General features: G+C 70.1%; 211 protein-coding genes, 2 tRNA genes, 2 pseudogenes and 1 riboswitch (2 of these 216 running past the window's edge). Of the genes and pseudogenes, 77 read left to right on the top strand and 138 right to left on the bottom strand.

Annotated features, from left to right (window positions below; translation table 11 throughout):
- The 3 genes from J5V16_RS11880 to J5V16_RS11870 form a co-directional block, all read right to left on the bottom strand.
- A protein-coding gene (locus J5V16_RS11880; protein WP_243901063.1) for a glutaminyl-peptide cyclotransferase crosses the window boundary here: on the bottom strand, positions 1–725 show its 5' portion. Its footprint begins 121 nt before the window's first position; only the first 725 of its 846 coding nucleotides appear in the window; its start codon is at positions 723–725; the stop codon falls past the left edge of the window.
- An 81-nt stretch (positions 726–806) separates the two neighbouring features.
- Complete coding sequence (locus tag J5V16_RS11875; protein ID WP_208496483.1) at positions 807–1,676, bottom strand: putative RNA methyltransferase; 870 nt, start codon at positions 1,674–1,676, stop codon at positions 807–809.
- A complete protein-coding gene (locus J5V16_RS11870) occupies positions 1,673–2,269 on the bottom strand; it encodes a TetR/AcrR family transcriptional regulator (RefSeq protein WP_208496482.1) in 597 nt (198 codons plus the stop codon). The genes J5V16_RS11875 and J5V16_RS11870 overlap by 4 nt, the downstream gene beginning before the upstream one ends.
- 134 nt (positions 2,270–2,403) lie before the next feature.
- Between J5V16_RS11870 and J5V16_RS11865 the strand changes: the two genes are divergently transcribed.
- Positions 2,404–3,651, top strand: coding sequence for an MFS transporter (locus J5V16_RS11865; RefSeq protein WP_208496481.1), 1,248 nt, complete (start codon positions 2,404–2,406; stop codon positions 3,649–3,651).
- Positions 3,652–3,701: 50 nt separating this feature from the next.
- Entirely contained in the window at positions 3,702–6,173 is a 2,472-nt protein-coding gene (locus tag J5V16_RS11860; protein ID WP_208496480.1) for a glycoside hydrolase family 3 protein, read from the top strand.
- A gap of 110 nt (positions 6,174–6,283) precedes the next feature.
- On the opposite strand, the gene J5V16_RS11855 is transcribed toward J5V16_RS11860, so the two are convergent.
- Positions 6,284–6,616 (bottom strand): YtxH domain-containing protein, encoded by a 333-nt coding sequence (locus J5V16_RS11855; protein ID WP_208496479.1) that lies wholly within the window; start codon positions 6,614–6,616, stop codon positions 6,284–6,286.
- 261 nt (positions 6,617–6,877) lie between these two features.
- On the opposite strand from J5V16_RS11855, the gene J5V16_RS11850 reads away from it, so the two are divergent.
- The 3 genes from J5V16_RS11850 (at position 6,878) to J5V16_RS11840 (ending at position 9,851) form a co-directional block, all read left to right on the top strand.
- Positions 6,878–6,950, top strand: a tRNA-Asn gene (locus J5V16_RS11850).
- 101 nt (positions 6,951–7,051) lie between these two features.
- The gene (locus J5V16_RS11845) at positions 7,052–8,071 is read left to right on the top strand and encodes a hypothetical protein (RefSeq protein ID WP_208496478.1); all 1,020 of its coding nucleotides are present in this window, start codon (positions 7,052–7,054) and stop codon (positions 8,069–8,071) included.
- 382 nt (positions 8,072–8,453) lie between these two features.
- Positions 8,454–9,851 carry an FAD-binding oxidoreductase gene (locus J5V16_RS11840; RefSeq protein WP_208496476.1) on the top strand — a complete coding sequence of 466 codons (1,398 nt, stop codon included), beginning with the start codon at positions 8,454–8,456 and terminating at the stop codon, positions 9,849–9,851.
- A 12-nt stretch (positions 9,852–9,863) separates the two neighbouring features.
- Here J5V16_RS11840 and J5V16_RS11835 read toward each other — a convergent pair whose 3' ends face one another.
- On the bottom strand, positions 9,864–10,430 hold the full coding sequence (locus J5V16_RS11835; RefSeq protein ID WP_208496475.1) for an NADAR family protein: 567 nt from the start codon (positions 10,428–10,430) through the stop codon (positions 9,864–9,866).
- A 67-nt stretch (positions 10,431–10,497) separates the two neighbouring features.
- On the opposite strand from J5V16_RS11835, the gene J5V16_RS11830 reads away from it, so the two are divergent.
- The 6 genes from J5V16_RS11830 (at position 10,498) to J5V16_RS11805 (ending at position 18,515) form a co-directional block, all read left to right on the top strand.
- Entirely contained in the window at positions 10,498–12,174 is a 1,677-nt protein-coding gene (locus tag J5V16_RS11830; protein ID WP_208496474.1) for a DUF885 domain-containing protein, read from the top strand.
- A 451-nt stretch (positions 12,175–12,625) separates the two neighbouring features.
- On the top strand, positions 12,626–14,029 hold the full coding sequence (locus J5V16_RS11825; protein ID WP_208496623.1) for a pyridoxal phosphate-dependent decarboxylase family protein: 1,404 nt from the start codon (positions 12,626–12,628) through the stop codon (positions 14,027–14,029).
- Entirely contained in the window at positions 14,026–15,300 is a 1,275-nt protein-coding gene (locus tag J5V16_RS11820) for a lysine N(6)-hydroxylase/L-ornithine N(5)-oxygenase family protein (protein WP_208496472.1), read from the top strand. The genes J5V16_RS11825 and J5V16_RS11820 overlap by 4 nt, the downstream gene beginning before the upstream one ends.
- Positions 15,297–15,887 carry a GNAT family N-acetyltransferase gene (locus tag J5V16_RS11815; RefSeq protein ID WP_208496470.1) on the top strand — a complete coding sequence of 197 codons (591 nt, stop codon included), beginning with the start codon at positions 15,297–15,299 and terminating at the stop codon, positions 15,885–15,887. The genes J5V16_RS11820 and J5V16_RS11815 overlap by 4 nt, the downstream gene beginning before the upstream one ends.
- Positions 15,884–17,644: an IucA/IucC family protein gene (locus J5V16_RS11810; RefSeq protein ID WP_208496468.1), complete on the top strand. Its 1,761-nt coding sequence runs from the start codon at positions 15,884–15,886 to the stop codon at positions 17,642–17,644. Before J5V16_RS11815 ends, J5V16_RS11810 begins: the two co-directional genes overlap by 4 nt.
- Before the next feature lie 103 nt (positions 17,645–17,747).
- Positions 17,748–18,515: an SDR family NAD(P)-dependent oxidoreductase gene (locus J5V16_RS11805; protein ID WP_208496466.1), complete on the top strand. Its 768-nt coding sequence runs from the start codon at positions 17,748–17,750 to the stop codon at positions 18,513–18,515.
- On the opposite strand, the gene J5V16_RS11800 is transcribed toward J5V16_RS11805, so the two are convergent.
- Positions 18,512–19,804, bottom strand: coding sequence for an MFS transporter (locus tag J5V16_RS11800; RefSeq protein ID WP_208496464.1), 1,293 nt, complete (start codon positions 19,802–19,804; stop codon positions 18,512–18,514). The genes J5V16_RS11805 and J5V16_RS11800 overlap by 4 nt on opposite strands.
- A gap of 70 nt (positions 19,805–19,874) precedes the next feature.
- Positions 19,875–21,185 carry an aminotransferase class I/II-fold pyridoxal phosphate-dependent enzyme gene (locus J5V16_RS24390; protein ID WP_208496462.1) on the bottom strand — a complete coding sequence of 437 codons (1,311 nt, stop codon included), beginning with the start codon at positions 21,183–21,185 and terminating at the stop codon, positions 19,875–19,877.
- A gap of 49 nt (positions 21,186–21,234) precedes the next feature.
- Between J5V16_RS24390 and J5V16_RS11790 the strand changes: the two genes are divergently transcribed.
- Entirely contained in the window at positions 21,235–21,852 is a 618-nt protein-coding gene (locus J5V16_RS11790; RefSeq protein WP_208496460.1) for a pyridoxamine 5'-phosphate oxidase family protein, read from the top strand.
- A gap of 182 nt (positions 21,853–22,034) precedes the next feature.
- Here the strand turns inward: J5V16_RS11790 and J5V16_RS11785 are convergent, their stop codons facing one another.
- From J5V16_RS11785 to J5V16_RS11770, 4 genes are all read right to left on the bottom strand, one after another.
- On the bottom strand, positions 22,035–22,880 hold the full coding sequence (locus J5V16_RS11785) for a ThuA domain-containing protein (protein ID WP_208496458.1): 846 nt from the start codon (positions 22,878–22,880) through the stop codon (positions 22,035–22,037).
- Between the two features lie 144 nt (positions 22,881–23,024).
- Positions 23,025–23,822, bottom strand: a complete 798-nt coding sequence (locus tag J5V16_RS11780) for an ABC transporter permease (RefSeq protein WP_208496456.1) — start codon at positions 23,820–23,822, stop codon at positions 23,025–23,027.
- An 11-nt stretch (positions 23,823–23,833) separates the two neighbouring features.
- Positions 23,834–24,643 (bottom strand): ABC transporter permease, encoded by an 810-nt coding sequence (locus J5V16_RS11775; RefSeq protein ID WP_208496454.1) that lies wholly within the window; start codon positions 24,641–24,643, stop codon positions 23,834–23,836.
- Positions 24,640–25,593, bottom strand: a complete 954-nt coding sequence (locus J5V16_RS11770; RefSeq protein ID WP_208496452.1) for an ABC transporter ATP-binding protein — start codon at positions 25,591–25,593, stop codon at positions 24,640–24,642. The genes J5V16_RS11775 and J5V16_RS11770 overlap by 4 nt, the downstream gene beginning before the upstream one ends.
- Positions 25,594–25,775: 182 nt before the next feature.
- Here J5V16_RS11770 and J5V16_RS11765 point away from each other — a divergent pair, with 182 nt between their 5' ends.
- On the top strand, positions 25,776–26,843 hold the full coding sequence (locus J5V16_RS11765) for a fatty acid desaturase family protein (protein ID WP_208496450.1): 1,068 nt from the start codon (positions 25,776–25,778) through the stop codon (positions 26,841–26,843).
- Positions 26,844–26,893: 50 nt separating this feature from the next.
- On the opposite strand, the gene J5V16_RS11760 is transcribed toward J5V16_RS11765, so the two are convergent.
- A complete protein-coding gene (locus J5V16_RS11760; protein WP_208496448.1) occupies positions 26,894–27,757 on the bottom strand; it encodes a V-type ATP synthase subunit I domain-containing protein in 864 nt (287 codons plus the stop codon).
- Between the two features lie 110 nt (positions 27,758–27,867).
- Positions 27,868–29,730 (bottom strand): DNA primase, encoded by a 1,863-nt coding sequence (dnaG, locus tag J5V16_RS11755; RefSeq protein ID WP_208496446.1) that lies wholly within the window; start codon positions 29,728–29,730, stop codon positions 27,868–27,870.
- A gap of 310 nt (positions 29,731–30,040) precedes the next feature.
- Between dnaG and J5V16_RS11750 the strand changes: the two genes are divergently transcribed.
- From J5V16_RS11750 to J5V16_RS11735, 4 genes are all read left to right on the top strand, one after another.
- On the top strand, positions 30,041–32,884 hold the full coding sequence (locus J5V16_RS11750) for a hypothetical protein (RefSeq protein ID WP_208496444.1): 2,844 nt from the start codon (positions 30,041–30,043) through the stop codon (positions 32,882–32,884).
- Positions 32,885–32,981: 97 nt separating this feature from the next.
- On the top strand, positions 32,982–34,259 hold the full coding sequence (locus tag J5V16_RS11745) for a hemolysin family protein (protein WP_208496442.1): 1,278 nt from the start codon (positions 32,982–32,984) through the stop codon (positions 34,257–34,259).
- A gap of 47 nt (positions 34,260–34,306) precedes the next feature.
- Entirely contained in the window at positions 34,307–35,485 is a 1,179-nt protein-coding gene (gene dusB / locus J5V16_RS11740) for a tRNA dihydrouridine synthase DusB (protein WP_208496440.1), read from the top strand.
- Positions 35,486–35,570: 85 nt separating this feature from the next.
- Positions 35,571–36,419, top strand: a complete 849-nt coding sequence (locus J5V16_RS11735; RefSeq protein ID WP_208496438.1) for an FHA domain-containing protein — start codon at positions 35,571–35,573, stop codon at positions 36,417–36,419.
- A gap of 9 nt (positions 36,420–36,428) precedes the next feature.
- Here the strand turns inward: J5V16_RS11735 and J5V16_RS11730 are convergent, their stop codons facing one another.
- The 3 genes from J5V16_RS11730 to J5V16_RS11720 form a co-directional block, all read right to left on the bottom strand.
- Positions 36,429–37,973: a serine/threonine protein kinase gene (locus tag J5V16_RS11730; protein WP_208496437.1), complete on the bottom strand. Its 1,545-nt coding sequence runs from the start codon at positions 37,971–37,973 to the stop codon at positions 36,429–36,431.
- A gap of 172 nt (positions 37,974–38,145) precedes the next feature.
- Positions 38,146–38,400, bottom strand: a complete 255-nt coding sequence (locus J5V16_RS11725; RefSeq protein WP_208496435.1) for a type B 50S ribosomal protein L31 — start codon at positions 38,398–38,400, stop codon at positions 38,146–38,148.
- Entirely contained in the window at positions 38,397–39,719 is a 1,323-nt protein-coding gene (locus J5V16_RS11720; RefSeq protein ID WP_208496433.1) for a CobW family GTP-binding protein, read from the bottom strand. Before J5V16_RS11720 ends, J5V16_RS11725 begins: the two co-directional genes overlap by 4 nt.
- 63 nt (positions 39,720–39,782) lie before the next feature.
- On the opposite strand from J5V16_RS11720, the gene rpmB reads away from it, so the two are divergent.
- The 4 genes from rpmB to J5V16_RS11700 all read left to right on the top strand — a co-directional run bounded on the left by rpmB (position 39,783) and on the right by J5V16_RS11700 (position 40,925).
- Complete coding sequence (rpmB, locus tag J5V16_RS11715; RefSeq protein ID WP_208496432.1) at positions 39,783–40,019, top strand: 50S ribosomal protein L28; 237 nt, start codon at positions 39,783–39,785, stop codon at positions 40,017–40,019.
- Position 40,020: 1 nt separating this feature from the next.
- A complete protein-coding gene (gene rpmG, locus J5V16_RS11710; protein ID WP_208496430.1) occupies positions 40,021–40,191 on the top strand; it encodes a 50S ribosomal protein L33 in 171 nt (56 codons plus the stop codon).
- A gap of 41 nt (positions 40,192–40,232) precedes the next feature.
- The gene (rpsN, locus tag J5V16_RS11705) at positions 40,233–40,538 is read left to right on the top strand and encodes a 30S ribosomal protein S14 (RefSeq protein ID WP_208496429.1); all 306 of its coding nucleotides are present in this window, start codon (positions 40,233–40,235) and stop codon (positions 40,536–40,538) included.
- Between the two features lie 195 nt (positions 40,539–40,733).
- Entirely contained in the window at positions 40,734–40,925 is a 192-nt protein-coding gene (locus J5V16_RS11700; RefSeq protein ID WP_208496426.1) for a hypothetical protein, read from the top strand.
- Between the two features lie 7 nt (positions 40,926–40,932).
- On the opposite strand, the gene J5V16_RS11695 is transcribed toward J5V16_RS11700, so the two are convergent.
- Positions 40,933–42,090, bottom strand: coding sequence for a hypothetical protein (locus J5V16_RS11695; protein ID WP_208496424.1), 1,158 nt, complete (start codon positions 42,088–42,090; stop codon positions 40,933–40,935).
- A gap of 67 nt (positions 42,091–42,157) precedes the next feature.
- On the opposite strand from J5V16_RS11695, the gene J5V16_RS11690 reads away from it, so the two are divergent.
- Positions 42,158–43,048, top strand: coding sequence for a hypothetical protein (locus J5V16_RS11690; protein ID WP_208496422.1), 891 nt, complete (start codon positions 42,158–42,160; stop codon positions 43,046–43,048).
- A 19-nt stretch (positions 43,049–43,067) separates the two neighbouring features.
- On the opposite strand, the gene J5V16_RS11685 is transcribed toward J5V16_RS11690, so the two are convergent.
- The 3 genes from J5V16_RS11685 to J5V16_RS11675 all read right to left on the bottom strand — a co-directional run bounded on the left by J5V16_RS11685 (position 43,068) and on the right by J5V16_RS11675 (position 49,419).
- On the bottom strand, positions 43,068–44,444 hold the full coding sequence (locus J5V16_RS11685) for a glycine--tRNA ligase (RefSeq protein ID WP_208496419.1): 1,377 nt from the start codon (positions 44,442–44,444) through the stop codon (positions 43,068–43,070).
- A gap of 211 nt (positions 44,445–44,655) precedes the next feature.
- Positions 44,656–47,559 (bottom strand): tetratricopeptide repeat protein, encoded by a 2,904-nt coding sequence (locus J5V16_RS11680; protein ID WP_208496417.1) that lies wholly within the window; start codon positions 47,557–47,559, stop codon positions 44,656–44,658.
- Positions 47,560–47,607: 48 nt separating this feature from the next.
- On the bottom strand, positions 47,608–49,419 hold the full coding sequence (locus J5V16_RS11675) for an HSP90 family protein (protein ID WP_208496415.1): 1,812 nt from the start codon (positions 49,417–49,419) through the stop codon (positions 47,608–47,610).
- Between the two features lie 224 nt (positions 49,420–49,643).
- Between J5V16_RS11675 and J5V16_RS11670 the strand changes: the two genes are divergently transcribed.
- Entirely contained in the window at positions 49,644–50,882 is a 1,239-nt protein-coding gene (locus J5V16_RS11670) for a hypothetical protein (RefSeq protein WP_208496413.1), read from the top strand.
- On the opposite strand, the gene J5V16_RS11665 is transcribed toward J5V16_RS11670, so the two are convergent.
- The 9 genes from J5V16_RS11665 to J5V16_RS11625 form a co-directional block, all read right to left on the bottom strand.
- Positions 50,879–51,754: a hypothetical protein gene (locus tag J5V16_RS11665; protein ID WP_208496412.1), complete on the bottom strand. Its 876-nt coding sequence runs from the start codon at positions 51,752–51,754 to the stop codon at positions 50,879–50,881. The two genes, J5V16_RS11670 and J5V16_RS11665, sit on opposite strands and share 4 nt — an antisense overlap.
- Positions 51,751–52,098, bottom strand: a complete 348-nt coding sequence (locus tag J5V16_RS11660; RefSeq protein ID WP_208496411.1) for an antibiotic biosynthesis monooxygenase — start codon at positions 52,096–52,098, stop codon at positions 51,751–51,753. The genes J5V16_RS11665 and J5V16_RS11660 overlap by 4 nt, the downstream gene beginning before the upstream one ends.
- A gap of 34 nt (positions 52,099–52,132) precedes the next feature.
- Positions 52,133–52,516 carry a Fur family transcriptional regulator gene (locus J5V16_RS11655; protein WP_208496622.1) on the bottom strand — a complete coding sequence of 128 codons (384 nt, stop codon included), beginning with the start codon at positions 52,514–52,516 and terminating at the stop codon, positions 52,133–52,135.
- A 26-nt stretch (positions 52,517–52,542) separates the two neighbouring features.
- Positions 52,543–52,857 carry an ArsR/SmtB family transcription factor gene (locus tag J5V16_RS25030; RefSeq protein ID WP_307792933.1) on the bottom strand — a complete coding sequence of 105 codons (315 nt, stop codon included), beginning with the start codon at positions 52,855–52,857 and terminating at the stop codon, positions 52,543–52,545.
- Positions 52,858–52,919: 62 nt separating this feature from the next.
- Entirely contained in the window at positions 52,920–53,819 is a 900-nt protein-coding gene (locus J5V16_RS11645) for a metal ABC transporter permease (protein WP_208496407.1), read from the bottom strand.
- Positions 53,816–54,580 (bottom strand): metal ABC transporter ATP-binding protein, encoded by a 765-nt coding sequence (locus J5V16_RS11640; protein ID WP_208496405.1) that lies wholly within the window; start codon positions 54,578–54,580, stop codon positions 53,816–53,818. The genes J5V16_RS11645 and J5V16_RS11640 overlap by 4 nt, the downstream gene beginning before the upstream one ends.
- A 15-nt stretch (positions 54,581–54,595) precedes the next feature.
- Entirely contained in the window at positions 54,596–55,672 is a 1,077-nt protein-coding gene (locus J5V16_RS11635) for a metal ABC transporter solute-binding protein, Zn/Mn family (protein WP_208496403.1), read from the bottom strand.
- 246 nt (positions 55,673–55,918) lie between these two features.
- On the bottom strand, positions 55,919–56,629 hold the full coding sequence (locus tag J5V16_RS11630) for a TIGR03943 family putative permease subunit (RefSeq protein WP_208496401.1): 711 nt from the start codon (positions 56,627–56,629) through the stop codon (positions 55,919–55,921).
- Entirely contained in the window at positions 56,626–57,657 is a 1,032-nt protein-coding gene (locus J5V16_RS11625) for a permease (RefSeq protein WP_243901062.1), read from the bottom strand. The genes J5V16_RS11630 and J5V16_RS11625 overlap by 4 nt, the downstream gene beginning before the upstream one ends.
- Positions 57,658–57,730: 73 nt before the next feature.
- On the opposite strand from J5V16_RS11625, the gene J5V16_RS11620 reads away from it, so the two are divergent.
- The gene (locus J5V16_RS11620; protein WP_208496398.1) at positions 57,731–58,582 is read left to right on the top strand and encodes an ion transporter; all 852 of its coding nucleotides are present in this window, start codon (positions 57,731–57,733) and stop codon (positions 58,580–58,582) included.
- 36 nt (positions 58,583–58,618) lie between these two features.
- Here the strand turns inward: J5V16_RS11620 and J5V16_RS11615 are convergent, their stop codons facing one another.
- Positions 58,619–59,404, bottom strand: coding sequence for an isoprenyl transferase (locus J5V16_RS11615; RefSeq protein WP_208496396.1), 786 nt, complete (start codon positions 59,402–59,404; stop codon positions 58,619–58,621).
- Between the two features lie 184 nt (positions 59,405–59,588).
- Here J5V16_RS11615 and J5V16_RS11610 point away from each other — a divergent pair, with 184 nt between their 5' ends.
- Positions 59,589–60,338 (top strand): alpha/beta hydrolase, encoded by a 750-nt coding sequence (locus J5V16_RS11610; RefSeq protein ID WP_208496394.1) that lies wholly within the window; start codon positions 59,589–59,591, stop codon positions 60,336–60,338.
- Positions 60,339–60,343: 5 nt separating this feature from the next.
- Here the strand turns inward: J5V16_RS11610 and recO are convergent, their stop codons facing one another.
- Positions 60,344–61,090 carry a DNA repair protein RecO gene (recO, locus tag J5V16_RS11605; protein WP_208496393.1) on the bottom strand — a complete coding sequence of 249 codons (747 nt, stop codon included), beginning with the start codon at positions 61,088–61,090 and terminating at the stop codon, positions 60,344–60,346.
- Positions 61,091–61,167: 77 nt separating this feature from the next.
- Here recO and J5V16_RS11600 point away from each other — a divergent pair, with 77 nt between their 5' ends.
- Positions 61,168–61,818: an MOSC domain-containing protein gene (locus J5V16_RS11600; RefSeq protein ID WP_307792932.1), complete on the top strand. Its 651-nt coding sequence runs from the start codon at positions 61,168–61,170 to the stop codon at positions 61,816–61,818.
- Positions 61,819–61,859: 41 nt separating this feature from the next.
- Here the strand turns inward: J5V16_RS11600 and J5V16_RS11595 are convergent, their stop codons facing one another.
- From J5V16_RS11595 to J5V16_RS11585, 3 genes are all read right to left on the bottom strand, one after another.
- Positions 61,860–62,309, bottom strand: coding sequence for a hypothetical protein (locus J5V16_RS11595; RefSeq protein ID WP_208496391.1), 450 nt, complete (start codon positions 62,307–62,309; stop codon positions 61,860–61,862).
- Positions 62,310–62,391: 82 nt separating this feature from the next.
- Complete coding sequence (locus J5V16_RS11590; protein WP_208496389.1) at positions 62,392–63,081, bottom strand: endonuclease V; 690 nt, start codon at positions 63,079–63,081, stop codon at positions 62,392–62,394.
- A 42-nt stretch (positions 63,082–63,123) separates the two neighbouring features.
- Entirely contained in the window at positions 63,124–63,486 is a 363-nt protein-coding gene (locus tag J5V16_RS11585) for a hypothetical protein (RefSeq protein WP_208496386.1), read from the bottom strand.
- A 138-nt stretch (positions 63,487–63,624) separates the two neighbouring features.
- Between J5V16_RS11585 and J5V16_RS11580 the strand changes: the two genes are divergently transcribed.
- Positions 63,625–64,707: an NAD-dependent epimerase/dehydratase family protein gene (locus tag J5V16_RS11580; RefSeq protein WP_208496384.1), complete on the top strand. Its 1,083-nt coding sequence runs from the start codon at positions 63,625–63,627 to the stop codon at positions 64,705–64,707.
- A 49-nt stretch (positions 64,708–64,756) separates the two neighbouring features.
- Here J5V16_RS11580 and J5V16_RS11575 read toward each other — a convergent pair whose 3' ends face one another.
- From J5V16_RS11575 to J5V16_RS11555, 5 genes are all read right to left on the bottom strand, one after another.
- The gene (locus J5V16_RS11575; protein WP_208496382.1) at positions 64,757–65,503 is read right to left on the bottom strand and encodes a hypothetical protein; all 747 of its coding nucleotides are present in this window, start codon (positions 65,501–65,503) and stop codon (positions 64,757–64,759) included.
- A 167-nt stretch (positions 65,504–65,670) separates the two neighbouring features.
- A complete protein-coding gene (locus tag J5V16_RS11570) occupies positions 65,671–66,825 on the bottom strand; it encodes a uroporphyrinogen-III synthase (protein ID WP_208496380.1) in 1,155 nt (384 codons plus the stop codon).
- On the bottom strand, positions 66,825–67,166 hold the full coding sequence (gene nirD, locus J5V16_RS11565; protein WP_243901060.1) for a nitrite reductase small subunit NirD: 342 nt from the start codon (positions 67,164–67,166) through the stop codon (positions 66,825–66,827). Before nirD ends, J5V16_RS11570 begins: the two co-directional genes overlap by 1 nt.
- A gap of 5 nt (positions 67,167–67,171) precedes the next feature.
- Positions 67,172–69,649, bottom strand: coding sequence for a nitrite reductase large subunit NirB (gene nirB / locus J5V16_RS11560; RefSeq protein WP_208496378.1), 2,478 nt, complete (start codon positions 69,647–69,649; stop codon positions 67,172–67,174).
- Positions 69,646–71,067 (bottom strand): FAD-dependent oxidoreductase, encoded by a 1,422-nt coding sequence (locus tag J5V16_RS11555; protein ID WP_208496376.1) that lies wholly within the window; start codon positions 71,065–71,067, stop codon positions 69,646–69,648. Before J5V16_RS11555 ends, nirB begins: the two co-directional genes overlap by 4 nt.
- A 378-nt stretch (positions 71,068–71,445) precedes the next feature.
- Between J5V16_RS11555 and J5V16_RS11550 the strand changes: the two genes are divergently transcribed.
- The 11 genes and pseudogenes from J5V16_RS11550 (at position 71,446) to J5V16_RS11505 (ending at position 82,243) form a co-directional block, all read left to right on the top strand.
- Positions 71,446–71,826 (top strand): YbaB/EbfC family nucleoid-associated protein, encoded by a 381-nt coding sequence (locus J5V16_RS11550; RefSeq protein WP_208496374.1) that lies wholly within the window; start codon positions 71,446–71,448, stop codon positions 71,824–71,826.
- Complete coding sequence (locus tag J5V16_RS11545) at positions 71,823–72,137, top strand: type VII secretion target (protein ID WP_208496372.1); 315 nt, start codon at positions 71,823–71,825, stop codon at positions 72,135–72,137. The genes J5V16_RS11550 and J5V16_RS11545 overlap by 4 nt, the downstream gene beginning before the upstream one ends.
- Complete coding sequence (locus J5V16_RS11540; protein ID WP_208496370.1) at positions 72,138–72,848, top strand: WXG100 family type VII secretion target; 711 nt, start codon at positions 72,138–72,140, stop codon at positions 72,846–72,848.
- 6 nt (positions 72,849–72,854) lie between these two features.
- A complete protein-coding gene (locus J5V16_RS11535; protein WP_208496368.1) occupies positions 72,855–73,463 on the top strand; it encodes an EndoU domain-containing protein in 609 nt (202 codons plus the stop codon).
- A gap of 15 nt (positions 73,464–73,478) precedes the next feature.
- Positions 73,479–73,742 carry a hypothetical protein gene (locus tag J5V16_RS11530; RefSeq protein WP_208496366.1) on the top strand — a complete coding sequence of 88 codons (264 nt, stop codon included), beginning with the start codon at positions 73,479–73,481 and terminating at the stop codon, positions 73,740–73,742.
- A gap of 172 nt (positions 73,743–73,914) precedes the next feature.
- Positions 73,915–76,020 (top strand): annotated as a pseudogene (locus tag J5V16_RS25705) (terpene synthase family protein); the annotation flags it as partial.
- 856 nt (positions 76,021–76,876) lie between these two features.
- Positions 76,877–77,671 (top strand): bestrophin-like domain, encoded by a 795-nt coding sequence (locus J5V16_RS25885; RefSeq protein ID WP_243901059.1) that lies wholly within the window; start codon positions 76,877–76,879, stop codon positions 77,669–77,671.
- 81 nt (positions 77,672–77,752) lie between these two features.
- Complete coding sequence (locus J5V16_RS11520; RefSeq protein ID WP_208496362.1) at positions 77,753–79,177, top strand: family 2B encapsulin nanocompartment shell protein; 1,425 nt, start codon at positions 77,753–77,755, stop codon at positions 79,175–79,177.
- 100 nt (positions 79,178–79,277) lie between these two features.
- The gene (locus J5V16_RS11515; protein WP_208496360.1) at positions 79,278–80,294 is read left to right on the top strand and encodes a polyprenyl synthetase family protein; all 1,017 of its coding nucleotides are present in this window, start codon (positions 79,278–79,280) and stop codon (positions 80,292–80,294) included.
- Between the two features lie 53 nt (positions 80,295–80,347).
- Positions 80,348–81,295, top strand: a complete 948-nt coding sequence (gene ispH, locus J5V16_RS11510; protein ID WP_307792948.1) for a 4-hydroxy-3-methylbut-2-enyl diphosphate reductase — start codon at positions 80,348–80,350, stop codon at positions 81,293–81,295.
- 336 nt (positions 81,296–81,631) lie between these two features.
- A complete protein-coding gene (locus J5V16_RS11505; protein WP_208496356.1) occupies positions 81,632–82,243 on the top strand; it encodes a DUF1349 domain-containing protein in 612 nt (203 codons plus the stop codon).
- 170 nt (positions 82,244–82,413) lie between these two features.
- Here J5V16_RS11505 and J5V16_RS11500 read toward each other — a convergent pair whose 3' ends face one another.
- The 3 genes from J5V16_RS11500 to J5V16_RS11490 all read right to left on the bottom strand — a co-directional run bounded on the left by J5V16_RS11500 (position 82,414) and on the right by J5V16_RS11490 (position 87,320).
- Positions 82,414–83,547 carry an alpha/beta hydrolase family protein gene (locus J5V16_RS11500; protein ID WP_208496355.1) on the bottom strand — a complete coding sequence of 378 codons (1,134 nt, stop codon included), beginning with the start codon at positions 83,545–83,547 and terminating at the stop codon, positions 82,414–82,416.
- 174 nt (positions 83,548–83,721) lie between these two features.
- On the bottom strand, positions 83,722–85,770 hold the full coding sequence (locus J5V16_RS11495) for a molybdopterin oxidoreductase family protein (protein WP_208496353.1): 2,049 nt from the start codon (positions 85,768–85,770) through the stop codon (positions 83,722–83,724).
- A gap of 134 nt (positions 85,771–85,904) precedes the next feature.
- Positions 85,905–87,320, bottom strand: coding sequence for an MFS transporter (locus tag J5V16_RS11490; RefSeq protein WP_208496351.1), 1,416 nt, complete (start codon positions 87,318–87,320; stop codon positions 85,905–85,907).
- A gap of 191 nt (positions 87,321–87,511) precedes the next feature.
- Here J5V16_RS11490 and J5V16_RS11485 point away from each other — a divergent pair, with 191 nt between their 5' ends.
- Together J5V16_RS11485 and J5V16_RS11480 are read left to right on the top strand one after the other, a co-directional pair.
- Positions 87,512–88,429: an ABC transporter ATP-binding protein gene (locus tag J5V16_RS11485; protein ID WP_208496349.1), complete on the top strand. Its 918-nt coding sequence runs from the start codon at positions 87,512–87,514 to the stop codon at positions 88,427–88,429.
- Positions 88,426–89,541, top strand: a complete 1,116-nt coding sequence (locus J5V16_RS11480; protein ID WP_208496348.1) for an ABC transporter permease — start codon at positions 88,426–88,428, stop codon at positions 89,539–89,541. The genes J5V16_RS11485 and J5V16_RS11480 overlap by 4 nt, the downstream gene beginning before the upstream one ends.
- Before the next feature lie 129 nt (positions 89,542–89,670).
- Here the strand turns inward: J5V16_RS11480 and rsmI are convergent, their stop codons facing one another.
- The gene (gene rsmI / locus J5V16_RS11475; protein ID WP_208496347.1) at positions 89,671–90,522 is read right to left on the bottom strand and encodes a 16S rRNA (cytidine(1402)-2'-O)-methyltransferase; all 852 of its coding nucleotides are present in this window, start codon (positions 90,520–90,522) and stop codon (positions 89,671–89,673) included.
- Between the two features lie 403 nt (positions 90,523–90,925).
- On the opposite strand from rsmI, the gene J5V16_RS11470 reads away from it, so the two are divergent.
- Positions 90,926–91,486 carry a restriction endonuclease gene (locus tag J5V16_RS11470; RefSeq protein WP_208496346.1) on the top strand — a complete coding sequence of 187 codons (561 nt, stop codon included), beginning with the start codon at positions 90,926–90,928 and terminating at the stop codon, positions 91,484–91,486.
- A gap of 158 nt (positions 91,487–91,644) precedes the next feature.
- Here J5V16_RS11470 and J5V16_RS11465 read toward each other — a convergent pair whose 3' ends face one another.
- The 3 genes from J5V16_RS11465 to J5V16_RS11455 all read right to left on the bottom strand — a co-directional run bounded on the left by J5V16_RS11465 (position 91,645) and on the right by J5V16_RS11455 (position 95,455).
- Entirely contained in the window at positions 91,645–93,075 is a 1,431-nt protein-coding gene (locus J5V16_RS11465; protein WP_208496345.1) for a S1C family serine protease, read from the bottom strand.
- Between the two features lie 164 nt (positions 93,076–93,239).
- A complete protein-coding gene (locus J5V16_RS11460; RefSeq protein ID WP_208496344.1) occupies positions 93,240–94,739 on the bottom strand; it encodes a sensor histidine kinase in 1,500 nt (499 codons plus the stop codon).
- A complete protein-coding gene (locus J5V16_RS11455; RefSeq protein WP_205326275.1) occupies positions 94,736–95,455 on the bottom strand; it encodes a response regulator transcription factor in 720 nt (239 codons plus the stop codon). The genes J5V16_RS11460 and J5V16_RS11455 overlap by 4 nt, the downstream gene beginning before the upstream one ends.
- 283 nt (positions 95,456–95,738) lie before the next feature.
- Between J5V16_RS11455 and J5V16_RS11450 the strand changes: the two genes are divergently transcribed.
- The 5 genes from J5V16_RS11450 (at position 95,739) to J5V16_RS11430 (ending at position 103,585) form a co-directional block, all read left to right on the top strand.
- Positions 95,739–96,092: an STAS domain-containing protein gene (locus J5V16_RS11450; protein WP_143015085.1), complete on the top strand. Its 354-nt coding sequence runs from the start codon at positions 95,739–95,741 to the stop codon at positions 96,090–96,092.
- A 294-nt stretch (positions 96,093–96,386) separates the two neighbouring features.
- On the top strand, positions 96,387–100,124 hold the full coding sequence (locus tag J5V16_RS11445) for a multifunctional oxoglutarate decarboxylase/oxoglutarate dehydrogenase thiamine pyrophosphate-binding subunit/dihydrolipoyllysine-residue succinyltransferase subunit (protein WP_408612404.1): 3,738 nt from the start codon (positions 96,387–96,389) through the stop codon (positions 100,122–100,124).
- 250 nt (positions 100,125–100,374) lie between these two features.
- A complete protein-coding gene (locus tag J5V16_RS11440) occupies positions 100,375–101,715 on the top strand; it encodes an extracellular solute-binding protein (protein WP_208496343.1) in 1,341 nt (446 codons plus the stop codon).
- 21 nt (positions 101,716–101,736) lie between these two features.
- The gene (locus J5V16_RS11435; RefSeq protein ID WP_208496342.1) at positions 101,737–102,675 is read left to right on the top strand and encodes a carbohydrate ABC transporter permease; all 939 of its coding nucleotides are present in this window, start codon (positions 101,737–101,739) and stop codon (positions 102,673–102,675) included.
- A 1-nt stretch (position 102,676) separates the two neighbouring features.
- Positions 102,677–103,585 carry a carbohydrate ABC transporter permease gene (locus tag J5V16_RS11430; protein WP_208496341.1) on the top strand — a complete coding sequence of 303 codons (909 nt, stop codon included), beginning with the start codon at positions 102,677–102,679 and terminating at the stop codon, positions 103,583–103,585.
- Positions 103,586–103,724: 139 nt separating this feature from the next.
- Here the strand turns inward: J5V16_RS11430 and J5V16_RS11425 are convergent, their stop codons facing one another.
- Together J5V16_RS11425 and J5V16_RS11420 are read right to left on the bottom strand one after the other, a co-directional pair.
- Positions 103,725–104,222, bottom strand: a complete 498-nt coding sequence (locus J5V16_RS11425) for a hypothetical protein (protein WP_208496340.1) — start codon at positions 104,220–104,222, stop codon at positions 103,725–103,727.
- 133 nt (positions 104,223–104,355) lie between these two features.
- Positions 104,356–105,318: a zinc-binding dehydrogenase gene (locus J5V16_RS11420; protein WP_208496339.1), complete on the bottom strand. Its 963-nt coding sequence runs from the start codon at positions 105,316–105,318 to the stop codon at positions 104,356–104,358.
- 189 nt (positions 105,319–105,507) lie between these two features.
- On the opposite strand from J5V16_RS11420, the gene sodN reads away from it, so the two are divergent.
- Positions 105,508–105,918, top strand: a complete 411-nt coding sequence (gene sodN, locus J5V16_RS11415; RefSeq protein WP_243901056.1) for a superoxide dismutase, Ni — start codon at positions 105,508–105,510, stop codon at positions 105,916–105,918.
- Between the two features lie 178 nt (positions 105,919–106,096).
- Complete coding sequence (locus J5V16_RS11410) at positions 106,097–106,549, top strand: ATP-binding protein (RefSeq protein WP_208496338.1); 453 nt, start codon at positions 106,097–106,099, stop codon at positions 106,547–106,549.
- A 191-nt stretch (positions 106,550–106,740) separates the two neighbouring features.
- Here the strand turns inward: J5V16_RS11410 and J5V16_RS11405 are convergent, their stop codons facing one another.
- On the bottom strand, positions 106,741–107,004 hold the full coding sequence (locus J5V16_RS11405; protein WP_208496337.1) for a WhiB family transcriptional regulator: 264 nt from the start codon (positions 107,002–107,004) through the stop codon (positions 106,741–106,743).
- Positions 107,005–107,809: 805 nt separating this feature from the next.
- Positions 107,810–108,763, bottom strand: coding sequence for a diacylglycerol/lipid kinase family protein (locus tag J5V16_RS11400; RefSeq protein ID WP_208496336.1), 954 nt, complete (start codon positions 108,761–108,763; stop codon positions 107,810–107,812).
- A 32-nt stretch (positions 108,764–108,795) separates the two neighbouring features.
- Between J5V16_RS11400 and J5V16_RS11395 the strand changes: the two genes are divergently transcribed.
- On the top strand, positions 108,796–109,245 hold the full coding sequence (locus tag J5V16_RS11395) for a hypothetical protein (RefSeq protein ID WP_208496335.1): 450 nt from the start codon (positions 108,796–108,798) through the stop codon (positions 109,243–109,245).
- Between the two features lie 85 nt (positions 109,246–109,330).
- Here J5V16_RS11395 and J5V16_RS11390 read toward each other — a convergent pair whose 3' ends face one another.
- From J5V16_RS11390 to proS, 15 genes are all read right to left on the bottom strand, one after another.
- Entirely contained in the window at positions 109,331–110,065 is a 735-nt protein-coding gene (locus J5V16_RS11390; RefSeq protein ID WP_208496334.1) for a sirohydrochlorin chelatase, read from the bottom strand.
- Positions 110,058–110,765 (bottom strand): phosphoadenylyl-sulfate reductase, encoded by a 708-nt coding sequence (locus J5V16_RS11385; protein WP_208496333.1) that lies wholly within the window; start codon positions 110,763–110,765, stop codon positions 110,058–110,060. The genes J5V16_RS11390 and J5V16_RS11385 overlap by 8 nt, the downstream gene beginning before the upstream one ends.
- Positions 110,766–110,790: 25 nt before the next feature.
- On the bottom strand, positions 110,791–110,994 hold the full coding sequence (locus tag J5V16_RS11380; RefSeq protein WP_208496332.1) for a hypothetical protein: 204 nt from the start codon (positions 110,992–110,994) through the stop codon (positions 110,791–110,793).
- Positions 110,991–112,667: a nitrite/sulfite reductase gene (locus J5V16_RS11375; RefSeq protein ID WP_208496331.1), complete on the bottom strand. Its 1,677-nt coding sequence runs from the start codon at positions 112,665–112,667 to the stop codon at positions 110,991–110,993. The genes J5V16_RS11380 and J5V16_RS11375 overlap by 4 nt, the downstream gene beginning before the upstream one ends.
- Before the next feature lie 251 nt (positions 112,668–112,918).
- On the bottom strand, positions 112,919–114,397 hold the full coding sequence (locus tag J5V16_RS11370; RefSeq protein ID WP_208496330.1) for a sensor histidine kinase: 1,479 nt from the start codon (positions 114,395–114,397) through the stop codon (positions 112,919–112,921).
- A 153-nt stretch (positions 114,398–114,550) separates the two neighbouring features.
- Positions 114,551–114,853 carry a DUF2469 domain-containing protein gene (locus J5V16_RS11365; RefSeq protein ID WP_091053602.1) on the bottom strand — a complete coding sequence of 101 codons (303 nt, stop codon included), beginning with the start codon at positions 114,851–114,853 and terminating at the stop codon, positions 114,551–114,553.
- 110 nt (positions 114,854–114,963) lie between these two features.
- Positions 114,964–115,614 carry a ribonuclease HII gene (locus J5V16_RS11360; RefSeq protein WP_208496329.1) on the bottom strand — a complete coding sequence of 217 codons (651 nt, stop codon included), beginning with the start codon at positions 115,612–115,614 and terminating at the stop codon, positions 114,964–114,966.
- A gap of 4 nt (positions 115,615–115,618) precedes the next feature.
- Positions 115,619–116,314 (bottom strand): signal peptidase I, encoded by a 696-nt coding sequence (gene lepB, locus J5V16_RS11355; RefSeq protein WP_307792928.1) that lies wholly within the window; start codon positions 116,312–116,314, stop codon positions 115,619–115,621.
- A complete protein-coding gene (gene lepB, locus J5V16_RS11350; protein WP_208496328.1) occupies positions 116,311–117,537 on the bottom strand; it encodes a signal peptidase I in 1,227 nt (408 codons plus the stop codon). The genes lepB (J5V16_RS11355) and lepB (J5V16_RS11350) overlap by 4 nt, the downstream gene beginning before the upstream one ends.
- A 147-nt stretch (positions 117,538–117,684) precedes the next feature.
- Positions 117,685–118,032 (bottom strand): 50S ribosomal protein L19, encoded by a 348-nt coding sequence (rplS, locus tag J5V16_RS11345; protein ID WP_208496327.1) that lies wholly within the window; start codon positions 118,030–118,032, stop codon positions 117,685–117,687.
- Between the two features lie 85 nt (positions 118,033–118,117).
- The gene (gene trmD / locus J5V16_RS11340) at positions 118,118–118,888 is read right to left on the bottom strand and encodes a tRNA (guanosine(37)-N1)-methyltransferase TrmD (protein WP_208496326.1); all 771 of its coding nucleotides are present in this window, start codon (positions 118,886–118,888) and stop codon (positions 118,118–118,120) included.
- Between the two features lie 16 nt (positions 118,889–118,904).
- Positions 118,905–119,408 carry a ribosome maturation factor RimM gene (rimM, locus tag J5V16_RS11335; protein ID WP_208496325.1) on the bottom strand — a complete coding sequence of 168 codons (504 nt, stop codon included), beginning with the start codon at positions 119,406–119,408 and terminating at the stop codon, positions 118,905–118,907.
- A gap of 62 nt (positions 119,409–119,470) precedes the next feature.
- Positions 119,471–119,704, bottom strand: coding sequence for an RNA-binding protein (locus J5V16_RS11330; protein WP_344473217.1), 234 nt, complete (start codon positions 119,702–119,704; stop codon positions 119,471–119,473).
- Positions 119,704–120,189 carry a 30S ribosomal protein S16 gene (rpsP, locus tag J5V16_RS11325; protein ID WP_208496324.1) on the bottom strand — a complete coding sequence of 162 codons (486 nt, stop codon included), beginning with the start codon at positions 120,187–120,189 and terminating at the stop codon, positions 119,704–119,706. The genes J5V16_RS11330 and rpsP overlap by 1 nt, the downstream gene beginning before the upstream one ends.
- A gap of 162 nt (positions 120,190–120,351) precedes the next feature.
- Positions 120,352–121,758 (bottom strand): proline--tRNA ligase, encoded by a 1,407-nt coding sequence (gene proS, locus J5V16_RS11320; protein WP_208496323.1) that lies wholly within the window; start codon positions 121,756–121,758, stop codon positions 120,352–120,354.
- Between the two features lie 155 nt (positions 121,759–121,913).
- On the opposite strand from proS, the gene J5V16_RS11315 reads away from it, so the two are divergent.
- From J5V16_RS11315 to J5V16_RS11305, 3 genes are all read left to right on the top strand, one after another.
- Positions 121,914–124,316, top strand: coding sequence for an HAD-IC family P-type ATPase (locus J5V16_RS11315; protein ID WP_208496322.1), 2,403 nt, complete (start codon positions 121,914–121,916; stop codon positions 124,314–124,316).
- A gap of 74 nt (positions 124,317–124,390) precedes the next feature.
- Complete coding sequence (locus J5V16_RS11310) at positions 124,391–125,383, top strand: ATP-binding cassette domain-containing protein (protein ID WP_243901054.1); 993 nt, start codon at positions 124,391–124,393, stop codon at positions 125,381–125,383.
- A gap of 28 nt (positions 125,384–125,411) precedes the next feature.
- Positions 125,412–126,269, top strand: coding sequence for an ABC transporter permease (locus tag J5V16_RS11305; protein WP_208496321.1), 858 nt, complete (start codon positions 125,412–125,414; stop codon positions 126,267–126,269).
- A 61-nt stretch (positions 126,270–126,330) separates the two neighbouring features.
- Here J5V16_RS11305 and J5V16_RS11300 read toward each other — a convergent pair whose 3' ends face one another.
- Positions 126,331–129,333, bottom strand: coding sequence for an ATP-binding protein (locus J5V16_RS11300; protein WP_208496320.1), 3,003 nt, complete (start codon positions 129,331–129,333; stop codon positions 126,331–126,333).
- 323 nt (positions 129,334–129,656) lie between these two features.
- On the opposite strand from J5V16_RS11300, the gene J5V16_RS11295 reads away from it, so the two are divergent.
- On the top strand, positions 129,657–130,202 hold the full coding sequence (locus J5V16_RS11295; RefSeq protein ID WP_208496319.1) for a hypothetical protein: 546 nt from the start codon (positions 129,657–129,659) through the stop codon (positions 130,200–130,202).
- A 93-nt stretch (positions 130,203–130,295) separates the two neighbouring features.
- On the opposite strand, the gene dapC is transcribed toward J5V16_RS11295, so the two are convergent.
- Together dapC and fdxA are read right to left on the bottom strand one after the other, a co-directional pair.
- Positions 130,296–131,411 carry a succinyldiaminopimelate transaminase gene (dapC, locus tag J5V16_RS11290; RefSeq protein ID WP_208496318.1) on the bottom strand — a complete coding sequence of 372 codons (1,116 nt, stop codon included), beginning with the start codon at positions 131,409–131,411 and terminating at the stop codon, positions 130,296–130,298.
- Between the two features lie 4 nt (positions 131,412–131,415).
- The gene (gene fdxA, locus J5V16_RS11285) at positions 131,416–131,736 is read right to left on the bottom strand and encodes a ferredoxin (protein WP_208496317.1); all 321 of its coding nucleotides are present in this window, start codon (positions 131,734–131,736) and stop codon (positions 131,416–131,418) included.
- Positions 131,737–131,882: 146 nt separating this feature from the next.
- On the opposite strand from fdxA, the gene J5V16_RS11280 reads away from it, so the two are divergent.
- Entirely contained in the window at positions 131,883–132,764 is an 882-nt protein-coding gene (locus J5V16_RS11280; RefSeq protein WP_208496316.1) for a GNAT family N-acetyltransferase, read from the top strand.
- Here the strand turns inward: J5V16_RS11280 and J5V16_RS11275 are convergent.
- On the bottom strand, positions 132,761–133,234 hold the full coding sequence (locus J5V16_RS11275; protein ID WP_208496315.1) for a hypothetical protein: 474 nt from the start codon (positions 133,232–133,234) through the stop codon (positions 132,761–132,763). The two genes, J5V16_RS11280 and J5V16_RS11275, sit on opposite strands and share 4 nt — an antisense overlap.
- Positions 133,231–133,683 carry a hypothetical protein gene (locus J5V16_RS11270; protein WP_208496314.1) on the bottom strand — a complete coding sequence of 151 codons (453 nt, stop codon included), beginning with the start codon at positions 133,681–133,683 and terminating at the stop codon, positions 133,231–133,233. The genes J5V16_RS11275 and J5V16_RS11270 overlap by 4 nt, the downstream gene beginning before the upstream one ends.
- A gap of 95 nt (positions 133,684–133,778) precedes the next feature.
- Here J5V16_RS11270 and J5V16_RS11265 point away from each other — a divergent pair, with 95 nt between their 5' ends.
- The gene (locus J5V16_RS11265; protein WP_208496313.1) at positions 133,779–135,506 is read left to right on the top strand and encodes a SulP family inorganic anion transporter; all 1,728 of its coding nucleotides are present in this window, start codon (positions 133,779–133,781) and stop codon (positions 135,504–135,506) included.
- Here the strand turns inward: J5V16_RS11265 and J5V16_RS11260 are convergent.
- Positions 135,450–136,991: a heparinase II/III domain-containing protein gene (locus J5V16_RS11260; protein WP_208496312.1), complete on the bottom strand. Its 1,542-nt coding sequence runs from the start codon at positions 136,989–136,991 to the stop codon at positions 135,450–135,452. The two genes, J5V16_RS11265 and J5V16_RS11260, sit on opposite strands and share 57 nt — an antisense overlap.
- Positions 136,992–137,086: 95 nt before the next feature.
- On the opposite strand from J5V16_RS11260, the gene J5V16_RS11255 reads away from it, so the two are divergent.
- The 3 genes from J5V16_RS11255 to J5V16_RS11245 all read left to right on the top strand — a co-directional run bounded on the left by J5V16_RS11255 (position 137,087) and on the right by J5V16_RS11245 (position 140,188).
- Entirely contained in the window at positions 137,087–137,731 is a 645-nt protein-coding gene (locus J5V16_RS11255; RefSeq protein WP_208496311.1) for a MerR family transcriptional regulator, read from the top strand.
- A 47-nt stretch (positions 137,732–137,778) separates the two neighbouring features.
- Positions 137,779–138,606: a spermidine synthase gene (locus J5V16_RS11250; RefSeq protein WP_208496310.1), complete on the top strand. Its 828-nt coding sequence runs from the start codon at positions 137,779–137,781 to the stop codon at positions 138,604–138,606.
- A gap of 423 nt (positions 138,607–139,029) precedes the next feature.
- Positions 139,030–139,191, top strand: a riboswitch (cyclic di-AMP (ydaO/yuaA leader).
- 109 nt (positions 139,192–139,300) lie between these two features.
- Positions 139,301–140,188 (top strand): C40 family peptidase, encoded by an 888-nt coding sequence (locus tag J5V16_RS11245; RefSeq protein ID WP_208496309.1) that lies wholly within the window; start codon positions 139,301–139,303, stop codon positions 140,186–140,188.
- A 92-nt stretch (positions 140,189–140,280) separates the two neighbouring features.
- On the opposite strand, the gene J5V16_RS11240 is transcribed toward J5V16_RS11245, so the two are convergent.
- Entirely contained in the window at positions 140,281–141,237 is a 957-nt protein-coding gene (locus J5V16_RS11240) for a sigma-70 family RNA polymerase sigma factor (RefSeq protein ID WP_205328644.1), read from the bottom strand.
- A gap of 622 nt (positions 141,238–141,859) precedes the next feature.
- Here J5V16_RS11240 and orn point away from each other — a divergent pair.
- Entirely contained in the window at positions 141,860–142,471 is a 612-nt protein-coding gene (gene orn / locus J5V16_RS11235; protein ID WP_307792927.1) for an oligoribonuclease, read from the top strand.
- A gap of 91 nt (positions 142,472–142,562) precedes the next feature.
- A tRNA-His gene (locus tag J5V16_RS11230) sits at positions 142,563–142,638 on the top strand.
- Between the two features lie 110 nt (positions 142,639–142,748).
- Here J5V16_RS11230 and J5V16_RS11225 read toward each other — a convergent pair.
- The 13 genes from J5V16_RS11225 to J5V16_RS11165 all read right to left on the bottom strand — a co-directional run bounded on the left by J5V16_RS11225 (position 142,749) and on the right by J5V16_RS11165 (position 154,363).
- Complete coding sequence (locus J5V16_RS11225) at positions 142,749–143,234, bottom strand: DUF1707 SHOCT-like domain-containing protein (protein ID WP_208496308.1); 486 nt, start codon at positions 143,232–143,234, stop codon at positions 142,749–142,751.
- 37 nt (positions 143,235–143,271) lie between these two features.
- The gene (locus tag J5V16_RS11220) at positions 143,272–143,787 is read right to left on the bottom strand and encodes a DUF1707 SHOCT-like domain-containing protein (protein ID WP_208496307.1); all 516 of its coding nucleotides are present in this window, start codon (positions 143,785–143,787) and stop codon (positions 143,272–143,274) included.
- A 24-nt stretch (positions 143,788–143,811) separates the two neighbouring features.
- Positions 143,812–144,648 carry a type I methionyl aminopeptidase gene (map, locus tag J5V16_RS11215; protein ID WP_208496306.1) on the bottom strand — a complete coding sequence of 279 codons (837 nt, stop codon included), beginning with the start codon at positions 144,646–144,648 and terminating at the stop codon, positions 143,812–143,814.
- 5 nt (positions 144,649–144,653) lie between these two features.
- Positions 144,654–145,289 (bottom strand): adenylate kinase, encoded by a 636-nt coding sequence (locus tag J5V16_RS11210; protein ID WP_208496305.1) that lies wholly within the window; start codon positions 145,287–145,289, stop codon positions 144,654–144,656.
- 41 nt (positions 145,290–145,330) lie between these two features.
- The gene (gene secY / locus J5V16_RS11205; protein WP_208496304.1) at positions 145,331–146,668 is read right to left on the bottom strand and encodes a preprotein translocase subunit SecY; all 1,338 of its coding nucleotides are present in this window, start codon (positions 146,666–146,668) and stop codon (positions 145,331–145,333) included.
- A 250-nt stretch (positions 146,669–146,918) separates the two neighbouring features.
- Positions 146,919–147,392, bottom strand: a complete 474-nt coding sequence (gene rplO / locus J5V16_RS11200) for a 50S ribosomal protein L15 (protein WP_208496303.1) — start codon at positions 147,390–147,392, stop codon at positions 146,919–146,921.
- A gap of 2 nt (positions 147,393–147,394) precedes the next feature.
- Complete coding sequence (gene rpmD / locus J5V16_RS11195; RefSeq protein WP_106361906.1) at positions 147,395–147,577, bottom strand: 50S ribosomal protein L30; 183 nt, start codon at positions 147,575–147,577, stop codon at positions 147,395–147,397.
- An 11-nt stretch (positions 147,578–147,588) separates the two neighbouring features.
- The gene (gene rpsE, locus J5V16_RS11190) at positions 147,589–148,230 is read right to left on the bottom strand and encodes a 30S ribosomal protein S5 (RefSeq protein WP_205328637.1); all 642 of its coding nucleotides are present in this window, start codon (positions 148,228–148,230) and stop codon (positions 147,589–147,591) included.
- 227 nt (positions 148,231–148,457) lie between these two features.
- The gene (locus tag J5V16_RS11185) at positions 148,458–149,915 is read right to left on the bottom strand and encodes an RICIN domain-containing protein (protein ID WP_208496302.1); all 1,458 of its coding nucleotides are present in this window, start codon (positions 149,913–149,915) and stop codon (positions 148,458–148,460) included.
- Between the two features lie 183 nt (positions 149,916–150,098).
- Positions 150,099–151,019, bottom strand: coding sequence for a carbohydrate ABC transporter permease (locus J5V16_RS11180; RefSeq protein WP_208496301.1), 921 nt, complete (start codon positions 151,017–151,019; stop codon positions 150,099–150,101).
- Between the two features lie 8 nt (positions 151,020–151,027).
- Positions 151,028–151,951: a carbohydrate ABC transporter permease gene (locus J5V16_RS11175; protein WP_208496300.1), complete on the bottom strand. Its 924-nt coding sequence runs from the start codon at positions 151,949–151,951 to the stop codon at positions 151,028–151,030.
- Positions 151,952–151,977: 26 nt separating this feature from the next.
- Entirely contained in the window at positions 151,978–153,384 is a 1,407-nt protein-coding gene (gene ngcE, locus J5V16_RS11170) for an N-acetylglucosamine/diacetylchitobiose ABC transporter substrate-binding protein (protein WP_208496299.1), read from the bottom strand.
- Between the two features lie 58 nt (positions 153,385–153,442).
- On the bottom strand, positions 153,443–154,363 hold the full coding sequence (locus J5V16_RS11165) for a MurR/RpiR family transcriptional regulator (RefSeq protein ID WP_208496298.1): 921 nt from the start codon (positions 154,361–154,363) through the stop codon (positions 153,443–153,445).
- 135 nt (positions 154,364–154,498) lie between these two features.
- Between J5V16_RS11165 and J5V16_RS11160 the strand changes: the two genes are divergently transcribed.
- Positions 154,499–155,452 (top strand): N-acetylglucosamine kinase, encoded by a 954-nt coding sequence (locus J5V16_RS11160; protein ID WP_208496297.1) that lies wholly within the window; start codon positions 154,499–154,501, stop codon positions 155,450–155,452.
- A gap of 97 nt (positions 155,453–155,549) precedes the next feature.
- Here J5V16_RS11160 and murQ read toward each other — a convergent pair whose 3' ends face one another.
- Positions 155,550–156,479: an N-acetylmuramic acid 6-phosphate etherase gene (gene murQ, locus J5V16_RS11155; protein WP_307792926.1), complete on the bottom strand. Its 930-nt coding sequence runs from the start codon at positions 156,477–156,479 to the stop codon at positions 155,550–155,552.
- Positions 156,480–156,581: 102 nt separating this feature from the next.
- Between murQ and J5V16_RS11150 the strand changes: the two genes are divergently transcribed.
- On the top strand, positions 156,582–157,463 hold the full coding sequence (locus tag J5V16_RS11150; RefSeq protein ID WP_208496295.1) for a MurR/RpiR family transcriptional regulator: 882 nt from the start codon (positions 156,582–156,584) through the stop codon (positions 157,461–157,463).
- Between the two features lie 50 nt (positions 157,464–157,513).
- Here J5V16_RS11150 and J5V16_RS11145 read toward each other — a convergent pair whose 3' ends face one another.
- The 27 genes from J5V16_RS11145 to J5V16_RS11015 form a co-directional block, all read right to left on the bottom strand.
- The gene (locus tag J5V16_RS11145) at positions 157,514–158,212 is read right to left on the bottom strand and encodes a GH25 family lysozyme (RefSeq protein ID WP_408612416.1); all 699 of its coding nucleotides are present in this window, start codon (positions 158,210–158,212) and stop codon (positions 157,514–157,516) included.
- A gap of 207 nt (positions 158,213–158,419) precedes the next feature.
- Positions 158,420–160,201: a glycoside hydrolase family 3 protein gene (locus J5V16_RS11140; protein WP_208496293.1), complete on the bottom strand. Its 1,782-nt coding sequence runs from the start codon at positions 160,199–160,201 to the stop codon at positions 158,420–158,422.
- Positions 160,202–160,331: 130 nt separating this feature from the next.
- Positions 160,332–160,748, bottom strand: a complete 417-nt coding sequence (locus J5V16_RS11135) for a type II toxin-antitoxin system VapC family toxin (RefSeq protein WP_208496292.1) — start codon at positions 160,746–160,748, stop codon at positions 160,332–160,334.
- Entirely contained in the window at positions 160,741–160,980 is a 240-nt protein-coding gene (locus J5V16_RS11130) for an AbrB/MazE/SpoVT family DNA-binding domain-containing protein (protein ID WP_243901089.1), read from the bottom strand. Before J5V16_RS11130 ends, J5V16_RS11135 begins: the two co-directional genes overlap by 8 nt.
- Positions 160,981–161,125: 145 nt before the next feature.
- Positions 161,126–161,521 carry a 50S ribosomal protein L18 gene (gene rplR / locus J5V16_RS11125; RefSeq protein WP_208496290.1) on the bottom strand — a complete coding sequence of 132 codons (396 nt, stop codon included), beginning with the start codon at positions 161,519–161,521 and terminating at the stop codon, positions 161,126–161,128.
- The gene (rplF, locus tag J5V16_RS11120) at positions 161,521–162,060 is read right to left on the bottom strand and encodes a 50S ribosomal protein L6 (RefSeq protein ID WP_208496289.1); all 540 of its coding nucleotides are present in this window, start codon (positions 162,058–162,060) and stop codon (positions 161,521–161,523) included. The genes rplR and rplF overlap by 1 nt, the downstream gene beginning before the upstream one ends.
- A 15-nt stretch (positions 162,061–162,075) precedes the next feature.
- Entirely contained in the window at positions 162,076–162,483 is a 408-nt protein-coding gene (gene rpsH / locus J5V16_RS11115; RefSeq protein ID WP_208496288.1) for a 30S ribosomal protein S8, read from the bottom strand.
- A gap of 84 nt (positions 162,484–162,567) precedes the next feature.
- Positions 162,568–162,753, bottom strand: a complete 186-nt coding sequence (locus tag J5V16_RS11110) for a type Z 30S ribosomal protein S14 (protein ID WP_030155111.1) — start codon at positions 162,751–162,753, stop codon at positions 162,568–162,570.
- Positions 162,753–163,322 carry a 50S ribosomal protein L5 gene (gene rplE / locus J5V16_RS11105; RefSeq protein WP_208496287.1) on the bottom strand — a complete coding sequence of 190 codons (570 nt, stop codon included), beginning with the start codon at positions 163,320–163,322 and terminating at the stop codon, positions 162,753–162,755. The genes J5V16_RS11110 and rplE overlap by 1 nt, the downstream gene beginning before the upstream one ends.
- The gene (gene rplX / locus J5V16_RS11100) at positions 163,322–163,636 is read right to left on the bottom strand and encodes a 50S ribosomal protein L24 (RefSeq protein WP_208496286.1); all 315 of its coding nucleotides are present in this window, start codon (positions 163,634–163,636) and stop codon (positions 163,322–163,324) included. Before rplX ends, rplE begins: the two co-directional genes overlap by 1 nt.
- 3 nt (positions 163,637–163,639) lie before the next feature.
- Positions 163,640–164,005 carry a 50S ribosomal protein L14 gene (gene rplN / locus J5V16_RS11095; RefSeq protein WP_208496285.1) on the bottom strand — a complete coding sequence of 122 codons (366 nt, stop codon included), beginning with the start codon at positions 164,003–164,005 and terminating at the stop codon, positions 163,640–163,642.
- A gap of 12 nt (positions 164,006–164,017) precedes the next feature.
- Positions 164,018–164,287, bottom strand: a complete 270-nt coding sequence (gene rpsQ, locus J5V16_RS11090; protein WP_208496284.1) for a 30S ribosomal protein S17 — start codon at positions 164,285–164,287, stop codon at positions 164,018–164,020.
- Positions 164,284–164,517, bottom strand: a complete 234-nt coding sequence (rpmC, locus tag J5V16_RS11085; protein WP_208496283.1) for a 50S ribosomal protein L29 — start codon at positions 164,515–164,517, stop codon at positions 164,284–164,286. Before rpmC ends, rpsQ begins: the two co-directional genes overlap by 4 nt.
- A gap of 2 nt (positions 164,518–164,519) precedes the next feature.
- Complete coding sequence (gene rplP, locus J5V16_RS11080) at positions 164,520–164,945, bottom strand: 50S ribosomal protein L16 (protein WP_136528409.1); 426 nt, start codon at positions 164,943–164,945, stop codon at positions 164,520–164,522.
- A gap of 5 nt (positions 164,946–164,950) precedes the next feature.
- Positions 164,951–165,760: a 30S ribosomal protein S3 gene (rpsC, locus tag J5V16_RS11075; RefSeq protein WP_208496282.1), complete on the bottom strand. Its 810-nt coding sequence runs from the start codon at positions 165,758–165,760 to the stop codon at positions 164,951–164,953.
- The gene (gene rplV / locus J5V16_RS11070) at positions 165,760–166,224 is read right to left on the bottom strand and encodes a 50S ribosomal protein L22 (protein WP_208496281.1); all 465 of its coding nucleotides are present in this window, start codon (positions 166,222–166,224) and stop codon (positions 165,760–165,762) included. Before rplV ends, rpsC begins: the two co-directional genes overlap by 1 nt.
- 38 nt (positions 166,225–166,262) lie before the next feature.
- Positions 166,263–166,544, bottom strand: a complete 282-nt coding sequence (rpsS, locus tag J5V16_RS11065; protein WP_208496280.1) for a 30S ribosomal protein S19 — start codon at positions 166,542–166,544, stop codon at positions 166,263–166,265.
- A 3-nt stretch (positions 166,545–166,547) separates the two neighbouring features.
- On the bottom strand, positions 166,548–167,390 hold the full coding sequence (gene rplB / locus J5V16_RS11060; RefSeq protein WP_208496279.1) for a 50S ribosomal protein L2: 843 nt from the start codon (positions 167,388–167,390) through the stop codon (positions 166,548–166,550).
- Between the two features lie 11 nt (positions 167,391–167,401).
- Positions 167,402–167,716, bottom strand: coding sequence for a 50S ribosomal protein L23 (gene rplW, locus J5V16_RS11055; protein WP_208496278.1), 315 nt, complete (start codon positions 167,714–167,716; stop codon positions 167,402–167,404).
- A complete protein-coding gene (gene rplD, locus J5V16_RS11050) occupies positions 167,713–168,363 on the bottom strand; it encodes a 50S ribosomal protein L4 (RefSeq protein WP_208496277.1) in 651 nt (216 codons plus the stop codon). Before rplD ends, rplW begins: the two co-directional genes overlap by 4 nt.
- 2 nt (positions 168,364–168,365) lie before the next feature.
- Positions 168,366–169,013 carry a 50S ribosomal protein L3 gene (rplC, locus tag J5V16_RS11045; protein ID WP_208496276.1) on the bottom strand — a complete coding sequence of 216 codons (648 nt, stop codon included), beginning with the start codon at positions 169,011–169,013 and terminating at the stop codon, positions 168,366–168,368.
- A 7-nt stretch (positions 169,014–169,020) separates the two neighbouring features.
- Positions 169,021–169,329: a 30S ribosomal protein S10 gene (rpsJ, locus tag J5V16_RS11040; protein WP_026922761.1), complete on the bottom strand. Its 309-nt coding sequence runs from the start codon at positions 169,327–169,329 to the stop codon at positions 169,021–169,023.
- Positions 169,330–169,756: 427 nt separating this feature from the next.
- Positions 169,757–170,950: an elongation factor Tu gene (tuf, locus tag J5V16_RS11035; protein WP_208496275.1), complete on the bottom strand. Its 1,194-nt coding sequence runs from the start codon at positions 170,948–170,950 to the stop codon at positions 169,757–169,759.
- A gap of 128 nt (positions 170,951–171,078) precedes the next feature.
- Positions 171,079–173,184: an elongation factor G gene (gene fusA, locus J5V16_RS11030; RefSeq protein WP_307792925.1), complete on the bottom strand. Its 2,106-nt coding sequence runs from the start codon at positions 173,182–173,184 to the stop codon at positions 171,079–171,081.
- 21 nt (positions 173,185–173,205) lie between these two features.
- Positions 173,206–173,676, bottom strand: a complete 471-nt coding sequence (gene rpsG, locus J5V16_RS11025; RefSeq protein ID WP_106361877.1) for a 30S ribosomal protein S7 — start codon at positions 173,674–173,676, stop codon at positions 173,206–173,208.
- A 3-nt stretch (positions 173,677–173,679) separates the two neighbouring features.
- Positions 173,680–174,051: a 30S ribosomal protein S12 gene (gene rpsL / locus J5V16_RS11020; protein ID WP_136528419.1), complete on the bottom strand. Its 372-nt coding sequence runs from the start codon at positions 174,049–174,051 to the stop codon at positions 173,680–173,682.
- 648 nt (positions 174,052–174,699) lie between these two features.
- On the bottom strand, positions 174,700–175,062 hold the full coding sequence (locus tag J5V16_RS11015; RefSeq protein ID WP_208496274.1) for a hypothetical protein: 363 nt from the start codon (positions 175,060–175,062) through the stop codon (positions 174,700–174,702).
- A 115-nt stretch (positions 175,063–175,177) separates the two neighbouring features.
- Here J5V16_RS11015 and J5V16_RS11010 point away from each other — a divergent pair, with 115 nt between their 5' ends.
- Together J5V16_RS11010 and J5V16_RS11005 are read left to right on the top strand one after the other, a co-directional pair.
- Entirely contained in the window at positions 175,178–175,408 is a 231-nt protein-coding gene (locus J5V16_RS11010) for a ribbon-helix-helix domain-containing protein (protein ID WP_208496273.1), read from the top strand.
- A complete protein-coding gene (locus J5V16_RS11005; protein ID WP_208496272.1) occupies positions 175,395–175,742 on the top strand; it encodes a type II toxin-antitoxin system PemK/MazF family toxin in 348 nt (115 codons plus the stop codon). Before J5V16_RS11010 ends, J5V16_RS11005 begins: the two co-directional genes overlap by 14 nt.
- 288 nt (positions 175,743–176,030) lie before the next feature.
- On the opposite strand, the gene J5V16_RS11000 is transcribed toward J5V16_RS11005, so the two are convergent.
- From J5V16_RS11000 to J5V16_RS10955, 10 genes are all read right to left on the bottom strand, one after another.
- On the bottom strand, positions 176,031–179,918 hold the full coding sequence (locus J5V16_RS11000; protein WP_208496271.1) for a DNA-directed RNA polymerase subunit beta': 3,888 nt from the start codon (positions 179,916–179,918) through the stop codon (positions 176,031–176,033).
- A 116-nt stretch (positions 179,919–180,034) separates the two neighbouring features.
- Positions 180,035–183,466: a DNA-directed RNA polymerase subunit beta gene (rpoB, locus tag J5V16_RS10995; RefSeq protein WP_208496270.1), complete on the bottom strand. Its 3,432-nt coding sequence runs from the start codon at positions 183,464–183,466 to the stop codon at positions 180,035–180,037.
- Between the two features lie 1,134 nt (positions 183,467–184,600).
- Entirely contained in the window at positions 184,601–185,890 is a 1,290-nt protein-coding gene (locus J5V16_RS10990) for a hypothetical protein (protein WP_208496269.1), read from the bottom strand.
- A gap of 202 nt (positions 185,891–186,092) precedes the next feature.
- Positions 186,093–186,476 carry a 50S ribosomal protein L7/L12 gene (gene rplL / locus J5V16_RS10985; protein ID WP_208496268.1) on the bottom strand — a complete coding sequence of 128 codons (384 nt, stop codon included), beginning with the start codon at positions 186,474–186,476 and terminating at the stop codon, positions 186,093–186,095.
- Positions 186,477–186,513: 37 nt separating this feature from the next.
- Positions 186,514–187,050 (bottom strand): 50S ribosomal protein L10, encoded by a 537-nt coding sequence (gene rplJ / locus J5V16_RS10980; RefSeq protein ID WP_208496267.1) that lies wholly within the window; start codon positions 187,048–187,050, stop codon positions 186,514–186,516.
- Positions 187,051–187,332: 282 nt separating this feature from the next.
- Positions 187,333–188,028 (bottom strand): 50S ribosomal protein L1, encoded by a 696-nt coding sequence (rplA, locus tag J5V16_RS10975; protein WP_208496266.1) that lies wholly within the window; start codon positions 188,026–188,028, stop codon positions 187,333–187,335.
- Positions 188,029–188,119: 91 nt separating this feature from the next.
- Positions 188,120–188,551: a 50S ribosomal protein L11 gene (gene rplK / locus J5V16_RS10970; protein WP_112138175.1), complete on the bottom strand. Its 432-nt coding sequence runs from the start codon at positions 188,549–188,551 to the stop codon at positions 188,120–188,122.
- A 145-nt stretch (positions 188,552–188,696) separates the two neighbouring features.
- A complete protein-coding gene (nusG, locus tag J5V16_RS10965) occupies positions 188,697–189,425 on the bottom strand; it encodes a transcription termination/antitermination protein NusG (RefSeq protein WP_208496265.1) in 729 nt (242 codons plus the stop codon).
- A 290-nt stretch (positions 189,426–189,715) separates the two neighbouring features.
- Positions 189,716–189,997: a preprotein translocase subunit SecE gene (secE, locus tag J5V16_RS10960; RefSeq protein WP_208496264.1), complete on the bottom strand. Its 282-nt coding sequence runs from the start codon at positions 189,995–189,997 to the stop codon at positions 189,716–189,718.
- Positions 189,998–190,088: 91 nt separating this feature from the next.
- Positions 190,089–190,604, bottom strand: a complete 516-nt coding sequence (locus J5V16_RS10955) for a GbsR/MarR family transcriptional regulator (protein ID WP_208496263.1) — start codon at positions 190,602–190,604, stop codon at positions 190,089–190,091.
- Between the two features lie 90 nt (positions 190,605–190,694).
- Here J5V16_RS10955 and J5V16_RS10950 point away from each other — a divergent pair, with 90 nt between their 5' ends.
- The 5 genes from J5V16_RS10950 (at position 190,695) to J5V16_RS10930 (ending at position 199,875) form a co-directional block, all read left to right on the top strand.
- The gene (locus tag J5V16_RS10950; protein ID WP_208496262.1) at positions 190,695–191,615 is read left to right on the top strand and encodes an ABC transporter ATP-binding protein; all 921 of its coding nucleotides are present in this window, start codon (positions 190,695–190,697) and stop codon (positions 191,613–191,615) included.
- Positions 191,612–193,249, top strand: a complete 1,638-nt coding sequence (locus J5V16_RS10945) for an ABC transporter permease (RefSeq protein WP_208496261.1) — start codon at positions 191,612–191,614, stop codon at positions 193,247–193,249. Before J5V16_RS10950 ends, J5V16_RS10945 begins: the two co-directional genes overlap by 4 nt.
- A gap of 156 nt (positions 193,250–193,405) precedes the next feature.
- The gene (locus J5V16_RS10940; protein WP_208496260.1) at positions 193,406–196,513 is read left to right on the top strand and encodes an ATP-dependent helicase; all 3,108 of its coding nucleotides are present in this window, start codon (positions 193,406–193,408) and stop codon (positions 196,511–196,513) included.
- A complete protein-coding gene (locus J5V16_RS10935; protein ID WP_208496259.1) occupies positions 196,506–199,586 on the top strand; it encodes a UvrD-helicase domain-containing protein in 3,081 nt (1,026 codons plus the stop codon). Before J5V16_RS10940 ends, J5V16_RS10935 begins: the two co-directional genes overlap by 8 nt.
- A 61-nt stretch (positions 199,587–199,647) precedes the next feature.
- On the top strand, positions 199,648–199,875 hold the full coding sequence (locus J5V16_RS10930) for a hypothetical protein (RefSeq protein ID WP_208496258.1): 228 nt from the start codon (positions 199,648–199,650) through the stop codon (positions 199,873–199,875).
- A gap of 419 nt (positions 199,876–200,294) precedes the next feature.
- On the opposite strand, the gene ileS is transcribed toward J5V16_RS10930, so the two are convergent.
- Positions 200,295–203,438 carry an isoleucine--tRNA ligase gene (ileS, locus tag J5V16_RS10925; protein WP_208496257.1) on the bottom strand — a complete coding sequence of 1,048 codons (3,144 nt, stop codon included), beginning with the start codon at positions 203,436–203,438 and terminating at the stop codon, positions 200,295–200,297.
- 513 nt (positions 203,439–203,951) lie between these two features.
- Between ileS and J5V16_RS10920 the strand changes: the two genes are divergently transcribed.
- Positions 203,952–206,078 carry an anthranilate synthase component I gene (locus J5V16_RS10920; protein ID WP_208496256.1) on the top strand — a complete coding sequence of 709 codons (2,127 nt, stop codon included), beginning with the start codon at positions 203,952–203,954 and terminating at the stop codon, positions 206,076–206,078.
- Between the two features lie 79 nt (positions 206,079–206,157).
- Here the strand turns inward: J5V16_RS10920 and J5V16_RS10915 are convergent, their stop codons facing one another.
- Positions 206,158–206,580: a hypothetical protein gene (locus J5V16_RS10915; RefSeq protein ID WP_208496255.1), complete on the bottom strand. Its 423-nt coding sequence runs from the start codon at positions 206,578–206,580 to the stop codon at positions 206,158–206,160.
- A gap of 302 nt (positions 206,581–206,882) precedes the next feature.
- On the opposite strand from J5V16_RS10915, the gene J5V16_RS10910 reads away from it, so the two are divergent.
- Positions 206,883–207,458, top strand: a complete 576-nt coding sequence (locus J5V16_RS10910) for a dihydrofolate reductase family protein (protein WP_208496254.1) — start codon at positions 206,883–206,885, stop codon at positions 207,456–207,458.
- Between the two features lie 282 nt (positions 207,459–207,740).
- On the opposite strand, the gene J5V16_RS10905 is transcribed toward J5V16_RS10910, so the two are convergent.
- Positions 207,741–208,310 carry a PepSY domain-containing protein gene (locus J5V16_RS10905; RefSeq protein ID WP_208496253.1) on the bottom strand — a complete coding sequence of 190 codons (570 nt, stop codon included), beginning with the start codon at positions 208,308–208,310 and terminating at the stop codon, positions 207,741–207,743.
- A 205-nt stretch (positions 208,311–208,515) separates the two neighbouring features.
- Between J5V16_RS10905 and J5V16_RS10900 the strand changes: the two genes are divergently transcribed.
- The 4 genes from J5V16_RS10900 to J5V16_RS10885 all read left to right on the top strand — a co-directional run bounded on the left by J5V16_RS10900 (position 208,516) and on the right by J5V16_RS10885 (position 212,602).
- Positions 208,516–209,199 carry a response regulator transcription factor gene (locus tag J5V16_RS10900; protein ID WP_208496252.1) on the top strand — a complete coding sequence of 228 codons (684 nt, stop codon included), beginning with the start codon at positions 208,516–208,518 and terminating at the stop codon, positions 209,197–209,199.
- Entirely contained in the window at positions 209,192–210,811 is a 1,620-nt protein-coding gene (locus J5V16_RS10895) for a sensor histidine kinase (protein ID WP_307792924.1), read from the top strand. The genes J5V16_RS10900 and J5V16_RS10895 overlap by 8 nt, the downstream gene beginning before the upstream one ends.
- Before the next feature lie 93 nt (positions 210,812–210,904).
- Complete coding sequence (locus J5V16_RS10890) at positions 210,905–211,834, top strand: 2-hydroxyacid dehydrogenase (RefSeq protein WP_208496251.1); 930 nt, start codon at positions 210,905–210,907, stop codon at positions 211,832–211,834.
- A 48-nt stretch (positions 211,835–211,882) separates the two neighbouring features.
- A complete protein-coding gene (locus J5V16_RS10885; RefSeq protein WP_208496250.1) occupies positions 211,883–212,602 on the top strand; it encodes a spermidine synthase in 720 nt (239 codons plus the stop codon).
- Here the strand turns inward: J5V16_RS10885 and J5V16_RS10880 are convergent.
- From J5V16_RS10880 to uraD, 12 genes and pseudogenes are all read right to left on the bottom strand, one after another.
- Positions 212,599–212,958, bottom strand: a complete 360-nt coding sequence (locus J5V16_RS10880) for a tRNA-binding protein (protein WP_208496249.1) — start codon at positions 212,956–212,958, stop codon at positions 212,599–212,601. The two genes, J5V16_RS10885 and J5V16_RS10880, sit on opposite strands and share 4 nt — an antisense overlap.
- 15 nt (positions 212,959–212,973) lie before the next feature.
- Positions 212,974–214,017, bottom strand: a complete 1,044-nt coding sequence (gene alc, locus J5V16_RS10875) for an allantoicase (RefSeq protein WP_208496248.1) — start codon at positions 214,015–214,017, stop codon at positions 212,974–212,976.
- Complete coding sequence (gene allB / locus J5V16_RS10870; RefSeq protein WP_243901048.1) at positions 214,014–215,399, bottom strand: allantoinase AllB; 1,386 nt, start codon at positions 215,397–215,399, stop codon at positions 214,014–214,016. Before allB ends, alc begins: the two co-directional genes overlap by 4 nt.
- 311 nt (positions 215,400–215,710) lie before the next feature.
- Positions 215,711–216,103 carry an allophanate hydrolase-related protein gene (locus J5V16_RS10865; RefSeq protein ID WP_208496247.1) on the bottom strand — a complete coding sequence of 131 codons (393 nt, stop codon included), beginning with the start codon at positions 216,101–216,103 and terminating at the stop codon, positions 215,711–215,713.
- 210 nt (positions 216,104–216,313) lie between these two features.
- The gene (locus J5V16_RS10860) at positions 216,314–217,333 is read right to left on the bottom strand and encodes an XdhC family protein (protein WP_208496246.1); all 1,020 of its coding nucleotides are present in this window, start codon (positions 217,331–217,333) and stop codon (positions 216,314–216,316) included.
- Positions 217,330–219,600, bottom strand: a complete 2,271-nt coding sequence (locus tag J5V16_RS10855) for a molybdopterin cofactor-binding domain-containing protein (protein ID WP_208496245.1) — start codon at positions 219,598–219,600, stop codon at positions 217,330–217,332. The genes J5V16_RS10860 and J5V16_RS10855 overlap by 4 nt, the downstream gene beginning before the upstream one ends.
- A complete protein-coding gene (locus tag J5V16_RS10850; protein ID WP_208496244.1) occupies positions 219,593–220,954 on the bottom strand; it encodes an 8-oxoguanine deaminase in 1,362 nt (453 codons plus the stop codon). The genes J5V16_RS10855 and J5V16_RS10850 overlap by 8 nt, the downstream gene beginning before the upstream one ends.
- A 101-nt stretch (positions 220,955–221,055) precedes the next feature.
- Positions 221,056–221,511 (bottom strand): annotated as a pseudogene (locus tag J5V16_RS10845) ((2Fe-2S)-binding protein); the annotation flags it as partial.
- Positions 221,508–222,377 carry an FAD binding domain-containing protein gene (locus J5V16_RS10840; protein WP_208496242.1) on the bottom strand — a complete coding sequence of 290 codons (870 nt, stop codon included), beginning with the start codon at positions 222,375–222,377 and terminating at the stop codon, positions 221,508–221,510. The gene J5V16_RS10840 and the pseudogene J5V16_RS10845, both read right to left, overlap by 4 nt.
- Positions 222,374–223,216, bottom strand: a complete 843-nt coding sequence (pucL, locus tag J5V16_RS10835; RefSeq protein WP_208496241.1) for a factor-independent urate hydroxylase — start codon at positions 223,214–223,216, stop codon at positions 222,374–222,376. The genes J5V16_RS10840 and pucL overlap by 4 nt, the downstream gene beginning before the upstream one ends.
- 2 nt (positions 223,217–223,218) lie before the next feature.
- Entirely contained in the window at positions 223,219–223,548 is a 330-nt protein-coding gene (uraH, locus tag J5V16_RS10830; RefSeq protein WP_208496240.1) for a hydroxyisourate hydrolase, read from the bottom strand.
- The gene (uraD, locus tag J5V16_RS10825) at positions 223,545–224,048 is read right to left on the bottom strand and encodes a 2-oxo-4-hydroxy-4-carboxy-5-ureidoimidazoline decarboxylase (RefSeq protein WP_208496239.1); all 504 of its coding nucleotides are present in this window, start codon (positions 224,046–224,048) and stop codon (positions 223,545–223,547) included. The genes uraH and uraD overlap by 4 nt, the downstream gene beginning before the upstream one ends.
- 241 nt (positions 224,049–224,289) lie before the next feature.
- Here uraD and J5V16_RS10820 point away from each other — a divergent pair, with 241 nt between their 5' ends.
- Both J5V16_RS10820 and J5V16_RS10815 read left to right on the top strand, forming a co-directional pair.
- Complete coding sequence (locus J5V16_RS10820) at positions 224,290–225,813, top strand: PucR family transcriptional regulator (RefSeq protein WP_208496238.1); 1,524 nt, start codon at positions 224,290–224,292, stop codon at positions 225,811–225,813.
- A 38-nt stretch (positions 225,814–225,851) separates the two neighbouring features.
- A protein-coding gene (locus J5V16_RS10815; protein WP_208496237.1) for a nucleotidyltransferase family protein crosses the window boundary here: on the top strand, positions 225,852–226,324 show its 5' portion. Its footprint extends 136 nt past the window's final position; the window shows 473 of its 609 coding nt (coding positions 1–473); the start codon lies at positions 225,852–225,854; its stop codon lies off the right edge, out of view.

Genomic DNA, 226,324 nt, shown 5'->3' with positions numbered 1-226,324 from the left:
TCGGGGAGCAGCCCGGCGGCGTCGACGACCGCGCCGACCTCGCCGGTCTCGGGGTCGATGCGCACGATCTGGTCGGTCAGCCAGAGGTTGGCCCAGACCTGGCCGCCCACGCATTCGAGCTCGTTGATCTGCGCGACCGGCTCGCCGTCGAGCGTCACGTCGACGGTGCCGGTCTCGGCGAACGTGACCGGGTCGCGGAAGGTGAGGGTCGGGGTGCCGTCGCTCATGACGAGGCGTTCGCCGTCGTAGCAGATGCCCCAGCCTTCGCCTTCGTATTCGACGCTCTCGATGACGTCGAGGGTGACGGGGTCGCGGCGGTGGGCGGTGTGCTCCTGCCAGGTGATCTGCCACAGGTCGGTGTCGGTGAGGGTGAGGCCCTCGGCGAACTGCTCGACCGGGAGGTCCTGGGACGCGAGCACTTCGCCGGTGCCGGGGGCGACGATGCGCACGTCCGAGGCGCCGTAGAGCCCGGCGCTCTCGTAGAAGACGGTGCCGTGCTCGGGGTGCTCGGCGAGCTGCAGGCCCTGGGTGAACGAGTCGGGGTCGTGGTCGAAGGTCTCGAGGACCTCGACGCCCAGCTCCTCGACGCCGGCCTCGGCGGCCACGGTCACCTGGTCTTCGGCGGCGGCGTCGCCGGTGCCGCACCCGGAGAGGGCGAGCAGGCCGGTCGCGCCGAGGGCCAGGCCGCGCCGCGTCGCGCGTTTCTCATCGAACACTGATCTCATCTCCAGCCGGTACAGGGGTGCTGGTTCGTACCGTACTGGTCGAGACAAACGAGGACAAGTGCTCGGACGGGGGCGGCGGCGTTATCGCTTGCGCCACCGGGTCACCGACGCCGACACCGTGACGTCGATCCGCTCGGGGAGCGCGGCCACCGCCGCGGCGAGGGCGTCGGCGTCGAGGTGGCGGGCGCTCGGGCCCATGCCTACCAGCTGCAGCACCTCCTTGTGTCCCAAACCGATCGAATACGAGATGTCGTCGGTCCGCTCGGCCTCGAAGAGGGTCCCGAGCTGGTCGGCGGTCCGCTGCGGTTTCGCGGGGTCGACGCTCAGCAAGTCCAAGGCGTCGACGAGTTCGCGCAGGTGGTCCTGCCGGGGGGTGAGGACCACGAGTGCTCCTCGTGGGTGGAGCACGCGCGCGATCTCGTCGGCGTTGCGGGGGGCGAAGACGTTGAGGACCGCGGCGGCGGCGCCGTCGCGCACCGGCAGTCGCTGCCACGCGTCGGCGAGCACCGCGGCGAGGCGTCCATGGGTTCCGGCGTCTCGCCGCGGTTCGTCGCCTGCGATGACGCGCTTGGCGCAGCGGCGCAGCGCGTACTTCGAGGTGTCGAGCCCGATGCCCTCCCGGGACGAGTCGGCGGCCAGCGCGGCGGCGAGGTAGTGCCCGGTGCCGCAGCCGGGTTCGATGACCACGCCGGGCGCGTCGGTGACCGACGCGGCCGCGACGGCGGCCGTGAGCCGGTCGTAGACGCCCGAGCCGAGGAAGTCCTCGCGGGCGGCGACCTGGTCGGCGGTGTCGCCGGTGGTCGCGTTCGAGCCGGGCGCGAGCAGCGGCGCGTAGCCCTGCTTGGCGAGGTCGAAGGAGTGCCCGTCGGGGCAGGACAGGCGCCGGTCGGCCTGGGTGAGCGGCTGCGCGCAGTTGGGGCAGGCCAGCGCGGCGAGGGCGGGCAGAGTCATTGAGCCGCTTTCGGATCGAGGAGGCGCACGAAGGCCCGGAACGCGGCGGGCATGTCGAACGACTCGGGCTCGTGGAGCCACTGGAACTGGAGTCCGTCCATGATCGCGATGAGGAGCGGCGCGGCCTCCTCCGGGGTGAGCCCGGATGGGAGCCGGTCACCCCATTCCTGGCGCAGGCTCGCGGTGTAGGCCTCGCGGACGCGGCGGTAGCGGAGCTTGAAGAACTCGGCGGCGGGGTGCTCTTCGGTGACGGACTCGCCGAGGAGGGCCGAGAAGGTGCGCACGATGGCCTCGCGGTGGGCGTTGGCCTCGACGACGCCTTGGTGGGCGGCCATGGTCATCGGGTCGGCGATGACGTCGCGGCCGCCGGAGTCCCAGCGTTCGCGCATGAGGAGGACGCCGATGAGCAGGTCCTCCTTGCTCGGGAAGTAGTGGAGGAGGCCCTGCTGGGTGAGGCCGACCTTCTCGGCGACGGCGGCGAGGGTCGCGCCGCGGTAGCCGCGCTCGGCGATGACCTCGATCGCGGCCTTGACGATCTCGTCGCGGCGTGCCTGGCCGCGGGCGCTGTGCCGGGTGCCTTGCTGACTGGGCATGGGTGCTTCTCGAATCTGCGCGGTCGGGTGCTCCAGCATAGAGTGTCACAATTCGATAAACAAATCTACCGATCACTCGGTAGACATGGCAGACTCCGAGTCGTGACTTCCCCTCACCGCAGCGGAGCGGCCCGATGACACTCGACCTGACCCCGGCCCCGGCGCGGCCCGCGGCCGCCCCCAAGGGATTCATCGTGCGCGCGGCCCTGTCCAACTGGGGCCTGTGGACCGCGCTCATGACCCCCTCGATCATCACGCTCGCCGTCCGCGTCGAAGCTGTCGCCGGCGCCGACTACGAGGCCGTCTACGCGATGGTCCTCAGCGTGGGCGCGGCCGTCGGCATGTTCGGCGGCCCGGTCTGGGGCCGCCTCTCGGACGCCACCCGCTCGCGGTTCGGGCGCCGCCGGCCCTGGATCGCCGGCGGCATCGCGGCCGGCACGGCGGGCATCGCGGTGATCGCGTTCGTCCCGCAGGTGTGGGCGCTGGTGTTCGGCTGGGCGCTGGCGCAGGCGGGGTTCAACGCGGCGCTGGCCGGGACGATGGCCTCGGTGCCCGACCAGGTCCCCGCGAAGGACCAGGGCCAGGTCTCGGGCGCGTTCGGGGCGGCCGTCACCGGCGGCATCCTCGCCGGCTCCGGGCTCGCGGCGCTCACCCAGGACACGCGGCTGATGTTCATGATCCCGTGCGCGCTCGCGATCGCCCTGGCCGCGCAGTTCGTGCTCGGGTTCAAAGACCCCCAGGTGGAGGCCCCGCGGGAGCCGTTCTCGCTCAAGGCGATCGGTGCCACTTTCGTGTTCGATCCGCGGCGCCACCCCGACTTCGGGTGGGTGTGGCTGGCGAAGTTCCTGCTCGTGTTCGGCGGGGCCGCGCCCATGGTCTACATGGTGTACTTCACCGCCGCGCGACTCGACCTGACCCCGGCCGAGGCCAGCGGGGTCGTGGGCGTGCTCTTCCTGGCCAGCTACGCGCTGCAGACCGCGGTGGCGCTGGGCGGCGGCTGGCTCTCGGACCGGATCGGGCGGCGTCGCCCGCTGTTCGTCGCGTCAGGGCTCATCTCGGCGGCGGGCCTGATCCTGCTGGCGACCGCGTCGAACCTGCCGATGATCGTGGCCGCGCAGCTGGTGCTCTCGGTCTCCGGCGGCCTGTTCGCCGCCGTGGACGCGGTGCTGGTGTTCCAGACCCTGCCGAACCCCGACGCCCCCGCGAAGGACCTCGGGGTCGCGAACCTCGCCAACGGGTTCCCGCAGGTGCTGCTCCCCTTGGCCGCCACCGCGGTGCTGGCCGTGGGCGGCGGCGAGAACTACGCCCTGCTGTTCGCCGCTGCCGCCGCCGTCGCGGTGTGCGGCGCTTTGAGCGTGCTCCGCGTCAAGCGGGTGCGATGACCCCCGCGAACTGATACGACCGATATGACACACCAGAGAGAGGAACGGGAATGAGCGACTGGACGATCCCCGCCGACCGGCCCGAGTACGCGGCGGCCGTCGAAGCGGCCCTGGCGACGATGGACCTCGAGACGAAGGCCGACCTGCTGGCCGGGCTCGACATGTGGCGCACGATCGCCGTGCCCGAGGCGGGCCTGCGGTCGATGACCGTCTCGGACGGCCCGATCGGGGTGCGCGGGCGCCGCTGGACCGTCGCGGACCCGTCCCTGGCGCTGCCGAGCCCGACCGCCCAGGCCGCGTCCTGGGACCCGGAGCTGGTGCGCCGCATCGGGAACCTGCTCGCGGCCGAGTCGATCCGCAAGGACGTGGACGTGCTGCTCGCACCCACCATCAACCTCCACCGCTCCCCGCTGGGCGGGCGCCACTTCGAGGCGTTCAGCGAGGACCCGTACCTCACCGGGCGCATCGCCCAGGCGTACGTGGCCGGAGTCCAGGAGTGCGGCGTGGCCACCACCATGAAGCACTACGTCGGCAACGACGCCGAGACCGACCGGTTCACCGTGGACAACATCATCGGCGAGCGGGCTCTGCGCGAGCTCTACCTGCGGCCCTTCGAGATGATCACCGCCGCCGTGCGGCCGTGGGGCGTCATGACCGCGTACAACTCCGTCAACGGCCACACCATGACCGCGCACAAGGAGCTCATGGCGGTCCTGCGCGACGAGTTCGGCTTCGACGGCTTCAACGTCTCCGACTGGGGCGCCGCCCGCCACACCGTCGAGGGCATCGAAGCCGGGCTCGACCTCGCCATGCCCGGGCCGTTCACGGTCTACGGCGCGGACCTCGTCGCGGCCGTTCGTGAAGGCCGCACCAGCGAGACGTACGTGGACGACGCGGTGCGCCGCATGCTCACCCTCGCCGCCCGCGTCGGCGCCCTCGAAGGCGTCGAGGCCGCGGTCAGTGAACGCAACGCCGCCGTCACCGACCCGGAGTCGCTGCTGCGCGAGATCGCCCAGCGGTCCTTCGTGCTCGCCCAGAACGACGCGCCCGAAGGCGGCGAAGCGGCGATCCTCCCGCTCAAGGCCGACGCGGTCCGGCGGCTCGCGCTCATCGGCCCGGCCGCGGCCAAGGCCCGCATCCTCGGCGGCGGCTCCGCGACCGTGTTCCCGACCACAGTGGTCTCCCCGCTCGACGGCCTCACCGCCGCCCTCGGCGACCGCGTCGAGTACGCGCAGGGCGTGGACCTCTTCGAGCAGATCGAGGCCGCGGGCAAGGGCTTCGACCTCAAGGCGCGGCCCGTGCGCGCCGACGGGACCGAACTCGACCCCGAACCGCTCGCGAACGGCGACGTCAAATGGATGGGGTACCTGCCCGGCGACCTCGCCCGGGACGACTTCCGGCTGGCGCTCCTCGACGGCGTCTTCACCGTCGCCGAAACCGGCGACCACGTCTTCGGCACCAGGGGCCTGGGCCACCACAAGCTCGTGATCGGCGACGAGGTCGTCTTCGAGGGCGACCAGGACTACGCCACCGACGACCCGTTCGAGGCCTTCTTCGGCCCCGGCATCGAGCGCGCGACGCTGCACCTCGAAGCGGGCCAGGAGATCCCGGTCCGCCACGAGTTCACGCCGTTCTCGTTCCCGCCCGGGTTCCCGCCCTCGGTCCTGTTCGGGCTCATGCACACCCCGCCGCGCCCCGACGAGGACCGGCTCATCGCCGAGGCCGTCGAAGCGGCCCGCGACGCCGACGTGGCCGTGGTCGTGGTCTCCACGACCGCGCTCACCGAGTCCGAGGGCTTCGACCGGCCCGACCTGCGCCTGCCGGGCCGCCAGGACGAGCTCGTCGCCGCCGTCGCCGCGGCCAACCCGAGCACGGTCGTCGTCGTCAACACCGGCTCGCCGGTCGAGATGCCCTGGTCCGACGACGTGGCCGCGATCCTCCTCACCTGGTTCCCCGGCCAGGGGGGCGGCAACGCGCTCGCCGACGTCCTGCTCGGCGCCGAACCGGGCGGGCGGCTCACCACCACGTGGCCGCGCCGCCTCGAGGACGCGCCGGTCGTCAAGGTCGTCCCCGAGAAGGGCGAACTCCACTACGACGAGGGGATCTTCATCGGCTACCGCGCCTGGGAGCAGCGCGACGGCTACGAGCCCGCGTACTGGTTCGGGCACGGCCTCTCCTACACCGAGTGGACGTACGAGGACCTCACCGTCGCGGGCGACGAGGCCCGGGTGCGGGTCCGCAACACCGGCGCGGTGACCGGCCGCGAGGTCGTCCAGGTCTACCTCTCGCCCGAGTCCGGCGTCGACATCGAAGGCGGCATCGAGACCCACCGCCTCGCAGGCTTCGCCGCGATCGAGGCCGCCCCCGGCGAGACCGTCGAAGTGACCATCCCGCTCGAGGAGCGCTCGTTCCAGTTCTGGAGCGAGGCCCACCGCGCCTGGCGCACCGTCCCGGGCGCCTGGACCGTGGCCGCGGGCCGCAACGTTGCCGACCTGCGCCTCCAGGCCCAGGTCAAGCAGTAAAAAGTGCGGCGGGGGGGGGCCGCGGGCCCCCCCCCCCCCCCTCACCCCTAAAATTTGGGGGGGGGGGGGCCCCCCCCCCCCCCCCCCCCCCACTGCTCCCCCTAAGGGATTCAGAACCCTGGTGCGTCCTCGCGCAGCGCCCTGTCGCTCCGGACCGGCGTGGTCACCCCGGCGGAGTCCCAGGGCTCAGCTTTTGGGGGCTCGTCCGCGCTCGCGGTGAAGTTCTCGACGATCTCGCCGAACTTGGTGCCCTTGATCTTGTCCTGCGCCGCGTCCACGGCCTTGTTCGCCTGCGTGCGCACCGTCGTCGCGACCTGCTGCACCTTGTCGTTGCCGGTCACGCGCCTGGTGTAGTCGACGATCTGGTCGTAGCGCTCGCGCCCGGCCTTCGCCCCCAGGACGTAGCCGACCGCGAACCCGGCCACGAGATACCACTTCCGCATATTTGCCTCCTCGGCCGGCCCGAGGGCCGAACGCTGCTCTGGTTGCTGTGCTCTGGAGTTCACTGTGCGTCGCCGCATATAGCGGCCATTCTGCCCCATCTCGGGGTGCCCACGCGGCCCATGACGGAAACGCGCCGCCCGTTTCCACCCGATCTCGCGCCCGGATCGGACCCACACCACACCCACCCCGGTGGCACCCGCCCGCGCCGGTCCTGTACTGTCATATCCGGTTCGCACGGCGGAAGCCGAGCTGGAACCCCTTCCCCAATAGCTCAATTGGCAGAGCAGCCGACTGTTAATCGGCAGGTTCTTGGTTCGAGTCCAAGTTGGGGAGCAGACACAGAAAGGCCGGTCCCACGACCGGCCTTTCGTCTTCTTGTCGTATGGCGGTGCTAGTTTCCGGGCGGTACATACCCTCCGACCGTTGGATTCCCGATGCCCTTCACCACGCCTGACCGCCCCTTCGATCTCGCTGCCATGTGGCCCGAACTCGCCACGCTGGCCCGCACTGCTGTGCGGCTGCACCCGCGGCATGGCAAGCCGACAGCAGAGCAATCCTCGATCGGAGGGCCCTTGTTGTGGCCCATCGATGAGGCCTGGCCGACATGTACAGGCCCTCACGAGTGGGACTCGCTGGAGACGTTGGACGAAGTCTTCGAGGATCGGCGAATCAAGGACCTGGCATGGAGCACGCCCGGCGGAGGAACACCGGACACGTTCACGACAGAGGAACAAGCGTTCCTGGACAGCCTTCGCGAACCCGGGCGCGGTGATTCCCGGGGAGACGAGTTCCAAACTGCAGAGGCGCCGCTCCTCCCTGTGGCCCAGCTATTCACACGCGATGTACCAGGCTTGCCGTTCCGCGAACGCTTCGACCTTCTTCAGGTCCTGTGGTGCCCGTATGACCATCCCGAGACTGGGCCTTACGGGGCTTACGAGCCCGCAGTACATCTGCGGTGGCGAGACACCTCCCAATCCGTGCTCAGGCCCGTGTACCCGGCGCGGAACACGCTGGTCGGCTTCAAGGACTACGTGCCGAGCCCATGCGCGCTCGCCCCCGAAGAGGTCACTGAGTTTCCCCATACTGATCTGCTCTCCCCGGAGCTCAGGGAGGAAATCAAGGCGACCACTGAACGGTCGGAAGCCTTCGATTACCACGACAACGCACTGGCACCAGGATGGAAGGTGAACGGCCACGGAGCCGGATGGTGGATTATCGATGCCTTCGATGTCCGCTGCGAATGCGGAGCAGAGGCGAAGCCGCTGCTGACCGCCGCCACCGGAGGACTGGACTCTCCGACATCGCACTGGCGGCCCTTGGAGGAACGCGACGGCGCGGCAGAGGTTCCGAAAAGATACGGCTCCGTCGACGTCTACCTCGGTCGCGGCTACGACCTCCAGATCTTCCATTGCGGCCTCGACCCAGAGCACCCACCGGTCATGGAGATGGTCTGACCTGATCCAAGCCTCAAGCTTCGGCTATCGCGGAGTCGGGTTGGCCGGATAGACAGGCCGCTAGGCGGGTTCTCAGGGTTGCTACCTGCGGGGATAGACACGCATAGGCCTTGAGGAGGGGAGCCACCTTGAGACAGTGGGAACGGCCCGGACGGCGTAAGCCGGTCCGGGCTTTTTCGTTGTCCGATCGGGGCGCGCCGTGGCGGCTGTGGGGAATCGCGAGACGGGAAGCCGAAGCAGTCTTACGGTTGACGTGGCAGGTCAGGAGCCCTCGGCAGTGTTCGGGGCTCCTTCATTCAACGACCTCTGCGGCGGTCCCCGGCGAATCAGACGGGGCGCACGCGGCCGATTCTCTTCCATTCTTCAGTGGGGGCATTCGATCATGGGCGATCTCAGCGAAACGAAACTCGAGACACTGCGGGGCGCGCTGCGGGGCGACGTTGTGGCACCGGCGGATCCGGGATACGACGAAGCACGCAGCGTCTACAACGCCATGATCGACCGGCGCCCGTCAGCGATCGCCCGGTGCGTCGACGCCGCCGATGTGCGGGCGGTGATCGCCTTCGCGCAGGACGAGGGAGTCGATCTGGCGGTGCAGGGCGGCGGCCACAGCGGCCCCGGGCTCGGCGTGGTCGACGGCGCGCTCACGCTCGACCTCTCCGCGATGGACTGGGCGCGGGTGGACCCGGCGACGGGGCTCGCGCAGGTCGGCGGTGGCAGCCAGCTGGGCACCCTCGACCACGCGGCGCACACCTTCGGCCTCGGCGTACCCGCGGGCATCATGTCCACCACCGGGATCGGCGGCCTGACGCTGGGCGGAGGGCACGGCCACCTCACCCGCAAGTACGGGCTGACCATCGACAGCCTCGTCTCCGCCGACGTGGTCCTCGCCGACGGCACCTTCGTCACCGCCTCCGAGACCGACCATCCGGACCTGTTCTGGGCGCTGCGCGGCGGCGGCGGCAACTTCGGCGTCGTCACCTCGTTCACGTTCGGGCTGCACCCGGTCGCGAACGTCGGCGTCGGGCTGACCGTGTGGCCCGTCGAACGCACGCAGGACGTGATGCGGTGGTACCGCGAGTTCCTGCCCGCCGCGCCGGAGGATCTCAACGGCTTCTTCGCCGTCCTGGCGGTGCCGCCCGGCCCGCCGTTCCCCGAGCCGATCCACGGCCAGAAGATGTGCGCCGTGGTGTGGTGCTACACCGGCGGCTTGGAGGAAGGCCGCCTCGAGGAAGTGCTGTCGGTGGTGAACGAACCCGCGCCGCCGGCGTTCCATTTCAGCGCGCCCATGCCCTACCCGGCGCTGCAGAGCATGTTCGACGAGCTGATTCCCAAAGGGCTGCAGTGGTATTGGCGCGGCGACTTCTTCGACTCGATCTCCGACGCGGCGATCGACGTGCACGAGCGGTACGCCAGTGCGCTGGCCACCGACTCCTCGACCATGCACCTCTACCCCGTGGACGGGGCCGCGCACCGCGTGGGCGCGGACGACACGGCCTGGGCCTACCGGGACGCCGTGTGGTCGGCGGTCATCGGCGGGATCGATCCCGAGCCCGCGAACGCCGACCGGATCCGCCAATGGTGCGTCGACTACTGGAACGATCTCCATCCGCATTCCATGGGCGGCTCGTACATCAACTTCCTCGGCGAGCAGGAGGGCCCCGAACGCGTCCGGTCGACCTACCGCGGTCACTACGACCGCCTCGCCTCGATCAAGCGCATGTACGACCCGGAGAACTTCTTCCACGCGAACCAGAACATCCCGCCCGCGGCCGCATGATGCGGCGGCGCCTCACCCTTGCCGGAGGTCGGCGCGGGCCTGCATGAGGGCGAAACCGAGGAGGTTGAGGCCCTTCCACGTAGCGGGGTCGGCGGCGGCCGGGTCGGCTGCGGCGAGGCCGATGCCCCAGATGCGGTCGCGGGGGCTGGCCTCGACGAGGACGCGCTCATTTGTGCCGAGGAGGTAGGCCTGGAGGTCGGGGTGGCGGCCGAACTTGGCGAGGCTGCCGCGCACGACGATGCCGAAACGTTCGGCCTCCCAGGTCGCCTGGTCGAAGCCGCGGACCTTGCGGCCGAGCGCCTGCGCCTCGCCCGGGTGGCCGGCGGCGAGGATCTTCTTCGCGGCGGCGGCGTCGCCGAAGAGCCAGGCCTTGTGCGCCATCATGTAGTGCTCGGCCGAGGCGAAGCGGTGCCCGTCCTCGGTGAAGGCCGCGGGCCACCACTGGCTCAGGCACCCGCGCCCGGCGCTGCCGTCGGCTTCGGGCGAGTGGCCCCAGAAGTGCACGTATTTGAAGGACCGGCCGGCCGACGTCAGGGCGATCGCCTCGTCGACGTCGCGCGGCAGAACGAACGCAGACATGCGCCCCACCTTGCCATACCGACGAACGGCACGGACGGCGGTTACACCGGCGACGTAGGGTCGCTTCATGGGTGATCCTCAACTCGCCGCACTGGCGCAGCGGTACTTCGACTTCCATCTGGCCGACAACCCCACGGCGGCCAGCTTCTACGGCATTCCCGGCTATGACGACAAGCTGCCCGACCCGAGCCGCGAGGGCGACGCCGTCCGGCGCGCCCACCACGCCGAGATCGGCGAAGGGCTGCAACGGATCGACGCGGACGCACTGGACGGCCAGGACCGGATCACGCACTCGATGCTCGCGCGGCTCGTCGCCGACCAGACCGCGAGCATCGACGCGGCGCTGTCCGAAGTCGGGCTCTCGAACACCATCACCGGGCCGGTCTCCGCGATGCTCTCCTCGCTGCCGCGCATGAGCCTCGACTCCGACCAGCGCAGCCGCGACTACCTCGTGCGGCTCGGCTCGCTCGACGCGTACTTCGACGCCGTCCTGGAGCGGTACCGGCAGGCCGGCGCCGACGGGCGGCACCAGACCCGGCGCGGCGTGCTCGCCGTCATCGAGCAGATCGACGACTACCTCGGGACCGAGGTGACGGCCGACCCGCTGGTCTCGCCGACGCCGGCGGGGGTCGACTTCGAGGAATGGCAGGCCGCCGCCGAGGACCTCGTCTCGCAGCGGGTGCGGCCCTCGCTCGCCCGGTGGCGCGAGGCCTTGGAGGCCGAGTTCCTTCCCAACGCTCGGCTCGACGAGTACGTCGGGGTGTGCTGCACCCCCGGCGGATCGGACGGGTACGCGGCGGCGTTGCGGCAGTTCACGACCGTCGACCTGACGCCCGAGGAGATCCACCGGATCGGGCTCGAGGAGGTCGAGCGGATCCGCGAGGAGTTCGCCGAGGTCGGGTCGCGGGCGCTCGGCACGGGGGACACCGCCGAGGTCATCGCGCGCCTCCGCGACGACCCCTCGCTGCGGTACGAGACCGGCGAGCAGATCGTCGAGGACGTCACCCTCGCGCTGCGCCGGGCCGAGGCCGCGCTCCCGAAGGCGTTCCTGGAATACGACATCGCGCCCTGCACGATCGCGGAGATCCCCGCGGCGTCCGCGAAGGGCGCGACCCTCGCGTACTACACCGTGCCCGCCGCCGACGGCTCGCGCCCGGGCACGCACTGGGTGAACACCTACGCGCCCGGGACGAGGGCGAGGTACGAGTACGAGGCGCTGGCGTTCCACGAGTCGGTGCCCGGGCACCACCTGCAGTTCGCGCTGGGCCAGACCCTCGACGGGCTGCCGCAGTTCCGCCGGTTCGCGTACGTCACCGCGTTCGGCGAGGGCTGGGGCCTGTACACCGAGCGGCTGTGCGACGAGATCGGGCTCTACAGCGGGGATCTGCAGCGGCTCGGCATGATCTCGTTCGACGCGTGGCGGGCCTGCCGCCTCGTGGTGGACACCGGCATGCACATCCTGGGCTGGTCGCGGGAGCGGGCGGTCGCGTACATGCGCGAGAACACCGCGCTCTCGCAGGTGAACATCGACAACGAGATCGACCGCTACATCGCCTGGCCGGGCCAGGCCCTCGCGTACATGATCGGGCGCCGGCACATCGGGGCGCTGCGCGAGCGGGCCGAGCGGGAGCTGGGGGACGCGTTCGACCTGCGGCACTTCCACGACCGCATCCTCTCCAACGGATCGATCCCGCTGGCGGTGATGACCGGCGTCGTGGAGGACTGGATCGCCGAGGGGGCCTAGGGGTTTCGGGGCCTGACGGTCCGTTGTCGGATTGGTGACAGACAGTTCCGGCCCCGTATTGCACGATATGAGTCGCGGCGGTGGCTCCCCCCGGGCGCCGCCGCAACTCAGACTTCTTCACCGTGTCCGCAGCGTCTTCACTGCGACGTAGTGTGATTTATCAGTCCATATTGGACTTCATGGCGATGCCGCCGCGCGCGCAAATGCCTTGTGCGGGCAGCTTCCGCAAGAATTCGTGGAGAACGTCACCATTCGGGATCGGCCCTTCTGCGCGGACTTGATTTAGGTTAGCCTAACCTACACGTTCCCCGGCATTCCGAGAGACCTGTGCTCGTACGAAAGGTGACCCCCCGTGCTGACAAGCGCCGACCTCCGACCGGCTCCCGCGCCGCTCGCCAGTTCCGACCCGCCGGCCCTCCTGGGCCGCGAATCGGCCGCCGCCTACCGCGGCATGATCGCCGACGTCGCTGGCCGCCTTGCCGATCGGTTCGCCGCCGTCGACCGGCCCTGGACCGGAGCCGCCCCCGCCGACCTCGGCCCGGCCATCGCCGCGGTCGACCTCGACCGGCCTCTGGAATCCTTCGAGGACGCCTTCGACGAGATCGGCGACCTCTACCTCAAGGACGCGGTCTGGTTCCACCACCCGCGCTACCTCGCCCACCTCAACTGTCCCGTCGCGCTCCCCGCCGTCGCCGCCGAGACCGTGCTCGCCGCCGTCAACACCTCCGTCGACACCTGGGACCAGAGCGCCGGCGGCACCTTCATCGAGCAGCGTCTCATCGACTGGACCGCGCAGCGCATCGGCCTCGGCCCCGACGCCGACGGCGTCTTCACCTCCGGTGGGACGCAGTCGAACCTGCAGGCGCTCCTCCTCGCCCGCGACGAGGCCGTCGAGAACGCCCTCCTCAAGCACCGCCTCGAGGTCGGCACGCCCCTGCGCGGCGTCGAGGTGCTCCCCCGCCTGCGGCTCTTCGCCTCGCCGCACTCCCACTTCTCCGTCGTCAAGGCGGCCCGGCTGCTCGGCCTCGGGGAGGAGGCCGTGATCACCGTGCCCGCCGACGACTGGTTCCGCATGAACCCCGCCGCCCTCGACGCCGCCATCGAGACCTGCCGCGAGCAGGGCCTCATCCCCGCCGCCGTCGTCGCCACCGCCGGGACCACCGACTTCGGGTCGGTCGACCCGCTCGGCCCGATCGCCGAAGTCACCGCGGCGCACCGGGTCTGGTTCCACGTGGACGCCGCCTACGGCTGCGGCGTCCTCGTCTCGCGCAAGCACCGGGGCCTCCTCGGCGGCATCGAGCACGCCGACTCGGTCACCGTCGACTACCACAAGTCGTTCTTCCAGCCCGTCAGCTCCTCCGCGCTCCTCGTGCGCGACCGCGCCTCGCTGCGGCACGTCACGCACCACGCCGACTACCTCAACCCGGCCGAAGCCGTGTTCCCCAACCAGGTCGACAAGAGCCTCCAGACCACCCGCCGCTTCGACGCGCTGAAACTCTGGATGACCCTGCGCACTTTGGGACCCGACACCCTCGGCGACATGTTCGACCGCGTCTGCGCGCTCGCCGACCAGACCTGGGACTGGCTCGCCTCCGACCCTCGCTTCGAGGTCGCCGCGCCGCCCTCGCAGCTCTCGACCGTCCTGTTCCGCCTCGCCGGAGCCGACGACGACACCCACCGCCTCGCCCGCGAAGCCCTCGCGGCCTCCGGCGAGGGCATGGTCGCGGCCACCAAGGTCGAGGGCCGGACCGCCCTCAAGCTCACCCTGCTCAACCCGGAGACCGGGCTCGCCGACATCGTCCCGGTGCTCGAAGCGCTGGCGCGCCACGGCAAGAAGGCGCAGGAGGCGGCGTGAAGGTCTACGACTTCATCGGGATAGGCATCGGGCCGTTCAATCTCGGGCTCGCGGCGCTCACCGCACCGATCGACGGGCTCGACGGGATCTTCCTGGAGCGCAAGCCGAACGTGGACTGGCACCCCGGGATGCTCATCGAGGGCACCACGATGCAGGTGCCGTTCATGGCCGACCTCGTGACCCTCGCCGACCCGACCTCCGAGTACTCGTTCCTCAACTACCTCAAGGAGAGCGGGCGGATCTACCCGTTCTACATCCGCGAGTCGTTCTTCCAGCTGCGCACCGAGTTCCAGGACTACCTGCGCTGGGCCGCCGAGAAGCTCGACAACCTCCGCTTCGAGCGGACCGTGACCGCCGTGACCTGGGAGGACGGCGTCTACGCGGTCCACTCCGAGGGCCCCGCGGGCGCGGCGGTGGACCACGCGAAGCGGCTCGTGCTCGGGACCGGCACGCCCCCTTGGATCCCGCCCTCGTGCCGGGACCTCGAGAGCCCGACCGTGTGCCACGCGTCGTCCTATCTGGAGCACCGCGACCGGCTGCGCGAATGCGGCTCGATCACCGTGGTCGGCAGCGGCCAGAGCGCCGCCGAGATCTACCGGGACCTCTTGGGGGACATCGAGGAAGGCGGGTACGAGCTCAACTGGGTCACCCGCTCGCCGCGGTTCTTCCCGCTCGAGTACACGAAGCTGACGCTCGAGATGACCAGCCCGGAGTACGTCGACTACTTCCACGGGCTGCCGTCCGCCAAGCGCGATGAGCTCAACGCGGCGCACAAGAACCTCTACAAGGGCATCAACGCCGAGCTCATCAACGAGATCTTCGACCTGCTGTACCAGAAGCGGTTCGAGCGCGGGTCCGTACCGACCCGGCTCTTCACCAACTGCACCGTGGAGAAGGCGGCCGGATGCGGGAGCGTCAGGCTCAGCGTGCGCCAGCACGAGCAGGACCGGTCCTTCGAGCTCCAGACCGAGGGCCTGGTCCTGGCCACCGGCTACAGTTACCGCGTCCCGGAGTTCATGAACGAGGTCCGCGACCGGCTCCGCTTCGACGCCACCGGTCGGCTCGAAGCGCGCCGCGACTACAGCGTCGACGCCTCCGGTGAGGGCGAGATCTTCGTCCAGAACGCCGAACTCGCCACGCACGGCTTCGTCTCGCCCGACCTCGGCATGGCCGCCTACCGCAACTCCTGGATCATCCGGTCGCTGACCGGCCGGGAGGTCTACCCGATCGAACAGCGCATCGGCTTCCAGGAATTCGGAGCACCACTGTGAACCTCGAGATGCTGGCCCCCAGCACGTTCTACCACCATCACGCGCAGCTGGGCGACTTCGGCCTGCGACCGGTCGACCCGCCCACCGACTCGCCGCTCTTGCACGAATGGGTGACGCACCCGAAGGCGAAATACTGGATGATGCAGGACGCCTCCGTGGCCGACGTGCTCGCCGAGCACGAGGCCATCGAGGTGAACCCCGCGCACTTCGCCTACATGGGGCTCTACCACTACCGGGCCCGGTTCCTCGTCGAGGTCTACGACCCCGCGGAGTCGGAGCTGGCCGGCGTCTACGACCCGGTCCCGGGCGACATCGGGATGCACGTGCTCACCGCGCCGACCGACAAGCCGATCCCCGGGTTCACCAAGGGCGTCATGGCGACCGTGATGCACCTGCTGTTCGACGGCTTCGCCGCGAAGCGGGTCGTGGTCGAGCCGGACGCGGGCAACGAGGCCATCCACCGCCTCAACGAGTTCGTCGGGTTCAAGCCCGAGCGCACGGTGGAGCTCAAGGACAAGCAGGCGCTGCTGAGCTTCTGCACCCGAATCGATTTCGAGCGGTCCGCCGCGAGAGGAGTGCCCGCGTGAGCGCGATCGACCACCTGACCCCCGAACTGTGGCACCGGGCTACAAGGAACCTGCTGGCCAAGGCCATCGGCGAGTTCGCCCACGAGCGGCTGCTCGTGCCGGTGAAGGACGGCGAGGCGTACACCCTTTCGGCCGGGCCGGAGCGGTACCGGTTCACCGCGCACCGGCTCAAACTCGACCACTGGGTGGTCGACGCCGCCTCGATCGAGCGCACCGACTCCTCTGGCGAAGCGCTCGAGCTGGACGCGGCCTCGTTCTTCCTCTCGTTCAAAGGCGAACTGGGCCTGAGCGACGCGGTGCTGCCGGTTTACCTCGAGGAGGTCGCCGCCACGATCAACCGCGGGGCATACCAGCTCAGCGAGGGCCAACCCAGTGCGGAGTCGCTGGTGGACGCGGGGTTCCAGGCGATCGAGGCGGGCATGACCGGCGGGCACCCGTGCTTCGTCGCCGGCTCGGGCCGGCTCGGGTTCACCTCCGAGGACTACCTGTCATACGCGCCCGAGACCGGCGCGGGCGTGCGCCTCATGTGGGTGGCGGCGCGGCGCGAGCACGCGATGTTCGCGGCCTCGCCGGAGCTCGACTTCGCCTGGCTGCTGGAGACGCAGCTCGACGCGGACTCGCGGGAGTACTTCGCGTCGCTGCTCACCGACAAGGGACTGTCCTATGACGACGTCTATCTGATCCCGGTGCACCCGTGGCAGTGGCGCAACCGCATCTCGGTGACCTTCGCGCCCGAGATCGCCGCCGGGCGGCTCATCCCGCTCGGCGAGGGCCACGACGACTTCCAGGCGCAGCAGTCGATCCGCACCTTCTTCAACCGCTCCCGGCCCGAGGCCGACTACGTGAAGACCGCGCTCTCGGTGCTCAACATGGGGTTCATGCGCGGGCTCTCGACCGAGTACATGGAAGTCACGCCCGCGATCAGCGACTACGTGGCCGATCTCGTGCACGGCGACCCGACCCTCAAGCGGCACGGCGTGACGATCCTGCGCGAGCGCGCGTCCGTGGGCTACCGGCACCCGGCCTACACGGCGGGCGCGCCGAAGGGCTCGCCGTACCGCAAGATGCTCGCGGCCCTGTGGCGCGAGAGCCCGGTCCCGAAGCTCGCCAAGGGCGAACATGTCGCGACCATGGCCTCACTGCTGCATGTGGATGGTGACGGCAGTCCGCTCGCGTCGGCCCTCATCCGCCGCTCGGGGCTGCGCCCGGCCGACTGGCTGCGCGGCTACCTCGACGCCTACCTCGTGCCGGTCGCGCACTGCCTGTACCGGTACGGGCTCGTGTTCATGCCCCACGGCGAGAACGTGATCCTGGTGCTCAAGGACGGCGCGGTCGAACGCGTCTTCTTCAAGGACATCGGCGAGGAGTGCGCGGTCCTGGAGGCCGCGACGCCGGTGCCCGAGGCGATCGGGCGCATCCGGGCCGAAGTGCCCGACGACGTGCGGGCCCTCTCGATCCTCACCGACGTGCTGGACTGCTTCCTGCGGTTCCTGGCCGGGCACCTGCACCTCGACGGCGTCTTGAGCGAGGACGAGTTCTGGCGGGTCGCGGCCGAATCGCTGCGCGACTACCAGGCGGCGCACCCGGAACTGGCCGAGGCCTTCGCGCGGTTCCCGCTGTTCGAGGAGAGCTTCACCCTCTCGTGCCTGAACCGCCTGCAGCTCAAGAACAACCAGCAGATGGTCGACCTCGAGAACCAGGAGGAGAGCCTCATCTACGTGGGCAGGCTCGACAATCCGCTCGCCTCCTGGCGCTGAGCGGACCGCGTACGGCCGGATGGGAAGCACCCCGTCTCGATTCGGGCGAAACCCGCCGATCGGCGGGTGCGGGGGCGAGACAGGGCAAGCCATTATGGTCAGCATGCAACTGAACAGCCCTGTTCTCATCACCGGCGCCAGCCACGGCCTCGGCATGGCCACGGCCTCGGTGCTCGCCTCCGAAGGCGTCCCGCTGGCGCTCTGCGCGCGGAACGCCGCCCCGCTGAACGAGTTCGCCGAGAAGCTCCGCGCCGACCACGACATCCCGGTCGCCACCCGCGCGCTCGACGTCAACGACACCGAGCTGATGGTCGAGTTCGTGCACGAGGCCCAGCGCCGCCTCGGCGACCTCAAGGGCCTGGTCGCCAATGTCGGCGGCTCGCGCGGCCGCAGCATCGTCGACACCGAGCCCGACGACTGGGCGTACTCCTTGAGCGTCAACGTGACCAGCGCGATGACCGCCCTCCGGGCGGCCCTGTCGCAGCTGCGGCGCACCGGCGGCGCGGCGGTCCTGGTCTCCTCGATCTCCGGCACCAAGCCCTCTCCGGGGCTCGCGTACGGCTCGACGAAGGCCGCGCTCAACCACGCCGCCACGGTGCTGGGCCGCGAGCTCGGCCCCAGCGGCGTCCGCGTGAACGCCGTCGCGCCCGGCTCGATGCTCATCCCCGACCGCAACTGGGACCGTCTGCGCGTGGCCGACCCCGGCCGCTACGAGGCGTTCCTCGAGGAGTTCCCGAACCGGGAGCTGCTCGACCCAAGCGACGTGGCCGAGGTGATCGCCTTCCTCTTGTCGGACAAGGCGAAGGCGATCAACGGCGCGGTGATCCCGGTCGACGGCGGCCAGAACGCGCCCAGCGCGTACGGCTACTAGGCGGCTTCTTCGACCGGCTTCGGGCCGGTGAGCCGGCCCATGAGGAACGGGAACACGAGCAGGGCGACGACGGCGCAGAAGACGCAGAGCATGCCGTAGCTGGCGTATTCGACGATCGGGCCCGAGGCGAGTCCGGCGGCCATGGCGGCCAGGCCCATCACGAGGTCCGAGAAGCCCTGTGTGGACGGTCGTTCGGCCGGGGTGATCGCGCTCGTGACGAGCGCGGCCGAGCCGACGGTCATGGCCGACCAGCCGAGGCCGAGCAGGACCAGGCCGACCGAGAGCCGCACGTGGTCGCTCGCGGGCGAGGAGCCGGAGACCGCGCACGCGGCGACGAGGACCGCCGTGCCCGCGATGAGGGTCGGGCGAGCGCCGTACTTGTCGACGAGGCGGCCGATGACGGGCGCGAGCGCGTACATGCCGCCGATGTGCAGGCCGAGGATGACGCCGACGACGCTGAGCGCCTCCGCGGGGTCGGCCATGCCGTGCTTGATGTGGACGGCGGTCATGGCCATGACGCCGACCATCACGAAGTGGCCCAAGGCGGCGGCGATGACGCCGGTCCGCACGGCCGGGTTGGCCTTCGCGGTGCGGTAGCCGTCCGCGATGGAGCGCTTGGGCGCGTCGGTCTCACCGCTGATCTCGCGGGCGGTCAGGAGCGGGTCGGGGCGCAGGAAGACGAGGATGACCGTGGCCGTGATGAGGCAGAGCACGCCCATGGCGGCCATCGAGCCGACGTAGGCGGGGCCGCCGAACCAGCCGGTCCAGATCCGCTCGGCGATCCCGGCGAGGGACGGGCCGGCGACGGAGCCGATCGTGGTGGCCCACACGATGAGCGCGAGGTGCGAGCCGCGGCGGGCCGCGGGCGCGAGGTCCGCTGCGGCGTAACGGGACTGGAGCCCGGCGAAGGAGGCCGAGCCGAGCAGGAAGTAGCCGACGACCGCGAGCACGGCGTTCCCGAGGTGGATCGCGGTGGCGACGATGAGGGTGCCGGCGACCGCGCAGCCGTAGCCGAAGGCGAGCCCGCCGCGGCGGCCGAACCGCTCGGTGATGCGCACGGCCGGGACGACGACGAGCGCCGAGCCGCCCACGAAGAGGCTCTGGGCGAGGCCGGTGAAGGTCGCGGAGCCGGTCATCTCCTCCACGAGGAGGGCGCCCACGGCGATGCCGATGCCGACGGCGAGGCCGCCGAGGATCTGGGTCATGAAGAGCGTGCGCAGGACGCGCTTTTGCAGCGGCGCGGTGTCGCGCGCCTCGGCGGGGGTCACGGGCGGTTGATGAGCGGTCACGGGGGTTTCCTTTCTGCAGGTGGGTCCGGCCTGGAGCGGCCCGGTGGGGACCCGGGCCGCTCCAGGCCGGTCAGATCGGCGGCGCCGCCGGTCCGGAGGCCTGGGCCACGGCGTCGGCCACCGCCGCGGCGAGTTTCGGGTCCAGGCGCGAGGTGCTGACGCGGATGCCCTGGTGGCCGTGGAAGGAGTACGCGCGGCCGGGGGCGACGGCGTAGCCGGCGTCGCGCAGGGCCACGACGGCGGCGGTCTCGTCGGCGACCGGGACCCACACGTTGAGCCCGGAGCGGCCCCACACGTCGATGCCGTGCGCGGCGAGCGCTTCGCGAAGGGCGCCTTGGCGTTCGGCGTACACGCGGCCCGCGTGGGCGACCTGGGCCTCGACGGCCTCGTCGGTCCACGCGGCGATCACGAAGTGCTGCAGGATGCGCGAGACCCAGCCGTGGCCGATCTGCATGCGCCCCTGGATGCGGGCCTTCGTCTCAGGGTCGGCGGCGACGAGCGCGCAGCGCAGGTTGGGGCCGTAGGGCTTCGACACCGAGCGCACGAACATCCAGCGCTCGGCGGCATCGGCCACGAAGTGCAGCGGGACCTGCGAGAGCTCGGCCCAGTGGTCGTCCTCGATGACGAAGACGCCCGGGCGGCGGGCGAGGACCTCGCGGAGCGCGGCGGCGCGCTCGGCGGACACCGCTGCGCCCGTGGGGTTCTGGCCGCGAGAGGTGAGGATGAACGCCTTCGCGCCCGCGGCGAGGGCCGCGTCGAGCTCGTCGGGCAGCGGGCCGTCGCCGTCGATCGCGACCGGGGCGACCTGGTACCCGGCCGAGAGCAGCAGGTCGCGCCCGTTGGACCAGGTGGGCTCCTCGACGGCGACGGTGTCGCCGGGTTCGAGCCGGGCGGCGAGGCCCCGCTCGAATGCGTCCAGCGCGCCGGAGGTGACGGTGAGGTCGCCGCGCACGCCGTCGGCGGCGAAGCGGTCGCGGGCGAGGTCGAGCAGGTCGGGGCAGGGCCCGCCGTCGCGGTAGTTCCCGGGCGAGACCTCGACGCGCGGCAGGAGCGACGCGAGGTCGGGCAGCAGGGCGGGGTCGGGTTCGCCGGAGACGAGGTCGAGCACGCCGGAGGGGACCTTGAGGGTGCCGGTGGGGGTGAACGCGGAGCGCTGGCGGACGAAGGTGCCCGCGCGGCCGCCGGTCTCGACGACGCCGCGTTCGCGCAGGCGCCGGTAGGCGGAGGCGACGGTGCCGGGCGCGACGCCGAGGTCGGCGGCGAGCTTGCGGACGGGGGGCAGGGTGCGGCCGGGCGCGAGGTCGCCGGAGCGCACGCCGGACTCGATGCTGGCGGCGATCTCGGTTGCCGCCGACCCGGTGATCTGATACTGTACCGACATAACCAACTGATTGTATCAGTACAAAAATCGGCGATTGGAGCCACCCCCGATGTCCGCCCTCGAATGCCCCCACAGCAGCCAGTTCACGCAGACCGAGCGCACCACCCCCAAGCGCTCCCGCGAACGGGTCACCTATGAGCGCGAGGCCGCCTACCAGGTGCTCGACGAGGCGCTGTTCGTCGACCTCGCCTTCGTCGGACCGGACGGGGCGCCGCGGGTGCTGCCGACCTTCCATGTGCGCGTGGGGGACACGCTGTTCGTGCACGGCTCGACCGGGTCGAGCATGGGCCTGGGCGGGCGCGATGAGTTCGCCGTGAGCGCCACCGCCACGATCGTCGACGGGCTCGTCTTCTCCAAGAGCTGGTTCCACCACTCGATGAACTACCGCTCGGTGGTCGTGCACGCGAACGCGCGGCTGGTCACCGACGAGGACGAGCGCTGGGAGGTCTTCAAGGCGCTCATCAACCGCATGGCCGAGGGTCGCGCGGACCGCTCGCGGGAGGCGAACCCCAAGGAGAACGCGATGTCCGCGCTCCTGGCGATCCCGCTCGAGGAGGTCTCCATCAAGCAGCGGTCGGGTCCTCCCGTCGAGGAGCCCGAGGACGAGGACCTGCCGTTCGCGAACGGCGTGGCCCCCGTATCCACGGTGGTTGCGGGGCGGCTTTAGACTGCGATCCGCGCGGTGCCGGACCGGCCCCGGCCTCCAGACGACATGACCGTCCGGAGCGTGGGTCGTGGGAACTTCCCTTCGGGACCGGTCCGGCGCCGTCTGAGGCGCAGGAGGTGCACCGCGCGGATCGCTTTGCAATCGGGTGGGCCGAAGTTCGAGACGGCCCGCCCGATCCCTTGCTAAGCCGCTGCGGCTTCCCTTTCGCTCTCGGCCTTGTCCAAGCGCCACACGGCGATCGAGCCGCCGCCGGCGACGGCGACCACGAACAGGACGAAGGTCAGCGTGTACGGCCAGGCCGGGGCGGCGTCGTCCGAGTTCTGCACCATCGCGGCGTCCTCCCCCGCACCCCACCAGATCGCCTGGCGGATGAGCTGCAGGAAGTCCCGGTCGCCCCAGGTCTTGCCCTCGCCGCCCGGCGAGGCGTAGAAGACCGGCAGCTCCTCGTTCACCCAGGCGACCGCGTCACCCGAGCCGAGCTGCGCGAGGAGCGTCGAACCCGGTTGCGCCGGTTCGGGGTCGAAGAAGTACCAGCGCTCGGTGAGCTTCAGCTCCTCGTCGAGGCCCTCGGTGACCTGCGAGCCCGAATTGAAGTTCACGGACTCCTCGGTGGCCGCCTCGGCGCGCGGGAGCGCGGTCGCGCTGAGGGACTCGTGGAACCAGGTCCAGTCCGGCTCGCTCTCTATCGCGGTGTTGGTGGCGACGAGGCCGCCGCCCTGCTTCACGAACGTCTCGACCGACTCCTGCTGCGCCTCGTCGAGGAAGTCGCCGCCGGTGTTGAGGAACATGACGACGTCGTACGCGCCCAGGTGCTCGAGGTCCTCGGGGGTGCCCTCGATGAGCGTGAAGTTCCAGCGGCGCGCCTCCATGTGCAGGCGCTCGACCGCGTAGTCGGCCACCTCCTGCTCCTCGTTCCCGGTCGTGACGACCAGGACCTGCGGCCCCCCGGCGGCCAGGGCCGGAGCAGGGACGAAGGCGGGCGCGCAGGCCAGCGCGACGACGGCGAACAGTCGCAGCAGGGTTCTCACGCACCCAGCGTATCGGCTCTCGTCGAGGCCGATCGGGCAGGAGCCGGAGCCGGTGCGGAACGAGGCCGGCCGCGCTCCCCTTCGGCGGGTTCGCGATTCGAACGTGGGCTCAGGGGGAGCGCGGCCTGCTGCTTGACCTGCCTTCTATTTGTACAAGGCCTTCGCCAACCGCTTCTGCGCGATCCACATGCCCGCCACGCACAGCGCCATGAGGTAGGCGATGTGGACGAGCATCATGGGGCCGAGCTGGCCGAGGCTGAGGCCGCGCACCAGTTCGATGCCGTGGTACAGCGGCATGATGTAGACGATCGGCTGCGCGAAGCCCGGGTAGGCCTCGACGGGCGTGAAGGTGCCGCCGAACAGGAACATGGCGAACACGACCGCGTTCATCCAGTCGAAGTCGGGCCAGTCGCGGAAGATCGTGGCGAGGGTGAGCCCGATTCCGGCGAAGGCCAGCGCGATGAACACGCACGCGGGCACCGCCAGGAGGGCCCACCAGGAGTCGAGGAGGCCGAAGAGCCCCATGACGACCACGAACGCCCCGATGTAGGTGCCGCCGCGGATGAGCGCCCACCAGACTTCGCCGAGGGCGACGTCCCAGGGGCGCAAGGGGGTCGCGAGGATGCCGTCGTAGACCTTCATCCACTTGAACTTCGCGAACACGTTGATGGAGGTCTCGGCGAGGACGCCCATCATGGCGGCGTTCGCGAGGATCGCGGGGGCGACGTAGGCGGTGTAGGAGACGGTGGTGCCGTCGGGGAGGGTGATGTCCCCGACGAGGGAGCCGACGCCGAACCCGAAGGCGAACAGGAAGAGCAGGGACTCGACCGCGCCGGAGATGATGAGGATCCAGGCGCGCCGCATGGCGACCCAGTTGCGGTTGAGCAGGGCGCCCGAGGCCTTCAAGGAGGCGCGGGCGGCGCCGTAGGCGATGACCGACATGGCTGGGGCTCCTAGAAGTTCAGGCGCTTCTGGATCCGCCAGCGGGCGGCGTACCACCCGGTGACGGCCAGCGCGGCCAGGTAGGCGATGTGGGCGAGGGGCGGCAGCGCGGGCGCGACGTCCGCGGTGGCGGCGCGCGCGAGTTCCGTGCCGTGCCACAGGGGCGAGGCCCACACGAGCGGCTGGAGGAACCCGGGCATCTCGCCGGCGGGGAAGAAGACCCCGGAGAACAGCGAGATGGGTACGACGGCGAACCGGAAGATCATGTTGAGGTTCGAGTCGTTCTTGATGCTCGAGGCCCAGAAGTGGAGCCAGGGCGCGAGCGCGGCCGAGACGAGCGCGGCGGCGACCACGGCGAACGCGGCCCACCAGCCGTTGGTGTAGACCCCGAAGAAGGCCAGCACGATCGCGACGACCGTGCAGTTGGTGAAGGGGCGGAAGACGACCGCGTAGAGCAGGTGGCCGTTGAGGATGTCGACCGGGCCGAGCGGGGTGGCGCGCTGGGCGAGGTAGTGGCCGCCCCAGTCCTCGTAACCGCCGTGGACGGGGAAGACCATGTCGTTGCCGAGCATCATGACCGCGACGGAGGCGACGAGGCCGGGGGCGATGAACTCGGCGTAGGTGAGGCCGCCGACGGCGGACGAGTCGATGTACGCGCCGACGCCGATGCCGATCGAGACCATGTAGAGGACCGGCAGGAGGCCTGAGGTGAAGACGGTGCCGTGCCAGACGTGCTTGTACAGAGCCAGTTGGAGGTTGAAGGCGCGCCAGGCGGCCTGGGCCGGGGTCGGCGCGGAGCGGTCGGCGATCGCGGTGGTCACGCTTCGTCCTCCACGAGGGCGCGGCCGGTGAGCCGCAGGAAGACGTCTTCGAGGGTGGCGCGGCGGGCGAGGACCGAGGTGGGGTTGATGTCGCGGGCCTCGAGCGCGGCGTTGGTGTCGTCGGCGTCGTCGGTGTAGACGAGGATCTTGTCGGGCAGGGCCTCGATCTGGGCGCCGATGCCGCCCAGGGTGAGGGCGAGTTCGGCGAGCTCGGTGGTGTGGGCGGTGCCGAAGCGGAGTTCGACGACCTCCTTGGTGACGTGGGTGTCGATGAGCTCGCGCGGGGAGCCGGAGGCGATGATGCGGCCCTCGTCCATGACGACGAGGCGGTCGCAGAGCTGCTCGGCCTCGTCCATGTAGTGGGTGGTGAGGAGGATCGAGACGCCGCGGTGCTTGAGCTGGAAGAGCCGCTCCCACACCAGGTGGCGGGCCTGCGGGTCGAGGCCGGTGGTGGGTTCGTCGAGGATCACCAGCTCGGGTTCGTTGATGAGGGAGCGGGCGATGGCGAGGCGGCGCTGCATGCCGCCGGAGAGTTCGTTGACCTGGTCCTTGGCGCGGGAGGAGAGCTGCACGAACTCGAGGAGTTCGGCGGCCTTGGCTTTGGCGGCCTTCTTCTTGATCCCGAAGTAGCCGGCGTAGACCACCAGGTTCTCGAAGACCGTGAGCATCCCGTCGAGGGTGTTGTCCTGGGGGACCACGCCGAGGCGGGCGCGGATCTCGGCGCCCTGGGTGTGGGGGTCGCGGCCGAAGACCTCGAGTTCGCCGCCGGTCGGCTGGGAGACGCACCCGATCATCCGCATCGTGGTGGACTTGCCCGCCCCGTTGGCGCCGAGGAAGCCGAAGGCCTCCCCGCGACGGATCTCGAAGTCGACGCCGCGCACTGCCTCGTGTTCGCCGTAGCTTTTCCGCAGGTCCGCGGCGCGCACCAGGATCTCTTCGTCATGTGGCATGGGGTCACCCTAAGCCCCCGGGGCGACATTCTCCATCGCTTTTTGAAGCGAATCTTTCATAAATACCCGCCGGTAGGGGTAGTGCTTGCCCTACCCCTATTGACGGGTCAGCGGTAGTTACAAGTCACGGCGAAACGGGAAGGATTAAAGAGTCGCAGTTCCCGACAGATCGGACCTTCTCCATGACGCTCATCGCCGACCAGGCACCGTCCGCAGCCGCGCGGCCGAAGACCGGCAGCGACTTCGCCGAGCTCGGCCGGCGGATCAACGCGGCGGGGCTGATGAACCGCCGCCCCGCGTACTACGTGATCCGCTTCGCGGCCATGGCGGCGGTCTTCATCGGCGGCTGGACGGCGTTCGCGCTGATCGGCGACACCTGGCTCCAGATGTTCACGGCCGCGTTCATGGCCCTCGTGAGCGCCCAGATCGCGTTCCTCGGCCACGACCTCGCGCACCGCCAGGTCATCCGCAGCCGCGCCACCTCCGAGCGCATGGGCTGGTTCACCGGCAACCTCGCCAACGGCATGGGCTACGGCTGGTGGAACGACAAGCACAACCGCCACCACGCCAACCCCAACCACGAGGAGCTCGACCCCGACGTCGCGCCGGGCCTGTTCGTCTGGTCGAAGCGCCAGGCCGGCTTCGCGCAGGGCATCGCCACCTGGTTCGGCAAGTACCAGGCGCAGCTGTTCTTCCCGATCCTCACCCTCGAAGGCCTCAACCTCAACTGGTCGGGCATCAAGTCGGTCATGAAGCCCGGCCTGAAGAACCGCGGCATGGAGGCCCTCTTCCTCGCGATCCACTGGGCCGCCTACCTCAGCGCGCTGTTCATCGTCCTCTCCCCCGGCAAGGCGATCGTCTTCCTCCTGGTGCACAAGGCCGTGTGGGGCCTGTACATGGGCTCGGTCTTCGCGCCCAACCACAAGGGGATGCCGACCTTCGTCGGCGAGACCGAGCTGGACTTCCTCCGCAAGCAGGTGCTGACCTCCCGCAACGTCAAGGGCGGCTGGTTCACCAACTTCGCCCTCGGCGGCCTGAACTACCAGATCGAGCACCACCTCTTCCCGGCCATGCCCTCCGTGAACCTCGCCAAGGCGCAGCCGATCGTCGAGGAGTTCTGCATGGAGAAGGACATCCCCTACCACGCGACGGGCCTCATCCAGTCCTGGAGGGAAGCCCTCGGCGAACTGCACGAGCACGGCGAGCCTCTCCGGGCCGCCGCCCGAGCGGCCAAGGCCGCCAAGGCGTAAGCACGACACGAGAGCCGCCCGCGCATCGCGCGGGCGGCTTTTCGCTGCGCTCATTCAGCGGCCACGAACAAGCGCGGGGCTGAGGACCAGTAGTCCTCGACGCCGATCGCGGCGGTCTCCGCTCCCGCGCTCGGCACGGTGATGCAGTAGTCGCCGGTGGCGGTGCCGCCCGCGAACACCTCGGGGGCGTACGAGAGGTGGTCGGGGATGAACCCGCAGGCCTCGGTGTAGACGCTGTCCTCGATGAAGACCCCGAACAGGAGGTCGGCCCAGGCCGTGCTGGAGGCCTCGCCGTTGTAGGTCGCGTCGACCGTGAACAAGAAGAACTGGTACCCCTCGGGCGGGGCCACGTTGAACGGGTCCGACTCCATGACCTGGTCGGTCGCGTCGGGCACGACCTCGCTGATGACCACGGTCCAGTTCCCCGTGGTGACCTCGCTGCCCGCCGGGAGCGGCGCGGTCGGGTCGGTGCCGTCGACGACCTGGTCCTGCGGCGCGTCGCCGTGGCCCTGGTCCGAGTCCTCGCCGTCGTCGCTGGTCTCGTAGTCGGTCGGCCAGTCCTCGATGATGTCCTCGGCGGCCTTGCCCACGGCGATCGTGACGATCACGGTGACGATGAGCCCGACCACCGCGAGCGCGATGCCGATGATCGACATCAGCTTGTGGGACTTGAAGATCCCGAGGATGCCGAGCACGATCGCGGCGACCCCGAAGAGCCCGCCGATGAAGATGCCGGCGACCGGGATGAGGCCGAACAGCAGGGCCGCCGCGCCGAAGACGAGGGCCAGAACGCCGAGGGTCTTCGGCCGCTCGCCCCACTGCTCCGCCGGCGGGCCGGGCGGCGGCGGATAGTAGGGCGGAGGCCCCGGAGGCTCCTGCGGGAACGGCGGCGGTGAAGCCGGTGGCTGGGACATGACTCCCCCCAAAAGGTGAGTAAGTCTGCTACCTGCATCACAACATGTGAAATCGAGATTGTCTCGGATACCGCCGGGACCCGGCCCGGTCGGGCGCCCTCGGCCCGGGATCACTCGAAAGCGTTCGCCGCCTGGTCGCGCAGCGAGCGGACGTGCTGCTCCAGGCCCATGAGCTGGCCGAACAGCCTCATGTACTCGTCCTTGTCCGTACTCGGGTTGATGCGCTGGAGACGGCGCTTCAAATCCGCGACCTCGGCTTCGACCACGGGCCTCTGGATGCGCGCCAGGATCGTGCGGACGTAGAGGCCGTCGGGCTCGCCCGCGAGGCGCAGCTCCTCGACCGCCAGCTCGCTCACCAGGGCGCCCGCCGCGATCTCGGTGCAGGCGTTCTGCACGGCGGCGATCCAGTTCGGACCGGCCGCGGCATGCGCCGCTCCCCCGGCGGACGCGATCGCCTCGCGGACCGCCCGGTAGTTCGGGTCGGTGTACGGCGTGGCGTCCACGGCGTCGAAGTACGGCCCGGCGACCTGCGGCTGCTGCAAGGCGACCTTGAGGACCTCGCGCTGGGCGCGCAACTGGGTCGAGTCCGCGCGCGGCTCGCGCTTCGGCCCGGCCGGGGCCTCCGGCGCCTGGCCGGTGGCCGCGCCCTGCACCGCGCGGCGCAGCTCGGCCTTCTCCTTGCCGAGCCGCCCGGCGTAGACGCCGATGTACTCCTCGACCAGGCCGCGGTCCTTGACGCGGGCCAGCAGCGGCGCGATGGCGCGCGTGGCGTGCAGGCGGCCCTCGGCGGTGTCCAAGTCGTGCTTGGCGATCGCGCGTTCCAGCGCGAACTGCACCAGCGGCGTGTGCCGCTCGATCAGCTCGCGCACCGCCGCGTCGCCCGCGCTCTGGCGCAGCTCGCACGGGTCCTGCCCGCCCGGCGTGACCGCGATGTAGGTCTGCGAGACGAACCGCTGCTCCTCGTCGAAGGCCTTGAGGGCGGCGCGCTGCCCCGCCTCGTCGCCGTCGAACGTGAAGATGATGCGCCCGTCCGCCGACTCCGAGTCGAACAGGAACCGCCGCAGGATGCGGATGTGCTCGGGCCCGAACGCGGTGCCGCAGGTGGCCACCGCCATCGGGACGCCCGCGAGGTGGCAGGCCATGACGTCCGTGTACCCCTCCACGATCACGACCCGGCCCGTGCGCGCGATCTCCTTGCGCGCCAGGTCGATCCCGTAGAGCACCTGGGACTTCTTGTACAGCGGCGTCTCGGGCGTGTTGAGGTACTTGGGGCCCTGGTCGTCGTCGAAGAGCTTGCGCGCGCCGAAGCCGATCACCGAGCCCGAGGAGTCCCGGATCGGCCAGACCAGGCGGCGGCGGAACCGGTCGATGAGATTGCCGGTGCGCGAGGGCTTCGCGAGCCCGGCCGTGTTCAGCTCCTCGGCCGTGAACCCCTTGGAGCGCAAGTGCTTCGCGAGCGCGTCCCACGAGTCGGGGGCGTAGCCGCAGCCGAACGTGGCCGCCGCGTCCCGGTCGAAGCCGCGCGCGGTCAGGAACTGCCGGGCGGTCAGGGCCTCGGGCGACAGGAGCTTGGCGGTGTAGAACTCGGCCGCCGCGGCGTGCGCGTCGAGGAGGCGCTGCTTGAGGCCCGGCGCACCGGAGGGGCCGCGCTGCACCCGGCCGTCGACGTCCTCGTAGGTGAGCTTGAGGCCGGCGCGGGCCGCCAGCCGCTCGACCGCCTCCACGAAGGTGAGGCCGTCGAGCTCGGTGAGGAAGGTGATCGCGTCACCGCCGACACCGCAGCCGAAGCAGTGGTAGACGCCGCGCGCGGGCGTGACGTTGAAGCTCGGCGAGCGCTCGTCGTGGAACGGGCACAGGCCCTTGAGGTTGCCGCCGCCGGCGTTGCGCAGCGTGACGCGCTCGCCGATCACATCGGCGATGTCCACGCGCTCGCGCACCAGCTGGATATCGGCGTCCCGGATCCGCCCTGCCACTGTTCACCTCTTTTCGCTGCCTTCCCATTCTGCCCGGTCCCGCCGACAACCCGCTCGCAGACGCCGCCCGGTGTGAGCCCCGGACCCACTACGGGCGGACGCTCGGTAGCGCCCCGACCCCGGTGCGCAGCCGCAATGAGTGTTCGGCCACCATGGACGGGTCGCGGAGGTCACGTCGCGAAACGGTCCCTCGAAAACCGTTGGCGCAGATCAGAACCGGTGCGACACGCCGCTGTACCATGGTTCTCGCACGCTTCGTTCCCGACCACGCCTCACGCGAGCGCGGTCCGATCCGCTAGAGTCGCCTATCATGCCGGACCCATCGCCCGAGCAGCCGCCCTCCTGGCCTCCCACCAGTGAACCGGCGGCCACACCCACCAATCCGCCCCGCATCACCGCGCGCGGAGTGGGCCACCTGCCTTCCACAGCGCCGGACGACGAGCCGTCGGCGGCCGACCGGTTCATGCGACCCCCGCAGCGCCCCCAGCAGAGCGGCGGCCTCTTCGAAGAGGCGCAGCCGCAGCAGCCCGGGACCTTCGACGGGCTCGACCCCGAGGCGCAACGCAGCGAATGGGGCGCGTTCGACGACGCGACCCCGTCGGTGCCGCAGCAGCCGGGCCCCCAGCAGGCGCGGCACGCCGAACCGCAGTACGGGCAGCAGAGCGAGGCCGCGTACGGGGATGCGCTGCAAGGCGACGCCCCGTACGGCGGCGCGCAGCGCCAGCCCCACCAGAGCCAGCCGAGCACGCCCGAGCCGGGCCGCCAAGAGTCTGCGCCGCAAGGCGAATGGGGCGAGGCACCGGACTGGCCGCCGAAATCGAGCCAGGACTGGATGCACCAGCAGTCCCAGACCGGCTGGGGATTGACCAGCGGCGGTGCCTCCTGGACCGGCGCGGGCGAAGCCCCGCCGCCCGCGGCCGCACCCGCGCCCGAAGCGCCCGAGCAGGGCTTCGGGTCCGCGCCGCAGGGCTTCAACCAGCCGCAGCCCGCCCCCGAGCAGGGCGGCGACCTCGAATTCCCCGAGCTGCGCTCCGACCCGTACGAGGCGGACGTCTACGGCCACAACCAGTACCGCGGCGAAGCCGGCGGCCAGGACCTGTACCGGTCCGACCCGTACCAGGCCGAGCGGATCCAGGCCGAGGCCCAGCAGGCCCGCGAGGAGTACCAGGCCCAGCAGCAGTCCGCGCCGCCGTTCCCGCCCGTGCCGCAGCAGCAGGGCTCCTATGGGGACCAGCGCACCGGCGCCCCCTACGGCTCGGGCTCGGACGCGTTCGGCCCCGCCGGCGGCGAGCCCCCGCAGCAGCAACAGGACCCGTACTTCGGCGCGCCCGACCCGTACGCGCAGCAGGACGCCCCCGCCGCGCCGCAGTCCGCGTACGCCCAGAGCGGCTACGACCAAGGCGGGTACGACCAGCCGTTCGAGGACCCGGCCTACGCCGACCAGGCGGCTCCGGCACCGGAAGCCGTTCCCGCACAGCGCAGCGAACCGGCCGAAGCGCCCGAGGTCCCGGCCGAGCCCGCGCCGAGCAACACCCGCGTCGCCCCGCCGACGCACCGCGGCGTCCGCTACGCCATCTACGGCATCGGCGGGCTCATCACCCTCGGCCTCATCATCGGCATCGTGCTCATGCTCGGCGCCGAGCCGCCGCGGGAGCCGACCCAGCCGGGCAACGAAGGCGCGGGCGACGCCAGCGAGACCGGCGGCGCCGACGACGCCCTCACCCCCGAGCGCTACACGGAGCTCGCCGCCGCCGCGGGCACCGCCGAATGGTTCTCCTGGCGCTACGGCGACGCCGGCGAGAACGGCGCCGAAGAGCTCGCTGCCGCTTCGGGCGACGCGCTCGCCACCGAACCGCTGTTCGGCGACGCCGACCGCAGCATCCAGGGCCAGCTCGGGTACGTCACCGACGAATCCGGACTCAGCGGCATCGACCACGTCACCGTCGTCGAGTCCACCGACGCCTCGCTCGGCATCACGCCCCGCGCGGGCGGCAGGTTCACCGACGAGGGCCGGCCCGAACTCGAACTGCAGGAGGGCACGACCGCCGACTGCGTCGCCGGACTCGGCGGCGAACTCGGCAAGCCGGTCGCGCTCGCGCGGCCCGAGCAGAGCGCCGAGGTCAACGCCCACTCCGTGATCGCGTTCTCCTCGGGGATCATCGCCACCGCGGGCATCAGCGGCGCGCAGGGCGGCACCTGCCTCCAGCTGCCGGACGGGCAGGTCCCGACCGACGTGGCGCTCACCGACGGCAACGAGCTCGCGCTCGTCACCACGTGGACGCCCGAGACGCAGACCGGCTCGCTCGTCGTGATCGCCCTGGGCGACAAGGCGGACTCGTACCAGTCCAGCTGGTCCGAGTCCTACCCCGGCCTGCCGAACCCCGGCCACTTCGGCGCCGCCGAGATCGCGGGCACCGTCGAGCTGCCGTTCACCGCGCCGACCTCAGTCGACGCCTGGTCGAACTCCGGCGGCTCGCTCTCGACCGAGCGCAGCGACGTCGCCGGCGGCGCGGGCCGCGACCAGGTCGCCACCGCGGGCTACGCGATCGTGGGCGACCTGAGCGCCAGCCAGGTCGCGGTCGTCGACCTCGCCTCCACGCTCGAAGGGCTTGCAGCCCAGCACTACGAGGGTGCCGAGTTCAAGTTCGACGCCGCCGCGGGCGACGCGGTCGGCTTCGACGGCGGCGTGGCCGACGTCGCCGCGGCCGAGGGCGCCTCGGCCGTCGCGACCGCCGACGGCAAGGTCCGCGAACTCGACGGCTCCCTCAAGGAGACGGCCGCGACCGAGGTCGGCGCGAACCCGACCTGCCTGGTCGTCGGCAGCCAGAGCGGCGCGTTCATCGCGACCAGCCGCGGCGACGCCAAGGTCAGCTGGGTCTCCGGCGGCGAAGTGCGGAAGGAGCTCGCGGACTCGCGCATGGCCGACCCGCTGTGCGCCTCCGAGACGCCCGCCTTGAACGCACAGGGCTACCACGGCACCGCCGCGGTGGTCCTGGTCACGGACTACACCGGGCAGAAGCTCCACTCGTACCTCGACGGCCAGGCCACGATCCCGGGCGGCGCCACCGTCGGCGGCGACGGGTTCTCCTACGCCGGGGCCTACGAGGTCGCGGGCAACCCGTGGGGCGCATCGGTGACCGTGGACCTCGAATAGACGCAGACCCGTTCGAGGGCCGCCCGGCGCACCGCCGGGCGGCCTTCGTCATATCGGGTACCTTGTGCGGCAAACCGAAACTCGATGGAAGGCAGGAATGGACGGCTACGGTTGGAACCTTGCGCTCGTCGGCGTGCTGGTGCTGTTGAACGCGCTCTTCGCGGGCAGTGAGATGGCGCTGGTGTCGCTGCGGGAAGGCCAGCTGCGGACGCTGGAGCGCGAGCCGGGCAAGGGCGGGCGCACCCTCGTGCGGCTCGCACGCGACCCGAACCGGTTCCTCGCCACGATCCAGATCGGCATCACCCTCGCCGGGTTCCTGGCCTCGGCCACGGCGGCCGTCTCGCTCGCCGAGCCGATCGTCCCGGCGCTGGGCTTCCTCGGCGGCGCGGCCGACGCGGTCGCGGTCGGCCTGGTCACGGTCGTGCTCACCTTCTTCACACTCGTGTTCGGCGAGCTCGCGCCCAAGCGCCTGGCGATGCAGTACTCGCTGCGGTGGGCGCTGCTGGCGGCCAAGCCGCTCGACTTCCTGTCCACGGCCGCGCGGCCGGCGGTGTGGGCGCTGAGCAGGTCCACGAACCTGGTCGTGCGGGTCTTCGGCGGCGGCGACGAGTCCGACGGCGAGCAGATGAGCGCCTCCGAACTGCGCGAGCTCGTCTCGGGGCAGCGGGCGCTCAACCCCGAGCAGCGCGAGATCATCGTCGGCGCCCTCGAGATCCACGCGCGGCGCCTGCGCGAAGTCCTGGTGCCGCGCCGCGCGGTGTTCGTGCTGCCCGCCGACACCGCGATCGCCGAGGCGCGGGCGCTGCTCGCGGCCTCGGGCCACTCGCGGGCGCCGGTGACGGGCGAGACGGGCCTGGACGACGTGCTCGGCGTCGTGCACCTGCGCGACCTCCTCGACGACTCGCAGGCGCTCACCGAGGCGATGCGCCCGGCCGTGGTGTTCCCCGAGTCGCTGCGGGTCTCGGACGCGCTGCGCCGCTTCAAGGCCGACCACGAGCAGTTCGCGGTGGTCGTCGACGAGCACGGCGGCATCGACGGCATCGTGACCCTCGAAGACCTCCTCGAGGAGTTCGTGGGCGAGATCTACGACGAGACCGACCGCGACGTGATGGCCGTGCAGCACCGCGCCGACGGGGTGATGACCGTGCCCGGCACCTTCCCGATCCACGACCTCGAAGACCTCGACATCGAGCTGGTCGACCAGCCCGAAGGGAGCTTCACCACGGTCGCGGGCCTGCTGCTGGCGCGCCTCGGGCGGCTCCCGGAGGCCCCGGGCGACACGGTGCGCCTCTCGGGCTGGGAGTTCGAGGTGGCGGACGTCGAGCAGCACGCGATCATCACCGTGCGGGTCCGCCGCCTCGCGGTCGGAGACTGACGTCACCGGGCGGGGCGGCCGGGCCGGTCCGCTGGAATAATGGACCGGTGACAAAGCAGCTCTCGCTCGCAGGCGCCACGGTCGACCCGCCCGTGGTGCTGGCGCCCATGGCCGGGATCACGAACCTGCCGTTCCGCAAGCTCTGCCGCGAGCAGGGCGCGGGCATCTACGTGTGCGAGATGATCACGACGGTGGCGCTCACCGAGCGCAACCCGAAGACCATGCGGCTCATCGAGTTCGACCCGGAAGAGCAGACCCGCAGCCTGCAGCTGTACGGCGTCGACCCGGCCGGGATGCGCAAGGCCGTGCAGATGGTCGCCGACGAGGACCTCGCCGACCACATCGACCTCAACTTCGGATGCCCCGTCCCGAAGGTCACCCGCCGCGGCGGCGGTTCGGCCCTGCCGTGGAAGCGCGGGCTGTTCCGCGAGATCGTCACGGCCGCCGTCAAGGCCGCCGGGGACCTCCCGGTGACCGTGAAGATGCGCAAGGGCATCGACGACGACCACCTGACCTACCTCGAAGCGGGGAAGATCGCCCAGGACGCGGGCGTCGCCTGGGTCGCGCTGCACGGGCGCACCGCCGCCGAGCGGTACTCGGGCACGGCCGACTGGGACGCCATCGCCGCGTTGAAGGAGCACCTGGACCTGCCGGTGCTCGGCAACGGCGACATCTGGGAGGCCGACGACGCGCTCCGCATGGTCGAGCAGACCGGCTGCGACGGCGTCGTGGTCGGACGCGGCTGCCTCGGGCGGCCCTGGCTGTTCGGCGACCTCGAAGCCGGGTTTCAGGCTCGCAAGCTTCGCCGAGAGGGCGAGGTCAAGCGCATCATGCCGTCCCTCGGCGAGGTCGCGAAGGTCATGTACCGCCACGCCGAGCTGCTCGTCGAGTGGATCGCGGGCGCCGAGTCGTACGAGGCCCGACGCAACATCGACGCCGAGGAGCACGGCTGCCGCGAGTTCCGCAAGCACGTCGCCTGGTACCTCAAAGGCTTCCCGGTCGGCGGCGAGCTGCGCCGCGAGCTCTCGATGGTCTCGCACCTCAACGAGCTCGAAGACCTGCTCGGCAAGCTCGACGCCGACGCGCCGTTCCCCGAGTCGACCATCGGCAAGCCGCGCGGCCGCACCAACAGCCCCGGCAAAGTGAGCCTGCCCGACGGCTGGCTCGACGACCGCGACGACCTCACGGTGCCCGCAGGCGCCGAGATCGACTCCTCGGGCGGCTGACCCGGCGCTCGCGGGAGAGGTCCCGCACCCGCTGTCGGCACAATGGGAATCGAACCCCATTGCCCCGAGAGGACGGTGCCACCGCATGACCGACCAGGCCTTCTACCCGCAAGTGCTCCCACCGTGGGTGCGCAGCCTCGCCGCCGGCGTCCCCGAAGCGCCCGAGGGCGAGGACCCGCTGCCGTACCCGCCGCTGGGCACGGTCTTCGCGCTCTCGGCCTACCGGGGCTGGGCGGTGCCGCCGCGCCCGTTCGAACTGCTCTTCGGGCGCGACAAGGACAACGTCAACCTCCCGCTCGGCGTCACCGACGACCGGATCAGCCGCCGCCACGGCCGCCTGATCTGCCACGGCGGCGAGTGGACGATGCGCAACGAAGGACGGCTGCCGATGCTGTTCCCCGGCGACGCCATGCTGCTCCAGGGCCAGGAGCGCCTGGTCGAGGACGCCTACACGCCCGTCTACATCGGCAACCCCCGCGAAGAGGTCCACTTCCTCGAGATCCGCGTCATCGGCGGCAAGCGCCCCGACGGCGAGGCCGCGCCCGAGGACGAGACCGCGGTCCCGGTGGTGCACCGGCTGAGCCGCACCGAGCGGCTCGTGATCGCCTCGCTGGCGCAGCGGTACCTGCGGGGCCTGGCGCAGCCGCAGCCGGTGTCCTGGAAGACCGTGGCCGGGGACATGGCCCGGCTCCCCGGCCCGAAGGACCGGGACTGGAACGAGAAGACCGTCGCCCGCGTCGTCGCGTCGGTGCGCGAGCGGCTCTCGGCCCCGGACTACCGGCACCGCGTCTACGGCCTGCGCCGCAGCGAGGTGTTCGGCGAACCGCTCGGCAACGCGCTCAACGACAACCTCATCCGCGCGCTGCTGCAGAGCACGACGCTCACGCCCGGGGACCTCGAGCCGTTCGACGCCGCCGAACGCTCCGGTGCCTGAGCGCGCGGGTCAGAGCTCCACGTAGCACATGATGTAGCGGATCCTGTCGACCTCGGGATCCCACTCGCGGCCGGACTCGTCCTCGTCGAGCGAGTCGTTCCAGTACCACTCGTAGTCGAAGTCGTACCCCTCTCCGCGGCAGGCCTCCCAGGCGGCGTCGTCGTGGTTGGGCTGCATGGGGTTCGGGTCCTCGGGGTTCATCACGATCTTGAAGATGAGCTCGTCCGCGAGCGGCGAGTCGCATGCGACCACGATCCAGTCCTCGGGGTGGTCGAGGACGCATTCGCCCTCGACCGGGCGGCGCGTCACCTGGGCGTCCCCCGTCACGGGCTCCACGGTCGGCGACGGCGGCTCGAGGTTCACGGTCGGCGACGCGGGAGCGGACGACGAAGCGTCGTCGCTCGGGAGGTCCGCGGCGGCGGCGTCGCCTTCCTCGGCGGTGAAGAGCTGGTACAGCAGCAGGCCGCCCGCGAGCGCGACGGCGAGCACTGCGGCCAGGACGCTGAGCAGCATGGTCCGGTGCTGCGCGGCGGGCGTCGGCGCGGACGCGGCGAAGGACGCGGTGCGGTCGCGGTCGTCGGGTCCGGTGCGGAGGCGGTCCTGGATGTCGCGCAGGATCGGCAGGGCCGCGCCGTCCTGGGCGACGCCGAGCGCCTGGGTGAACGCCACGGCGAGGTCGCCGCAGGTGCGGTAGCGCTGGTCCGGGTCTAGGTGCATGGCCTTGGCGACCACGGCGTCGACCTCGGCGGGGGCCTGGTCGCGGAGGGCGCTCACCGGTACGAGTTCGCCGCGGCGCTGCAGGTCGGCCGCGGCGATCCCGTCGGCGTTGTCGAAGGGCCGGCGGCCGGTGAGGCAGTGGTAGAGCACGGCTCCGAGCGAGTAGACGTCGCCGGCGCGCTCGCGCGGGGTGCACGGCAGCATGCGGGCCGGGGCGGGCTGGTCGGCCGCCGCGGCCTCGTCCGGCCGCGCGTCGAACACCTCCGGTGCCGTGTAGCCGCGGGTGCCGATGGATTCGCCTGTGGCCGTGAGGTCTTCGCCGAAGCGGTCCTTGGCGACGCCGAAGTCGGTCAGGTACACGTGGCCGTCGGCTCCGAAGAGGATGTTGCCGGGTTTGACGTCGCGGTGGACGACGCCGTGCCCGTGGGCGTGGTCCAACGCCCGGGCGGTCTGGGCGACGACGTCGGCGGTCTTGGCGAGGTCGAGCCGGCCCTCTTCGAGCAGCCGCTTGAGGTCGTGGTCGGCGCGGGGCATGACGAGGTAGAGCAGGCCGTGGTCGTACTCGCCGGAGGCGGTGAGCACGTACATGATGTTCGGGTGCTCGAGGTTCGCCATGAGCTGGATCTCGCGGAGGAACCGCTTGCGGTACACCGGGTGCTGGGCGAGGTAGTCGGCCATGATCTTGACCGCGACCTTGCGGTGGTGCAGCTTGGTGTCGGCGGCCAGGTAGATCTGGCTCATGTTGGTGGTGCTGAACGGTTCGGGGTCGAGGACGTAACCCGGCAGCGACCGGGCGAGTTCGTCACGGGGAGGGAACGGGGAGGCGGTGTCGTCCATCGGGGCGGTGCCTTCGGTTCGAGAGGAAGGGTGCGTTGTGCCGAACACGGTCGAAACCGGTTCCCCCCGGAGCAATTGCCATGTAACCAAATGAACGCGGGGTGAGGCAAGCCGCCCCACGCGAAAGGGGGACCTCCGGTGCCGGGAGGTCCCCCTTGGTTCTGTCGCGCCCTTACTCGGCGGGCGTCTTGCCGTACTTCTTGTAGAACTTGGCGACCCGGCCCTCGTCGTCGAGGACGCGGCTCTTGCCGGTCCAGAACGGGTGCGACGCGGAAGAGATCTGCACGTCGATCACCGGGTAGGTCTTGCCGTCCTCCCACTCGACGGTCTCGGCCGAGCCGGCCGTGGACCGGGTGAGGAAGGAAAAGTCCGCTGCTCGGTCGCGGAACACGACGTAGTCGTACTTCGGGTGAATACCTTGCTTCATTCCTGGTTCCTCTCCTTGCTTTCGAAACAACCTTCGAAGGGGTCGGGGTATTCCCGCCAGGCGGCGGTGCCCTCGGCCACTTCGGCGTCGGTGAGCAGGCAGGCGTCGAGCGCCGCGGTCAGCTCGTCGGCCTCGAAGTGGATACCCACGAACGCGAGCTGAATCTCGCGGTCGCCGAAATCGGCGTCCCAGTGCAGGTCGGCGTTGACGCGCCGCTCGGGGCTCGACTCCTCCCACTCCTCGTCGGGGGTGGCCGCGAGCCAGCGCCCCATGTCCCCCATCGAGACGCCGCCGCCGCTGGACTCCCAGGCCACGATCAGGTCGGGCTGGCCGGCGAGCCAGAGGTGGCCGCGGCCGCGCAGGGTGCGTCCGGTGAGGGTGGGGAGGGCCTGGTGGAAGCGCTGGGGGTGGAAGGGGCGGCGGGCGCGGTAGAGGGTGGCGACGACGCCGCAGTCCGGTTCGGGCTCATGGCATCCGACGGCGTACCCCTCGATGCCGCGGCCGTAGGGTTCGGGCGCTTCGGGGTCGAAGCGGCCGCTGCGGCGGATGCGGGCCGAGAACTGCGCCAATCTACGGCTCGCAAGCGTCGCCGAGACTGAGGGTTCAGGCATGTCGAGGACGAGGTGCCTGGCCCAGGGGTTGAGGCGCTGCAGCAGCACGGAGAGGCGGGTGTGCTCGTAGTCGGGTTCCGAACCCGGCGCCCAGAGCAGGACGGTGTCGGCGAACTCGATCTGGCGGGCGGCGACCTCGGAGACGGAGCGGGTGTCGTCGTCGGCGGCATGGAGGCCGCGGTCGGCGAGGTCCTGGTCGGAGTCGAGGGTCTCGAGGAGGGTGGCGGGGTCGCAGACGGCGACGACGGAGTCGATCCGGAGGGCGTCGGAGACGGGCGCGCCGTCGACGTGGCACCAGCCGCAGGCGGTGGTGACGGCCTCGGGCTCCATCGAGGGTGGGAGGACGAGCGCGAGGTCGCTGGCGGGCCGGGCGCGGGCGAGGCGCACGAGGGCGGGGAGGAGGTCTTCGCGGATCGTGCAGTTGATGCAGCCGTGCTCGAGGGTGACGCGCTCGTCCTCGATGAGTCCGCGGCCGTCGTGCACGGTGCGGCGGACGGTGCCGGCGTCGAGCAGTTCGGCGAGGTCGTAGGTGACGACGAGGAGGCCGGGGTCGGCGCGGGTGAGGAGCTCGGCGGCCTCGCGGGTCGCCTTGGGGGCGAAGCCGGTCAGGAGTGTCAGCGCCGGCCGCAGGTCGGCGGGTGAGATTTCGAAGCGGCCTCGGCGAAGCTCGCGAGCCGTAAATCTGCCCTGTTGTGCGTCCTGGCTCATGAGGCCTCCGATCTATTTGAAAACGATTGTCATTATACTGGTCGTTGTGAGAGGAGGACGACCGTGTCCAGAACATGCGAGGTGACCGGCGCCGGTCCCGGCTTCGGCAACAACGTGCCGTGGTCGAAGCAGAAGACCCGGCGCAAGTGGAACGTCAACCTGCAGCACAAGCGGTACTTCCTGCCCAGCGAGGGCAGGCACGTGCGGCTGCGTGTGTCGGCCAAGGGCATCAAGGTGATCGACCGCGACGGGATCGAAGCCGTCGTGGCGCGCCTGCGGGCGGAAGGGAAGAAGATCTGAGATGGCGAGCAAGAGCACCGATGTGCGGCCCGTGGTCAAGCTGCGGTCGACGGCGGGGACCGGCTACACGTACGTGACCCGCAAGAACCGCCGCAACGACCCGGACCGGATGGTCCTCAAGAAGTACGACCCGGTCGTGCGCAAGCACGTGGACTTCCGGGAGGAACGCTAGTGACGACCCCGAACATGAAGCGCAGCAGGGAGGACCGCTAGATGGCGAAGCAGAGCATGATCGCCAAGCAGCTGAAGCGGGAGGCGCTCGTCGAGCGGTACCGCGAGCAGCGGGCCGAGCTGAAGCGGCTCGTCTCGCACCCGGACACCGACCCGGCGACCCGCGCGGCGGCCGTGGTGAAGCTGCAGAAGCTCCCGCGCGACTCGTCGGCGACCCGCCTGCGGAACCGGGACGTCGTGGACGGCCGTCCACGTGGTTTCCATCGCAAGTTCGGACTGTCGCGTGTCCGACTCAGGGCGATGGCGCATCGCGGCGAATTGCCCGGTCTGCGTAAAGCGTCCTGGTAAGAATTCACCTCATATCAGACAAATGTCTCACATGGCCAGCGCTCTCTTGCGACTCTATGGAATGAAAGCGTTATACGTCCGTCGCAAGAGGGCGCTACCCTGGGGTTTGCGAGTGCGCTGTGAGACTGCTCTCAAGCCCGGAACCATGTGAGCTCCTCCTGCGTTTGACTCGGTGAACGAAGGAGCAAGAGAGTGATGGCCCAGCAATTGGAGACCGCGCCGGCCGAGGCGAGTGAGACCGAACCCCTCGCCGCGACCGCCGCTGACGTGCCCGCCAGCCCCGCCGCCCTCTGGGCGTCCGAGAGCCGCGCGAACTACTCCATCACGCACACCGATCAGGTCGAGCACGACTGGATCGACTGCGGCTGCGTCATCCACGGCGAATAGCCGCCGTTCATTCGTCGATCTCGACGACCGCCCGGCAGCGTTCCTCTGACAGGCCGTCGCCGGGATCGATCACGAACCCGCCTTCGTCATCGAAGGCGGCGTGCAGCCCGTTCACCCAGACGGGGCAGCTCACCAGCGCCGTGCGCGTCTCGCCGTCCTCGGTGATCTCGACGCGCGCCCGCGCCTCGCCCGCCACGGACGACTCGAGGGTGAACCCCGCCAGGTGCTCGTACCAGAGCCGGTCGGCGCTCACCTCGGGGTAGGACACCACTTCCCAGTGCTCGCCCGGGGCCAGCTCGATTTCGCGGTCCGGGTCCTCGGGGAACGCGAACGGGCAGCCCTCGCCTTCGGGGTCGGCGGCGCAGGCGTCGTAGAACTCGCGGATGGCCGCGTTCACCCCGTCCTCGCCCTCCTGGGAGACGACCAGCCAGGGCGTGGGCATCCAGGTGTCGACGTAGTCGTCCTCGATCGAGAGGAATTTGTTCCCGAGCGCGAGCATCGTGGGGCTGCCGTCGAGCTCCATCGTGGACGGCAGGTCGGGGTAGAACTCGTAGAACCCGGGCAGGAGCATGATGTACGCCGGCCCCTGGTCCAGGTCGATCGCGAACCTGACGCCGTTGAGGTCGAGGTAGTCCAGGGAGCCCCAGGCCTCGACCTCGATCATGGGCCGCCGGATCTCGGCCTCGCCCTTGTCGACCACCACGTGGTAGCGGTGGCCGATGCGGTTGCCGTCGAGGTCTTCGATCTCGGCGTAGACCTGTGCGTTCGCGTGGCCCTTGTCGCTCTCCTCGTAGGCGACCTGTTCGACCTCGGTGATCGCCCAGCTGGAGTCGAGCGCTTCGGGGACCAGGAAGGGGCCTTCGGCGTCCTGCTGGTCGGTGAGGGCCAGCGCGGCCTCCACGTCGCCCTCGTGGACGGCTTCGAGGAAGTCGAGCACAGTGGACTCGGCGACGGGCCGGTGGAGCGGGGACCATTTGACGGCGGCGATCACCGCGGCCGCGAGCGCGACGGCGACGGCCGCATAGGCCAAGGCGGCGTTGGGGATTCGCGGGAGGCGGCGGCCGGGCGCCGGGTCGGGGCCGGGAGCCGGGGCGGGTTCGCCGAGGGCTCCCAGATCGATCATGTGCTCCTCGCCCCACCGCTGCGGGGAGGGGGATTCGGACACCCTCGCTCCTGTGACTCGACTGCTACCGTTGTCTGTGGAAAGTGTAGCGGTCTCAGCAAGGAACCCCATGCCCTCGAACCGGTGGCCCAGTCGCACCGTCCGCGCGCTGCGGGACGCGGCGACGCACGCCCACATGCGGGCGGAGCTGCTGCCGCGCCTGCCGTTCGTCATCGCGCTCGTGGTCTCGGCCGTGGCGCTGGTCGTCGCGATCGAGCACCCGCCGGGGACGGACTCGAAGGTCGTCTCGGTCGACGAGGAGCCCTCGGGAGGGCCGGAGGAGCTCGAGGACTACAGCGACGACGCGGCGTACTACGAGGAGGAGGTCGAGCTCGAGATCGTCGAGTACGGCTTCAGCCAGGTAGCCGTCGACGGCCTCCACGTGGTGATCGTCGCCGTCGTGGTCCGCAACCCGCACGACGGGGAACTGCTGCCTGGCGGGCTGTCGATCCAGACCAAGACCGAGCGCGGCTACCCGGTCGACCTCGACACCATGTACCTCGGCTCGATCCCGCCGCGCTCGACCGCGGCGATCGGCTACGTGATGGCCGGCAACCCGAGCGCGATCGACCTCGCCGAGCTGGAGCTGGCGACGACCGAGCCGTCCATGCTGTACGAAGAGGACGCCTTCGCCGACGACGGGGTGCTCGGGCAGTCGGGCGATCCGCTGCCGGAGTTCGAGCTCGGCGAGCTCGAGCCGCTGGCGAGCCCCAGCGGGTACCGGGTGCACTTCACGGCCGACGCCGCCGTGGCGACGGAAACGCAGATCTCGCTGCTGTTCCGCGACGAGGAAGGGCGCTTGATCGGCGGGGTGCCCGCCGACATGGAGACCGAGTACTACTCGAGTTCGTTCCGGGCGCTGCCGGAAGGCGAGTCGGCGCAGTATGTCGACCTCACCGAGGAGTGGATACCGGAAGGGACCGACCTCGATCGGATCGAGATCGGCCCCAGCAGGTACTAGGAAAGCGCAGCCCAGTCGCTTACAGGCGCTCGAGCAGGAACCGCTCGACCTGGTCGATCGCGACGCGCTCCTGCTTCATCGAGTCGCGGTCGCGGATCGTCACGGCCTGGTCTTCGAGGGTGTCGAAGTCGACCGTGATGCAGTACGGCGTGCCGATCTCGTCGGCGCGGCGGTAGCGGCGGCCGATCGCGCCCGCGTCGTCGAAGTCGACGTTCCAGCGCTTGCGCAGGGTCGCGGCCAGGTCCTTCGCCTTCGGCGAGAGGTCCTCGTTGCGGCTCAGCGGCAGGACCGCGGCCTTGACCGGCGCCAGGCGCGGGTCGAAGCGGAGCACGGTGCGCTTGTCGACGCCGCCCTTGGTGTTCGGAGCCTCGTCGACGTCGTACGCCTCGATGAGGAAGGCCAGCACCGAGCGGGTCAGGCCCGCCGCGGGCTCGATCACGTACGGCGTCCAGCGCTCGCCCTTGGCCTGGTCGAAGTAGGACAGGTCCGCGCCCGAGTGCTTCGAGTGGGTCGAGAGGTCGAAGTCGGTGCGGTTGGCGATGCCCTCGAGCTCGCCGAACTCGCTGCCGGCGAAGTCGAACTTGTACTCGATGTCGACGGTGCGCTTCGAGTAGTGCGAGAGCTTGTCCTTGGGGTGCTCGTAGCGGCGCAGGTTCTCGGGCTTGAGGCCGAGGTCGACGTACCAGTCCCAGCGGGTCTGCAGCCAGTACTCGTGCCATTCCTCGTCCGTGCCCGGCTCGACGAAGAACTCCATCTCCATCTGCTCGAACTCGCGGGTGCGGAAGATGAAGTTGCCGGGCGTGATCTCGTTCCGGAACGACTTGCCGGTCTGCGCGATGCCGAACGGCGGCTTGCGGCGCGAGGCGGTCATGACGTTCGTGAAGTTCACGAAGATGCCCTGCGCGGTCTCGGGGCGCAGGTAGTGCGTGTTCTCGGAGTCCTCGGTGGCGCCGAGGAAGGTCTTCATCATGCCGTTGAACATGCGCGGCTCGGTGAAGGAGCCGCGGGCGCCGCAGTGCGGGCAGGTGAGGTCGGCGAGGCCGTTCTCGGGCTCCCGGCCGTCGTGCTTCTCCTGGTACGCCTCGATGAGGTGGTCGGCGCGGTAGCGCTTGTGGCAGGACTGGCACTCGGTGAGCGGGTCCGTGAACTCCTCGAGGTGGCCGGAGGCGACCCACACCTGCGGGTTGAGGACGACGGCCGAGTCGAGGCCGACCACGTCGTCGCGCTCGCGCACCATCGCGTTCCACCACTCGCGGCGGATGTTCTCCTTCAGCTCCACACCGAGCGGGCCGTAGTCCCAAGCGGAGCGGGTGCCCCCGTAGATCTCCGAACTGGGGAAGACGAAGCCGCGGCGTTTGGACAGGCTGATGAGCGCTTCGGTGCGGTCTTGGGACACGATGATTCCTCTCGATCCGGCTGGCGGTCGGTGAGACTGCGGATGGTTGTGTTCTCGAACCAGACTGTTCGAGCGGCGGCCCTCGGTCAAACCGGTTTCGCGACCGGTTCCGATCCTCGGAGCATGCGAGAAGCGTGCGTCCGCCAGTGAGCAAGCGTACCTCGCAGGGGCGGCGCGGCTCCTCGCGGCCCGCTCAGCGAGTCGCCTCCGCCTAGCTCTCTGCAGCGCCCTCGCGCAGGTCCGCCAGATGCTGCTCGAAACCCTCCCTGGCCTCGGCGGACTCCGGCGCGGTGAGCCAGGTCAGCGCGTCCTCCCCCACCGTGATCGCGCCCTGCGGGTCACCCAGCTCCGAGAGCAGCCACATCGTCTGGTGCGCGGTCAGGCTCGCCCGCTCCAGCAGCAGCGGCCCCTCCCGGAACACGGCCAGCGCGCGGCGCTGCAGGTCCAGCACCGGCTCGGCCTCGTCCCGGTGCAGGCCCTGCTCCCCCGCCTGGCTCTCCAGGAACTGGAAGGTCAGCTGCGCGTGCTGCCGGTAGGTCTCGCCGAGCTCGAACCGGGCCGCCTCGCGCAGCGTCGCGGGCGCCTCGGTGTCGGCGCGCACCGCGTGCAGCCGGGCGGCGATCTGCGCCATCGTCTGCAGTCCCTCGCCGAACGCGGAGTCGCCCATGATGGTGCGCAGGAGCCACGCTCGGGCGCGGCTCACGCGGGTCCAGGACGCGAGGTCGCCGACGGTGTCGGCGGCCTGGATCGCGCGCGTGTACACCTCGAGGGCGTGGTCGTGCTCCCCGAGCTTCTCGAGCAGCTCCCCCGTGAGGAACAGCGTGTCCGCGTACAGGTTGACGAGGTAGTCCTCCTCCGCCGACTCCATGAGCGCGAGCGCCGCGAGCCCGTGCTCGACGCCCTGGCGGGTGTCGCCCTGCCGGTCGTAGGACTCGGCGAGGTTGAAGCGCACGTTGCAGATCCGCCACAGCTCCTGGTCCGGCAGGTCGTCGAGGGCGGCTTCGAGGAGCGGCACGGCCTCGGCGCGGCGGTCCATCTCCACGAGCGCGACGCCCATGAGGTGGCGGGCGACGGCGGCCGGGACGGTCATCCCGGCGGCGTCGCAGTGGACGGACGCGGCCAGCGCGTGCTCGTACGTCGCGGCGTGGTCGGCCGCGCGCATCGTGAACTCCGCGGCCTGCAGGTGGAGCTTCGCGGCCACCGTGTGAGAGGGCTCGCCGCCGAGCGCCGCCAGGCCGTCGCGGCAGATCTCCAGGGCCGCTTCGAAATCGCCGGTGAGGCCGACCTGGTCGGCGAGGTCGGCGCTGGCGCGGGCGACCGCCCACCCCGCCTCGGCGGCGCGGGCGAGCTCGATCTGGGTGGTGAGGAGCGCGGTCTTCGCGGCCGGGTCGGTCTCGAGGCGGGCGCGCAGGTCGAGCAGGTCGCAGCGGCGGATGAGCGCGTAGCGGCGCTCGGGGTGGGCCGCGAGCTCGGCGTCGAGCACGCGGGCGCGGTCGTCGAGGTCCTCCGCGAGCGTGCCCGGCCGGGCGGTGCCCGCGAGGTACTCGGCGCGCATCGCGAGGACCTGGCTCGTGTGGTAGCTGCGGTCGTCGATGCGCTGCTCGGCGTTGAGGGCGCGGGCGGTCTCGGTGATGCGTTCGGCGCCTTCGCGGGTGCCCTCGGGTTCGCTCTCGGAGCGGTGGATGAGGAGGAAGGACTCGGCGACGAGCGCCCGGCCCGGCTGCCCCGCGGCGCCGAACAGCTCGATGGCGCGCGCCAGGCCGTCGGCGATCGCGGCGGGGTCGTCCGACTGCGCGGACTCGGCGTGGGCGATCTCGGCGCGGTGCTCGGCGATGAGCTCGATGCCGAGCGCGTCGGCGAGGGCGCCGACCTTCAGCCAGGCCTTCCAGGTGTCGGGCGAGCAGTCGTCGTACGCGGCGTACGCGGCGTCGATCGCGGCGTCCAGGTCGGGACCCTGGACCTGGTCGGGCGCGGGCGGCGCGATCACCGCGGCCGGCCGGGGCTCCTTGAGCCCCAAGTGGACCGGCTTGTCGTACGGGGTGGAGTCGACGACGCAGCCGCTCATCGTGGAGTGGTGGTCGTTGCCGTTGCGGGCGTCGAAGCGGGCGCAGATCGCCTTGCGCTCGGCCTCGGCCCAGTCGTGCAGCTCCGCGGCCCGCCACTCCTTGCCGCCGGGGCCGGGGATCGGGGTGTCGGCGTGCCCGAGGGCGGCGAGGCGGCGGCAGGTGAGGACGGCGACCTCCATGAGGCGCTGGCGGTCGCGCACGCCGAGGTCGAGGTCGAAGAAGCGGGCGTGGTCGGCGAGGATCTCGACGGCGCGGTGCTCGTTGCCGGTGAGGGCGCAGAACTCGACGTGCAGCGCCCACATCGCGACCATGTCCTCTTTGCCCTTGCACATCTGGTAGCCGCGCAGGTGGTTGGCGCGGGCCTCGTCGATGCGGCCGAGTTCGACCAGGGGCAGGAGGGAGAGCGCGAGGCCGTAGTGGGGTTCGTGGGCGCAGGTCTGCTCGCCGGAGAGGACGGGCTCGAGCATCTCCATGGCGGCGTCCGCGGAGTCCTCCTCGGCGTAGAACACGATGGTGGCCAGGGAGGTGTACTGGCAGGCGGTGCAGTCGGACATCTCGTCCTCCTCGGCCTCGCCGAGGGACTCGATCGCGGCGGCGACCCGGTCGTAGTCGCCGACGTGATAGGCCAGCTGCATCTCGTAGGCGGCCGGGGCGTGCATGGAGTAGCCGGCCTCGGCGTAGCGGCGGCGCATCTCCTCGAGCCAGTGCTCGATGGACTCGAGCGGCACGTCGGGCTGCTCGATCATCTTGTCGACGATCCACTTGAAGGTCCAGTACAGGGAGCGCGTCAGGTAGGCGTCGAAGTGCTCGGGATGGGAGTCGAAGTTGCGCAGGAGCCGGGCGAAGGGGACGAGGAGGCGGGTCGAGTCGCGGGAGAACTCGTAGGCGTCGACGAGGCCGTTGAGGGCGTAGTTCTGGAGCTCGGGATCGCCGACGGCGTCGGCGGCCTCGACCGCCCGCTCGAGGGCCGCGACCTTCGCCTCACTGGCCTCTTCGAAGCGGGCCTCGTTGAGCAGTCGCCAGATCTCGTCGGGGTCGGGAGTGGCCATACCAGGTCCTTAAATGTCCTATGTGAGGAGTGAGCCGTGCCGGGCGGTTCAGTCCTGCGTGATGTGTTCCAGCAGGTTCATGAACGAGCGGTTGAGGAGGGCGGTGTCGGCGCTGCGCAGCGGCCGGTGGCTCATCAGGAGCGCCTGCCCGTACAGGGACTCGACCGCGGTGCCCGCGAGCTGCGGGTCGGCGATCCCGGCGATGCGGCGGACGGTGGGGTTGCGGTGGTTGAGGACGAGCTGGGCGCGCGGCGCGTGCTGCTTGATGGAGGCGAGGATGCCGCCCCACAGGTCGTCGGCCTGCGCCTCGGCCTCGGCCCGCTGGCGCTCGCGCCGGGACTCGCGGTCGTCGAGGAGCAGGGCGGGCACCGAGACGGGGTTGAACTCGCGCACGACCACGTCGACGTCGACCGCGTCGAGGCGGGCCTTCGCGGCGTTGAGGAAGGACCGCAGCGCCAGCTCGGTGCCGGTGTCGACCGGGTCGAGGCTCGCCGAGATCACGCCCGGCCGCAGGTTCTCGACCTTGACCTGCGGGTCGAGGCGCGGCAGGGCCTGCACCAGCTCCGCGTCGTAGGTGTAGCCGCCGTTGACGACGCCGATGCCCTGCGCGGCGGCGATCGGCGCGACCTGCCGGTACTCCTCCACACTGGCGGCCAGGTAGACCGGCTGGTAGGCGCGGGCGAAGTCGGTCAGGTTGGTGTGCCCGGCGGTGGTCTCGAACCGCAGCCACGGCAGCATCGCCGCGAGCAGTTCGGGGTCGTGGCGGGCGAGGGCCTTCACGCCGAGCTCGTGCACGGCGAGGAAGGCCTCCAGGCGGGTCGGGTCCTCGGCGGCGAGGCGGGAGATCCACTCGCGGATCTGCGCGCCGATCGCGTCGCGCGCGACCGCGAGCGCCTCGTCGTCGTACAGCGATTCGCGGGACGCGGTGGGGCGCAGTGCATCCGTGTCGATCACGCAGCGCACGAAGAACGCCCATTCGGGGACCAGGTTGTCCGCGGTGTCGGTCAGGAGCATCTTCTTGAGGTGCACGCGGTGCGCCGGGCGCGTCGACGGCGAGGTGGCGTGCGGGAGGACGAACGCGACGCCCTTGATGCCGGCGAGCGGCACGTCGAGGTCGATCACGTCGAGCGGCGGGAAGCCGAGCACGCTCTCGCAGTAGGAGTTCAGCGCGAGGCGGCGCGCCGTCGGAGTCGGATGTTCCCGTTCCCACAGCGGCGGCGCGTCCGTCACTTCCACCGGGGTGCCGCCGTCGGAGACGGTGATGCGCACCGGCAGCAGCGACCCGTACTCGCGGGCCAGGTCCACGACCCGCTTGGGCTGCAGCCAGTCCTCGCCGCGGCGGGCCTCGAGCTCCACCGTGGTGCCGGGCTCGGGGTGCTCGGCGAGCGGCACTTCGGTGACCGTGTACGAGCCGTCGTCGCGGGCGGCCCACCTGACGACGGGAGCGGCGGGGTCCTTCGCCGAACGCGAGGTCACGGTGATGACCGACGCGACCGTGAAGCAGGCGAGCAGGCCGATGCCGAACTGCCCCAGGAAGTCCCGGCGCGCGCCCTCGATCTCCTCGTCGCGCTTGGAGGAGCCGCCGATGGTCGCGAGCAGCTTGTGGACCTCCGCGAGGGTCAGGCCCACACCGGGATCGGTGATCCGCAGCCGCCTGCCGTCGGCGACGACCGCCACATGCTGGTCCGCGGGCCGGAACCCGGGGTCGGCCAGGGCGCGCGCCGTGATGGCGTCCACCGCGTTCTGCAGCAGCTCGCGGACGTAGACCTTCGGCGAGGAGTACAGGTGGTGCGACAGGAGGTCCACCAGGCCGCGCAGGTCCACTTGGAAGGTATGGGAAGTGGGCGTTGTCTCAACCACAGCGCGTCCTGCTTCACTCGGAGGTCGTTCGGCGTCAGTCAGACTAGCAAACCGCCGCATCACGGGAACGCGTGAAAAGGACCCCCAGGACTAACCGGGACGAGGAGGCCTTGCGGCCCTTGGAACACGCCCGAATCCCCGCGAACCGGCGCGGACCGCCCGTTCGGGGAAGGTCCGGTAAGGTGGCCGCTACCGAAGCCCCAGAGCAAGAGGATGCCGCCCCGATGACCATGCCGCCCCCGCCCCCGGACCGGATGCACCTCCAGTACCAGCCCGCCCCGCCGCCTCCGCCCGGACCGCAGCAGATGGGCCCCGGCGGCGCGTACGGCCCGGCGCAGTACTCGCCCGAGCAACCTGTCCCGGGTCAGATCCCGGTCGGCTTGTCGATGGCGAAGCCCGGCACGGTCACCGGCATCCAGGTCATCCTCTACATCTTCCTGGCGATCAGCGCGGTCGGGAACGTCTTCTCGATCATGAGCATGGTCGAGCTGTTCAACCCGTTCAGCCTCATCGGGCTCGCGTTCGCCGTCTACTCGGCGATCCAGTCGCTCGCCAGCGGCGTGCAGATCGCGCGCGGCAAGCGCTGGGCGTGGATCTGGTCGCTGGTCAGCGCCATCCTCGGACTCGCCTTGAGCCTCACCGGGTTCGTCTTCGGCGTCGTCATGTTCGACTCCGGCGGCGACATCATGCTCACCGTCGCAGCGGTGCTCGTCGGGCTCTACGGCACGCTCCTGGGGCTGCTCTGCTCGAAGTCGGCGCGGCAGTGGATCCTCATGCACCGCATCCAGAGAGGCGAGGTGCAGGTGCCCGGGACGGCGATGGGCGGCATGCCCGCCGCGGCCCCCATGGGCATGATGCCGGGTGCGGCCCCGGCGCCGGAGCGGCCCGGGACGCGGCCCGGCGCGGCCACGTTCATGCTCGTGGTGCTCGGCCTGATGATGGCGATCAGCGCCTGGACGCTCTACGGCACCGTCCGCACGCTGATGATGATGCGGAACGCGATCGGGATGGACTACGACGACCCGGCCCTGCTGTACGGCTCGCGGCTCCCGATCATGGCGGGCCTGGCGGCGGTGCTCGTCCTGGTGTGCGCCCTGATCTCGGCGATCGGCATCCAGCGCGGCAAGGCCGGCGGGCGCGTCTTCACGCTCGTGTGGACGCCGGTCCTGCTGCTCGCGGCCGGGTTCGCGACGGTGAGCCTCACGCGGGAGGCGATGTGGTTCTTGGACGTGGTGCCGCCGCCGGCGCGCACGAACTGGATCATCGTCCTCGTCCGCGACTACTCGCTGCTGCTCATCCTCATCGCGTTCATCCTTGCTATGGTGCCCGGCGTGCGGGCGTGGACGCCCGGGAAGCCCCCGACCCCGCTCATCATGGTGGTGCCGGGCCAGCCGCAGGCGCCTCAGCAGGCGGGGCCGTACGGCCAAGCGCCGCAGCAGCAGTCGCCGTACGGCGGTTACTAGACGGCTCGCCAGCCGCAGACGCTCGTCGAAAGGCTCTCGGGCGTCTGCACGAGCTCGATGACCAGTTCGATCGCCGAGCCGTCGTCGAACTCGACGGTGACGGTCCCGGTGCGGGGATTCATGGGCTGGACCTCGGCGCCCTCGACGTACCAGTCGTCCCACTCCGCGGCGTACTCCGCGCCGGACCGGTCGCGGTAGTCCTCGCAGAGCATCGCGTAGGCGGTGTCCCAGTCGTCCTCGGCGATCGCGGCGATGAAGTCTTCGGCGGTGCCCTCGACCTTGTCGGTGACCGAGTTCCCGAACACGACCACGGCGAGCACGACGGCCAGGGCCACGCTGATGACGGCCAGCGCGCCGCCGCCGATGCCGAGGCCGAGCTTCAGGCTGAAGTACCGGGAGTGCCCGGTCGGCGGGGCCGCGAACGGGACCGGCACGCCGGTCGGCGGCGGCGGCGTCGAGGGGACCGGGGCGGGCTCGACCTCCTTCGTGGTCGGCGGCAGCGCCAGGGTCTCCTCGGTGCCGGTCGCGAGCGCGACGGGCGCGGCCGGTTCGGGCGAGACGGGGTCGGGGCCGGAGGGCTCGGGCTCCATCGGGATCGGCGCCGAGCCGGGTTCGGGGGCGATCTGCGCGGGGGCGGCCGGTTCGGCGACCGGTTGGACGCTCGTGTGCGGTTCGGCCGCAACGGGTTCGCGCTGGCGCGGCGACTCCGGTTCGGGCGCGGGTCCGGCGGTCTCCGTCGGCAGCGGCGGCGTCGGTTCGACCGGAACGGGTTCGACCGGGACCGACATCGGGACGGGTCGGGGGGACGCGTCCGGTTCGCGGTCTGCTTGCGGCCCTTCGGGGTTCGCCGGGTCGTGCGACCGGTCGGTCATCGGGCGGACTCCCGGGCCTCGGCGGGGTCGTCCGTTCGGTCCGAGCCGGCGCGGCGCGGTTCGCCGCCCGGGGCGCATTCGGCGAGCACTTCGAAACCGGAGGCCTCGGGCAGGGCGCGGGAGAGGAGCGGGGTGGACATCTTCACCTGGTAGTTCGATAGCGCCCGGCGGTAGGAGCCGACGTCGCGCCATTCGGTCCAGAGGAGCCAGGCGGCGTCCTCGCCGTCGGTGAACGAGTCGAGCGCGCGGCCCAGGCCGCCGCGCTCGTAGCCGTCGCAGGAGGCCAGCGCCGCGAGCGCGGCCTCGGCGTCGCGGGCGAACGCGTCCGTCTCGCCTTCGGTCACGGCGAAACGATATACAACCAGCACGCGCTACACCCTACTTGGCGCAGTCGGCGCAGAGGCCGTGGAGTTCGAGCGTGTGTCCGACCTCGGTGAAGCCGTGGTCGGCCGCGACCTTGTTGGCCCAGCGCTCCACCGTCGGCCCGGCGACCTCGACGGTCTTGCCGCACGAGCGGCACACGAGGTGGTGGTGGTGCTCCTCGGCCGAGCAGAGGCGGTAGAGGTGGTCGCCGCCGGGCAGGCGCATGACGTCGACGATGTCGGCCTCGGCGAAGGCCTGGAGGGTCCGGTAGACGGTGGTGAGGCCGATCTTGGAGCCGGCTTCGCGGAGGATCGCGTGGAGGTCCTGGGCGGAGCGGAACGCGTCGTCGTGCTCGAGCAGTTCGAGGATCGCGGTCCGCTGCTTCGTGGAGCGGGCCATGTTCTCGGCCGGAGGCTTGGTGGCCACTAGCGTTCCTCTCGGGCGTGGTGGACGGCGTCGGTGACGATGTGCGCGATGTGGTCGTCGATCAGCGAATAGGAGATCTCGCGGCCCGACCTGGTGCCGCGCACGATACCCGCTCCCCGGAGCACCCGCAAATGCTGGGAGACGAGGGGCTGGGTGACGCGCAGGGTCTCGACGATCTGGTGCACGTACTTCGGTCCGGCCGCCAGCTCCATGACGATCGCGATGCGCAGGGGCGCGGCGAGCGCGCGCAGGAGCTCCCCCGCCGCCTCGTAGTCGGCTGGGGTGGCCTCGGTTGGCTCGGTCTCGGTCCGCACCCCGCAAAAATATCGCGTCCCGTGGCCGTTCGCTGGCTCAGGTGTCGCGGGTCCCCCTCCGGTCATGCCTTCGCGGCGGGCAGTTCGACCTCCAGCGGCTCGCCTTCGGGCGGGAGGTGGGCGCGGCGGACCCGGCGGACGCGGTGCACGATGGCGGCGATGACGGCGGTCGCGACGAAGACGGCGACGCCGATGAGCACGATCGTCGACCCGGGCGGGACGTCCTTCGCGGCCGAGAAGAGGACGCCGGTGCCCGCGATGAGGAGGCCCGCGGCCATCGCGGCGAACATGGTGGCCTTGAACGAGCGCGTGAACTGCTGGACGGTGACGACCGGGATGACGAGGAGGGCGCTCACCAGGAGCAGGCCGACCGCGCGCATCGAGACCGAGACGGTGACGGCGGTGGTGATGAGCAGGAGCAGGTTGAGCGCGGCGACGGGCAGGCCGGAGACGCGCGCGTACTGCTCGTCGGCGCAGATCGCGGCGAGCCAGGGCCGGAGCACGAGCATGAGGGCGGCGACGACGGTGCCGCCGATCGCGATGGTCCAGACCTCGTCCCAGCCGGCGGTCAGGAGCGAGCCGAAGAGGTACTGCTGGAGGTTCGCGACGCCCTTGTCCGAGGCGATGCCGGTGAGGTAGACGCCGCCGGCGATGCCGCCGTAGAACATCATGGCGAGGGCGACGTCGCCGGAGGTCTTGGAGTGGCTGCGCAGGATCTCCATGACGATCGAGGCGGCGACGGTGACCGCGAGGGTCGTCCACATGGGCGCGGCGCCGGTGAGGAAGCCGATGGCGACGCCGGTGAGGGCGATGTGGCCGAGGCCGTCCCCGATGAGCGCCAGGCGCTTCTGGACGAGGAACACGCCGACGGCGGGCGCGCACAGTCCGACGACGAGGGCGCTGATGAGGGCGCGCTGCATGAACTCGTACTCGAAGTAGCCGAGGACCGTTTCGACGTTCATTTGCCGCCCCAGATGGCTTCGTCGGCGGCGTCGCCGTTGGCGTGCGGGTGTGCGTGCTCGTGGTGCGGGTCGGCGTGCTCGCCGACGGGGCGCGGCGGGGCGCCGTCGTGGACGACCTTGCCGTCGGCGAGGACCACGGCGCGGTCGAGCCGGTCGGTGAGCGGGCCGAGCTCGTGGGTGACGAGGAGGACCGCGCAGCCGGCGTCGATGCGGTCGGCGACCACGGTCGCGAGCGCGGCCTGGGTCTCGGCGTCGACGCCCACGGTGGGCTCGTCCATGATGAGCAGTTCGGGGTCGGTGGCGAGCGCGCGGGCGATGAGGACGCGCTGCTGCTGGCCGCCGGAGAGGGTGTCGACCGAGCAGTGGGCGTGGTCGGCGAGGCCGACCTCGGCGAGGCTGCGGGTCACGGCGTCGCGGTCGGCGCGCTTCGGGGGCATGCCGAGGAGCCGGTGGGCGAGGCGGCCCTGGGAGACGACCTCGGCGGCGGTGGAGGGGACGCCGGAGGCGGCGCCGGTGCGCTGGGGGACGTAGCCGATGCGCTTCCAGGCGCGGAAGCGCTTCTGCGGGGTGCCGAAGAGTTCGATCGAGCCGCCCGCGAGCGGGACGAGCCCGGCGACGGCTTTGATGAGCGTGGACTTCCCGGAACCGTTGGCGCCCATGAGGGCCACGGCCTCCCCGGGTTCGACGGCGAGGTCCACGCCGCGGACGACGGCGCGACCGCCGTAGGAGACGGTCGCGCCGCTGACGTTGAGAACGGGCATTGGAGTAATGCTGCCCTATGCCGCGCCCAGGGCGGTCTGCAACTCGGCCAGGTTCTGGCGCATCACAGTGAAGTAGTCGTCGCCGGCGTCGGCCTGCTCCTGGGTGAGGCCTTCGAGCGGGTTGAGGACGGCGGTCGCGGCGCCGGTCTCGGACGCGAGCGTGTCGGCGATGTCGGGCGACACGAGCGTCTCGAAGAAGATCGTGGTGACGCCGTGCTCTTCGACGAACGCGGCGACCTCGGCCATGCGCTGGGTGTCGGGCTCCTGGTCGGGGCTGAGGCCGGAGATGGCGACCTGGTGGAGGCCGTAGCGGTCGGCGAGGTAGCCGAACGCGGCGTGGGAGGTGACGATCTCATCGCTGGTGCGGGAGGCGAGGGCGTCGGTGAACTCGGCGTCGAGCTCGGTGAGGTCGGCGGTGAAGGCGTCGGCGTTGGTCGTGTAGTCGCCCTTGTGGGCGTCGTCGAGCCCGGCGAGGCCTTCGGCGATGGCGGTGCCGATCTGGCCGTAGCGGGTCGGGTCGAGCCAGACGTGCGGGTCGGTGCCTTCGAGTTCCTCGTCCTCGTGGTCGTGCCCGTCTTCGGTCGCCTCCTCGGAGGCGTCGTCCGAGGCGGTGTCGTCGGCGGCGGTCGGCTCCTCGGAGTGCTCCTCTTCGGCGTGCTCGTCCGCGTGCTCGTCCGCGTGCTCGTCGCCTTCGGCGTGGTCGTCCTCGAACGACTCGGTGGCGTCGTAGCCGATGGTGTCGACGGCGGTGAGCACGTCGAGGGACTTGTCGGGGGCGTACTCCTCGACGGCGGCGTCGAGCTCGGGGATGAAGCCCTTGAGGTAGACGACGTAGTCGGCCTCTTCGATCGCGGCGATGTCGGAGGGCGCGAGCTCGAGGTCGTGGGGCTCCTGGCCGGCGGGGGTGAGGTTGGTGACGGCGACGTGGTCGCCGCCGACGCGCTCGGTGGCGAAGGCGAGGGGGTAGAAGGCGGTGACGACGCTGATCTCGCCGTCGGCGGCGGGGTCGTCGGAGCCGGAGCCGCAGGCGGCGAGGGCGGCCGCCGCCGCGAGTCCGGCGACGGGCACGAGGATGAATCGGGAACGGCGCATGAGAGAACCTTGCCCACTCATGACAATCATTGTCAACATCTAATATGTGCACCCCGGCTGGGAGCGCCCCTCGCGAGCAGCGCAAACGCGAGCACCACCGCTTGCCCGAAGGCGGGCCGGATGACAGGCATCACGCGAACGGATGAAGCCGGCGGCCGCCGGGCCGGAACTGTCGCACCCCCCATGCATCGTTGAGAACCGGGGGCCCGACCCACCGGCTCCCGTGCACTGCCGGCGTGCCCGGCGCTACTGGTACTCGTTCTCCGGGGTCGGGATGTTCGTGATCGACTCGACCTCGATGTACGGCACCAGCTCGCCGTTGATCTCGTCGCGGCCCTGGCGGGTGGTGTACTCGCCGATCACCTCGACCCACTGGTCCTGCTCCAGGTCCGCGGGCAGCTCGCCCTCGAAGCCGATCTTGACCGGGCGCGCGTCGGCCGCGCAGCATGAGACGACCATGCGCGCCAGCTGCGGCTCGTCTCCCTCGTAGAGGATGAAGCCGCGCAACTGGATGCGGTGGCCCTCCAGGGTCTGGCCCTCGTCGAAGATCGCCCGCGCGGCGTAGTCCAGGAGCGTCAGCGGCACCGGGTCCACATCGTCCGGCAGCTCCGGATAGGTCGAGCGGTTCTCCTCCGCGCCGACCACAGTCCCGGTCCGTTCGGCCTCGTACGAGCCCAGCGCGTCCGGGGCCACGAGCAGCATCCCGACGACCGGCGCGAGCAGCAGCCACGCGACCTTCGGCTCGCCGTGGTGGCCGTGCCCGTCGTCCGCTTCCCGCTTGGCCCGCCATGAGTTCCAACCGGTGATCGCCGCGACCGCGATCAGGACGATCCCGGCCGGGACGATGAGCCAGAACGCGTACGGCTTCACGTAGTTGAGGTAGTCCCCGGTCCAGGCCAGGCGCAGCATCCCGCCGCCGACCAGGAGCAGGATGACCGCCTGCGCGTCGCGTCTCACAGCAGGACCACTCCCATCAGGGCGCTCGCGGCCACGGCCGCCACGAACGCGGTCGGCGCGAAACGGAAGGCGAACCGGCGCCCGAAGGTGCCCGCCTGCATCGCCGCGAGCTTCACGTCGATGAACGGGCCGACGACCATGAACGCCAGCTTCGCGGTGGGAGAGAACTGGGTCAGCGAGGCCGCCACGAACGCGTCCGACTCCGAGCAGATCGACACGAGCACCGCCAGGACCGCCAGCGCGAGCACCCCGAGCACGGGGTGGTCCGCGATCGGCTGGAGCCAGGTCTCGGGCACGAGCGTGTTGAGGCTCGCGGCGATGGCGGCGCCGATGACGAGGTAGCCGCCGGCGTGGAGGAAGTCGTGGCGGATGCCGGACCAGAGCGCGGCCCACTTGCCGTCGTCGTGGTGGCGGTGCTTGGGCAGGTTGAGCCATTCGGTCTTGCCGAGGCGGGCCCAGAGCCAGCCGATGCCGATCGCGGCGGCGAGGGAGGCGGCGACGCGGGCGTAGACCATCTCGGGGTTGCCGGGGAAGGCCACGAAGGTGGAGACGACCACGATCGGGTTGATCGCCGGGGAGGCGAGCATGAAGGTGAACGCGGCGGCGGGGGCGACGCCGCGGCGCACCAGGGCGCCGGCGACGGGCACGGACGCGCATTCGCAGGCGGGCAGGACGGCCCCGGCGACGCCGGCGACGGGGACGGCGAGCGCGGTGCGTTTGGGGACGACCTTGTGGAAGAACCCGGCGGGCACGAACGCGGCGATGGCGGCGGAGAGGACCACGCCGAGGACGAGGAACGGGAACGCCTGCACGCAGACGGCCACGAACCGGGCGGACCAGGCCTGGGCGGCAGGGGCGGCGAAGATCTCGGTGAGGCCGGGGCGGGCGGTGAGGCCGAAGATGAGCAGGAGCGCGAGGGCTTCGATGGAGGTGAGCCCGCGGCGTCTCGGGGGCGCGGGTGTGGCCGATGTCTCGGCGGGGGTCTCGGGCTTGGCGAGTTCGGCGCTCACGCTGCCATTGTGCGGCATGGCCGCAGGTGAACGGAAGGCCGCCCGGCTAACCCACCAGTACGTGAGGGTTCCGCTTTACTACTCTTGTGCCGTGCGCGTTCCCAGCCTCGGTACCAGTACCAGCCTCGTCCCGGCCGCCTGCCGGGCGCTGCTGGCGAGCCCTCGGTTCCAGATGGTGTCGATGGTGGTCATCCTGGTCAACGCGGCGGCGCTGGGGGCGATGACGTTCCCGCACTCGGCGGAGATGGCGCATCTCCTGCACTGGGTCGACCATGTGTGCCTGGGGTTCTTCGCGTTCGAGGTGCTGGCCGGGATGCTGTCGTTCGGGCGGCGGCCGTTCAAGTTCTTCAAGGACGGCTGGAACGTCTTCGACTTCGTGATCGTCGTCGCGTCGTTCATGCCGGGCCTGCGCGAGAACGTGACGATCCTGCGGATGCTGCGGTTGGCGCGGATCGTGCGGATCTTCCGGTCGCTGCCTTCCTTGCGGATCATCCTGGTCGCGGCCGGGAAGGCGCTGCCGAAGTCGGCGGGCGTGTTCGCGCTGACCGGCGTCGTCATGTACCTGTGGGCGATGGTCGGGTGGATCGCGTTCAGCGGCAGCGACCCCGAGCACTTCGGGACCGTGGGCAAGGCGCTGCTGAACCTGTTCCAGCTGGTGGCCTTCGACGACATGGGGAACGTCATGCGCAACAGCATGGCGAACAACCTGTGGACGCTCCCGTACTACCTGGTGTTCATCCTGTTCGGCGCGTTCGTGCTGGTGAACCTGCTGCTCGGCGTGGTGCTCGCGTCGATGGAGGAGGCGCAGCGCCTCGACGACATCGACGACCAGATCTCGGCGGACACCGCCGTGATCCTCGAGCGGATCGACCGGCTGCAGAACACGGTCGACAAGCTCCAGGCCGACCAGGAGCGCGGCCGGGGCTTCACCCCGTTCAGATAGGGGCACCGGGACGCGGTGCCCCGCTCCGTCTTCGCATCACGCCGACACCGGATTCGGCTCGGCGCCGCCGAACCTCCGGTCCCGGCTCGCGTAGACCTCGCAGGCGTGCCACAGGTGGCGGCGGTCGAAGTCGGGCCAGAGCACGTCGAGGTACACCATCTCGGCGTACGCCGACTGCCACGGCAGGAAGTTCGAGGTCCGCTGCTCCCCCGAGGGGCGCAGGAACAGGTCGACGTCCGGCAGGTCCGGGTTGTACAGGTACTTCGCGAAGGTCTTCTCGCTGACGCGGTCGGGGTTGAGCCGCCCGGCCTTCACATCGCGGGCGAGCGCCGCGGCGGCGTCGGCGATCTCGGCGCGGCCCCCGTAGTTCACGCAGAACTGCAGCGTGATCTTGTCGTTCTTCTTCGACATCTCCTCGGCCACTTCGAGTTCGGAGATGACGCTCTTCCACAGCTTGGGCCGGCGCCCGGCCCAGCGGATGCGCACGCCCATCGCGTTGAGCTCGTCGCGGCGGCGGTGGATCACGTCGCGGTTGAAGCCCATGAGCCAGCGGACCTCGTCGGGGCTGCGCCGCCAGTTCTCGGTCGAGAACGCGTACGCCGAGAGCGTCGAGATGCCCATCTCGATGGCGCCCTCGATGGTGTCGAACAGCGAGGCCTCGCCCATGGTGTGGCCCTCGGTGCGCTTGAGGCCGCGCTCCTTCGCCCACCGGCCGTTGCCGTCCATCACGAGCGCCACATGCCTGGGCACGAGCTCGCGCGGCAGCGCGGGCGGGACCGCCCCGGAAGGGTGCGGCTTCGGCGGCTCGTACGTGCGGCTCACAGGACCTCCATCGAGAACGGGGGCCTCGATATTAATCCGGCGCCCACCGAGGCCCACCGCACGCCCGCCCGCACGGCGGTGTCGGACCCTTCGGGCACCATCGAAAACGGGGGCGGCACCGAACCCGCGCCCTCCTCGCTTTTTCGTCGTGGCGCGACCGTGTGGGCTCTGTTACGTTCGGGCCGTGGAACCTCTCAACGTCGAGCACGCCGGCCGCACCCTCCGCGGCGTCCTCCACCTCCCCCACCCGCACCCCTCGCCGGCGCCCGCCGTCGTCCTCTGCCACGGCCTCGGCGGCAACCGCATCGGCTGGGGCAACGACTTCGTCCTCCTCTCCCGGCTGCTCGCGGCCCAGGGCATCGCCTGCTACCGCTTCGACTTCGCGGCGTTCGGCGAATCCGACGGCGACCCCCTCGACTTCAGCGTCTCCGACCAGGTCTCCCAGCTCAAAGCCGTACTCGCCCAACTCGAACGCAACCGCGCCGTCGCCCCCGACCGGATCTCCGTGCTCGGCTTCAGCATGGGCGCCCTGGTGGCCGTGCTCGCCGCCGGCGACCGGCGACTGCGCTCCCTCGCGCTCTGGGCGCCCGCCGGCGGGCCGCTCAACCTGCCGTTCTGGGAGTCGTTCCGCGATGAGATCCGCGAGCACGGCCGCGCCGACTACAACGGCATCGAGTTCGGCGACGCCTTCATCGACGACCTCCGCGGCATCGACCAGTTCGCGGCCGCGCGCCGCCACGAAGGGCCCGTGCTCCTCGCGGGCGGCACCGAGGACGGGCTGATGCGGGACGAACTCATCGACCCTTACCGCGAGGCCTGGGGCGACCGGCTCGAACAGCACTGGATCGAGGGCATGGGCCACGGCTTCGGGTCGCTGGCGAACCGCGACCGGATGTTCGAGGCCGCCCTCGCGTTCCTCTCACGCACCGTCTGACACCGTCAGCCCTGGTGCGGCACGTACTTCAGGGTCTTGAGGGGGCGCTCGGAGTGCCATTGGAAGTGGGCGGCGATGAGGCCGGCCGCTTCGGAGCGCTGGCGGGGGTCGGCCGCGGTCGCGTTCGCCCAGTCGCCCGCTTCCAGGGCGCGCATGAGTTCGAGCGAGGCGGGCTTGGGGACCGTGGCGCCGCCCGGGCGGCAGTCGCCGCAGACCGCGCCGCCGGCCGCGACCGCGAAGGCGCGGTGCTCGCCGTCCTTGCCGCAGGTCGCGCACTCGTTGAGCGAGGGCGCCCACCCGGCGGACTTCATGCCGCGCAGCAGGTACGAGTCCATGACGAGCACGGCCGGCAGGTCGGTCTCGGCCAGCGCCCGGAACGCGCCGAGGGTCAGCTGGAAGACGTCGAGGTCGGGCTGGTGGTCCTCGGGGACGAGGCGTTCGGCGGCCTCGGCGATCACGCACGCGGCGGTGTAGGAGGCCCAGTCCGCGGCGATCGCGCCGCCGGAGAGGTGGAGGCCGACGGCCTGGGTGACGGTGTGCAGCTCGGCGCGGCCCTCGATGAGCTGGAGGTCGACGTGGCTGAAGGGCGCCAGGCGCGCCCCGAACTTGGAGGAGGTGCGGCGCAGGCCCTTGGCCATGGCGCGGTAGCGGCCGCGCTGGCGGCCGAGGAGGGACACGATCGCGTCGGCTTCGCCGAGTTTGAAGGTGCGCAGAACGACCGCGTCGTCGCGGAACAGCTTCCTCGTGCTCACCCCCACGCGGCAAGCCTATCCGGAGGGGCCGACAAAAGCGTTTGAGGCGGCCGCGGGGCCCGGCTAGGCTCCCGCGCGTGAAGATCATCAGTGTGAACGTGGGCCGCCCTCGCGAGAACCCCTGGAAGCGACTGCCCGCGACGTACATCGACAAGCGGCCGGTCGAGGGGCCGGTGCGGGTCACTTCGCCGGGGCCGAAGGGCGACGGGTCGGTGGGGCTCGAGGGCGACCGGGTCGGCGACGTGGCCAACCACGGCGGCACCGACCAGGCGGTCTACGTGTACGGCAGCGAGGACTACGCGCATTTCAGCGGTCTGGTGGGCCGGGAGTTCGCGCCGGGCGCGTTCGGGGAGAACCTGACGACGACCGGGTACGACGTGAACGCGGCGCGCATAGGCGAGCAGTGGGCCGGCCCAGGCGGGCTGGTGCTGCAGGTGACCGGAGCGCGCATCCCGTGCGGGACGTTCCGGGGCTGGATCGACGAGCGCGGCTGGTTGAAGACGTTCACGCGGGAGGCCCGCCCGGGTCCTTATATGCGGGTCGTCTCGCCAGGGCATGTGGAGGCGGGCGCGGAACTGGAGGTCGTGCACCGACCCGACCACGAGGTGACCGCCGCCATGTTCTTCCGGGCCGCGATGGGCGAGCGGGAGCTGATCCCGGCGATCCTGGAGGTGCCCGAGATCTCCGAGGCCGAGAAGGACTTCTTGCGCTGGACCGCGAAGCAGTAGGCGAATGCCCCGGCCGGGACCGGCCGGGGCGTTCCTGTCGTTCAGGCGGTGACGGGCTGCGGTTTGCGGAAGTGGGCGTTCGCGCTGGCGCTGAACATGAGTCCGGTGGCGAGGAGGACGGCCGCGATGTGGAGGAGGCGGACGACGAAGAAGGCGATCGCGGCGTCGCCGTCGCCGCCGACCGCGGCGATGAGCGATTCGCCGTCGGCGAGCTGCATCGCGCTGGGCACGACCATCGCGGCGAGTCCGACCACGGACAGGAGCAGGGCGAGGCCGATCCTGGCCCAGCGGCGGCCGCGCGCGAAGAACCCCACGAGGACGAAGGCGCCGATGTAGACGACCGAGCGGACGCCGATGTTCATCCAGACGCCGGCGTCGATGCCCGACTCGCGGGCGATCTCGCTGACGGCGAGCACGGTCTCGACGATCCCGGCGATGATCGCGGTGGCCCACAGGAGGGTGGCGTGCTTGACGGTTTCAGGTTGTTCCATGCCGTTCACGTTATGGGCGAACGGAGCGCGGAACCATCCTGCGAGCGCCCCCTGCCGGGGTGGGGACGGCCCTACCGCGTGGTCATTCGATGGCGGCGAGTCGCCTGCGGCCCAACTGGTCCGCGGCGCGGATCGGCTCGGGGAGCCGGTAGGCGGGGGCGAGTTCGAGCACGAGGTCGCGGGCGGTGGCGAGGGTGCGGCGGTGGCCGACCGAGACGTAGACGGGCTTCACGCCGTCCTGGGTGCGCAGGGCGCAGCCGACGGTCTCGCCGCTCGCGGTGATCGGTGTCCACGCGCCGCGTTCGGGCGCGGGCGCGGCGACGGGGAGGTGCGGCGGGTTCTTGGCGACGCCGATCGCGGGCGCGTCGAGGACGACCCCGAGGTGGCAGGCGAGGCCGAACCGGCGCGGGTGGGTGAGCCCGTAGCCGTCGCACACGTACAGGTCGGGGGTCACGGTGAGCGCTTCGATCGCCTTGAGCAGCAATGGGAGTTCGCGGAAGGCGAGGAGCCCGGGAATGTAAGGGAAGTCGGAGGCGCCGTGCACCACCGTCTGGTCGAGGACGGCGAGGTCGCTCCGGCGCAGGACGACGGCGGTGGCGACGGCGGTGTCGCTGTCCTTGTCATAGGCGATGTCGAGTCCGGCGACCGTCGTGATAGGAGCGTCGTCGTCGGCGACGACCACGCAGCCGGCGAGTTCGGTCTGCATGGCGACCGCTTCGGCTTCGTCTCGGGGCAGGCGGGCGTACGCGGCTCGGGGTTGATCGTCGCTCACCCCGGCAGCCTAACGAGACGTGCCGGTCGGCGCCCGGTGGCCTCAGGCCGGTCCGAAGCCTTGGCCGAAATCGAGCCTGAACTCGTCGTCGCCCTCGTTGACGAAGTCGTGGTCGGGATCGAAGGCGGGCTCGGCCTCGATCCCGTCGTCCGCGCCCGCGACGTCGCCGTACTCGTACTCGTAGTCGTCGTAGTAGTCATGGTCGAAGGCGTCGTCGCCGAAGTCCTCCGCGTCGGTCTCGAAGCTGCCGTCGCCTTCGACCTCGTAGAGGAAGTGGTAGTCGTCCTCCCCCGCGCCTTCGTCGAAGGCGGTGCCGGAGTCGTACGCCGATGCGGAGTCGTCGGGGCTCGCCGCCAGGGACGAGAAGAACCCGTCGCCGAAATCGTCGTCCAGGCCGTCGGTCACGGCATCCTCCTCACCCTGCGCCTCTGCCTGCCTCCCACTGTATTCGGTCGGTGCGAGCCGCGCGCCCGACCGCGCCGCCCGATCCGCTCAAGGCGAACGCCGCTTGCCCGCCGTCCGGCAAGGGTCCATGCTCGAGGGATGAGCACCGAGAAGCAGATCCTCGTCCTCGGCGGGACCGTGTTCCTGTCCCGCACCATCGCCGAGCACGCCGTCGCGCGCGGCCACCAGGTCACCGTCGCCTCGCGCGGCGCCACCGGCGCACCACCCGAAGGGGCCGAGTTCGTCACACTCGACCGCGCCACCGGCGACGGCCTCGATGCCTTGCGCGGCAGGGCGTTCGACGCCGTCTTCGACGTCGCGCGCATCCCCGCGCACATCGGCCCGGTCCTCGACGCCCTCGCCGACGACGCCGGCCACTGGTCGTTCGTCTCGACCATCTCCGTATACAAGCACTTCGACATCCTCAGCGAGGAGCTCCACGAGCCGACCGCCGCCGACTCCACCGACGCGGCCCTGGAGGCGTACGGCCCCAGCAAGGTGGTGTGCGAGCAGCTCGTGCGGGAACGCCTGGGCGACAAGGCGTTCATCACCCGGCCCGGGCTCATCGTCGGCCCCGGCGACCGCAACGACCGCCTCGGCTACTGGCCGCTCCGCTTCGCCGAAGGCGGCGAAGTGCTGGCCCCCGGCCCGCGCGAGCGGCCGGTGCAGTGGATCGACGTGGACGACTACGCCGACTTCCTCCTGGACGCCGCCGACACCGGCGAACACGGCACCGTCGACGCCATCGGCGCGCCGGTCGAGTTCGGCGCGTTCCTCGATCAGGTCGGCGAGGCCCTCGTCGAGCATGGCGTCCTCAGTGCACCCCCCGAGCTCACCTGGGTCTCGCAGGAGTTCCTGCTGGAGCAGGGCGTCAACCCCTGGTCCGGCCCGGACTCGCTCGGCATGTGGGTGCCCACGCCCGACTACGACGGCTTCCAGACCCGGCCAACCGGCCCGGCCGCAGCGGCCGGGTTCCGCGCCTCGGACCTCGCCGACACCGTGAAGCGCTGGTGGCACGCGAACGCCGAAGCGCCGCACCTGAAAGCGGGACTCTCGCGGCAGAAGGAGGGCGAGGTCCTGGCCGCCTGGCACGACAAGCCCACGGCCGAAGGCCTCGCCGAGCTCGACGCCGAGCGCCGCTTCGCGGTGCCGCAGGCGGAGACGCCCGCGTACGACGGATAGCGGAACGGCCCCAGCGCTGACGGTGAATTCTGGGGCCGTTCGAGGTTCGCTACTGCTGCGGCGGAGGCGGCGGCTGCTGCCCGTAGGGCGGCTGCTCCGGCCCCTGCTGGCCATAGGGCGGCTGGCCGCCCTGCGGGGGCTGCGGCGGCGGCTGCTGGCCGTACGGCGGCTGGCCCATGTACGGCCCCATCGGCGGCTCCTCCTTGCGGAAGAACTCGTTCGAGGCCGGCACGGCGAGCAGGATGATGATCACCAGCGAGCCGACGATGAGCACGATGAGCGTGGCCCAGTCGATGGCGTTGACCCAGGCCGGCGTCGCGTCCTCGATCGCCTGCGTCGCCTCGTCCTGGTACTCCTGGCCGTTGACGTTCGCGGTCATCGAGCTGCTGACCTGCCCGATGAGCCCGCCGATGCCGCAGCACAGCAGGCCGATGCCGGAGAGGATCCAGCTGAGGATGCGCCCGGCCCGGTTGCCCTTGTTCACCAGGAGGGCCATGATCACGTAGAAGACGGCGAACACGACGTAGACGCCCGCGACGAGCGCGAACGTGAAGGTCATGAGCGAGCCGATGTTGTCGGGGGTCAGCCCCGAGTCCGCCAGTTCGGGGTCGGAGAGCAGCTGCTCGGTGACGGCGTCCTCCACAGAGGACATCACCGAGAACATGGCGATGCCGCTGGCGACGAGCAGCACGGCGGTGAGGATCTGGGTCCACACCACGGCGGTGACCGACCAGGGCTTGGTCTTCGGCCCCGGCGGGGGCGACTGCGGATACTGCGGCGCCGGCGGGTATGCCATGGCGGCCTCCGATCAAAGGCGGATCAATACGGGCGTTGACGGTCTCAGGAACCTCATCGTAGTGAGTCATGCCCGCTCCCGCCACCCATCCTCAATGGCTGGTCACCGGGCCGGACACGGCGAACGCCGCCCTGACTGAGTTGTCAGGGCGGCGCGGGCAGCGGATTTCAGACTTCGAGGTTCAAGCGGTAGCCGCGCTTGATGACCGTCTCCACACAGGACCGCAGGTGCACGGCGTCGCGCAGGCGGGTCACCGCCATCTCGACGGCGTGGCCGTCGGCGCCGCGCGGCAGGTGCCCCAGCAGCTCGGCCCGGGAGAGGACCTTGCCGTTCGCGGACGCCAGCGCCCGGATGACGGCCATCGGGGCGGGCGGCAGCTGGAACGGCTGGTCGTCGAGGAGGACCATGTGGCCGCGCAGCTCGATCGAGTGCCCGGTCGCGAGCTGCAGCTTGCGCGAGCGCTTGGGCAGGGCCGAGGCCACGGTGCGCACGAGCGCCCCCAGGCGGGCGCGCTGGGGCTGCACCGATTCGACGCCGAGCCGCGTGAGCGGGGCGGCGGTGATCGGGCCGACCGAGACGGGGAGGACGCCGTTGTCCTCCGCCGAAGCGCGGAAGGCCTCGAGCATGTCGGCGGCCTGGTCGCCCGCGATGCGCAGCAGCGCGTTCGCGGCGGGCGCGGACGTGAACGTCACCGCGTCGATGCGGCGGGCGCAGATGGCGTCCACGAGCCGCTGCACCGGGGTGATGTCGGTGGGCAGCGTCCAGCGGTAGACCGGGACGGCGACGGCCGCGCCGCCGCCGTCGCGGACGGTCTGGATGAAGTCCTCGGCGGGGTCGCCGTGGAGCTGGATCGCGACGCGCTGGCCGTTGACGCCGCGCTCGCGCAGGTACTCGACGACCTCGTCGCCGGTCTCGCTCGGCGCGGTCCACTCCTCGGTGAGCCCGGCGGCGCGCACGGCGCCGAGGGCCTTGGGGCCGCGGCACAGGATGCGCGCGCGGCCCAGCACGGTGAGCAGGTCGTCGCCCATGCCCCAGCCCTCGGCCGCTTCGAGCCAGCCGCGGAAGCCGATGCCGGTCGTCGCCACCACGAGGTCGGGGGCCTCGCGGATGAGCTCCACAGTGGCCGCCCGCAGCGCCTCGTCGTCCGGGAGGGGGACGATGCGCAGGGTCGGGGCGACCACCGTGCGGGCGCCGCGGCGCTCGAGGAGGGTCGCCAGCTCGTCGGCGCGGCGCTGCGCGGTGACGGCCACGGTGTAGCCGGTCAGCGGCGCGAGCGCCGCGGGCGACTCGGCTTCGCGGGAAAGGGCTTGGGCTCCGGCCATCAGGCGCTCGCTTTCACTTCCGAGTTGACGCCGACGCGGACCTGCCCGTCGAGGACTTCGACGGCGAAGACCTCCAGGGCCACCGCCTCGTCGTCCAGGCAGACGCCGGTCTTGAGCGAGAACGCCTGCTTGAGCAGCGGGCTGGTGACGATCGGCTCGCCGCCGCGGTCGCCCACCAGGCCCCGGCTCATGACGTTGGCGTCCATGAACGGGTCCAGGTTGGACACGGCGTAGAGGCTGTCGTCCGCGAGGCGGAACACGGCGACCTGGGTGCCGTCCTCGAGGAGGGCGGCGACCCCGCGGCCGGGGATGATGCGGTCGAAATCGCAGATGGCTTCCATGCTGATCACTTCCTTACAGGCGTGCCGAGGGCGACGGGCGTGCTGTGCGAGCGGGCGGTGGTCCCGGCCGGGAACTTCTGGCCGCGGACCTCCTCGAACTCGATCTTCGGGTCAGGGGCCTCCGGCGCGTTGACGAAGGACACGAACCGCTGCAGCTTCTCGGGGTCGTCGATGACGCCCTTCCACTCGTCCGCGTAGTTCTCGACGTGCTTCTCCATGAGGGCGTCGAGCTCGCCGCAGATGCCGAGCTTGTCGTCGACGATGACCTCGCGGAGGTAGTCGATGCCGCCTTCGAGCCCTTCGACCCACTTCGAGGTGCGCTGCAGGCGGTCGGCGGTCGAGATGTAGAACATCAGGAACCGGTCGATGGTCCGCACCAGCGTCTCGGAGTCCACGTCGGACAGCAGCAGGTCGGCGTGGCGCGGCGTGAAGCCGCCGTTGCCGCCCACGTACAGGTTCCAGCCGTGCTCGGTCGCGATGATCCCGAAGTCCTTGCCGCGGGCCTCGGCGCACTCGCGCGCGCAGCCGGAGACGGCCGACTTGAGCTTGTGCGGGCTACGCAGGCCGCGGTAGCGCAGTTCGAGGTCGATGGCCATCTTCACCGAGTCCTGGACGCCGTAGCGGCACCAGTCGGTGCCGACACAGGACTTGACGGTGCGCAGGGCCTTGCCGTAGGCGTGGCCCGACTCGAAGCCGGCGTCCACGAGCTTGCGCCAGATCTTCGGCAGGTCCTCCACGCGCGCGCCGAACATGTCGATGCGCTGGCCGCCGGTGATCTTGGTGTAGAGGTCGAACTCCTTGGCGACCTCGCCGATGACGATGAGCTTGTCCGGGGTGATCTCGCCGCCGGGGATGCGCGGGACGACCGAGTAGGTGCCGTTGCGCTGCATGTTCGCCAGGAAGTGGTCGTTGGTGTCCTGGAGGGACGCCTGCTCGCCTTCGAGGATGTGCCCGTTGGAGAGGCTCGCGAGGATCGAGGCCACGGTCGGCTTGCACAGGTCGCAGCCCGCGCCGGTGCCGTACCGGGCGATGAGCTCGGAGAAGGTGGTGATGCCGGTGACCTTGACGATGTCGAACAGCTCGGCGCGGGACTGCGTGAAGTGCTCGCACACCGCGTTCGAGACCTCGACGCCGCCTTCCTTCAGCAGCTGCTTGAGCATCGGGATGCACGAGCCGCAGGAGGTGCCGGCCTTGGTGCAGGCCTTCAACGCCCCGACATCGGCGCAGCCGTCCGCGTGGATGGCGTTCATGATGTCGCCCTTGGTGACCGCGTTGCAGGAGCAGACCTGCGCGCCGTCCGGGAGCGCCCCTTCGATCTCGCCGCCGCCGAGGAGGTCCGCGAGCTTGCCGGGGACCTTGCCGCCCACCGAGGCCCGCAGCAGCGGGTAGGTCTCGGCGTCGCCCACGAGCATGCCGCCCAGGAGCGTCTGCGCGTCGTCGGAGAGGATCAGCTTGGCGTAGGTGCCGTTCGCCGGGTCCAGGTACGTCGTGGAGAGCGGGCCGTCCATCGCGCCGAACTGCGCGACGTCCACGCCGAGCAGCTTGAGCTTCGTCGACATGTCCGCGCCGGGGAACGTGGCCTCGCCGCCCGCGAGGCGGTCGGCGACCACTTCGGCCATCGAGTAGCCGGGGGCCACGAGCCCGTAGCACATGCCCTCCATCGCGGCGACCTCGCCGATCGCGTACACGTCGGGGTCGGAGGTGACGCAGGAGAGGTCGGTGATGATGCCGCCGCGCTCGCCGACCTCGATGCCGCACTCGCGGGCGAGCTGGTCGCGGGGGCGCACGCCCGCCGCGAAGATGATGAGGTCGGTGTCGTAGGCGACGCCTTCGCGGTTGGTCTCCATGCGCAGCCGGCCGTCGACGGCCTCGATCTTGGTGCCGCCGGTGCCGCAGTCGACGCCGATGCCGAGCTTCTCGATGTGCTGCTTGAGGATGCCGCCGCCGGCCTCGTCGAGCTGGCGGGCCATGAGCCAGGGGGCGAACTCGACGATCTGCGTCTCGAGACCCAGGAGCTTCAGCGCGTTCGCCGCTTCGAGACCCAGGAGCCCGCCGCCGATGACCACGCCGTGGCGCCGGCCCGCGGAGTGGGCCTTGATCGCCTCGAGGTCCTCGATGGTGCGGTAGACGAACACGCCGTCGAGGTCAGCGCCCTCCATCGGAGGCACGAAAGCGTAAGAGCCGGTGGCGAACACGAGCTTGTCGTAGGCGTACTCACCGTTCGCGGACCGCACGACCTTGGCCTCGCGGTCGATCGACACGGCCGCTTCGCCGAGCCGCACGTCGACGCCGTCCAGGTCCGAGGCGAGCGAGAGCTCCTCGGCGCTGACCCCGTCGAAGAACGCCGACAGGCGCACCCGGTCGTAGGCCGGACGGGGCTCCTCGCACAGGACCGTGACCTCCCAGGACGGGTCGCGCTGGGTGACCGCCTCCAGGAACCGGCGGCCGACCATGCCGTCGCCGATGACTACCAACTTGCTCATGCTGACACCTCATTCAATTGCTCGGCAGCCTGACCGATTCCAGCGACGGTGCTGTTCAGCCACTTGCACAGACCCGCGACGTCTTCGGCACACGTGCCGCAGCCGGTCGAGGCCTGCGTGGCCTCCGACAGGGCCTCGGGCGTGCGCGCGCCGTTGAGGAACGCTTTGCCCAGGACCCCTTTCGTGACGTTGTTGCAGCGGCAGACCACGGCCTCGTCGGACATGGACGCCGGAGTATCAGGGGCCACCGACACGGATTCGCCGGGGCGGCCCATCAGGAGGGTGCGGCGGTCGTGCGGCACCGGGTCACCGGTGTCGAACAACTGGACCACCTGGCCCACCATCGGGTTGTCGCCGAGCATGACCGCCCCCGCGAGGCGGCCTTCGGCGTCGATGACCAAGCGGGCGTAGGTGCCGCGCGTCGGGTCGGCGAACGAGACGACCTCGTCGCCGTCCACGTCGCCCATCGCGGCGAGCTCAATGCCCGAAGCTTTCAGTCGCGTGACCAGGCGCGAGCCCTCGTAGGCCGCGTCCGGGTTCACGTCGGTGAGGAGGTCGACCACGACATCGGCCTGCTCCCAGGCGGGACCGACGAGGCCGTACGGAATCCCGCGGTGCTCGGCGCAGTCGCCGACCGCGAACACGTCCGGGTGGGAGGTGCGGCACTGGTCGTCGATCTTCACGGCCCGCCCGCAGTCCAGGCCCATCGCCGCCGCCAGCTTCGTGTTCGGCTTGATGCCGCAGGAGACGACCATGAGCTGGCCCGTCACGGTGCGGCCGTCGGCCAGCACCAGGGTCAGGCCGTCATCGCCGTGGATGACCTTCGTGGTCTGCGCGTCCACGATCGAGTGCACGCCGACCTCGGCGTAGGAGTCCGCGAGGACCTTGGCGCCCAAGGGGTCGAGCTGCCGGTCCATGAGGTGCCCGGCCGCGTGCACGACGGTGACGTCCATGCCGCGCTTCGCGAGGCCCCGCGCGGCTTCGAGGCCGAGCAGGCCGCCGCCGAGCACGATCGCGCTGGCGCGGTTGGCGGCCTCGTCGAGGATCGAGCGGGCGTCCTCGATCGTGCGGAGCACGTAGGCGCCGGTGGGCAGCGGCAACAGCCCGGGGATGGGAGGCACGAACGCCTCGGCGCCGGTGGCGAGCACGAGCTTGTCGAAGGAGACCCCGTTGACGACCTTGTTCTCAAGGTCCACGGACTCGACCGCCTCGCCGAGGCGCACGTCGACGTTCTCGGGCGGGACCGGCAGAGCGATCTCGTCCTCGGTCTGCTTGCCCGCGATCATGCTCGAGAGCAGGATGCGGTTGTAGGCGGCCTGGGGCTCGTCACCGAACACGGTGACCTCGACGCCGCGCCGCCCGAGCTCGCGGGCGATGCGGGCCCCGGCCATGCCATAACCGACGATCGCGACCTTCACGCGCTGGACCTCCCGGTGCTGGACTGACTGCGTAGGCGGCGGTGGGCTCGCAACTCGCGTTTCCCGCAAGCCCGCCCGCCGCGCGCTGTCTGGGCGACGACGCTGTCAGTCCCCGACTGGGCTCTAGATTCGCCTGGACCTGTTACGCGATCGAGCGGTGAATGTTTCGCGTGTGCTAAGTAGTCCGCACGCTTTGCGCCCTACGACTGGACAGCTTGTGAACGGCACCGCACAGTAGGTGGCAACCGGTCAGCAGCGGAACGAAACGGACAAACATCGAGTGTCCGTGACGTGAAGGGCGTTTGAACGCCTGAGCTATCCTCGCCACGAATGAAACGCCGACACACCGCACATCGGCGGCGCAAGGAGTGATCGATCATGGACAGACGGGTACTGAGCGGCGAAGACGCCGTCGCCCGCCTTCAAGAACGCCAGGCGGCCTTCCAAAAGACGGTGGCGGCGACTCAGGAGATGGCGACGCGGATGCGGACCCTGACGGCCACCGCGAGCGACGCGAACGGACTCACCACCGTCACCGTCGACTCCAGCGGCGTCCTGCTCAAGGCCGACTTCTCCGCGCGCATCCAGCGCACCACCCCCGAAGCGGTCTCCCGAGCGCTCATGGAGGCCCTCGCCTACGCCAAGCAGCGGGTCGCCGAACAGACCCAAGCGGTCATCGCCGAGACCGTCGGCGCCGACTCCGACACGGGCCGGGCCGTCGCCCAGGACCTCCAAGCCCGCCTCGGCGGCCGCCAGTGAGCAGCGGCATCCAGGTCGACCCGGAGGAGCTGCGCACCCACGCCGGGCACATCGACAGCCTCATCGCGCGCTTCGAGACCGTCAAGGCGGCCTCCGCCCAGATCACGGCCGCGCCCGACGCGTTCGGGCCGCTCTGCGAATGGATGGCCGGAATCCTGGAGGACAAGCACCAGATGGTCGAGCCGCTGTTCGACAAGGGCAAGAGCAACCTCGGCACCCACGTCGAAGCCCTCCGGACCTGCGCCGACCTCTACGAGGAGTCGGACGCCAGCGCCGGCGGGGACTTCGACAAGCTCGGCGGTGAGATCTAGATGTCAGACAACCCCCTGGTCGCCGATGTCAAAGACTCGCACCACTTCTGGAAGGGCGCGGGCATCGGCGAGGACATCGCCGACATCGTCTCCGCGATCAAATCGGAAGAATGGGTCGACGCCTCCCTCGCTGGCGTGGGCGCCGGCCTCAGCGCGGTCGGCTTCCTCGACCCGCTCGGCGCGATCGTCTCCACCGGCGTCTCCTGGCTCATCGAGCTCATCGAGCCGCTGCGCGATCTGCTCGACGACCTCACCGGCGACGCCGACATCCTCACCGCCCACGCCCAGACGTGGGCCAACATGGCCGAAGAGCTCATGGCCATCAAGGACGAGCTCACCGGGTTCATGGAAAGCGACATCACCGGCTGGCAGGACGACGCCGCCGACGCCTACAAGGCCAACATGGCCCACAACGTCGACGGCACCGACGGCCTCGCGCAGCTGTGCGCGGCCATGAGCGCCGCGACCACCGGCGCCGGAACCCTCGTCACGGTCACCCGGGAGCTCGTGCGCGACCTCATCTCCCAGCTGGTCGCCACGCTGCTCATCCGCCTCCCGGTGTGGCTGGGGCTGTGCGCGACCGGCGTCGGCATCCCCGCCGTCGCGGCCCAGGCTGCGGGCATGATCGCGCAGGTCCTCGCGACGGTGATCGGGATCGTGATCGCGCTCGTCCAGAGCCTCACGGCCCTCCAGCAACTCCTCGACAGTTAGGCCAAGATGCGCGCTCTCGCCAAGCTCCTTGCAGTCGCCGTCATCGCCCTGGCGCTCAACACTCCCAAGCCGGGGCCGAAGCCCGGCCCCAAACCGGGCGTGCCCAAGGTCAAGCCGCCGGTCAGCGGTGTCTCCTCGGCGGTGAAAGCCGCCTGGGACGAGTACGACCAGGGCCAGGCCGGCGGCGGGAGCACCACGAACACGCCGAAGAACCCCAACACGCCGACCACCAGCGGCTGGACCCCTGAGCAGCTGAAGAACATGCCGAACCTCGGCGACACCTCCAAGCGCAAGACCCACATCCTCTACGGTGAGTACGGCACCGGCGGCGACCTCATCAGCGGCGGCCACGCCCCAGGGTCGGGCGGCGGCACCGAGTTCCCGGACAAGTGGACCGAACCCCAGATGATCGAGGGCATCGAGCACGTGGCCCGCAACCCGACCTCGATGACCCCGCGAGACGGCGGCGGCTACATCGCCACCGGCGTGCACAACGGTGTCGAGATCGAAGTGGTCCTCAACAAGGACGGGACCGTGTGGACCGGCTACCCGCTCCCGACCCCCGGGAATATCAGTCAAGGCGTCGTGGTGAACGACAAAGGCCTCTTGTTCTAGGAATCGAGGATCACAGTGCAGAACGACTACAGGACCACGCTGGTGGAGCAGGTGCGCAAGTACGCGCCGTCGCTCCCCTCGCAGGTGGTCGACTCGCTGCGCACGAAGGTCCTCGTCGGCGAACTCTCCCTCGCCGCCGTGGACTTCGTGAGCGCCCTCGTCCGCGCCCGCATCCCGGTCGCCCCCGAGGACATCCCCACCCTCCGGTGGCTCCTCGAAAGCGTCACCCTCCCCCCGGACACCCCCGCCGATCTGGCCGACAGGCTCACCGTCGCCTGACCCGGCGCCACCCGGCCACCAGGGCGCGCTTCCCGTCGTATCGGGAAGCGCGCCTTGCTTTTCTCCTGCTGCGACAGCCATGGTTCACCCGACTGGGGGACAGCGGCATCGTCGCGGAAGCCGTACTGTGAGTTGCGTCCGGAACAGCCGGCTTCGCCCTTCAGGGAGCGCTATGGCCAGAAATCACCCGTTCGAGCTACCCGTGTTCTACCTCCCGCATCCGGCCCGGCTGAATCCGCATGTCGAAGGCGCACGCGCGCACGCGCGGGTGTGGGCCAAGACGATGGGGATGCTCGACGCCCCGGCCGAGGGCGGCGGGGTCATCTGGGATGAGGCCGAGCTCGATCGGCACGATTACGGGCTGCTGTGCGCGTACACGCACCCGGACTGCGACGCACCCGCGCTCGATCTCGTCACCGACTGGTACGTGTGGGTGTTCTTCTTCGACGACCACTTCCTCGACGCGTTCAAACGCACCCGCGACATGCAGGGCGCCAAGGCGTACCTCGACCGCATCCCCCTGTTCATGCCCCTCGACCTCGGCGAGACCCCGGAACCGGAGAACCCGGTCGAGCTCGGCCTCATCGACCTGTGGCAGCGCACCGCGCCGTCGATGTCGATGGGCTGGCGCAAGCGGTTCCTCACCAGCACGATCAACCTGCTGTTCGAGTCCCTGTGGGAGCTCACGAACATCACCACCGACCGGGTCGCGAACCCGATCGAGTACATCGAGATGCGCCGCAAGGTCGGCGGAGCGCCGTGGTCGGCGGGCATCGTCGAGTACGCGGTCGGCGCGGAGGTCCCCGACTCTGTCGCGCACGAGCGGCCCTTGAAGGTCCTGCGCGACACGTTCAGCGACGCCGTGCACCTGCGCAACGACCTGTTCTCGTACGAGCGGGAGGTCACCGACGAGGGTGAGAACGCCAATGCCGTGCTCGTCTTCGAGCGGTTCCTGGGCTACGACACGCAGCGCAGCGCCGAACTCGTCAACGACGTGCTCACTTCGCGGCTGCACCAGTTCGAGAACACCGCGCTCACCGAACTGCCGGTCCTCGCCGCCGATCGCGGCCTCAGCCCCGCCGAGCAGACCGCGATCGCCTTGTACGCCAAAGGACTCCAGGACTGGCAGGCCGGCGGCCACGAGTGGCATATGCGGTCGAGCAGATACATGAACGACGCAGCCGACCGGGTCCTGGGAGGCCCCAACGGTATCGGCACGAGCGCGGCCCGCATCGCCGCCTCCGGGCTCAGGCAGCACCTCCGGACGCCGTTCCGCCAGGTCGGGCCGACCGCGCTGCCCGTGTTCCATCAGCCGTTCGAGCTCAGGCTCAACCCGCATCTGGACGCGACCCGCAGGAACGCGGCCGACTGGGCCGAGCGCGTGGGCTTCCTCGCGCCCGACCCCGCGCTGCCGGGCTCGGGGCTGTGGAACCGCCGCCAGTTCCTCGGGTTCGACTTCGCCCTGTGCTCGGCCGGGATCGATCCGGACGGCACCCCGACCGAACTCGACCTCTCCGCGGACTGGCTCGCCTGGGGCACGTACGGCGACGACTTCTACCCGGCCGCGTTCGGCCGCGGGCGGGACCTCAGCGCCGCGATCGAGCAGCACCGCAGGCTCCTGGCGTGCATGCCGATCGACGCCGGCACCGCGCCGCCCCCGGGGAACCCGCTCGAACTGGGGCTCCAGGACCTGTGGCGGCGCACGGCCGCGAGCTTCGACGAGCGCGCCCGCGCCGAGTTCCGCACCGCAGTCGAGCGCATGCTCGAAGGCTGGCTGTGGGAGCTGCACACCGAGGGGCAGAACCGCGTCCCCGACCCGGTCGACTACGTCGAGATGCGCCGCGACGCATTCGGCTCGGACCTGACGATGTCACTCGCGCGCCTGCGCGCCGGCCGGACGGTCCCTGACGAGGTCTGGAACGCCCGGCCGCTCAAGTGGATGGAGGCCGCGGCGATGGACGCCGTGTGCCTGCTCAACGACGTCGTCTCATACCACAAGGAGATCGAGTACGAAGGCCAGCTCGTCAACGGGGTCGTCGTCGTCGAGGAGTACCTGGGCGTCGACTCGGTCGAGGCGGTGCGGATCACGGCGGCGCTCGCCGACGCCCGCATCGAGCAGTTCGAACTGGTCGAGGCGAACGACCTGCCGTCCGTCGCCGAGGACTTCGGGCTCGATGCGGACGCGAAGGCGGCCCTTGAATCCTATGTGGATGATCTCAGGAACTGGATCGCCGCGATCCATAAATGGCACCTCGACGGGACGGACCGGTACGACGAGGCGACATTGCGCCGCCAGCACGACTTCGGACCCGGATCGACCGCGCCCCACGGCGTCGGCCGGTTCCTCGAAGCGGGCGGCGCAGCCGAGGCGCCCAAGGAGTTCAAGCTGCCCGCGACGGCGACCGCCGGACTGCGGCCGCCGTCGTGGCGCGACTACCTTCCCGCGCGGCCTGAGATCGCCGCTCCCCCGCCGAGCGCAAGTGCGAACGCGAACATGACGACCATCAACCGCTTCTTAAGCGTCGCCGAGTCGTCGTCCGCCGCATCGGCGGGCGCGGCCGCCTCTTCGACCGCGAGGGCCTCCGGCAGCGGGCCGGGGGCCTGCGGCGGCGCGTCCGCTTCGCTCGGCGCCACCTCGCTCGAAGGTGCTTCGTTCGACGGCGCCGCGCTGGACGGTGCCTCCTCAGCCGGCGGCTCCCCGGTCGGGGACGGGCCGGCGTCCGCCGTGCCCGTCGGCGCGGGGTCGGTGGGCTCGGGTGAGGGTTGCGGCCCGGGCGACGACGGCGCGGCGTCCGTGGGCTCGACGGGCTTCGAAGGGCTGGGCGGCGGGGGGCTCGCGGTCGGGGGCTCCGAGGGCTCGGGGTCCGGGCAGTCCAGCAGCGGCGGCAGGTCCGGCAGGTCGATCACCGGAAGCTCGACGCAGATCTCGACCCCCAGCGCCGCGTGCACCGAAAGCCGCTCGGGGTTCGCTTCCGGCAACGGCTCGGAGGCCAGCGCCAGCCCGGAGAAGAGGATCAGCGCCGCCGCCGCGATGACCAAGGCCACTAGGCGGCGCACGTATCCCTCCACGGGGTTTTGCGTTGTTCATCACGATTCATACGTCATATTCTGCTTTACGAAGTCTGGTGAGATCAATGCCCATCTGGTTGCAGGGACTGCTGTTCACTCTTTCGATAGTCGCGTTGGCGTGCGTGGTCGTCGCGCTGCTGCAGAAGTTCGCGCCGCCGACCGATCGCGCCCACAACAACGAGCTGGGCACGACGATCTTCGAGCTGCTGACGGTCCTGTACGCGATCGTGCTGGCGTTCGTGCTCATCACCGCGTGGGAGAACAAGAACGAGGCCGGGCAGGTGACCTACCGGGAGGCGAACGAGCTGGTCGACGTGTACTGGTCGGCGGCGGCGCTCAACCCCGAGCAGCGCGACCAGGTGCGGGACTCGGTGCGGGCCTATACGAACGAGGTCATCGACGCCGAGTGGCCCGCGATGCGCGACCAGGAGCCGGTCACCTCCGAGGGTCTGATGCTGCTCGACGAGATGCGGGCGCCGGTCGCGGGCGCGCAGACGGATGAGGACGTGGTCCAGTCACGGCTCGACGCGACCGAAGACGGCGTCCTGGCGATCTCCGAGTACCGGACCGAGCGGCTGTTCGCGGCCCAGAGCGGCCTGAGCGCGGCGATGTGGACGGTACTGGTGCCCGGCGCGATCCTGGTGTTCGCGGTGATGCTGACCCTCGGGACGCCGACCCGGAAATACCAGTTCGTGCTCGTGGGGCTCGTTTCCGGCATGGTCGCGCTGATGCTGTTCGCCACGTACCAGCTCGAATACCCGTTCAGCCGGAGCGGCGCGACCGATCCGGTGGCGTATCGGATCGCGATCGAACGGTTCGATGCGATAGACGCGAACTATGATCAGGAACAACTCTTTTGAGTGAATTATTGGCGTTCATGCCGAACAAGTCCATAAGATGCTCATCGAGCCATTACCGCCTCAACGTGAGGAAGCGTGAGTATGACCGACTCTGTCGTCGACAGCACCCCGGCCGTCCCCCAGCAGTCCGCGAACGGACAGCATCCCCAGACCAGCCTCAGCACCGCCGCCGCCCGCAACCTCGCCACCACCACCAAGTCCGCCCCGCAGATGCAGGAGATCACCTCCCGGTGGCTCCTCAAGGTCCTGCCGTGGGTCCAGACCCAGGGCGGCGCGTACCGCGTCAACCGGCGCTTGACCCACACGGTGGGTGACGGCCGCGTCGAGTTCACGACCGAAGGGGACGCCGTCCGCGTCATCCCCACCGAACTCGGCGAGATCGCGCCGCTGCGCGGCATCGACGACGAAGAGGTGCTGGAGGCGCTGGCCGACCGGTTCGAGCAGCGCGAGGTCGGTGCGGGCCAGCACCTGGCGCAGGAGGGGCGACCGGTCGACGGCATCCACCTGATCGCGCACGGCCGCGTCGAGCAGTTCGGCGCGGGCCCGTTCGGGGGCCAGTCCTCGCTCGGGCTCATGGTCGACGGCGACCACTTCGGCGAGGAGCTGCTCGTCGAGGACGGGCCCGTGTGGGACTGCGACGTGGTGGCCGCGACCCCGGTCACGGTGCTCTCGCTCCCGGCCGCCGCGGCGGCGGAGCTGGTCGAGCGCATCCCCGCGCTCGCGTCGCATCTGGAGCAGTTCAAGGCGAACCGTTCGGCGAAGGCCAACAAGCACGGCGAGGCGGCGATCGACGTCGCGGCGGGCCACACCGGCGAGCCGGAGCTGCCGCGCACGTTCGTGGACTACGAGCTGACGCCGCGCGAGTACGAGCTCTCGGTGGCGCAGACCGTGCTGCGCGTCCACACGCGCGTCGCGGACCTGTACAACCAGCCGATGAACCAGATGGAGCAGCAGCTGCGGCTCACCGTCGAGGCCCTCCGCGAACTGCAGGAGGACCAGATGATGAACAACAAGGAGTTCGGGCTCCTGCACAACGCGGCGCTGAACCAGCGCATCCCGACCCGTTCGGGCCCGCCGACCCCGGACGACCTGGACGAGCTCATCAGCCGCCGCCGCAAGCCGGAGGTCCTGCTCGCGCACCCGAAGGCGATCGCCGCGTTCGGCCGCGAGTGCACCAAGCGGGGCATCTACCCGTCCACGGTGGACTACCACGGGCACCACATCCCGGCGTGGCGAGGCATCCCGATGCTGCCGTGCAACAAGATCCCGATCTCGGGGGCGCGCACCACGTCGATCCTCTGCATGCGCACCGGCGAGTCGGAGCAGGGCGTCATCGGCCTGCACCAGACCGGCCTGCCGGACGAGTACGAGCCGGGTCTCTCGGTGCGGTTCATGGGCATCGACGAGAAGGCCGTCATGTCGTACCTCGTGAGCGCCTACTACTCCGTCGCGGTCCTGGTCCCGGACGCGCTTGGCATCCTCGAGCACGTCGAGATCGGGCGCTGAGATCCCCGGGCGGCCGCCTCCGCACCGAGGCGGCCGCCCGGGCCCGCGCCGCGACCCCACCGCGATCCCGTAGACCCCGCGCCGCCCAGGGAGGCCCCGCTTGACCGTCCTGACCGACCACACCGCCGCCCGCGAAGCCGTCGACGCCGGGCTCCGCGCCGCCGCCGCCCGGCTCCCCGCACCCGCCGCGCGCATCGCGGCCTACCACTTCGGCTGGACCGACGCCTCCGGCACGCCCGTCGAGGCCAACTCCGGCAAAGCCCTCCGGCCGATTCTGACCCTCTTGGCCGCCAAGGCGGTCGGCGGTGAGGAGGCCTGGCGGCAGGCCGTCCCGGCGGCCGTGGCCGTCGAGATGGTCCACAACTTCTCCCTCATCCACGACGACATCATCGACCGCGACAGCCTGCGCCGGCACCGCCCGACCGCGTGGAAGGTCTACGGCGTCAACGACGCCATCCTCGTGGGCGACGCCCTGCACGCGCTCGCCTTCGAGTGCCTGGCCGAGGCCGGCGGCGACCGCATCCCGGCGGGCACGAGCCTGCTCGCGCAGACCGTGCGGGCGCTCATCGAAGGCCAGCTCGCGGACACGCGGTTCGAGAGCCGCGACCAGGTGGAACTGTCCGAGTGCGTCGCGATGTCCGAGGCGAAGACGGCCTCGCTGATGGGCTGCGCGACCGCCCTGGGCGCGCTCTTCGGGGGCGGCACACCGCAGCAGGTGGACGCCTTGCGGGACTTCGGGTTCCGGCTCGGACTGGCGTTCCAGCACGTGGACGACCTGCTGGGAATCTGGGGCGACCCGGCCGTCACCGGCAAGGCGGTCTACTCGGACCTGCGCAACCGCAAGAAGTCCCTGCCCGTGACCGCTGCTCTCGGCTCCGGGCACCCCGACGCGCCCGAACTGGCCGCGATCTACAGCGCCACCGGGCAGCTCACCGAAACGGAACTGCGCCGGGCCGCCGACCTCGTCGAAGCCTGCGGCGGACGCCAGGCGAGCCGCACCTCCGCCGAGACGCTCACCGAAGCGGCCACCAACAGCCTCAACGTGGAAGGCCTCCGCCCAGAAGCCGTGGAGGAACTGACCGAACTCGCGGCGAGCACCGTCCACAGGGCGAATTGATGGCGCCCGAGCTTCGCCAAGAGGATCATCTCGGAAGTCCGCACTTGACACCCGTGCCTCGCCGGGTGCTCCTCCCCGCGCCGCGGTCGTTCTGCGCCGGGGTGGAGCGGGCGATCGAGATCGTGGAGCGGCTGCTCGAGGTGCACGGTCCACCGGTCTACGTGCGCAACCAGATCGTGCACAACGCGCACGTCGTGGCCGACCTGGAGGCGCGGGGCGCGGTGTTCGTGGGGGAGCTCGACGAGGTCCCCGACGACGCGCTCGTGGTCTTCAGCGCCCACGGCGTCGCGCCCGCGGTGGAACGCGAAGCCGCCGCTCGCGGCCTGGACGCGGTCGACGCGACCTGTCCGCTCGTCGCGAAGGTCCACGCGGAGGCCAAGCGGGCGGCCGACAACGGCGACACGGTGATCCTGATAGGACACGAGGGCCACGAGGAGGTCGTCGGCACGGTCGGCGTGGCCCCGGACCGCACGATCCTGGTCGACAGCGCCGACGCGGTCGCCGACCTGCGGGTACCCGACCCGGCGAAGCTCACCTACCTGAGCCAGACGACCCTGGCGGTCGCCGAGGTCGAGGCCATCGCCGCGGCCCTGCAGCAGCGCTTCCCCGCGATCAAAGGCCAAGGCGCCGAAGACATCTGCTACGCCACGAGCAACCGCCAGGCGGCGGTCGCCGCAGTCGTGGCCGAGGCGGACTTGGTCCTGGTGGTCGGCTCGGCGAACTCCTCGAACTCGAACCGCCTGGTCGAACTCGCGAGGACCGCCGGAGTCCCGGCCCACCTCATCGAGGACGCCGGCGCGATCGACCCGGCTTGGCTGCAAGAAGCGGAGACGGTGGCGGTCACCGCCGGCGCCTCCGCGCCGCCGCGCCTCGTGGACGAGGTGGTCCAGTCCCTCGCCGCCCTCGGCCCCATCGAAGTCATCGAACGCGTCCACACCCGCGAGACCCAGGAATTCCTACTCCCCCAACGTCTCCGCCCCCGCACAGCCCACCCGAACTGAGCCCGCGAACGCCGCGCCATCAAGCACGCCGAGGCATACCCGGCCGCCGCCCAACCACGGAGCTGACCTTTCCCCCCCCCCCGGCCCCCCCCCCCCCCCCCCCCCCCCACCCCGCACCCCGCACCCCGCACCCCGCACCCCGCACCCCGCACCCCGCACCCCGCACCCCGCACCCCGCACCCCGCACCCCGCACCCCGCACCCCGCACCCCGCACCCCGCACCCCGCACCCCGCCGAGAGTGTCGCTCCGCCAAGCGGATCCGCCGCTTCACCTGCTTCTGTTGACCGTTGAACGAAGCCGGTTGCGTCGCGTGCTCACGCCGCTAAGCTGACCGGATGACCGTGAACCTTCCTGGACTCCCCTTCCCGCTCGACTGGGAAGACGGCGTCGAACCGCCGAGGTGGCGGGTCACCGATACCGGGCTCGAAGCGACCGCCGGGCCCAAGACCGACTGGTACGTCTACGCTCCCGACCCGGCCCAGTGTGCCCCGGCCAACGGTGCGCGCCTCCTCGGGGCCGCGCCCGACGGCGACTGGCAGTTCAGCGCCCGTATCACCGTGGGCTTCAACGGGACCTACGACGCCGGCACCCTCTTCCTCCTCGCCGACGAGGACCACTGGTCGAAGCTCTGCTTCGAGTACTCCCCCGACGCCCAGGGCATGGTCGTCTCGGTGGTCACCCGGGGCACCTCCGACGACGCCAACGCCTGGACCGTCGAGGGCGACACCGTCTGGATGCGCGTCACCCGCCTCGGCCAGGGCTTCGTCTTCCACTCCTCGAACGACGGGCGGCGCTGGGAGTTCGTGCGCAGCTTCGGGTTCGGCGTCGACGGCCCGATCAAGGCCGGCTTCGGGGTCCAAGCCCCCGAAGGCGAGGGCTGCACGGTCCAGTTCAACGACATCGAGTTCAAGCGGGAGACCCTCCGGGAACTCCGCGACGGCTCCTGACCGAGGCCCCGCGAGAACAGCTGCGCACTCCGCCACTGATCGTCTTCGCTCGAGACCGGTCGGTGCTGTCGCCGTACTCATTTCGCCCTCCTTCCTTAGTCGGCGCCCGGCGGCGCCTCTCGTGCCCGGCCGCGCGTCGCGCGGCCGGGCCTGCTGTCTCCTTGTGCCGCTTACGGGTTGTGGAAGACGAGCTCGGGCCAGTCCGGGTTCGCGTCGAGTACCGGGGCTTCGTCGCCGCGCAGGTGGGCGTCGACGAAGCCGGTGACGAGGGCGCGCGCGATCTCGTTGGAGCGGTTGCCGTCGAGGTCGTCCTGGTTGAGCCCGGCCTGCTCGCCGAGCGGGCCGAAGTCCGTCATCGAGCTGTGCGTGGTGCCGTCGACGGTGATCCAGCGCTTCCAGCCGTCGAGCTTCTTCCAGGCCTTGTCCCAGGTCGTGTCGTCGCCGGGCTGGCCGTGCACTTCGGCGCCGACCATCATGAACGGGCGGTCGAGCTTGTGCGGGTCGAGGGCGAAGAAGGTGCCGTCGAGGTTGAACCCGGCGTCGAACCGCTCGTCCTCGTGCATGGCGCGGTGGCTGCTGGCCCCGCCGATCGAGTGGCCGCCCACGACGATCCGCTGGGAGTCGATGATGCCGGCGTCCTCCCAGGACGCGTCGTCGCCGGTGAGTTCGTCGAGGACGAACGACAGGTCCTCGGCCCGCTGGGGCACGACCTTCTCGACCTCCTGCTCGACGCAGGCGAGGCATTCGGTGGTGCGCCCGTCGGGGAAGGTGATGGGCGCTTCGTAAGTGTGGCCGACCAGGGCGACCGCATAGCCTTGGCTCGCCAGCTCTTCGGCCATGCCGGTGAGGGTGGCGCGGGGGAACGAGAAGCCCGGCGAGAGCACGACGAGCGGAAGTGTGCCGTCGTCGGCGAGCGGTTCGGCGTCGAGCACCGAGTTCGTCTCGACCGAGGCGAGGACTTCGCCGGGCAGCTGCAGCTGCGCGCCGAACAGGTCGCCTTCCTCAGGGGTCATGTACGGCGCGGTCGTGCCTTCGGTCTCGGCGGTGGGGTACCACATGCTGACCATGAGCTCCCGGTCCACTTCGGGCACCCACACGTCGGGGCGGCCCTCGTCGACGAGGTGGAGCTGCGTGGTGCCGGTGGCGAACTCGCCGCCCGGGGCGGGGACCGCCAGCGCCGCAGTGGTTTCGGGGGCGGGATCGGTGGTTTCGGCTTGCGCGGTGGAGATGGCGGCTACGGTCGCCCCGGCGGTGACCGCGAGGGCGGTCGCGCCGAGGAGGACGTGTTTCGCTTGGCGTCGCAACGTCGAGTTCCAATCGTGTCGGTGGTGCGGGCCCGTGCGGGCGCGCTCCGTCAACTCTGGCGCTCGGATTCGTTGCTGCCCTGGGCATTTCGTCCAGAGCTTCTAGGTATTTCGACCGGTTCTCAAGGCCCTGTACCCCTGTCGAAAGTCAGGGGTACAGGGTGAAGCGGGAGGTCAGGGGCGGGCGGCCGGGGCGATCTTGACCGCGCAGACCTTGAACTCGGGCATGCGGCTGATGGGGTCGAGGACGTCGGAGACGGCGGCGTTCGCGTTGGCCGCACCCGGGAAGTGGAACGGGCTGAAGACCGTGTCGGGCCGGATGTCGGCGGTCAGGCGCGCGGGCGCGGTGTAGGAGCCGCGCCGGGAGGTGATGCGGACCCAGTCGCCTTCGCCGATGCCGTGGCGCACGGCGGTGTCGGGGTGGATCTGCAGGAACTGCTCGCTGTCGGGCCCGTCGAGGGATTCGATGAGGCGGGTCTGCGCGCCGGACTGGTACTGGGTGAGGACCCGGCCGGTGGTGAGGTACAGCGGGTAGGAGCGGTCGCGGCGTTCGGCCGGGTGGCGGTGGTCGACGGCGATGAACTTGGCGCGCCCGTCCGGGGTGGGGAACTTGCAGTCGGCGAACATGCGCGGGGTGCCGTCGTGGTCCGGGCCGGGCACGGGCCACTGGAAGGTCTGCTCTTCAAGGCGCTCATAGGAGACGCCGGAGTAGTCGGCTTTGCCGCCGGCGGAGGCGCGGCCGAGCTCCTCGAAGATCGTCTCGGGGTCGGTGGAGTACGAGCCGGGGGCGTCGAGGCGGGCGGCGAGTTCTTTCATGATCCACAGGTCGGAGTGGACGCCGTCGGGGGCGCCGCGCAGGGACTTGCGGCGGATGATGCGGCCTTCGAGGTTGGTCATGGTGCCGTCCTCCTCGGCCCACTGCGTGACCGGGAGGACCACTTCGGCGAGGCGCGCGGTCTCGGACATGACGAAGTCGAAGGAGACGAGGCAGTCGAGGTCCTTGAGGCGGTCGGCGACGCGGGCGGCGCGGGGGGCCGAGACGACCGGGTTGGAGCCGAGCACGAAGAGCATCTTCACTTCGTCGCCGCATTTGCGCAGCAGTTCGACGGCGGAGACGCCCGCGCCGGGCAGGATCTCGGGGTCGACGCCCCAGACGGCGGCGACGTGCTCGCGCGCGGCCGGGTCGGTGATCATGCGGTAGCCGGGGAGCTGGTCGGCCTTCTGGCCGTGCTCGCGCCCGCCCTGGCCGTTGCCCTGGCCGGTGATGCAGCCGTAGCCGGAGCTGGGCTTGCCGGGCAGGCCGAGGGCGAGGGCGAGGTTGATCCAGGCGGTGACGGTGTCGACGCCCTTGGCGTGCTGCTCGGAGCCGCGCGCGGTGAGGATCGCGGTCTTCTTGCCGGCCATCAGTCTCGCGGCGGCGTACAGGTCGGGGACGGAGACGCCGGTGATGCGCTCGACGAACGCGGGCCAGTAGCCGGCGACGGTCTGGCGGACCTCGTCGAAGCCGTTCGTGTGCGCGTTGATGTAGTCGTGGTCGAGGTAGCCCTGCTCGATCGCGATGTGCAGCAGGCCGTTCGCGAGCGCGAGGTCGGTGCCGGGCGCGGGCTGGAGGTGCAGCTGGGCCTGCTCGGCGGTCGCGGTGCGGCGCGGGTCGACGACGATGAGCTCGGCGCCGGTGAGGAACCGCATGAGCGGCGGCATGGTCTCGGCGGGGTTGGCGCCGACGAGGACGATCACGTCCGCGTCCTTCAGGTCCTCCTTCGGGAACGGCAGGCCCCGGTCGACGCCGAAGGAGCGGTTGAGGGCGCCGGCCGCCGAGGACATGCAGAAGCGGCCGTTGTAGTCGATGTGCTTGCTGCCCAGGGCGAGGCGGGTCCACTTGCCGAGCTGGTAGACCTTCTCGTTGGTGAGGCCGCCGCCGCCGAAGACGCCCACGGCGTCCTTCCCGTGCTCGGCCTGGACCGCGCGGATGCGGTCGGCGACGTGGTCGAGGGCGGTCTCCCACGAGACGGGCTCGCCGCGCAGGAGCGGGGTGGTGAGCCGCTCGGGGTGGTCGAGGAGTTCGGGCGAGGTCCAGCCCTTCTTGCACATGCCGCCGCCGCGCGGCGAGGCGGTGACCTTGCCTTCCGCGTCCTCCTCCAGCCGCATGCCGCACTGGAGCGCGCAGTACGGGCAGTGGGTGTCGGCGGTGCGGAGGACGGGGAGGGCGGCGCGAACGGTCATGTCGCGAGTGTGACCGGGCGTCGTTTCGGCGTCACGTGAGCAATGTTTCCGGAATGCTAAGTGGCCCGCAATCGTCGTGAGTTGACGATTGCGGGCCAGGGGCTCGACGGCGACTCTGCCGTGTCCGGGGCGGGTCAGACCTTGGCGTGGGCGAGGCTGGGGGCCTTCTCCAGGAAGACCGTGCGCTGGTAGCACCACCAGTTGATGACCAGGAAGACCGCGTAGCCGACCACGAAGACCCACATGGCGGGAACGACCGAGCCGGTCTCCTCGTTGGCGATGCGGAAGCCCTGGTTGACGAGGAACCCGCCGAAGGCGCCGATCGCGCCGATCCATCCGAGGGCCGCGGCGGTGAGCTTCTTGGCCTTGACGATCTCGACCTCGCTGGCCTGGCCCCCGGCCGCGGCGTTGGCCTCGGCTTGGAAGATCGCCGGGATCGACCGGTAGGTGGAGCCGTTGGCGATGCCGCTCATCAGGAACAGCACCATGAAGGAGGTGAAGAACAGCGGGAACGAGTGGCTGTTGATGCCCCAGATCGCGCCGAGCGCTCCGATGCCCATGAGGATCAGCGCGACGCTGGTGATGGGGGCGCCGCCGCGCTTGTCGGCGAGCCAGCCGCCGAAGGGGCGGAAGACCGAGCCTACGAGCGGGCCGAGGGCGGCGATCCACAGAGCGTTGAACTCCGGGAACGAAAGCTTGATGACCAGGGGGAACGCGAAGGAGTAGCCGATGAAGGAACCGAACGTCCCGATGTAGAGGAAGCTCATGATCCAGGTGTGGCGGCGAGCCAGCGCGGGCAGCTGCTCCTTGATCGGAGTGCGCGCCACCGAGAGGTTGTCCATGAAGCGCCAGGCCATGAGCGCGGCGAAGACGGCCAGGAGCATCCAGAGGATGGGCACGTTGTGCAGGAAGATGCTCTTGCCCGCGTCGTTGACGCCCTGGGAGGCCCCGGCGACGCCGGCGACGATGAGGAACGGGCCGATGAACTGCACGGCCGGGACGCCGATGTTGCCGCCCGCGGCGTTGATGCCGAGGGCCGTGCCGCGGGCGCGCTCCGGGTAGAAGTAGGAGATGTTCGCCATCGAGGAGGCGAAGTTGCCGCCACCGAATCCGGCGGTGACGCCGGCGACGATGAACAGCCAGTACGGCGTGCCGGGCGTCATGACGCAGTAGGCCAGGAGCGCGGTCGGGATGACCAGGAGCAGCGCCGTGATGATGGTCCAGTTGCGTCCGCCGAAGATCGCCACGGCGGCCGTGTAAGGGATGCGCAGGAACGAGCCGACGAGGTTCGGCACCGCGGTGAGCCAGAACAGCTGGCTGACGGTGAAGTCGTACCCTGCCGCAGCGAGGTAGGGGGTGATGATGCTGAACATCACCCATACGGAGAAGCCCAGGTGCTCGGCGACGACCGACCAGATGAGGTTGCGCCTGGCGACCGACTTGCCGGTCGCCTTCCAGAAGGCCTCGTCGTCCGGGCGCCAGTCGGCGATCCAGCCCTTGCGGGCAGCGGTGGGCTTTTCAGCTGTCGATTGCGTCAGAGTCGATGTCATGGGCACTACATTCACGGAGCGGCGTTGCCTGGTTGTGCGGCACCTGTGCCGGTGCGATGAAGTTCGGCTCACGGTTCTGTTACGGAGGGTGTGAAAGGAGCGCCTGCCACCCCGGGTGTACGCGCCCGGACCGCCTACACCCGCAAGGCGAGAACCCGGTCACAAAGGCCGATGGCATAGCGTTAACGGCTATGGACGCCGCCATCGAGGTCGCCGACCTCCGCAAGACCTACCGCGGCCGCAGGACCGGCGAGGTCCGCGCGGTCGACGGCGTGAGCTTCCGCGTCGAACGCGGCGAGTTCTTCGGCATCCTCGGCCCCAACGGGGCCGGGAAGACCACCACCCTCGAGATCGTCGAGGGCCTGCGCAAGCCCGACTCCGGTACCGTGCGCCTCCTCGGCCGCTCCCCCTGGCCCCACTCCCCCGAATTGACCGGCCGCCTCGGCGTCCAGCTCCAGGCCAGCGCGTTCTTCGAGTTCCTGACCGCCCGGGAGCAGCTGGAGACGTTCGCGAAGCTCTACGGCGAGGGCCGCGAGCGCGCCATGGCGATGCTCGACCTCGTTGGCCTGGCCGACTCGGCGAACGTGCGCGCCGAGAAGCTCTCCGGCGGGCAGAAGCAGCGGCTGTCGATCGCGTGCTCGCTCGTCGGCGACCCTGAGCTGGTGTTCCTCGACGAGCCGACCGCCGCGCTCGACCCGCAGGCGCGCCGCAACCTGTGGGACCTGATCCGGCGCATCAACGACGAGGGCCGCACAGTGGTGCTGACGACGCATTACATGGAAGAGGCCGAGGCGCTGTGCGACCGGGTCGCGATCATGGACGCGGGCCGGATCCGCGCCACCGGCAGCCCGGCCGAGCTCATCGGGAGCCTGGACGCGCCGACCCGCATCGCGGTCGCCGCGGGGCAGCTCGACGCTGACCGGGCGGCGGCGCTGGCCGGGGGCGACCCGGTGCGCGAGGAGGACGGGCGGGTGGTCTTCGAGACCCGCGACCCGCAGAAGCTCCTCACAGAGCTGGCCGCCGACGGCGCCCTGCAGGGCCTGTCGGTGCGCACGGCGAACCTCGAAGACGTGTTCTTGGACGTGACCGGACGGGAGTGGCGCGAGTGAGCGTCGAGACGCGCGAGGCTGCTCGCGAGCAGGCGCGGGCCACGCGGCCCGGCGCGATGCCCACCTACCTGGCGCTGGTGCGGGCGCTGTGGCTGTCGTGGACGCGGGACAAGGCGCAGGTGTTCTTCAATCTGCTGCTGCCGCTGCTGTTCCTGATCCTGCTGGTGACGGTGTACGGCTCCAACGACGTGCCCGCGTCGCGGGTGCTCGCCGTCGGTGATGTGCCCGTGCTCGAGCAGGTCGCCGACATCGAGATCGCGAACGCCGGACTCGAGTTTTCGGAGGTCGCCGACGAGGATGCGGCGCTGGAGCGGGTCGAGAGCGGCGACGCGGACGCTCTGATCACGCAGGACGGCCAGTTCGTCAGGGTCATCTGGTCGCAGACGAACGGCACCACGGGCGAGCTCGCCGGGAGCAGGCTGCAGGCGCTCGTGGAGCACGAGAACGTGGAGTTGCTGGCCGAGCCGGGCGAGGGGCTCCAGGTCGGCAGCGGTGGAGCCGAGGACCGGTCGCTCGAGCCGGTGCAGTATCTGGCGCCGGGCATGCTGGCGTGGGGCATCGCGATCGCGGGCGTGTTCGGCGCGGCGGGGACCATCGTCGATCTCAAGCGCGACAAGCTGATCCGGCGCCTGCGGGTGACCCCGGCCTCGGCGGGGCGGTTCATCTCGGCGCGCATCAGCGTGAGCCTGATGGTGGTGGTGCTGCAGACGGTGGTGTTCCTCGGGGTGGCGGCGCTGCTGGGGCTGCGGTTGTCGGCGTGGACGTGGTTCGCGGTGCCGCTGGTGCTGCTCGGCACGTTCTCGTTCCTGGCGATGGGCGTCATCATCGGGACGATCGCGAAGACGAGCCCGGGCGCGGCGGGGCTGAGCAACATGGTGACGATGCCGATGGCGTTCGTGTCGGGCGCGTTCTACGCGGTGGACGCGCTGCCGGGCTGGATGGGCTGGCTCTCGCAGGTGTCGCCGATGACGCACCTCAATCTGGCGATCCAGGCGGTGGTCTCCCTCGGCGAGCCCCCGAGCACGGTCCTGAACCACATCGCCTACCTGGCGGCGTTCGCCGTGGTGATGAGCCTGATCGCTTGGAAGACCTTCAAGTTCGACGAGCTGTGAGCGGTCCTCGTTTCTTGTTCGAACCGGAAATGTCACACCCGAGGAGTACTTTTGCACCAGGGGTCCCTTAGGGGGTATATATCCGCTTATTAGCGGATATATGTGTCTTTGGCTCTCGTCCAGTGCCGCTCAGTCCGCTTTCAACACCGCGTCGTAGACGTCGCGGCGGCTGACGCCGTAGCGGACGGCGACTTCTTTCATGGCGAGTTTGCGGTCGGCGCCGGCCGCTTCGAGGACGGCCACGGCCGCGGCCATCGCCTCGGGGGTGGCCTCGCTCGCGTCCGGGCCGGTCCAGCCGGAGACGACGAGGGTGATCTCGCCGCGCGGCGGGTCGTCCGCGGCGCCTTCGGCGAGTTCGGCAAGGCCGCCGCGGCGGATCTCCTCGTGGGTCTTGGTCAGTTCGCGGCAGAGCGCGGCGGGCCGGTCAGCGCCGAAGGCGGAGGCCATGGCGCGCAATGTCTCCTCGACGCGCCGCGGCGACTCGAAGAACACCATGGTGCGCTTCTCCTCGGCGAGTTCGGCGAACAGCCGCCGCCGCTCGCCGTCCTTGCGCGGCGCGAACCCCTCGAAGCAGAACCGGTCGCAGGGCATCCCCGAGAGCGCCAGCGCGGTCGTCACCGCGCTGGCACCGGGCGCGCAGGTCACCGCGATGTCGGCGTCGATCGCGGCCTTGACCAGGCGGAAGCCGGGATCGGAGACCGAGGGCATGCCGCCGTCGGTGATGACGGCGACCCGCTTTCCGTCGTACAATTGTTCGATAAGGGTCGTCGTTCGGCCCGCCTCGTTCGCCTCGAAATAGGACGTTATCGCCGCGGTGGGAACGACATCCAGTTCACTGAGGAGCCGCCGGAGCCGCCGGGTATCCTCTGCGGCGATGACGTCGGCGCGGGCCAGCTCGGTCCGGAGCCGAGACGAGGCGTCCTCTGGATTTCCCAGGGGCGCACCGAGAAGCACCAAAACGCCTGTTGCGGAGTTCGACATCGGGCCAGTATCCCCCACCGCCGAGGGCGGGGCGGAGGCTCGGTGACCGTGCCGCGACGGGCCGCACATGCAGGATGCCGCGCCAAGCTGTCGGGTACCGGACATTGACCTTACGCGTGAGCGAACGGTAACGGATACTCATAGTCATGGCGAAGCTTGCGAGCCATGGATTTTGAACCGCCATGGCGACGCGTTCGCGAGCCATGTACTTGCACCGCTACATCACAGGCGACATAACGCTGACCGTCCCCCGGCGACGCCAGCCGTGAATCTGTCGAGCCCTCTCAACCCAGTGGAGGCCGCCTTGTCCGTGATCCTCAGAGTCGGAGCGGGAGTCGCCGCTCTCATCCTCGGTTATTTCGTTCTCGGATTCATAGCGGACCATTGGGCCTGGTTCGCTTCAGTGGCGATCCTGTTGGGGGGCACCGCACTCGCGGGCTGGTTCCTGTTCCGCTCGCGCGGGCACGAGCACCGCGACCGCGCCGTCGCCGCCGAGCGCCACACCATCATGCGCAGCGTCGACAAGATGAACATCCCCCAGTTCGACGCCATGGCGGGCCAGCTCCTGGTCGGCCTGGACGCCAAGCGCGTGAAGAAGTTCGGGCACCGCAAGAACGACCTGGGCTGCAACTTCGTGGTCACCTTCAACAACGGGCAGCGGATCATCGTGCGCGCCAAGAAGGACGACAAGACGATGCGGCGGCGCAACGGCAACCGTCACGTCCAGATCCTCGGCGGCGAGATCAAGGCCCGCTGGGACTGCGACGCGGGCGTGCTCATCACGAACGCGAACCTGCACTGGATGCACCACGCGGCGCGCAACGAGGCCGTGGCCGCCCAGCTGGGGGTCCTCATCGTCGACCGCGAGCGCCTCGCGGAGTGGATCGACACCGGGATCGCCCCGCCGCAGCTGCGCCCGGCCCGCGCCGCCCTCGAGCCGAGCGCGAGCACCACGGTGCAGTGAACGCCCAGGGCAGGCCCTGAGCTCCGCGAGGAGAGCGCCTTGGCGTCGTGATCGCGACACGGCGCCACGGCATCCCGCAGTGACGCGTGCTCAACGGCCCTTGAGCACGCGAACGCGGCCCCGAGCCATCTGGCCCGGGGCCGCGTTCGCGTCGTCGGTCAGGAGGCTTCGAGGGTCGCTGTGGTCTCGGCCTGCTGCTGGTCGCGGGTGTAGGTGATCGCGACCTCGGTGCCCGAGGAGGTGCCCTGCACGGCGGCGACCACTTCGGACGCGGTCGTGACGGGGGTCCCGTCGATCGCGGTGATCACGTCGCCCTCCTGGAGCCCGGCCTGGGCGGCGGGCGAGTCCGGTTCGACGCTGAGGACCATGGCTCCGTTGCCGTCGGTGTCGGCCACCGAGACGCCGAGGTAGCCGCGCTCGACCGAGCCGTTGTCGATGAGCTGCTGCACCGTGTCCTTGACGGTGTTCGACGGGATCGAGAAGCCGAGGCCGATCGAGCCGGAGTCGGTGGTGGCGATGGCGGTGTTGATGCCGATGAGCTCGCCGTCGCCGTTGACGAGGGCGCCGCCGGAGTTGCCGGAGTTGATGGCCGCGTCGGTCTGGATGAGGCCGCTCAGGGTCGAGCTGGACTGCTGGCCCATGCCCTGCTCGCCCGAGACGGTCATGGACCGGTCGAGCGCGGAGACGATGCCCGTGGTGACGGTGCCTTCCAGGCCCAGCGGGGAGCCGATCGCGACGGCGACGTCGCCGACCTGCACGGAGCTGGAGTCGGCGAAGGCGACCGGCGTGAGGTCGTCGACGCCCTCGACCTGGATGACCGCGAGGTCCTGGGTGGCGTCGGTGGCGACGATGTTCGCGGGCGCGGAGCTGCCGTCCGAGAAGCGGACCTCCACACTGCGCGCGCCGTCCACGACGTGGTTGTTGGTGACGATGTAGCCGTCCTTGGAGTAGACGACGCCGGAGCCTTCGGCCGCGTCGGTCACGATGGTGACGACCGAGGGGCTGACCTTGTTCACGATCTCGGTGTAGGTCATGCCGGCGCCGGCGTCCATCGAGACGGACTGGACGTTGGTGGTGCCGCCGTCGCCGTCGTTGAGGAACCAGCCCGCGATGCCGCCCGCGCCGCCCGCGATCAGCGCCAGTGCGAGCGCTCCGGCCACGAGCTTCCCGCGGCCTCGGGGCCGCGGCGGGCCGACGGGCGCGCCGGGCTGGTGGTAGATCGGCGGGACGGGTCCGCCGGGCTGCCAAGCGGGGGCGGACATGTGCGGTGCCCCGGCGGGCGCCGGTGCGGGCGTCCCGTGGAGGACCTGCGTGTGGTGCGTCGGTTGCGCGGCGCCCGCGGCGTCGGCAGGGTGGGAGGGTCCAGCGGCGGGCGCCTGCGGTGCGGCCGGGTGCGGTGCGGCCGGGTGCGCGGGGCCGATGACGGCGGTGTCTCCGGCAGCGGGCGCGGTGCTGGGCGGCAGGCTCGCGGCCTGCTCGGGGGCCGGGGCCGCGTCGGCGGCCGGCTCGGGTGCGGCGGGGGTGCGAGGCCCGTCGGGGCCCTGTGCTTCGGTCCCCTCGGGGCCCTTGGTGCTCTCAGTGCTGCTCATGTAAGGCAGCATGACGGGCGGACCTCTCGGCCCGCTGCGAAAACGCCTTAAAAGCCTTTAATGATCCGCGTCCAGTCCGGACACGGAGGCGCTGGTCAGAGCGGCCGGCGCCGCTTCGGTCCGCTTGCGGGACATCGACGTCCTTTAAAGCTTTCCAAGAGTGCCTAGTCGGTGGCGGGCGGCTCGGCCGTGAGGATCACGGTGAACGCGGTGCCTTCGCCGGGCTCGGACGCGACCTGGACGGTCCCGCCGTGGGCCTTCACGATCGCGGCCACGATCGCCAGGCCGAGCCCCGAACCAGGGTGGGAGACGGAGTCGGAGCGGAAGAACCGCTCGAAGACCCGCTCGGCGGTCTCGGGGGTCATGCCGGGGCCGTCGTCGGCGACGGTGAGCCGCACGGTCTCGTCCTCGGCCGCGACCTCGACGTTGATGTGGGTGCCCTCGGGCGTGTGCCGGACCGCGTTCGACAGGAGGTTGTCGAGCACCTGCCGCATCCGCGCCCGGTCGGCGGCGACCACAGTGGAGGCGCCGGGGGCGCCGGTGAAGCCGAACTCGTGGTCCTCGGCCATCACCGCGTGCGCGGCGACGGCCTCGTGGCCGAGCACGGCCAGGTCGACCGGCTCGGTCTCGACCGGCCGCTCCTGCCCGAGCCGGGCCAGGTGCAGCAGGTCGCCCACGAGCAGGCCCATGCGCTTGGCCGCCTCCTCGATCTGCCCGATGTACTGCTGCCGGTCGGCCTCGGGCATCTGCGGGTTGGTGCGCACGAGCTCGGCGTACCCGCGCACGCTCGTGAGCGGGGTGCGCAGCTCGTGCGAGGCGTCCGCGATGAACTCGCGCATCCGCTCCTCGGAGTCGTGCGCGCGCTGCTCCGACCATTCCCGGGCGCGGATCGCGCCCTCCACTTTGGTCAGCATCGAGTTGATGGCCCGCCCGACCCGGCCCACCTCGGTGCTCGGGTCGTGGTCGGGGACGCGCCGCGAGTAGTTCCCCGCCGCGATCATCGCCGCCGTGTTCTCGATCTGCCGCAGCGGCGAGAGGCTCGCGCGGACCAGGCCCACGCCGATCGCCGCCAGGCCCGCGAGCACGCCCGCCCCGATGAGCAGATCGACCCACACGAGCCCGGCCACGGTCTTGTCGAAGTGCGAGAGCTTGTAGGAGAGCACGTAGTACGAGTCGGGGTCGAGGTTGTGCTCCTCCGGCTTGTAGTCGACGTCCTTGCTGCCCACTTCGGAGCCCGGCAGGCCCAGCACCCGCCACCGCGTCACCCCGTCGGCGCTGAGCGCCGTGAACGCCTCGCCGCCTGCGGCCTGGAGCTGCTCGTAGTCGAACACGGGCGAGTCGGCGCGGTCGTCGGGCCGGTCGTAGCGGGTCCCGCTCGGCGACACGAGGCTGAAGATGTACTGCTCGGGGCTCACCCCGGGCGCCTCGTCGGTCTCGTTGAACAGCTCGGGCTCGAAGTTCTCGGGGCTGAACTCGATGAGCTGGGTCTTGAGCTCGTCGTCCACGGTGCCGAGGAAGTACGAGTGCAGCGCGAGGATGGTGGAGACGCTGATGAGGATGAGGGAGCCCGCCACGAGGACGAGCACGGCCGCGGTGAGCCGAACCCTCAGCGGCGTCCGGTCCCACTTGTCGCGGACGCCCTCGAATACGCGCGGCGCGCTCAACGATGCTGCTCCCGCAGGACGTAGCCGATGCCCCTGAGGGTCTGGATGAGTTTGGGCTCGCCGGTGTCGATCTTGCGGCGCAGGTAGGAGACGTAGGACTCGACGATGCCGTCATCGCCGCGGAAGTCGTAGCGCCACACGTGGTCGAGGATCTGGGCCTTGGAGAGCACCCGCCCGGCGTTGATCATGAAGTAGCGCAGGAGCTTGAACTCGGTGGGCGAGAGCTGCACGGCCTTGCCCGAACGCCACACCTCGTGGGTCTCCTCGTCGAGTTCGAGGTCGGCGTACTGGAGGCGCGAGGGCCGGGGCAGTTCACCGGAGGAGCGGCGCAGGACGGCGCGGATGCGGGCGACGACCTCTTCGAGCGCGAAGGGCTTGGTGATGTAGTCGTCGCCGCCCACGGAGAGGCCGGTGACGGTGTCGGCGGTGTCGTCGCGGGCGGTGAGGAAGAGGACGGGGGTGTGGTCGGAGCCCGAGCGCATGCGGCGCACGACCTCGAAGCCGTCGAAGTCGGGGAGGTTCACGTCGAGGACGACCAGGTCGGGGCGGTGCCGGGCGATGGAGCGGAGGGCTTCGTCACCGGTGCCCACGGCGTGGACGGCGAAGCCGGCGTACCGCAGCGACGTGGCCAGGAGTTCGCAGATGTTCTCTTCGTCCTCGACGACGAGCAGGGTGGCCTCGGTCTCGGCGTTCGGCTGGCTAGTCGAAAGCGGCATGGGCCTCTCACAGGTTCGGCGGGGTCAGCGGTCCGCAGGTCACGGGTGGTTGTGAAGCATACGCCCGCGGCTGGGGCGTGCCAAGCGGTCCGCTGCCGGGGCCGCCGCGGCGGTGACGCTGCGCACCCGTGTGGAACACGTTCGAGTGACCTTTATCGGAGGAGTGTGCGGCTATGCGGGAAACTGGCGCGCGCGAACTGTTTTCCGTCGTACCGGTCGGATAGACTTTGTGTCGCAGCCGGGCACGCTTTGCGCTCGGGACCCTACCGAATCAGGTGAGTTCATGACGCTGTCAATCGAGACCGCCACGACCGACGCCGGGGTCGTCACCGTCGAGCTTGCAGGCGAAGTCGACTACGCGACCGCGCCGCAGATCCGCGAGACGATCACCAACGCCCTCGAGGCGGGCGGGGCCACCGCCATCCGGGTCGACGTCGCCAAGGTGACGGTCCTCGACTCCACCGGTATCGGCACCATCGTGGTGGCCTACCGCATCGCCCGCGAGATGGGCGTCGCGCTGGCGGTGGTCAACCCCAACCGCTTCATCACCCGCTTGTTCACCGTCGTCGGCGCCGAAGAGCTCCTCGAGGAGCCGACCGAGACGTTCTCGAGCAAGGAGCGCAGCGCGGCCGGTTAGGCGCGCTCCGCATCACCCGCATTCGTTCTATCGCGCCCCGGCTCCGGCCGGGGCGCGAGTGCGTTCCGGGCGGCCGCGACCGCACAACCGCGCGCCCGGTGCTGTGCGAAACGCCGGTGTGGCGAAAGAGACTGGCACCTGCATCTGCCTGCTGCGCAGCACATTCGCAACGACCTGAGTGACCGGCCCCGCAGAGGCGTTACCGGTACTACACTTTTTCCTCCCCCCGGTTACCCTTGAGTCCGGGGACTGCCGTCCCCGTCCACGCAGCGTCAAAGAAGAGGCGATTCAGTCGTGTCGAGTGCGACTCCGGGCAATCCGTTGACCGATTTCGGTGCCAATGAATGGCTGGTCAACGAGATGTATGAGCGTTACCGCGAAAACCCCGACAGTGTCAGCGCCGGTTGGCGCGAGTTCTTCGGCGGCGATCCGACGGGCGCATCGTTCGCCGACGAGGGCGAGCGCAAGGTCGAGCCGGCCCCTGCCGTCGAGAAGCGGCCCGAGCCGAAGCCCGAGCCGGTGACCCCGGTCGTCGAGGCCGAGCCTGAGCCCGAGGTCGAGCCTGAGCCTGTCAAGGCCGCCCCCGCTGCGTCGACCCCCGTTGCAGAACCCGCGAAGAAGGCAGAGCCCGTCGTGAACGAACCCGTCTCCGCCCCTGCCGGCTCCGCAGGCTCCGCCGGTACCAAGCCGCTCAAAGGCGTCGCGGCCAAGGTGGCCCAGAACATGGACGCGTCCCTGGAGATCCCCACCGCCACGTCGGTGCGCGCGGTCCCCGCGAAGCTCCTGTTCGACAACCGGATCGTCATCAACAACCACCTCAAGCGCGGCCAGGGCGGGAAGGTCTCCTTCACCCACCTGATCGGCTACGCGCTGGTGCAGGCCGTGAAGGCCCACCCGGGCATGAACGCCTCGTACAAGGTCGTGGACGGCAAGCCGCAGCTCGTCACCCCCGAGCACATCAACCTCGGCCTCGCGATCGACCTCGCCAAGCCCGACGGCAGCCGCACCCTCGTCGTGCCGTCGATCAAGAACTGCGAGTCGATGGACTTCCGCGAGTTCTGGCAGGCCTACGAGGACCTGGTCCGCAAGGCCCGCAACAACAAGCTCACCATGGAGGACCACGCCGGGGCGACGCTCACGCTCACCAACCCCGGCGGGATCGGCACCGTCCACTCCGTGCCGCGCCTGATGAAGGGCCAGGGCCTCATCGTCGGGGTCGGCGCCATGGAGGTGCCCGCCGAGTTCGCCGGGGCCTCCGACGAGACCCTCTCCGACCTGGGCGTCTCCCGGATCATGACGATCACCTCGACCTACGACCACCGCATCATCCAGGGCGCCGAGTCCGGCCAGTTCCTCGCCACGCTGCACCAGCTGCTGCTCGGCGACGGCTTCTTCGACGAGGTCTTCCGCTCGCTGCTCATCCCCTACGAGCCGGTCCGCTGGGTCCGCGACGTGTCGAAGACCCACGAGGGCCAGATCGACAAGAACGCCCGCGTCATCGAGCTCATCCACGCGTACCGGGTGCGCGGCCACCTCATGGCCGACACCAACCCGCTGCACTACGAGATCCGCCGCCACCCCGACCTCGACATCCTGTCGCACGGCCTCACCCTGTGGGACCTCGACCGGACCTTCCCCGTCGGCGGGTTCGCGGGCCAGCAGCGCATGAAGCTGCGCGACATCCTCGGCGTGCTCCGCGACTCCTACTGCCGCCGCGTCGGCGTGGAGTACATGCACATCCAGGACCCCGAAGAGCGCGCGTGGATCCAGCGCCGCATCGAGGTCCCCTTCGAGAAGCCGAAGGTCGAGGAGCAGAAGCACATCCTCGGGCGGCTCAACGCCGCCGAGGCCTTCGAGACCTTCCTGCAGACGAAGTTCGTGGGCCAGAAGCGGTTCAGCCTCGAAGGCGGCGAATCGCTCATCCCGCTGCTCGACCGCGTCCTCAACGAGGCCGCCTCGGCCGACATCGACGAGGTCGTCATCGGCATGCCGCACCGCGGCCGCCTCAACGTGCTCGCCAACATCGTCGGCAAGAAGCTCTCCAAGATCTTCACCGAGTTCGAGGGGCACATCGACCCCAAGAGCATCGGCGGCTCCGGCGACGTCAAGTACCACCTGGGCCTCACCGGCAAGTTCACCTCCCCCGACGGGCGCAACGAGACCGTCGTCTCGGTCGCGGCCAACCCGTCGCACCTGGAGGCCGTGAACCCGGTCCTCGAGGGCATCGTGCGCGCCAAGCAGGACCGCCTCAACCTGGGCGAGGACGGCTTCACCGTCATGCCCGTGGCGATCCACGGCGACGCGGCCTTCGCCGGCCAGGGTGTCGTTGCCGAGACCCTGAACCTCTCGCAGCTGCGCGGCTACCGCACCGGCGGCACCGTCCACGTGGTCGTGAACAACCAGGTCGGCTTCACCACCGCCCCGGCCCACTCGCGCTCCTCGCTGTACTGCACCGACGTCGCCCGCATGATCCAGGCGCCGATCTTCCACGTCAACGGGGACGACCCCGAGGCCGTGTGCGAGGTCGCGAAGCTCGCCTTCGCGTACCGGCAGCAGTTCAACAAGGACGTCGTCATCGACATGGTCTGCTACCGCCGCCGCGGCCACAACGAGGGCGACGACCCCAAGATGACCAACCCGCAGATGTACCAGGTCATCGACGGCAAGCAGTCCGTGCGCAAGCTCTACACCCGCGCGCTCATCGGCCGCGGCGACATCACCATGGAGGACGCCGAGGAGGCGCTCGCGGACTACCAGGCCCAGCTCGAACGGGTCTTCCGCGAGACCAAGGAGGCCCTGGCCGGGCAGACCGGCCCGCTGCCGTGGCGCCACCAGCCCGAGCCCGTCGCGAACATCGACACCTCCGTGGACGCCGAGACGATCGCGATGATCGGCAAGGCCCACACCACGCTCCCCGAAGGGTTCGGCCCGCACAAGGCCGTCCGCAAGGTCCTCGAGAAGCGCAGCGAGATGTCCACTTCGGGCATGGTCGACTGGGCCTACGCCGAGACCCTCGCGTTCGGCTCGCTCCTCATGCAGGGCAAGCCGATCCGCCTCGCCGGCCAGGACTCGCGCCGCGGCACCTTCGTGCAGCGCCACGCCGTCGTCGTCGACCAGGCCACCGGCGCCGAGTACACGCCGCTGGCCCACCTCGGCGAGCAGGCCGCGAAGTTCTTCGTCTACGACTCGCTGCTCTCCGAGTTCGCCGCTCTCGGCTTCGAGTACGGCTACTCGGTCGAGAACCCCGAGATGCTCGTCCTCTGGGAGGCCCAGTTCGGCGACTTCGTCGACGGCGCCCAGACCATCACCGACGAGTTCATCTCCTCCGGCGAGGCCAAGTGGGGCCAGCACTCCGGCGTGACCCTGCTCCTGCCGCACGGCCACGAAGGCGCGGGCCCCGACCACACCTCGGGCCGCATCGAGCGGTTCCTGCAGCTGTGCGCCGACGAGAACATGCGCGTGGTCAACTCCACGAGCCCGGCGAACTACTTCCACCTGCTGCGCCGCCAGGCGCTCGACCCGGTCAAGAAGCCCCTCGTGGTCTTCACGCCGAAGTCGCTGCTGCGCCACAAGGCCGCCGTCAGCCAGCTCGAGGAGTTCACCACCGGCCGCTTCCAGCCGGTCCTGCACGACACCGCCGTGGCGAGCGGCCAGATCAAGGCCGAGAACGTCAAGCGCGTCCTCCTGTGCTCCGGCAAGGTCTACTACGACCTGGCCGCCGCCCGCGAGAGCCGCGGCGTCACCGACACCGCGATCCTCCGCGTCGAGCAGCTCTACCCGCTCCCGGCCGAGGAGCTCAAGAGCGCCCTCGGGGCGTTCCCGAACGCGACCGACACCGCGTGGGTCCAGGAGGAGCCGGCGAACCAGGGCGCCTGGTCGCACATCGCGCTCAACCTGCTCGAGCAGCTCGGCGGGGTCCACCTGCGGCGCATCTCGCGCCCGGCCGCGGCCGCGCCGTCCACCGGCTCGCCGAAGGTCCACGAGGTCGAGCAGCAGGCGCTGGTCGACGTGGCGGTCCCGCAGCCGCAGTAACCGCGCCATACGCATAGAGAACAGGGGAGGCCGTACGGCCTCCCCTGTTCTGCGCTGTGCCGACGCGCCATTCCCATTGACCGGAACTTTACCGGTAACGTTTCGGCGTCAAGGCACTTTACGCAGGTTGCAATCCGGTTTTCTTCCGATGTCCAGCCTTGACCCGCGCTGATGAGAACGATAACAATGGCTCCACGGCCCACCCCCGGACCGGCCCCCCGACCCTGAATCACATTGGAGTGATGCATTGATGCCGAATCATCCCTCGCCCCCTGGCCCCGCTTCGAGCGCGGTCTCCAGAAGGGCACTCCTCACCGGCACGGCGGCGGCCGCCGGCCTCGGCCTGGCCGGCTGCGGCTCGCTCAGCGGCGGCCTCAGCGACAAGACCCGCGTCAAGCAGTGGAACCTCCTCGCCGGCGCCGACGGCGCGATCATGACCGAGATGCACGGCGACTTCTCGGCCGAGCACCCCGACATCGACCTCGAGGCCACCACCTTCGGCTGGGGCACCCCCTTCTACACCCGCCTCGTCATGGGCGCCTCGAGCGGCAACGCCTCCGACATCGCCACCATCCACCTCTCCCGGCTCAAGAGCCTCTCGCCCGCGACCCTCATGGACCCCATCACCGAGAGCGAGCTCAATGACCACGGCGTGGCCGCCGAGGACTTCGCCGACGGCGTCTGGGAGAAGTCCTTCGCCGGCGGCGAGCTCTACGCCATCCCGCTCGACACCCACGCCCTGGTGAACTACTACAACCGCACCGTCTGCGAGCAGGCCGGCGTCCTCAACCCCGACGGCACCCTCCTGGAGACCGACGGCGTCGAGGCGTACTTCGACCTGCTCCGCGCGGTCAAGGACGTCACCGGCGAGTACGGCACCTCGCTCGACACCTTCGCCGGATGGCGCCAGTTCTGGGCCTGGTACCGCCAGCAGGAAGGCGAGATGACCTTCGGCGACGGCGACTACGAGATAGACGACGACAAGGCGCTCACCGCCATCGAGATCATGTACCGCATGGCCGAAGAGGGCCTGTGCCCCACGTTCGCCGACGGCGGCCAGTGCGCGGCCAACTTCGAAGTCGGCTCGGCCGGGCTGGTGCAGGTCGGCAACTGGGAGATCAACCGCTTCCGCGCCTTCAACGAGGCCCAGGGCCTCGACTTCTCGATGACCGAGATGCCCTCGTTCTTCAACGGCCACCGGTACACGCAAGGCGACTGCCACGCGTTCGTCCTCCCCCGCCACAACACCTGGGACACCGGGGTCCGCGAGGCCACCCTCGAATACGCGGCCTACATGCTCCACAACAGCTTCCGCTGGGGCGAGGGCGGCGGCCACACCCCGGCCTACCTGCCCGTCACCGAGAGCGCCGAATACCAGGCGCTGCAACCGAACGCGGAGTACTCCGGCGTGGTCGAGAACGTCCAGTTCGACCCCGACGTGTGGTTCTCCGGATCCGCCGCCCGCCTCTTCGACGAGGTCGGCGGGGTCCTCAACCAGGTGTACGCGCTGGCGACGACCCCCGAGGACGCTCTGGCCCAGATCAAGAACCGGATCGAAACCCTCCTCGCCCTGCCCTCCCCGGTCGACTGAAACGTTGCATTAGGACTTCTGATGACAGTGAAAACAGAGGCACCACCCGTGCCCGCCGCAATGGTGCGGCCCCCCACCGACACGAAGAAGCAGTCGTGGACCGGCCTGTGGTTCGTGCTCCCCTTCGTCGCCTTCTACGCCCTGTTCCTGGTCTGGCCGACCTTCCTGGGCCTGTACTACTCGTTCACCGACAAGAGCCTGACCGGCCGCGCCGCCTCGTGGATCGGCCTGGACAACTGGTTCGAGGCCTTCGGCGACGAGCGCGCCTGGAACGCGCTGTGGAACACCGCCGAGTTCACGCTCTACTCGACCCCGCCGCTGGTGGTCCTCTCGATCGTCTTCGCGCTGCTGGTCAACCGCGCCCGCCGCATCGGCTGGTTCCTGCGGATGGCGTTCTTCGCGCCGTTCGTCGTGCCCGTCTCCGTGGTCACCATGATCTGGATCTGGATCTACCAGCCCGACGGCGGCCTGCTCAACCACTACCTGGAGCTGCTGGGCCTCCAGAACGCGGACACCAACCAGATCTGGGTCCAGGGCGAGGGCGGCGTCGCCATGTGGTCGGTGGTCATCACGACCGTGTGGTGGACCCTCGGCTTCAACTTCCTGCTCTACCTGGCCGCGCTCCAGACGATCGACCCGTCCGTCTACGAGGCGTCCTCGATCGACGGCGCGAACTGGTGGCAGCAGCTGTGGCGCATCACCCTGCCGCTGCTCAACCGCACCACCGCCATGGTGATCGTGCTGCAGCTCATCGCGTCGCTGCGCATCTTCGACCAGATGTACATCATGACCGGCGGCGGCCCGAACCGCGAGTCCGAAGTGGCCATCCACTACATCTACATCGCGGGCTTCGAGGGCTTCCGCATCGGCTACGCGTCGGCGCTGTCCTACGTCCTCTTCGTGCTCATCCTGATCATCTCCATCTTCCAGTTCCGGCTGTTCTCCCGGAAGGAGGACTGACATGACCGCAGTGCAAGAGAGGTCGACGGCCGCTGAGGCGGGCCGCCCGACCGCCGTCAGGCGCCGGCGGCTTTTCAAGTGGCGCGGCAAGAAGCCCTCCGTGGGCGCCGTCATCGTGTACATCGCCGCGGGCCTCCTCGGCGTGTTCTGGCTCCTCCCGCTGGTGTGGGCGGTGTCCACCTCGCTGAAGTCGGAGACCGAGGCCAGCCTCGGCCAGGACATCCACTGGATCCCCCGCGAATGGTCGATCGAGGGCTACAAGGTCCTGTTCGAGCGCGGCGACCACCTCACCTGGATGCTCAACTCGACCGTCGTCTCGACGATCGTGACCGTCCTGACCCTGGTGCTGTGCACGCTGGCCGCGTACGGGTTCTCCCGGTTCGACTTCCCGGGCAAGAACATCGTGTTCGGTTCGATCATCGCCGGCCTGATGGTGCCGGGGCAGGCGCTCATCATCCCGCTGTTCGACCTGGTGAACGCCCTCCACATGGGCGGCACCTACTGGGGCCTGGCGCTCCCGCAGGTCGTCGCCCCGGTCATGGTGTTCATCCTCAAGCGCTTCTTCGACGGGATCCCCCGCGACTACGAGGAGGCCGCGAAGCTCGACGGCGCCGGGCACTTCCGCATCCTGTGGAACGTGATCCTGCCGGTCTCGGGCCCGATCATGGCCGCGGTCGGGATCTTCACCTTCATCGGCTCGTGGAACAACTTCCTGTGGCCGATGCTCATCGCGACCGACCCGTCGATGATGACCCTCCCGGTGGGCCTCCAGGCCGTCGCCGGCGGCTACGGCCTGTTCTACGCCCAGACCATGGCCTCCGCGGTGCTCGGCGCCGCGCCGCTGCTCATCGTCTTCCTGGTCTTCCAGAAGCGGATCGTCGAGGGCGTCGCGGGCGTCGGCCTGAAGTAGGCGCAGTGCACGCATGAAGCGGGGTCCGGCGAATCGCCGGACCCCGCTTCGCGCTTCCCTCCCCTGTGCCTGGAGCCGTGCCCTTGCTGACTGCGCCGTGCCGGCGGCGCCGCTTGATCGCGCCTCGTTGCGGCGCTGCTCAGAAGATGCCGTCACTGACGAGGCAGGAGGCGGGCGTATAGCCGACCGTGTCGCCGTGTCGGACGTGGATCCACTCGGTCTCCCATTCCAGGCCGTTGCATCCCAGCGACTTCTCTCCCGTCGTGGACATGCACGAGCCTTCGAGCTCGGTGCCGTTGAGGACGCGCGCGAGGCGGCGCGAACTCCAGTCGGTCTCGGTGAAGATCGAGACGCCGAAGGTGGCGTCCACCGTGTAGTTGCAGAGGAAGAGCTGCTCGTCCGTCCAGCCCTCCGAGAGGATCGCCCGCTGCGCGGCGATCGGATGCGCCTCGGTCCCGGAGGCCTCCTCCATGCCCCCGATCTCGGACGCGGCGCTCTCCCCGTGCCTGGCCAGGGCGATGGCGACGACCATGATGGCGGCCGCGATCGCGACTCTGACCAGGAGCTTCTTCGTGACGACCCACGCGCTCCCGGCGGCGGATTTGAAACCGCCCTTGACCCGACCCATTACTGACATGGCCGCTCTCCCCCTTGTGCAACCCCGAACCTGTTCGACGGTGACATTCATTACAGGGTGAACGCAGGCGGGCCCGCCCGTAGGGCGAACCCGCCAGAAACCGACTCCAGTGTCGTACTTACGACGCTGGGCTTCACTCCACGGTGACGACGACCTTCCCGAAGGCCTCGCCGGAGTGCAGGCGCCGAAGTGCGGCTTCGGCGTCGGCGAGCGTATAGGTGGAGTCGATGACGGGCTTGAGCTCCCGTTCGGCGCAGAACCGGATGACTTCGAGCAGTTCGTCGCGGGTGCCCATGGTCGAGCCCAGGATCTCGAGCTGCTTGAAGAAGACGTGCCGCATGTCGACCTCGGCGACCGGGCCGGCGGTGACGCCGCAGCTGACGAGGCGCCCGCCGGGCTTGAGGGACTTGATCGAGTGCTCCATGACCGGCGCGCCGACGGAGTCGATGACGATGTCCACGCGCTCGGGCAGGCGGCCGCCGGCCTCGACGGGCTCGGCACCGATCGCGGCGGCCTTCTCACGCCGCTCAGGGTCGCGGCCGGTGGCGTAGACGCGCGCGCCGAGGGCCTTCGCGAGCACGATCGCGGCCGTGGCGACGCCGCCGCCGGTCCCCTGCACGAGCACGGCGCCCTCGGCGGGGAGGCGGCCGCGCGTGGTGAGCATCCGCCAGGCGGTGAGGAACGCGGTCGGCAGGCAGGCGGCCTCGGCGGCGGTCCACCCTTGTGGAGCGGGCACGAGGTTCCGCGCGGGCACGGCGACGGACTCGGCGAGCGTGCCCGGGTAGTGCTCGGAGAGCAGGGTCCGCTTGGGGTCCAAGGTCTCGTCGTCGAGCGAGGCGTCGCCGATGACGGGGTAGACCACGACGTGGTGCCCGGACGCGGTGCGCCCCACGGCGTCCGTGCCGAGGATCATCGGGCACTGGTCGGCACGAAGTCCGACGCCCGCGAGCGACCACAGGTCGTGGTGGTTGAGCGAGGCCGCGGCGACGGGCACCCGCGTCCAGTCCTCGGGAACGTCCGGGGGCTCGATCTCACCCACCGAGAGGGCGGCGAAAGGGTCCTCGGGGTTCACGGCACTGGCGTAGGCGGCGAGCATCTGGCATGACCTCCATGTTTGCGGCGCTTGCGGTGCCGGGCTGGTGGCGGCGGCGTTTGCACTGTCCAGCATGGTGTTCCGTGAGGGACGGTGCTGCGTCTCTAACTCTAGGGGCCGGGCCGAAATCGCCCTTCGGAGAGGTAGGGTCGGCGGTGGAATCACACCCACTGGAAAGAAGCTGGAGGGGCAATGTTCAAGCCTCTGTTCAAGCGGCTCATGCCGCAGATCTCGGCTTCGGCTCACTGCGACCTGCCGTGCGGGGTCTACGACCCGGCGCAGGCCCGCATTGAAGCGGAGTCCGTGAAGGCCATCTGCGAGAAGTACCAGGCCAACGAGGACCCGGAGTTCCGCACGCGCGCCCTCATCATCAAGGAGCAGCGTTCGAACCTGGTCAAGGAGCACCTGTGGGTGCTGTGGACCGACTACTTCAAGCCGCCGCACTTCGAGAAGTACCCGCAGCTGCACACCCTCGTGAACGAGGCGACGAAGCTGGCCGGCGCCTCGGGCGCCAAGGGCTCCGCCGACCCGAAGGTCGCCGAGGAGCTGCTGGCGAAGATCGACGAGATCGCCAAGATCTTCTGGGAGACCAAGCAGGCCTAGGCCCGCGAAGCCCCGCAGAGAGCGCCCGTCACCGCCGCAGGCGGCGGCGGGCGCTTCGCCGTACCGGGCCCCTCGCGGGGGATTTCAGGCGGGGTGTGCGGCGCCGGGGAGCCGACCCGATTATCCTTTGGGGCGAGAGGGCGGAAGTCCTTCGGCCCCTCAGTCACAGGAAGCGGCGATGCCGGTGAGCGATGAGCGCGAGGACGTGCTGCTGCTCGACGTGCCCTCGACGGGCGACTACCTGTCGGTCCTGCCGACCGCGACCGCGGCGGTGGCGACCCGCCTCGGGTTCTCGCTAGACGAGATCGAGGACCTGCGGGCGGCGGTCAACGCCGCCGTCACGCTCCTGATCCCCGCCGAGCACGGACGCCCGCGCCCGTTCCGCCGCAAGCCGAACGACCAGCCCCTCCACTGCCGCCTCGCGGTGGGCGAGGAAACCCTCCAGATCGCCCTCAGCCGCCCCAAAGGCGACCCTCTGCCCGACTCCGGGTCCTACCAGTGGCAGGTCCTCAGAGCGCTCACCGACGAGGTCGAAGCCCACGTCGAGGGCGCCACCACCACCATCACCATCTCCCAGCGCCGCCCGCCCACCGAAGCCGACGCCGACACCCAGCGCCACCAGATCTTCTGACCCCTCAGCCGGCCGAGCGCGAAGGAGTGTCGTACCCTCCGATAGCTTGGTTTGAAAGGGGGCCTCGCGAATCGCGAGGCGCGCTCATGTCCGGGACAAGCCTGAAGGCCCGGCGTGGTCGCCGGGCCTTCCAAGCTTCTGTTGTCGCAAATATCGAGGGATGGACTAAATCAAGGGATTGCGCGGTGCTGCTAGCCGACGACCTGGGTCGCCAGGGTGCGCAGCGCACCCGAGCGGCGCTTCAGCTCGCGGCGCTCGATCTCGCTCATGCCACCCCACACGCCCGCGTCCTGACCGGTCTCGAGCGCCCACCGCAGGCACTCTTCGGTCACGGGGCAGCGCCGGCAGACGTTCTTCGCCTGCTCGATCTGCGTCAGTGCCGGTCCGGTGTCCCCAATCGGGAAGAACAGCTCGGGGTCCTCGTCACGGCAGATGGCCTCGTGGCGCCAATCCATCAAAACATCTCCTTGCTAAGCATCAAGCATTTTGCTTTCACGGTGTTATGAACAGCTCTTGCGGTTCGGGCGTCTCGCGGGCCGCATCGGGCCGCGGCGGCGTTCAGTCCGCGCATCGCGTGGGTGCCGCGCCGCGTCCGTCACGGAGAACTGCTGTGACGGTCGCACCTTCACGGGCGGCATTGGCGAACGCTCGGCACGGATCGCGTTTCCCGACAAAGGGAATCGTTGTCACCGCGCGCCAGGAGCGCTCTCGCATCAGCGTCATTGCTGAACGCCAGGGCATCGGGGAGCACACCCGCACTACGGCGTCGGTCGCCCAAGTGGCGACTGAATGGGTCCGCACCTCTGACCCGACCTACCTTGTGAATGCTTTCACAAGCTCGGGATTTGTCAAGGGTTCGACTCCGGAAATCAGCTCGAAGTGAGTGAACTCACCGCGCTGTACCTCGAAGAAGACTCATGGAACACGTCCACCTTACCGCCGGAATCCCTACCGCGGATCCTCGTGGCGGCCTCCGCCACACTCGCCCGGAACCGAAAAGGTCGGGGTCGGTGACAGCGAGTCGAACCGGTTTGACACACTGGTACTCAACGTTGGCTTGCTCACCACTCGCCAGGGCTATACAAATTCATGGCCGCAAGCTTCGCCAAGGCGTGGGTACCCACCGAATGCCCGGTCTATACGCACCGAAAATACGATATTCGGTTGTAAGTCTCGTGCCGTCCCGGTAGGGATGGCGAAATCAACCTTGCCTGCTCACGGGCGACTTGTCAACACCCACCTTGAGGTTTTCCCAAGTTGTTAGCAGGCCACCCGCAGCGCCTCCGGAACCGAGCTCAGTTCGACATCGGTCCGCTCTCCGAGGTAGTCCCCATCGAGCTGGAAGGCCTGCGGCAGCGCAGCGCGCAGTCTGATCCTGGAGAGATCGTGGTGCGTCACCGCGTGTTTGCCGTCGGGCCCGTCCCGACCGACCAGCAGTGAAGCGGCGGTCTTCGCGGCGTCCGACAGGCCAAGTTTACGCAGAACCAGGACATCAAGTCCAGCATTAAAGGATGCCCGCGCGTTGAGATTCACCGGAAGGGTGCCGAGGTACGTCCACGGTGCGCAGTTCTGCACTACGACCATGCCTTCCGAAAGGTCCTCTTCACCGTTGGAAAGCGTCACCTCGATCGTGTCGCCTTCCACACCATGCTCATTCAGCTCCGCCATGACCGCGCGGGCGTAGTGCGCGCCGAGGTTCCGCTTCTTCCGGTACGACTCGACCTTCTTGATGATCGACGCGTCCCAGCCCAAACCCGCGCAGAACGTGAAGAGCCGGTCGACGTCGTCGCCGGTCGCCCGCCCCAGGCTCACCGTGCGCACCCGCGACTCCTCGATGGCGGACACGATCGCCAGCGACGCCCGGCGGCGGTCCCAGGGCAGCCCGAGTGCCCGCGCGAACACGTTCGTGGAGCCGGCCGGGATCGGCGCGAACACCGGGGCCTCCTCGGCCGGGCGGCCCCCGCCGACCAGGCCGTTGACGACCTCGTTCACGGTGCCGTCGCCGCCGAGGCTGAGGACCACGTCGTAACCCTTGTCCGCCCCCCGCTTCGCCAGTATCTCGGCGTGATCCCTCCGGCGGGTCACCTCGACGTCGAGATCCAGCACGTCGTCGAGCTTCTTCCTCACCCAGCGCGTGCGTCGGCGCGAGCCGGTGGAGGCCTTCGGGTTCACGATGAGCAGACCACGCTGTGGCGCTGCTTTCAGGTCGCGCATAGGCGCAGCGTAGCCCGGGATACGGTTGGCGTGTGAACGAAACCGATGCCGACATGGGCGCGGTCACCGAATCCTCCGGTTCCGGTGACCGTCCTTGGACCTTGACCGCCGCGTCGATCCTGTTCTGGCTCCTCGCAACGGGACTCGCCGCCACCGGGGTGTGGGGGCTGGCACAGATCGTGACAGGCCAGGTGGAGACGGTCAGCGGCGCCGTCGGCGTCGCCCTGATCGCGTTCCTCGGAGCGCTCTATTACTGGTTCATCGGGCGCCGGCTCCTGCGGATGCAGGACATCGTCGCCCAGGCGGTATTCCAAGGGCTCCTTTGGCTCCCGGTCGGCTACTACCTCCGCGAGGCGGCCCACCCGCTCATCGGCATCGGCTTCTGGGCTCTGGCGGCGGCGATCGTCGGCCTCGTCCTCAGCGGTCCCTCTCGGCGCGCGGTCGGGTTCGGCGAGCGCCGGCCCTTCGCCGGAGGCGAATGAGCCAGCTCAGCGGAGGGTCCGAGTAGCAAGGCTTGAACGCGTGACCTCCTGGACCACAACCAGGTGGTCTGCCGGCTGAGCCGGGTCACGCCGCTGCGGCGTGCTTCGAGATCAGGTCGATGAGTTCCGGTGCGGTGCCGAGCGGTTCGCCGACGTGGACGGCGCCGGCGTCGCGGGCGGACTCGATCGCCTTGTCGCACAAGAGACCCGGAGCGATGAAGTAGCAGACCGCGGCGATGCGCTGCGCCCCTTCGGTCTTGAGCGCTGCGACGGTCTCCCCCGCCGTCGGTCCCGGGCCGGAGGCGAAGCCAGGTCCGGCCGGGACGCCGAGCAGGCGTCCGGCTTCGGCGGCGACCGCCGCGACATGGGCGCGGCCCTCGTCGACGCGGGTGCCCGCCGCGCACACCACCAGGCCGTCGATGCCTTCCGGCAGACCGCGGACCAGCGCGGGGGCGAGCGACAGGTCCCCCACCGGGCGGCCGACGCTCACCGTGAGCCCCGGACGCTCCTCCTGCGCGCGCCGCGCGACCTCGGGAAGGTCGGTGCGGGAGTGGTAGGCGTCGGTCAGCAGCAGCGGCAAGGCGACCGCCGCGGTGAAGCCCTGGTCGGCGAGGCCGGTCAGGACGTCGACCGGGCGCGGGTCGTTGAACTCCAGGAAGCCGACGTGAGCGCCTGCGGCCGCGGCGATCTCGCGGACCGCCTGCGGTGAGCGCTCGTCGGGGCTGCCGTGGGCGACGAGGACGACCGGGCGTTCGGAGGGCGAGACGCCGGAACCCGACGCGGCGGCCGCGTCGGGTTCCGATCCGTGCAGGTCAGACATGCAGTCCGCACTCGGTCTTGTCGAACGCGGCCCAGCGGCCGGCGCGCGGGTCCTCGCCCGGCGCGGTGCGCCGGGTGCAGGGCCAGCAGCCGATCGAGCGGAAGCCGTCCTTGAGCAGCGGGTTGACCGGGATGTTGTGGCGCTCGATGTACGCCTCCTGGTCGGCCTCGGTCCACTTAGCGATCGGGGAGACCTTGACCTTGCGGCGGCTGATGTCGAAGTCGACGACGCGCGTGTTGGCGCGGCTCGGGCCTTCGTCCCGGCGCAGGCCGGTGGCCCAGCCGTCGTAGTCGGCGAGGGCCGCGTTGAGCGGCAGGACCTTGCGGAGGGCGCAGCATTCGTCAGGGGAGCGCGCGAACAGGCGCGGCCCGAACTCGGCGTCCTGGGCCAGCACCGACTGGTCGGGCTGGATGGAGCGGACGTTGACGTTCATCGTGGCGGCCACGAAGTCGCGGACTTCGAGGGTCTCGGGGAAGTGCAGACCGGTGTCGAGGAAGACGACGTCGATGCCGGGGGCGACCTCGCTGGCGAGGTGGACCACGGCGGCGTCGGCCATCGAGGAGGTCACACAGAAGCGCTCGCCGAACTCGCCGACCGCCCACTCGAGGATCTGGTGGGCCGTGGCGTCTTCGAGGCGCTTCCCCGCGTCCATCGCGAGGTCACGGAGTTCGAAAGGGTCTCTCTCTTTCCCTGTGCTCATGCTGCTTCACTCCGATCGGGGTGTATCACTCGGGCGCGGGGCCCGTGGGCGGCGCCGCGTACTTCGCTGCGGCGGCCATCCCGTGGTATTTGACGGCGAAGACGCGGGTGCAGTCCGCGCAATGCCATCCGCCCTTGATCTCGACGTCGCTGTCGAGTTCGGGCTCATACGGCGTGAGGTCTTCTTCGCCGCAGTAGGGGCAGTAGTAGGGAACGACGCGGCCGCTCACTGCAATTCCGATTCCTCGGCGCGGTGGACCCACTGGGCGAAGGTCTCCCCTTCCGACCTGGCGACGAGGTAGCGCCGGGTGAGGCGTTCCACATAGTCGCCGAGGTCGGCCGAGGCGACCTTGAGGCCGCGGGACTTGCGTCCCAGGCTCGCCGCGGCGGCGTGCCCGCCGCCGAGGTGGACCTGGAAGCCCTCGACCTGCTCGCCGTCCTCGTTGGTGACGAGCTGGCCCTTGAGGCCGATGTCGCCGGTCTGGGTGCGGGCGCAGGCGTTGGGGCAGCCGTTGACGTGGATGGAGATCGGCACGTCGAGTTCGGGGACGCGCTTCTCGAGCTCGGCGACGAGGTCGCGGGCGCGGTCCTTGGTGTCGACGATGGCGAGCTTGCAGAACTGGATGCCGGTGCAGGCCATGGTGTTGCGCCGCCACTGGGACGGTTCGGCCTCGAGGCCGATCGAGCGCAGGTCCTCCACGGCGTCGCGGATCTTCTCCTCGGGGATGTCGAGGACGAGGAGCTTCTGCAGCGGGGTGGCGCGGACGCGGTCGGAGCCGTACTTCTCGGCGATGTCCGCGAGCTGGTCGAGGACGGTGCCGGAGACGCGGCCGGCGACCGGGGCGACGCCGATGTAGTAGTTGCCGTCGTTCTGCTTGTGGACGCCGATGTGGTCGAGCAGCTTCTCGGGGACGGGCGGCTGCTCGAGGTCGGGCAGCTTGCGGCCGAGGTAGGCGTCGGACTCGAGGACCTCGCGGAACTTCTCGGGGCCCCAGTCCTTGACGAGGAACTTCAGGCGCGCGCGGGTGCGCAGGCGGCGGTAGCCCCAGTCGCGGAAGATGCGGACGACGTTGACCCACACGTCGACGATGTCGTCCTGGGAGACCCACACGCCCAGGCGGGGCGCGAACATCGGGTTGGTGGACAGGCCGCCGCCGACGTAGAGGTCGAAGCCGGGGCCGTGCTCGGGGTGGTGGGCGCCGATGAGCGAGATGTCGTTGGTCTCGTACGGGCTGTCGGGCAGCCAGCCGATGGTCGACTTGAACTTGCGCGGCAGGTTGGAGAGGCTGCGGTCGCCGATGAAGCGGTCGTAGATCTCCTGGATCTGCGGCGTGGCGTCGATGACCTCTTCGGTGGAGACGCCGGCGACCGGGGAGCCGAGGATGACGCGCGGGCAGTCGCCGCAGGCCTCCTGGGTGTCGAGGCCGACGGCCTCGAGGCGGCGCCAGATCTCGGGGACGTCCTCGACGCGGATCCAGTGGTACTGGACGTTCTCGCGGTCGGTGACGTCGGCGGTGTCGCGCGCGAACTCCTTGGAGATCCCGGCGATGGTGCGCAGCTGCGCCAGGTTGAGCTGGCCGCCGTCCATGCGCACGCGCATCATGAAGAACTTGTCGTCCAGCTCCTCCTCTTCGAGGATGCCGGTCTTGCCGCCGGCGATGCCGGGCTTGCGCTGGGTGTACAGGCCCCACCAGCGGAAGCGCCCGCGCAGGTCGGCGGGGTCGATCGAGTCGAAGCCGCGGTGGGCGTAGACGCCCTCGATGCGCTGCCGCACGTTGAGCGGGTTGTCGTCCTTCTTGGACTGCTCGTTCTTGTTGAGCGGCTCCCGGTGGCCCATGGCCCACTGGCCTTGGCCCTTGGGGCGGGACGGTTTGCGCGTTGGCGTTGGCACAGTTCTCCTCATGCGGACACAGGTGTGGCGTGGTTCGACGGCGGAAAGCCGGAAGGATTTAGCGGCGCATCAGACAGGCGGCGCTGAACACACGGCAAAGATCGACGTGGCGGCGTGCCACCAGTCGAAGCCCATGTGCGCGAGACATGCCTGCAAGCATGCCACATATCTCAGCCGATGACATCTGTCGTCCCGCTGCGTGGACCCTCCCTCGGCGGAGCCTGCGAGCCATAAGCCGGCAGCGTCGCACGCACATTCGCTCGCTATTGCAGTGCGAAGTCGACCACTGCTTCAGTGCCGCCCTCGGCGCGCGGGCGCATGTCGATCGTGCCGCGGAGTTCGCCGGTGACGAGGGTGTGCACGATCTGGAGGCCCAGCCGGGTGGAGTCGGCGATGCGGAACCCTTCGGGGAGGCCCTTGCCGTGGTCGGAGACGGTGACGCGGAGGTGGTCGCTGTCGCGTTCGACGCCGATGACGACCTCGCCGTCCTGGCCGGGCGGGTAGGCGTGCTCGACCGCGTTCTGGATGAGCTCGTTGACGACCATGACCAGCGGGGTGGCGTACTCGCTGGGGAGGACCCCGAACGTGCCCTCGCGACGGAGCGTCACCTTGGACTCGGCGACGGAGACCTCGACGGCCATGGAGGCGACGCGGTCGACGATCTGGTCGAAGCCGACCGACTCGTCGCCCGACTGCGAGAGGGTCTCGTGGACGAGCGCGATCGAGGACACGCGGCGCACGGACTCTTCGAGCGACTGGCGGGCCTGTGGCGAGCCGACGCGGCGGGCCTGGAGGCGCAGGAGCGCGGCCACGGTCTGCAGGTTGTTCTTGACGCGGTGGTGGATCTCGCGGATCGTGGCGTCCTTGGTGACGAGTTCGCGGTCGAGGCGGCGGACCTCGGTGATGTCGCGGACGAGCACCAGGGCGCCGGCGGCCTTGCCGCCCGGGCGCAGCGGAAGGGCGCGCATGAGCACGGTGGCGCCCTTGGACTCGATCTCCTTGCGGCGCGGGGTGCCTCCGGCGAGCGCGTCGGCGATGCGCCGGGCCGCGTCGGCGCCGACGTCGGAGTTCGACGGGAGGCTGCGGGTGAGTTCGGCGAGATCGCGGTCGCGCAGGTGCCCGGTGACGCCCATGCGGCGGTACGCCGAGAGCGCGTTCGGGGAGGCGTAGCGGACGAGGCCGTCGGAGCCGATGCGGACGAGGCCGTCGCCGATGCGCGGCGCGGTGGTCGGCTCGCCGGGCAGCAGCGGCGGCGGGAAGCCGCCGTCGGTGAGCATCTGCACCAGGTAGTCGGCGGTCTTGAGGTAGTTCAGTTCCAGGTGAGAGGGGCTGCGGGTGTCCGAGAGGTTGGTGTCGCGGGCGGCCACGGCGATGACTTCGCGGCGGTCGCGGCGGCGCACCGGGATCGCCTCGTGGCGGGCGGCGACGTCGCCACGCCAGACCGGGTCGCCTTCGCGGAAGATGCGGCCCTCGGTGAACGCGACGTTGAGGTGCTGGGCGTCGTCGCCTTCGAGGATCCGGCCGACCTGGTCCTCCTCATAGGCGGTGGGGCCGGTGGTGGGCCGGACCTGCGCGAGGCAGACGTACCGGCCCGGGTGGTCCTTGACGGCGCCCCAGAGCAGGAAGTCGGCGAAGGAGAGGTCGGCGAGGAGCTGCCATTCGGCCACGAGCCGCTGCAGGTGCGCCGCGGAGTTCGAGGTCAGGTCGGTGTGCGCGGAGATGACGTCGCGGAGTGTGGACACCCGACCAATACTAGCGGCGGTTCAGGGCCCGCATCCCGTCCTCGATCGGGCACCGGCGCAGGTCACCGCGGCCGGCAACGGCGCGCAAGCGTTCGCATGGGCGGGGCGGCGAAAAGCCCCGCCGCGGAGGACGGGGCGCGCTGCTGGTGACGGCTAGGGCAGGGTCATGTCGGGCTTGTCCAGCTCTTCAACGTTGACGTCCTTGAAGGTCAGGACCCGCACGTGCTTGACGAAGCGGGCCGGCCGGTACATGTCCCAGACCCACGCGTCGCTCATCTCGACCTCGAAGTAGGTCTCGGCCTCCGCCCCCCGCACATGGACTTCGACAGCGTTGGCCAGGTAGAACCGCCGCTCGGTCTCGACCACGTAGGTGAACTGCCGCACGATGTCCCGGTACTCCCGGTACAGCTGCAGCTCCATGTCGGTCTCGTACTTCTCGAGGTCCTCGGCGCTCAACGCTCCTCCTTCTCAACGACGGTTCCCACGATAGTGCGCGGGTGCCCCGGCCCGCTCGCGGCTTGCCTGTGCTGTCCGGGTTTCACCCCGGGAGGGGCCGCCAAACCCGCTCAAACCCGGGCGGCGGCGGTGCGTGCGGCGACGTTCGCGTAGGTCTTGCGATGTATCTCGCACGGACCGAACCGCTCCAGAGCGGCCTCGTGAGCCGCCGTGGAGTATCCCTTGTGGACGGCGAAGCCGTATTCGGGGTGGTCGCGGTCCAGTTCGGTCATGATCCGGTCCCGCGTCACCTTGGCGACCACGCCCGCCGCGGCCACGCACGCCGCGGTGCGGTCCCCCTTGACGACGCCGAGACTGCCGGGCAGGCCCGGCACCGCGAAGCCGTCCGTGAGCACGTACCCGGGCCGCTCGGGCAGGCGCGCGACCGCGACCCGCATCCCCTCGAGGTTGCACACGGCGATGCCGCGCCGGTCGATCTCCTCGGGTCCGTACGCGACCACGCTGATCGCGGCCTCCGAGCGCCGCAGCAGCTCGAAGACGCGCTCGCGGGCGGCCTCGGTGAGCAGCTTCGAATCGTTCAGCTCGTCATAACGGGCGTTCGGCGGCAGCCGCACCGCCGCCACGACCAGCGGCCCCGCGCAGGCGCCGCGCCCGGCCTCGTCCGCCCCGGCGACGGGGCCGAGGCCGCGCCGGTGGAGCGCTGCCTCCAGCGCGTACAGGTCGCTGTCACGCCTGATGCGGGAGGGGACGGGACGGAGCATGGTCTCAGGACGGCGCGGGGACGTCGTCGAAGGTCTCGGGGATCTTGAACCAGGTGAAGTCGTCGACCGGCCAGAACAGCACGAAGGCCTTGCCGATGACCGCGTCCACCGGGATCGTCGAGGACTCGACGTCGCCGCCGGTGCGGACGTACCGCTCCCGCGAGTCGCCCGAGGCCGAGCGGTGGTCGCCCATGACCCACAGGCGGCCCTCCGGCACGACCACGTCGAACGGGTCCTGCGAAGAGCGGTCCTGCTCCCCCGTCATCGGGTTGGTGTACAGATAGGACTCCTCGTCGAGCGGTTCGCCGTTGACGGTGATGTCGCCTTCCTCGTCGGCGACGATGTGGTCGCCGCCCACGGCGATCACCCGCTTGATGAACTCGTCCTCCTCCATGACCGAGCGCCAGGACTCGGGGGCGGTGAAGACGATGATCTCACCGCGCTCGGGCTCGGAGAAGTCGTAGACGAGCTTGTTGACGAGCACCCTGTCGTTGACCAGGAGGGTGTTCTCCATGGAGCCGGAGGGGATGTAGTAGGTCTGGACGACCCAGGTCCGCACCACGATCGCCACGAGGATGGCGACGCCGAGCAGGATCGGCAGTTCCTTCCAGAACGACCCCTTCTTCTTCGGCTGCTGTTCTTTGGAGGTCTCCTCGACGCTCTCGCCTTCAGCGCCGGGCGCTTGCCCTTCATCGATCACGGTCCGAGTCTACGCGCTCGCGCTCTGGGCTCAGGGGTCGCCGCCCTCGGCGACGCGTGCGAACCGGGCAGGTGCATTGTCGTGCCCGGCAAGGAAGGCGGCTGCTGCCAGGCGGTGTTCCAGGCGGCGGGGACGCCGTCGCCGACCCCTCCGGAGGCGGCCTGTTCGCCCGTTTCGGCGCTGGTCCCGGTGGTGCCGTCGAGGGCGTCGAACGCGTCGGGGATCTCGAGCTCCCGGGCGCGGTCGGTGGGCCAGACGAGGGCGATGGCGCGGCCGATGATGTTCTCCACCGGCACCGTCCCCGAGCACCGCGAGTCCGAGGAGTCGCCGCGGTGGTCGCCCATGACCCACACCTCGCCTTCGGGCACCGTGAGCTCCTCGAAGCGCCGGGCGCCGCACACGCCGGGCTCGATCTCGAGCGGCGAGTTCTCGTACACGTACGCCTCTTCGTGGAGTGAGACGCCGTTGACGACGACGTTGCCGTCCGCGTCGCAGCAGGAGACGGTGTCGCCGCCGACGGCGATCACCCGTTTGATGAAGTCCTTCTCGTCGGGCTTGGCGAGGCCGATGAGGTCGAGGACGCCGGTGGTGAAGGTCGAGAACGCGCCCTCGTCGGCCGCCGCGGGCCGGTACTCGGGGTCCCAGGAGTCGGTGCCGCGGAACACGATGACCTCGCCGCGCTGCGGGGTGCGCAGCGTGTTGGTGAGCTTGAGGACGAGGACCTTGTCGCCCTCCTGCAGGGTCTGCTCCATCGACCCGGACGGGATGTAGAAGGGCTGCACGGCGAAGGTGCGCAGCAGCACGGCGGCGGAGAAGGCGATGACGAGCAGCAGCGGCAGCTCGACCCACAGCGACAGGTACTGGCGCTTGTGCGGCTGCGAGAGGCGGCTCTCGGCGCTCTTGGCGGTCGTGCGCTTGTCGGCGTCGGGAACCACCCGGTCGTGGGAGGCGGAGGCCGCGGCTTTCGCCCGCTCGCGCTCGGCGGCCACGCGGTCGTGGGCGCCCGAGGCGGTCTCGGGACGACGGAAGGTGCGGGTCGCGTCGGGGTCGCGGAGGCGGTGGGTCGCGTCAGTGCCGCCGATCCCGGTGCCGGCGACGGGGCCGTCGGGGGGTGTGCCGGGGCGGCGCGACGGGGGCGGGGCGTCCGGGCCGCCGGGGCCCGGGAGTCGGTCCCAGTTGACGCGGCGGGGGCCCTTCGCCCCGCCGGGGGTGCCAGGACTCATGTGCCGAGGGTATCCGACTTCGCTCATGCCCGGTTGCCAAGCTTCGCCGACTCTGCTCATGCTCGGCTCGCAAGCCTCGCCGAGCGCGGCGGGCAGCGAAAAACCCCGGGCGATGTGCCCGGGGTTCTCCGAAGTACCTTGCGCGGCTTAGAGCTCGCGCTTCTCCTTGATCTTGGCGGCCTTGCCCTTGCGGTCGCGCAGGTAGTACAGCTTGGCGCGGCGGACCTTGCCTCGCATGGCGATCTCGATGGAGTCGACCATGGGGCCGTGCACCGGGAAGGTGCGCTCGACGCCGATGCCGTAGCTCAGCTTGCGGACCGTGAAGGTCTCGCCGAGGCCGGCACCGTGGCGGCGGATGACGACGCCCTGGAACACCTGGACACGGGACCGGGAGCCTTCCTGGACTCGGACGTTCACCTTGACGGTGTCGCCGGGACGGAAGTCCGGCACGTCGGCGCGCATGGAGGCGGCGTTCAGCTCATCCAGAATGTTCATTGGTTTCGGTCCTCTGTTTGGTAATGCTCAGAAGTTCGACCGGGAGAGGTACCGCTTGAACGAACGGCACGTCACGGGAACTCATCTACTCTGCCACACCCTGTCCGGGCAGGCGGAACCCGGCCCCTTCGAGGAGGAGCCGGTCACGTTTGTCGAGGCTACCCGGCTCCAGCCGCTCCAGCAAATCCGGGCGGGCCTTCGCGGTGCGAAGGAGCGCCTGCTCACGCCTCCACCGGTCGACCTTGCCGTGGTCGCCCGAGAGGAGGACCGGCGGGATCTCGTGCCCGCGCCATTCGGCCGGGCGGGTATAGGCGGGGGCCTCGAGGACCCCGGCGTTGTGCGACTCGTCGTCGAGGGACGCGGCGTTGCCGAGCACGCCCGGCACGAGCCGGGTGACGGCCTCGATGATCGCGAGCACCGCGACCTCGCCGCCGAAGAGCACGTAGTCGCCGATGGAGACCTCGGTGACCTCCATCCGCTCGGCCGCGTAGTCGACCACGCGCTGGTCGATGCCCTCGTAGCGGCCGCACGCGAACATGAGCCAGGGCTCGGCGGCGAGCTCGTGCGCCATCGCCTGCGTGAAGGGCCGCCCGGCGGGGCTCGTCACGAGCAGGCGCGGCTTCTCGTCACCGGGGATGAGCTCGTCGAAGCACTCGCCCCACGGCTGCGGCTTCATGACCATCCCGGCCCCGCCGCCCGCGGGGGCGCCGTCGACCGAGTGGTGCACGTCGTGGGTCCAGCGGCGCAGGTCGTGGACGTTGAGGTCGAGCATCCCGCGCTCGCGGGCGCGGCCGATGAGCGAGAGGTCCAGCGGCTGCAGGTACTCGGGGAAGACCGTGACGACATCGATTTTCATAGCAACTCCGAACGCGTCACAGCTCCAGCAGGCCCGGCGGCAGGTCGACCTTGATGACGCCGGCCTCGGCGTCCACCTCCTCGACCATGTCGGCGACGAAGGGGATGAGCGCGGGGGTCTGGCCCTTGCGCTTGACGACCAGGGTCTCGTAGGCGGCGCCGTGGTCGATGCGGCTGACGGTGCCGACCTCGCCGGCCTCCTTGTCGACCACGGTGAGGCCGATGAGGAGGGCGTCGTGGAATTCGTCGTCCTCCGGCTCCAGCTCCTCGTCGGCGATGTCGACGCTGAGGAGGATCCCGCGCAGCGTCTCGGACTTGTTCCGGTCCGTGACGCCCTCGAAGCCGATCATCGGGCGGCCCTGGTGCCAGCGCACGGTGACGGCCTTCATCGGGCCGTTCTTGGTGCTGTACTCGGCGCCGGGCCGGAACCGGCTCTCGGGATCGTCGGTGCGGACCTCGACGACGACCTCGCCGCGCAGCCCGTGCGGGCGCACGATCCGGCCGACCACCACTTGTGACAAGAGAAACCCCTTTTAAACACCCGAACGGCCCCGAGGGAACCCCCGGGGCCGTTCGGAAAGACTCAGTAGGAATCGACGACCTCGACACGAATGCCCTTGCCGCCGATCGAGCCGATGACCTGGCGCAGCGCGTTCACGGTGCGACCCCCGCGGCCGATGACGGTCCCGAGGTCTTCGGGATTGACCCGGACCTCGAGCCGCTTGCCGCGGCGGGAGTCGACCAGCCGGACACGGACGTCGTCAGGATTGTCGACGATGCCTTTGACAAGGTGTTCAAGCGCCGGTCGCAGCACGATTACTCCCCTTTGGTCTCAGAGGCCTCGTCGGCAGCGGCCTCGACCTCTTCAGTCTTAGCCGATTCGTCGGCCTTCGCGGCGGACTTCTTCGACTTCGGCGCGGCCTTGGCGGCCTCCTCCGAGACGTAGGCCTTCGAGGGGTCGATGCCCGACTCCTTGAGGGCGGCCACGTAGAGGGCCTCCTTCTCGGCCTTCGGCTCGGCGGTCTTCAGCGGAGCCGGGGCGGGCAGGCCCTTGAACTGCTGCCAGTCGCCGGTCTTGCGGAGGATGGCCTTGACGGTGTCGGACGGCTGGGCACCCACCGAGAGCCAGTGCTGGATGCGGTCGGACTTGACCTCGATCCGGGACGGGTTCTCCTTCGGGTGGTAGATCCCGACGTTCTCGATCACCTTGCCGTCGCGCTTGACGCGCGAGTCGGCGATGACGATGCGGTACTGGGGAGTACGGATCTTCCCCATTCGCGTGAGGCGAATCTTAACTGCCACGTTTTGTTACTCCTGTAGTAAGGATCACGTTAGCGCGCGCGTCGTCCAGGGGAATTACTCCGGATTCTCGCTCGCGCTGAAACTTGGCCTTGCGTCACGGTTGTTGAGAGGGCATCCGTCCCAAAGCTCATGTACAGCGACCGAGTCTAGCGCACCAGGTGCCTAGTACTGCCGGGCGAGGTAGGCGATGAGACCGGACTCATCCAGGGAGTCCGGCACGGAGCCGTCCTCGCGCTGGAGCACCCGCACGAACACGGCGGACTCGGCGGCCTTCGCCTCGCCCTCGACGCCGCAGGCGTCCCACGGGATGCGGGCGTACCCGGTCTGGGCGGCCTCGACCGCCGCTTCGAGCGTCGAGACGTCGGCGGTGTGCGACTCGCGGAAGGCGACGGCCTCGTCCCACAGCTGGTCCTGGGCGCCCTGCAGGGCGGCGGCGATGGCTTCGGCGAGCATCCCGAGGGGGACGGTCTGCTTGGTGCCCTCGACGCGGCTGGCGATGGTCGCCTCGCCGTTCTTGAGGTCGCGGGGGCCGATCTCGATGCGCACGGGGTAGCCCTTGAGCTCGGCGTCCACGGCCCGGCGGCCGAAGGCCACGTCGCCGCGGTCGTCGAGCTTGACGCGCACGCCGTCGGCCTTGAGCTCGTCGTAGACCTTGCGCGCGGCGGCCTGGACCTCGTCGGTGTCCTTGACGACCATGACGAGCGCCTGCACGGGCGCGAGCTTCGGCGGCACGCGGAGGCCCGCGTCGTCGCCGTGGCCCATGATGAGGCCGCCGACCATGCGGGTCGAGACGCCCCACGACGTGGTCCAGCCGTGGTGCTGCTGGCCGTCGCGGCCCTGGAACTGGATGTCGAAGGCCTTCGCGAACTTCTGCCCGAGCTCGTGCGAGGTGCCCATCTGGAGGGCCTTGCCGTCGCGCATCAGGGCCTCGACCGCGAAGGTGTTGAGGGCGCCGGCGAACCGCTGGGCCTCGGTCTTGATGCCGCGCAGCACCGGCAGCGCCAGCACGTTCTCCATGAAGTCGGCGTAGACCTCGTGCAGGATGCGCAGCGTGAACGCGTGGGCGTCCTCATAGGACTCGTGGACGGTGTGTCCCTCCTGCCACAGGAACTCCGAGGAGCGCAGGAACAGGCGGGTGCGCAGCTCGTAGCGCATGACGTTGCACCACTGGTTGAGCAGCAGGGGCAGGTCGCGGTAGGAGTTGACCCACTTCGCCATGTACTCGCCGATGATGGTCTCGGAGGTGGGCCGCACGGCCAGCTTCTCCTCGAGCTCCTTGCCGCCGCCGTGGGTGACCATCCACAGCTCGGGCGCGAAGCCCTCCACGTGGTCGGCCTCGCGGGTGAAGTACGACTCGGGGATCAGCAGGGGGAACGACGCGTTCTCCGTGCCGGTCTCCTTGATGCGCTCGTCCAACTCGGCGACCATGCGCTCCCACAGGGCGAAACCGGTCGGTCGGATCACCTGCGAGCCCTTCGCCGGGCCGTTCTCGGCCAGCTGGGCCTTGGCGATGACGTCCTGGTACCAGCGAGGGAAGTCCTCGCCCTGCGGTGTGAGTACATTGGCCATAATCGGTGATTCTAGAGGTCGGGCCCGGTGGAGCCGCAATCGGATGAGCCCGCGCGGGACCCGCGTCTCCTCCGCCGGACGGCGGAGGAGCGAAAAGGGGCGGCTCCGTCGTTCGGCCGTGATACAGCGATGCAGTTGTCGCATAAGCTGTCGACGTGACAACACCCATGCTGGCAGGTGACCGCGGCCTGACTGCCGCCGAGGTGGCCGAACGCGTCGAGGCCGGAGCCGTCAACGAGGCCAAGCGGCACACGAGCCGCCCGCTCTCGGCGATCCTGCGCGCGAACTTCTTCACACCGCTCAACGCCGTCATCGGCGTCCTCGCCGTGATCGCGATCGGCTTCACCGCCCTGGAGGAAGGCTTCTTCGAAGGCCTCAAACAGGGCCTCTTCGCCGGCGTCATCATCGCCAACATCGCCATCGGCACCATCCAGGAGCTGCGCGCAAAGCGCACCCTCGACAAGCTCTCGCTGATGAACCAGTCGAACGCGAAGGTCCTGCGCGACGGCGAGGTCCAGGAGATCGCCCCCAACCTCATCGTCCGCGACGACCTCGTCTACGTCGAACCGGGCGACCGCATCGTCGTCGACGGCCCCGTCGTCGAATCCCGCAACCTCGAGATCGACGAGTCGCTGCTCACCGGCGAGGCCGACCCTGTCGCCAAGGCCCCCGGCGACGAGGTCCGCTCCGGCTCCTTCGCCGTCGCCGGCACCGGCCTCTTCCGCGCCGAGCAGATCGGCGCGGAGTCGTACGCCGCCAAGCTCGTCGAAGAGGCCAGCAAGTTCACCCTCGCCCGCTCCGAGCTGCGCGAGGGCATCAACCGCTTCATCAAGCTCATCAACTGGCTCATCGTCCCGATCGCGCTGCTGCTCATCGTCAGCCAGCTCGCCGACGCCGCCAACTGGCGCCAGATCATCGTCCGCACCGTCGCCGGCATCGTGCCGATGATCCCCGAAGGCCTCGTCCTCCTCACCTCGGTCGCATTCGCCGTCGGCGTCATCCGCCTCGGCGCGCGCCACGTCCTCGTGCAGGAGCTGCCCGCCATCGAAGGCCTCGCCCGCACCGACGTGCTCTGCCTCGACAAGACCGGCACGCTCACCGAAGGCGGCATGGACGTCGACCAGATCCGCCCGATCAACGGCACCGACGGCGAGGGCGTCAACACCGCCCTCGCGGCCCTCGCCGCCGCCGACGACAGCCCCAACCCGACCATGCAGGCCGTCGCCGCCCACCTCGCCGAGAACGCCGTCGCCGACCCGGGCTGGCGCGTCATCGACGTCATGCCGTTCTCCTCCGCCCGCAAATGGAGCGGCACCCGCTTCACCGACAACGGCACCTGGCTCCTCGGCGCGCCCGACATCCTCCTCGACCACGGCGACCCCGTCGCCCTCGAAGCGGACATGCTCGCCGCCCAGGGCATGCGCGTCCTCGCCCTCGTCACCGCCGAGTCCGCCTCCACCACCGGCGGCGTCACCGGCGTCAAGGCCCAAGCCCTCGTCGTCCTCCGCCAGCGCCTGCGCGAGACCGCGGCCGCGACCCTCGCCTACTTCAAGGAGCAGGGCGTCAAGGTCAAGATCATCTCCGGCGACTCCCCCGCCGCCGTCGGGGCCGTCGCCGCGCAGCTCGGCGTCGAAGGCGCGGCCGACACCGTCGATGCGCGCCGCCTCCCCGAGGACCCGGAGGAACTGGCCGACCTGCTCGAGCGGGCCACGATCTTCGGGCGCGTCAAGCCGCACCAGAAGCAGGCGTTCGTGAAGGCGCTCCAGTCGCGGGGCCACACCGTCGCGATGACCGGCGACGGCGTCAACGACGTGCTCGCCCTCAAGGACGCCGACCTCGGCATCGCCATGGGCTCCGGTTCGGCCGCGGCCCGCTCGGTCGCCCAGGTCGTGCTCCTCGACGACGAGTTCGCGACCCTCCCGCAGGTCGTCGACGAGGGCCGCCGGGTCCTCGGCAACATCGGGCGCGTCTCGAACCTGTTCCTCACCAAGACCGTCTACGCGATCTCGCTCGCCCTGTTCGTCGCGGTCGGCGCGATCACCGCGTGGATCATGGGCAACGACCCGCTGCCCTACCCGTTCCTGCCGATCCACCAGTCGCTCATCAACCTGTTCACGATCGGCCTCCCGGCGTTCTTCCTGGCGCTCGCGCCGACCTTCGAGAAGGCCAAGCCGAACTTCGTGAAGCGGGTGCTCAAGTTCGCGATCCCGGCCGGGATCTGCTGCGCGGTGCCGACGTTCATCGTGTACCTGCTCTCGCTCGCGCACGACGGCACCGACTCGAACCTGCCGCAGACGACCGCGGGCATCACGCTGTTCTGCCTCGCGCTGGCGGCGCTGGCGATCACCGCGAAGCCGTACGTGTGGTGGAAGGCCCTGCTGGTCTGCGGATGCGGCGGCGCGTTCCTTCTCGTGCTCTCGGTGCCGGTGCTCGCCGACTTCTACGAGCTGAGCCTGCCGGGCGTGTGGAACACCACGGTCGCGGCGATCGGCGTCGGCTCCGGTGTGGCGGCACTGCTGTTCTGGCTGGTGGTGCGACCCAAGCACCTCGCCGACTAGCGTTCCGAGCATCGCCGCGGCCCCCGCTACATCGGAAGTAGCGGGGGCCGTGGCGTGTGCGTAGCGCCTTCTGGATGAGAGCAGATGACCAGAAGGAGGCGGCGGACATGTCGCAGCGCGAACTCGCGATCCGGGCCGAGGGGCTCGTCAAGCACTTCAAGGACGTGAAAGCCGTCGACGGCGTGGACCTCGAGGTCCCGGCCGGCACGGTGTACGGCGTCCTCGGCCCGAACGGGGCCGGCAAGACCACGACCGTCCGGATGCTGGCCACCCTGCTGCGTCCCGACGCGGGGAGCGCGACCGTGTTCGGCCGCGACCTCATCGCCGACGCCGCCTCCGTGCGGTCCCAGGTGAGCCTCACCGGCCAGTACGCCTCGCTCGACGAGGACTTGACCGGCATCGAGAACCTGGTGCTGCTGTCGCGGCTGTACGGGTACGGGAAGCCGGCGGCGCGCGAGCGCGCGGCGGACCTGCTGGAGGCGTTCGGGCTGACCGCCGCGGCGGGCAAGCAGGTGAAGGCCTATTCGGGCGGCATGCGGCGGCGCCTCGACATCGCCGCTTCGATCATCGTGACCCCCAAGCTCCTGTTCCTGGACGAGCCGACGACGGGCCTGGACCCGCGCAGCCGCAACCAGGTGTGGGACGTGGTCCGCACGATCGTCGGCGAGGGCACCACGGTGCTGCTCACCACCCAGTACCTGGAGGAGGCCGACCAGCTGGCGAGCCGCATCGCGGTCATCGACACCGGCCGGGTCATCGCCGAGGGCACGCCGGGGCAGCTCAAGTCCTCGGTGGGCGCGGGCTCGATCCGGGTGCGGCTGCACCACGCCGACCAGCGCGACCACGCGCGGCAGATCCTCGTGGAGGCGCTGGCCGGGGAGGTCGAGCTCGACGACGACCCGGTGGCGCTGACCGCCCGCCTTGCCCCGGGCCAGGACACGGCCGTGCAGGGCTCGCACGCCTTGGGCGAGCTGGCGCGCGGGGGCGTCCTGGTGGACGACTTCTCGCTCGGCCAGCCGAGCCTGGACGAGGTGTTCCTCGCCCTCACGAACAAGGTCGACGCCTAACCCCCGGACTTCCAGAAAGGACATTGCAATGACCGTCACGCAGACCACTACGAAGTCCGATGCCGACGCACCGGCGCCGGTCGAGAGGGACCACCTGCGGCGCCTGCTGGCGACGGGCGAGCGCCCGGCGGCGCCGAGCGCGTTCGCTTCGGCGCGGGCGTTCGCCTGGCGCTCGATGCTGAAGATCAAGCACGTGCCCGAGCAGCTGTTCGACATCCTGCTGTTCCCGATCATGATGCTGCTGATGTTCACGTACCTGTTCGGCGGCGCTATCGCCGGCGGCACCGGTGACTACCTGCAGTTCCTGCTGCCGGGGATCATGGTGATGAGCATCGTGATGACGACGATGTACACGGGCATGAGCGTGAACATCGACATCAACAAGGGCGTGTCGGACCGGTTCCGGACGCTGCCGATCTGGCGGGCCGCGCCGATGGTCGGGTACCTGCTGGCGGACGTGTTCCGTTACGCCGCAGCGGGTGCGGTCATGTTCGGCACGGGCATGGTGATGGGCTACCGGCCGGAGGGCGGCGCGGCGGGCGTGCTGCTGGGCGTGGGGCTGCTGCTGGTCTTCTGCTTCGCGTTCTCGTGGCTGTGGACCTGGCTGGGCCTGATCACGCGGTCGGAGAAGACCGTCATGTCGATCTCGATGTCGATCATGTTCCCGCTGACGTTCCTGTCGAACATCATGGTGGACCCGTCGACGATGCCGGGCTGGCTGCAGCCGGTCGTCAAGAACACGCCGATCAGTCAGTTGGTCGACGGCGTGCGCGGCCTCTTCGACGGCAATGTGGACTCCGCTTCGGTGGCCACGACGCTGATCTGGTCGGCCGGTTTCATCGCGGTCTTCGGGTTCCTGACGATCAGGGCCTACAACCGCAAGTAGTGCTTCATTGAAAAACACCCGGCAGCGGCCGGGCGGGTCTGACCCGCCCGGCCGCTGCTGTTCACAGCTCCCATGGGGGCGGTTCGGTTTCGGGCCGGTAGACGCAGGCGGAGCCGGTGGCGACGGCGGCGCGCAGGTGGGCGGCGAGGGCCGGGTGGACGGCCTCGATCTTCTTGAGGGTGTTGCGGATGCGGTTGGTGACGCTCTTGCGGGCGCGTTCGGCGTTGTCGCCGAGGCGGCGGGAGCGGCCGCCGAGTCCCGTGGCGGCCTTGAGCTGTTCGATGAGGGCCTGGCGTTCGGCGTCGAGGCGGGCGGCGCGGGCGTCGTCGCGGAGGGCGGCGGCGGTATCGATCTGCTCGTCGAGGCGTTCGAGGTGGTCGCGGTAGCGGGCGCGGGCCTCGGCGTCGAGGAGGTCGTCGCCGCCGAGCCTCGCCTCGGCCGCGACCGCTTCGCCGCCTTCGGGGTCGAGGAGTGCGACGGCGGGGACTTCGACGCCCGGCTGCCGCAGGAGCCGGTGCAGGTCGGCGAGGCCCTTGGTGTGCGGGAGGTGGACGCCGCGGCCTTCGTAGCGGAGGGTCCAGGTGGCGCCTTCGCGGCGGAAGACCGCGCCGGGAGCGGCCGCGGTGCGGCGCTCGGGTGCAGGGGCGGCCGTGCCGGTGAGCGCGGCGGCGGCGGTGCGGGCGGCCTCGGCCCAGGGCGGGGCGTCGAGCCGTTCGGCCTGCTCGATCGCGGCGGCGAAGTGCGCCGCGGCGCGGTCGCGGTCGCCGGAGGCGGCGGCGAGCACCCCGAGCCAGTGGCTGATGGGGCCGTGGATGCTGGTGCCCCACAAGGCGACGAGCCATTCGCCTTCGTGGGGTTCGAGGCGTCGGCGCAGTGCCGCGATCGCTTCGGCGTCGCCTTCGGCGGCGGCGAGTTCGACCTCGAACCGCAGGCGCAGGGAGACCCAGGGGTCGTGCGGTTCGGCCTCGGCCTCGAAACGGGACTTGGCCCGGTGGGCCTCGTCGAGGTCGCCGCGGCGCACGGCGCTCAGGGCGGCGAGCAGGTCGAACTGCCACTGCCCGAAGGCGGCCCAACCCGAGTCCCGGATCGGCTCGGGCGCTTCGCCGCGCGCGAACGCCAGCTCCCAGCGGAGGTGGCGCATCATGTGGTCGTTCATGGGGTCGTCGCCGGTGGCGGCGTAGGCCTTGTCGATGCGTTCGGCGGCCGCGTCCCAGCGGCCCTGCACGATGTCGACGACGGCGTGGTCGATGTCGGCCCCGCTGTGCCAGCGATCGGAGTCGCTGCTCTCGGCGAGGGCGCAGAAGAAGTCGACCTGGGAGCGGAAGGCCGGGTCGCCCTGTTCGAGCATCGCGACCCAGCGCAGCGAGGCGGCGAACAGGCGCATGTCGACGTCGCCGGTGCGGCGGGTGATCTCGTCGAGCTCTTCGACGATGACCTGGCGGGCCGCGGCGGTGCCGGGGCCCCAGTCGACCGAGTGCGTGGCCCACAGCCCGAAGGCGACCTCTTCGTCGTCGCCGATCTTCCTGGCGGCCATGAGGAACTCGTAGTTCAGCTGCCGGGTCAGCCCGTCGTAGTCGAGGCCGGGGTCGGGCCGCTTCCCGGTGAGCGCTTCGTAGGCGTCGGCCTTGAGCCGACACAGGGCGTCGGGGCGTTCGTTCTGGGGCAGTTCGATGGCGGTGCGGGCGAGCAGCATCGGGTCGCCGGAGTCGCGGGCCTCGTACACGGCCTGGTCGTAGTGCTTCCAGGATTCCTCGTCGCGCTGCAGCCATTTGACGGTGGCGGCCAGCTCGAGGCGGAGCAGGACGCGGCGGCGCACCATCTCGGGGGTGCAGCGCTCGAGGGCGCGCCGGAAGTACTTCTCGGCGCCCGGGGCGCTGAGGCAGCCGCGCGATTCGGTGGCGGCCCGGCTCAGGAACTCGACGGCGATCGCGGGGTCGAGGTCGTCGCCGGCGAGCCAGGCGTGGTGGGCGATCTCGGTGGTGAGCATGAGCTTCTGGAGCGATTCGTCGGCGACGAGGGCGCGCACGACGCAGCCGTGGTGGTGGGCGGCCTCTTCGCTCGACATGGTGTTGTAGAGGGTCTCGCGCACGAGGTCGTGGACGAAGACGTACCGGTCGGTCTCGCGGCGCACGAGCCGGGTCTGGCAGGCGGCGTCGAGCGCGGATTCGATGCGGTGCAGGTCGAGTCCGGAGGCCTGGGCCATGACGCCGGCGTGGAATTCGCGGCCGCCGACGGAGGCGAGCGTGAGCATCCGCACGAGCGGTTCGGGGAGGTGCTCGATGCGGCGCTGGAGCGCGTCGCGCATCCCGGCGGTGGTGGCGTCGACGCGCTGCCCGGAGGCCCACAGCTGCGCGGTCTGCTCGACGAAGAACGGGTTGCCGCCGGTGCGGCGGGTGATCTCGGCGACCGTGACCGCGTCGGGCGCGTCGCCGACGGTGGTGCGGCAGAGCGCGGCGACGCCGTCCTCGTCGAGGCCTTCGAGGCTGATCATGGTGGCCTTGGCGACGAGCGGGAGCATGCGGGCGCGCAGGCGGTGGCCGGGGTCGATCTCGGAGTCGCGGTAGGTGGCGACGAAGAGGATCCGCTCGAACCAGGTGTGCTGCGAGGCGAATTTGAGCAGTTCGAGGCTGCCGGGGTCGGCGAAGTGGAGGTCGTCGAGGACGACGAGGAGCGGGCCGCGCTGGGACGCGGCGATGAGGAGCTGGGTGACGGCGTCGTAGAGCTCGAACGGGGCGGGCGCGGAGCCGTCGCCTTTGCCGAGGAGGGCGTCGACGGGCGGCGCGGGGTGGAGGGACTGCCAGGCCTCGTCGCCGAGCTGGGCGCGGAGCGAGCGCAGGACCTGGACCCACAGCCAGTGGTCGGGGACGGCCTCGGATTCCCAGGAGGTCGCGAAGGCGACGGTGAGCTCGCCGCGGAAGCGGGCGGCGACCTCGGTGACGAGGGTGGACTTGCCGATGCCCGCCTCGCCGGTGACGAGGGCGAGTCCACCGTGGCTCGCCACGGTGCGTTCGACGGCCGAGCGGAGGGCCGCCGTCGGATGGTCGCGGCCGATCAGGAAGGTCACCCGACCAGTGTGGCCGAAGGGTCCGACATGCGCCATGGGGTTCTGGGCCTAGGACGGGAGACCGAGGCGGTTCGGTGGATTGTCGACTATCGGACGATGGACCTCATGTTTCGGTGTCGCTCCAGGTCAGTCTCACCGATCGGGTTACATGTACGACAAAAGTGCGGATTGTTTCCTCGAAGCCGTGCGTTAGCTACGGACAGTCCTTAAAGTGCTACGGAAAGTCACACCTCGGTGCGACAGGCGGTCGAACCGCCCCTGCCGACGGTTCGCACAGGCCGCGACCGGACCGGGAGCACCGACGATCAACGGGGGCAATCCTCATGGCACAGTCCATGTTCGAAAAAGCACGAACCGACGCCGAACAGACCACCAAAGCAACCAAGAAGACCTGGCGGGCCGCCGCGATCGGGGCCGCCATCCCGTTCGCGATCTTCGCGGCCGCGCCGGGGGTGAGCGCCGCGGGCGCCGACCCGGTCGAGGCCGCGCCGGTCCAGACCGTCGAATCCGAGCAGCTGCCGCCGCTCCCGGTCGATCCGCCGGTCGACGTACCCGACCCGACCGCGCTGCTCGACCTGCAGGCGTGCCTCACCGAACTCCAAGGGCTCATCGCCCAGCTGCCCCCGCCGCCGGCCGATCCGCCGGTCGAGCCGCCGGTGGCGCCGCCGACCGGGTCCGAGCAGCTGCCGGTGCCCGCCCCCGGCGACCCGGGCGCCGATCCCGGGCTCCCCGCGGCGCCCGACGTCGGGGCGCTGACGGAGGTCTGCAAGCAGGTCGTGGAGGTCGTCAAGAGCCTGCTGCCGCCGGTGCCTCCGGTCGAGCCGCCCGTCGACCCCGGCCTGCCGGTCGACCCGCCGGCGGCCCCTTAAGGACTGCTGCCCGACGGCACAGCGAGAAGGCCCGCGGCTGCCAGCCGCGGGCCTTTCGTCGTGTCGGTAACCTGCGGCGCTGCGCGCCCGGCCTCACTTCAACCGCTGCGCGGCGTCGGCGATCGCCTCGTCCGTCGCGGTGAGCGAGAAGCGCACGTGCCGGTTCCCCTTGGCGCCGTAGAACTCCCCCGCCGCCGCGAGGATGCCGCGCTCGGCGAGCCACCGCACGGTGTCCCAGCAGTCCTCGCCGCGCGTGGCCCACAGGTAGAGCCCGGCGGTCGAGTGGTCGATGCGGAACCCGGCCGCCTCGACGGCGCCGCGGAGCACGCCGCGGCGCTCCTCGTAGCGGGCGCGCTGCTCGATCGCGTGCGACTCGTCGTGCAGGGCCGCGATCGTGGCCTGCTGGACGACCCACGGGACCATGAAACCCGAGTGGCGGCGGATCTCCAGCAGGTCCGCGATGAGCTCCGGGTCCCCCGCGAGGAACGCCGAGCGGTACCCCGCCAGGTTCGAGCGCTTCGACAGCGAGTGCGCCGCGAGCAGGCCGGTGAGGTCGCCGTCGTTCACGCGCGGGTCGAGGATCGAGACGGGCGGGTGGTCGTGGTCCCAGCCGAGGGTCAGGTAGCACTCGTCGCTGGCGAGCACCACGCCGCTGTCCCTGGCCCAGCGGACCAGGCCGCGCAGGTGCTCGACCGAGGCGACCTCGCCGGTCGGGTTGGTCGGGTAGTTGATCCACGCCAAGCGCAGGCGCGAGCCCGCCGCGTCGCGCGGGTCGGCCACCGGCACCGCGTCGGCCTTCGCCAGGATCGCGCCGATCTCGTACGTGGGGTAGGCGATCTCCGGGTAGGAGACGGCATCGCCCGGGCCGACGCCCAGCTGCAGCGGCAGGTTCGCGACGAGCTCCTTGGAGCCGACGGTCGGCAGGACCGCGACGTCCTCGGCCACACCGGTGTGCCGGTGGAGCCAGGACCGCATCGCCTCGCCGAGCGCCGGCGGGCCGGCCACCGTGGGGTAGCCGGGCCGCGCGGCGGCGTCGATGAGCGCCTGCCGGATCGACTCGGGCACCTCGTCCACGGGCGCGCCGACGGTCAGGTCGACGAGCCCGCCGGGGTGGGCCGCCGCGCGCTCCTGGTACGGGGCCATGCGGTCCCACGGGAAGCGCGGCAGCCGCCGGGCCGGGGAGGCGCTGTGGAGGCGGCGCAGCGCCATCGCGCTACTCCGACTTCGCGGGCAGCGCGGCCACGAACGGGTCGTCCTTCTCGATCTTGCCGACCTTGGAGGCCCCGCCGGGGCTGCCGAGCTCGTCGAAGAAGTCGACGTTGGCCTTGGTGTACGGGGCCCACTCGTCCGGGACGTCGTCCTCGTAGAAGATCGCCTCGACCGGGCAGACCGGCTCACATGCACCGCAGTCGACGCACTCGTCGGGGTGGATGTAGAGCATCCGGTTGCCTTCGTAGATGCAGTCGACGGGGCACTCTTCGATGCAGGCCTTGTCGAGGATGTCCACGCACGGCTCGGCGATTACGTAAGTCACGAGTCGTCCTTCCTACAGCGCGCAGCCGGGCGGGCTGCGCTGTGATTGAGACTAAAGCTTATTGCGGAATGTTGACCCGAAGGCTTGGGGTGGGCCAGATGCTGGGACCGGAACATGTCGGCCGTCGCGCGGCGGTGCGTATCAGGTTGCAATCTCCCGAACCGGGGCGCCGGTTCACGGACATCATCGGCGAGCTTATCGAGATCGGCCCGGACTTCTGGCGCATACTGCCCGACAATGTGGCGCAGTCTGGGGCCGCCGTCACCATCGCGACGGACGCGATCGTCGCGGCCCGGGCGATACCGCCCAAACCGACCCCGTTCTCCGAGATCATCGCGACCGAACGGCTCCTCGCCGCCACCTGGCCGGCGCCCGAGACCGCCGAAATCGGCGGCTGGCTGCTGCGGTACGCCGAGGGGTTCTCGCGCCGCGCGAACTCGGTCCTGGCGCTCACCGCCCCCGAGGGCGGGACAGATGCGGCGATGTCGGCCGTCGAAGCCTGGTACGGGGCACGGGGCGCGCGTCCGCTCGTAGCCCTTGCCGGGCCGGTGACGAAGCGCCTGGACGAGGAGCTGGCGACGCGGGGCTGGGAAGCCGAAGCCGAGACCGTCGTGATGACGAAGCCGCTCCGCGATAGCACCTATGACGGCGAGGCCGTGGTCGTGGACGCGCCGAGCGAAGCGCTGCTCGAACAGCTCGGCAGCGGCACCCCCGAGATCGCCGCGGCGGTCTTCGGCTCCGGCGAAGGTCGCGGGTACGCCGAGATCCGGCTCGGCGGGGAGCTCGCCGCCCGGGGCCGGGGAGCGATCGCGGGCGACCTCGCGGCGATCACCTCGATCGGGACCCTGCCCGCGTTCCGCCGGCAGGGCCTGGGCACCGAGGTCCTGCACGCGCTGGAGGCCTGGGGGTACGCCGCTGGAGCGCGGCGGGCCGCGCTCCAGGTCGAGTCCGACAACGGGCCCGCCATCGCGATGTACGGGCGGCTCGGGTACGCCGAGCGGTACCGGTACTGGTACCGGGGGCGTTAGGCGGCCTTCGGGTTGGCCTTGCGCTCCCAGGCGGCCTGGGTGGCCTTGAGTTCGCGGCCGTACACGTCGAAGCCGAGGGCCATCACGATGAGGAAGCCGACCCAGCCCGAGAGGGCTAGCAGCGCGAAGTAGATGAGGGTCTGCGAGAAGACCCCGTCGAGCGTCGGGTAGTCGACGCGGGCGATGAGGGGGTTCACCAGCACGGTGAAGAGGGTGGTGACCACGAAGATCGACAGCAGCTCGCCGGTGATCTCCTGGCGGCGGCGGCGCACGCCCCACCAGATCCCGGCCGCGATCGCGACGGCCGCCATCGCGCCGAACGTGTAGACGCCCACGAGGTCGCCGATCGCGGTGCCCTCGCCCCACTTGGTGGAGGCGAACCGGCCGGCGAGGTTGGCGGCGATGATGCCCAGGGCGAAGCCGTAGATCGAGGGCCAGTGCGGCATCAGGAGGCGGCTGAGGAGGGTCACGGTCGGGACTCCTTCGTAGCGGTAGGGGTGGCCTGCGCCGGCGGCCGGGGGCCGACGGCGGACGGGGCCTTGGCGTTCGGCCTGGGACGAAAATACTGCCACAGCGCGAGGGCGATCCCGGCGGTCCCCGCCAGGAGCAGCATGTAGCCGTTGAAGCCGCTGCCGATCACCAGCGAGCCGGCCCCGGTGGGCATGGACGCGAGCAGGACCACGGCGAACCACGTGAGCGAGGTGAGGATGACCGACCAGCGCCCGCCGGTCCAGTACACGGCCAGCGCCGCGAGCCGCCAGTTCGCGACGAACGCGATCGCCCCGGCGAGCGGGACCGCGATCCCGGCGATGTAGTACGGCACGAGGAAGGATTCGAGGACGGCCGCGAGCAGCGCCGCGGCGGTGACGACCACCGCCCCGCCGACGCGGATCGCCGTTTCCAGACCCTTCGCACGCACGGTGGCGATCCTACGGCAGGAAGCGAACCCGGCGGCGACTCGCCCGGGGTCCGCTGAAAGTCATTGCGGATCAACCATTCCGGGACAATCGCCTCATGACCACGATACGAGAGACAACTGCCACGAAACGCCGACGCTTCCGACAGCTGTTTCCCGAACGGTCCGACTACCTGCACCTCACCCGCCACTGGCACACCGACCTCCTCGCCGGCCTCACGGTCGCGGTCGTCGCGCTGCCGCTGGCCCTCGGCTTCGGGATCGCCTCCGGGCTCGGCGCGTTCGCAGGGCTCATCACCTCGATCATCGCCGGGGCGCTCGCCGCAGTCCTCGGCGGCTCGAACCTGCAGGTCACGGGTCCGACCGGCACCATGGCCGTGGTGCTCGTGCCGCTCGCGGCCACGCACAGCCATGCGGGCGTGATGCTCGTGGGCATCATGGCCGGGCTCATGCTCGTGGTCCTCGCGCTCACCGGAGCGGGGCGGTACGCGCGCTTCGTACCGGTGCCGGTGGTCGAGGGCTTCACGGCGGGGGTCGCGATCGTCATCGCGGTGCAGCAGTTGCCGCCCGCGCTCGGCCTGCCCGCGCAGAACGCGCACATCATCAGCGGCGCATGGGAATCGCTGAGCGATTTCGCGGCCGCCCCGAACTGGGCGCCGCCCGCGGTCGCGTGCGGCGTGGCCGCCGCGATCCTCCTCGGCTCGCGCCTGCACTCGCAGATCCCGACGCCGCTGCTCGCGGTCGTCGTCGCCACGGTCGTCACCTGGTGGGCGCACGCGGACGTGGCGATCATCGGGGCGCTGCCGCGCACGATCCCCGCCCCCGAGGCCGGTTTCCTCGACTTCGCGGAGATGCCCGAGCTGGTGGCGGCGGCCGTCGCGATCTGCGCCCTGTGCGCGCTCGAGTCGCTGCTGTCGGCGACGGTGGCGGACAACATGACCGTCGACCAGCACCACAATCCGGACCGCGAGCTGTTCGGGCAGGGCGTGGCGAACCTCGTGACCCCGTTCTTCGGCGGCATGCCGTCCTCGGGCGCGCTGGCGCGCACCGCGGTGAACGTGCGGTCCGGGGCGGCGGGGCGGCTGGCGTCGCTGACGCACGCGATCGTGTTGGCGCTCATGATGCTCGCGCTCGCGCCCCTGGTGGCGCACGTGCCGCTCGCGGCCCTCGCGGGGGTGCTGATCGCGACCTCGATCCGGATGATCGAGGTCGGTTCGATGCTGGCGCTGGCGCGGTCGACGCGCGCCGACGCGGCGGTCATGTGGCTGACGCTCGCGGCCACGGTGGTGCTCAACCTGGTGTGGGCGGTCGCGGTGGGCATCGCGCTCGCCGGGCTGCTGGCGCTGGGGCGGATCTCGCGGTCGGTCTCGGTCGAGGAGGAGCCGATCGAGCCGGCCGACCACCACGACGAGGAGGCGGCGCTGCTCCACGAGCACATCGTGGCGTACCGGCTGGAGGGACCGCTGTTCTTCGCGGCCGCGCACCGGTTCCTGCTGCAGCTCTTGGACGTCGCCGACGTGCGGGTGGTGGTGCTCCGCATGAGCCGGGTGTCCACTATGGATGCGTCGGGTGCAACGGTGCTCGCGGACGCGATCAAGCGCCTCGAGCACCGCGGCATCGCCGTCTACCTCTCCGGCCTCGAACCGATGCACGCCAAACCGCTTGCGGCCCTGGGCGTCCTGGAGCCGCTGTGGCAGCAGGGCCGCCTGTTCGAGCACACCAGCGAGGCCATCGCGGCCGCCCGCCAGCGCCTGAAGGCGGACGGGCTCCTAGAGCAGCTCGAAGCGGAGGCCGCTGCCGGGGAAGTCGAAGCGGAGCGCCCATAGCCGCTCGGGCCGACCGAGGTGGGTGGTCGTCTCGACGTCCTCGATGCGGACCGTGGCGGGGTCGACGCCGTGGAGGACGAGGGTGCCGCGCTCGCCGGTCCAGGTGGCGCGGTCGCCTTCGGTCTCGGGCCGGATGCGGCTGACGAAGGACTCGGTGAGCTCAGGCCCGGCGTCGAAGAGCTCGATGCCGTCCTCGGTCCAGGTGAACTTGCGCAGGAGCGCGCCGTCGCCGTAAGCGTCGATGTAGGCGTCGACGCCGTCGTCGGTGTAGACGAGTTCGGCGCGCGAGTCCTCGCCGACCTGCTGGGCGGCGCCTTCGACGGTGGGCACGGAGTGCCAGGCCGCGGAGGGGTGGACCTGCTCGTACCGCTCGTCGCCGAAGTAGGCGGCGGTGTACTCGCCGGCGCCGGGGTCGCACAGCAGCTGCTCGCCGTCGGCGGCGATGATGAACGACCCGAGGTCGAGGTGGTTGTGGGGCTCTTCGTTGTAGCCGCCCTTGACCGCGAGCGACCACATGCGGTGGCCGAGCTGGCGGCGTTCGACGTACCAGCCGACGTCGGGCAGGAGGGTGCGGCCGGGGGCGATCTCGCCGCCGAGTTCGCGTCCCCATTCGAGGGTGCGGGTGAGGTGGGCCCAGCGGGAGCAGTAGTCGTCGGCGAAGGTCGGGGCGTGCTCGATCGCGGGGAGGGGGACGCCGAGCCGGTCGTGGAGGCGGGCGAGGAGGCCGGGCGGGAGGGCCGGGTCGTGGTGGGCGTCGCCGAAGGTCGCGAAGGAGCGCGGGTAGAGCTGGACGTGGGCGGGGAAGGACGCGATGGCCTCGGTCCCGGCGAGGAGGTCTTCGCCGGTGGCGTCGCGCCAGGCCTCGGCGAAGTAGGTGAAGTAGCCGAAGCCGTAGACCCAGTAGTCGATGCCTTCGACGCAGCCGCCGTCGGGCCCGAAGGAGAACAGGTAGGCCTGGAGGGCGGGCAGGACGCGGCCGCGGACGACGTCGGTGTCGTAGCCGAGGGCGAGCGCGGCCATCCCGGCGGCGCCGGCGCACACGGCGGTCCAGTTGGAGAACCGCTCCTCCCACCAGAAGGGCTCTTCGGACTGGAAGAAGGGGTCGAGGACGCGGCGGCGGATCTCGGCTTCGACGCGCTCGCGGTCCTTCACGTCGTCGCGCAGGCGCAGGATCTCGGCGAGGGCTTGCGCGGTCTCGCAGGCGAAGAGGTCGACGCAGGTCGCGGGATCGCCGTCGTCCCAGTGGGCCGGGAGCGCCCAGGAGCGCTCGTCGCAGATGTCGGCGACGAGGCCGGAGAGGACGGGTCCGTCGCCGACGAGGGCGAGCGCGGCGAGGTGGCGGCGGCGCGCGAAGTACTGGTTCTCGAAGGGCAGGCGGCGGCCGGTCTCGGCGTAGTCGTCGGCGAGTCCCGGGTCGAAGGCGGGCACGGGAAGCGCGGCGATCTCGCGCAGCTCTTCGAGGAGTGCCGTACGAAGGTCGTTCAAACCGTCGCCTTTCCAGGTGGGGTGGGTACAAGGCGGGGGGTTCCTGCCGGGCTCAACGGTAACGCGGGCGCGCTTTCCGTCATAGACTCCCTCGTATGCGCATCGGGGAGCTGTCGGAGCGGACGGGCGTTCCGGCCGCCACCATCAAGTACTACCTGCGGGAGCACTTGTTGCAGGCCGGGGAGCACGGGGAGGGCAACACCGTCGAGTACGGTTCGGCCCACGTGCACCGCCTGACGCTGATCCGCGCCCTCTCGGAGACCGCCGGGCTCTCGGTCGCGCAGATCGGTGAAGTGCTGACTGTGCTTGGGCGCCATCCGGAGTCGGCGTTCCAGGCGCTCGGCGCGACCCTCGCCGCGACCCACCGGGACCCGAAGTTCTCCCTCGCCAGCGAGGGCACCACCGAAGCCGCCGAGCGCACCGTCGACCAGCTGCTGAACGAGTACGGCTGGGCCGAAGTGGCGCCCCCGAACTACCGCGACGCGCTGGTCACGGCCCTGACCGCGTTCTACCGCTTGGGGAATCCGGACCCGCAGGAGGTGCTGGGCCACTACGCGGACGCGGCGGCGGCGCTCGCCTCGGCGGACATGGAGGCGATCGCCGAGGCGACCCGGATCGAGGGCGTCAACGTGGAGCAGGCGGTGACCGCGACCGTGCTGGGCGAGACGATGTTCGCGGCGCTGCGGCGCATCGCGCATGTGGCGGCCTCGGCCAGGACGCAGGCGCAGCAGGGGCCTTAGGTCCTGCTCAAGGCCTCCTGCGCGAGGCCCTCGGGCACAATGGGTGCGTGACTCCGCCCGAGGCCGAACGGCCCGCCCTGCGCATCGACCGCGATCCGGACCGCCCGAACCTGCTCCACCTCGTCGCCGACGAGGTCGTGCAGGCGACCGTCGACCTCGACGACCCGTCCTATCTGGATGCCGAGTACATGCAGCGGATCGCCTACCTCGTCGACGCCATGGCCGAGCCGAAGCAGCCGCTGCGGGTGCTGCACCTGGGCGCGGGCGGGCTGGCGATGGCCCGGTACGTTGCGGCGACCCGGCCGGGCTCGTACCAGCAGGCAGTCGAGACGAACCAGGAGCTCGTGGCGCTCGTGCGCGCCGAGGCGCCGCTGCCGCGGGGCGTGAAGGTGAAGATCCGGCACATGGACGCGCGCGAGGCGGTCGAGTCCGCGCCGGACGCGAGCTACGAGCTGATCGTGACCGACGTGTACGCGGGCGCGCGCGTGCCCGCGCACGTCACGAGCACCGAGTTCCTGCACGAGGCGCACCGCGTGCTGCGCCCGGGCGGGCATTACGCGGTGAACCTGTGCGACGGCGGCCAGATGCGCTTCCTGAAGCCGGCCCTCGCGGCGATGGGCGTGGTGTGGCCGCATGTGGCGGTCATGGCCGAGCCCGCGGTCCTGCGCGGCCGCCGCTTCGGCAACGTCGTCGCCGTCGCGGCCGACGTCGAACTCCCGATCGCCGCCCTCCGCCGCCGCTGCGCCGGCGCAGCCTTCCCCTGCCGCGTCCTGGAAGGCACCGAACTCAAGGAGTACATCGCCGGCGCACCACCGGCCACCGACGCCACCGCGATCCAATCCCCGCCACCCCCGCGCTCCCTCCGCAGCTTCTGAACCCCGACCGCGCCGGGCGCGCCTCCCGACGGCGCCCGATGTCGTACCCCGCCGCGCACTCCTTCACAGCCCGGGGGATCCACGCCACGCCCCGTTGTCGTACCCCGCAGGCACTATCGAAACCGGGGGCGGATGCGAACCCGAGCGTTCCTCGCCCGCGCCGCCCCTCCCTCCCCACCTTCGACTCACGGCCAACCCTCCCTCGGCCGTTCGGGCAATAAATCCGCTGGATAGTGGCCCTCCCTCCCCGCGCGTCCCCACTGTCCGTTACTGGACCGTGGAGCGACTCACAGAGGGCTTGGCGATTCGGGTCACCATGCGTTAGCGTCGGCGCCTGTTCCGGTCGGGTCCTCAGGGTTCCCCCAGAGACCCACCCGCCCGGACCGCCGAGCCGCGCTCGCATGACGCCCGTTCCTCCCGGTTCCGGGCGAAACACCGATGCGCGGGCCGGGGACCCAGCCGCGTCCACGCCCCCAGTCGCGTGGACGCACGGGGTGAATCCCGCTGCAGCGCAGCCGCAGCGGGTAGGGCACCTTCCCTGCCCGAACCCGACAGCTAACCCGGTAGGCGGATGAGGAAGAAAGGCCACCTCGTGGCTCACGCCTGCTCTGAAACTGCACAACGTTCACGAACCAGCGCCATCCTTCGCCGCGTCGCGATCTACACGGGGGTCACCTGCGCCACCGTCGGACTCGTGACCGCCTTCTCCGGCACCCAAGCCGACGCGGCCGACATCGACTACACCGCCGCTTCCGCCTCCGAGATCGAAGCGCACCTCGCCGATCTCGAAGCGCAGCGCGACACCGCCGCCGCCGACCTCAAGGGCCTCCAGACCCGGCTCGACGCGGCCCAAACCGTCATCGACGCCGCCGCCGCGGAGTACGGCTCCTCGAATGCGCAGCTCACCGTCGTCACCGCCGCGGTCGAATCCGCCGAAGACGACCTCGACGCCAAGGTCTCCACCCTGGTGGCCTACGCGCAGGAGCAGTCCGACAAGTACGAGGAGGCGCAGACCGCCTCCGAGACCGCCGACGAGCTCACCGCCGACATCACCACGGTCGAGCAGCAGATCGCCGACCTCGACGGACAGATCGACGAGGCCGAGAAGGCCCACGACGAAGCCGAGGCCGCCGAAGCCGCGGCCGCGGCCGCCGCTGCGGCCGAGTCCGAGGCCGCCGCGTCGAGCGAGTCGTCGTCCTCCGGCTCGGACTCCGGCTCGACCCCGAGCTACAGCGCCGACGCCGCGACCGCCGCGGTCGAGTTCGCCCGCGACCAGCTCGGCGAGTCCTACGTCTACGGCGCCGCCGGCCCCGACACCTGGGACTGCTCCGGCCTCGTCCAGGGCGCCTACGCGGTCTCCGGAATCTCGCTGACGCACTACACGAACGCGATCTGGGACGAGACCAGCGCGATCGACCGGTCCGACCTGAAGCCGGGCGACCTCGTGTTCTACAACGGCCTGGGCCACATGGCGATCTACATCGGCGACGGCCAGGTCATCCACGCCCCCAAGCCGGGCGACGTCGTCAAGGTCGCCGACCTCGACATGGGCATGTCCATCGACGGCTACCGCCGCGTCTGACCGAAACCGCGTACGACGGAAGGGCCGGGGCTTTCGCCCCGGCCCTTCCGCCTTATATCGCTAGTGCCTGCGCGCCTTTAATGCCTGCGCAGTCAAGCCGCCTCGGCCATGACCTGGTCGTTGGCCAGCTCCTTGAGGCGGGCCAGCGCCTGGATCTCGAGCTGGCGGATGCGCTCACGCGACAGGTGGAACCGGTGCGCGACCTCCGTGAGCGAGTGCTCGCGGCCGTCCTCGAGCCCGTAGCGGGCCTTGACGATCCCCGCCGAGCGCTCGTCGAGGTGGTTGAGCATCATCTCGATGCGCTGGCGCTCCATGCCGGCGAGGACGACGTCCTCGGGGCTGGGCTCGTCGGAGTCGGCGACGAGGTCGCCGAGGTTGGTGTCGCCGTCGTCGCCGATCGGCGTGTCCAGCGAGACGGTGTCCTGGCTCCAGCGGATGAGCTCGTTGACCCGCTCGACCGTGACGCCGAGAGCCTTGGCGACCTGGTCGGGTTCGGGGTCGCCGCCGAGCTCGCGGGTGAGCTGGCGGGTGACGTTGCGCATCCGGTTGACGTCCTCGACCAGGTGCACCGGCAGGCGCACGGTGCGCTCCTGCTGGGCGATCGCCCGGCTGATGGCCTGGCGGATCCACCACGTGGCGTAGGTCGAGAACTTGAAGCCGCGCTGGTAGTCGAATTTCTCGACGGCGCGGACCAGGCCCGTGTTGCCCTCCTGGATCAGGTCGAGCATCGGCATCCCGGAACGGACGTAGCGGCGGGCGATCGAGACGACCAGCCGCAGGTTCGCCTTGATGAACTGCTCTTTCGCCTTGGCGCCGTCTTCGACCAGGCGCTTCAGGTCCTTCTCGGTGGCGTCGCCGAAGGTCTCCCCCTCGCCGAGCAGGTGCTTCGCGAACAGGCCGGCCTCGACCGCCTTCGCCAAGTCGACCTCGGCGGCGGCGTCAAGCAGCGGCGTCTTCGAGATCTCATGCAGGTAGACACCCACAAGGTCTCGTTCCTCAGCGACCTCTTCGGTGGTGAGGGTGGGTGTTGTCGTTTGCTCCACGCTCAAGGTCTCCTCCAGCTTCCTCGTCCCCCGACACCGCGTGAGCGGTGTACCAGTTACAACGACCGCTTCGTTGCGTGGAATTCCGTGCCCCGGTGTTCGATGCGCCACGGTTACGGAATCGATGCGGTTCGGTGGCCGCTGGGTTTTTCAGGCCCAGTGGCTCCGCACCGTTTCGAGTACCCGTTTTCATCGGCTAAGCTCGGTTCACGGCTCCTGTCTCTGAGACGGAGCCGCGTCGGCCCCATGATGCCTCTGAGACGGAGATCACCTCACCTCTGTCGAGGTCTGATGACCCGAGTCCTGGTCACGGTATCGTCTCCGGCTTGCTTCATCGCAAACCTTCAATCTCTAGGGGTACACGCGCCTTACCTTGAAAAAGTTGAGAGATCATCTTATTGCGGCCCTAATCACTGCGATACGGGCCGCAAAGGCGGCGACGCTCTGATACCCGCACCATAGCGGACGGTAGCGGTGACAAGCAACACCTTTCCCAGGCGTTGATGTCCGATTCCGAACACCCCTCGTTCTACTTCAAGTGTCCGCCCTCCGGCCCTCGCGCGGGGGCGCTTCCGACGCCGTGACACGTAGATCACCTCACGTGCTACTTGCGCGTAGAGTTGGCCCGGTGACTGAAGAACGCCTAGTGTGGGTCGACTGCGAAATGACCGGCCTCGACCCCGAGATTGAAGCCCTCATCGAGATCGCCGTACTCGTCACGGAACCCGACCTCACCCCCCTGGACGAAGGCATCGACATCGTCATCGCCTGCGAAGGCCGGGTGCTGGAGAACATGGGGGCGTTCGTCGCCGACATGCACGCCAAGTCCGGGCTCACGGATGAAGTGCGGGCTTCGCGAATCTCCTTGCAGGAGGCCGAGGACACGGTCCTGGAGTACATCAAGCAGCACGTGCCCGAGGCGCGCACCGCCCCGCTGTGCGGCAACTCCATCGCCACCGACCGCACCTTCATCACCAAGTACATGCCGCGCCTGGACGACCACCTGCACTACCGCATGATCGACGTGTCCTCCATCAAGGAGCTCGCCCGCCGCTGGTACCCGCGCGTCTACTACAACCAGCCGCCCAAGGGCCTCGCGCACCGCGCCCTCGCCGACATCAAGGAGAGCGTGCAGGAGCTCGAGTACTACCGCCGCACCCTGTTCGTGCCCCTGCCCGGGCCGAGCAGCGACGAGGCGAAGGCCGCGGCGGCGAGCATCGCCGGAACGCCCCAGGACTGAGACGGCCGACACCGAACCCCGTTGACAGGAACACGGGAAGCTTGGCTATGATTGTCGCCGGTCCCCGGGTTTCCCGGCGGAACCGGTCTTGGTGGTCGTAGCTCAGCTGGTAGAGCACCTGGTTGTGGTCCAGGAGGTCGCGGGTTCAAGCCCCGTCGGTCACCCCAGGCAAGAAGGCTCTGTGAGCAGGTGTTCAGCCGTTCACAGAGCCTTTTTTCGTAGCCCGGGTCCGGTGCGACATGCCGGCGCCGTGGCACCGGCCGTAGCACCACCGCTATCAGTTTCGCTTGCGGCGCAACCGCTCGCGGCGTTTGCGCTCCTCCCCCGGGCGGATGATGGTCCGCTCGGCGATCGTGAGCACCGTGGCCACGACCCCCAGCGGGATCGCCACCCACACCGGCCAGAAGTACTGGTGGCTGCCCGACAGGAAGAACACGAACGCCCACACGCCGGTGACGATGCCGATCGGGATCGAGACGCCCGCCCACAGCCACTTGATCCACTCGGGGGTCCCCAGCTTGTCGGGCGCGAACGCGTCGGCCTGGGCCTGCAGGACGCGCTGATAGGCCGGCAGGTCCGCGAGGACGACCTCGGTCTCCCCGACGGTCTTCGCCGCCATGAGGGTGTCGACGCGTTTCTCGTACTCGTCGAGGTCGATGTAGCCCTGGTCCACGGCGGAGCGCAGGATCTCGGTCAGGGAGGCTCGCTCGGCGTTGCCGATCCGCATCTCGTTGTCGCCGCCGAAGCGTTCGAGGGAGGACATGGGGGTGCTCCTTGTATTGGGGGGCAAGGGGGTCCGGTCAGTAGCGGTCGCCGCGGCGGCGGTCGCGCCGCCGGCGCTCGTCCTCGTCGTCACCGTCGTCGTCGCCGCCCCAGCCGCCGTTCACGAACTGCATGACGGTGGCGATGCCGAGGCCGAGGATCGGCCAGATCGGCCAGAAGTACGTCGGTTCACCGGTGCCGATCCACGTGGCGACCCAGATCGCGGTGGTGATGCCGCCGACGGTGATGAGACCGCGCAGGGCCGGGAACCGGTGGATCCAGGGCCGGCCGCCGTGCATGTGGCCGTGTACGCCCGGGGCGGGCGGCCCGGCCTGCTCGGACGGGACGACCTCGCCCGTCTTGGGGCGGCCGCCGGGAAGGTCCTCGAAGATGAGGTCGAGTTCGGCGTTCGTCTTCGCCTCGTAGGCGGTCTTGGCGCGCTCATCGAACTCGGCGAGGTCGATGCGGCCCTCGTCGAGGGCGGCCTGCAGCTGCGCGATCGCCTTGTCGCGGTCGGCGTTGGAGATGCGCAGCTTGCCTTGGTCTTCGGTCACGAAGCCAATTATGGCACCGGGGTCCTATTCGGCGCGAGCCGCGCTCGCGGCCGCATCGCCCAGCTGTTCGACGCCGCCGTCAGGGGCCGTGAGGACCCAGACGCCGTCCTCGCACAGGGCGATGGTGTGCTCGACGTGCGCGGCGACCGAGCCGTCGTCCGTGACGATCGTCCAGCCGTCGGCCAGCTCCGCGGTGTCCTCCGAGCCGAGCGTGAGCATCGGCTCGATCGCGAGGGCCATGCCCGGGCGCAGCTTCGGGCCCTCGCTGGGGCGGCCGTAGTTGAGGATGTGCGGGTCCTGGTGCATCTCGGTGCCGATGCCGTGCCCGCCGAAGCCCGTGACGATCCCGTATTCGCCCGAGTGCTCCACGGAGTGCTCGATGGCGTGGGAGATCCCGCCGAGGCGCTTGGCGGTGCCCGCGGCCTTGATCCCGGCCCACATGGCGGCCTCGCAGGCCTCGCGCAGAGCCGTCAGCTCGGGGGCGACCTGGCCGATCTCGATGGTGATCGCCGCGTCCCCGTGCCAGCCGTCGACGATCGCGCCGACGTCGACCGAGAGGAGGTCGCCCTCCTTGAGGACCGCGTCCTCCGAGGGGATCGCGTGGACGACCTGCTCGTTCACCGACGAGCAGATCGAGCCCGGGTAGGGGCCGTTGCCGATGTCGTAGCCCTTGAAGGAGGGCACGGCACCGCAGTCGCGGATGACGTGCTCGGCGATGCGGTCGAGTTCCGCCGTCGTCACGCCCGGGCCGGCCGATTCGCGCATGGCCTGGTGCACCTCGGCCACGACGAGGCCGGCCTTGCGCATCTTGCGGATCTGCTCGGGCGTCTTGTACTGGATGTGCTGGCGACGGCGGAACACGGCGGCTATTCCGCGGCGCCGATGGCGTTCAGGGCGCGCTCGGTGATCTCGGCGACCTCGCCGATCGCGTCGATGCGCACGAGCTTGCCCTGCTCCTCGTAGTAGCCCACGAGCGGCGCGGTCTGCTCGGCGTAGACCTTGAGACGGTTCTTGATCGTCTCGGGCTGGTCGTCCGTGCGCTGGTAAAGGTCGTCGGAGTCGGGGTCCGCGGGCGGGTCGAACTCCAGGTGGTAGACCTTGCCGGTCGACTTCGAGACGCGGCGGCCCGACAGGCGGCGCACGACCTCGTCGTCACTGGCGACCAGCTCCAGGGCCAGGTCCAGCGTGGCGCCCGCCGCTTCGAGGACCCGGTCGAGGACCTTGGCCTGCTCGGTGTTGCGGGGGTAGCCGTCGAGCAGGAAGCCCGCCTTGGCGTCGTCCTCGGCCAGCCGGTCGGCCACCATCTCGTTGGTGACCTCGTCGGGCACGAGGTTCCCGGCGTCCATGTACTCCTTGGCCTTGAGGCCGAGCGGGGTGCCGCCGGAGACGTTGGCGCGGAAGATGTCGCCGGTCGAGATCTTGGGGATGCCGAGCCGCTCGGCGATGATCTCCGCCTGGGTGCCCTTGCCGGCCCCGGGCGGGCCTACGAGTACCAGTCGCACAGTTGTTCCTCCCGTGTCGTCCCTATGAAGGTTTTCCTACGTCAGCGGAGGAAGCCCTCGTAGTGGCGCTGCATCAGCTGGGACTCGATCTGCTTGACCGACTCCAGGCCGACGCCCACCATGATCAGCACCGAAGTACCGCCGAACGCGAACTGTGCGAACAGCTGCTGGTTACCGAACGCGATGATGGCCAGATTGGGAAGGATAGCGATCGCGGCCAGGTAAAGCGAGCCCGGGAAGGTCAGGCGTGACAGGACTCGCTGCAAGTAGGTCGCGGTGGGCTTGCCGGGGCGCACGCCGGGGATGAACCCGCCGGCCTTCTTCATGTTCTCGGCGACGTCGTCGACCTTGAAGGTGATCGAGACGTAGAAGTACGTGAAGAAGATGATCAGGAACGCGTACAGCGTGATGTACACCCACGAGCCCTGGTTCAGCAGGTAGCGGTCGATGAAGCCGACCCACTCGGAGTCGCTGTTCTGGTTGAGCTGGCGGAACAGCGTCGGGATGTACAGCAGCGAGGAGCCGAAGATGACGGGCACGACGCCGGCCTGGTTGACCTTGAGCGGGATGTAGGTCGAGGTGCCGCCGTACATCCGGCGGCCGACCATCTTCTTGGCGTACTGCACCGGGATGCGCCGCTGCGACTGCTCGATGAAGATGACCGCGACCATGATCGCGATGCAGAGCCCGATGATCACGCTGAACATGAACCAGCCCTCGGACTTCTGCAGGGACCAGAACTGGCCCGGCATCTGCGCCGCGATCGAGGCGAAGATGAGGAGGCTCATGCCGTTGCCGACGCCGCGCTCGGTGATCTGCTCGCCGAACCACATGATGATCGCGGTGCCCGCGACCATGACGGCCACGACGACGATGACGGTCATCCAGTAGGGGATGTTCGCTTCCGAGTCGGACAGGTCCGGCAGGATCGGGGTCGGGCACTCGGCCTGGAACAGGATGCCCGAGCGCGCCAGCGCGATGTAGCCGGAGGCCTGGAGCAGGGCGAGGCCCAGCGTCAGGTACCGGGTGTACTGGGTGATCTTGACCTGGCCCGGCTGGCCCTCCTTGCGGAGCTGCTCGAGCCTGGGGATCACGACCGTCAACAGCTGCATGATGATCGACGCGGTGATGTACGGCATGACGCCGAGCGCGAAGACCGAGAGCTGGAGGAGCGCTCCACCGGTGAAGAGGTTCAGGAGCCCGAAGACGCCGGCCTCATCGTTGGGCTGCATGTTGAGGCAGGTCTGCACTGCCGCATAGTCCACGCCGGGACTCGGCATCTGCGCACCAAGACGATACAGTCCGATGATCATCAAGGTGAACAGGATCTTCTTGCGCAGATCGGGGGTCCGAAACGCGCTGATGAAGGCGGAGAGCAATGCGGTTCCTCCTGAACAAGACCCCCTGGCGGGGCCCTAGGCGTTGCGGGGCAACGCCTTTCGTAACCAGTGGGCGTGTGTAGTTCGTAGCGGGAGCGTCACTCGCCCGAGGAAGACGGTGGTGCTCGCCATGGGAGCCTAGCAGGCGCATTCGGACGCAGAGTATTCGGCATTCATTACGACGAAACGGGCCGGAGTTCCCTCCGACCCGTTTCGCGGATCTGGTGTTCGAACGGCTCGCGCCTGGGACTTAAGCGTCCAGGGCCTCGCCGGTCTTCTTGTCCACCACGGTGGCCGAGCCACCGGCGGCGGCGATCTTGGTGACGGCGGAAGCGGAGAAGGCGTGGGCCTTCACGTCCAGCTTGACGCCTTCGAGCTCGCCGGAGCCGAGGACCTTGATGAGCTCCTTCTTGTTGAGGACACCCACCTCGATCAGCTGCTCGGGGCCGACCTGGCCGCCCTCGGGGAAGAGCTCCGCGAGGCGATCGAGGTTGACCACGGTGTAGACGAGCTTGTTGTGCGGCTTGAAGCCCTTGAGCTTCGGCAGGCGGATCTGGAGCGGCTGCTGGCCGCCCTCGAACCCGGCCGGCACGGTCTTGCGGGCCTTGGTGCCCTTGGTGCCGCGACCGGCCGTCTTGCCCTTGGAGCCCTCACCGCGACCGACGCGGGTCTTGGCGGTCTTGGCGCCGGGGGCGGGCTGCAGGTCATGAATGCGGATAGCCATGACTACTCGACCTCCTCGACGTCGACCAGGTGACGGACACGGTGGACCATGCCGCGGTACTGCGGGAGGTCCTCTTTGTAGACGGTCTGGCCGATCTTGCGCAGGCCGAGCGTCTGGATGGTCGCACGGGCCTTCGGCTTCTCACCGATGACCGACTTGTGCTGGGTGATCTTCAAACGTGCCATGTCGAGTACCCCTAAGCCTTCGCGGCCGCGGCGGCCTCGGCGCGGGCGCGCAGCAGGCCCTGAGGAGCGATGTCCTCGAGCGCCATGCCGCGGCGGGCCGCGACGGCCTCCGGGGATTCGAGGCCCTTGAGCGCGGCCACCGTCGCGTGGACGATGTTGATCGCGTTCGAGGAGCCCAGGGACTTCGACAGGACGTCGTGGACGCCGGCGCATTCGAGGACGGCGCGCACGGGGCCGCCCGCGATGACACCGGTACCCGCGGAGGCGGGCTTCAGGAGCACGCGGCCGGCCGCGTCCTCGCCGAAGACCTCGTGCGGGATGGTGCCGCCGATGCGGGGGACCTTGAAGAAGTTCTTCTTCGCCTCTTCAACGCCCTTGGCGATGGCGGCGGGAACTTCCTTGGCCTTGCCGTAGCCGACGCCGACGTTGCCGTCACCGTCGCCGACCACCACGAGGGCGGTGAAGGCGAAGCGGCGGCCGCCCTTGACGACCTTGGCCACGCGGTTGATGGTGACTACGCGCTCGACGTGCGGGGACTTCTCGGCGCGGTCGCGACCGCGACCGCCCTCGCGTCCACCGCGCCCGCCGCGACCGCCGCGGCGGTCGCCGCCGCCGTCCCGGCCGCCGGCGGCAGCTTGCTGTTGATCAGCCACGAGACTGATTCCTTTCGTTCGCTCAACGCCAGCCCGAAATCAGGCTGACTCGCATGGAATTTCCGGATTCGAGACCCGGAGGAGCCGCGCCCAGGGCGCAACCTCTCGATTATGCCTGGTCAGGGGTTGTTCGGCGAACGGCGGGGTCGGGCTGAGGCCGGGGACACAGCGGGACCGCCGCCAGAGCAGCGCATGAGGCCGGCGGCGGTCCCAGTATGAGGCGGGCGCTAGAGGCCGGTCACGTCCCATTGCTGGCTCGTGGAGCCGTTGCAGGCGGCCTGCACGATGGCGGCGCTGTTGGCGGTGGAGGCGGGCTGGAGGCACAGCCCGGAGTGCTGGGCGACGATGGCGTAGTTGCCGTTGGCCGAGGCGCGCAGGGAGAAGCGCTGGTTGCCGCCGGCCCAGCAGCCCCATTGGCCGACGGGCGCGCCGCCGGCGGTGGACTGGTCGAGGACGTCCCAGCACTTGCCGGTGGCGGTGTTGGAGACGGCGCCGACCTTGGAGCCGGGGTAGACGGGGTCGAAGGTGAAGGCCTGGGGCGCGCCGTTCCAGCAGTCGTACTGGATGAGCTTGGTGCCGTCGGTGGACGAGCCCGCGGGCACGTCGATGCAGCGGCCGGAGGCGGCGTTGACGAACTTGGTGCCGTAAGGGCTGCCGTCCTCGGTGCCGACGACGCCCTGGATGGTGCCCGCGGCGGCGTCGATGTTGAGGGTGGAGTACCAGGTGAGGGTCATGCTGGTGTTGCTCGGGAAGCTGATGGGCAGCCACACGTACTCGCTGTCCATGGGCTTGCCGCCCCATTGCGGGCCCCAGCGGTCGCCCATGTAGAGGTAGCTGGTCCCGGCCGTGCCCTGCACGGTGGTGACGAAGGTCGGCTGGGAGCCGTAGGTGGTGGAGTTCCCGGCGTTGGTCCAGCCGGACCAGGCGCCTTCGGGGAAGTTCGCGGTGGTGGCGTACTGGGTCTGGTTGGCGTTCCAGCCGGTCGCGCCGGAGGTGACGAGGAAGTAGACGCCGTTGCGCTGGAAGACGGCCGGGGCCTCGCGGTGGTAGCCGTCGAAGACGTGGACCAACTCGTCGATGGCGAGGTAGTCGGGGGTGAGGCGGTAGACGTTGAGGTCGTAGTTCACGTCGGCGGCGGAGATGAGGTAGCCGGTGCCGTCGGAGTCGACGAAGAGCGTCATGTCGCGGGAGTCGTACCCGGCGGGCCGGAAGGAGCCCTGGTAGGTGTAGTCGCCGTCGACGGTGTCGGAGACCGCGACGGCCACTTCGGCGTCGCCGTAGTCGACGCCGTTCTCCTTGTGGGCCCAGAGGACGTACTTGCCGGTGCTGGCGTTGTAGATGACCTTGGGGCGCTCGATGTTGGACGGGGAGAGGTCGGGGTGGGACTCGGCGCTGAGGATGTCGTTCTCGAAGGTCCAGTTCACGAGGTCGGTGGAGGAGTACATGCTGACCTGGTCGAACAGGTAGCCGTTGCGCTGCTCGCCGACCAGGTAGTAGGTGTTGCCGACCTTGAGCATCCCGCCGCCGTGGGCGTGCATGAGGTTGCCTGCGGTGTCGGTGATGGTCTGGCCGTTGTCGAACGCGACCGGCGCCGCCGTGGCGGGGGCCGGGGCGGCCAGGCCGAGGGCCGTGGTCACGAGGGCCGTCGCGGCGGCGAGGGCGCCGAACCGCTTCCTTGTTGACATCGTCGTCTCCTTCGCGGGCGCCCCAAGGGAAAGGGCGTGATCGAATCATTTCGATATTTCCACAGATTCGAACCCTTGTAAACACCCTTCGACAAACCCGTTGATTAACTCCTTTCGGCGAAGCTCGCGAGCCGTCGATTCGCAGCGTGCGCTGGGGCGACGCACGACCGGTGCGGGTGAGTGCTACTTGATGGCCCCCGCGGTGAGGCCGGCCTGGATCTGGCGCTGGAAGAGCACGTACGCGATGAAGATCGGGATCATGGCGAGCACGGTCCCGGCGAACAGCGCGCCCGAGTCCCCTTCGTAGCCTTGGCGCAGCGCGAGGTTGGCCAGGCCCTGGGAGATCATCGCGTCGTCGGGGTTGCGGCCCAGGAGCACCAGCGGCAGCAGGAACTGGTTCCACTGGCCGATGACGTTGAAGATCGTGATCGCCACCAGCCCGGGCTTGGCCATGGGCAGCATGACCTGGAAGAACAGGCGGTAGTGCCCGGCCCCGTCGACGACCGCGGCCTCGGCCACACCCGTGGGGAGCGTTCGGAAGAACGCGGTCAGGAAGAAGACCGTGAACGGCAGCGAGTACGCGATGTACACGATCACCAGGCCGGTGTACGTGTTCAGCAGCGACACGTTCTGCAGGGTCTTGAACAGCGGGAACAGGGCCAGGAACACCGGGAACATCATCCCGGCGGCGAACCCGAAGTACACGACGCGGTTCCCGGGGAACTCGTAGCGCGCCAGCACATACGCGGCCATGGCGCCCAGGAGCATCGTGCCGGTGACGCTGAAGACCAGCACGGTCACGGTGTTGAGGAAGTAGCCGCCGATGTTGCCGTTCGTCCAGGCGTTCAGGTAGTTCGCCCAGTGCGGCGCCGCCGGCAGGCCCAGCGGATCGGAGGCGATCTCCCGCGTGGTCTTGAAGGAGGACATGACGATCCAGACCACGGGGACGATCACCATGAGCGCCCACAGCCACAGGAAGCCGTGGGAGAAGACGTTGAGCACGTTCCCTTCGGGGCGCGGGGCGCGCTGCGGGGTCCGCGCGGTCGGGGCCTCCGTGGAGGCCTCGCCTTCGGCGGTGCTGCCGGGGGCGGTGTCGGTTGCCATGTCGCTCCTCAGAACTCGATCCGCTCGCGGCGGCCGAACCGCAGCGACACGACCGCCAAGGACAGGGCGGCGAAGAACAGGACCACGCCCAGCGCCGACGCGAACGCCTGCTCGCCGTGGTTGAACGCGTACTTCCAGATGACGCCGCCGACCACTTCGCTCGCCGCGTCGGGGCCGCCGCGCTCGGGCGTCATCATGTAGATGAGGACGAACACGTCGAGGGCGACGATCGAGAGGTAGATCCACGCCGTCTGCACCGAGTCCCACAGCAGCGGCAGCGTGATCCGGAAGAACATCGGGCCGCGCCCGGCCCCGTCGATCACGGCCGCCTCGTAGAGGTCGCGCGGGATCGACGCCATCGCCGACGAGAAGAACACCAGGTAGAAGCCGACCGCGCTCCACACGAGCACGCCGATCACGGCCGCGAGCACGAACCGCGTGTCGGCCAGGAACCCGTTGACCGGGGCCGGGAGCCCCACCGCGGTCAGCGCCCCGGTGATGAGCCCGCCGAAGTTCTCGGGCGCATACACCTGCTTCCACAGGATGCCGATGATCGCCACCGACAGCACCTGCGGGAAGAAGTAGACGACCTTGTGGAACCGGGCCCCGCGCACGCCTTCGATGCGGCCCCGGCGGACCCGGCCGCCGAGGTTGAGCATGAACGCGAAGAACAGGCCCAGCGCGATCGTCACGAGCGGCAGCACCACCAGGATGATCCCCGTGTGCCGCAAGGCCGGCAGCACCAGCCGCTCGTCCTTGAACAGGTTCGCGTAGTTGTCGAACCCGATGTACTCGAACGAGTTCGACGACCCCGACCAGTCGGTCAGGGAGATCTGGAAGGCCTGGGCGAACGGCAGGATCACCAGCCAGGCGTACAGCCCCACCGGCAGCGCCAGGAAGCTCAGGATGAACGGGTACCTGCCGTGCTTCACAGCCCAGGCCCTCCTCTCGCGTTCGACTAGTCCTCGTGGGTGAACTTCTCGATGGTGTCGTCGGCGGCGGTCTCGTCCGCGACGGCCTGCATCCGCTGGAGGAACTCCTCGGGCGTCGACTCGGCGTTGATGAGCTGGCCGAGCGCGGGCCGCACCTCCTCGTTCATCTTCGTGTACCAGTACCGGAACTGCGGCTGGAACATGTCGTCCGGATTGGACACCAGCGCGTCGGTCATCTTGGCGGCCTCGTTGTCGAGCGCGACGCCCTTGACGACGGTGGCGGCCTGCACGGTGTCGCCGAAGATCTGCGAGCCCTCCTTGGAGAGCATGATCCGCAGGTACTCGTACGCGCCGGCGAGGTTGGTCGCGTTCTTGGGCACCACGAACGGCTCGTCGCCGCCCGCGCTGATGAGCCCGGGCTGGACGCTGCCGGCCAGCGCGGGCACGCCCATCGGGGCGTACTCGAAGTCGGCGGGCGCGATCGCCTTCTGCTCGTTGGGGAGCCAGGACCCGCACGGCAGGAACGCGGCCTCGTTGTTGTTGAAGGCCGTCTGCGACTGGATGTGGTCGATGCCCGCGCTGCCCTCGAGGAGGAACCCTGACGCGCCGATGCTGTGCATCGCCTCGGCCGCCAGCGCCACCGACTCGTGCTCCCAGGCGCCCGCCTTGAGGTTGTCGATGTCCTTGAGGACCTGGACGCCGCCGTGGCGGCCGGCGAGCATGAGGAACATGTCGTAGAGGTAGACGGGGTGCTGGCCGGCGTAGGTCCACGGCGCGATCCCGGCGGCCTTGATGGTGGGGCAGAGGGCGATCATCTCGTCCCACGTGGTCGGCGGGGTCCAGCCCTGGTCGCGGAAGAGCTTGGCGTCGTACCAGATCGTCCAGGCGTTGAACACGTAGTTGAGGGCGAAGACCTTGCCGTTGAAGGTGCCCGCTTCGAGCACGCCCTCGCGGAGGGTGTCGCGGACGGTGAGTTCCGGGTCGTCGTAGGAGGGGGCGTCGAGCAGCGGGGTGAGCTCGGCGAGCTCGCCGTCGCCGACGAGGGCGTCCATGGGGATCTGCTGGGCGCCGGAGTTGTCGAGGACGTCGGCGGGCTTGCCTTCGGCGAAGCGCGGCTGCTGGGTCTCGGCGATGGCCTGCGTGGCCAGGTGGGTGATCTCGGCGTCGGGGAAGGCGCGCTTGTAGATCTCCTGGTGGGCGACGGCGTACTCGTTGCCGAAGCCGCCGTCGAAGATGACGACGTCCAAGGGGGCCTTGGGGTCGACGCCGAAGGGGTTCTCGGCGTCCTCCCCCACGGTGACCTCGCCGCCCTCGTCGTCGCTGCCGCTGGTGGCGCAGGCCGCCAGCGAGGAGGCGGCGAGTCCGGCTGCGGTGGCGCCGAACAGGTTGCGGCGGTTGAATATCGGTTGCTTGTCGGCTGCAGTGTTCCTCATGGGTCGCTCCTTCAAGGGGTAGCAGGGTGGGCAGGACCGCTGGTGGACGGCGGGAGGGTCAGCTCGCCCCGTTCCGTTGTCGGGCCGGCCGGTGGCCGACCACGGCTCGGGCCCGGGACTCCAAGGCCTCGAGCGCTGCAGGGAAGCGCCGCTGCGCGACCGCGATGTGGACGAGGTCGGCGACGAGCAGCGCGGAATGCCGGGAGGCGAGCAGGTCGGCGCGGTGGCCGGTGCGGGTGGTGGCCGAGACGAGGCAGATGTCGGCGATCTCGGCGAGCGCGGAGTCGCCGTCGCCGGTGAGGGCGACGGTGAGGGCGCCGCGGCTGTCGGCCTCGGAGAGCATCTCGATCACTTCGGCGGTGGAGCCTGAGAGGGAGACGGCGAAGGCGACGTCGCCGTCGCCGAGGAGGGCGGCGCTGGCGAGGGCGTCGTGGACCTCCGTCCACACCCAGGCGGCGACGCCGGTGCGGTAGAAGCCCATCTGGAGTTCGCGGGCGACGATCGCACTGGTGCCGACGCCGTAGACGTCGACGCGGCGGGCGTCGCAGACGCTAGCGGCGACGCGTTCGACGGCGGTGAGGTCGAGGGTGTCGACGGTGTCGCGGAGCATCGCGGCGTCGATGGTGATGAGCTGCTTGAGGACCTGCTCGAGGGGGTCGGAGGGGGCTATCTCCTGCCCGATGTTGACGTCCCATCCGGTCTCGCGGCGGGCGGAGGCGCGACCTGTTTCGGTCGCGATTGCAACCCTGAGGGCGGCGTAACCGTCATATCCGAGATGACGGCAGAATCGTGTGATGGTCCCCGGGGAGGTACCGGAGAGCTCGGCGAGGTCCATGATGGTGGCTCGCGCAGCGGCTTCGGGGTCGGCCAGTACTTGGTCGGCCACTTTCGACATGGCTTCGGACAGTTCGGCTGCGCCGTGGCGGATCCGTGCGAGGACGCCGGCCGCGACGGGGGCTTCTGGGCTGGTTTGCTCCATTGGCATCCCCTTCGGGAGGTGGATGCAAGAAAAACTATTACCTATGCCACACTCGTGTCAAGTTCATGAGAATTATTTTTACTGGTTTGCACCGAAGGCGGATACTGCTGGTATCGCAAGGAGCGGGGACCCCACATGCACGCAAGACTCGCCGTCGGCCTTGACGCCGGCGGGACCAGCAGCCGCGCCGTTCTCATCGACGAAAGCGGCGCGGTGCTCGGCACCGGCGCGTCAGGACCGGCCAATCCGGTCGGCGGCGACCGGGAGATCGCGCTGTCCAACATGGCCTTGGCGTTCCAGCGGGCGCTGGGCGGCATCGACCCGGCCGAGGTCGGCGCGGTCTGCGTCGGCACCGCGGGCGCACTCTCGCTCACCGAAGAGGTACGCGAGCTCTCCGCGGACCTGAAACGGCGCTTCGCGACCGACTGCGAGGTCGAGGTCGTCTCGGACGCGGTGATCGCTTTCGCGGCCGGCTCGTCCGCGCCTGACGGCACGGTCGTGGTCTCAGGAACGGGCGCGGTGGCGTTCGCGATCCGCGACCGCACCCCGGCGCTGCGCTCGGACGGCTACGGCTGGCTCTTCGGCGACGCGGGCTCGGGTTTCTGGCTCGGCCGCGAGGCGGTGCGCGCCGCCCTGCGGCACATCGACGGCAACGGCCCCGGCGGACGCCTCGTCGAAGCCATCATCGCCGCGATCGCGCCGGACAAGCGCCGCTCAGGTGCGTTGGTGGCCAAGTGCATGGCGGACCCGCCGGTGCGGCTCTCGCGCTTCTCCGCGCTCGTGTGCGAGGCCGCGGACGGCGGCGACCCGGTCGCCGAGTCGATCGTCGCGCGCGCCGTCGGGCACCTCGCCGAATCGGTGTCCTACGTCGTCGACCGCGAACTCCCGATCGTCATGGCCGGCAGCCTCCTGACCCGCCCGACCCCCATCGCGGCGCTCCTCCAAGAGCGGTTCCGCCTCGTCTACCCCAAGGCCGGCATCAGCAAGGCCACCGACCCGGCCATCGGAGCGGCCTGGATGGCCGCCAGCGCCTTCGTCACGGACCCCGAAGCACGAGTCCGCCTCCACCGCCAACTCGCCTGGCGCTAGGGCGAAATCGTCTCACGCGAATCGAGTGTCGCACCCAGGTGCGACACTCGATTCGGGGGCGGCTCCGAATCGCCGCCCAGACAGACCACCCTTGCGCTCAAACCGCGCCCAGCGCCCCCGATAGACGCCCCTCGGCCGCCTCCAGTTTCGCTTTCGCTGCTGCCGCATCGACTCCGAGCTCGAGCATGACCACCGCGGTCTTGACGTGCTCGCCGGACGCCGCCAGGGCGGTCTCCGCCGCCTCGGCGTCGGCGCCGGTGATCTCGCGGATCATCCGCACCGCGCGCGCCGCCAGCTTCGAGTTCGCGACCCGCATGTCCACCATGTAGTTCCGGTAGACCTTCCCCAAGCGCACCATCGAGATCGTCGAGATCATGTTGAGCACGAACTTCTGCGCGGTCCCCGACTTCAGCCGCGTCGACCCCGCCACGACCTCGGGCCCGACCTCGACCTCGATGCGGTGCTCGGCCGCCGCCGACAGGCGCGTGTCGCGGTTGCACGAGAGCCCCACGGTGAGCGCCCCGCGCCGCCGCGCCTCCTCGACCGCCGCCACCACGAACGGCGTCCGGCCGCTCGCCGCCAGACCCACCACCGCGTCCTCCGGGCCGATGCGCTCGGCGGCCATCGCCGCGGCCCCGGCGGCCGCGTCGTCCTCGGTCCCTTCCACCGCACCGCCTTCGGCGGCCTTGCCGCCCGCGATGATCGCCTTCACCAGTTCAGGGTCGGTGGAGAACGTCGGCGGGCACTCGGCCGCGTCCATGACCGCCATCCGCCCGGCCGTCCCGGCCCCCACGTACCGCAGCCGCCCGCCCTTCGCGAGCCGGTCGGCCACGGCGTCGATCGCGGCGGCCACTTCCGGGAGCACCGCGGCGACCGCGGCCGGGACGCTCGCGTCCGCCTCGTTCATGGTGCGCGCCAAGTCGAGGGTCGAGAGCCGCTCGATCTCGGCGTAGCGGGGGTCGGCCTGCTCGGTCGCCAAGGCCGCCAGCTGCGTGCGCGCCTTCAGGCGCTCGGTCGTCTCACTCACAGTTGCGAGCCTAGCGCAATGAAGTGAATTTTCATCCATCTGCCTGGAAATGAAGAATCGCGCCGCACCTTCCCGAGTCCCCCGCAGGTGTAAGGTCTCGTCATGCCTGCCAGCCGCACCGACACGCCCAACCTCCTGGTGCTCATCAAATCCGTCCTGCCCTCGCTCTCGAAGGCGGAGACCAAGGTCGCCCAAGAGATCATCCGCGAACCCGAGGCCGCCTCGACCCGCACGATCACCGAACTCGCCCGCGCCGCGGGCACCTCCGAGGCCACCGTGGTGCGGTTCTGCCGCTCCCTCGGCCTCTCCGGGCACCGAGAGCTTCGCATGCGGGCCGCGCAGGCCGTCATCGGCACCGGGGAGGGCCCGGACCGCGAGATCGCGGGCGGCGACATCCCCACGGGCGCCGACATGTCCCGCATCATCGCCACGGTCAGCTACGCCGATATGGGCGCGATCACCGACACCGCCGCCGCCCTCGACACGGCCGCCTGCGAAGCCGCCGTCGCCGCCCTCTCTGGCGCGGGCCGCATCGACGTCTTCGGCGTCGAGGCCTCCGGAATCGTCGCCGCCGACCTCGTCAAGAAGCTCCACCGCATAGGCGCCACCGCGTACTCCTGGCCCGACGTGCACGCCGCGCTCGTCGCCACCGCGCTCGCCGGCCCGAAGGACGTCGCCGTCGCGATCTCCCACTCGGGCGCCACCACCGAGACCGTCGAGTTCCTGGAGTCCGCCCGCGACCGCGAGGCGACCACGATCGCCATCACCAACCACGCGCGGTCCCCGCTGGCGAAGGCCGCCGACCTGGTCCTCACCACGGCCGCCCGCGAGACCACGTTCCGCTCCGGGGCCACGGTCAGCCGCATCGCCCAACTCATGGTCGTCGACTGCCTCTTCGTGGGCGTAGCGGCCAAGCAGCGCAAGCGGACCGCGAAGGCCCTCGCCGCGACCGCCGCGGCCGTGTCGGGACGCCAGCGGGCCTGAGCACGACGAAGGCGGGGGCCTTGTGGACCCCCGCCTTGCACTGGTGCGGTTTAAGTGTTGTTGGCGAGGGCGATGAGGCGGTCCCTCGCGCCGTTGAAGTGGTCGCGGTCGACGTTGCCGGAGATCCCCGGGACCGAACCGGTCGCGGTGTACTGCCAGAACGTCCAGGTCGTGCTGCTCCAGCCGGCCGGGAGCGTCGGGGCCGCGGCGCCCCAGTGCGCGATCCACAGCGGGCTCTTGGAGGCCATGCCGGTCCACGAGCCGGTGCAGGTGTTCCACCACGAGGCGGTCGTGTAGATGACCACGTCGCGGCCGGTGCGGGTTTTGTACCGGTTGTAGAAGTCGGTGATCCAGGTGCGCATCTGCGTGGTGGTGAGGCCGTAGCAGGCCGCGCCCGAGGGCGGGGCCTCGAGGTCGACCGCGCCGGGCAGGGTCAGGCCGTCGGCCGACCACGCGCCGCCGTTGCTGGCGAAGTAGTCCGCCTGGGCGGTGCCGCTCGAGGAGTTGGGCCGGGCGAAGTGGTACGCGCCGCGGATGACGCCGGCGGCGTGCGCGGCCGGGTAGTTCGTGTTGAACCGCGGGTCCTTGTAGGTGGTGCCCTCGGTGGCCTTGATGTAGGCCCACTGGACGCCGGAGTTCCGGACCGAGGTCCAGTTGATGGCGCCCTGGTAGTTGGAGACGTCGATCCCGGCGATACGGGTCTGCGCCTGCGCCGGGCTCGCGACGGCGAGTCCGGCGGCGGTGAGCACCGCGGCCGTGAAGAGGACGACGGCGGCGCGGAGGCCGCGGCGGGGTCGCTTGAGGGTAGGGGAAGGCTTCACTATTACTCCCTGCTTGTGAGGAGATCAGTGGATTGGGGGGAGTGCACGGTTTTGCACCCGGCACCCAGTATGGAGATAAGTTCCACAGGGAGTCAAGCGTGTGAAAATAACTTTCTACTACGGGCGCGTGAACGGCTACGTGTAGTGCAGGCCGTGCCCGAGGGCGTACGCGATCGCGCCGTCCGGGCCCGGCACGTCGACCGGGAGGGTGCCGCTCGGATTGAGCGCGCCGGAGATCACCTTCGCCAGGGACGCAAGGGAAGCAGCGGTGTACGAGTAGGTCGCCAGGCTCGCGTTCACCACGGGCAGGCGCGCGGCGTCGTAGGGCGTGCCGACGGCGGCGGTGACGACCCGGGCGTTCGCCTTCAGCAGTTCGGCCACGAGGTTCGCCTGCGCGCCACCGGCTTCCACCTGGTAAGTGGCGACCACGACGAGGTCGCGGCCCGCGGCCGCGGCGACGGCGGCCTTGATCTGTTCGGCGTCCGGGGCTTCGCCGGTGAGCAGCGTTGCCGCTTGCAGCCCTTCGGCGTTGAGGGATTCGGTGAGCCGGGCGGTGGTGTTCTCGCCCCAACCGGTCACCAGGACCTTCCCGGCCGCGAGCGGCAGCGTCCCGTCGTTGGCCAATAGTGTGATCGAGCGGTCGGCGATGTCGGCGGCGACACGGTGGTGCTCGTCCGAGCCGACCACGCTCGTCTGCTGACCGGCTCGGCCGTCGACGATGCCGCGCGCGAGTTTGAGCGCGAGGATCCGGCGCACCGAGGCGTCGATGCGCTCCTCGGTCAACTCCCCCGCCTCGACCGCGTCGAGCACCGCCTGGTGCGCGAGCGGGAAGTTCGGCGGCATCAGCAGCAGGTCCACCCCGGCCTGCAGCGCCAGCACCGGCACCCGCTCGTCCCCGAACTCGGTGCGGACCCCCTCCATCTCGAGGGAGTCGGTGACGATCACGCCGTCGAAGCCGAGCCGCTCGCGCAGCAGGCCCGTGAGGATCGGCGCCGAGAGCGTGGCCGGCCGCAGCGACTCGTCGAGGGCCGGGAACTGCAGGTGACCGCTCATGACCATGTCGGTCCCGGCCGCGATCGCGGCCGTGAACGGCGGGGCGTCGATCCGCTCCCACTCCTCGGCGGTGTGCGTGATGACCGGCAGCCCCAGGTGGCTGTCCGTGCCGGTGTCGCCGTGGCCCGGGAAGTGCTTGGCGGACACCGCCACGCCCCCGGCCTGGTAGCCGCCCACCTGCGCGGTCGTGAACTCGGCGACGAGCGCGGGGTCGGAGCTGAAGGACCGCACCCCGATCACCGGGTTCGCGGGGTCCACGTTCACGTCCGCGTCGGGCGCGAAGTTCAGGTTGAGGCCCATCGCCCGCAGCTCCACGGCCGCCGCCTCGGCCGCCCGGCCCGCGGCCTCGGCGTCCCGGGTCGCGCCCAGCGGCATCGCCCCGGGAAACTGCGTCGCGGGCGCCCCGATCCGCACCACGGTCCCGTACTCCTGGTCCGTGGCGATGAACAGCGGCGTCTCCGCGGCCTCCTGCAGGCCCGCCGAGAGCGCGGCGATCTGGTCAGGATCGGACAGGCCGTTGGCCCAATCGAAGTAGATGATCCCGCCCGGCTTGTAGGCGGCCACGAACGCCGCACCGTTGTCCTCGCCGAGGCGCTGCCGGTTCGAGGCGACCGCGTCGACCTGGTCGGTATCGGCCGACTCCCCGTGCACGTACACGACGAACAACTGGCCCACCTTGTCCGTGAGGGACATCGACGCCAGCCGCTCCTCGACCCAGTCAGGCGTCACCGCGGGCTCCTCGGGTTCGTCCTCGCCCCGCCGCGAGGCCGCCTCGGCGATCACGGCGCCGCCGCCGACGACCGCGAAGGCCCCGGCGACACTCGAGACGAGCACGGTCTTGCGGGAGAGCTTCGGGGAACGCACCCGCCCATCCTGACGCAGAACCGCCACTCCGTCGACCCGACCCGCGTGGAGATCCGCGCAAATCACACCGAAAACGGCGAAAGCCGGGGAGGAGCGGATGCTCCTCCCCGTCGGCTTCAAGCGAGTAAGCCTACTCCGGGCTGATCAGCTCCAGCTTCGGAAAGTAGGTGTTGAAGCGACCGGCATCCCGCGTGAGCAGGCGATAACCGCGGACCATCGCGTGAGCGCCGATGTAGAAGTCGGGAAGGGGGGCGTACTTCGCGCCGCCGCGCTGGCGGTAGAGCTTGAACGCCTTCCCTGCCAGGAACGCCGCCGAGAACGGGATCGGCTCCCGGACCACGAGGTCGGGAGGAAGCAGGGCTTCAATGTCCTCGACCGCCTCGAACCGGACCGAGATCTCAGCGTAGATGAGCGCGTTGATGCATACGGGTCCGTCGTCGTAGACGGATGCGAGCGCCTGCTCTGACCACGTCTTCCACTCGGAGCCCTTGCCGAAGACGTCGAGCCAGATGTTGCTGTCGACGAGCGTCCAAACCGGCTCACTCACCGCGCAGCATCTCCATCAGCTCATCGGTGGTCTTGTCCATGTCCGCGGTCCCGCGTCCGGAGAGGCCTCGGACGAACCGCTGGCCGCGGGTCTCCGCCACGGGTAGCGGTCGGAGCACCACCTCTCCGTCGACCTCGACGAACTCGAACTCGTCCCCAGGGTGCCAGTCGTGGCGGTTTCGGATGTCGGCCGGCACGGTGACCTGGCCTTTGGTGTTCATGAGCATTCCCATTGTTGTCACCTCCCCAGGGTAGGTAATACCAGGTGTCAGTGATGACATTCTAGCTTCGGCGGCGTGTCGCGCGCATCGTTCGCGGGGACGCGAAAAGCCGGGTGGAGCTTTCGCTCCACCCGGCTTCACAAGCCGTTCCAAGAACTTAGAACTTCAGGCCGTTCTCACGGGCGGCGTCGGCCAGGGCCGCGACGCGGCCGTGGTACTTGACACCGCCGCGGTCGAACACGACCGCTTCGACGCCCGCGGCCTTGGCGCGCTCGGCGACGAGCCGACCGACTTCCTTGGACTTCGCGGTCTTGTCGCCCTCGAAGGCGCGCAGGCCGGGCTCCACCGTCGACGCGGCGGCCAGCGTGTGGCCCGTCACGTCGTCGATGACCTGGGCCACGATGTGCTTCGAGGACCGGAAGACCGCGAGACGCGGCTGAGCGGCCGTGCCCGTGATCTTCTTGCGGCCGCGGAAGTGGCGGCGGTTCTTGCCGATCCGGCGGCGCTCGGACACCGACCCGGAGGGGCGGCGGTTTTCGAGTTTGCTAGCCATTACTTACCTGCCTTACCGGCCTTGCGGCGGATGCGCTCGTCGACGTACTTCACGCCCTTGCCCTTGTAGGGCTCCGGCGGACGCAGTCGGCGGATGTTCGACGCGACCTGGCCGACGAGCTGCTTGTCGATACCCTCGACGTGCAGCAGGGTCGGCTTCTCGACCGTGAACGAGATGCCCTCCGGGGCGTCCACCTGGATGGTGTGGGAGAAGCCGAGGCTCATCTCCACGCCCTTGCCCTTGGCGACGGCCCGGTAACCGGTGCCGTTGATCTCGAGGGACTTCTTGTAGCCCTCCGAGACGCCGACGACCAGGTTGTTGACGAGGCTCCGCGCCAGGCCGTGGAGGGCCCGGGACTTGCGCTCGTCGTTGGGACGGGTGACCGAGACGGACCCGTCCTCGTTCTTCTCGATGCCGATCGGCTCGGGCAGCTCGATGCTGAGCTGGCCCTTGGGGCCCTTCACGGTCACCGTCGCACCGTCGATCTTGACGTCGACGCCGGAGGGCACCAGAATCGGCTGCTTCCCAATGCGGGACATGCTTATACCCTCCTGCTACCAGACGTAGGCGATGACTTCGCCGCCCACGCCGCGCTTGCGAGCCTGACGGTCCGTCAGCAGGCCCTGGGACGTGGACACGATGGCCACACCCAGGCCGCCGAGGACGCGCGGCAGCTCAGTGGACTTGGCGTAGACCCGCAGGCCCGGCTTGGAGACGCGGCGCAGGCCCGCCAGGGACCGCTCGCGGCGCTCGCCGAACTTCAGGTCGATGACCAAGGTCTTGCCGACTTTGCCCTCTTCAGGGTCCTCGACGCGCCACTCGGCGATGTAGCCCTCCTGCTTGAGGACTTCCGCGATGGAAGCCTTCATCTTGGAGTGCGGCATCGTGAGCTGGTCGTGGTACGCCTGGTTGGCGTTCCGCAGACGGGTCAGCATGTCTGCGATCGGGTCGGTCATTGTCATTTGCGTTGTGTACCTTTCTCACCCCGGTTCCCCGCCTTGTGAACCATGGCGGGGCCTGTGGCGATCGGAGCTATAGGCCTGGGATTACCAGGAGGCCTTGTGGACGCCCGGGAGTTCACCCGCGTGGGCCATGTCGCGCACGCAGACGCGGCACAGGCCGAACTTGCGGTAGACGGCCTTCGGCCGGCCGCACTTCTGGCAGCGGGTGTAGGCGCGCACGGCGAACTTCGGCTTCCGCTTGGCCTTCGCGATGAGGGCTTTCTTCGCCATTAGTCGTTCTCCTTGAACGGGAAGCCGAGCAGCTTCAGGAACGCCCGGCCTTCGTCGTCGGTCTTCGCGGTGGTCACCAACGTGATGTCCATACCGCGAACCCGGTCGATCTTGTCCTGGTCGATCTCGGGGAACACGCTCTGCTCGGTGAGACCGAAGGTGTAGTTCCCGTTGCCGTCGAACTGCTGGTCCGAGAGACCGCGGAAGTCGCGGATGCGCGGCAGCGCGATCGCCAGGAGGCGGTCGAGGAACTCCCACATGCGGTCGCCGCGGAGGGTCACCTTCGCGCCGATCGCCTGGCCCTCGCGCAGCTTGAACTGCGCGATCGACTTCTTCGCCCGGCGGACGAGGGGCTTCTGACCGGTGATGGTGGTCAGGTCCTCGAGCGCGCCGTTGATGAGCTTCGAGTCGCGAGCGGCCTCGCCGACACCCATGTTCACCACGATCTTCGTCAGACCGGGGATCTGGTGGATGTTGACGTACTTGAACTGGTCCTGCAGCGCCGGCCGGATCTCGGAGCGGTAAGTCTCCTTGAGGCGGGGCTGCACCTTCTCTGCAACGTCGGTCATTACAGGTCCTTACCCGTCCGCTTCGAAACACGGACCTTGCGGCCGTCGTCGCCGAACCGGTAGCCCACGCGGGTGGGCTGGTTGTCGGCGTCCAGGACCTGCACGTTCGAGACGTGGATCGCGGCTTCCTGCACCACGATGCCACCGGTCCTCGAACCGCGCGCGGTCTGCCCGGCCTTGGTGTGCTTGGTGATGCGGTTGACGCCCTCGACGAGCACGCGCTCGCGGTCGGGGTACGCCTCCAGCACCAGTCCCTCGGCACCCTTGTCCTTGCCGGCGATGACGCGGACTCGGTCGCCCTTCTTGATCTTCATCTCTTACAGCACCTCCGGTGCGAGGGAGATGATCTTCATGAACTGCTTGTCGCGCAGCTCGCGGGCGACCGGCCCGAAGATACGGGTCCCTCGCGGTTCGCCGTCCTTGACGAGGACGGCGGCGTTCTCGTCGAACTTGATGTACGTGCCGTCGGGACGGCGCGTCTCCTTGACCGTGCGAACGATGACCGCCTTGACGACGTCACCCTTCTTCACCCCGGCACCCGGGTTGGCGTCCTTGACGGAGGCCACGATCGTGTCGCCGATACCGGCGTAGCGTCGGCCGGAGCCGCCGAGGACACGGATGCACAGGATCTCCCGCGCACCGGTGTTGTCGGCGACCTTGAGCCGCGACTCTTGCTGAATCACGTCCCGATCCTCCTACTTCGCCTTCTCGAGGATCTCGACGATGCGCCAACGCTTGGTCTTGGACAGCGGGCGGGTCTCCATGATGGAGACGCGGTCGCCGATCCCGGCCTCGTTGTTCTCGTCGTGAGCCTTGTACTTCTTGTTGGACCTGATGACCTTGCCGTACAGCGGGTGCTTCTTGCGGTCTTCGACCTCGACGACAGCGGTCTTGTCCATCTTGTCGCCGACGACCATGCCCTCAAGCACCTTGCGCCGGCCGCGAGTCTGAGTTTCCTCGCTCACTTCTCAACCTCCTCCGGCGCGGCGCTGAGGCCCAGCCGGCGCTCGTTCATGACGGTGTAGATCCGCGCGATCTCCTTGCGGACCAGACTGAGCTCGTGGTTGTTCTCCAGCTGGCCCGTCGCGTTGCGGACCCGCAGGTTGAACAGCTCTTCCTTCTTCTCCACGAGCTTCGCCTGGAGTTCCTTGTCGTTGAGCTCGCGCAGCTCACCGGTGTCGATACCAGTAGCCATGACTACTCACCTGCCCCTTCACGAGAGACGATGCGGCACTTCATCGGGAGCTTGTGGATCGCCCGCTGGAGCGCCTCGTGGGCGATCTCCTCGGTCGGGTACGACAGCTCGAACATGACGCGGCCGGGCTTGACGTTGGCCACCCAGAACTCGGGCGAACCCTTACCGGAACCCTGACGGGTCTCGGCCGGCTTCTTCGTGATCGCACGGTCCGGGAAGATCGTGATCCAGACCTTGCCGCCACGCTTGATGTGGCGGGTCATGGCGATACGAGCGGACTCGATCTGCCGGTTGGTCACGTAGCTGTGCTCCAGCGCCTGGATGCCGTACTCGCCGAAGGAGACCTTCGTGCCGCGAGTGGCCTTGCCCTTGCGCTTCGGAGCGTGAGGCTTCCGGTAACCGCGCGGCGGTTTCCGTGGCATGAGCATGTCGCTTAGCCCTCCTGCTTCTCGGTCTCAGCGGCGGGCGCGGCGACGGCGGCCTCGGCAGGCTGAGCGGCGCCACGGCCGCCACGGCCGCGTCCGCCACGGGCGGCGCCGGCTCCGCCGCGGCCACCACGGCCGCCGCGGTCGGGACCGGAGTCCCGGCGACGCTGCACCTGCTCGGCCTGCTCCTTGAGCGTGGCCTCACCCTTGTAGATCCACACCTTCACGCCGATGCGGCCGAAGGTCGTGGCGGCCTCGAACAGGCCGTAGTCGATGTTCGCGCGCAGCGTGTGCAGCGGGACCTGGCCCTCGCGGTACTGCTCGGAACGGCTCATCTCGGCGCCGCCGAGGCGGCCCGAGCACTGCACCTTGATGCCCTTCACGGTCGGGTTGCGCATGGCCGACTGAATGGCCTTGCGCATCGCGCGACGGAAGTTGACACGGCTGGACAGCTGCTCCGCGACGCCCTGGGCGACGAGCTGCGCATCGATGTCGGGGTTCTTGACCTCGATGATGTTCAGCTGGACCTGCTTGCCGGTCAGCTTCTCCAGGTTGCCGCGCAGACGATCGGCCTCGGCGCCCTTGCGGCCGATGACGATGCCCGGGCGGGCGGTGTGGATGTCGACGCGGACCCGCTCGCGGGTGCGCTCGATGTCGACCTTGCTGATGCCGGCGCGCTCGAGACCCTTGGTCATGAGCTGGCGGATCTTGACGTCTTCCCCGACGTAGTCGGCGTACTCCTTGTCGGCGTACCAACGCGACGTCCAGTCGGCGCTGATGCCGAGGCGGTACCCGTGCGGGTGGATTTTCTGACCCATTAGGCGGTCTCCTCCTTCTCAGCGTTCTCGGACTTCACGTCGGCTTCCACCGGCTTCGGCGCGGCGGCCTTGGGCCGGCGAACCGAGGGAGAAGCGGACTGCTTGGCCTGGACCGACTCGACCACCACGGTGATGTGGCTGGTGCGCTTGTTGATCCGGTAGGCGCGACCGTGGGCGCGCGGACGGTACCGGCGCATGGTCGGGCCCTCGTCGACCTTGATCTCGGACACCAGGAGCGACTCCGGGTCCAGACCGAGGTTGTTCTCGGCGTTCGCCTGAGCCGACGCGATGACCTTGTAGACGATCTCGGCCGCGCTGAAGGGCGCGAACTCGAGAGTCGTCAAGGCCTCGTCCACGGGCAGACCACGCACGAGGTCGACGACGCGGCGCGCCTTGCGGGGAGCTACGCGGACGTACCGCGCCACCGCGCGCGCCTTCGGAGCCTCCTGCTCCACTGTTGCCATCGTTCTAAATCCTTCGTTCGTTTCTCATAGCCCGTGGCCTAGCGGCGACGGCTCTTCCGGTCGTCCTTCTCGTGCCCGCGGAACGTGCGGGTGGGAGCGAACTCGCCGAGCTTGTGCCCGACCATGTTCTCCGTGACGTAGACCGGAACGTGCTTGCGACCGTCGTGCACGCCGAAGGTCAGCCCGATGAAGTCCGGGGTGATCGTCGAGCGGCGCGACCACGTCTTGATGACGTTCTTGCTCTTGGTCTCGATCGCAACGTCCACCTTCTTCTGCAGGTGGTCGTCGATGAACGGGCCCTTCTTGAGGCTGCGAGCCATGGACTACTTCCCTCGCTTCCGGTTGACGTTGCGACGACGGACGATGAGCCGGTCGTTCGGGTGGTTGCGCTTGCGGGTGCGGCCCTCGGGCTTGCCCTGCGGGTTCACCGGGTGGCGACCACCGGACGTACGGCCTTCACCACCACCGTGCGGGTGGTCGACCGGGTTCATGACGACACCGCGGACGGTCGGGCGCCAGCCCTTCCAGCGCATGCGGCCGGCCTTGCCCCAGTTGATGTTGCCCTGCTCGGCGTTGCCGACCTCGCCGATGGAGGCGCGGCAGGTCACCTGGACCAGGCGGATCTCGCCGGACGGCATGCGCAGGTGCGCGTACTTGCCTTCACGGGCGAGGAGCTGGATCGAGGCGCCCGCGGAGCGGCCGAGGGCGGCGCCGCCGCCCGGCTTGAGCTCCACCGCGTGGACCGTGGTACCGACCGGGATGTGACGCAGCTCCAGCGAGTTGCCGGGCTTGATGTCGGCCTCCGGGCCGTTCTCGATCACGTCACCCTGCTTGATGCCCTTGGGGGCCAGGATGTAGCGCTTCTCGCCGTCCGCGTAGTGCAGGAGGGCGATGTTCGCCGTGCGGTTCGGGTCGTACTCGATGTGCGCGACCTTGGCGGGGATGCCGTCCTTGTCGTGGCGACGGAAGTCGATCACGCGGTAACGGCGCTTGTGGCCGCCGCCGCGGTGACGGGTCGAGATCTTGCCCGAGTTGTTGCGGCCGCCGGTCTTGGAGATCGGGCGGAGCAGCGACTTCTCGGGGGTCGAACGGGTGATCTCGGCGAAGTCGGAGACGCTCGAGCCACGACGCCCGGGCGTCGTCGGCTTGTACTTGCGAATAGCCATGCTTCTTGCTCCTACGAGATCTGTCCGCCGAAGATCTCACCCAGGCGACCGGGGTCGCCTTCCACGGTGATGATCGCGTGCTTGACACTCTTGCGCTGACCCCAGCCGGTGCGGGTGCGCTTGCGCTTGCCCGACCGGTTCAGGGTGTTGACGCTCTTGACGTCCACGTTGAAGATCTGCTTGACGGCGATCTTGATGTGGCTCTTGTTGGCGCGCGGGTCGACCTCGAAGGTGTACTTGCCCTCGCCGAGGAGGGTGTAGGTCTTCTCCGAGATGACCGGCTTGATGATGATGTCGCGCGGGTCGGCGACGGTCACTTCGCTCACGCCGCGACCTCCTGCTCAGTCCGGTCAGCGATGAACGCCTCGATGGCGGCCTCGCTGAACACGATGTCCTCGTTGTTGAGCACGTCGTAGGTGTTGACCTGGCCCCAGTCGAGCAGGTGCACCTCGGGCAGGTTCCGCAGGCTCAGGGCCGCGGTCTGCTCGTCGCGCGTCAGCACCACCAGGACCTTGGAGGACTCGGTGATCGCGGCCAGAGCGGCCCGCGCGGTCTTCAGCTTGGGCTCGTCGCCCTCGATGAAGGCGTCGATGACGTGCACGTTGTCACCGCGGACCCGGTCGGTGAGGGCACCCGCGAGAGCGGCGGCCTTCATCTTCTTGGGGGTCCGCTCGGCGAACGACCGCGGCTGCGGGCCGTGGACGACGCCGCCGCCGGTGAACTGCGGCGCGCGGATCGAGCCCTGGCGGGCGCGACCGGTGCCCTTCTGGCGGTACGGCTTCTTGCCGCCGCCGCGGACCTCCGCGCGGGTCTTGGTCTTGGCCGAGCCCGTGCGGGCGGCGGCCAGCTGCGCCGTGACGACCTGGTGCATGAGCGGGATGTTCGGCTCGACGTCGAAGATCGACGCCGGGAGCTCGATGGTCTTCCCGGTCTCAGCGCCAGAGGCGTTCTTGACGTTGATTTCGAGGCTCATGGTTATGCCACCTGCTTGACTGCCGTGCGGACGAGCACCAGGCCGTTCTTCGGCCCGGGGATGGCGCCCACGATGAGCAGCAGACCGCGCTCGGCGTCGACCGCCTGGATGCGCAGGTTCTGCGTGGTGTGACGGGCGTGGCCCATCCGGCCGGCCATGCGCATGCCCTTGAAGACGCGGCCCGGAGTGGCGCAGCCACCGATCGAACCGGGGGCGCGGTGGACCTTGTGCGCACCGTGGCTGGCGGGGAGACCGCCGAAGCCGTGGCGCTTCATGACGCCGGCGAAGCCCTTGCCCTTGGTGGTGCCGGTGACGTCCACGAGCTGACCGGATTCGAAGATCGTCGCTTCGACGGTCTGGCCGAGGTCGTAGTCGGCGGCGTCCGAGGTGCGCAGTTCGACGAGGTGGCGACGCGGAGCGACGCCGGCCTTCTCGAAGTGGCCCTGGAGCGGCTTGGTCACGTTCTTGAGTTTGATGTCGCCGAAGCCCAGCTGCACGGCCGAGTAGCCGTCGACATCGGGCTTGCGAACCTGGGTGACCACGTTCGGTCCGGCCTGCACCACAGTGACGGGCACGGCGCGGCCGTTCTCGTCCCAAACCTGGGTCATGCCGAGCTTGGTGCCCAGGATTCCCTTGATCTGCCTGTCCATTGGTCCCCTACAGCTTGATCTCGATGTCGACGCCGGCCGGGAGGTCAAGGCGCATCAACGAGTCGACCGTCTTCGGGGTCGGGTCGAGAATGTCGATGAGGCGCTTGTGCGTGCGCATCTCGAAGTGCTCGCGCGAGTCCTTGTACTTGTGCGGCGACCGGATCACGCAGAAGCGGTTGATCTCAGTCGGCAGCGGCACCGGCCCGGAGATGGCAGCACCGGTACGGGTGACCGTCTCCACGATCTTGCGGGCCGAGGAGTCCACGACCTCGTGGTCGTAGGCCTTCAGCCTAATGCGGATCTTCTGTCCCGCCATGTGTCCTAACCTTACGTAAATTGGCTGTTCAGACCGCTCCACGCGGTCGGGCGTGTCGCGAGTTCGAGACTGACTTGGGCACAGCTGTGCCTTCTGCTGGTCTCTTTGGCTCGCCCGCCTGCCCGCCATGAAACGGTCCCTCTCAGCACGGCAAGTGCCTACTCGGGCCCGCGGGCCGGGCGTGAGCACCGGTGTCCTGCGCAGTGCACAGCACTGGGGACGCCGGAGCGTACGCAACCTGAATATTATGCCTGCTCCCCCGTTCACCCAGCAAGCTGGGGTCGGGCAACAGTGGGACAGGTTACGCGTATGCGTGGTGTCCGCGTCTCGACCGCCGGACCGGAGGTTATCCCCGGTCACACTGCGTTCTCAGTGAGACGCAAGTAAACCGGGGTGGCTCACTGGTGAGCCACCCCGGCACTGGGTCTTACTTGAGGACCTTGGTGACGCGGCCGGAGCCGACCGTGCGGCCACCCTCGCGGATCGCGAAGAGCAGACCCTCGTCCATGGCGATGGGCTGGATGAGCTCCACCTTCATGTCGGTGTTGTCACCCGGCATGACCATCTCGGTGCCCTCGGGGAGGGTCACGACGCCGGTCACGTCGGTGGTCCGGAAGTAGAACTGCGGACGGTAGTTGTTGAAGAACGGCGTGTGGCGGCCGCCCTCGTCCTTCGAGAGGATGTAGACCGCGGCCTCGAAGTCGGTGTGCGGGGTGGTCGTGCCAGGCTTGACGACGACCATGCCGCGCTCGACCTCTTCGCGCTTGGTGCCGCGGAGCAGGAGGCCCACGTTCTCACCGGCGCGCGCGTCGTCGAGGGTCTTGCGGAACATCTCGATGGCGGTCACCTTGGTGGTGATGGCGCCCTCGCGGATGCCGACGATCTCGACTTCCTCGTTGGGGAGGAGCACACCGCGCTCCACACGACCGGTCACGACGGTGCCGCGGCCGGTGATGGTGAAGACGTCCTCGATCGGCATGAGGAACGGCAGGTCGGTGGCGCGCTCCGGCTCCGGGACCGAGTCGTCGACGGCCTGCATGAGGTCGGCGACGGCGTTGACCCACTTCTCTTCGCCCTCGAGGGCGCCGAGGGCGGAGACCTGGACGACCGGGGCGTCGTCGCCCGGGAAGCCCTGGTCGGACAGGAGCTCACGGACCTCCATCTCGACGAGCTCGAGGATTTCCTCGTCGTCGACCATGTCGGACTTGTTGAGCGCCACGACCACGTAGGGAACGCCGACCTGGCGGGCGAGGAGGACGTGCTCGCGGGTCTGCGGCATGGGGCCGTCAGCGGCGGACACGACCAGGATCGCGCCGTCCATCTGAGCGGCACCGGTGATCATGTTCTTGATGTAGTCGGCGTGCCCGGGGCAGTCGACGTGCGCGTAGTGACGCGCCTCGGTCTGGTACTCGACGTGCGAGATCGAGATGGTGATACCGCGCTGGCGCTCCTCGGGAGCGTTGTCGATCTCGTCGAACGGCGTGTACGGGTTCAGGTCCGGGAACTTGTCGTGCAGGACCTTGGTGATCGCCGCGGTGAGCGTGGTCTTGCCGTGGTCGACGTGACCGAGCGTACCGATGTTGACGTGCGGCTTGTTCCGCTCGAACTTGGCCTTTGCCACTTCGTCCTCCTGTGGACTGGTTAAATCTGGTTTGACTTATCTGACCTATTGCGTCGCTTTGGAACTCAGCGCCTCTGCTGGCAACAGGTGGTCAGCGCCGGGCGCCCAGGCTTGGGCGCCCGAAACGCTTACTCGCCTGTCGCCTTGGCGATGATCTCCTTGGCGACGTTCGCCGGGACTTCGGCGTAGGTGTCGAACTGCATCGAGTAGTTCGCACGCCCGGCCGTCTTCGACCGCAGGTCGCCGACGTAACCGAACATCTCGGACAGCGGCACCTTGGCCACGACCGTGCGGTCGTTGCCGCGCTCGCCCATCTCCTGGACCATGCCGCGGCGGGAGTTGATGTCGCCGATGACGTCGCCCATGTTGTCTTCCGGGCAGATGACCTCGACGGCCATCACCGGCTCGAGCAGCACCGGACGAGCCCGCTTCGCGGCCTCCTTCAGCGCCATGCGGCCGGCGATCTTGAAGGCCATCTCCGAAGAGTCGACCTCGTGGTACTGACCGTCGATCAGTTCCATCTTGACGCCCACGAGCGGGAAGCCCGCCAGGACGCCGTCCGGCAGCGCGTCCTCCGCGCCGGCCTTCACCGACGGGATGTACTCGCGCGGAATGCGACCGCCGGAGATCTGGTCGTCGAACTCGAAGACGGTGTCCTCGTTCGACTTCATCTCCAGGGGCTCGAGGTTGACGAGCACGCGCGCGAACTGACCGGAACCACCGGTCTGCTTCTTGTGCAGGTACTCGACCTTCTCCACCCGCTGGGTGATGGTCTCGCGGTAGGCCACCTGGGGCTTGCCGATGTTCGCCTCGACGCCGAACTCCCGCTTGATGCGGTCGACCATGATGTCGAGGTGGAGCTCGCCCATGCCCGAGAGCACGGTCTGCCCGGTCTCCTCGTCGGTCTTGACGCGGAAGGTCGGGTCCTCCTCGGCCAGGCGCTGGATCGCGGTGCCCAGCTTGTCCTGGTCGGCCTTCGACTTCGGCTCGATGGCCACGTCGATAACCGGCTCCGGGAAGATCATCGACTCCAGGATGACCTGCTTGTTCGAGTCGGAGAGCGTGTCACCGGTGGTGGTGCCCTTGAGGCCCTGCACCGCGATGATGTCGCCCGCCTGCGCCGACCCGCGCTCTTCGCGCTTGTTGGCGTGCATCTGGTAGATCTTGCCGATGCGCTCCTTGCGGCTCTTGGTCGAGTTGATGACCTGAGTGCCGGACTCGACCGTGCCGGAGTAGATCCGGACGTAGGTGAGTCGACCGAGGTGCTTGTCGGTCTGGATCTTGAACGCGAGGCCCGCGAAGGGCTCCTCGACGTCCGGGTGGCGCTCGGCCGGGGTCTCGTTGTCGGTGAGGGTCCCCTGGATCGCCGGGATGTCGAGCGGGCTCGGCAGGTAGTCCACGACCGCGTCGAGCAGGGGCTGCACGCCCTTGTTCTTGAACGCGGTGCCGCAGAGCACCGGGTTGATCTGGTTGGCGATGGTGGCCTTGCGGATCGCGGCCTTGACATCGGCGACCGAGATCTCCTCGCCCTCCAGGAAGCGCTCGGCGAACTCGTCGTCGACGTCCGAGAGGGTCTCCAGGAGCTTCTCGCGGTACTCGGCGGCCTGCTCGGCCAGATCCGCGGGGATCTCTTCGACCTCGTAGTTCTCGCCCAGACCGGTCTCGCCGCGCCACACCTTGGCGTGCATCTCGACCAGGTCGACGACGCCGATGAAGTCGGCCTCGTTACCGATCGGGAGCTGGATCACCGCGGTGTTCGAGTTGAGGCGGTCCTGCATCATCTCGACGCAGCGGAAGAAGTTCGCGCCCGTGCGGTCGAGCTTGTTGACGAAGCACATGCGCGGGACGTCGTACTTGTTCGCCTGACGCCACACGTTCTCGGTCTGCGGCTCCACGCCGGCCACACCGTCGTAGACGGCGATGGCGGAGTCGAGCACGCGGAGCGAGCGCTCCACTTCGACGGTGAAGTCGACGTGGCCGGGCGTGTCGATGATCTGGATGATGTTGTCGCCCCAGGAGCACTTGGTAGCGGCGGAGGTGATGGTGATACCACGCTCCTGCTCCTGCTCCATCCAGTCCATGGTCGCGGCGCCGTCGTGGACCTCACCGATCTTGTGCGACACGCCCGTGTAGTACAGGATGCGCTCGGTGGTGGTCGTCTTGCCGGCGTCGATGTGGGCCATGATGCCGATGTTGCGGAGCTTGGCGAGCTCCGCATTAGCTTTGTTAGCCACGATCTCTCAGTCTCTCTGCGACTACCAGCGGTAGTGCGCGAATGCCTTGTTGGAATCGGCCATCTTGTGCGTGTCCTCGCGCTTCTTGACCGCGGCGCCGAGGCCGTTCGAAGCGTCCAGGATCTCGTTCGTCAGACGCTCGACCATGCTCTTCTCACGGCGGTCGCGGGCGTAGCCGACGAGCCAGCGCAGGCCCAGCGTGGTGGCGCGCTGCGGGCGCACGTCCACGGGAACCTGGTAGGTGGCGCCACCGACGCGGCGGGAGCGGACCTCGAGGGTCGGCTTCACGTTGTCGAGCGCGCGCTTGAGGATCACCACGGGGTCCGAGTCGGCCTTCTGGCGGCAGTTCTCGAGGGCTTCGTAGACGATGCGCTCGGCGAGGCGGCGCTTGCCGTCCTTGAGGACCTTGTTGATGAGCTGGGTGACGAGCACCGAGTTGTAGACCGGGTCGGCGGTAAGCGGCCGGCGCGGCGCGGGACCTTTACGCGGCATGGCTTACTTCTCCTTCTTCGCGCCGTAGCGGCTGCGGGCCTGCTTGCGGTCGCGGACACCCTGGGTGTCGAGCGCGCCGCGGATGATCTTGTAGCGGACACCGGGCAGGTCGCGGACACGACCGCCGCGCACGAGCACGATGGAGTGCTCCTGCAGGTTGTGACCCACACCAGGGATGTAGGCGGTGACCTCGGTGCCGTTCATGAGGCGCACGCGGGCGACCTTGCGCATGGCCGAGTTCGGCTTCTTCGGCGTCGTGGTGTACACGCGCGTGCACACGCCGCGGGCCTGCGGGCTGCCCTTCAGCGCGGGCGTCTTGGTTTTGCTGGTCTTGACCTTGCGGCCGTTGCGGACCAGCTGCTGGATGGTTGGCACTGAGCCGAACCCCTCTCAACAGTCGACGGTTGCGTATTCCTGACAGTGCGGCGTCACCTGTTCACCCGCGCGCCTGCTGTCGGCCGTATAACGGCCCAGCTCAGCGGCGTGGGTTCCCGTCCCCCGCGTTCGGGCGTGTCGCGTCTCTCCGGACCCATACCCGCGCCCGGCGGACCGTAGATCCGCCAGATAGCGAGTTCAGACGCGTTCGTGAAGCGATCTCCTCGGAGACCGGCTAAAGAGCCGTGTTCACGAAGCCCCCAGTGCGAGGGATGCGTGCCGATGACGCCAGCCGACGGGATCAGATCCCGCCATCTTGCAGGCACGCAACCTGGCCTGGCTCTCACGGGGACCGAGCTGCCGGAGTTGACAGGGCCACCATGCCGCTCAAAGCGGTGTCCAGGCGCAAGGGAGAAGCCTACCTAGCCTAACGAACAAGGTCAAAGCCGTTTTCTGACCGCAAGGCATCCGTGTTCAGTGTCACGGAGTTGCACCAGAGCCCGGCTCGCAAGCTTCGCCGCGGCGGGGCCTTGGCCTGATTCGTTCGGTGCGGTAGACACACCGTGGCCTATATTAGCTCGCGATACGGGACGGTCCCGCGCGGGATGCCTCCCGAGAGGCGCTGTTCACCAGCAGTTCCCTCAGGCGTCAGCCTGAAACCGCGACGCTCCCGTCGTAGCTCGGCCCGCCCGCCGTCCGCGCGAGTTCGAGGACCCAGAACAGCAAGGCCGCCACCACGACTGCGGCGCCGATCCCGATCGCCGTCCAGGCCTGCCGCCGTATGGAGGCCAACCGGGAGCCGCCGAGCAGGAACCCTTCGGAGGCGCGGATGTCGGCCTCGGCCTGCCGGGCCAGCACGAGCGCGATGACCGCCGGGATCACTCCACCGACGAAGAGCGACAAGGCGACCCCGACTCCGGCCAGCAACCGGGCCGCCACCACCTTCGTCGACTCCACCGGCTCCGGATCATCCGGATGCCGGACTCCGAAAACCCCACGCACCTCAGCCACCCGCTCATCCTATGGGGCCGACGACCCGCGTGACGTGACACACCCTCGACACGCCCTCGGGAGTCCGCCTCGTGAGTTATACCTTCGGGTAGGAATTGAGGGTACGGTGATATGTATGAAGGTAAGCCTGAGCATCCCCGACGAGGACATTCGCTTCCTCGACAACTTCGCGCGCGACCACGGCATCGGCTCCCGATCCGCAGCGGTGCAGCACAGCATCGCGCTGCTGCGCGAAGCGGAGCTGGGCCACCAGTACGAGGCCGCCTGGGACGAGTGGTACGCCTCCGAGGACGCGGAGTTGTGGGACTCGGTTACAGGCGACGGGATGACCGATGAGGCGCGGTGACATCTACCTAGTCGATTTCGAGCCCGCACGCGGATCGGAGGTGGATAAAGCTCGCCCAGCAATCCTCGTGTCGAACGACGGCGCCAATCGCCAGGCAGAGCGTCTCGGCCGCGGTGTACTCGCGGTCGTACCGATGACCTCGAACATCAAGCGAGTATTTCCCTTCCAGGTCCGCATCCCAGCCACTTCAACGGGTCTCGACCACGACTCCAAAGCGCAAGCAGAGCAAGTCAAGGCGGTAGATTTCGACCGGTTCTTCCACCAGGTCGGTTCCGTCAGCGCCGAGTACATGGCCCAGGTCGACGACGCGCTCCGCGTTCACCTCGACCTGTAGCTTCAGCTCTCCCCCGGTACCGGTCTCGGAGCGCCCGCCCCCGGTTCACGGCGTCGATCAGCATTGCTATCAGGTACTGATTCAAGGTCTGCCCGCGTTCTTTCGCGTCCACGCCCAGTGCTTCGTACACGTCCCCCGGGACATCACGGATTTCTATCGTTGCCACGTTCATGTTCTACACGCGCCCGGCGGCTCGCCTCCGGTCGAAACGCCGGTGGGCCGGTGGCGCGAAAGCGCCACCGGCCCACCGGTTTCTTGCATGCCGTCGGGAATCGGCAGGTTGTTGCTCTAGAAGGAACCCAGGTCGTAGGAGTCCTCGAGGCTGACCGCGGGGCCGCCGCCGTAGGCGAAGGCGTTCGCGGTCGTGTCCTCGTAGCCGCCGAGGGAGTAGACCGCGGCCTTGGCTTCCTCGGTGGGCTCGACCGACACGTTGCGGTACTTGGCGATGCCGGTACCGGCCGGGATCAGCTTGCCCAGGATCACGTTCTCCTTCAGGCCGACCAGCGAGTCGGACTTGCCGGAGATCGCGGCCTCGGTGAGCACGCGGGTGGTCTCCTGGAACGAGGCCGCGGACAGCCACGACTCCGTCGCCAGCGAGGCCTTCGTGATGCCCATCAGCTGCGGGCGGCCGGAGGCCGGCTCGCCGCCGTCGGCGATCACCTTGCGGTTCTGCTCCTCGAACTCGAGGCGGTCGACCAGGGAGCCCGGCAGGAACTCCAGGGTGCCCGAGTCGATGATCGTGATCCGCTTGAGCATCTGGCGCACGATGATCTCGATGTGCTTGTCGTGGATCATCACGCCCTGCGAGCGGTACACGTCCTGGACCTGCTCCACCAGGTGGCGCTGGACCTTCCGCGGACCGAGCACGCGCAGCAGCTCGTGCGGGTCGATGGTGCCCTCGACGAGCTTCTCGCCGACCTCGACGTGCTCGCCGTCGCCCACGCGCAGGCGCAGACGGCGCGGCACCTTGTCGACCACGATCTCCTCGGACCCGTCGTCCGGGGTGATGATGATCTTCCGGCTCTTCTCGGCGTCCTCGATGCGCACGGTGCCGCTCGCTTCCGCGATGGGCGCCTTGCCCTTCGGGACGCGGGCCTCGAAGACCTCCTGGACACGCGGCAGACCCTGCGTGATGTCCTGCGAGGTCGCCGCGCCACCGGTGTGGAAGGTGCGCATCGTCAGCTGCGTACCGGGCTCACCGATCGACTGCGCCGCGATGATGCCCACGGCCTCGCCCAGGTCCACCTTCTCGCCCGTCGGCATCGACCGGCCGTAGCAGGCCGCGCAGACGCCCTGGCGGGACTCGCAGGTGAGCACGGAGCGGATCTTCACGTTGGTGACGCCGTTGGCGACCAGCGTGGCGATGTGGTCCGAGTTCAGCGGCGTGTTGCGCTCGAGGAGGACCTTGCCGTCCACCTCGACGTCCTCGGCGAGGTTGCGCGCGTCGATCGACGAGTCGACGATGTCGGACGCGACGAAGCGCCCATCGACCTCGACCGACACCTGGAAGTCCAGGGCGCGGTCAGTGCCGCAGTCGTCCTCGCGGATGATGACGTCCTGCGAGACGTCCACCAGACGACGGGTCAGGTAACCCGAGTCGGCGGTACGGAGCGCGGTGTCCGCGAGGCCCTTGCGCGAACCGTGGGTCGAGATGAAGTACTCCAGCACCGTCAGGCCCTCGCGCAGCGAGGACTTGATCGGACGCGGGATGATCTCGCCCTTCGGGTTCGCCACCAGGCCGCGCATGCCGGCGATCTGACGCAGCTGCAGCATGTTGCCTCGCGCGCCCGAGTTGATCATCTGCCACAGCGGGTTCTCCGGCTGCAGCGTCTGGTTCAGGTCCTCCAGCACCTCGGCCGTGGCCTTGGTCCAGATCTCGGTCAGCTCGCCCCGGCGCTCTTCGGCCGTCATGAGACCGCGCACGTACTGCTTGTCGATCTTGGCGGAGTCCGCTTCGTACTTCTCCAGGATCTCGGCCTTGTGCGCCGGCTCCACGACGTCCTCGATGCCGATGGTCACACCGGACCAGCCGGCCCAGCGGAAGCCCGCGGACTTCAGCGCGTCCAGGCAGGCGCCCAGCTGCACCTTCGAGTAGTGCTCGGACAGGTCGTGGATGATCTCCGAGAGCTGGCCCTTGCGGACCTCGTAGTTCACGTACTCGAAGTCCGGCGGCAGGCACTCGTTGAAGAACACGCGGCCCAGCGTCGTCTCGACCAGCAGCGGCTCGCCCGGCGTCCAGCCCTCGGGGGCCGTCCACGGCTCGGCGTTGCCGTTGTTGATCGTCTCGATCCCGTCCAGGCGGATCCGGATGGGCGCCTGGAGGTCCAGCTCGCCGCGGTCCTTCGCCATCTGGGCCTCGCCGACGTCCGAGAACGCCCGGCCCTCGCCGACGCGGCCTTCGGAGAGGTGCGTCAGGTAGTACAGGCCGATGATCTGGTCCTGCGTGGGCAGGGCCACCGGCTTGCCGTCCGAGGGCTTGAGGATGTTGTTCGACGCCAGCATCAGGATGCGGGCCTCGGCCTGGGCCTCAGCGCTCAGCGGGACGTGCACGGCCATCTGGTCGCCGTCGAAGTCGGCGTTGAAGGCGGTGCACACCAGCGGGTGCAGCTGGATGGCCTTGCCCTCGACCAGCTGCGGCTCGAAGGCCTGGATGCCGAGGCGGTGCAGCGTGGGCGCGCGGTTGAGCAGGACCGGGTGCTCGGAGATGACCTCTTCGAGCACGTCCCACACGACCGGGCGTGCGCGCTCGACCATGCGCTTGGCCGACTTGATGTTCTGCGCGTGGTTCAGGTCCACCAGGCGCTTCATCACGAACGGCTTGAACAGCTCCAGCGCCATCTGCTTCGGCAGACCGCACTGGTGCAGCTTCAGGCGCGGGCCGACCACGATGACCGAACGGCCCGAGTAGTCGACGCGCTTGCCGAGCAGGTTCTGGCGGAACCGGCCCTGCTTGCCCTTGAGCATGTCGGACAGCGACTTGAGCGGACGGTTGCCGGGGCCCGTCACCGGGCGGCCGCGGCGGCCGTTGTCGAACAGCGCGTCCACCGACTCCTGCAGCATCCGCTTCTCGTTCGCCACGATGATCTCGGGCGCACCGAGGTCCATCAGGCGCTTGAGGCGGTTGTTGCGGTTGATGACGCGGCGGTACAGGTCGTTCAGGTCCGAGGTCGCGAAGCGACCACCGTCGAGCTGCACCATCGGGCGCAGCTCCGGCGGGATCACCGGCACGCAGTCGAGGACCATGCCCAGCGGCGAGTTGCCGGTGGCCTGGAACGCGGCCACGACCTTGAGTCGCTTGAGCGCCCGGAGCTTCTTCTGGCCCTTGCCGGTCGCGATCGTCTCGCGCAGGCTCACGGCCTCGGCGTCCAGGTCCAGGTTCTCCAGCAGGTTCTTGATGGACTCCGCGCCCATGCCGCCGGTGAAGTACTCGCCGAAGCGCTGCTGCAGCTCCCGGTAGAGCATCTCGTCGCCGATGAGCTGGCGCACCTCGAGCTTGCGGAACGTGTCCATGACCTCGTCGAGACGGTCGATCTCACGCTGCGCCTTGTCGCGGATCTGGCGCATCTCGCGCTCGCCGCCGTCCTTGACCTTGCGGCGGACGTCGGCGCGGGCGCCTTCGGCCTCCAGCTCGGCCAGGTCGCCCTCGAGCTTCGAGGCGCGCTCCTCGATCGCGGCGTCGCGCTGCTGCTCCAGGTGGCGCTTCTCGGCGACGATCTCGTTCTCCAGGGTCGGGACGTCCCGCTGGCGGGCCTCCTCGTCGACCGCGGTGATCACGTAAGCCGCGAAGTAGATGACCTTCTCGAGGTCCTTCGGCGCCAGGTCCAGCAGGTAGCCCAAGCGCGAGGGAACGCCCTTGAAGTACCAGATGTGGGTCACGGGCGCGGCGAGCTCGATGTGGCCCATGCGCTCGCGGCGGACCTTCGAACGGGTCACCTCGACGCCGCAGCGCTCGCAGATGATGCCCTTGAAGCGGATCCGCTTGTACTTGCCGCAGTAGCACTCCCAGTCCCGGGTCGGACCGAAGATCTTCTCGCAGAAAAGACCGTCCTTCTCAGGCTTGAGGGTGCGGTAGTTGATGGTCTCGGGCTTCTTCACCTCGCCGTGCGACCACTGCCGAATGTCCTCGGCGGTGGCGAGGCCGATCTTCAACTTGTCGAAGAAGTTGACGTCGAGCACTGAACTCTTCCCCTTGATGGTTCTTAAGGATTGGATGAGACGTTGGCGAGGGCGGCACGCTGTGCAAACTTATGGCTCGCAAGCTTCGCCAAGACTGCTGCCGCCCTCACTCGACGTCAGGCGCTCTCGAAGTCCACGCTCGAGGGCTCTTCGTGGGACAGGTCGATCCCGAGCTCCTCGGCGGCGCGGAAGACCTCGTCGTCGCTCTCGGTCATCTGGATGGCCTGCCCGTCGGCGGACAGCACCTCCACGTTGAGGCAGAGCGACTGGAGTTCCTTGAGCAGCACCTTGAACGATTCCGGAATGCCCGGCTCGGGCACGTTCTCGCCCTTGACGATGGCCTCGTAGACCTTCACGCGGCCCACCACGTCGTCGGACTTGATCGTCAGCAGCTCCTGCAGCGCGTAAGCGGCGCCGTAGGCCTGCATGGCCCAGCACTCCATCTCACCGAAGCGCTGGCCGCCGAACTGGGCCTTACCGCCGAGCGGCTGCTGGGTGATCATCGAGTACGGACCGGTCGAACGCGCGTGGATCTTGTCGTCGACCATGTGGTTCAGCTTCAGGATGTACATGTAGCCGACCGAGATCGGGTCCGGGAACGGCTCGCCGGAGCGGCCGTCGAACAGCTGCGCCTTGCCCGTCGGGGCGACCATGCGCTGGCCGTCGCGGTTGGGCAGCGTGTTCGCCAGGACGCCCGTGACCTCCTCGGGGTGCGCGCCGTCGAACACCGGCGTGCCCACCTTCGAGTCGGCCGGGGCCTCGTCGGCGCCGATGGCCTTGAGGGCCTGCTGCCAGGCCTCGTCGAACCCCTCGAGCTTCCAGCCCGTCTTCGCCGCCCAGCCCAAGTGGACCTCGAGCACCTGGCCGATGTTCATACGGCCCGGCACACCCAGCGGGTTGAGCAGGATGTCGATCGGCGTGCCGTCCGGCAGGAACGGCATGTCCTCCTGCGGCACGACCTTCGAGATGACGCCCTTGTTGCCGTGGCGGCCGGCGAGCTTGTCGCCGACGCCGATCTTGCGCTTCTGGGCGATGTAGACGCGGACCATCTCGTTGACGCCCGGGGACAGCTCGTCGCCGTCCTCGCGCGAGAAGGTGCGGACGCCGATGACCGTGCCGGCCTCGCCGTGCGGGACCTTCAGGGACGTGTCGCGGACCTCGCGGGCCTTCTCGCCGAAGATCGCGCGGAGCAGGCGCTCCTCCGGGGTCAGCTCGGTCTCGCCCTTGGGTGTGACCTTGCCGACGAGGATGTCGCCGTCCTCGACCTCGGCGCCGATCCGGATGATGCCGCGGTCGTCCAGGTCGGAGAGCATCTCCTCGCCGACGTTCGGGATGTCGCGGGTGATCTCCTCCGGACCGAGCTTCGTGTCGCGGGCGTCGACCTCGTGCTCGTCGATGTGGATCGAGGTGAGCACGTCCTCTTCGACCAGGCGCGAGGAGAGCACGATGGCGTCCTCGAAGTTCTGGCCCTCCCAGGTGGTGAACGCGACGAGCAGGTTCTTGCCGAGCGCCATCTCGCCCTTGTCCGTGGACGGACCGTCGGCGATCGGCTGGCCGGCCTCGACGCGCTCGCCCTCGGTCACGAGCGGCACCTGGTTGATGCACGAGCCCGCGTTCGAGCGGCGGAACTTGTGCAGCAGGTAGGTGCGGCGCATGCCGTTGTCCTGCGCGATGGTGATGTAGTCGGCGGAGGCGTCCTCGACGAGGCCGTCGGCCTCGGCGACGACCACGTCCCCGGCGTCGACCGCGGCGCGGTACTCCATGCCGGTGCCCACCAGCGGCGAGTCCGTCTTGATGAGCGGCACGGCCTGGCGCTGCATGTTCGCGCCCATGAGGGCGCGGTTGGCGTCGTCGTGCTCGAGGAACGGCACGAGCGCGGTCGCGACCGAGGTCATCTGGCGCGGCGAGACGTCCATGAAGTCGATCTCGTCGGCGGTCAGCAGCTCGGCCTCGCCGCCGCGGCCGCGGGCCAGGACCTGCGCGTCGACGAACGAGCCGTCTTCGTTCAGGAGCTGGTTCGCCTGCGCGATGGTGAAGCGGTCCTCTTCGTCGGCCGTCAGGTACTGGATGTCGTCGGTGACCTTGCCGTCGACGACCTTCCGGTACGGCGTCTCGATGAAGCCGAACGGGTTGACGCGCGCGAAGGTCGACATCGCGCCGATGAGGCCGATGTTCGGGCCTTCAGGCGTCTCGATCGGGCACATGCGGCCGTAGTGCGACGGGTGCACGTCGCGCACGTCCATGGCGGCGCGGTCGCGCGAGAGACCGCCCGGGCCGAGCGCCGAGAGGCGGCGGCGGTGGGTCAGACCCGTGATCGGGTTGACCTGGTCCATGAACTGCGACAGCTGCGAGGTGCCGAAGAACTCCTTGATCGCCGCCACGACGGGACGGATGTTGATCAGGGTCTGCGGCGTGATCGCCTCGACGTCCTGGGTCGTCATGCGCTCGCGCACGACGCGCTCCATGCGGGAGAGGCCCACCCGGATCTGGTTCTGGATGAGCTCGCCGACGGTGCGCAGGCGGCGGTTGCCGAAGTGGTCGATGTCGTCGGGGCCGTAGCCCGGCTCGGCCGAGTGCAGGCGCAGCATGAACTCGATCGTCGCGGCCAGGTCGTCCTCGGTGAGCACGCCGGTCGAGATCGGCGAGTCCAGGCCGAACTTCTTGTTGACCTTGTAGCGGCCGACCTTCGCGAGGTCGTAGCGCTTCTTGTTGAAGAACAGGTTCTCCAGCAGCGACTGCGCGTTGTCCTTCGTCGGCGGCTCGCCCGGACGCAGCTTGCGGTAGATGTCGAGCAGCGCCTCGTCCTGCGAGTTGATGGTGTCCTTTTCCAAGGTCGTCATCATGAGCTCGGACCAGCCGAAGCGCTCGCGGATGCGGTCGTTGTCCCAGCCGATGGCCTTCAGCAGCACGGTGACGGCCTGGCGGCGCTTGCGGTCCACGCGCACGCCGACGGTCTCGCGCTTGTCGATGTCGAACTCGAGCCACGCGCCGCGGCCCGGGATGACCTTCGCGCTGGTCAGGTCGCGGTCGGAGGTCTTGTCGGGCTGCTTGTCGAAGTACACGCCCGGGGAGCGCACGAGCTGCGAGACGACCACGCGCTCGGTGCCGTTGATGATGAAGGTGCCCTTCGGGGTCATCATGGGGAAGTCGCCCATGAAGACCGTCTGGGACTTGATCTCACCGGTGGTGTGGTTGATGAACTCCGCCGTGACGAACAGCGGGGCGCAGTAGGTGAGGTCCTTCTCGCGGCACTCCTCGATGGGGGCCTTGACCTCGTCGAAGCGAGGGTTGGAGAAGGACAGGCTCATGGTGCCCGAGAAGTCCTCGATCGGGCTGATCTCCTCGAGGATCTCGTCGAGGCCGCTCACCGCGTCCTCGCCCACGCGGGCGCGGTACGCCTCGTTGCCGACGAGCCAGTCGAACGAGTCGGTCTGGAGCGCCAGAAGGTTCGGGACTTCGAGTTTTTCTTCGATCCTGCCGAACGAGATACGGCGAGGTGCGTGCTTGCTCTTGCTGGAGCTGGTCTTGCCAGTGCGGGAAGCTGCCAAGATTCGTCCTTCCGAGGACCTGATTGTTACGACGGCCGGCGCATGCCGCAGTCTCCGCACCGATGCGGGATCGACGAGGACAGCCGGAGACGGGCAACCGACCGGGCGTCAAGCCTGAAAGGCGTTGAACGTCGGTCGTCGAGCCTGGAATCCCCACCGTCCACGACCCTCACCGCGTCAAGAAGGCGTGAAGGAGGCAGCGCAAATTAATAGCTTAATGTACGCTCCGGCAACTGTCAACTTCCCCACCCGGTGGTGGGGTAAGTGGTGACGACAATCTCTCCCGCTGCCGAAGTTCCTTCCGTACATCGCTCTGAGTACCGGTTCGCACGCTCACCGGGACCGTCCTGCCTCCGGGCCGCCCCGCGGCGGGCCCGTCTGCGCTCGGTCCGCGGTGCCGGGAAGGCCCGGTGGGGGCGGACGTTGCGCGCGCCACGCAGTGGCGCTTGAGGAACTAGTTTGCAGGATCAAGTCACAGTTCGTCAAGTCAGGCGTCTAATTCGCCCGGATGCGCCCCTTCGGCCCCAGCGACTGAACCGGGCCCCACCTGAGTCGCGGCGGGCCGGCGAACCCCAGCGCAGCGGGGGCGCGGGCAGCCGCAGTGCGCGCGGGGCGGCGGGCGCCCGCGGCCCTTGCGAAGGGCCGCAGGACCATCAGGGCCCGGGCGTGTCGCGGGCAAGGCGCGCACCTCGGAAGAGTCGGACCCGCGGGGCGGGTCGTCGTGTTGCTGCGGCTGGTCGGAGGCGGATGCGGGTGGGGCATGCCCTGCGCCTGCCGATCCGCGAGGGAGCCGGGAAGACCCGCGGTTCGGTTCGGTGCGGGCACGGGACGCCTTTGCGTCGCCTGCCGCCGGTGCCGGGGCGCTCGCGCGTCCCGGCGCCCGGCCGCAATGCGGCGTCCCGGCCTCGCTCCTTCGGCGGCCGGACGAGCCGACCGCCTCGACCTGTTCAACGAGCGCGCACGGCAAAGGTGACGCGTCTTCGGCCCAGGACGGGCCCGAGGGCGGGCGCGGCCTAGTGGCCGTGCCCGCCCTCGGGGGTGTGTTTCCTTGCGGCTCTAGGGGGTACAGGGCGGCCCGGGCCGCGCCCCATCTGCGCAGCCCGGGCCTTTCTTCCCCGATAGAGAGGTGGCTTGTTAGTTGTCGAGGACCTCCTGCGCCTTGGCGATGGCGTTGTTCATTTCTTCCTGCCAGGCGTAGACGGGCTCTTCCATGGTCTTGTAGCCCTTGATGTTCGCCTCGTCATAGGCCTTCTCGGAGGCGTCGGCGTAGCCGATCTCCTCGCCGCACTCGGAGAAGTCGACGGCCGTCTGGATCTCGTAGGCCTTCCACTCCTCGTAGGTGCTGCCGGCGGCCTCGGGGATCTCCGGGACCTCGACGTCGGAGTCGCCGCCGTACATCATGTCCTTTTCTTCCTCGGAAGCGTTCTGGTAGTACAGGGCGCCGAAGAACTCCCAGATGGGCAGCGAGTTGTACTCGGTGAACTCCCAGCCTTCGTAACCGCGGGCGGTGATGCAGTCGATGAACTTGCCCTGCAGGTCGGCCATCGCGGCGGTGTACTCGGCCTCGATGGTCTCGTACATGGTCTCTTCGGGGTCCGAGTAGAGCGGGTTCTCCGGGCGGTACTCCCAGGTCTTGTCGGTGTAGGTCTCGCCTTCCTCGGCTTCCCACTCCGTCTCGACCAGGCGGGGCTCGCCGTAGAGCGCTTCGATCATCTCGAGCTGGCAGCCGCCCGGCTTGGGCTCTTCCCAGCCCATGTCCTCTTCGACGTCGATCTCGCCCGATTCTTCGGCGGCGGCCTCTTCCTCGAGGGCGGCGAGCTCTTCTTCGGTCATCTCCTCGTACGCGGCTTCTTCCTCGACCGCGCCGACGAACTCCTCGAGGGTGCCGTAGGACTCCTTGACATACTCTTCGCCCTGGTAGGCGACGTACCAGCTGTACTGCTCCTCAGGGGTGAGGGCGTCCCACTCCGAGGTGTCGGGCTCCTCGTAGTCGGTCTCCCCCTCTTCCTCCGCCCACTTCTCCTCTTGAGCCTTGTAGTAATCCTCGCTCGAGGGGTCCTCGGAGCCCTCCATGGAGTTGGCCCACTGCCCGAAGCCCCATTCCTTGGCCTCTTCGGCGGGAAGGAGGAACTCCTCGTGGGCGTAGCCGTAGGTGAGGGAGTCCGTCTCCGGCTCTTCGTAGACCTCCATCGCCCACGGCTCGTGGACGGTGTGCCCCTGCGCCTCCAGGCAGTTCTGGACGATGCGGTACTCGGCCGCCATGAGCTCGCTTTCGAGGCGGCGGCTCTCGTTGAGCATTTCGACGAGCCGTTGCTCATCGGACTGCTTCTCTTCGCCGCCACCGATACCGAGCATGCCGCAGCCGGCGGTCAGCGCGAGCACCGTAGCTCCGCCGAGCCCGGCCGCCCATCTCCTTGCGGACATCGTCCATCTCCTTGAGAGTGTGTCTGGGTGTGTCTACTCGCAAAGACGTGGCGATGGTTCGGTTTCGTTGCGCCCGGCCGGAATTCTTCTGAAAAATCTTGGAAGACAAGAAGACCGGGTCCGCGCCGCCGTCAGGCGGTGCGGACCCGGTCCACGTACAAGGGCTGGGAGGCCCCTTCATGCATTAAGGCGATGTGCGCGATTACTTGAGCGACACGGTGGCGCCGGCGCCCTCGAGGGCCTCCTTGGCCTTGTCCGCGTCGTCCTTCTTCGCACCCTCGAGGACGGCCTTGGGGGCGCTCTCGACGAGCTCCTTGGCTTCCTTGAGGCCGAGGCCGGTCAGGCCGCGAACTTCCTTGATGACCTTGATCTTCGACTCGCCGGCCGACTCGAGCACGACGTCGAAGGTGTCCTTCTCGACAGCGGCCTCGGCGCCACCGGCGGCGGGGCCGGCAGCGGCCACGGCGACGGGAGCGGCAGCGGTGACGTCGAACTCTTCCTCGAACGCCTTGACGAACTCGGAGACCTCGAGGAGGGTCATCTCCTTGAACGCGTCGAGCAGTTCCGTGGTGGAAAGCTTAGCCATGGTGTTGTCCTTTCTTTAAAGTCTCGGGCTAGCGGCGCTACTCGCCACTGGCCGCCTTCTTGTCCTGCAGCGCCGCACCGAGCCGGGCCACCTGCGAGGCAGGGGCGGCGAGCACGGAGGCGGTCTTCTGCGCGGTGGCCTTCATCGCGCCGGCCAGCTTGGCCAGGAGCACTTCGCGCGACTCGAGGTCGGCGAGCTTGGTGATCTCTTCGACGGAGAGGGCTTTGCCCTCCATGTAACCGCCCTTGATCACCAGGGCTTCGTGCGTCTTGGCGAAGTTGCGCAGGCTCTTCGCGGCTTCGACCGGGTCGCCTTCGATGAAGGTGATCGCGGTGGGGCCGACGAACAGCTCGTCGAGACCGGAGACTCCGGCCTCGCTGGCAGCGCGCTTGGCGAGGGTGTTCTTGGCGACGCGGTAGTGCGTCCCCTCGCCGAGGGAACGCCGCAGCTCGCGGAGTTCGGCAACGGTCAGGCCGCGGTACTCGGTGAGCACCGTGGCGTTCGCGTTGGAGAAGTCCTGGGCGAGTTCGGCGATGGCGGTCTGCTTACCCGCCGGGTATTCCCGTTCAGCCATAATTCCCTCCTTTCTCGGCTGATCAATCCTCAACCGTCGCGGAGGCGACAAAAAAATTAGGCGCCCCGCGGGACGCCTCATCACTGGGACCTGAGGCTGATCAAATCAGCCCACACCATGGTCGCTTCGAGTAGTCGCCCTACGTCGGTTCCGGGTGGTTTACAACCGCACGAGGCGGTAACCGAACGGTCTTTGGGTTGTTGGCTTCCAGAGTAGCAGGGCGTATAACCGAAGCCCCAGCGCAGGAGCCTGCGCTGGGGCCACGTCACACCTTGCGGTGCCTTACTTGATCTTGACCGCCTGCGGGTCGACCGGGATGCCCGGGCCCATGGTGGTGGAGATCGTGGACTTCTTGATGTACACGCCCTTGGAGCTGGCGGGCTTCAGGCGCTGCACCTCTTCGAGGGCCGCGGCGTAGTTCTCGGCCAGCTGCTCGGCGGAGAAGCTGGTCTTGCCGATCGGCAGGTGCAGGTTGGCGTGCTTGTCGACGCGGAAGGCGATCTTGCCGGCCTTGATCTCCGAGACGGCCTTCGCGACGTCCGGCGTGACGGTGCCGGTCTTCGGGTTCGGCATGAGACCGCGCGGGCCCAGGATGCGCGCGATCCGGCCGATCTTGGCCATCTGGTCGGGCGTGGCGACGGCGGCGTCGAAGTCGAGCCAGCCTTCGGAGATCCGCTTGACGAGCTCGTCCGAGCCGACCTCGTCGGCGCCGGCGTTGACGGCCGCTTCGGCCTTGTCGCCCTCGGCGAAGACGATGACGCGGACGGTCTTGCCCGTGCCGTGGGGCAGAGAGACGGTGCCGCGGACGAGCTGGTCGGCCTGACGCGGGTCGACGCCGAGTCGCAGGGCGACCTCAACGGTGGCGTCGAACGACGTCGCGGTGGTCTCCTTCGCGAGCCCGGTCGCCTCGAGGGGCGCGTAGAGCTGCGTGCGGTCGACCTTCTTGGCGAGGTCGGTGTACTTCTTGCTGCGCTTCATGTTCCATCCTTCGGATGTCGTGGTGAGGGCGGGCGCGCGCCCTTCCACTGGGTTGGTGCCGGCACGGGATGCCGACCGAGTTCTGGGGGCCTCAGCCCTCGACGGTGATGCCCATGGAGCGGGCGGTGCCGGCGACGATGAGCGACGCGGCGTCGAGGTCGTTGGCGTTGAGGTCGGGGAGCTTCTTCTCCGCGATCTCGCGCACCTGGGCCGAGGTCACCTTGCCGACCTTGACGCGGTGGGGCTCGCCCGAGCCCTTGGCGACGCCGGCGGCCTTGAGCAGCAGCTTCGCGGCCGGCGGGGTCTTGAGGACGAACGTGAACGAACGGTCCTCGTACACCGTGATCTCAGCGGGGAGGACTTCGCCGCGCTGGGATTCGGTGGCCGCGTTGTAGGCCTTGCAGAACTCCATGATGTTGACGCCGTGCTGGCCGAGGGCGGGACCCACCGGCGGGGCCGGGGTGGCCTGGCCACCCGCGAGCTCCAGCTTGAACGTCACAACGGCCTTCTTGTTGGGAGCCATCGTGTCCTTCTCTTGATCCTGGGCTTGCAGGGACCGGAGTCCCTGCCTTACATGCGCGCCCCTGCCTGAGCAGGTGCGCAACCTCTCCAGGGTACCCGCCGACCAGCGGGGTCCCTGAAGAGAGGTGTGTGAGCTGTAGCTCGTGCTACAGCTTCGAGACCTGGTTGAAGTTGAGCTCGACCGGGGTCTCGCGGCCGAAGATCGAGACGAGCACCTTGAGCTTCTGCTGCTCGGCGTTGATCTCGGCGATGGTGGCCGGCATGGAGGCGAAGGCGCCGTCCACGACCGTGACGGACTCGCCCTCGCTGAAGTCGACCTTGATCTCGACGTCGCCGCCGGCGGTCTCGGCCTGGGCCTCGTCCTTGGGCTTCTGCTCCGGCGGGAGCAGCCACTGGATGACCTCGTCGAGCGGGAGCGGGCTGGGGCGGTCGGTGCGGTCGACCACGCCGACGAAGCCGGTCACGCCGGGCGTGTTGCGCACGACCGAGTAGGACTCGGGGGTCATCTCCATGCGGACGAGCACGTAGCTCGGGAAGACCTTGGCCTCGACCTTGGAGCGCTTGCCGTTCTTGATCTCCACCTCGGTGTGGGTGGGGACCTCGATCTGGTAGATGTAGTCCTCCATGTCGAAGGACTGGATCCGGTTCTCCAGGTTGGAGCGCACGCGGTTCTCGAAGCCGGCGTAGGAGTGCAGCACGTACCACTCGCCGGGGGCGAAGCGCAGCTTGGCGCGCAGGGCCTCGGCCGGGTCGACCTCGGGCTCGGCGGGGGCGGCGTCCTCGTCCGTCGTGGGCTCCTCGTCGGCCTCCGCGACCTGCGCCGCGGCAGCCTGGGCCGCGACCTCGTTCTTCAGGGCCTCGTCGAACTCAGACACGCTCAACTCTCATTCCGGCTTCGACCTCGCTGCGGCGAGGTACTGCGACTGAACATTGTTACGGCGGTGCGCTCTCGACCGGACCGGTTTCTCGGAACGTCGGACGCGTCGATTCCCGCCTGTGAAGTCGCGCGCCGGCGGAACCGGCGCGCGTCATACCCACTAGGGTAGCCGCTCCGGACGGCGGCGCGTCTCAGGCACCGGCGAACCGGCGCAGGTCACGCGATCCGGCCGCGGGGGCGGAGGGCGGACGGGAGCGGGCGGCGGCGCGGGGAGCGCCGCGGCGGCCCTTAGGAGTCGGCGCCGAAGGCCCGGCGGACGAGGTCGCCGAAGAGCAGGTCGAGGCCGCCGATGTAGGCCATCATGATGCCGACGAAGACCAGGACGACGACCGAGTAGGTGATGAGCTGGCGGCGGGTCGGGTAGACGACCTTGCGGAGCTGCTCGACGACTTCCTTCAGGAAGCGGCCGAGCCGCTTGCCGGGGTTGCGCGACGCGGTCTTCTCGCCTTGCTTGCGCGTGGGACGACCCTTGTCAGCGGTCGCATCGGAGCGGCTGGTGTCGTCGGCCACGTCGGCTTCCTCCAGGGTTCGTCTGATCGGGGCGGTCAGGCTTGCAGCATACCGGAGCGGTATGTCCCCCATACCGGAGCGGTATGCCCCGTCACTCTCGCGGCGGCGCGGTGCGGCTGCGCGCCTCGTACGCTGCGACGAGTTCGGCGCGGCGCTCGTTCCAGCGGACCCGCATCTGCGCCATCTCGTAGTCGACGAACTCCATGAACGCGGCGGTCTGGGCGATCCGGTCGCGGCCGGGGCCTTCGGGCAGCGTCTCGACGCCTTGGACCGCGAGGTCGCGGTAGCGGTTGATGATCGGGGAGCGGTCGAGCATGATCGAGCCCCAGATGTCGTCGTCGTTGAGTCGGTAGACGTCGGCGCGGGTGGAGGGGCGGCGGCCCTTGATGAGGAGCCCGGCGGTGGTCAGCTCGCGCACGGCGCCGGAGACGGCCGCGAGGCTGATGCCCAGGCCTTCGGCCACTTCGGCGGCGGTGTAGGTGTCCTCGTCGTCGACCAGGATGTAGGAGAACACCCGCGCCGACATGCGCTGCAGGCCGCTGGCGTTGAGGAGCGCGGCGAACTGCTCCACGTACTCCAAGAGGTCGTTGCGCTCGTCCTGTTCCATCGATCCCCCGTCGTCGGCCTTGTGCCCAACATGATAGCCGGAGCCGCTTTAAGTTTTACAAATTCATGAAAACTGTGATAGCTTGAGCGCATGAACGCAGTGATCCGCACTGAGCAACTGGTCAAGCGCTTCGGCCACGTGACCGCCCTCGACCGTCTCGACCTCGAAGTGGCCCAAGGCGAGACGCACGGCTTCCTCGGACCGAACGGCGCCGGGAAGTCCACCACCATCCGCGTCCTTTTGGGGATGCTCCGCTCCGACGACGGCCGCGCCGAGCTCTTCGGCGCCGACCCCTGGAAGGACGCCGCGACGCTCCACAAGCGCCTCGCGTACGTCCCCGGCGACGTCGCCCTCTGGCCCGGCCTCACCGGCGGCGAGACCATCGACCTCCTCGGCCGCCTGCGCGGCGGCATCGACAAGGCCAAGCGCGACGAGCTGCTCGAGCGCTTCGACCTCGACCCGCGCAAGAAGGGCCGCTCCTACTCCAAGGGCAACCGGCAGAAGGTCGCGCTCGTCGCCGCGTTCGCCGCCGACGTCGACCTGCTCCTGCTCGACGAGCCCACGTCGGGCCTCGACCCGCTCATGGGCGCGGTCTTCAACGAATGCGTCAAGGAGGCCTCTGCCGCCGGGCGCACCGTGCTCCTGTCGAGCCACATCATGAGCGAGGTCGAAGCCCTCTGCGACCGGGTGAGCATCATCCGCAAGGGCGTCATCGTCGAGACCGGCACCCTCGCCGAGATGCGGCACTTCTCCCGCTCGCGCCTGCGCGCCACCCTCAAGAACCCCCTGCGCGGCCTCGGCGACCACGAGGGCGTGCACGACCTCAAGGTCGACGGCCTCGACATCGAGTGCAGCGTCGACACCGCGGCGCTCGACGACGTGCTCGCGCAGCTCGCCGTCGCCGGCGTCGCTGGCCTCACCTGCGAGCCGCCGTCGCTCGAGGAGATCTTCCTGCGCTTCTACGGCGACGAGCTCGCCGCCTCCGGCGTCCCGAACGGGGAGTCGAAATGACCGCCGCGGTCGCTGAACTCGAAGACGGCCTGGGCACGCTCGCCGGCACCGGCAACCTGCTGCGGTTCCAGCTGCGCCGCTCGCGGCTGTACCTGCTCGGCTGGCTCGCGGGGCTCGCCGGCGGCACCTGGCTGGTCGCCCAGTCCTTCCCCGGCCTCTACCCGGACGCGGCCGGCCGCGAGGCGTACGCCCTCACGGTGAACACGCCCGCGATGCGGTCCATGACCGGCCCCGAGACCTACATCGAGGCCTACGGCGCGAGCACCGGCGCGATGTTCGCCCACCAGATGATCCTGTGGACCGGGACGCTCACCGCCGTCATGTTCCTGCTCCTGGTGACCCGCCTGACCCGCGCCGACGAGGAGACCTCCCGCTCGGAGGTGTTCCGCGCCAACCCGATCGGCCGCCGCGCCGACCTCGCGGCGGCGCTCCTGCTGGCGGGCCTCGCCGCCGTCGCGCTCGGCGCGCTCATGGCCCTCGCGGTCGCGGCGCTCCCGGGCGGCCAGGACGGCAGCGCGATCCTCTTCGGACTCGCGCACACCGCGATCGCGGTGCTCTTCGCCGGGGTCGCCGCCGTCACCGCGCAGCTGGCGAGCTTCGCCTCGACCGCGAACGGCCTCGCGTTCGCGGTCATCGGCTGGTCCGCCTTCACCGCCGGGGTCGGCAACGCCCAGGAGAACTGGGCGGTCTGGCTCTCCCCGGTCGGCTGGGCGCAGGAGACGTTCGTCTACACGCCCGACCAGCGCTGGTGGCCGCTCGCGTTCGCCGGAATCGTCGCGGTCCTCACCGTCTGGCTGGCGTTCGCGCTGGTCACCCACCGCGACTTCGGGCAGGGCATGATGGCGGCCCGGCTCGGCCGGGCCGAGGCGAAACCGGGCCTGAACAGCGCGACCGCACTGACGTTCCGGCTCACCAAGGGCGTGTTCTGGGCCGGGATCATCACCATGCTGCTGCTGGGCGCGGCCTACGGGTCGGTGCTCGGCGGCGCCGACGACATGCTCGAAGGCCTCTCCGAGACCGAGCGGGCCGTGCTCGAACGCGGCGGGTCGAGCATCGAGGAGAACATCACGGCGACGTTCGTGGCGCTCAACGGCCTCTTCGCGAGCCTGTTCGGCCTGCTCATCGTGGGCCGGGCCCGCAAGGAGGAGACGCAGGGCCGCGGCGAGCTCATCGCCGCGGGCGCGGTGCCGCGCTCGGGCTGGCCCGGCTCATACCTGCCCGCCGCACTGTGGGCTGCGACGGCCGCGACCGTGGTCGCGGGGGTCTTCCTGGGCCTGGGCGGCGCGTCGTCGCTGGGCGACGGCTCGTACTTCGCGACCGGCCTGTGGGCGTCGCTGCTGCAGCTGCCCGCGGTGTGGGCGCTGACCGCGTTCGCGTTCGCCGCGTTCGCGTGGCTGCCGCGGCTCGGCTGGCTCCGCTGGCTGGCCTGGGTGTGGCTGTTCATCGTGCTCTACTTCGCGACGCTCCTGGAGCTGCCGGAGTGGGCGCAGGCCGTCTCGCCCTTCCACCACCTCGCGGCCTACCCGGCCGAGGACGTGGACTGGCTCTCGGCCGCCCTCGTGACCGCCGCCGCGCTGGCCCTCGCCGCGCTCGGCTACGCGGGCGCGCGCCGCCGCGACCTCAGCTTCAACTGACCCGCAAGGGCCGCAACACCAAGGCTGCAACTCAAAAGGAAACCAGGCGCCGCCGGTCCCGCTCCGGGGCCGGCGGCGCCGCTCCGCGCCGTGGCGCGGTCGGCTTCCGGGCGGTGTTGTCGTACCCCTGTGGTTCGCTGTGTTTCCATGGGCAACGTGTCCGATCTCAGGTTCGAGCTCACCGACCCGCCCGAGGCCGCAGCAGGCAGGGCCGCTCTCGAGAGAGCTCTCCTGGACCCTGCCCAGCTGGCGGTGGTCGAGCACGCCGCCGGGCCGCTGCTCGTGCGCGGCGGGCCGGGCACCGGGAAGACGGAGGCGCTGCTGCGCGCCGTCGCCGCGAAAGTCGAGGCCGGGGTCGACCCGGCCTCGATCCTCGTGTTCGGGCTGCGCCGCCAGGACACCGCGCACCTGCGCACCCGCCTGAACGCGGCCACCGCAGGGCTCTCGGCCGCCGAAGTGGGCGTGTACACGTTCGCGGCGTTCGCCTTCGCGCTCCTGCGCAGCTCGGCCGTGGCCGCGGGCCGGGACGAGCCGCGGCTGCTCACCGGCCCCGAAGCGGACGCGCTCATCCGGTCGATGCTCGAAGGCGAGGACTTCGGCTGGCCGCACGGTTTCGACGAGGCGGTGCGCACGTACGCGTTCGCACAGCAGCTGCGCGACCTCGTGCTGCGCTGCGGCGAACGCGGCCTGTCCGCGCCCGAGCTGACCCGGCTCGGCGGCGAGCACGACCGTCCCGAGTGGACCGCCGCCGCGCGCTTCTACGACCGCTACGTGACCACCCTCGCGCTCCAATCGATGTCGAGCGCCCTCTACGACTCCGCCGAGATCGTCCGCGCCGCCGCGTCCGCACTGCGCCGCGACCCCGACCTGTTCCCCAGGCCCGCTTGGGTGTTCGTGGATGACCTGCAGGACGCCACGCCCGCGCACCTGCGGCTGCTCGAACTCCTCGCCGGGGACGGCGCGAACCTCGTCGCTGCCGGCACCCCTGACGCGGCCGTCTTCGGCTACCAGGGCGGCGATCCCGAATCGGTGCGGGACTTCCCGTTCCGCTTCCCCGCGCGCGACGGGAGCGAAGCGGCCACCGTGCAGCTCAACGACACGCACGACGTGGCGCTCGCGCCGCTCGCCGCCACCACGACGCTCTCGCGGCGGCTGCGGGGCCACGACCGGGACCGCAAGCGCGGCACCGCCTCCGAAGAGCAGGGCCGCGTCGACGTGGTCTACCTGCCGTCGCCGACCCGCGAGGCCGTGTACCTCGCCGACGTCGCCCGCCGCTCGCACCTGCTCGACGGGGTCCCCTACGGCGACATGGCGGTCGTCGTGAAATCCGCGTCGGAGATCCCGCGGCTGCGCCGGGCCATGCAGCACGCCGGCGTCCCGACCCGCCAGGCCGCCGACGACGTGCCGCTCCCCGCACACCCCACCGTCCGCAACCTGCTGCACCTCGTGCTCGTCGGACGCGGGCGCGAGCGCCTGGACGAGACGAACGCGGCCGGGCTGCTGCACTCCGCGTTCGGCGGCGCGGACCCGTTCGAGGAGCGGCGGCTGCGCCAGGAGCTGCGGCGCCTCGCCGTCGCCGCCGACAACTTCTCCCCCGGCGCGGACCTCCTCGTCGAGACCCTGCGCGACCCCGAACGCACGGCCGCCCTGCCCGACGAGGACTGGGCCGAGCCCGCGCGGCGGCTCGGCGCCCTCTTCGCGGCCGCCCGCGAAGGCACCGGCCTCAGCGGCACCCTGTGGGCGGTATGGGAGGCCTCCGGGATGGGCGAGCGGCTCAAGCGCCGGGCGCTCTCCGGCGACCGGCGGGCGCAGCGCGCCGACGCCGAACTCGACGCCGTGATCGCCCTGTTCGACCTGGCCGCCGACTACGAGTCGAAGCAGCCCGGCGCGGGCGTCGAGGTGTTCTGCGAGCACGTGCTGCACCAGCAGCTGCCCGGCGACTTCCTCTCCGCGCGCGCCGAACTCGGCGACGCGGTGACCCTCGCGACCGCGCACGCCGCGCACGGGCGCCGCTGGGAGTTCGTTGTCGTCGCGGGCGCGCAAGAGGGCTCGTGGCCGAACCTGCGTCCGCGCGGCTCGCTCCTCGGCGCCGAAGCGCTCGTCGACGTCCTCGACGGCCGCGCCGACGTGGACCAGGTCGCGCAGCTGCTCGACGAGGAGCGCCGCCTCTTCTACAACGCCTGCACCCGGGCCCGGGTCAGGCTGCTCGTCACCGCCGTCGACTCCGAAGAGGCGCAACCGAGCCGGTTCAGCGCCGAACTCGGCGTCGAACCCGCCGCCGCGCCCCGCCGCGGCCGTCCCCTCAGCCTCGCCTCCCTCACCGCGCGGCTGCGCGAAGCGGTCGTCGACTCCGGCCACGCCGAACGCGACGCCGCGGCCGCAGCCCTGCGCCGCCTCGCCGACGCCGACGTGCCCGGCGCGGACCCCGCGAAATGGTGGGGCCTCGCCGCCGTATCCGACGAACGCGCGCTCGCCCTCGCCGGGGAGACCATCCGCATCTCACCGTCCCAAGTAGAGAAGACCCAGCAGTGCGGGCTCCGGTGGGTCCTCGAGGCGCACGGCGGCGACTCCGGCGACCTCCTCCCCCGCCACCTCGGCACCCTCCTCCACGCCGCCGCCGAAGCCGTCACCGTCGACCCCGCCGCCGACCCGAAGACCGTCATGGAGCAGGTCGTGAGCGAGCACTTCGACCGGCTCCCGTTCGAAGCGCCCTGGCACGCCGAGCAGCAGCGCCAGCGCGTCTCCGGCGCCGTCGAGCGCTTCGCGAAATGGCTGAGCGCCAACCGCAGAGAGCTCCTCGGCGCCGAGCGGTCCTTCCGGATCAAGCTCGAAGTCGGGCCGCCCGGTGTCGAAGTGGTCATGTCCGGGCAGATCGACCGGCTCGAACGCGACGGGGACGGCCGCCTCTACGTGGTCGACCTCAAGACCGGGAAGAGCACGGTGTCCAAAGCGGACGCGCAGACGAACCCGCAGCTGGGCATCTACCAGCTCGCGATCGCCGAGGGCGCGTTCGCGGAGGGCTCGGAGCCGGGCGGGGCCGAGCTGGTGTACCCGAACGCGAAGGGCGCCAGCGCGGTCGCCCGCCAGCAGGGGCCGCTCGGAGAGCACGAGAACCCGGACTGGGCGCGGGAACTCGCCGGGGACACGGCCGTGCGCATGGCCGGCTCGGTGTTCGAGGCCCGCAACACCAGCAAATGCGAGACGTGCTCGGTGAAGCGGTGCTGCCCGATCGCCGACGAGGGACGGCAGGTGACCGATGAGTGAGCGCTACACGGCCGTGGGCCTGGCCAACCGGCTCGGGACCCCCACGCCCACACCGGAACAGGCGCAGGTGATCGAGGCGGGGCGCGACCCGATGCTCGTCGTCGCCGGCGCCGGCTCGGGCAAGACCACGACGATGGCCGACCGGGTCGTGTGGCTCATCGCCAACCGGGTCGCCCGGCCCGAGCACATCCTCGGCCTCACGTTCACACGCAAAGCCGCCGCCGAACTCGCCGCGCGGGTGCGCGACAAGCTGCGGCGGCTCACCGAGTCGATCCCCGAACTCGCCGACCTCCACGGCGAGCCCACGGTCTCCACGTACAACGCGTACGCGGGGAGCCTCGTCGCCGAGCACGGGCTGCGCATCGGCATCGAACCGGGCACGCGGGTCATCACGGACACGGGCCGCTGGCAGATCGCGCGCGACCTGGTGTGCGCGTGGGACGGGCCGATGAGCGAGTTCGACGTGGGCGTCGACAAGGTCACCGAGCAGGTGCTGCAGCTCGCGGGGCAGCTCGCCGAGCACCTGCGGGACGGCGACGACCTGCGCGCGTTCGACCGGTCGCTCCACGAGACCCTGGCTGAGCGGCAGGGGAACCGGCAGTCGAACGACCAGTTCCGGGCGTTGATGTCGCTGCGGCTCAAGCGAGAGCAGCTGCTGCCGCTCGTCGAGTCCTGGGACCGGCGCAAGCGCGAGCTCGGGGTGATGGACTTCGCCGACCAGCTCTCGCTCGCGGCGCAGCTCGTCGCGGGCGCGCCCGAGATCATCAAGACCGAGCGCGAGCGCTGGCGGGCGGTGCTCCTCGACGAGTACCAGGACACGTCGTACTCGCAGGTGGCGCTGCTGCGCGACCTGTTCGGCGGCGGGCACCCGGTGACGGCCGTGGGCGACCCGAACCAGTCGATCTACTCGTGGCGCGGCGCCTCCGCGGGGACGCTCATGCGCTTCCCCTCCGACTTCCCCACGCCCGCAGGGGCACCCGCGAGACGCGTCGAGCTGACGAAGTCGTGGCGCAACCGGGCCGAGATCCTCGCGGTCGCGAACCAGGTCTCCGAGCCGCTGCGCGCGGGCGACATCCGCCCCCTCGAAGCGGGCGTCGACGGCCGGGGCCTGGTGCGGGCCGCGATGCACCTCACGGTCGCCGACGAGGCCGACTGGCTGGCCGCGAACCTCAAGGTCGTCCGGGACGCGATCGACGACGAGCGGCGCGCGAAGGACGGCGACGCCGCGAAGCCGGTCGAGGCGGCCGTCCTCGTGCGCAAGCGCCGCCAGATCCCCGCCCTGCACCGGGCCTTGACCGCCGCCGGGCTGCCGGTCGAGGTGGTCGGATCGCTCGGGCTGCTGTTCCATCCCGAAGTGGCCGAAGCGGTCGCGATGCTCCGGGCCGCCGCCGACCCGACCGACGGGCCGTCCCTGATGCGGCTCCTCGCGGGGAACCGGTGGCGCATCGGCCCGCGCGACATCGCCGGCCTGTGGGCGCGCGCCCGCGAACTCGCCCCCGACACGCGGGGGTTCGAGCCGGACGCGGGGCGCGAGGCGGAGGCGTCGCTGGCGGACGCGCTGGCCGATCCCGGTCCGGCGGAGCGGTTCTCGGCGCTGGGGTACCTGCGGTTCGCGCAGCTGCACGAGGAGCTGGCGTGGATCCGCGGGCGGCTGGGGCAGAGCCTGCCCGACGTGGTGGGCGATGTGATCGCGCATTCGGGGCTCGACGTCGAGGTGATGCTGCACCACGGCGACCTGTCGAACCTGGACGAGTTCGTGGACATCGCGGCGGCGTACGAGAACGACACGAGCGGGGCGAGCATCCCGGGGTTTCTGTCGTACCTGGAGACGGCGGCGGAGCGGGAGCGGGGCCTGACGGTGGAGGGCGCTTCGCCGGCGGGCGGGGTGGTGCAGCTGCTGACGGTGCACGCCGCGAAGGGCCTGGAGTGGGACGTGGTGGCGGTGCCGGGGCTGTGCGAGGGCATCCTGCCGGGCAAGGTGAAGGGCGACCAGACGTGGGTGAGCGACGCGGCGCGGCTGCCGTATCCGCTGCGCGGTGACGCCGAGAACCTGCCGGTGCTGTACCTCGACGAGGCGACGGTGCCTTCGGAAGTGAAAGGGGCCGTTGAGGAGTTCAAGCGCGACGACGAGGAGGCGCGGCTCGAGGAGGAGCGGCGGCTCGCGTATGTGGCGTTGACGCGGGCGCGGCAGGCGCTGCTGGCGTCCGGGTACTGGTGGGAGGCCGAGCGGCGGCAGCCGCGCAAGACCGCGCCGTACTTGAACGAGGCGGTGGCGGCGGGCGCGGAGGCGACGGTATGGGCCGATCCGGGGCCGACGAACCCGCTCGAGGAGGACGCGCGCACGGTCGAGTGGCCGAGCAAGGCGCCCTTGGGTTCCCGGCAGGAGGCGTTCGCCGAAGCGGCCGACCTGGTGCTGGCGGTCCCCGACTCCCTCGGTGTGGATGGCCCGCAGGCGAGCGCCTGGCACGACGAGGCCGCGCTGCTCCTCGCCGAACGCGAGGAGCGGGAGTCGGGCGTGGTGAGAATCCCGCGCCCGCAGCGGCTCTCCACGTCCCAGCTGATGGCGATGCGCGCCGACGAAGCGGCCTTCGCGGCCGAGCGCCGCCGCCCGATGCCGGTCCCGCCGCGCCCGGCGACCCAGCGTGGCACCGAGTTCCACGCCTGGGTGGAGGAGTTCTTCGGCGGCGGCACCCTCTTCGACCCGGCCGACCTCCCGGGCGCCGCCGACCCGGTCGGCCCCGACGCCGACCTCGACCGCCTCAAAGCCGCCTTCCGCGACTCGGCCTGGGCGAACCGCCGCATCGCGGCCCAGGAGGTCCCGTTCGTCGTCGAGTACGAGGGCACCGTCGTTCGAGGCCGCATCGACGCGATCTTCCATCGAGAGGACGGCGGCTATGACATCGTCGACTGGAAGACCGGCCGTCCCCCGCAGGGCGAGGCCGCCCGCCACGCGGCCCTCCAGCTCAAGGTCTACAAGAAGGCCTGGGCCCGCCTCCAGAACATCGACGAGTCGCGGATCCGCACGGCCTTCCACTACATAGCCGCCGACCACACCTGGTGGCCCGAAGACTGACAGCGCTCGACAACACGCATTTCGATCGCCGGCGGCGAATCGGCACCCGATCATCGACAGCATGACGAAACCGCTCATCGAACTATCAGACGATCTCGCGCGCTGGCTCGCCCGGGACGCGGCGCGTCTGCGCGCCTCCCGGCAGAACCTTGTGCTCGATCTCCTACGGCGAGACTACGAACGCTCGCTCGAGTTTGAAGCGACTCTCGATCGAATCCTGCAGGAGAACAGCGAGTTGCTTCGCCGCCTCGGCGAAGGACCTCCGGATTCACAAGACAGGTCGAATTAGTCGGAGCTTCCCATGGAAGAAGGCTGCGACCTCAATATCGACGAGGTTATCCACAGCCCCAAAAGCTTCTCTTGGCAACCCTTGGCACGCATGTGATTGTAGATATCAAAAACGACTGCTCGCCGGTGGTGGAGGAGAGCGAGTAGCCGGCCGGCAGCAGGACCGGCGGCATGGAAGAGGGAATCCCGGGAGCCGCCCCCGAAGACCGAGCGCGGGTGCACCCGCGCTCGGCTCCTGCAGCCCGCCTCGCGAGGCGATCGCGGGCGCATCGGCCACAAGCCGATGCGCCCGCATCAACCACAACGACACACATGCGAGCTGCGGCAAAGCCGGCCAACCGGCCCGGCCGCAGCGGCACGGCAAGCAGGCTGGCCCGGCCGCCTGCGGCGCCCGGGCCAGCCCATGTTCACTTGCGGCGCTTACTGCTTGATGACTGCGGCCTTCACCGTGGTCTCTCCGGCCTCACCGCTGGTGGCGGTGTCGGGGAGGTCGCCGAAGGCGAGGTCGAGGGCCAGGGTCTCGGCTTGGACGAAGTCGCGGTGGACTTCGATCGCGGCCTTGACGTCGGCGGCGGCGTCGAGCGTGACCGCGACGCGGTCGGTGACGTCGAGGCCGGCGTCCTTGCGGGCCTGCTGGATGACGCGCACAACGTCGCGGGCCAGGCCCTCGGCGGCGAGCTCGGGGGTGACCTCGGTGTCGAGCACGATGACGCCCGCGTCGTTCGGCAGGGCCTCGGTGTGCTCGGCGTCGACGGCGACCATCGTCAGCTCGAACTCGCCGTCCTCTAGGACCACGCCGCCGGCGGTGACCGTGCCGTCCTCGACCGACCACTCGCCGGCCTTGACAGCCTTGATGACCCGCTGCACGTCCTTGCCCAGGCGCGGGCCGAGGACACGAGGGACCAGTTTCAGGTCGGACTTCGAGTAGGCGCTCACGTCGGAGTCGAATTCGACGGCCTTGACGTTCAGCTCGTCCTTGAGCAGGTCGGCGAACGGCGCGAGCCGCTCGGCGTGGCCGGTCGCCACGGTGAGCTTCGCGAGCGGCAGGCGCACGCGGAGCTTGCGGGCCTTGCGCATGAACAGGCCGACCGAGGCGATCTCGCGCACGGCGTCCATCGCCTCGACCAGGGCGTGGTCGGCGGGCAGCTCCTCGGCGTCCGGCCAGTCGGCCAGGTGCACCGAACGGCCGCCGGTGAGCCCCTTCCAGACGTCCTCGGTGATGAGCGGCAGCAGCGGCGCGGCCACCTCGCACGCGGTCTTCAAGGCCGTTGCGAGCGTGGCGAACCCGTCCTCGTCGCCCTCCCAGAACCGGTCGCGCGAGCGGCGCACGTACCAGTTGGTGAGGCTCTCCAGGTAGGAGCGGAACGCGGCGGTCGCGCCCGCGAGGTCGTAGTCGTCCATCATCGCGGTCATCGACTCGACCAGTTCCCGCGTCTTGGCCAGCAGGTACTTGTCGAGCCGGTGCTCGCTCGCCAGCGCGGTGGCCCGCGCCTGCTCCGGGGTCGCCTCGTAGCCGGCCGCGCCCGCGTAGAGCGTGTAGAAGTACCACACGTTCCACAGTGGCAGGACGATCTGGCGGACGGCGTCGCGGAAGCCGTTCTCGGTGACGGGCATGTCGCCGCCGCGCAGGACGGGCGAGGACATGAGGAACCAGCGGACCGCGTCGGACCCGTACGACTCGAACGACTCGCGCACGTCCGGGTAGTTCTGCAGCGACTTGGACATCTTCTGCCCGTCCTCGCCCAGGAGCGTGCCGTGGACGACGGCGGTGCGGAACGCGGGCCGGTCGAACAGGGCCGTGGCCAGGACGTGCAGCGTGTAGAACCAGCCGCGGGTCTGGGCGGTGTACTCGACGATGAAGTCGCCCGGATAGTGGTGCTCGAACCAGTCGGCGTTCTCGAACGGGTAGTGGACCTGCGCGAACGGCATGGAGCCGGATTCGAACCAGCAGTCGAGGACCTCGGGGACGCGGCGCATCACGGACTCGCCCGTGGGGTCGTCCGGGTTGGGCCGGGTGAGGTTGTCGATGACCGGGCGGTGCAGGTCGGTGACCTCGACGCCGAAGTCGCGCTCGAGCTCTTCGAGCGAGCCGTAGACGTCGACGCGCGGGTATGCGGGATTGTCGCTGGTCCACACCGGGATCGGCGAGCCCCAGAAGCGGTTGCGGCTGATGTTCCAGTCGCGGGCGTTGGCGAGCCACTTGCCGAACTGGCCGTCCTGGATGTGGCCTGGCGTCCAGTCGATCTGCCGGTTGAGCTCGACCATGCGGTCGCGGAAGCGGGTGACAGCGACGAACCACGCGGACAGGGCGCGCTGGATCAGCGGCGAGCCGCAGCGCCAGCAGTGCGGGTAGTTGTGGTTGTACGTGTCGTGGCGCAGGAGCCGCTGGGTGTCCTTGAGGTCCTTGATGATGAGCTTGTTCGCCTCGAAGACGTGGACGCCCGCGTACGGGGGCACCTCTTCGGTGAACTTGCCGGAGTCGTCGACGGGAACGACCGGTTCGATGCCGGCGGCGTCGGTGACGAGCTTGTCCTCTTCACCGAAGGCGGGCGCGATGTGGACGATGCCGGTGCCGTCCTCGGTGGTGACGTAGTCGGCGGTGAGCACCTGGTGGGCGTTCTCGCGGCCGGCGAAGAAGTCGAACGGCGGGTTGTACTCGAGGCCGACGAGGTCGGCGCCCTTGTAGCGGCCCACGACGTCGGCCTCGTCCCCGAGCTCGCGGGCGTACGCGCCGAGGCGGGCCTCGGCGAGCACGTAGCGGGAGCCCTCGGCTTCGACCACGACGTAGTCGACGCCGGGGTGGACGGCGGCGGCGAGGTTCGACGGCAGCGTCCACGGCGTGGTCGTCCACACCAGGAGCTTCGCGCCCTCGAGCGGGCCGGGGGTGGTGACGTCGAGGCCGACGGTCACGGCCGGGTCCTGGCGGTCCTGGTACGTGTCGTCCATCTTCGTCTCGGTCGCGGCCAGCGGCGTCTCGCACCGCCAGCAGTACCAGAGCACCCGGTAGCCCTCGTAGATGAGGCCCTTGTCGTACAGGGTCTTGAAGGCCCACATGACGCTCTCCATGTAGGTGAGGTCGAGGGTCTTGTAGTCGTTCTCGAAGTCGACCCAGCGGGCCTGGCGGGTCACGTAGTCGACCCATTCGCCCGTGAACTGGAGGACCGAGGCCTTCGCGGCCGCGTTGAAGCGGTCGACGCCGTACTCCTCGATGTCGGCCTTCGACTTGAGGCCGAGCTCCTTCTCGGTGGTGACCTCGGCGGGCATGCCGTGGGTGTCCCAGCCGAAGCGGCGCTCGACGCGCTTGCCGCGCATCGTCTGGTAGCGCGGGACGATGTCCTTGACGTAGCCGGTGAGGAGGTGCCCGTAGTGGGGCAGGCCGTTGGCGAAGGGGGGGCCGTCGTAGAAGACGAACTCGTTCGCGCCGTTCTCGCCCGCGTCGCGGGCGTCGATCGAGGCGGCGAAGGTGTCGTCCTTGGTCCAGAAGTCGAGCACGCGGCGCTCGACCTCCGGGAGGTTCGGGCTCGCGGGTACGCCCCGTGCGGGGTCGTCGAGTGGGTAGGCCATAGGACCGGTGTCTCCTCACACACACCTTGCGGACGTTCGGTGTGCGAGGACGAGTCCCGGCTTTTGAGGGCCCGGCCCGCGGTACCACCTCGCTTGGCGCCCCCGCTTCTGGTGAAGCCGGTGCGCCCGCTCGATTCGGCGGCGGTGACGGGCCGCGCCCGTCCGGTTCTACTGGGGCCTCGTCGCGGCGGCTGCCGCCCGCCGGGGCCGGTTCTTCCGGAAGCTCGCCGGTGATGGCCGGGTCGACGCTGTTGTCAGCAAGTGTAGCGCCGCGCCCCCGGCGGCCCCGAGCGAATATGGACGCGTCACCGCAGCGCACCGGCGCCGGTCCCACTGGCTGGGCATGTAGTATTCGGCCTGTGAGAATCCACGCCCGCAACTGGTGGTGGCGTCGCTGAGGCGGCGTCCCTGCTTTTGCGTGCAAGAAGCAAGCGACCGTCTCGGAGGCGGTCGCTTCGTCGTATCCGGGGTCGGCCGCCTCGAGTCGGGACCTGAAACCCATGGAGAGGGCCGATGACCAAGTTCTTGACACCCGCCGGAGTGGCGGTCGAACGCACCGTCGCCGAGCTCGACGACCCTGACCTGACGCCGATCGTCGCGCAGGTCGAGACGCGCCGCGGCGGGGTGCTCTCGAGCGGCATGGAGTACCCGGGCCGGTATTCGCGCTACCACCTCGCCTACGTCGACCCGTCGCTCGAGGTCGTGGCGCGCGGCCGCGAGGTGACGGTGCGCCAGCTCAACGCCCGCGGGTTCCTCCTCGTCGACGTGCTCGCCGACGCGCTGGCCGCGTCCGGGGTCGGGGAGGTGACCCGGGACGACCGCGAGGTGCGCGTCCAGGTGCCGACGCCGACCGGTCGCGTCCCGGAGGAGCTGCGCTCGAAGCTGCCGACGGCGTTCTCGGCGCTGCGGGTGATCCTCGACGCGCTCAAGTGCGACGACCCGTACCTGGGGCTGTGGGGCGCGTTCGGGTACGACCTGGCCTACCAGTTCGAGCCGATCCCGTTCGCGAAGGACCGGCCCGCGGACGCCCGCGACCTGGTGCTGCACCTGGCGGACGAGCTCTACGTGGTCGACCGCAAGCGCGAGACCGCGCAGGTGCGCCGGTACGACTTCTCGTTCGGCGGGCGCTCCACGAAGGGGCTGCCGCGCGAGACCGAGTCGCTCGACTACGTGCGGGCCGCGTCGGTGCCGGAGGGGCCGGTGCCGGGCGTGTACGCCGACACGGTGCGCCGCGCCCGCGAGGAGTTCAAGGCGGGCAACCTGTTCGAGGTCGTACCGGGCCATGAGATGTACGCCGAGTGCGATTCGCCGACGGCGTTCTACGAGCGGCTGCGGGTGGCGAATCCGGCGCCGTACGAGTTCCTGTTCAACCTGGGCGACCGCGAGTACCTGGTGGGCGCGTCGCCGGAGATGTTCGTGCGGGTCTCGGGCGACCGGGTGGAGACGTGCCCGATCTCGGGGACGATCGCGCGCGGGGACGACCCGCTGCACGACGCGGCGCAGATCAAGGCGCTCATCGGCTCCGCGAAGGAGGAGTCGGAGCTGACGATGTGCACCGACGTGGACCGCAACGACAAGGCCCGCGTGTGCGTGCCCGGGTCGGTGAAGGTGCTGGGGCGCAGGCAGATCGAGATGTACTCGCGGCTGATCCACACCGTGGACCACGTCGAGGGGCGGCTGCGGGAGGGCATGGACGCGCTGGACGCGTTCCTCACCCACATGTGGTCGGTGACGGTGACCGGCGCGCCGAAGACGTGGGCGATGCGGTTCATCGAGGAGCAGGAGACGACGCCGCGGCGCTGGTACGGCGGCGCGGTGGGCTTCGTCGGGTTCGACGGGTCGATGAACACCGGGCTGACGCTGCGGACGGCGCAGATCCGCGACGGCGTGGCGTGCGTGCGCGCGGGCGCGACGCTGCTGTACGACTCCGACCCGGACGCCGAAGAGGCCGAGACCCACTTGAAGGCGCGGGCGCTGCTGGAGACCGCGGCGGGCGGGATCGGCGCCGCGGCCGCGGTGCCCGAGCCGATCGAGGTCGCGGGCGGGCCTGCGGGCAACGGCCGCAAGGTGCTGCTGGTGGACCACGAGGACTCGTTCGTGAACACCCTCGGCGACTACTTCCGCCAGCACGGGTGCGAGGTGACGACGCTGCGGTTCGGGTTCGACGCCGCGGAGGTCCTCGACGAGACCGCGCCCGACCTGGTGGTGCTCTCGCCCGGCCCGGGGCGGCCGCGCGACTTCGGCACGGCGGGCCTGCTCGACGAGATCGAGCGGCGGGGCCTGCCGGCGTTCGGGGTGTGCCTGGGGCTGCAGGCGATGGTCGAGCACGCGGGCGGTTCGCTGTCGCTGCTGGACCAGCCGAGCCACGGCAAGCCCGGGAACGTGAAGGTGACCGGCGGCGGCTTGTTCGACGGGCTGCCCGACGAGGTGACCGCGGCGCGATACCACTCGCTGTACGCCACGCCCGACGAGGTGAAGGGCGATTTCGCGCCGACCGCGGCGATCGACGAGGTCGTCATGGCGATCGAGGCGCCCGGGAAGCGCTGGTTCGGGGTGCAGTTCCACCCGGAGTCGATCCTGACGGCGGCGGGCGCGCACGGGCACCGGATCATCGGGAACGTGCTGCGGTTGACCGCGTGAGGGTCGCGCATTGACGTGGAGGGCCGGGGAGCGCGATGGCGCTCCCCGGGCCCTTTTGCGGTGCGGGCTTTCAGGACGGCTACGAGGTGTACTCCCATTCGCTGACGCAGGACCAGGCGCTGTAGCCCCAGGCGCCGTTCCAGTAGACCTCCATCCAGTAGTCGCTGGTGAGGCCGCAGGCGCTGTACTCGCCGCCGGCGCGGCGCTCGCAGGAGACGGGGACCCAGGTGCCGGCCGGGATGACCTCGAGGATCGTGGCGCCGACTTCGGCGAGGCGGCGGTGGTTGACGCCCTCGGCGAAGCGGGCCCGGCAGGTCCGCTGCTCGACGGCGGCGTCCGGTACTTCGCCGTCGACCGTGGCGGTGCTCTCGATCCGCGACTTGACGGGCGTCGGCGCGTGGATGGGTCCGGGCGGGCGGACCGCGGTGGCCGGCGATGCGGCGGAGAGCGACAGCGCGAAGGCGGCCGCCATGACGCCGATGGCAGTGAAGAACTTCTTCATTACCAGGATCACCCCTTTGGTGGACTTGCTCGTGATCACGTCGTATGACGTGATCTCAACCTAATTACGATGAAGAGCGCTTTACTGCCTAAAACGGGTAGTGTCGGAAACCTGACATAACGGCGGGGCGCTTCGTCGGGAGCGCCGGTGTTCGCGGCGTGCGGCGCGCGGAGCGCCGCCCTCTCGCCTGACGGGTCTGCGGGAAGCTTCGACCGGCTTGGGCCGCAATGAGTCCCGTGACGTCCAGGGTGTTCGAACGGGTTCGGCGGCGGGGTGTCGGCGGTCCGTGATTGGCTGTCGGGATGGCGAAAACCGTGTACAACACAGCGACCAGCATCGACGGCTACCTCGCGGACCCGGAGAACTCGCTCGAATGGCTCTTCACCGTGCCGGGCGGTCACCCGGAGGATGAGGGCGGCGACACCGACACGCCGCTCGACGAGTTCGGCGAGTTCCTCGCCGGAGTCGGCGCGATCTGCATGGGCTCCACCACCTACGAATGGATCCTCGAGCACGAGCACCTGGTCGAGCACCCGGACAAGTGGCAGTACGAGGCGCCGGTGTGGGTGTTCACGACCCGCGATCTCCCTGCGGTGCCGGGCAAGGACATCCGGTTCGTCTCCGGCGAGGTGGCGAAGATCCACGCCGAGATGGTCGAGACCGCGGGTGACAAGGACCGGTGGATCGTCGGCGGCGGCGACCTCGTCGGCCAGTTCTTCGACGCCGGCCTCCTCGACGAGATCCGCGCCTCGCTCGCGCCGGTCTTCCTCGGCGACGGCGCACCGCTCCTGCCGCGCCGCATCCTCTCGCACCACCTCGAACTCACCGACGCGCGCAGCGTCGGCCAGTTCGCCTGCCTCACTTACCGAGTGAAGTGACGGCACTGGGGGGGAGGGCCCCTCCCCCCACCCCACCCACCCTGATGTGCGGAGCCGGGACCGGTCGCCGGCATGATGCTCGGCTTCCGGTCGGACCGGCTCGCTTTCGGTCTGCGGATCCGCGTTGCGGATCGGCGGCGGCCTGCGGTCGCTTCGTGAGGGCGAAGCCGTGAGGCCGCGGAGTCTCTTCTCGGTCCAGCGGCCTCCGTTCGTGGAGGCCGGAGCCCGGCCGAGTGCTTCGGCGACCGCCCGGCCCGCGAGGGGCCGGGCGGTGCTGTTCAGTTAGTCGTTGTCGTCGTCCTGGTCGTCGTTGTCATCGTCTTCGTCGCGGTCGTCGTCCGCGCCGTCGTCGTCGGAGCCGTTGTCGTCGTCGCCGTCATCGTCGTTCGCGTCGTCGTCGGAGAAGACGTCGGCGACCGTGCCTTCGAAGGCGTCGACCGCGACGTCCCATTCGGCGCCGTCGGCGTCCCGCACCTCGACGATCCAGACCGGGGCGTCGACCGTGCCTTCGAGGTCGGTGTCGTAGACCTCGCCGGGGACCTCCGCGAGCGCGGCCTCGACGGCGGCGTCTTCACCGATGGCGCCGTCCGGGAGGGCGAAGTCGTCGTCGTCCGTGCCGTTGTCGTCGTCATACCGGTCGTCGTCGTAGCGGTCGTCCGCGGCCTGCCCGTTGCGGTCGTCCCGGTCGTCGAGGTCGTCGGCGGCGAAGGCCGCCGCGGTGCCGCCGCCGAGGAGGAGGACGCCCGCGGCGCCGGCGATCACGAGGGTGCGCTGGCGGCCGCGGAAGCGGCGGCGCTGCGGGGCCTCGGGCTGGCCGGGGATCGGGGCCTGGGTGTCGGTCGGAGCGTTCATCTCGTGTCCTCTCGCTGGTGTGCTGATCTGATGTCGGCAACGATGCGCCCCCGAACCTGAAGCCAAGCTGAAGTCACCTGAAGCCGTCTTCAGGAAAGGGGTCATCAGGGGGCGGGATCGGGTGTTCTCCCTGGCAGGGGCCGGATCAGCGTGTCCGCGAGCGACTTCAGGTTGGCTTCAGGTTCGCTGTGTCAAGCTTCGGGACATGCGATTGCTGATGGTGGAAGACGAGCAGCGGCTGGCCAAGATGGTCGCCGCCGGGCTGACGGCCGAGGGCTACGCCGTCGACCTCGCCCATGACGGCCGGACCGGCCTGTCGATGGCCCGCATCGGCGATTACGACGCGATCATCCTCGACATCATGCTGCCGGCCATGAACGGCTTCCAGGTCTGCGCCGCCCTCAGGCAGGAGGGGATCGCCACCCCGATCCTCATGCTCACCGCCAAGGACGGCGAATACGACGAGGCCGAAGGCCTCGACACCGGTGCCGACGACTACCTCACGAAGCCGTTCTCCTTCGTGGTCCTCCAAGCGCGCCTGCGCGCGATGATGCGCCGCGGCCGGTCGGCCGCCGCCGCGCCCACCGTGTGGCGGTTCGGCGATCTCCAGGTCGACCCCGCGACCCGCTCCTGCCGCCGCGGCGACACGCGGATCGAGCTCACCTCCAAGGAGTTCTCCGTCCTCGAGTACCTCGCGAGCCGCGCCGGCGAGGTCGTGTCCAAGACCGAGATCCTGCACCACGTGTGGGACTTCGCCTTCGACGGCGATGTGAACATCGTGGAGGTCTACATCTCCAACCTGCGCCGCAAGATCGACGCCCCCTACCGGCGCGCCTCGATCGCGACCGTCCGCGGCGCCGGCTACCGGTTGGCGGCCGACGGTGGATAGGACGAAGCGCGAAGCGCGCGCGCTGCGCGCCGAGGTCCGGCGGGCCATGCGGAAGGCCGAGGGCAAGAAGCCGTTCTGGCGGCCCGATTCGGTGCGGGCGCGCGCCACCCTGGGGGCGACCCTGGTGGTCGCGGTCGCCCTCGTCGCCGCCGGGGTCCTGGTCGTGGCGCTCCTGCGCGACAACCTCTTCGGCCGCGCCGAACTCACCGCCGAGGTCGGCGCCCGGTCCGTCGCCAGTCAGATCGCCTCGGGCACCGCGCCTTCGGCGATCGAGCTGCCCGACGACGACGAACTCGTGCAGATCGTGGACGCGGCCGGCACCGTGGTCGCGGCCAGCGACGACCTCGCGGGCGCCGATGCGCTGGGCGACTTCGCACCCGAACCCGACCCCGTCGAGACCACCAGTCCCGCTGCGCCCGTCGAGACGAGCGACGACGCCGAGTCCGACGATGACGATGACGACGGCCAGGACGACGACAGCGACGACGACTCCGACGACGACGATGACACCCCCGCCTCCGGCGACACCGCAGCGACGCCCGCGGCCGAGACGACGACCTCGGCCGCCGGCGGCGCGGTCGGGTCGCGGATCGCCTTCGAGACCGTGACCGTCCCCGGCGAGGGCGAGCACTACCGGTTCGCCGCGCTCGCGGCCACCGCCCCGGACGGCGCGGAGTACCGCGTCTACTCCGGCACTTCCCTTGCCACCCAAGAGGAGGCGATCAACAGCGTCGAGGCGACCATGACCTGGGCGCTGGCGCCGCTGCTGCTCGTGGTCGCCGTGGTCACCTGGCTAGTGGTGCGTCGCGCCCTCAAGCCGGTGCGGGCGATCCAGACGAAGCTCATCGAGATCACCGGCGGCGACCTGAGCCAGCGCGTGCCGGTGCCCGCGAGCCGCGACGAGATCCACAGCCTGGCGAGGACCACGAACATGACGTTGGCGGCGCTCGACGCGGCGGTGGCGCAGCAGCGGCGGTTCGTCGCCGACGCCTCGCATGAGCTGCGCAGCCCGCTCGCGATCCTGCGGACGCAGTTGGAGATCGCGCGCGAGCACCCGGAGCTGCTGGATCTGGATGCGACGCTGGGCGATGTGACGCGGTTGCAGGACTTGGCCACCGATCTGCTGCTGTTGGCGCGGCTGGACGCCGGGGAGCGGCCGCCGCATGTGGACGTGCCGTTCACAGAGCTGGTGCGGGAGGAGGTGGCGCGGCGGGCGGCGACGGATCGGGTGCCGGTGCGGCTCGAGGTCGAGGAGGACTTGACGGTGTGGGGTGTGCGCGGGCATTTGGCGCGGGCGGTCGGGAATCTGCTGGCGAACGCGCAGCGGCATGCGGAGGCGGGCGTGTCGGTGCGGTTGGCGGGTGTTGACGAGGCGTGGGTGCGGCTGGAGGTCGCGGATGACGGCAATGGTGTGCCGCAGGGGCAGCGGCGGCGGATCTTCGACCGGTTCGTGCGGCTCGACGAGTCGCGGAGCCGCGATGAGGGCGGTGCGGGGCTGGGGTTGGCGATCGTGCAGGACGTGGTGTCGGAGCATCAGGGCCGGGTCTCGGTGCTCGATGCGCCGGAGGGCGGGGCGTTGTTCCGGTTGGAGCTGCGCCGCAACGGGTGGTGAGGGCGGCGTCGGTCGGGGGCGTTCGGCTGTGACCGGTTCTCGCGTCGGGGTCGGCCTTGCCGCGCGGCTGGCGGCGGTCCCTACGATGGCCGCATGAAAGCTTGGATCCCCCATGAGGCCGGGCTCGACCGGCTCGGTCCGGTGCCCGACGGTGTGGTCGTCGAGGTGTACGACGGCGGTGACTTCCCGTCCGACCCGGGAGGCGTCGAGTTCCTGGTGCCGCCCGCGGCGCCGAAGGCGACGCTGCCGGGCATGTCGTATTCGACGCCGCCGGTGCTGCAGGACATGCCGAATCTGCAAGTGGTGCAGCTGCTCAGCGCGGGCGTCGAGAACTGGGTGCCGCATGTGCCGGAAGGCGTGCTGCTGTGCAACAACCGGGGCGCGCACACGGAGGTGACGGCCGAGTGGGTGATGGCCGCGGCGCTGGCGTCGGTGCGGCGGTTGGACGTGTTCGCCCGCAACCAGTCCGAGGGCAGGTGGGAGGTGTCCTGGGGTACGACGCTGTCGGGGAAGACCGCGGTGGTCCTGGGTGCGGGGTCGATCGGTGCGGCGGTGGCGCGCCGGTTCGAGGCCTCGGGCATGAGGGTGTCGATGGTGGCGCGGTCGGCGCGGCCGGGGGTCGGGACGCTCGCGGACCTGCCGGGGCTGCTGCCGGAGGCGGACGTCGTGGTGGTCATGGTGCCGTTGACGCCGGAGACCGAGGGCCTGGTGGACGCGGCGTTCCTGGCGCGGATGCGGGACGGCGCGCTGCTGGTGAACGCTGCGCGGGGGAAGATCGTGGACACGGCCGCGTTGACGGCGGAGGTCGCTTCGGGGCGGCTGCGGTGCGCGCTCGACGTGACCGAGCCGGAGCCGCTGCCGCCCGGCCACGAGCTGTGGGGCTTGGAGGGGGCGATCGTGACGCCGCATGTGGGCGGCGCGGTCCACGGGTTCATCGAGCGGGTGTATCCGCGGGTGGGCGACCAGATCCGGCGCTTCGCGGCGGGCGAGCCGCTCCTGAACGTGGTCACCGACGGCTATTAGCGGGGTGCGGGTCGCGGCACGCTGGGCCTTTGATGGTTCGATGGTGCGGTGACGATGCGATTCGAGGAACTGGGCTGGCGTGATTCGCCGATGGGCGAGATCAGTCTGCGGCGGCGGTTCGACCCTGAGGTGCGGGCCGAGGTGTACGAGGTCAAGCTCGACGACGAGTTCCTGATGTCGAGCCTGTTCACCGTCGCGGAGCGGGAGCTCTCGCACCTCGGCCTCGCCCGGGTGGCGGCCGACGGCGACCTCGACGTGATCGTGGGCGGTCTCGGCCTCGGCTACACCGCGCTTGCGGCCCTTGAGGATCCGCGGGTGCGCGAGCTCCAGGTGGTCGAGTACTCGGAGGCGGTCATCGACTGGCATGAGCGGGACCTCCTGCCGGACACGGTGGGTCTCGCAGCGGACGAGCGGGTGCGGCTGGTGTGCGCGGACTTCTTCGCGGCGGCGATGAGCGCCGAGGGGTTCGATCCGGAGCGGCCGGGCCGGCAGTACGACGCGATCCTGCTCGATATCGACCACTCCCCCAGCCGGTTCCTGCATTCGCCGCACGCGGCGTTCTACACCGAGGAGGGGCTGCGGGCGATGGCCGCGCACCTGAAGCCGGAGGGCGTGTTCGCGATCTGGTCGGACGACCCGCCCGCGCCGGAGTTCATGACGGTGCTGATGGGGGTCTTCGCCGGGGTGAAGGCGAAGCGGGTCTGGTTCGACAACCCCTACACGGGCGGGCGTTCGTCCAACACGGTGTACACGGCGATCCGGGCTTAGGCGATCCGGGCGCCGAGCGGGACGTCGGCGTCGGGGGCCAGCAGCACGACTGCATCGGTGCCTTCGACGGGGACGCCGAGGACCAGCACCTCGGATTTGAAGCCCGCGATGCGCCGCGGCGGGAAGTTGGTCACGGCGACCACCATGCGCCCCACCAGTTCCTCGGCGCTGTAGCGGGCGGTGATCTGGGCGCTCGACTGCTTGACGCCGTGGTCGCCGAAGTCGATCCAGAGCTTGTAGGCGGGGACGCGGGCTTTCGTGTTCGGTTCGGTCTTGACGATGCGCCCGGCGCGGATCTCGGTGCGGAAGAAGTCCTCGGCGGTGGTCTCGGTGGGCGTCGCTGCGGGTTCGGTCATCGCCGCAGGATAGCGCTACGGCTCCTCGAAGCGCCGTCGCATTGCCGCGAGCGCCTCGTCGGTGAGGCGGCCGTAGAGGCGCAGGCGGGCCATGCCGCCGTCGGGGTAGATGTTGAGCCGCACCGAGGTCGCGGGCCGGTCGTTGGGGAGGACGAAGCGGTGCGGGGTGTCGGGTTGGAGTCTGGTGCGGGGCAGGAGTTCGAAGACGATGTCGCCGTCGTGGGCTTCGATCGCGGCCCAGCCGGGGGCGTTGTGCTTGAGGTGGGTGGTGTCGAGTTCGGCGACGCGGATGACGCCGCGTCCGGCGAGGCGCACGTCGAGCCATTCGTGGCCGGGTTCGCGGCGGCGGGCGGTCTCCCAGCCGTCGGCCTGGCTGGTGGGCAGGCCGGGCATGATCGCGCCGACGGGGTTGGAGTAGAAGGCGTTCGAGGCGCCGCTGATGTTGGCGCCGTTGGCGAGTGCGGCGAGGTCGAGGGGGAGGTCGGCGAAGCCGGCCGGGTCGGGCACGGGGGTGCCGTGGACGCGGAGGCGGGCGATGCCGCCGTCGGGGTGCATGTTGAGGCGGACGTGGGTGCAGCGGCGGGTGTCCTGGACGGCGTATTCGTTCACGCTGTCGCCCTTGGCGTCTGACACGGGTACGAGGGGGCGCCAGTCGGCGTCGAGGATCTCGGTGAGGCCGGGGTGGCCGTCGGCGCGGCAGGCGTCGACGGAGACGCGGGGCGGGTAGTTGCCGGTGAAGTAGGCGGTGTCGACGACGATGCCGGCGACGGTGCCGGGGGCGCCGAGGCGGATGATCGCCCAGTCGTGGCCGCCGCCGTCGCCAGTGCCGCTGTCGCGGCGGCGGCGGGTCTCCCAGCCGTCGTAGAGCTGTCCCTTGTGGCCGAAGGTGCGGGGCTGGTGGAGGACGGGGTAGGGGCGGATGAGGTTCTCCTTCTCGGCGAAGGAGTCGTCGTTGGCGGCGAGCACGGCGCCGCCGAGGGCGCGGGCGGCGAGGTCGGGCAGGGCCCGCCAGTCGTCCGGGCTCGCGGGGTCGGGGGGTTCGGGCTGGACGCCGTTCATCGGGGGCTCCTTCGCAGTCGGCGGCCGCGGGGGGCCGCGTCGGTGTCGACGGGTGCGCCGCGCAGCCAGGTCGAGACGACCTTGCCGGTGAGGGTCGCGCCGTCGTACGGGGTCACGGGGTGGCGGTGGAGGAGGTCGGCGGCGCGGACGGTCCACGCGTGCTCGGGGTCGAAGGCGACGAGGTCGGCGTCGGCGCCGGTCCGGATGCGGCCCTTGCGGTCGAGGCCCACGAGTTCGGCGGGGCCGGTGCTCATCCAGCGGGTGAGGTCGGCGGGCGCGAGGCCGCGCCGGCGCGCCTCGGTCCACATCACCGGGAGGCCGAGCTGGAGGGAGGCGATGCCGCCCCAGGCGGTGGCGAAGTCGCCGGTCTTCATGCCGGGCGGGCTGGGCGAGTGGTCGGAGACGACGATGTCGATGCGGCCGTTGAGGAGTCCCTCCCAGAGCGCTTCGCGGTTCGCTTCGCCGCGGATCGGCGGGCAGCATTTGAAGGCGGTGTCGCCGTCGGGGACGCGTTCGGCGGCGAGGGTGAGGTAGTGCGGGCAGGTCTCGGCGGTGATGCGGACGCCGTCGCGTTTGGCGGCGGCGATGTCGGCGAGGGCTTCGGCGGCGGCGAGGTGGAGGACGTGGACGCGCGCGCCGGTCGCACGGGCGGCGGCGATGACCTCGCGGATCGCGCTGGTCTCGGCTTCGGGGGGCCGGGTGGCGAGGAACCGGTCGAAGTCCCCCTTCGGCGACGCTTGCGAGCCGTCGATTTGCACTGCCGGCGGGGTGTCGTGGAGATGGGCGGGGTCTTCGGCGTGGACGAGGAGGAGGGCGTCGAGGGCGGCGACCGTGGCGCAGGCGCGGTGGAGTCCGGCGGTGTCGAGGGGCGGGAACTCGTCGACTCCGGAAGGGGCCGTGAAGCATTTGAAGCCGAAGACGCCGGCGTCGTGGAGGGCCTTGCGGTCGGGGTCGTTGCCGGGGACCGCGCCGCCCCAGAAGCCGGTGTCGACCCAGAGCCGGTCTGCGGCGGCGGCGCGCTTGGCGGCGAGGGCGGCGGTGTCGACGGTCGGCGGGAGGCTGTTGAGGGGCATGTCGACGATGGTGGTGACCCCGCCCGCGGCGGCGGCGCGGGTGGCGGTGGCGAAGCCCTCCCATTCGGTGCGGCCGGGTTCGTTGACGTGGACGTGCGTGTCGACGAGGCCGGGCATGAGCACGAGGTCGCCGAGGTCCTCGGTGCGGTGCGCCGGGATCGGTTCGTCGTAGCCGCCGATGACCGCGATGCGCTCGCCCGCAACGGCGACGGCGGCGGGCCGCTCACCGTCGGGAAGCACGGTCCGGCGGGAGCGGAGCACCAGGTCGTAGACGACAGGAGCGGCGATGTCGTAGGGGTCGGTCATCATGGTGACTCCAGGTGCTCGAATGGATACGAGAGGAGAGGGAGGGGCGGGCGGCGATCGCGAAGGCAAGCGCGGTTCGGGCGGCACCGCGCGGTTCCGGTGCGGTGGGCCCGTCCGATGGGCGCCTGGCGATCGGGGGCGGGCGCGCCCTCGGGTTGGAGCGCTGCCGGCGGCGCGGACCGCTGCCGGCTCGCAGCGGTCGCCGAACCGGTGCGGCGCAACGCGACCGCGCAGAAGCGGGCCTCGGGCCGCGCCTTGCGACCGGCCGAGCGGTTCCATGCGCCGGTGCGGCTCCCTGCGGCGGTGCGGGCGGTTCATGAGGCCTCGGCTTTCGCGGCGCGGTAGGCGCGCCAGGAGCCGTGGGCGGTGATGTCGATGAGTTCGGGGAGGGCGGCGCAGTCGTCGCGCAGCCGCATACCGAGCGCTTCGGTGCCGTCGGCCATGCCGACGACGCCGAGTTCGAGGTCGGCCGGTTCGGCCGGCAGGAGGGAGGTGCGCAGGACGGCGAGGTCGATGTCGTAGAGCTCGCCTTCGATCGCCGCGCCTTCGCCTTCGGGCGCGAGCTGGAGCGCTGGATGGTCGTCGCCGACTGAATGCAGGCGGTAGATCGGCAGCGTCTTCGCGGGGCCGACGAAGGGCGCGCCGCCGATGAGGTGGTGGAGGTTGCCGCCTTTCATGCCGCCTCCGTTGAGGAACATGTGGACCATCGTTGGCTCCTTCGGTATCGGATTCGGGTGGCCGTTTCAGCGGCGGTGAGCGCCTTGGCGGCCCGGTCGCCGCTGCCGCCCCGATCGCGGCGGCTCCTCCGGTGCCGACGCCGGTGCGGTTCGAGCCGCGGTTCGCGGTTTCCTCGGGTCGGTGGCGTTGCCGCTGCGAGCGGTGCGCCGGTCGCCGATGCTCGGCGGCGCTGCCTCCGCTCAGTGGTGGATCGGACCCTTCGCCTCCTTGAGGAAGCCGGCGCGGGCGTCGTTGCGGACGGCCACGATTTCGGCGACGATCGACAGTGCGGTCTCTTCGGCGGTGCGGCCGTTGAGGTCGAGGCCGATCGGGGCGCGGAGGCGGGCGAGGGCGTCCTCGCCGACGCCTGCTTCGCGGAGCCGGTCGAGGCGGTCGCGGTGGGTGGCGCGCGAGCCGAGGGCGCCGATGTAGCCGGCATCGGAGACGAGCGCGCGTTCCAGCAGCGGCAGGTCGAACTTCTCGTCGTGGGTGAGGACCACGATCGCCGTCCTCGCGTCCACCGCGATGCCCTCGAAGTGCCGGTGCGGCCACGCCACCTCGAGCGCATCGGCATCGGGGAAGCGGATCTCCGTGGCGAACACCGGCCTCGCGTCGCACACGGTGACCCGGAAGCCGACGCTCCGGGCGATCCGCACGATCGGCGCCGCGAAGTCGACCGCGCCGTAGATGAACAGGTCCGGAGGCGGCGTGTAGACCTCGACCGCGAAGCGGCCCACCCGGCCCGAGGTCGCGGGCAGGTCGATCGCGCCGAGTTCGAGGGGGCCGGTGAACCCGTCGGCGCTGATCGCGACCGCGGCGCCGAGGTCGTGGCCGTCCACGGCGCGCACGAGCGAGACCGCCTCGCCCGCGAGGATCGCGTCGAGGGCGGCGGCGATCGCGGTGTCGCCCGGTTCGACCCTGACCGAGAGCACGTCCATCGAGCCCTCGCACGTGATGCCCAGGAAGAACCGCTCCTCCTCGGTGGAGCCGAACGAGTCCGTCACGGCCGCACCGGTCTCGAGGACCTCCTGGCAGCGCGTGTACACGGCCGCCTCGACGCAGCCGCCCGACACGCCGCCCACCGCGGTCCCCTCGCCGTCGACGGCGAGCGCGGTGCCCAGCGGTCGCGGCGAGGAGCCGGTGGTGCCGACGACTGAGGCGAGCGCGAACGGCTTCCCGTCCTGCATCCAGGCGCGAAGTGTCGCGGCGATGTCCCTCATGGCTGCCTCCCGAAGTGGGCGGTCAGGTGCTCGGGCCTGACCGGGATCTGGTTGAGCGGTAGGCCGGTCGCGTCGCGGATCGCGGCGACGATCGCGGGCGTCGAGGAGAGCGTCGGCGGCTCGCCCGCCCCGCGGAGTCCGTAGGGCGCTTCGGGATCGGCGTTCTCGACGATGCGCAGCCGCATGCGCGGCATGTCGAGGATCGTGGGGATGAGGTAGTCGGTGAAGGAGGCGTTCATGACGCGCCCGTCCCGGGTGATCATCTCCTCCATGACCGCCAGGCCGAGGCCCTGCGCGGAGCCGCCGTGGATCTGGCCTTCGAGCGCGACCGGGTTCATGATCTTCCCGACGTCCTGCACGCACGTCAGGTCGACGACCTTCACGAGCCCGAGCTCCACGTCGACGTCCACAGTGGCGCGGTGTACGCACAGGGCGAGCTGGACGTGCGATTCGCCCTGGCCCGTAACGGGGTCCATGGGCTTCGTGGCGCGGTGGCGGAACACGCGGGTCGCCTCGATCGGGCCGTCCGCGAGGTCGCGGTCCCGCCAGAGTTCGCGCACGGCCTCGCACGCGGCCTTCACCGCGCCGCCGGTCATGTACGACTGGCGCGACGCCGACGAAGACCCGGCCGAGCCGGCCTTCGTGTCGTTCGGCAGCAGCTCGACCCGGTCGACCCCGAGCTCGGTGCGGGCGATCTGCGCCTGCAGGCTCCAATGCCCCTGCCCCACTTCGGCGGCGGCGGTGTGCAGATAAGCGACCGTCGCGCCGTCGACGAGTTCGAGCCGCACGCTCGCGGTCGAGTAGTCGTCGAACCCTTCGGAGTAGCAGACGTTCTTGAGGCCGACGCCGTAGCCGACGCCGCGCCGCACGCCCTCGCCGTGCGTCGTGTTGCCGGTGCCGCCCGGCAGGTCGACGATGTCGCGGCCGACCGGCACCGCCGGGACCGGGATGTCCTTGACGCGGCCGAGCATGTCGGCGAGCGGCGAGAACGGCCGCCCGCGGTCGGCCCGGCCCGGGTCGTACGCGTCGACGACCTGCCCGGTGATGAGCTTGGAGCCCTGGGCGACCGCGTTGCGGCGCCGGAACTCGAGCGGGTCCAGGCCGAGCGCCTCGGCGAGCGCGTCCATCTGCGACTCGTAGGCGAAGCAGGTCTGGACGCCGCCGAACCCGCGCATCGCCCCGCACGGCGGGTTGTTCGTGCGCGCGCCCCACGCGTCGACGGTCACGTGCTCGACCTCGTAGGGCCCCACCGCGAGTGACGCGGCGTTGCCGACCACGGCCTCGGTCGTCGAGGCGTACGCGCCGCCGTCGAGCACGATGCGGGCCTTCACATAGAGGAGCCTCCCGTCGGCGTCGGCGGCGTGCTCGTAGCGCATCCGGGCCGGGTGGCGGTGCACATGGCCGACGAAGGACTCCGCGCGGTCGTACATCATCTTCACCGCGCGGCCGGTCGCCAGCGCGAGCATCGCCATGTGGACCTGGACGGAGAGGTCTTCGCGGGCGCCGAACGCGCCGCCGATCCCGGCGATCGCCATGTGGACGCGGTCGGGTTCGAGGCCGAGGCAGGGCGCGAGCTGCTCGAGGTCGGCGTGGACCCATTGGGTGGCGACGTACAGTTCCACGCCGCCGTCGAGGGCGGGCACGGCGATCCCGGATTCGGGGCCGAGCGGCGCCTGGTCCTGCATGCCGACGACGTATTCGCGGGTGACGACGGCGGCGGGTTGCTGCGCGTCGGGGTCGCCGAGGCGCACGGGCTGGTACCGGAAGTAGTCGCCCGCTTCGACGGCGGCCTCGGGGTCGCAGCGGGGTTCGAGGACCTCGTAGTCGACGGCGACGGCCGCGGCGGCGAGGCGGGCGAGGTCGAGGGTGTCGGCGGCGATGATCGCGACCGGTTCGCCCTGGTAGTTGACTTCGTCGAGGGCGAGCACGGGCTGGTCGGCCTCGATGAGCCCGTAGTGGCGTTTTCCGGGGACGTCGGCGGCGGTGAGGACGGCGGCGACGCCGGGCATGGCGAGGGCGGCGGCCGGGTCGATGGCGCGGATGCGGGCGCGGGGGTGGGGGCTGCGGAGGGTGTGGCCCCAGAGCATGCCGGGGAATTCGAGGTCGGAGGCGTAGTCGAAGGCGCCGTTGACCTTCGCTTCGGCGTCGGGGCGGGTGGGGCTGGACCCGACGCCTCCGGGGCGTGGGGTCCCGACCCCGCCGGCTGCCCTTGTCGGCGGGGTCGGAGTCTGCGGGGGCGCGAAGGTGTTCGCGGCGGGTTCAGGCATCGCGGGCCTCCCGGAGGTTCGCGCTGGCGGCGGCGAGGTCGCGGGCGAGTTCGGTGGTGTCGGCGGTGCGGAGTTCGCCGCGTTCGACGACGGGGCGGCCGGCGACGGTGAGGAGGCGCAGGGGCGCGGGCGGGCCGAGGACGAGGGCGGCGACGGGGTGGGCGATGCCGGCGTGGCCGAGGCCGGTGAGGTCCCAGAGGGCGATGTCGGCCTGCTTGCCGGTCTCGAGGGAGCCGATCTCGGCGTCGCGGCCGAGGACGCGGGCGCCGCCGATGGTGCCGAGGCGCAGGGCGGTGCGGGCGTCCATGGCGTGGGGGCCTTTGCGCTGCCTGGCGGTGTAGACGGCCTGGCGGAGTTCTTCGCCGAGGTGCCCGGCTTCCTGGCTGGCGGCGCCGTCGACGCCGAGGCCGACGGGGATGCCGGCGTCGAGCATGGCGGGGACGTCGGCGAGGCCGGTGCCCAGGCGGGCGTTGGAGGAGGGGCAGTGGGCGACGCCGGTGCCGGCGGCGCCGAGGCGGCGCTGGGCGTCGGGTGAGAGGTGGACGGCGTGGGCGAGCCACGCGTCGGCGTCGATCCAGCCGACCTTCTCCATGTACTCGACGGGGTCGCAGCCGTGGACCTGGGCGCAGAACTCGGCTTCGTCGAGGGTTTCGCAGAGGTGGGTGTGGAGGCGGACGTGCTTGTCGCGGGCGAGTGCGGCGGATTCGCGGAGGAGGTCGGTGGAGACGGAGAAGGGGGAGCAGGGGGCGACGGCGATGCGGAGCATCGAGCCGGGGGCGGGGTCGTGGTGGCGGTCGACGGCTTCGGCGGTGGCGGCGAGGGCGGCGTCGATCTCCTCGACGAGGTGGTCGGGCGGGAGGCCGCCGTCGCTGACGCCGCGGTCCATGGAGCCGCGGGCGAGGTGGAGGCGCAGGCCGATCCGCCGGGCGGCTTCGATCTGGGCGTCGACGAGGTCGGCGGCGTGGCCGTTCGGGTAGATGTAGTGGTGGTCGGCGGCGGTGGTGCAGCCGGAGAGGGCGAGCCAGGCGAGGCCGGCGGTGTTGGCGGAGGCGACGTGCGCGGGGCCGATCCGGGCCCACACGGGGTAGAGGTCGACGAGCCATTCGAAGAGGGAGTGGTCGGTGGCGTGGCCGCGGGTGGCCCACTGGTAGAGGTGGTGGTGGGTGTTGACGAGGCCGGGCGTGGCGAGGCAGCCGGCGCCGTCGATCACCTGGGCGCCTTCGATGCGCGGGGCCGGGCCCGCGCCGACGGCGGTGATGACGCCGTTCTCGGCGACGAGGTGGCCTTGCCGGTGTTCGGTCCCGGCGGCGTCGACCGCGGCGATCGCGGCGTGCTCGATGACGAGGGCGGTCATGGCGCGTCCTCCCTGGAGTCGCCCGCGGTGCGCGGGGTGCCGGCGAGTCGGATCCACTGGTCGTGGCGCAGGTGGGCGCGGGCGGGCGCCTGGTCGGGTACCGCGCCGGCCATGGTCTCGGCGGCGGCGTGCACGGCGTCGATGATCTTCTCGTAGCCGGTGCACCGGCACAGGTTCCCGGCCAGCGCCTCGCGGATCTGCAGGTCGCTCGGGTCGGCCTCGCGGGTGAGCAGGTCGGCGACCGATACGAGGAGGCCGGGGGTGCAGAACCCGCATTGCACGGCGCCGCAGGCGATGAACGCGTCGCGCACGGGCCGGGGCACGGCCCCGATCACCGTCTTGACTTCGCGCCCTTCGCATTGCGCGGTGGCGACGAGGCAGGCGCATACGGGGTCGCCGTCGAGGAGGACCGTGCAGGAGCCGCATTCGCCCTGTTCGCAGGCGTTCTTGGTGCCGTAGAGGCCGAGCCGGTCCCGCAGGGTGGCGAGGAGGCTCTCCCCGGGCCGGTCGATCTCGGCGGCCGCGGGCTCGCCGTCGACGCGCATCTCCACTCTCATCGTCCGCTCCCTCCGTGCGCGGCGGTCCAGACCCGGCGCAGCGCCCGCGCGGCGCACACCGCCAGGGCGTGCCGCCGGTAGGCGGCGGTGCCGCGCACGTCGTCGATGGGGCGCGCGGCGGCCGCGACCCGGCGGCCGAACTCCTCGGCGAGGGCGTCGTTGAACAATCCGGTTCGCCCCCAAGGGAGTTCGATCAGGTTCGCGTCGGGCGCGGTGAGCGGGGTGGGCCCGGCCGAGCCGATGCCGGTGCCGAGGCGGCGCGCGTCGAGGTCGAGGGCGACCGCGAGCGAGCAGACGGCGATGACCATGGCGTTGCGGGTGCCCACTTTGAGAAACTGCTGCGGTCCGGCGGCTTTCGGCACCGTCACGGCGGTGATGAGTTCGCCCGGTTGGAGGACGCTGCGTTTGGGGCCGGTGAAGAACGCCTCCACGGGGACGGTGCGGGTGCCGCGGGCCGAGGCGATCTCGATGTCGGCGCCGGTCGCGAGGAGCGGCGGGTGGCCGTCGCCGGCCGGGGAGGCCGTGGCGAGGTTGCCGCCGAGGGTGCCGCGGTTGCGGATCTGGGGGGAGCCGACGGTGCGGGCGGCGGCGGCGAGGCCGGGCAGGACGGTGGCGAGCTCGGCGGTGATCCTGGCGTACGGGACGCCGGAGCCGATGCGGATCGCGTCGCCTTCGTCGGTCCATTCGCGCAGTTCGGCGAGGCGGGTGAGGTCGAGCATCGCGGCGGGCCGGGTGAGCCGGTAGTTGACGGCGACCATGAGGTCGGTGCCGCCCGCGACCGGGACGGCCTCGGGGTGCGCGGCGAGGAGCCGCAGCGCCTCCGCGAGGTCGGCGGGGGTGTGGAAGGGGGCGGTGGTCTGGCTCATGCCTCCTCCCTGCGGACGGTGCCTTCGATGAGCCCGTACGGCAGGTCTCCGGCCTGGAAGACCATGCCGGGGTTGTCGAGTCCGAACCGGTCGAGGTCGTACAGGTAGTGGTGCCGGTTCGGCATGGACAGCCGCACTTCCCCGACCTCGGGGATCGCCTTCAGTATGCGCTCGCCGACGGCGTAGAGGGTCTGTTGCAGCGAGAGCGAGTGCGTGTCCGCGAACGCGGCGAGGAGGGCGCCCCGCGCTCGGGTGAAGGCGTGCTCGTAGAACGCGTCGTCGGGGTCTTCGGCCTGGTAGTCCCAGGCGGCGGTGACGGCGGTGGCGAGGATGCGGTCGTCGGTCTCGGGCAGGGTCGTGTACTCGTCGACGAGGAAGCCGCTGAACGCGGAGTCGGTGGTGTTGAGCAGCAGCAGGTCGGTGACGCCCGCGGTGGTGGTCGCGGTCCGGCCGTCGTACGCGACTTCGGTGGTGCGCAGTTCGCCGCCTTCGCCGCGGGTGAAGGAGTGGTCGCCGATGCGGGTCCAGTGGTGCTGCTCGATCCGGACGCGGGCGCGGGTGATGGACGGGGTGGCGTCGACGAAGTGGCGGGCGAGGCGTTCGGCGAAGGTCTCGATCGCGTCGACGCCGTCGCGAGCGAAGGCGTACACGGTGTTCTTCTGGGTGTCGGTGGGGAGGACGCCGGTGTTGTCGCCGCGGTAGTGGGTGGCGTCGAGGTCGCCCGAGAGGGCGGTGTGCACGGTGAGGTCGCGCAGGTCGTGGCGGGAGGATTCGCGCCCGACGCGGACCAGGCGGATCCCGGACTTGCCGTAGTTGTTGGGGCCCAAGGTGAACGACATGGCTAGCTCCCCCGGTACGTGGAGTAGGCGAAGGGGCTGAGCAGCAGCGGCACGTGGCTGTGGCCCGCGGCGGCGGTGAACGCGACGGCGACCTCCGGGTAGAACGTGTCGACCCCGCGGGCGGCGAACCAGGCGCCGGTGTCGAAGCGGATGAGGTGGGGGCCGGGCGCGGTGGCCCAGCCGGTGATGCGGCCGTCCGCGTCGGTGGTGTCGGAGGCGATCGCGGTGAGGCCGTCGCCGTCCGGCCGGAAGAGGGTGACGGGGACGCCTTCGGCGGGGCGGCCCGCGACGGCGTCGAGGACGTGCGTGGAGATCGTGCTCGTGCCGTTCACGGCCGCGCCTCCTTGAAGAGTTTGGCGAGGCGGAGGTCGACGATCTTGCGCAGTTCGGCGGTCGCCTCGCGGTGCTCGGTCGCGTTGTCGTTGCCCAAGCGGCGCTTGGCCTCGGCGAGGATCTGCTCCCCGGTGAGGCCGGTGGCGCAGATGAGGAAGACCTGCCCGAACCGCCGCTCGTAGGCGGCGTTCGCCTCGGCGAGTCCGGCCCTGACCGCCTCGTCGGCGGCCAGCGCGCGGGACTGCTCGCCGCGCGACCAGTGGTCCTCGTCGGCGGGTTTGGGCCGGCCGATGGGGGCGTGGGCGGCGTGGGCGACGGCGAGTTCGGCGTCGTCGAGTTCGTCGAAACCAGCGAGGGCGGTGGCGCGCAGGGCCGCGAACGTGGCGTAGGGGCGGCCGGAGGCGAGCTTCGCGGCCCAGGCGCGGGAGGCGCAGCAGGCGGTGAGCGCGGCGATCGCGTCGCCGGTGCCGGCGGTGTTGAACGCTCCGAGAGTCCACATCGGCGTCTCGCGCTCCCTTCCCTGTAGACGGCGGGTCGCCCTCACCGTCGCACGAACGGGCCGTGTGGGATAAGTGAAGCGGAAACCCGGGGCCGGGGGCACTGTGTTCGGCTATGAAAGCTTGGTTTCCCGGCCGTTAAATGCTGGAGGATCGTCCAAAGGCGCCAGGTGGGCGGCGCTATGGTGGAGTGGCCTACCGCGTCCCGACGCGCCTGTGAAGGCCGGACCCCTGGGGGCCACCATGCGACTCCGTTCACTGCTGCAGATGCCCGAGCTGGGCTTGACCCTGGTCTCGGGCCGCCACCACCTCGACCGGGAGATCCGGTGGGTGGTGCCCACCGACATGCACGACCCGCGCCGGTACCTCTCGGGCGGCGAGCTGGTGCTCACCGGCCTGATGTGGCGCCGGGCCGAGGCCGATTCGGACGCCTACGTGCGCAACCTGATCGCGGCGGGGGTGACGGCGCTCGGCGCGGGCGACCACCCGGAGTTCCCTTCGGTGCCGGTGGACTTGGTGGACGCGTGCGCGCGGCACGACCTGCCGCTGTTCGCGGTGGACGCGGCGGTGGCGTTCGCGGAGATCACCGAGCGGATCGTGCAGCGGCTCTCGGCGGGCCGCTCGGGCGACCTGGCGTCGCTGCTGGACCGGCACCGGCGGTTGATCGCGGCCGACGGGATCGGGCAGATCCTGGAGCTGATCCGCGGTGAACTGGGCATGGAGTGCCTGGTGCTGTCGCCCACGGGCCGGGCGCTGCGCGGGGGGCTCGAACTCGGCGAGACGGACCGGGCCGCGGTGGTGGCGCGGGCGCACGCCTCGGAGCGGCTGCCGCAGAAGGTGACGCTCGACCGGCACCGGGCCTATTCGGTGTTCGGGATCGGCTCGACCCTCCACACGGGCCGGTTCCTGGTGATCGACGACGACCACACGCGGTGGGCGCCGGAGCGGCGGCTCGTCGCCGAGCAGCTGGCGGCCCTGCTCATGCTTGAACTCGACGACCCGGCGGTGCGGCCCGCACCGCACGTCGAACTTGTCACCGCCCTGCGCGAAGGCCGCGTCGACGAGCACCTGATGCGCTCGGCGGGCCTCCCTTCGGGCGGGAGCGTCACCGTGATCGCGGCCGTCGGCGAACCGGCGGCGCTGCGGGAGGTCGTGGTCGCGGAAGCGGTCGCGGTCCAGGCGGGCGACTCGCTGGAGGCGCCCGTCGCGGCCTGGGCGAGCTTCGGGGACGAGACGGTCGCGGTGCTCGCGGGCGAGGCCGGCTCGGCCGAGGAGCGGCCCCGGCTCCTGGAATGGTCCCGGCAGTGCGCGAAGGTCCTGTCCGGGATGGGCGGGGGCGGCGCGGTCAGCGTCGGCGTCGCCGACCCGGTGCGCTCCCCCGCGGGCCTGTGCGGGGCGCTCGAGCAGGCCCGGCACACGGCGGCACTCGCGCAGCCGCGCCCCGGAGGCGTCGACGTCGCCGAGCCCGACCACCTCGTGTCGCACCGGATGCTCCTGGCCGCGGTCCCCGCCGACGTCAGCCGGGCCTTCCGCACCCGCGTCCTCGACCCGCTCCTCGAATACGACGCCCGGCACCGCTCCGACCTGCTGCCGACCCTCCGGCGGTTCCTCGAATGCGACGGCTCCTGGCGCCAGTGCGCCGCGAGCCTCCACCTGCACGTCAACACCGTCCGGTACCGCATGCGCCGCGTCGAAGAGCTCACCGGCCGCGACCTGCGCAACCCTCTCGACCGGATGGACCTCGCCCTCGCGGTGAGCCTGGAGTGAACGCGGCCCCGACCCGGGGCCGCGGAAGGGGGGAACACATGAAGAACACCGCGGGGCTGGTGCTCGCCGCGGGCGCCGGACGGCGCTTCGGCGGACCGAAGGCCCTGGCCGAGTTCGACGGCCGCAGCCTGCTCGACCGGGCGGTCGCGACCCTGCACGCCGGCGGGTGCCGGCAGGTCCTCGCCGTCCTCGGCGCCGGGGCCGAGCAGGCGCTCGCCGCCGCCACCGAGGCGTTCACGCCGGTGCTGAACCGGCGGTGGGGGCAGGGGCTCGCGACCTCGCTGAAAGCGGGGCTCGCGGCGGTCCCGGAGCGGTACGACGGGGTCGTCGTGACCCTCGTCGACCAGCCGCGCATCGTCCCCGAAGCGGTCCGGCTCGTCATCGCCGCCGCCGAAGCGGGCGCCTCGGTCGCCGTCGCCACCTATGAAGGGCGGCGCGCGCACCCGATGTACTTCGCGCGCGAGCACCTGGACGCGATCGCCGCCGGCGCCTCGGGCGACCGCGGCGCGCG

The organism is Glycomyces niveus (genome assembly GCF_017592475.1).
GTDB classification, from domain to species: domain Bacteria; phylum Actinomycetota; class Actinomycetes; order Mycobacteriales; family Micromonosporaceae; genus Glycomyces; species Glycomyces niveus.
The sequence above is the reverse complement of the archived record's forward strand: the minus strand, read 5'-3'. Positions and strand labels throughout refer to the sequence as shown.

What these genes read in the sequence shown, in the direction of transcription:
- J5V16_RS11295 (WP_208496319.1), top strand. Translation starts at nt 129,657, where the DNA reads ATGGCACAGTCCATGTTCGAAAAAGCACGAACCGACGCCGAACAGACC.
- proS (WP_208496323.1), bottom strand. Translation starts at nt 121,758, where the DNA reads ATGGCCAATGTACTCACACCGCAGGGCGAGGACTTCCCTCGCTGGTAC.
- J5V16_RS11570 (WP_208496380.1), bottom strand. Translation starts at nt 66,825, where the DNA reads ATGGCCGGAGCCCAAGCCCTTTCCCGCGAAGCCGAGTCGCCCGCGGCG.
- rplP (WP_136528409.1), bottom strand. Translation starts at nt 164,945, where the DNA reads ATGCTCATGCCACGGAAACCGCCGCGCGGTTACCGGAAGCCTCACGCT.
- sodN (WP_243901056.1), top strand. Translation starts at nt 105,508, where the DNA reads ATGTTCAAGCCTCTGTTCAAGCGGCTCATGCCGCAGATCTCGGCTTCG.
- rplC (WP_208496276.1), bottom strand. Translation starts at nt 169,013, where the DNA reads ATGGACAGGCAGATCAAGGGAATCCTGGGCACCAAGCTCGGCATGACC.
- J5V16_RS10920 (WP_208496256.1), top strand. Translation starts at nt 203,952, where the DNA reads ATGACCAAGTTCTTGACACCCGCCGGAGTGGCGGTCGAACGCACCGTC.
- J5V16_RS11005 (WP_208496272.1), top strand. Translation starts at nt 175,395, where the DNA reads ATGAGGCGCGGTGACATCTACCTAGTCGATTTCGAGCCCGCACGCGGA.
- J5V16_RS11430 (WP_208496341.1), top strand. Translation starts at nt 102,677, where the DNA reads ATGACCGCAGTGCAAGAGAGGTCGACGGCCGCTGAGGCGGGCCGCCCG.
- rpsN (WP_208496429.1), top strand. Translation starts at nt 40,233, where the DNA reads ATGGCGAAGCAGAGCATGATCGCCAAGCAGCTGAAGCGGGAGGCGCTC.
- rpsS (WP_208496280.1), bottom strand. Translation starts at nt 166,544, where the DNA reads ATGGCTCGCAGCCTCAAGAAGGGCCCGTTCATCGACGACCACCTGCAG.
- ngcE (WP_208496299.1), bottom strand. Translation starts at nt 153,384, where the DNA reads ATGAGGAACACTGCAGCCGACAAGCAACCGATATTCAACCGCCGCAAC.
- J5V16_RS11255 (WP_208496311.1), top strand. Translation starts at nt 137,087, where the DNA reads ATGCGCATCGGGGAGCTGTCGGAGCGGACGGGCGTTCCGGCCGCCACC.
- J5V16_RS11360 (WP_208496329.1), bottom strand. Translation starts at nt 115,614, where the DNA reads ATGCTCCGTCCCGTCCCCTCCCGCATCAGGCGTGACAGCGACCTGTAC.
- J5V16_RS11690 (WP_208496422.1), top strand. Translation starts at nt 42,158, where the DNA reads ATGCCCTCGAACCGGTGGCCCAGTCGCACCGTCCGCGCGCTGCGGGAC.
- J5V16_RS10880 (WP_208496249.1), bottom strand. Translation starts at nt 212,958, where the DNA reads ATGACCGAACCCGCAGCGACGCCCACCGAGACCACCGCCGAGGACTTC.
- J5V16_RS11725 (WP_208496435.1), bottom strand. Translation starts at nt 38,400, where the DNA reads ATGAAGCAAGGTATTCACCCGAAGTACGACTACGTCGTGTTCCGCGAC.
- pucL (WP_208496241.1), bottom strand. Translation starts at nt 223,216, where the DNA reads ATGTCGTTCACCTTGGGCCCCAACAACTACGGCAAGTCCGGGATCCGC.
- J5V16_RS11865 (WP_208496481.1), top strand. Translation starts at nt 2,404, where the DNA reads ATGACACTCGACCTGACCCCGGCCCCGGCGCGGCCCGCGGCCGCCCCC.
- J5V16_RS11505 (WP_208496356.1), top strand. Translation starts at nt 81,632, where the DNA reads ATGACCGTGAACCTTCCTGGACTCCCCTTCCCGCTCGACTGGGAAGAC.
- J5V16_RS11645 (WP_208496407.1), bottom strand. Translation starts at nt 53,819, where the DNA reads ATGAACGTCGAAACGGTCCTCGGCTACTTCGAGTACGAGTTCATGCAG.
- J5V16_RS10905 (WP_208496253.1), bottom strand. Translation starts at nt 208,310, where the DNA reads ATGAACGCTCCGACCGACACCCAGGCCCCGATCCCCGGCCAGCCCGAG.
- J5V16_RS11760 (WP_208496448.1), bottom strand. Translation starts at nt 27,757, where the DNA reads ATGTCCCAGCCACCGGCTTCACCGCCGCCGTTCCCGCAGGAGCCTCCG.
- J5V16_RS11425 (WP_208496340.1), bottom strand. Translation starts at nt 104,222, where the DNA reads ATGTCAGTAATGGGTCGGGTCAAGGGCGGTTTCAAATCCGCCGCCGGG.
- J5V16_RS11870 (WP_208496482.1), bottom strand. Translation starts at nt 2,269, where the DNA reads ATGCCCAGTCAGCAAGGCACCCGGCACAGCGCCCGCGGCCAGGCACGC.
- J5V16_RS11825 (WP_208496623.1), top strand. Translation starts at nt 12,626, where the DNA reads ATGATCGCCGACGTCGCTGGCCGCCTTGCCGATCGGTTCGCCGCCGTC.
- rpsG (WP_106361877.1), bottom strand. Translation starts at nt 173,676, where the DNA reads ATGCCGCGTAAAGGTCCCGCGCCGCGCCGGCCGCTTACCGCCGACCCG.
- dapC (WP_208496318.1), bottom strand. Translation starts at nt 131,411, where the DNA reads ATGGCGCTGCGCCGCCTCCACAGCGCCTCCCCGGCCCGGCGGCTGCCG.
- J5V16_RS10955 (WP_208496263.1), bottom strand. Translation starts at nt 190,604, where the DNA reads ATGGAACAGGACGAGCGCAACGACCTCTTGGAGTACGTGGAGCAGTTC.
- rplS (WP_208496327.1), bottom strand. Translation starts at nt 118,032, where the DNA reads ATGAACATTCTGGATGAGCTGAACGCCGCCTCCATGCGCGCCGACGTG.
- J5V16_RS11305 (WP_208496321.1), top strand. Translation starts at nt 125,412, where the DNA reads ATGACCGTCACGCAGACCACTACGAAGTCCGATGCCGACGCACCGGCG.
- rplF (WP_208496289.1), bottom strand. Translation starts at nt 162,060, where the DNA reads ATGTCCCGCATTGGGAAGCAGCCGATTCTGGTGCCCTCCGGCGTCGAC.
- J5V16_RS11405 (WP_208496337.1), bottom strand. Translation starts at nt 107,004, where the DNA reads ATGGATTGGCGCCACGAGGCCATCTGCCGTGACGAGGACCCCGAGCTG.
- rplX (WP_208496286.1), bottom strand. Translation starts at nt 163,636, where the DNA reads ATGAAGATCAAGAAGGGCGACCGAGTCCGCGTCATCGCCGGCAAGGAC.
- J5V16_RS10990 (WP_208496269.1), bottom strand. Translation starts at nt 185,890, where the DNA reads ATGTCCGCAAGGAGATGGGCGGCCGGGCTCGGCGGAGCTACGGTGCTC.
- J5V16_RS10860 (WP_208496246.1), bottom strand. Translation starts at nt 217,333, where the DNA reads ATGAGGGACATCGCCGCGACACTTCGCGCCTGGATGCAGGACGGGAAG.
- J5V16_RS11765 (WP_208496450.1), top strand. Translation starts at nt 25,776, where the DNA reads ATGACGCTCATCGCCGACCAGGCACCGTCCGCAGCCGCGCGGCCGAAG.
- J5V16_RS11680 (WP_208496417.1), bottom strand. Translation starts at nt 47,559, where the DNA reads ATGGCCACTCCCGACCCCGACGAGATCTGGCGACTGCTCAACGAGGCC.
- J5V16_RS10850 (WP_208496244.1), bottom strand. Translation starts at nt 220,954, where the DNA reads ATGACCGCCCTCGTCATCGAGCACGCCGCGATCGCCGCGGTCGACGCC.
- J5V16_RS11640 (WP_208496405.1), bottom strand. Translation starts at nt 54,580, where the DNA reads ATGCCCGTTCTCAACGTCAGCGGCGCGACCGTCTCCTACGGCGGTCGC.
- J5V16_RS11535 (WP_208496368.1), top strand. Translation starts at nt 72,855, where the DNA reads ATGCGCGCTCTCGCCAAGCTCCTTGCAGTCGCCGTCATCGCCCTGGCG.
- J5V16_RS10890 (WP_208496251.1), top strand. Translation starts at nt 210,905, where the DNA reads ATGAAAGCTTGGATCCCCCATGAGGCCGGGCTCGACCGGCTCGGTCCG.
- J5V16_RS11595 (WP_208496391.1), bottom strand. Translation starts at nt 62,309, where the DNA reads ATGGAACAACCTGAAACCGTCAAGCACGCCACCCTCCTGTGGGCCACC.
- rpsJ (WP_026922761.1), bottom strand. Translation starts at nt 169,329, where the DNA reads ATGGCGGGACAGAAGATCCGCATTAGGCTGAAGGCCTACGACCACGAG.
- J5V16_RS10950 (WP_208496262.1), top strand. Translation starts at nt 190,695, where the DNA reads ATGAACGCAGTGATCCGCACTGAGCAACTGGTCAAGCGCTTCGGCCAC.
- rplE (WP_208496287.1), bottom strand. Translation starts at nt 163,322, where the DNA reads ATGACCGACGTTGCAGAGAAGGTGCAGCCCCGCCTCAAGGAGACTTAC.
- J5V16_RS11465 (WP_208496345.1), bottom strand. Translation starts at nt 93,075, where the DNA reads ATGAGCAGCACTGAGAGCACCAAGGGCCCCGAGGGGACCGAAGCACAG.
- rplA (WP_208496266.1), bottom strand. Translation starts at nt 188,028, where the DNA reads ATGAAGCGCAGCAAGAAGTACACCGACCTCGCCAAGAAGGTCGACCGC.
- rplB (WP_208496279.1), bottom strand. Translation starts at nt 167,390, where the DNA reads ATGGCTATTCGCAAGTACAAGCCGACGACGCCCGGGCGTCGTGGCTCG.
- J5V16_RS11730 (WP_208496437.1), bottom strand. Translation starts at nt 37,973, where the DNA reads ATGGACGACACCGCCTCCCCGTTCCCTCCCCGTGACGAACTCGCCCGG.
- J5V16_RS11550 (WP_208496374.1), top strand. Translation starts at nt 71,446, where the DNA reads ATGGACAGACGGGTACTGAGCGGCGAAGACGCCGTCGCCCGCCTTCAA.
- J5V16_RS10945 (WP_208496261.1), top strand. Translation starts at nt 191,612, where the DNA reads ATGACCGCCGCGGTCGCTGAACTCGAAGACGGCCTGGGCACGCTCGCC.
- J5V16_RS10855 (WP_208496245.1), bottom strand. Translation starts at nt 219,600, where the DNA reads ATGCCTGAACCCGCCGCGAACACCTTCGCGCCCCCGCAGACTCCGACC.
- J5V16_RS11860 (WP_208496480.1), top strand. Translation starts at nt 3,702, where the DNA reads ATGAGCGACTGGACGATCCCCGCCGACCGGCCCGAGTACGCGGCGGCC.
- J5V16_RS11790 (WP_208496460.1), top strand. Translation starts at nt 21,235, where the DNA reads ATGTCCGCCCTCGAATGCCCCCACAGCAGCCAGTTCACGCAGACCGAG.
- J5V16_RS11670 (WP_208496413.1), top strand. Translation starts at nt 49,644, where the DNA reads ATGACCATGCCGCCCCCGCCCCCGGACCGGATGCACCTCCAGTACCAG.
- rpmG (WP_208496430.1), top strand. Translation starts at nt 40,021, where the DNA reads ATGGCGAGCAAGAGCACCGATGTGCGGCCCGTGGTCAAGCTGCGGTCG.
- trmD (WP_208496326.1), bottom strand. Translation starts at nt 118,888, where the DNA reads ATGAAAATCGATGTCGTCACGGTCTTCCCCGAGTACCTGCAGCCGCTG.
- J5V16_RS11010 (WP_208496273.1), top strand. Translation starts at nt 175,178, where the DNA reads ATGAAGGTAAGCCTGAGCATCCCCGACGAGGACATTCGCTTCCTCGAC.
- rplD (WP_208496277.1), bottom strand. Translation starts at nt 168,363, where the DNA reads ATGAGCCTCGAAATCAACGTCAAGAACGCCTCTGGCGCTGAGACCGGG.
- J5V16_RS10820 (WP_208496238.1), top strand. Translation starts at nt 224,290, where the DNA reads ATGCGACTCCGTTCACTGCTGCAGATGCCCGAGCTGGGCTTGACCCTG.
- rpmC (WP_208496283.1), bottom strand. Translation starts at nt 164,517, where the DNA reads ATGGCTACTGGTATCGACACCGGTGAGCTGCGCGAGCTCAACGACAAG.
- rplL (WP_208496268.1), bottom strand. Translation starts at nt 186,476, where the DNA reads ATGGCTAAGCTTTCCACCACGGAACTGCTCGACGCGTTCAAGGAGATG.
- J5V16_RS11720 (WP_208496433.1), bottom strand. Translation starts at nt 39,719, where the DNA reads ATGAGCCAGGACGCACAACAGGGCAGATTTACGGCTCGCGAGCTTCGC.
- J5V16_RS11490 (WP_208496351.1), bottom strand. Translation starts at nt 87,320, where the DNA reads ATGACATCGACTCTGACGCAATCGACAGCTGAAAAGCCCACCGCTGCC.
- J5V16_RS11805 (WP_208496466.1), top strand. Translation starts at nt 17,748, where the DNA reads ATGCAACTGAACAGCCCTGTTCTCATCACCGGCGCCAGCCACGGCCTC.
- rpsH (WP_208496288.1), bottom strand. Translation starts at nt 162,483, where the DNA reads ATGACAATGACCGACCCGATCGCAGACATGCTGACCCGTCTGCGGAAC.
- J5V16_RS11420 (WP_208496339.1), bottom strand. Translation starts at nt 105,318, where the DNA reads ATGCTCGCCGCCTACGCCAGTGCCGTGAACCCCGAGGACCCTTTCGCC.
- J5V16_RS10900 (WP_208496252.1), top strand. Translation starts at nt 208,516, where the DNA reads ATGCGATTGCTGATGGTGGAAGACGAGCAGCGGCTGGCCAAGATGGTC.
- J5V16_RS24390 (WP_208496462.1), bottom strand. Translation starts at nt 21,185, where the DNA reads ATGTCGGTACAGTATCAGATCACCGGGTCGGCGGCAACCGAGATCGCC.
- J5V16_RS11845 (WP_208496478.1), top strand. Translation starts at nt 7,052, where the DNA reads ATGCCCTTCACCACGCCTGACCGCCCCTTCGATCTCGCTGCCATGTGG.
- J5V16_RS11485 (WP_208496349.1), top strand. Translation starts at nt 87,512, where the DNA reads ATGGACGCCGCCATCGAGGTCGCCGACCTCCGCAAGACCTACCGCGGC.
- J5V16_RS11840 (WP_208496476.1), top strand. Translation starts at nt 8,454, where the DNA reads ATGGGCGATCTCAGCGAAACGAAACTCGAGACACTGCGGGGCGCGCTG.
- J5V16_RS11750 (WP_208496444.1), top strand. Translation starts at nt 30,041, where the DNA reads ATGCCGGACCCATCGCCCGAGCAGCCGCCCTCCTGGCCTCCCACCAGT.
- J5V16_RS11625 (WP_243901062.1), bottom strand. Translation starts at nt 57,657, where the DNA reads ATGCCGCACAATGGCAGCGTGAGCGCCGAACTCGCCAAGCCCGAGACC.
- J5V16_RS11130 (WP_243901089.1), bottom strand. Translation starts at nt 160,980, where the DNA reads ATGGGAATGCTCATGAACACCAAAGGCCAGGTCACCGTGCCGGCCGAC.
- J5V16_RS11855 (WP_208496479.1), bottom strand. Translation starts at nt 6,616, where the DNA reads ATGCGGAAGTGGTATCTCGTGGCCGGGTTCGCGGTCGGCTACGTCCTG.
- J5V16_RS11735 (WP_208496438.1), top strand. Translation starts at nt 35,571, where the DNA reads ATGACCGACCAGGCCTTCTACCCGCAAGTGCTCCCACCGTGGGTGCGC.
- J5V16_RS11745 (WP_208496442.1), top strand. Translation starts at nt 32,982, where the DNA reads ATGGACGGCTACGGTTGGAACCTTGCGCTCGTCGGCGTGCTGGTGCTG.
- J5V16_RS11385 (WP_208496333.1), bottom strand. Translation starts at nt 110,765, where the DNA reads ATGAGCACAGGGAAAGAGAGAGACCCTTTCGAACTCCGTGACCTCGCG.
- J5V16_RS11110 (WP_030155111.1), bottom strand. Translation starts at nt 162,753, where the DNA reads ATGGCGAAGAAAGCCCTCATCGCGAAGGCCAAGCGGAAGCCGAAGTTC.
- J5V16_RS10930 (WP_208496258.1), top strand. Translation starts at nt 199,648, where the DNA reads ATGACGAAACCGCTCATCGAACTATCAGACGATCTCGCGCGCTGGCTC.
- J5V16_RS11665 (WP_208496412.1), bottom strand. Translation starts at nt 51,754, where the DNA reads ATGACCGACCGGTCGCACGACCCGGCGAACCCCGAAGGGCCGCAAGCA.
- J5V16_RS11185 (WP_208496302.1), bottom strand. Translation starts at nt 149,915, where the DNA reads ATGTCAACAAGGAAGCGGTTCGGCGCCCTCGCCGCCGCGACGGCCCTC.
- J5V16_RS11830 (WP_208496474.1), top strand. Translation starts at nt 10,498, where the DNA reads ATGGGTGATCCTCAACTCGCCGCACTGGCGCAGCGGTACTTCGACTTC.
- J5V16_RS11440 (WP_208496343.1), top strand. Translation starts at nt 100,375, where the DNA reads ATGCCGAATCATCCCTCGCCCCCTGGCCCCGCTTCGAGCGCGGTCTCC.
- J5V16_RS10840 (WP_208496242.1), bottom strand. Translation starts at nt 222,377, where the DNA reads ATGAGCCAGACCACCGCCCCCTTCCACACCCCCGCCGACCTCGCGGAG.
- lepB (WP_208496328.1), bottom strand. Translation starts at nt 117,537, where the DNA reads ATGAGTCCTGGCACCCCCGGCGGGGCGAAGGGCCCCCGCCGCGTCAAC.
- J5V16_RS11265 (WP_208496313.1), top strand. Translation starts at nt 133,779, where the DNA reads ATGACCACGATACGAGAGACAACTGCCACGAAACGCCGACGCTTCCGA.
- rpsC (WP_208496282.1), bottom strand. Translation starts at nt 165,760, where the DNA reads ATGGGTCAGAAAATCCACCCGCACGGGTACCGCCTCGGCATCAGCGCC.
- uraD (WP_208496239.1), bottom strand. Translation starts at nt 224,048, where the DNA reads ATGTGGACTCTCGGAGCGTTCAACACCGCCGGCACCGGCGACGCGATC.
- J5V16_RS11635 (WP_208496403.1), bottom strand. Translation starts at nt 55,672, where the DNA reads ATGCGCCGTTCCCGATTCATCCTCGTGCCCGTCGCCGGACTCGCGGCG.
- rplR (WP_208496290.1), bottom strand. Translation starts at nt 161,521, where the DNA reads ATGGCTAGCAAACTCGAAAACCGCCGCCCCTCCGGGTCGGTGTCCGAG.
- J5V16_RS11780 (WP_208496456.1), bottom strand. Translation starts at nt 23,822, where the DNA reads ATGTCGGTCATCGCCTACGGCGCCGCCCGCGCCTCCTTGAAGGCCTCG.
- rpmD (WP_106361906.1), bottom strand. Translation starts at nt 147,577, where the DNA reads ATGGCACGTTTGAAGATCACCCAGCACAAGTCGGTCATCGGTGAGAAG.
- J5V16_RS11150 (WP_208496295.1), top strand. Translation starts at nt 156,582, where the DNA reads ATGCCTGCCAGCCGCACCGACACGCCCAACCTCCTGGTGCTCATCAAA.
- J5V16_RS11455 (WP_205326275.1), bottom strand. Translation starts at nt 95,455, where the DNA reads ATGCCGCTTTCGACTAGCCAGCCGAACGCCGAGACCGAGGCCACCCTG.
- J5V16_RS11165 (WP_208496298.1), bottom strand. Translation starts at nt 154,363, where the DNA reads ATGGAGCAAACCAGCCCAGAAGCCCCCGTCGCGGCCGGCGTCCTCGCA.
- J5V16_RS11520 (WP_208496362.1), top strand. Translation starts at nt 77,753, where the DNA reads ATGACCGACTCTGTCGTCGACAGCACCCCGGCCGTCCCCCAGCAGTCC.
- J5V16_RS11310 (WP_243901054.1), top strand. Translation starts at nt 124,391, where the DNA reads ATGAGAGCAGATGACCAGAAGGAGGCGGCGGACATGTCGCAGCGCGAA.
- J5V16_RS11410 (WP_208496338.1), top strand. Translation starts at nt 106,097, where the DNA reads ATGCCGGTGAGCGATGAGCGCGAGGACGTGCTGCTGCTCGACGTGCCC.
- J5V16_RS11580 (WP_208496384.1), top strand. Translation starts at nt 63,625, where the DNA reads ATGAGCACCGAGAAGCAGATCCTCGTCCTCGGCGGGACCGTGTTCCTG.
- J5V16_RS11390 (WP_208496334.1), bottom strand. Translation starts at nt 110,065, where the DNA reads ATGTCTGACCTGCACGGATCGGAACCCGACGCGGCCGCCGCGTCGGGT.
- J5V16_RS11655 (WP_208496622.1), bottom strand. Translation starts at nt 52,516, where the DNA reads ATGGCCCGCTCCACGAAGCAGCGGACCGCGATCCTCGAACTGCTCGAG.
- nirD (WP_243901060.1), bottom strand. Translation starts at nt 67,166, where the DNA reads ATGGAAGCCATCTGCGATTTCGACCGCATCATCCCCGGCCGCGGGGTC.
- rplO (WP_208496303.1), bottom strand. Translation starts at nt 147,392, where the DNA reads ATGGCTATCCGCATTCATGACCTGCAGCCCGCCCCCGGCGCCAAGACC.
- J5V16_RS11180 (WP_208496301.1), bottom strand. Translation starts at nt 151,019, where the DNA reads ATGGCAACCGACACCGCCCCCGGCAGCACCGCCGAAGGCGAGGCCTCC.
- J5V16_RS10935 (WP_208496259.1), top strand. Translation starts at nt 196,506, where the DNA reads ATGAGTGAGCGCTACACGGCCGTGGGCCTGGCCAACCGGCTCGGGACC.
- J5V16_RS25885 (WP_243901059.1), top strand. Translation starts at nt 76,877, where the DNA reads ATGCCCATCTGGTTGCAGGGACTGCTGTTCACTCTTTCGATAGTCGCG.
- J5V16_RS11400 (WP_208496336.1), bottom strand. Translation starts at nt 108,763, where the DNA reads ATGCGCGACCTGAAAGCAGCGCCACAGCGTGGTCTGCTCATCGTGAAC.
- allB (WP_243901048.1), bottom strand. Translation starts at nt 215,399, where the DNA reads ATGATGACCGACCCCTACGACATCGCCGCTCCTGTCGTCTACGACCTG.
- rplJ (WP_208496267.1), bottom strand. Translation starts at nt 187,050, where the DNA reads ATGGCTGAACGGGAATACCCGGCGGGTAAGCAGACCGCCATCGCCGAA.
- nirB (WP_208496378.1), bottom strand. Translation starts at nt 69,649, where the DNA reads ATGAGCAAGTTGGTAGTCATCGGCGACGGCATGGTCGGCCGCCGGTTC.
- rplV (WP_208496281.1), bottom strand. Translation starts at nt 166,224, where the DNA reads ATGGCAACAGTGGAGCAGGAGGCTCCGAAGGCGCGCGCGGTGGCGCGG.
- J5V16_RS11375 (WP_208496331.1), bottom strand. Translation starts at nt 112,667, where the DNA reads ATGAGGAGAACTGTGCCAACGCCAACGCGCAAACCGTCCCGCCCCAAG.
- rplK (WP_112138175.1), bottom strand. Translation starts at nt 188,551, where the DNA reads ATGGCTCCCAACAAGAAGGCCGTTGTGACGTTCAAGCTGGAGCTCGCG.
- J5V16_RS11435 (WP_208496342.1), top strand. Translation starts at nt 101,737, where the DNA reads ATGACAGTGAAAACAGAGGCACCACCCGTGCCCGCCGCAATGGTGCGG.
- J5V16_RS11575 (WP_208496382.1), bottom strand. Translation starts at nt 65,503, where the DNA reads ATGGCATACCCGCCGGCGCCGCAGTATCCGCAGTCGCCCCCGCCGGGG.
- J5V16_RS11225 (WP_208496308.1), bottom strand. Translation starts at nt 143,234, where the DNA reads ATGTCCTCCCTCGAACGCTTCGGCGGCGACAACGAGATGCGGATCGGC.
- J5V16_RS11495 (WP_208496353.1), bottom strand. Translation starts at nt 85,770, where the DNA reads ATGACCGTTCGCGCCGCCCTCCCCGTCCTCCGCACCGCCGACACCCAC.
- rsmI (WP_208496347.1), bottom strand. Translation starts at nt 90,522, where the DNA reads ATGTCGAACTCCGCAACAGGCGTTTTGGTGCTTCTCGGTGCGCCCCTG.
- J5V16_RS11700 (WP_208496426.1), top strand. Translation starts at nt 40,734, where the DNA reads ATGGCCCAGCAATTGGAGACCGCGCCGGCCGAGGCGAGTGAGACCGAA.
- J5V16_RS11160 (WP_208496297.1), top strand. Translation starts at nt 154,499, where the DNA reads ATGCACGCAAGACTCGCCGTCGGCCTTGACGCCGGCGGGACCAGCAGC.
- J5V16_RS10915 (WP_208496255.1), bottom strand. Translation starts at nt 206,580, where the DNA reads ATGAAGAAGTTCTTCACTGCCATCGGCGTCATGGCGGCCGCCTTCGCG.
- alc (WP_208496248.1), bottom strand. Translation starts at nt 214,017, where the DNA reads ATGAACGGCGTCCAGCCCGAACCCCCCGACCCCGCGAGCCCGGACGAC.
- J5V16_RS10910 (WP_208496254.1), top strand. Translation starts at nt 206,883, where the DNA reads ATGGCGAAAACCGTGTACAACACAGCGACCAGCATCGACGGCTACCTC.
- J5V16_RS10865 (WP_208496247.1), bottom strand. Translation starts at nt 216,103, where the DNA reads ATGGTCCACATGTTCCTCAACGGAGGCGGCATGAAAGGCGGCAACCTC.
- J5V16_RS11770 (WP_208496452.1), bottom strand. Translation starts at nt 25,593, where the DNA reads ATGCCACATGACGAAGAGATCCTGGTGCGCGCCGCGGACCTGCGGAAA.
- J5V16_RS11835 (WP_208496475.1), bottom strand. Translation starts at nt 10,430, where the DNA reads ATGTCTGCGTTCGTTCTGCCGCGCGACGTCGACGAGGCGATCGCCCTG.
- J5V16_RS11540 (WP_208496370.1), top strand. Translation starts at nt 72,138, where the DNA reads ATGTCAGACAACCCCCTGGTCGCCGATGTCAAAGACTCGCACCACTTC.
- J5V16_RS11450 (WP_143015085.1), top strand. Translation starts at nt 95,739, where the DNA reads ATGACGCTGTCAATCGAGACCGCCACGACCGACGCCGGGGTCGTCACC.
- ileS (WP_208496257.1), bottom strand. Translation starts at nt 203,438, where the DNA reads ATGGCCTACCCACTCGACGACCCCGCACGGGGCGTACCCGCGAGCCCG.
- J5V16_RS11875 (WP_208496483.1), bottom strand. Translation starts at nt 1,676, where the DNA reads ATGACTCTGCCCGCCCTCGCCGCGCTGGCCTGCCCCAACTGCGCGCAG.